The sequence below is a fragment of the Pseudonocardia kongjuensis genome (assembly GCF_039526905.1).
GTDB classification, from domain to species: Bacteria; Actinomycetota; Actinomycetes; order Mycobacteriales; family Pseudonocardiaceae; genus Pseudonocardia; species Pseudonocardia kongjuensis.
Map to the genome: position 1 here is coordinate 113,678 of NZ_BAAAJK010000053.1, position 205,692 is coordinate 319,369.

Below are 205,692 nucleotides of genomic sequence, written 5' to 3' on the forward strand. Positions count from 1 at the left end.
CCGCGTCGATGATCCAGCCGTTGTTCAGCGCCATGAGCAGCACACCGAAGCTGGTCCAGAACGCGGAGAACACACCGAAGATCGCGGCCGAGACGCTGTCGCCGACCCGCAGTGCGGAGATCGTGGCGATCATCATGAACAGACCGGCCGAGAAGGTCAGTGCGGGGATCATCCCGCCCGGCAGGGCGGTGGTGTCGAGATAGCCGACGAACCACAGGCCCAGCGTGATGCCCGCGGGCAGGAAACAGATCAGGCCGAGCAGTGCGGGATTGGCGGGCGGCGGCGCGGCCGCCGCGGGCGGTGCCGCGGCTGTCGCGGCAGCGGTCTCGCTCTCCACGCTCATGGGAAACTCCTCGTCGAGTTGTGGCCGGTCCGGCACCGGCTGTGTGATTCTGCTCTCGTCGAGATCGTTTCCGGCCCCTCCGGACGACCAGACCGCATCCCCTTCTCCGATTGCACGGTCCACCGGCGTCCGCGCAGGTCGTGGCTCCGGGTTCCACTACCTCGGCGGCACGAGCACCTCGTTCGATCAGGTTCGGTCACCTGTCCGGGCACCTGCGAGGATGGCCGGGTGAGCGCACGGGTGATGGACGGCAAGGCGACGCTGGCGGAGCTGCTGGAGGACCTGCGGGCGCGGGTGGAGAAGCTGGCGGCGGCGGGGGTGACCCCGGGCCTGGGCACCGTCCTGGTCGGGGACGACCCCGGTTCGCACGCCTACGTCCGGGGCAAGCACCGGGACTGCGCCAAGGTGGGGATCACCTCGCTGCAGCGCGAGCTGCCGGCGGACGCGAGCCAGGCCCAGGTCGAGGACGTGATCGACGAGCTGAACGCGGACCCGTCGTGCACCGGGTTCATCGTGCAGCTGCCGCTGCCCGCCGGGCTGGACGCCGGCGCCGCGCTGGAGCGGGTCGACCCGGCCAAGGATGCCGACGGCCTGCACCCGGTCAACCTGGGCCGCCTGGTGCTCGGCGAGCCGGGCCCGCTGCCGTGCACCCCGCGCGGCATCGTGGAGCTGTGCCGCCGGTTCGACGTGGAGCTCGACGGCGCTCGGGTGGTGGTCGTCGGTCGCGGGGTGACGGTCGGGCGGCCGCTCGGGCTGCTGCTGACCCGGCGCAGCGAGAACGCGACGGTGACCCTCTGCCACACCGGAACCCGGGACCTGGCGGCGCACCTGCGGGAGGCCGACGTGGTCGTCGCGGCCGCGGGGAAGGCGGGGCTGATCACCGCGGACCAGATCCGGCCGGGTGCCGCGGTGCTGGACGTCGGTGTCACCCGGACCGATCTCGGCCTGGTCGGGGACGTCTCCCCGGAGGTGGCCGAGGTCGCCGGGAAGCTCGCCCCGATGCCCGGTGGCGTGGGCCCGATGACCCGGGGGATGCTGCTGACGAACGTCGTCGAGGCAGCCGAACGCAGCTTGCCGGAGTGAGCATCTGCACAGCACGCAGCACGCAGCACGCCGCTCGTCCGGCTGAACCGGAGGTCACCGTGGAGGCGATGAGCCGGACCGGGCACGGGTTGCGGGCCCGGCTGCGGACGCACTGGCCGCTGCTCGTGGTGCTGCTGATCGCGGTCGTCGGCCTGCAGCGGGTGGTGACCGAGCACTGGCGGGAGGGATCGGCGCTGTTCGCCGTCGCGCTGCTGGTCGCGACGGGATTGCGGGTGGCGCTGCCGCAGGACCGGGTGGGCCTGCTGGCGATCCGGGGCCGCTACACCGATGCGCTGGTCTACGGCGGGTTCGGCGTCGCGGTCCTGCTGCTCGCGCTGACGATCACCAGCAGCTCGCTGACGGTCAGCTGAACGCCGGCGGCCCGGGACGCGGGCCTCGGCCGGGGCCGAGCCGCCCGGCGCTCAGCGCCGGGTGTCGCCGGGGGTGGCGGGGCTCGCCGGGCGCCGGGTCGGCGGGCGGCGCGGGCCGGCCGGCCGCTTGCTGCCGGGGCGGCCGGGGCCGGTGCTGGTGGCGCTCGGCGGGACCGGCCGGGCGGGTCGGGGGGCCCGGGGCGGCACGGTCGGCGGCTGCTCGATAATGATCATCGCTATCAGGATTCTACCGGCGCGTCGCGCACGCTCGGTGACCGGGGATGGTCCGGACGGGTCGGTGATCGTCGCCGTCGATCGCGGTGATCACCCGATGATCGCAGTGAAGATCGTCGGATGCACCCGCCCGGCGGTGCCGTGCGCCCAATCGGATACCGGCTCGCCAATCCTGTCGTCAGGGGCGCAGGTGCCGCGGCAGGGTGAGGATCTCGGCGCCGTCGCGGGTGACGGCGATCGTGTGCTCGCTGTGCGCGGTGCGGCAGCCGGTCGCGCTGCGCAGGGTCCAGCCGTCGTCGTCGGTGACGAGCTCGGCGGTGTCAGCCATCACCCACGGCTCGAGCGCCAGCAGCAGCCCGGGACGCAGCCGGTAGCCGCGCCCCGGACGTCCGGTGTTGGTGATGTGCGGGTCCTGATGCATCGTCGAGCCGATGCCGTGCCCGCCGAACTGGGTGTTGATCGCGTAGCCCGATCCGCCCAGCACGGTGCCGATCGCGTGCGAGATGTCGCCGACGCGGGCACCCGGGCGGGCGGCCGCGATCCCGGCCGCCAGCGCCCGCTCGGTCGCGTCGATCAGGGCGAGGCTCTCCGCGGGGGCCCGGTCGCCCACGACGAAGCTGATCGCCGAGTCCGCCGCGATCCCGTCGACGGTGACGGCGAGATCGAGGGTGAGCAGGTCGCCGTCGGCGAGTGCGCGGTCGTGCGGGCGGCCGTGCAGCACGGCATCGTTGACCGCGGTGCAGACGTGGTGGCCGAACGGCCCGCGCCCGAACGACGGTGCGTAGTCGACGTAGCAGGACGTCCCGCCGCCGTCGGCGATCAGCGTGGCGGCCAGCCGGTCGAGGTCGAGCAGGTTCGTGCCGGGTGTGCTGGCGTGGCGCAGCTCCTGCAGCACGTCGGCGACCAGGGCGCCGGCGGACCGGGCGCGGGCGACCTCCGCGGGGCTCAGGATCTCGATCACGGGGTGTCCTCCGGAAGCGCGTCCAATAACAATACCGGTCAAACTATACCGGTACTATCATCGGCGCCATGGTCAGGCTTCCGCTCACCCCCGCCGAGGTCGAGCGCGGTCGGCGCCTCGGCTGCCTCCTCCGCACGGCCAGGGGGGCGCGCCCGATGCTGGACACCGCGCTGGAGGCGGGCGTCTCGCCGGAGACCCTGCGCAAGATCGAGTCCGGCCGGGTCGCGACCCCCGCGTTCCCGACCATCGCGGCGATCGCCGACGTGCTCGGTCTCTCGCTGGACGAGGTGTGGGCCGAGATCTCCCGGCCCGCGGCCGGGACGGTGGCCGCGGCGACCGCGCCGCCCGCGGCGTAGCCCGGACACGACGGGGGCCCGCCCCGCAGGACGGGCCCCCGTGTGCGGCGGCGCGGATCAGGCCTTGCCGGCGAACCCGTCGATCGCGGCGTTGAAGGTGGCGCTCGGGCGCATCACCTCGTCGGCCCGGGCCCGGTCCACGTGGTAGTAGCCACCCAGGTCGACCGGCTCACCCTGGACCGCGTTGAGCTCGGCGACGATCGTCTCCTCCTGCTCGGCGAGGGTGGCCGCGAGCGGGGCGAACACCGCCGCCAGCTCCGGGTCCTCGGTCTGCGCGGCCAGCGCCTGCGCCCAGTACAGCGCGACGTAGAAGTGGCTGCCCCGGTTGTCCAGCTCGCCGACCTTGCGCGAGGGGGACTTCCCGTTCTCCAGCAGCTTCCCGGTGGCCTCGTCGAGGGTCTGGCCGAGCAGCTTCGCGCGGAGCGGGTCCGGCGACTTCGACGCCAGCATCTCCAGCGACACGGCCAGCGCCAGGAACTCGCCGAGCGAGTCCCACCGCAGGTGGTTCTCCTTCTGCAGCTGCTGGACGTGCTTCGGGGCCGAGCCGCCGGCGCCGGTCTCGAACAGGCCGCCGCCGTTCATCAGCGGGACGATCGAGAGCATCTTCGCCGAGGTCCCCAGCTCGAGGATGGGGAACAGGTCGGTCAGGTAGTCGCGCAGCACGTTGCCGGTGACCGAGATGGTGTCCTCGCCCTTGCGGGCCCGCTCCAGGGTGTAGCGGGTGGCCTCGGCGACGTTCAGGATCTCGATGGTCAGGCCGTCGGTGTCGTGCTCGCCCAGGTACTTCTCGACCTTGGCGATCAGCTGCGCGTCGTGGGCGCGCGCGGAGTCCAGCCAGAACACCGCCGGCGAGCCGGTCGCCCTGGCCCGCTCGACGGCGAGGCCGACCCAGTTGCGGATCGGCGCGTCCTTGGTCTGGCAGGCCCGCCAGATGTCGCCCTCGGCGACCTCGTGCGACAGCCGGACCTCGCCCGAGCCGGCGTCGACCACCCGGACGGTGCCGGCCGAGGCGATCTCGAACGTCTTGTCGTGGCTGCCGTACTCCTCGGCCTTCTGCGCCATCAGGCCGACGTTCGGGACGGTGCCCATCGTCGTCGGGTCGAAGGCGCCGTTGGCGATGCAGTGCTTGACGGTCTCGTCGTACAGCTCGGCGTAGGACGAGTCCGGGATGACGAACTTGGCGTCCTGCGTCGTGTCGTCGGCGTTCCACATCTGGCCCGACGAGCGGATCGCGGCCGGCATCGAGGCGTCGATGATGACGTCGCTGGGCACGTGCAGGTTGGTGATCCCGCGGGAGGAGTCGACCTGGGCCAGCGCCGGGCCGGTGGCGTAGGCGTCGTCGATCGCCTTCTCGATCGCGGCCCGCTTGTCGGCGGGCAGCTTCTCGATCGCGGACAGCACCGACGCCAGGCCGTCGTCCGGATCGGCGCCGACCGACGCGAGGTCGTCGCCGTAGGTCTCGAAGACGTCCGCGAAGTAGGCGCGCACCGCGTGCCCGAAGATGATCGGGTCGGAGACCTTCATCATCGTGGCCTTGAGGTGCACCGAGAACAGGACACCCCGCTCCTTCGCGTCGGCGATCTGCTCGGCCAGGAACTCCCGCAGGGCCTCCTTGCGCAGCACGGCGCCGTCGATCACCTCGCCCTCGAGGACCGTCACCGACTCCTTCAGCACGGTGACGGTGCCGTCGGCGGCCACGTGCTCGATCCGCACGGCGCCGTCGGCCGGTGCGGTGAAGGAGGTCTCGGAGTGCCGGAAGTCGCCGTCGGACATGGTCGCGACGTGGCTCTTGGAGTCGGCGCTCCAGGCGCCCATCGAGTGCGGGTGCTTGCGCGCGAAGTTCTTCACCGACAGCGGGGCGCGCCGGTCGGAGTTGCCCTCGCGCAGCACCGGGTTGACCGCGGAGCCCTTGACCGAGTCGTAGGCCGCCTTCGCGGCGCGCTCGTCGTCGGTCTGCGGGTCCTCCGGGTAGTCCGGCACGTCGTAGCCGCCCGCCTGCAGCTCCCGGATCGCCGCCTTGAGCTGCGGGACCGAGGCGCTGATGTTGGGCAGCTTGATGATGTTGGCGTCCGGCGTGGTCGCCAGCTCGCCCAGCTCGGCGAGCGCGTCCGGGACGCGCTGCGCCTCGGTCAGCCGGTCCGGGAACTTCGCCAGGATCCGGCCGGCCAGCGAGATGTCGCGGGTCTCCACGTCGACCCCGGCCTGCCCGGCGAACGCCTCGATGACCGGCAGGAACGAATGGGTCGCCAGCGCGGGCGCCTCGTCGGTGTACGTGTAGATGAGCTTCATCGCGTGTCTGGCCTGCCTCGGCTCGTCGTCGGATCTCCTGCGACGGGTGGCGCGGGGGGACGAGCCCGGGGTGACCGGGCGGGTCCCCGGCGGCGACCCGCATCTGCGCGCACACGCTATCCCGCACCCGCCCGGCGACGCCCGCAGGAGTAACCGGTCCGACACCCCGGTCGGTGGATCTCCCCGCCGCGGCGGAGCGGTTACCGTACGTGCGAGGACGGTCGCGGGAAGGGGACCACACGCGTGGCGAAGGTGAAGCTCGGGCTCTCCCGGAAGTCGCTGCTGACCGGCTGGCCGCTGGTCGGCCTGATCGGGGTCGGGCTGACCGCGATCGCGCTCGGCTACGGCGGCGCGACCGGCAGCCTGGAGAACGCCTGCACGGTGACCGTGCAGGCGGCCGAGGTCACCGTCCGGGCGGCGCCGAGCCCGACCGCGCAGGCGGTGGAGACGCTGCGCAGCGGCCAGGAGGTCCCGGCCGAGACGATCGTCGACACCGGGTTCCGCAAGCTCACCGGCGGTGAGCGGTGGGTCCCGTCGGACAGCGTCGCCGCGACGGCGGGCAGCGTCTGCTGAGCCCGTTCCGGACGGTGCCGGGCGGTGCGGGAGAGTAGGCGGGTGGTTGCCGTCCGTGTCCTCAGTACCGCGAACGTCAACGGCGTCCGGGCCGCCTCCACGAAGGGGCTGCTCGACTGGCTGGCGGGGACCGCGGCCGACGTCGTCTGCCTGCAGGAGGTCCGGGCCCGCCCGGAGGAGCTGCCGGACGCCTTCCGGGCCACCCTCGACGAGCACGGCTGGCACCTGCGGCTGGCGCCCTCGGAGACGGCGAAGGGGCGCAACGGCGTCGCCGTGCTGAGCCGGGCCGAGCCGGAGGCGGTGCGGATCGGGTTCGGCGACCCGGCCACCGACCTCGACGGCCGCTACCTGGAGGTCGACCTGCCCGGCGGGTTCACCGTCGGGTCGCTCTACCTGCCCAAGGGCCTGGCCGGGACCGAGAAGCAGGACGCCAAGGACGCGTTCTGCAAGACCTTCGGCGATCACCTGCGCGCCGCGTTCGGCCGGTGCGTCGCGACCGGCCGCGAGATGGTCGTGGCCGGCGACTGGAACATCGCGCCGACCGAGCTGGACCTGCGGAACTGGCGGGGGAACCGGAAGAACTCCGGCTTCCTGCCGCACGAGCGGGAGTGGTTCGCCGGGCTGGTCGAGCACGGCTGGGCCGATCTGGTCCGCGACCAGCACCCGGACGTCGACGGGCCGTACTCGTGGTGGAGCTACCGCGGGCGGGCCTTCGACAACGACGTGGGCTGGCGGATCGACCACCTGCTCGGCACGCCCGGCGTCGCGGCGGCGGCGACCGGCGCCGTCGTCGAGCGGGCGCCGTCGCACGACCGGCGCTGGTCCGACCACGCCCCGGTGACGGTCCGGCTCGGGGAACCCGGGTGACCGGGACCGGCGTGGTCGGCGGCCGTTACGTGCTGCTCGACGAGCTGGACCGGCGCGGTTTCGGCCCGGTCCGCCGCGCCGAGGACCGGATCACCGGCCGGATGGTCGCGATCACCGAGATCGCGGTGCCCGCGCACGGCGACGGCCTGCGCGAACGCCTGCTCGCGGAGGTGCGCGCCGCGGGCCGGCTGCAGCATCCCGGGGTGGCCGGCGTCCTGGACCTGATCACCGACCGCACCCCGGACGGCGCCCTGCGCGAGTACCTGGTCACCGAGCGTCCGGACGCCCGGCCGCTGAGCAGGCTCGTCGAGGACGGCCCGCTCGGCGCGCAGCGGACCGCCGCGATCGGCCGGGACGTGCTCGCCGCGCTGCGCGCGGTGCACACCGCGGGCGGCACGCACGGCGGTCTCGATCCGGACTGCGTGCTGCTCGCCCCGGACGGGTCCGCACTGGTCACCGACCTGGGCCTGGCCCGCGCGGTCGGCCGGGAACCGGGGCCGTTCAGCCCGCCCGAGCGCCGCGCCGGGGCCGGTGACGGCCCGGCCGCCGACCTGTGGAGCCTCGGCGCGCTGCTGGCGCACACGGCCGGGCGGCGGATCCCGTCCGGCGGCCCGCTGGAACGCGCGATCGCCGGGCTGGCCGCGGCCGATCCCGCGGAGCGCACCGGGCCGGACGACGCCCACGCCCTGCTGGAGCGGGCCGCCCGGCCCCGCCCGACCGGCGGCGACCTGGGCCGCAACCGCTGGATCCTGCTCGTCGTGGCCGGGCTGCTGCTGTTCGCGGTCGTCGCGATGCTGCTGTGGGCAGCCTTCTGAAAACTTCTGAAAGCCGCTGAAAACCGGTGGAAGCGGCCAGCAGGATGGGACGATGAACGACTCCACCGGGGCCACCGAGCATCCCGCCGACCATCCGCGGGTCGCCGCCGTGAAGGAGGCGCTGCGCACCGCGGGTGCGGATCCGGCGTCGATCGCCGGACTGGTCCTGCTGCCGGACGCGGTGACCACCGCGGCCGCGGCGGCCGCGGCGCTCGACGTCGAGATCGGCCAGATCGCCAACTCGCTGGTGTTCGACGCCGACGGCGAGGCGCTGCTCGTCCTCACCTCGGGGCGGCACCGGGTGGACACCGGCCGGGTCGCCGCGCTGGTCGGGGCGCGGTCGGTCGGCCGGGCCGACCGGGACCTGGTCAGGGCGGCCACCGGGCAGGTCATCGGCGGGGTGGCGCCGGTCGGGCACCCGGCGCCGCTGCGCACGCTGGTCGACGTCGCACTCGACGACTACGACCGGGTCTGGGCGGCCGGCGGGAGCGCCCGGTCGGTGTTCCCGACCACGTTCGCCGAGCTCGTCGCCGTCACCGGGGGTACCGCGGCCCGGGTCGGGGACTGACCCGGCCCGCTCAGGGCCGGACGACGACGGCGCCCAGACCGGGCGGCCCGCCGTGCGCGACCCGCCGCCAGTCCGCGCGGGCCGCGTCCAGGCCGTCCGTGGTCCGCAGCGACATCCAGGTCGCCGCCCAGCCCACCAGGGTGGCCCGCGCCTCGGCGAGGAGCCGGTCGAGGGTCGCCCCGCCCAGCTCGGCGAGCAGCTCGGTCTCGCGCCGCCCGACGCTGAACCGCACCGGCGCCGGGCCGGGCGGACCGGCCGATCCGCCCGGCCCGGCGCCGGTGCCGGTGCCCGGCAGATGGCTGCCGCCGACGGCGACGCTGCGGATCAGCGCCGGGCCGAGGTGCTCGTGCACCGCACGGGTGATCGCGGGATCCCCGCTGATGTCGACGTACACGGTGCCCCCGGTCCCGCGCACCGACGTCGTCCGGTCGTAGGCGAGGACCTCGTCGAACGCGCCCGTGCGGGTGACCTCGGCCGTGCGGGCGGCGCCGGTGAGGCCGACCGTGCGCACGTTCCCGGCGCGGAGCAGGCGGCCGAGCACGAGACCGGTCTTGCTGCTCGCGCTGGAGACGACCACCTGCGACGGCTCCTGCTCCAGCAGGTCGCGACTCAGCAGCGCGGCCAGCGGCGCCAGCGGCAGGAGCTGGAGCTCGACCCCGGCGTGCCGCTCGTCCCACGCCGGGTCGGTGTCGATCCGGCGCATCCGCCGGTACATCGGCAGCATCCCGTCCCGCTCCGGCGCGGTCACCTCGATGCCGGCCGGGGCCGGCGCACCGGTGAGCAGGAAGCGGGTCGCCATCGGGAGGTACCCGACCAGACGCGCGCCGGCCGGGACGAGCGCCGGGTCCCCGCCGGTCACCCGGGCCAGGCCCCACGCCGGGACCCGGCCCCAGCCGGCGGCGGCGGGGAACGGCCGCCAGTGCCCGAGGGTGTCGCCGAGCAGGGCGTAGGAGACGTTGTTCGAGCTGAGGCCGAACGCCTCGACGTCGAGGCGGACCTGCCCGGGACCGGGCTCGGGGAGCTCCTCGGAGACCACGCGTGCGGCGGACAGCGGTCGCTCTCGATCGACCTCGAGAACCGATGCTCGGATGACGGCCATGCCCGCACCATACATGTCAGTCAGCCAACAGATATCTACGCGGGACGGTGGCCGACTGCGGGGCACGGGTTCGTATGCTCACGGTCATGTCGGGGGCAGCCACGCCGCGTGCGGCCACGCCGGGCACGGCGGTCCCGGCCGCCGGCGCCCGGCCCGGGGAGCGCCGGACCCAGGAGCAGCGCCGGACGCGCGCCCGCACGGCCCTGCTCGCCGCCGCTGCCGAGCTCGTCGCCGAGTCCGGGATCCGCGCGGTGACCTTCGCCCGGGTCGGCGAGCGTGCCGGTTACAGCCGCGGGATGGTCACCCACCACTTCGGCTCCAAGCAGGGCCTGCTCGAGGCGCTGGTGCAGGAGGCGCAGGCCGGTCTGGCGCCCGGCATCCAGCAGGAGCCGCCCGGGCTCGACCGGCTGCTGCGGTTCGTCGAGGCCTACCTGCTCGGCTTCGGGGCCGATCCTCCGACCTGGCAGGCGTTCCTGGTGCTGTGGGCCGATGCCGTGGGCGGCGGCGATCTCGCCCCGATGATGCGCGAGCGGGACGCCTGGTTCCGGGACCGGCTGCGCGCCGACGTGCTCGCGGGGCAGGCCGCGGGCACCGTCCGGTCCGACGTCGACGCCGGGACCGTCGCCCTGCGGGTGGTGGCCGAGCTGCGCGGGATCGGCATGCAGCGGATCCTCGATCCGGAGCCGCGCGCCGTCGGTCCCCTCGCGGCCGCGGTCGTGCGCGGGTGGGCGCAGCAGCTCGGCCGGGACGCCGGCGCCGCGGAGTGACCCGCGCCACGAGTTGACCACCCGTTGATGTTCGACGGTCGCTGCGGTGATGCGGGAAACCTACTGTGGGTCCATGGCCGACACTCCTGCCGATTCCGTTCCGGCCCAGGCCGCCCCGTCCGCCTCCGCGATCCGGCGGGCGTTGCGGCGCGTCCGGGACGGCGCGACGCTGGACGTCACCGAGGCCGCGGTGCTGCTCGCCGCGCGCGGCGACGATCTCGACGAGCTGCTCACGCACGCGGGCCGGGTGCGTGACGCGGGGCTGGTCGAGGAAGGGCGCCCCGGCGTCGTCACCTACTCCCGCAACGTGTTCATCCCGCTGACCCGGCTGTGCCGGGACCGGTGTCACTACTGCACGTTCGCAACCGTGCCGCACCGCCTCGAGTCGATGTTCCTGGAGCGCGACGAGGTCGTCGAGATCGCCCGCCAGGGCGCCGCGCAGGGGTGCAAGGAGGCGCTGTTCACCCTCGGCGACCGGCCGGAGGACCGCTGGCCGCAGGCCCGCGAGTGGCTCGACGCCCGCGGCTACGACTCGACGCTCGACTACGTCCGGGCCTGCGCGATCGCCGTGCTGGAGGAGACCGGGCTGCTGCCGCACCTCAACCCGGGCGTCATGTCCTGGGAGGAGGCGACCCGGCTCAAGCCGGTCGCGGCCAGCATGGGGATGATGCTGGAGACCACCTCGCAGCGGCTGTTCGAGAAGGGCGGCCCGCACTTCGGCAGCCCCGACAAGGAGCCCGCCGTCCGGCTGCGCGCGCTGACCGACGCCGGCCGGGTCGGCATCCCGTTCACCACCGGGATCCTGATCGGGATCGGCGAGAACCGCACCGAGCGGGCCGAGTCGCTGTTCGCGATCCGCTCCGCCGCCCGGGCGCACGGGCACGTGCAGGAGGTGATCGTCCAGAACTTCCGGGCGAAGCCGGACACCGCGATGGCGAACGACCCGGACGCCGATCTCGACGACCTGGCCGCGACGATCGCCGTCGCCCGCGTCGTGCTCGGCCCGAAGATCCGGCTGCAGGCCCCGCCGAACCTGGTCGGCGAGGAGTTCGGGCTGATGGTGCGCGCCGGCATCGACGACTGGGGCGGGGTCTCCCCGGTGACCGTGGACCACGTGTCCCCGGAGATGCCGTGGCCGGCCGTCGACGAGCTGGCCCGGGTCACCGCCGCCGAGGGCTTCGAGCTGCGGGAACGGCTCACCGCCTACCCGAAGTACGTGCGCGCCGGGTCGCCGTGGATCGACACCCGGCTGCACGGCCACGTCGCCGCACTGGCGACCGCCGACGGCCTCGCCGATCCGGGCGCGGTCGTCGAGGGGCGGCCCTGGCAGGAGCCGGACGGCGGGTTCGCCTCCACCGGGCGCACCGACCTGAACAGCACCATCGACACCACCGGGCGCACCGCCGACCGGCGCACCGACTTCGGCTCGGTCTACGGCGACTGGGACGAGGTGGCGGCCGAGCTGGCCGAGCAGCGCTCGCGGGCGCCCGAGCGGCTCGACGGCGACGTGAAGGCCGGCCTGGACCTGGCCGCGTCCGATCCGGCGGCGCTGCTCGATCCGGCGCACGCCGCGGCCGCGATGGCGGTGCTCACCGCCGACGGTCCCGCGCTGCGGACCCTGCTGGGTCTCGCCGACGACGTCCGCCGGTCGGTGAACGGGGACGACGTCACCTACGTCGTCAACCGGAACATCAACTTCTCGAACGTCTGCTACGTCGGCTGCCGGTTCTGCGCGTTCGCCCAGCGTGAGCGGGACGCCGACGCGTTCCGGCTCTCCCTCGACGACGTCGCCGCGCGGGCCGCCGAGGCCGCCCGGGACGGCGCGACCGAGGTCTGCGTGCAGGGCGGGATCGACCCGCAGCTGCCCACCTCGTTCTACGGCGATCTGGTCCGTGCGGTGCACGAGGCCGTCCCCGGGATGCACGTGCACGCGTTCTCCCCGATGGAGGTCGTCTCCGCGGCGGCCAAGGCGGGCGTGTCGATCCGGGAGTGGCTCACCGAGCTGAAGGCGGCCGGCCTCGGCTCGATCCCGGGCACCGCCGCCGAGATCCTCGACGACGAGGTCCGCTGGGTGCTCACCAAGGGCAAGCTCCCGGCCGCGCAGTGGATCGAGGTCGTGTCCACGGCGCACGAGCTGGGGATCCCGTCGTCGTCGACGATGATGTACGGCCACGTCGACGAGCCGCGGCACTGGCTCGGGCACCTGCGCACCCTGGCCTCGATCCAGGACCGCGCCAGTGAGCACAACGCGGCCGGGTTCACCGAGTTCGTCCCGCTGCCGTTCGTGCACCACAACGCGCCGATCTACCTGGCCGGACTCGCCCGGCCCGGGCCGACCGAGCGGGACAACCGGGCGGTGCACGCGTTCGCCCGGCTCGCGCTGCACGGCCGGATCGACCACATCCAGGTGTCCTGGGTGAAGCTCGGCGACGACCTGGCCGCCGAGGTGCTCGCCGGTGGGGCCGACGACATGGGCGGCACCCTGATGGAGGAGACGATCAGCCGGATGGCCGGCTCGGAGAACGGTTCGGAGCGCTCGGTGGAGGAGCTCACCGCGATCGCGCACGGCGCCGGGCGCCCGGTGCGGCAGCGGACGACCACCTACCGGGGTGAGCCGACGACGCTGGTCCCGGCCCCGCGGCCCGGTCCGACGATGCTGCCGCTCACCCCGGCCTGAGCGGCCGGACCGGCCGCGCCGCCCGGCCCGCCGCCGGGGCCGCCGCCGGGCGGCGGAACCGTCGTACGGTGGTGGCATGAGCGTGCTCGGAGAGATGTTCCCGCGGAAGCGGATCCACGAGGACTCGGACGCCGCGCAGGGCGGGGAGCAGTGGCGGCTGGGCCCGATCGACCTGGAGAAGGGCGTCGTGACGATGCAGCCGGCGCCCGCTCCGGAGACCGGTGACGACGAGCAGTCCGGGAACCCGGACGACAGCGGGCAGTCCGCCGGCTAGACCGTCGCACCCACGCACGACCGGCCGGACCGTGGCGACCTCCCCCTCAGCGCCGCCGCGGATCCGGACCGGCCGTCCGGGTGGATCGGACCCCCCGAGCCCGATCCACACTCCGCCCCGTCCGCTGGCGCTCCCCGTTGCGCGGCCCGGCTTCGATCGGCAGAGTCAGACCCTCACAGTACGATCATGATCGGGGCTGGTCAAGGGAGGCGGGCAAGTGCGGGCGCAGAAGCTGGGCGCCGTCGGGCGCGGGCTCGGCCTGCTCGCGGACACCTGGACCCTGCTGATCCTGCAGCGGGCGGCCCTCGGGGTGTGCCGTTACGCGGGCTGGCGGGACACCCTCAACATCTCCGACGCGACGCTGTCCGCGCGGCTGCGGTCGCTGGTCGACGCGGGGCTGCTGCAGACCCGGCCCTACCGTGAGGGCGGCCGGGAGCGGCGCGAGTACGCGCTGACCGAGCGCGGCGCCGACGTCTGGAAGCTGCTGATCACCACCTGGCACTGGGAGAAGTCCTGGGTGCCCCGGGAGGTCCCGCTGCCGGACATCGTGCACCGGGCCTGCGGCGCCCCGGCCGGGGTGCTGACCTGCTGCGCGGCCTGCGGCGAGCGGGTCGGGCCGCGGGACACCACGGTGCACCGGACGCCCGGGACGCCCGGCCTGGAGCAGCTGGCGCGCCAGCACCCGCGGCGCACCCGCGGCCGGCTCCCGGACGACCCGATGTCCCTGCTCCCCGGGGCGATGGAGATCATCGGTGACCGCTGGGGGGCCACCGTGCTCGGTGCCGCGCTGACCGGGCTCCGCTCGTTCAGCGGGATCGCCGACGCGCTCGCGATCTCCCCGGAGGTGCTCTCCGACCGACTGCGCCGGTTCGTCGAGCTGGGGGTGCTGGCGCGCACCGGGGACGGCAGCTACCGGCTCACCGAGAAGGGGATCGCGTCGTTCCCGATCTTCGCCTGTCTGGTCGACTGGTCGCTCCGCTGGCACGCCGGGATCGACGGGTCGCCGGTGGACCTCACGATCCGGCACCGCGCCTGCGGTGCGGTGCTGCAGGTCCGGCTGGTCTGCGACCGGTGCGGTGCGGCGTTCGACCGGGGCTCGGTGTCGCCGGTACAACCGAGCTGACCGCGTCCGCCGGGGGCTGCGAGGATGCCGTTCATGACCGACCGCCGTCCCCGCGTGCTCTCCGGGATCCAGCCCACCGCCGACTCGTTCCATCTCGGCAACTACCTGGGCGCGCTGCGGCAGTGGGTCGCGCTGCAGGAGAGCCACGAGGCGTTCTACTGCGTGGTCGACCTGCATGCGATCACCGTCGAGCACGACCCGAAGGAACTGGCGCAGCGGACCCGGGTGGCCGCGGCGCAGCTGCTCGGCCTCGGCCTGGACCCGCAGCGGTGCACCCTGTTCGTGCAGTCGCACGTGCCCGAGCACGCCCGGCTGAGCTGGGTGCTGGAGTGCATCACCGGGTTCGGCGAGGCCGGCCGGATGACCCAGTTCAAGGACAAGTCGGCGCGGCACGGGGCCGACCGCGCCACCGTCGGGCTGTTCACCTATCCGGTGCTGCAGGCCGCCGACATCCTGCTCTACCAGGCCGATCAGGTGCCGGTCGGCGAGGACCAGCGCCAGCACCTGGAGCTGACCCGCAACCTGGCGCAGCGGTTCAACCACCGCTTCGGCGCGACGTTCCAGGTGCCCGAGCCCTACATCCCGCAGGCCACGGCGAAGATCTTCGACCTGCAGGACCCGACGGCGAAGATGAGCAAGTCGGCGTCGTCGCCGTCCGGGATCGTGGAGCTGCTGGACCCGCCGAAGACGTCGGCGAAGAAGATCCGCTCGGCGGTCACCGACAACGAGCGTGAGATCCGTTACGACCCGGAGGCCAAGCCGGGCATCGCGAACCTGCTCACGATCAACGCGGCGATGACCGACCGGAAGGTCTCCGAGGTCGAGGCGGAGTACGCCGGCCGTGGCTACGGCGACCTGAAGAAGGATCTCGGCGAGATCGTCGCGGCCTTCGCCGAGCCGTTCGCCGAGCGGGTCCGCGGCTACCTCGCCGATCCGGCGGAGCTGGACCGGGTGCTGGCGGCGGGCGCCACCCGGGCGCGCGAGGTGTCCGGCGCGACACTGGCCGCAGTTCACGAGAGGATCGGCTTCCTCCCGCCCGCAGGCTGACGAGTCCCGGGCGGGCGAGCACGACCGACCCCGGGGGAACGATGGCCGACAACCGTCCGACGACGACGGCGCACCGGTTCGACGACGACGAGGAGGAGGGCCCGACCTTCCTCGAGCGCCAGCGGGAGAAGCACCCCTGGCTCGACCACCTGGTCCGGGCCGGGGAGCGCTACACCGAGAACCACGGCGACCACTACGCCGCGGCGATCACCTACTTCTCGATCCTGGCGCTGGTGCCGTTGCTGATGGTGGCGTTCGCCGTCGCCGGGTTCGTGCTGCGCGGCAATCCCGAGCTGGTGGAGCAGCTGCGCGAGGGCATCACCTCGGCGGTGCCCGGTGACCTCGGGCAGACCCTCGACGGCGTCGTCGACACGGCGATCAACCGGGCGGGCGCGATCGGCCTGATCGGCCTGGTCGGCGCGCTCTACTCCGGGATCGGCTGGATGAGCAACCTCCGCGAGGCGCTCACCGAGCAGTGGGGGCAGCGCGACGAGGCCCCGCCGATGATCAAGCGGCTGGCGTTCGACCTGCTGGCGCTGGTCGGGCTCGGCCTGGCCCTGGTGCTGTCGTTCGCCATCGCCTCGGTCACCGGCGCGTTCGGCAGCTACCTGCTCGGCCTGGTCGGCCTCGGCGGCGCGAGCTGGGCGATCGTGCTGTTGAACGTCGTCGGGTTCCTGGTCGGCCTGCTCGGGAACTGGCTGGTGTTCCTCTGGGTGATCGCCCGGCTGCCCCGCGAGCCGGTCACCTTCCGCAGCGCCGCGAAGGCCGCGCTGATCGGCGCGATCGGCTTCGCCGTTCTGCAGCGGGTGATGGTCGTCTACCTGGGCACCATCGGTCAGACCCCGGCCGGTGCCGCGTTCGGCTCCATCCTCGGTCTGCTGATCTTCATCTTCTTCACCTCCCGGTTCCTGCTGTTCGTGACGGCCTGGGCGGCCAGCGCCGAGGAGAACGACCAGGGACCGCGCGACATCCCCGGCCCGGCCGTGATCCGGCCGCAGTACGTGGTGCGGGAGGGCCCCGGCGCGCTCGCCTCGGCCGGCCTGGTCACCGCCGGACTGATCGGCGGCGCGCTGGGGCTGCGGGCGTTGGGCCGCCGTCGCCGCTGAGCCCGGAGCCATCTCGTTACCGCGCCGGGCGCTCCTCTCGCGCCGGGTGCTCCTCCGTCCATCCCTTCCCGCGTCCCCGGTCCCCTTCCCACGCCGGGTCAGAACGGCGGGGCATCGGCTTCGGCATCGGCATCGACTCGCGCCGTCGCTGCCGTGGCCGCGGTGGACGTCGTGGTCGCCGTGGCCGTGGCCGTGGCCGTGGCCGTGGTCGCCGTCGCCGCGGTCGTGGCTGCCGTCGTCGTGGTGGTTGCGGTCGCGGAGCCGTTGGAGGGCGGTGTCGTGTGTGTGTCGTGGAGGTGGGGTCGGTAGTCGTGTGGGTGGGTGGTCTCCTGGTGTCCGCACGGGCTGATCCAGGTCAGTGAGCCGTCGGTGGCGGCGAGGACCTGCCAGCCGGGTGCGTCCTTGAGTTTGTGGTGGTGCTGGCACAGGCCGTGCAGGTTCGTGGTGTCGGTGGTGCCGCCGTGGGCCCAGGGGACGAAGTGGTCGAGGTCGCGGATCGGTCTGCTGCACAGTGGTCCGCGGCAGAGGCCGTCGCGGGCTCGTATGAGGTCGGCCATGTCTTCGGGTGGGGTGTAGGTGGTGCGGCCGCGGTCGCGGACCGCTCCGGAGAGCGGGTCGATCACCAGGCGGGTCCATGTGCCGCCGGCGGCCAGGGCGCGTGCGGTGGTGGCGGGGATCGGGCCGTGTCCGATCAGTTCGGCGGGGTGGTCGTCGCCGAGCAGTGTGTCGAGGGAGACGACGACCTGGATCAGTGGTTTGCGTCCGATCGCCGTGCCTGGATCGGGGCGTGCTGCCAGTACGGCGGCGACGATCTCGGCGAGTATCTCGGTCGGGGGGCTGACGTATCCGGTGGCGCCGGTGACCTGATCGATCTGCCCGATGCCCCCACCGGCCCCGGCCGATCCGGTTGCACCGGCCGTCCGGGCAGCACCGGCCGTGTCGGTGGCACCTGCGGTGCTGGTGGTGTCGGGTGGGTGGGGTGCCAGGATCTGGGTGACGGCCTCGTGGATGGTCTGCATGTCGGTGACCGTCACCGTGCCCTGCAGGAGTTGGTGGGCCAGGTCGACGCGTCGTTGGTCCAGGGTGCGGGGGTCGTCGGTTCCCAGTGATCGGGCCAGTCGGTCCACCGACCGCCATGATGCCTCGGTCTGCTCGGCGGCTGCGGACAGCCACAGCGAGGCCATCCCGTCGTCGGAGCGGCTGATCGACATCCGGCGGTCGGTCTTGGCTCGTTCGTGCCGTCGTGCCGCGCCGTCGGGATCGACCCGGGCCACCGTGCGCCGCAGCCGGTCCCGCAGCAACCGGCGGGTCGCCGCCGCCGCACCGGGCAGCACCCGCGCTTCGACCTCGCGGGCCTGTTCGTCGTCGAGCACGCTGGTGGCATGTGCGATGGCCTCGGCCTTGCGTTGGTCGATCCGCCCGGCCTCCCATTCGGCCAGGGTCGCGGGCAGTACGTGGGCGAACCGGGCCGCGCCGGCCAGCAGGCAGCGGGCCTCTTCCAGCGACACCCGCAAGGTCAACGCGACCTGGTCGGGCAGCCAGCGGCCCACCGGTGTGACCGCCCGGGGGTCGGCGCCCGGTGGTGCGGCGCTGCTGCCGGGTGGGTGCCGGTCGGCGAACGCTGCCAGCATCCGGGTCCGCAACGCCGAGGCCCATCGTTCGATGCGTTCGGCGCCTTCGACGACGTCGAGGACCTGGGCGTCACTCAGCAGCTCGGGGCTGTCGGCGGCGAGTTGGCAGTCCAGTGCCAGTGCGAATCCCACCGGCAGGGTCGGGTCCACCACCACGACCGGCTCGCTGTTCTCGTCTCCGCACAGTAGGGCGCACAGGTCGCGGGTCATGCCGTGCGGGCAGGGGTCGGCGGCGACCGCCTCGGGGCTGAGCAGCGCACCGTCGATATCGACCATGTGTTCGATTCTATCGTGTTGGGCTGGTTGTTCTCTAGAAGGAAGCCGGGGGGAAATCCACTCAGGACAGGGTGGTTGTCGTGTCGGGTGCCGGGTGTGGCGGGCTCTCCCGTTCGCGGTGGGTCCGGGTCGGTGGTGGGTGGGCGCGGGTTCGCGGCCCCGGGGCTCACCCGGGTCGTCCCGCGGCCGCCCCGGTTACGGATGTGCGGCGCGGCTCGACGACCGAGCCCGGTGGGCTGGTGATCGGGCTGATCACCGACCGGGACCGCACCCGGCGATGGACTGGCGACGAGCCCGCGCGAGCGGCAGGCCGACGTCCGTGGTCCGGCCGGCCAGGACCGCGATCCCGGTGGCGCCCGGCTCGGCGTCGTACTCGCTCGCCATCGCGCGGCACGGGCTTGCCACTGCGCGGCACCGGTTCGCCACCGCGTGGCAGCCGCTCGCTGCGGCGTCCCTCCCGTCTCGACGCCGACCGACCCGGACCGGCGGATCCCGGGTCAGCCCCGCAGCCGGCGCCGCAGCACCGCCATCACTGCCGCGATCACGCCGACCGCCGCGGCGACCGCTCCGACGATGATCGCCGCAGACGGACCGGTCCCGTCGGCGTCGGTCCCGGAGGATCCCGGGTCCCCGGGCGCGGCGGGATCACCCGCCGCGGGACTCCCCGCGGTCGCGGACCCCCCGGACCCGGACGGCGCCGGATCGGCCGGGTCCGCCCCGGTCAGGCCCGGACCGGTCGGGCCCGGGACGGGCGATCCCGGGCCGGTCGATCCCGGATCGGCCGGCACGTCGCCCGGCGCCACCAGTGTCCCGATCCCGGCCGCGGTGACGCCGAAACCCCAGTCGAGCAGCGCCCGCGCCTGGTCGACCATCCGCACCGGCTGCGGCTCGCCGCGCACCAGTGCCACCACCAGCCGCCGCCCGTCCCGCTCGACGGCACCGACGTAGGTGTGCCGCGCCGCGTCGGTGAAGCCGTTCTTGCCGCCCAGGAAGCCGGGGGTGCCGAACATCCGGTCGCCGTTGCCGAGCTCGAAGCCGGGCCGGTCGGCGAACCCGGGGAACGGGATGCCCGGGGACCGCAGCACGGCTGCGAGCCGCGGGCGGTCCAGTGCCTCCCGCAGGACCAGTGCGAGATCGTAGGCCGACGACGACATGCCCGGGCCGTCCAAACCGGACGGGGTCGCGGGCCGGGTGTCCAGCGCCCCCAGGCCGCGGGCCGCGTCGTGCATGGCGGCGAGCGTCGCGGGGGTGCCGCCGAGCTCGCGGGACAGAGCGTGCGCGGTGTCGTTCCCGGACGCCAGCAGCAGGCCGTGCAGCAGCTGCTCGACGGTGTACCGGCCGCCGGGGCCGATCCCGGCCCGGCTGCCCTCGATGTTCGCGTCCTCGACGGTGCCGGTGACGACCCGGTCCGGCGGCAGGACGTCGTCGACGACGAGGGCGAGCAGGAGCTTGATCGTCGACGCGGGACGGTGCCGGGCGTGTGGGGCCCGGGTGGCGAGCACCGCGCCCGAGTCCAGGTCGGCGACCAGGTACGACGCCACCCCGACCGGCGGCGGCGGGACCGGTCCGGCGTGCGCCTCGGCGCAGCCGGTGAGCCCGCCGATCGGCGGATCCGGCACCGGCAGCGGCGCCACCGGCACGGCCTCCTCCTCGGCGGCCGGTCCCGGCGGCACCTCCTGGCCCGGGCAGGCCACGGCCACCGGCGCGGGCGCCGCGGCGAGCCCGGCCGCCGGCGCCGCGGGCGCCGCACCGCTCAGGATCAGCGGCACCGACAGCAGGACGAGCCATCCCGGGGCGCTGGGCACCCGGGCAGCATGCCCTACCCGGCGGGCGCCTCCACGATCGTCCGCACCCGCTGCAGGCTCTGCTCCAGCCCGTCGCGCATCATCGTCTCCCGGTCCCGGCCGAGCAGCCCGCTGCGCTGCAGCAGCCGGACCGGCAGCGCGGGCGCGCCCACGCTCTCCCGCCAGGCGACGACATGGGTGCCTGCGCCGTCGTCGGTCGGGGTGAGCACCCAGCCCCACGCCGTCCTCGACTCGGTCACCACGAAGGTGAACCGGCGGCCCGGCTCGCACTCGGTGACCCGGCAGTGGGTCGGCCAGCGGATCACGCCGTGCCGGTTGAGCCCGACGAACCGGGCACCCACCGCGGGCCCGGTGGCATCGCCGCGCCAGCGGCCGCCGGTGGCCTCCGGGCTCCACTCGCCGGCCCGGGTGATGTCGGAGACCAGCTCCCACACCCGCTCCGGCGGCGCTTGCACGGTCAGTTCCGCTCGGTCCACGACGGCACCGTCCTCCTCGACGCGACTGGCCCGGCAGAGATCGACTCCGGGCGCGCGGAGACTACCGCCCGCCCGCTTCTCGACCGCCTGTCGACGCGTCCGGTCACAGCGCTGTTGCGACCCTGCCGCTCGGCGCGGTGAGCGGTTACCGTCCCGCGGGATGCGCGCCGCCGACCGGCGGGCGCCGGAACGGGGGAGGACGTTCGTGCGGAACAACCAGCGCATCGGACGGCGGAGCAGGTTCGCGACCGCGATCGCAGTCGGGGCCGTCGCGGCACTCGCGCTGTCGGGCTGTGCCCGCGACACCGGTGGCGGCGGGGGAGCCGCCCAGGGCGAGTGCGAGCGGGTCGCGCCGCCGTCGGTCCCGGCGGCCAGCGCGCAGCCGGCCCCCGAGGCGGCGCCCGCGGACGCGAGCGCGCTGCGGGTCGGCCTGGCCTACGACATCGGCGGGCGCGGCGACGCGTCGTTCAACGACGCCGCGGCGGCCGGCCTGGACCGCGCCGTGGAGGAGCTGGGCCTGGTCCGGGAGAACACCCGTGAGGCCACCGCCCAGCCGGGCGAGAGCGAGGACGCCGGGACCACCCGGCTGCGCCAGCTCGCCCAGGGCGGCTTCAACCCGGTGATCGCGGTCGGCTTCAACTACGCCAACGGCGTGCAGACCGTGGCGACCGAGTTCCCGGACACCCAGTTCGCCATCGTCGACGACGACACCGTCGACCTGCCGAACGTCACCCCGCTGGTGTTCGCCGAGGAGCAGGGGTCGTTCCTGGTCGGCGTCGCGGCCGCGCTGAAGACCGAGACCTGCCGGGTCGGCTTCATCGGCGGCGTGGACAGCCCGCTGATCCAGAAGTTCGACGCGGGCTACGAGCAGGGCGCCCAGGCCGTCGCACCGGACATCCAGATCGACTCGGCCTACATCTCCCCGGCCGGTGACTTCACCGGCTTCAACGACGCCACCCGCGGCACCGAGATCGCCGCCGGCCAGTACGACGGCGGCGCCGACATCTCCTTCGCCGCGGCCGGCCAGTCCAACCAGGGCGTGTTCGCCGCCGCGCAGACCGCCGGGCAGCGGGCGATCGGGGTCGACTCCGACCAGTACAACTCGCCGCAGCTGACCGCCGTCCGCGATGTCATCATGACGTCGATGATCAAGCGGGTGGACGTGGCGGTGTACGACTACGTGAACGCCGTCGCCGGGAACACCGTCGACTCGCTCCCGGAGCGCTTCGATCTCGCCAACGACGGCGTCGGCTACTCCACCTCCGGTGGCTTCGTCGACGACATCACGCCGCAGCTCGAGGCGTACCGGGCCGCGATCATCGCCGGTGAGATCGAGGTCCAGTCCACCAAGTGACCGAGCAGCAGCACGCGGTCGAACTGCGCGGGATCACCAAGCGGTTCCCCGGTGTCGTCGCCAACGATCGCGTGGACCTCGCCGTGCGCAGCGGCGAGGTGCACGCGCTCTGCGGGGAGAACGGCGCGGGCAAGTCGACCCTGATGAAGATCCTCTACGGGATGCAGGCGCCGGACGAGGGCACGATCGCCGTCGGCGGGGAGCCGGTGCACTTCCGGACCCCGGCCGACGCGATCGCCGCCGGGATCGGGATGGTGCACCAGCACTTCATGCTGGCCGACAACCTCACCGTCGCCGAGAACATCCTGCTCGGCGCGGAGAAGCGGCACGGGATGGGCCGGGCGGCCCGCACCCGGATCGCCGAGCTGTCCCGGACCGTCGGCCTCTCGGCGGGGCCGGAGCTGCTCGTCGAGCACCTGGGCGTCGCGGACCGGCAGCGGATCGAGATCCTCAAGGTGCTCTACCGGGGCGCCCGCACGGTGATCCTGGACGAGCCGACCGCGGTCCTCGTCCCGCAGGAGGTCGACGAGCTGTTCGCCACCGTCCGCTCCATGCAGGCCGACGGCTACACCTTTCTGTTCATCTCGCACAAGCTCGACGAGGTGCGGGCGATCGCCGACCGGATCACCGTGATCCGGCGCGGCCGCACCGTCGGCACCGCCGATCCGGGATCGGTCACCAACTCCCAGCTGGCCGAGATGATGGTCGGCTCCGAGCTGCCCTCGCCGGAGACCCGCGAGTCGACGGTGACCGACCGGGAGGTGCTGCGCGTCGAGGGGCTGGGTCTGCCCGACCCGGCCGGCGGCCGGGACCTGCTCGACGGCGTCGATCTCGTCGTGCACGCCGGTGAGGTGCTCGGGGTGGCCGGCGTCGAGGGCAACGGCCAGACCGAGCTGGTCGAGACGATCATGGGGATGCGGGCGCACGCCCGCGGCCGGGTGCTGCTCTCCGGCACCGACGTGTCCGGGCTGTCCACGATGGCCCGCCGGGAGCACGGCGTCGGCTACATCCCCGAGGACCGGACCCGGCACGCGCTGCTCGGCGACCAGCCGCTGTGGGCCAACCGGATCCTCGGCTTCCAGTCCCGGCCGCCGATCGGCGGGCGCGGCCTGATCGACCGCGCCGCCGCGCGGGCCGACACCGAGCGGATCGTGACCGGCTTCGACGTCCGGACCCCCGGCATCGACGTCATGGCGTCCGCGCTGTCCGGCGGGAACCAGCAGAAGCTCGTCGTCGGCCGGGAGCTCTCCGGCGACCCGGTGCTGCTGATCGCCGCACACCCGACCCGCGGCGTCGACGTCGGCGCGCAGGCCGGCATCTGGGCGGAGCTGCGCCGGGCCCGCGCGGCCGGGCTCGCGGTGCTGCTGGTCTCCGCCGACCTGGACGAGCTGATCGGCCTGTCCGACACCCTCGCCGTCATCCTGGACGGGCGGCTGGTCGGCACCGCCGATCCGGCCACCGTCACCCCGGAGGAGCTGGGCACCAAGATGACCGGAGCGTCGACGTGAGGCGCCTGGGCGGCGCCGTCGTCGCACCCGCACTGGCGATCGGGGTGGCCGCGCTGCTCTGCGCGGTCGCCCTGGTGATCAGCGGCGCCTCGCCGTGGACGGCGCTCACCACGATCCTGTCCCAGCTCGGCTCGGGCACCGTCGCGGTGGACACGGTCAACTCGGCGGCCGTCTACTACATCGCCGCGCTCGCGGTCGCGATCGGCTTCCAGATGCGGCTGTTCAACATCGGCGTCGAGGGCCAGTTCCGGGTCGCCGCCTGCGTCGCCGCGATCGTCGGCGGCACGGTGATCCTGCCGCCGGTGCTGCACACCGTGCTGATCATGGTCGTGGCGATGCTGACCGGGGCCGCGTGGATCGCGATCCCGGCGCTGCTCAAGGCCTACCGGGGCGTCTCCGAGGTCATCTCGACGATCATGCTGAACGCGATCGCCACCGGGCTGATCGCCTACCTGATCCGCGCCGAGACCTTCGGCGAGCTGCGCGGCAACAACATCACCACCCCGCCGATCCCGGAGTCCGGCTGGTTCCCCGGGATCCCGGTCGGCAACGGGCAGATCTTCGGCATGGTCGTCGTCGCGATGGTGCTCGGGCTCGGCTACTGGTTCCTGCTCGGCCGGACCCGGTTCGGGTTCGAGCTGAAGGCCTCCGGCGAGTCGAAGACGGCGGCGTCGGCCGGCGGGGTGAACGCGCGCCGGACCATCCTGATCGCGCTGCTGCTCTCCGGGGCGGTCGCCGGGCTGGTCGGGCTGCCCGAGCTGCTCGGCCGCGACCACGCCTACACCCTGAGCTCGCCGCAGGGCTACGGCTTCACCGGCATCGCGATCGCGCTGCTGGGCCGCAACCACCCGGTCGGCATCGCCCTCGGCGCGCTGCTCTGGGCGTTCCTGGACAAGTCCGCGGTGGCGCTCGACGTCGTCGGCATCCCCCGGGAGATCGTGCTGATCATGCAGGGCCTGATCGTGCTCTCGGTCGTCGTCGCCTACGAGGTGGTGCGCCGGATCGAGCGGCGCGCCGAGCAGCGCCGGGTGGCCGCCGAGGTACCGCAGCAACCGGTGGGGGCGTCGGCATGACCGCGGCGGTGCTGGAACGGGCCGCCCGGCTGCCCGGCTGGGCGCGGTCCGCGCTGATCGCGGCCGGGCTCGTGCTGATCCTCTCGGTCACCGTGACGCTCACCGGGCAGACCCAGCTCGCGTCCTCCGGGACCTCCGAGGCGGCCGTCCGGCTCGGGCTGCCGATCCTGTTCGCCGCGCTCGGCGGGCTGTGGGCCGAACGCGCCGGGATCATCAACATCGGCCTCGAGGGCATGATGGTGCTCGGCACCTGGGGCGCGGCCTGGGCCGGCTACCAGTGGGGGCCGTGGGCCGCGGTGCTGGGCGGGCTGGCGTTCGGCGCGCTCGGCGGGCTGGTGCACGCCGTCGCGACGGTCACCTTCAACGTCAACCACATCGTCTCCGGTGTGGCGATCACCCTGCTCGGCACCGGCCTCACCAAGTACCTGGCGACGCTGCTGTTCACCCCGGTCTCGCAGAACCCGCGCCAGTCCCCGCGGCTGGAGGGCTTCGAGCAGTTCTCGGTGCCCGGCCTGTCGTCGGGTCTGCAGGCGCTGGAGGCGCAGCAACGGGTCTTCGTCTCCGACCTGGCCGGGCTGCTGTCCGGCCTGGTCACCGGGCTGACCCCGATCGTCGTGCTGGGTTTCGCGCTGGTGCCGGTCAGCTACTGGATCCTCTGGCGGAGCGCGTTCGGGCTGCGCCTGCGCAGCTCCGGCGAGTCCCCGGTGGCCGCCGAGTCGCTCGGCGTGAACGTGATCGCGCACAAGTACGTCGCGGTGGTCATCTCCGGCGGGCTGGCCGGCCTCGGCGGCGCCGCGCTGGTGCTCAACCCGGGCCAGCTCGGCTATCTGGAGAACCAGGTCGGCGGCCGCGGCTACATCGGCCTCGCGGCGATGATCTTCGGCAACTGGCGGCCGGCCGGGCTGCTGGTGGGGTCGGCGCTGTTCGGCTACGTCGACGGGCTGCAGCTGCGGGCCGGCGGCGAGGCGGTGCACGCGCTGCTCTACGGCGCGACGCTGGTCGCCGTCGTCGTCGCGGTGCTGTGGGCGATCCGCCGGATGTGGACCGCCGCCGCGATCGCACTCGGCGCCGGCGCCGTCGTCTACGCGCTGTACTGGGCGTTCGACACCGTCCCGAGCGAGTTCGCGTCCTACGCGCCGCAGCTGGTCACCCTGATCGTGCTCGCCGCGGCGTCCCAACGACTACGACCACCGGCGCGGCTCGGCGACGAGTACCGCCGCGGGGAGGGCGGCTAGATGGCCGGCGGCGGACCCACCGGAGCCGGTGCGGACATGGTGGCGCCCGATCCACCCGTCCCGGACTGGGACGCGCTGCGCTCGGCCGCCGTCACCGCGGCGGCCTGGGCGTACGCGCCCTACTCCGGCCTGCGGGTCGGCGCCGCCGCACTCGTCGACGACGGCCGCCTGGTGACCGGCTGCAACGTCGAGAACGCCTCCTACGGCCTCGGCGTGTGCGCCGAGGTGACCCTGGCCGGGCAGCTGCGGCTCTCCGGCGGCGGCCGGCTGCTCGCGATCGCCTGCCGGTCCGGCACCGGCGAGCTGCTGATGCCGTGCGGGCGCTGCCGCCAGGTGCTCTACGAGTTCGGCGGACCGCAGCTGCGCTGCGACACCCCGGGCGGGGTGCGCCCGTTCACCGAGGTGCTGCCGGACGCGTTCGGGCCCGAGCACCTGCCGGGGAGCGCGCGGTGAGCGGCCGGTCGTTCAGCGCCGTCGAGATCATCGCGGCCAAGCGGGACTGCCGGGAGCTCAGCCGCGACCAGATCGACTGGGTGGTCGGCGCCTACACCCGCGACGAGGTCGCCGACGAGCAGATGGCCGCGCTGGCCATGGCGATCCTGCTCAACGGGATGGACACGGCCGAGACCGCGCACTGGACCCAGGCGATGATCGACTCCGGCGAGGTGCTCGACTTCGGCGACGTCGGGCGCCCGCTGGTGGACAAGCACTCCACCGGCGGCGTCGGGGACAAGATCACGCTGCCGCTGGCGCCGCTGGTCGCGGCCTGCGGCGCGGCCGTCCCGCAGCTGTCCGGGCGCGGGCTGGGCCACACCGGCGGCACCCTGGACAAGCTGGAGGCGATCCCCGGCTGGCGGGCGTCGCTGAGCACCGCCGAGATCACCGCGCAGCTCGCCGACGTCGGCGCCGTGATCTGCGCGACGACGCCCACCCTGGCCCCCGCGGACCGGCGGCTCTACGCGCTGCGCGACGTCACCGGCACCGTCGAGTCGGTCCCGCTGATCGCCAGCTCGATCATGAGCAAGAAGCTGGCGGAGGGGACCGGCGGGCTGGTCCTCGACGTCAAGGTCGGCTCCGGGGCGTTCATGAAGAACGCCGCCCGGGCCGGCGAGCTGGCCGACGCGATGACCGAGATCGGGGCCGCGCACGGGCTCCCGACGACGGCGCTGCTCACCGACATGTCCCGGCCGCTGGGCCGCTGCGTCGGGAACGCGCTGGAGGTGGCGGAGTCGGTCGAGGTGCTGCGCGGCGGCGGCCCGCCGGACGTCGTCGCGCTGACCGTGGCGCTCGCGTCCGAGATGCTCGCGCTGGCCGGGATCACCGACGCCGATCCCGCGCAGGTGCTCGCCTCCGGCGCGGCGTACCCGGTGTGGGAACGGATGATCGCCGCCCAGGGCGGCGACCCGTCGGCGCCGCTGCCGGTGGCCGGGCACGTGGAGACGGTGACCGCGGACCGGTCCGGGATCTTCGCCGGCGCCGACGCGCTCGCCGTCGGGACCGCGGCCTGGCGGCTCGGCGCCGGGCGGGCCCGCAAGGAGGACCCGGTGCAGGCCGGCGCCGGGGTGCGGCTGCTCGTCGCGCCCGGCGACCAGGTGCGGGCCGGGACACCGCTGCTGGAGCTGCACACCGACACCCCGGACCGGATCCCCGACGCCCGGCGGCTGCTGGCCGGCGCGGCGCTGCTGATCACCGCCGATCCGCCCGCCCCCCGCGAGCTGGTCCTGGACGTCCGCCGCGGGTGATCGCCGTCCCGGTGCGCGGAACCGCGATCCGCGTGGCCGGGCGCACCGGGACGGTGATCATGCCCTGCCCCCGACGTCCCGGGTGCGCCGGGGCCTGCGCACCGTCCGCGACCGATCCGGCACGATGGGCGCGATGCGTGAGGATCGACCGCCCCGGCGGGCTCCGATACCCCGTCCGGTGATGCCGGAACGGGCCGGACGCGCACCCGCGGAGTCGGTGCAGCCGCCGGAGGCTCCGGAGGAGGTCACCCGCCCGGTCCAGCGACCGTCGGTCCCGCCGGACGACGGCCCGCCGACCACCCCGATCGACCGGGTCCCGGAACCCGCCGAGCCCGCCGGGCCCGCGGGCGGGGGCACCGAGAACGCGGGCTCGCTGGTCCGCTCGTCCGGCATGATCGCGATCGCCAGCCTGGTCAGCCGGGTGACCGGCTTCCTGCGGAACCTGGCGATCGTCGCGGTGCTCGGGTTCGCGGTCGTCAACGACTCGTACACGATCTCGAACACGCTGCCGAACATCGTCTACGAGCTGCTCCTCGGCGGCGTCCTGACCAGCGTGATGATCCCGGTGCTGGTCCGCGCCCAGGCCGAGGACCCGGACGGCGGCGAGCGGTTCACCCGTCGCCTGCTGACCGTCGTCGGGGTGGCGCTGCTGCTGGCGACGCTGCTCGCGATGGCCGCCGCGCCGCTGCTCACCCGGCTCTACCTGGGCTCCGGCGACGGCGGCGAGGCCAATCCGGCGCTGGCGACGGCGTTCGCCTGGCTGCTGCTGCCGCAGATCTTCTTCTACGGCATCGGGGCGCTGCTCGGCGCGATCCTCAACTCCAAGCAGGTGTTCGGGCCGTTCGCCTGGGCGCCGGTGCTGAACAACGTCGTGGTGCTCGGCGTGCTCGCCGTCTACGCGCTGGTGCCCGGCGAGATCTCCGCCGATCCGGTGCGGATGGGCGACCCGAAGCTGCTGGTGCTGGGGCTCGGGACGACGCTGGGCATCGTCGTGCAGGCGGCCGTGCTGATCCCGTTCATGCGCCGCATCGGGTTCTCCTACCGGCCGGTGTGGGGCTGGGACCCGCGGCTCTCGCTGGCCGGCGGGATGGCCCTGTGGATCGTCGGTTACGTGCTGGTCGGGCAGGCCGGCTACATCGTCACCACCCGGGTCGCGGCCGCCGCGGACGGCGGCTCGGTCGCCACCTACATGAACGCCTGGCTGCTGCTGCAGGTGCCCTACGGCGTCCTCGGGGTGTCCCTGCTGACCGCGCTGATGCCGCGGATGAGCCGGGCCGCGGCGCAGGGCGACACCGACCAGGTGGTGACGGACCTGTCGCTGGGGGCCCGGCTGTCCACCGTCGGGCTGGTCCCGATCGCCGCGGTGATGACCGCGTTCGGCGGCGCGCTGGGCACCGCGCTGTTCTCGGTCGGCGCCGGCAGCGGGGACGGCGCGGCCCGGCTGGGGGAGACCGTCGCCTGGTCGGCGTTCGGGCTGCTGCCCTACGCGGTGACGATGCTGCAGATGCGGGTCTTCTACGCGATGACCGACTCCCGCACGCCGACCCTGATCCAGGTCGGCATGGTCGGCGTGAAGATCCCGCTGCTGCTCGCCTGCCCGCTGCTGCTGCCGCCGGGCCAGGTGGTGCTCGGGCTGGCCGCGGCGAACTCGCTGTCGTTCGTCGGCGGCGCGCTGATCGGGCAGTGGTTGCTGCGCCGCAGGCTCGGCCGGGTCCGCAGCGTCGAGGTGCTGCGCTGCCTGGTGAAGGTGACGGCCGCCTCCGGTGCGGCCGCGGCGATCGCCTGGGGCCTGACCCGGCTCGCCGAGCCGGCGATCGCGGACTGGCCGGTCGTCGCGCAGGCGTGGACGCTGCTGCTCGGCGGGACGCTGATCGCGCTGCCGCTGGCCGTCGCCGGGATGCGGCTGCTGAAGGTCGCCGAGCTGGACGCGGTGTTCCGGCGGCTCGCCCGCCGCTGAGCGCTCCCGTGCCAGGATCGGTGGCGTGCCGGACCTCCTGGAGTTCCCGACGCTGACCGAGCTGCGCCGCCGCACCAGCATGAAGTGGCGGACCTACGACGACGACGTCCTCCCGCTCTGGGTCGCCGAGGCCGACGTGCCGGTGGCGCCCGGGGTGCTGGCCGCGGTCAACCGGGTGCTCGCCGACGGCGACACCGGCTACCCGGCCGGCGACGGCTACGCCCGCGCACTGGCAGCGTTCGCCCGGGACCGCTGGGGCTGGGACGGGCTCGATCCGGCGCGCGCGCTCGTCGTGCCGGACGTGATGCAGGGCGTCGTCGAGGCGCTGCGCGCGGTCGTCCCGCCCGGCGACGCGGTCGCGGTGACCCCGCCGGTGTACCCGCCGTTCTTCGCGTTCCTCCGGCACGCCGGGTGGGAGCCGGTGTCCGCGCCGCTGACCGCCGCCGGGCGGCTCGACCCGGGCGCGCTGGAGCGCGCGTTCGCGACGCCGCGGGTGCGGGCGTTCCTGCTCTGCTCACCGCAGAACCCGACCGGCACCGTGCACACCGCCGACGAGCTGGCCGCGGTCGCCGCCGCGGCCCGCCGGCACGGGATCACCGTGGTCGCCGACGAGATCCACGCCCCGCTGGTCGATCCGGGCACCCCGTTCACCCCATGGCTGAGCGTGCCCGGCGCGGAGGACGGATTCAGCCTGATGTCGGCGTCGAAGGGCTGGAACCTGGCCGGGCTGAAGGCGGCCGTCGCCGTCGGCGGGCCGGCGGCGCCGATCGACCGGCTGCCCGCCGACATGCTGGAGGTCGGCGCGAGCCACGTCGCCGTGCACGCGCACGTCGCCGCGCTGGAGTCGGACCGCGGCTGGCTGGACGGCTTCGTCGCGGCGCTCGCCCGGAACCGGGAGCTGCTGGCCGGGCTGCTCGCCGAGCACCTGCCCGGGATCGGCTACCGGCCGGCCCCGGCGACGTTCCTGGCCTGGCTGGACTGCCGCGGGCTCGGTCCCGACGATCCGGCGGCGACGTTCCTGGAGCGCGGCCGGGTCGCGCTCAACGCCGGGGAGCCGTTCGGTGCGGGCGGGGCCGGGCACCTGCGGCTGAACCTGGCGACGCATCCGGACGTCCTCACCGAGGCGGTGCAGCGGATGGCCGCCGCCCTGCCCTGAACACGACGACGCCGCGACCCCCGGGTGGGGATCGCGGCGTCGCCGGGCTGCTCGCGGTGTCAGTCGTCCGGGTCGTCGGAGACCAGATCGGCCGCCGAGGCGCCGTTCTGGCTCTTCACCGCGACCTTGGACCGGGACCGGCGCTGCGCGGGCCGCGGCGGGGGCGGCGGGGTCTGCTGGGCGTACTGCCCGCCCCGCCCCATGATGAGCTCGGCGAAGGTCGCCATCGCCTCGTCCAGCTGGCTGGCGTTGCGCCGCTCCGAGTCCGCGTTGGCGCGGGTCACCAGCTCGGTGACCGAGCCGGTGTCCGGCCGGTCCCGCAGCACCGCGTCGAGACCGGACAGCCGGCCGTCGACGTCGCCGGAGAGCGTGTCGAACCGGGTGTCGACGCTCTCGGCCAGCTTCGCCAGCCGGGTGTCGACGCCCTCGGAGAGCCGGTCGAACCGGCCCTCGACGTCACCGGAGAGCTTGTCCAGCCGGGTGTCGAAGCCGTCGAGCTTCTCCTCGACACCGCTGGCGAGCTCGCCCAGCCGGTTCTGCACGGAGCCGTCGAGCTCGCCGATCCGGTCCTTGAGGGAGCCGCCGAGCTTGCCGACCCGCTCCTTGACCGAGCCGTCGAGGTCGCTGAGCCTGCCCTCCATGCCGGACTCGACGGTGTCCAGCCGGCCGCCGACCTCCTCCAGCCGGGCCGACAGCGCCTCGAGCCGCTCGGTGAGCGCCTCGAAGCCCGGCGTCGGGTCGACGGCGGGCCGCTGGGCCAGCTCCTCCAGCCTGCGGTGCAGGCCGACCGAGGTGTCGCCGAGCAGGTTGCGCAGGCCCTCGCCGGTCTCCTCGAAGGAGCCGACGGCGGCGTCGAGCTGGTCCTTGACCTGCCGCTCGACGCCCTCGATCCGCTCCTTGATCGGAGAGGCGACCGCGTTGGGCATCGCGTCCAGGCGCATCTCGTGCCGGTCGAGCCGGTTGTCCAGGTCGTCGAGCCGCTTGTGCAGCCCGCCGAGCCGGTCGTCCAGCCCGTCCATCCGGCCGGACACCCCCTCGAGCCGGCCGCTCATGCCGTCCAGCCTGCCGTCGAGCTGGGCGATCGGCTTCGCCAGCTTGTCCGGCAGGGACTCGATGGCGCGGGTGATCGCTCCGAGGATGACCTCCTGGTTGTCCAGCTTGGTCACGGTCTCGTCGAGCCGCTCGGCCAGGACGTTGAGCTCGGTCCGGTCGGGGAGCTCGGTGAGCTTCTTGCGCACGGTGCCGATGGCGTCCAGTGCGGCAAGCCGGGCGTGGATCTCGTCGAGGGAGTCGAAGATCTGCTGCTGTTCGCTGTCGCGGATCTCGGCCGCCCGCATGAGCATGCCGCGCATCCGGTCGAACGAGAGGTTCGAAGTGTCGCTCATGGCACCTGCTGCGCTTCCTCTGAGCCAAGTGGGGAGTGCCCAGAGGGTAGCGACCGCCGTTCGAGGGTCGACGGACGGTGTTGCGTTGAGCCGTCCGGGGGCCGTTCTCGCCGCCGGATCGGGATGATCATTGCAGGCCCGCACGGCCGGTGCAGGACGCCACGCCGAACGGGCGGCCGGGATCGGTACCGTGCGCGGGTGGCAGAGAACCCCGCGCCGATCCCGCTCACCCACGACACCGTCCGGCGCGCCCCCAAGGTGCTGCTGCACGACCATCTCGACGGTGGACTGCGGGTCGGGACGGTCATCGAGCTGGCCCGCGAGACCGGCTACGACAAGCTCCCGACGACCGACCCGGAGGAGCTGGCCGCCTGGTTCCTGGGCGCCGCGCACTCCGGCTCGCTGGTCCGCTACCTGGAGACGTTCGGGCACACGGTCGCGGTCATGCAGAGCCGGGAGGCGCTGACCAGGGTCGCCGCCGAGGCGGCCGAGGACCTGGCCGCCGACGGCGTCGTCTACGCCGAGGTGCGGTTCGCGCCGGAGCTGCACGTCGAGGGCGGCCTGGACGTCGACGCGGTGATCGCCGCCGTGCTGGACGGGTTCCGGATCGGCACCGAGCGGGCCGCCGCGAGCGGGCGCACCATCCGGATCGGCACGCTGCTGACCGCGATGCGGCACGCCGCGCGGTCCCGGGAGATCGCCGAGCTGGCCGTGCGGCACCGGGACGCGGGCGTGGTCGGCTTCGACATCGCCGGCGCCGAGAAGGGGTTCCCGCCCACCCGGCACCTGGACGCCTTCGAGTACGTCCGCCAGCAGAACGCGCACGTCACCATCCACGCCGGCGAGGCGTTCGGGCTCCCGTCGATCTGGGAGGCCATCCAGTGGTGCGGCGCGGACCGGCTGGGGCACGGCGTCCGGATCGTCGACGACATCACCACGGGCACCGGCCCGGACGGGCCGGAGCACCGGATCGGCAGGCTGGCCGCCTACGTCCGGGACATGCGGGTGCCGCTGGAGATGTGCCCGACCTCGAACGTGCACACCGGCGCCGCGGCGTCGCTGGCCGAGCACCCGATCGGGCTGCTCACCGAGCTGCGGTTCCGGGTCACGGTCAACACCGACAACCGGCTCATGTCCGGCTGCACCATGACCAGCGAGCTCACCGACCTGGCCGGGGTGTTCGGCTACGGCTGGGACACCCTCGAGTGGTTCACGGTGAACGCGATGAAGTCCGCCTTCATCGGGTTCGACGAGCGGGTCGCGCTGATCCGGGACGTCATCCGGCCGGGCTACGCCGAGCTCACCGGAGGCGCAGCCGGGCCGCGAGCCCGGCCACCAGCTCGCTCCAGGCCTGCGCCTCCCGGGTGAACGGCGGGCTCGGCGCCATCCGGGTCGGGTCCGGCCGGACCACGAACGACACCAGCCAGCCCAGGCTGCTCGACTCGGCGAGGGACTCGGCGGGCTCGGGATCGCCAGCCCACTCGCCGACGTCGGTCAGCAGCTCCGAGGCGAGGTCGAGCTGGACCGGGTCCAGGTCGAGGACGCCCTCGGCGAGATCGGAGCCGATGCCGGTGAGCACGTAGGTGTTCATGTCCTCGACCGTCGCGTCCAGCTCGCCCGCCCTCGCGGCCGCCAGCACCTCGGCGAAGGTGACCGCCGCGGCCAGGTCGGTGCCCGCCACCGCGGGGTGCTCCGGATCGGCCAGCGCCGCGACCAGCTCCTCCTCGGAGCCGAAGACGTCGATCCGGCCGTCCGATCCGAGGAACACCGGCTTGTCGTCGAGGTAGCAGCGCAGCGTCACCAGGGAGGTGTCGCCGTTCTCGATCCGGATCGGGTCGATGCCGACCTCGGCCCAGAAGCCGGTCGGCCCCTCCGCGACATCCCGGTCGCCGGCACCGATCGCCGCGGCCCCGTCGTTCTCGCCGTCGGTGGCCTCGTCGTCGGTGTCGCCGGTGTCGTCCGTGCCGTCGGCCCGGGCGGCCTGGGCGGCCTCCCACTCGGCGGCCTCGGTGCGGGCCTTCTCCAGCGCCCCGGCGTCCACCTCGGGGGTGGCGACCAGGCCGTCGACGGTGTCGACGATCTCGTCCCAGTGCTGGGCGACCGCCTCGGACAGCGCGGCCCAGCGCTTGGCGCCGTCCCGGCCGGCGAACGCGCCGGCCCCCTCGCGGAGCAGCGCGAACGCGGGTTCACCGTCCAGCGCGGCGACGACGTTCTCCAGATCGCAGACGTCGGCCAGCGACCGGACCATCGAGACGGCCTCGTGCAGCTCCTGCACGGTCCAGGCGTCCGGGTCCTCGGCGGCCAGCTCGGGCAGCCCGACGAGGTCGTACCGGTGCGCGTCGTCCGGTGTCAGGTCGCCGACCGGCAGGCCGGGAACCGCCGACCAGGCGGGATGGTCCTCCAGGTCGTGCCCGGAGGCGGTCCGCACGAAGGCGGCGAGACCCGCGACCTCGTCGAAGACGAACACGTGCTCGTCGTCGCCGAGGAAGGCCTCCCACTCCTCGCCGTCCTCCCGCCAGGGGGGAGCCCACAGGGTGACCACGTCGCCCCGGGTGAGAGCGAGCCGGATCGGGACGATGTCGCTTGCCACGATGCGGACCCTATCTCGATCGGTCGGGGGCCTCGGGGAGCCCCGGCGCGGTCAGGCCTGGCTGTGCAGGCGGACCACGCCGATCGACACGTCCTCGAGACCGCCCCGGTCGAAGTCGCGCCTCAGCTGGTCCGCCTTGATGGTCGCCGTCATCCCGTCGAACGGGCCGTGCGCGTCCACCTCCCCGGTCTGCGGGTCCACCGCCAGAACGACGTATCCGTCGCACTGCGTGAGCTTTTCCGCAGCAGCGATCAACGTCTGCTCTTCGGAAGTCGTGTTCTCCGGCATCGGATCACCTCCTCGTCATCTAGTACAGCGTCGGCGGGGGCTTCGATGTGACACCGTTTCGGCCATACCACCCGTTCGGGTCAGGTGAATCCCGAGTTCGGCGACCTTGTGTGCCGATAGTGGCACTCAGCGCGCGTGATCACGCGATGTGGGGAGCCCGGCGTGTCGGCGCGAGCACTGTTGGTCACTGCCGGACCGATCGGGGATCGACTGTCACGCAAGGTCTGTGGCCGTGCCGCGGGCCTCACCCGGGCGGACGACCGGGGCTGCAGCAAGGGAGTTGACATCACTCGTCGGTGGCGACGGGCCGCTCACCCTTCGTGAACCATGACACGCATCCGTGTCGACGTCGTCACCGGTCCCGCTGTGCCGCAGCAGGTCCGGGGTGTGCGGCCGGGACGGCGCCGCGGCCGGGTGCCCCTCGCCGGGGGGTACCGGCCGGTCCGCGCGCACGTAGGCTCTCCGCTCGTGGACACGATCGTCGTCGACCACCCGCTGGCGCGGGCGCGGCTGAGCAACATGCGGGACGCCCGCAACGACAACGCCACCTTCCGGGCGGCCCTGCGCGAGCTCACCCTGATGCTCGTCTACGAGGCGACCCGCGGCGCGCCGCTGGCCGAGGAGCCGATCCACACGCCGGTCTCGCGCACCGTCGGGCACCGCCTCGCGGCGCCCCCGGTGCTGGTGCCGGTGCTCCGGGCCGGCCTGGGCATGGCCGAGGCGGCGCTGAACCTCATCCCGGAGGCCCAGATGGGCTTCGTGGGGATGGCCCGCGACGAGGAGACCCACCAGCCGGTGCCCTACATGGAGTCGCTGCCCGACTCGCTGGTCGGCCGGCCGGTCTTCGTGCTCGACCCGATGCTCGCCACCGGCGGCTCGATGCTGCACACCGTCGAGCTGCTGACCCGGCGCGGCGCCGACGACGTGACCGTGGTCTGCGCGCTGTCCGCCCCGGAGGGCGTGCAGCGGCTGCGCGAGTCGGGCCTGCCGCTGCGGATGGTCACCGCGAGCATCGACGAGCGGCTCAACGACTCCGCCTTCATCGTCCCGGGACTCGGCGACGCCGGGGACCGCCAGTTCGGGTCGGTCTGAGCGGTAGTGCCGGCACCCTCCGCGCCGACCCGGCGCCGGGTCCTGACCGCATTGGCGGCCGCGCTGCTCGTCGCGGCCGTGGCGCTGCTGCCCGGCGCGGACCGGCCGGAGGAGACCGAGGTGCCCGATCCGTCGCCGGGCGCGCTGCGGGTGATGCCGCTCGGGGCGTCGTCGACGGTCGGGGTGGGCAGCCCGGCGACGGCCGGCTACCGGCTGCCGCTGTGGGAGCGGCTGACCGCCGACGGCGTCGCCGTCGACTTCGTCGGCTCCCGCTCGTCGGGGCCGGACGCACTGCCCGACACCGACCACGAGGGACGCTCCGGCTGGACCGCCGCCCGGATGCTGCCGCTCACCGGCGGCTGGGTGCTGGCCGCCGACCCGGACGTCGTGCTGCTGCACGCCGGCACCAACGACCTGCTGTCCGGGACGTCGGCGCAGGCGACCGCGGCCACCCTGGACCGGATGCTGGACCGGATCTTCACCGCGGCGCCCGGCACCCACGTGATCATGGCCGGGGTGTGGGCGCCGCTGCCGAAGCAGCGGACCGAGCGGGCCCGGCTCGCCTCGCTGCTGCCCGGGGTGGCCGAGCGGCACCGGGCGGCCGGCCGCTCGGTGGAGTACGCCGACGTGTCCGGGCTGTTCGGCAGCGGTCGCACCGCCGACGGCCTGCACGCCGGCCCGGACGCCTACCGCACCATCGCCGCGATGTGGGCGGACCGGATCGGGGCCTGGCAGGACCGCACGCCGGTGCCCTCCACCCGCAGGTAGCCGGGCTCAGCCCGGCATCACCCCGGCGGCCAGCACCGCGCCCAGCTCGCGGCAGGCGGCCCGGGCCGCGGCGTCCGGGGCGCCGGTGACCTCCACCGGGGCGGCCGCGGCGACCCAGCCCATGCCCTCGGCGATCGCGGTGACCGACCGGGTCGCGCCCGAGGTGTCCGATCCGCCGTGCACCCACAACCCGTACGGCAGGCCGCGGGTGTCCTCGCCGCACACGTAGTACACCTGGTCGAGGAAGTGCTTGAGCGCCCCGGACATGTAGCCGATGTTGGCCGGGGTGCCCAGCAGCACGGCGTCCGCGGCGAGCAGGTCGGACGCGGTCGCGGCCAGCGCGGCCCGGGCGACGGTCCGCACCCCGGTGATCTCCGGATCGGCGGCGCCCGCCCGCACCTGCGCCAGCAGCTCGGCGGTCGCCGGGGACGGCGTGTGGTGCACGATCAGCAGCCGGGCCCCGCTCACCGGCCCAGCATCCCGTCCACCTCGGCGCGCAGCGCGTCGAGCCGTCGCTCCGCCCGTGCCCGGGACGCCGGGACCAGCGCCGGATCGCCGGTCGGCGGTTCGACGACCTCCAGGTACGCCTTCAGCTTCGGCTCGGTGCCGGACGGCCGGACCACCACCCGGACGCCGTCGCGGCGCAGCCGCAGCACGTCCGGTGCCGGCCGGTCGGCCGCCCAGCCCGGCGGCGGCGCGTCGCGCAGCCGCTGCACCGCGCGGTCCCGCTCGGCGGGCTCCATCCGGAGCGAGACGCCGAGCGTGCGGTGCACGCCGGCCGCGGCGGCCAGCTCGTCGAGCCGCGCGGGCACCGACGACCCGGCCGCGGCCAGCCCGCGCACCAGGTCGGCGGCCAGCACCGCGGCGGAGACGCCGTCCTTGTCCCGGACCGCGTCCGGGTCGACGCAGAGCCCGATCGCCTCCTCGTAGCCGAAGACCAGCCCGTCGCCGGCGCGGACGATCCACTTGAACCCGGTCAGCGTCTCGGCGAACCGGGCGCCGTGCGCGGCCGCGACCCGGGCCAGCATCGACGACGACACCACCGTCGTCGCGACCAGCGGCGCCGGCGCGTCCGGCCGGTCCGGCTCGCCCCGGGTCCGCAGCAGATGATCGGCCAGCAGCACGCCGGTCTCGTCGCCGGAGAGCATCCGCCAGCCGTCGTCGAACGGGACGCCGATCGCGCACCGGTCGGCGTCCGGGTCCAGCGCGACGGCCAGCTCCGCCCCGCAGCCGGCGGCCAGCTCGAGCAGCAGGTCGGTGGCGCCGGGCTCCTCCGGGTTGGGGAACGCGACCGTCGGGAAGTCCGGATCGGGCCGGGCCTGGGCGGCCACCACGTGCACGTCGTGCACCCCGGTGCGGGCGAGCGCGGCGGTGACGAGCGCGCCGCCGACGCCGTGCATCGGGGTCAGTGCGATCCGCGGGGCGGCGCCGTGCGGGGTGCGCGGGAGCGTCGCGATCCGGTCCAGGTAGTCGGCGGTCACGTCGGTGACGGCGGGCAGCGGCCCCAGCGGGACCGACACTGCGGCCGGCGCGGCGGTCACCGCGGCCTCGATGCCGGCGTCGTCGGGCGGGACGAGCTGGGCGCCGTCCTGCAGGAACACCTTGTAGCCGTTGTCGGCCGGTGGATTGTGCGAGGCGGTGACCGCGATCCCGGCGACCGCGCCGAGCCGCCGCACGGCGAACGCGACCAGCGGGGTCGGCACCGGGGGATCGAGCAGCGCCACCTCGAACCCGGCGCCGGTCAGCACCCGGGCGGCGGCCTCGGCGAACGCGGCCGAGCCGTGCCGGGCGTCGCGTCCGACGACGACCGTCCCGGTCCGGCCGCCGGCGCGCAGCCAGCCGGCGAGCCCGGCCGTCGTGCGGGTCACCACCGCCACGTTCATCCCGGCCGGCCCGGCCCGGACCGGGCCGCGCAGGCCCGCGGTGCCGAACCGGAGCGGCCCGGACATCCGGTCGGACAGCCCGGCGACGGCGCCGTCCGCCGGTGGGCCGCCGGCCAGCGCGGTCGCCAGCAGCCGCTGCAGCTCGGCCCGGGTGCCCGGATCCGGGTCGTCGGCGATCCAGCGCAGCGCGGCGTCCCGCAGCTGCGGATCGGGCCCCATCAGACGCGGGCGACGAGCTCGCCCAGCAGCTCGCCCATCCGGGTCGCCGCGGCCCGCCCGGCGTCGAGCACCTCCTGGTGGTCCAGCGGCTGCCCGGACAGCCCGGCGGCCAGGTTGGTGACCAGCGAGATGCCGCAGACCTCCAGCCCGGCGGCGCGGGCCGCGATCGTCTCCAGCACGGTCGACATCCCGACCAGGTCGGCGCCGAGCGTGCGCAGCATCCGGATCTCGGCCGGGGTCTCGAAGTGCGGCCCGGGGAGCCCGGCGTACACGCCCTCGACCAGCGACGGATCGAGCTCGCGGGCGGCCGCGCGCAGCCGCGGCGAGTAGGCGTCGGTGAGATCGACGAAGTCGGCGCCGACCAGCGGCGAGCGGGCGAGCAGGTTGAGGTGGTCGGCGATCAGCACCGGCTGGCCGACCGAGAGGCCCTCGGTGATGCCGCCCGCGGCGTTGGTGAGCACCACGGCCGAGACGCCCGCCGCGGCCGCCGTCCGGATGCCGTGCACCACCGGCTCGACGCCGTGCCCCTCGTAGAGGTGGGTGCGGCCGAGCAGCACCAGCACCCGGCGCCCGCCGATCGTCAGCGAGCGCACGGTGCCGCCGTGCCCGACCGCGGACGGGGCGAGGAACCCGGGCAGCTCGGCCATCGGCAGCTCCGCGTCGGCGGTCCCGAGCACGTCGGCGGCGGGACGCCAGCCGGAGCCGAGCACGACGGCGACGTCGTGCCGCTCGGTTCCGGTGCGGCGGGCCAGCTCGGCGGCGGCCTCCTGGGCGGTGTGCGCGGGGGCGGACATGGCGCCACCCTAATCACCGGCCGGGATCAGCCGCCGGTGCTCCGGAACCCGGCGGCGACCGCGTCGAACAGCCCGGCGGCGGCCTCCTCGGCCTGGCCGGCGGGGGAGGTGAGCTGCAGCACCCAGACGCCGTCCGGATCGCGGCCGGGGAAGATCCGCAGCAGCGTGCTGCGCTCCTGCGGGCCGCTGGTGGTGGTCATCTCGATCTGGTCGGACCCGTCGGCCTGTGGCTGCACCGGCCCGGCGTCGACGCCGTCCACGCCGAGCGCCTCCGGGGTCAGCGCGCCGGCGACCGCCTCGGTGGAGGCGGCGGCGCGCACGGACAGCTCCTGCCGGCCGTCCGGGCTGACGAACCGGACGACGGCCGAGCCGTCGCCCGCCGGGGAGCGGTACTGGGTCCAGTCCTGGGGGACCGCGACGGAGAACCCGAGCGGATCCGGGTGGGCGACCCGCGGCGTGCGCTCGGTGGCGACGGTGATCGTGCTCAGCGGCTCCTGGCCGGCCAGCGCGCGGACCCCGGCGAACCCGGCGAGCGCGCCCAGCAGCACCAGCAGCGCGCCGCCGAGCACCAGCGGCACCCCGCCGAGCACGCCGGCGAACCCGGTGCCCCGCGCCGCGGCGGGGCGGGCGGGCGCCGATCCGGCCCGTCCGGCCGGGCCGGTGGGGCGGGCCGGCCGGCGCGCGGGCCGGTGCTCGGGGACCGGCGGTGCGGCCGGCGGGGCGTGTCCGGCCGGGGCGGCCGGTGCCACCTCGGTGGCGGGCGGCGCCCCGCCGCGGGTGTGCGTGCCGGTCGCGGCCGGCGGCCGGTGCGGCACCTGCGGGCCGGACGCCGGCGAGGCGGCCGGGGCCGGGACCCGCGCCATCACGGTCGGGACGTCCGGCGAGCCGGGGAAGATCGGGTCGTCCGGGTCGGCCAGCAGCGGCCGCAGCCGGGCCCGGACCTCGTCCAGCGGCATCCGGCCGGCGGGCTCCTTCACCATCAGCCCGGAGATCACCTCGGCGATCGGGCCGCCCACGGTCGGCACCGGCACCGGGCCGTCGACGACCTCGGTGATGGTCCGCACCGGATCGCCGTCGACGTCGTAGGGCGGCCGGCCCTCGACGGCGGCGAACAGCGTCGCGCCCAGGCCCCACAGGTCCGCGGCCGGGGTGACCGGCTGGCCGGCGGCGACCTCCGGGGCGATGTAGGCGGGGGAGCCGAGCACCAGGCCGGCCGAGGTCATCGGGGCGTCCGACTCGTTGCGGGCGATGCCGAAGTCGGTGAGCTTGATCCGGCCGTCGTCGGAGATGAGGACGTTGCCGGGCTTGACGTCGCGGTGCGTGATCCCGGCCCGGTGCGCCGCCCGCAGCGCGGCGGCGGTGCCGTACCCGACGACGCCGGCCTGGGCCCGGTCGAGCCGCCCGGCCTCGGCGATCGCCGCGGCCAGGTTCTTCGACGGCACCAGCTCCATGACGACCAGCGGCTCGTCGCCGCCGGAGTCCAGCACGTCGAACACGGTGACGACGTTCGGGTGCGAGAGACCGGCCAGCGCCCTGGCCTCGCGCATGATCCGTTCGCGCAGCTCGAGCTTCTCGGCGGCCGGGATCCCGTCCGGGATCTTCAGTTCCTTCAGGGCGACCCGGCGCTGCAGCACGTCGTCGAAACCGGACCACACGGTGCCCATCGCGCCGCTGCCGAGCGGCCCGTCGACGCGGTACCGCCCGGCGATCTGGCGGCGCTGGACATCGCCTTCGGGAACGGTCACGCCGGCGATTGTTCCATCGTCCCGCGAGCCGCCCACCTGCACACCGGCTGTGACAGGCGGTTCCGGCCGGTGACGGTGTGTCACCAATTGCGCGGCGCCCGGTCGCCGGGCGGCGCCGGCCGCGGGGTGGACGCCGCTGCGTCACGGCCCGGTGACGGTGCGGATTCGGGGCGGCTGCGGGGCGGCTGCGGTGCGGTTGCGGTCCGGTCCGGGACCGCCGGTGAACGGCGGAAACGGCCGCTCGTCGCGCTCCCGCCCGCCCGCTCGTCACAACTGGTGAACCCGTTGGCAGCATCCCGCCGACCCCTCGCCGCGCGGACCCGTGAACGGCCGCTTTCGACTGGAACACCGCCGGACGGGTGAGCACCATGAGTCGTGGTCGGGCACGTTCCGACGCCCCGTGACGGGGCGGCGGGCCGGGGCCCCGACATCCCGGACGAGGAGGACAAGGTGACTGCGCTGCAGACCCGCACCGAGCTTCCCGAGGTGGGCGACCTGCCGGTCGACGACCTCGGTGCCGGCACGGGTCCGGCCTGGCTGGAATCGTGGATGCGGGCGCACAAGGGCGAGATCGTCGGGTGGCGCCGCGCCATCCACGCGCAGCCGGAGCTGGCCCGTCGCGAGCACCGCACGACGGCCCGCGTCTCGGAGACGCTGCTGCGGGCCGGCCTGGAGCCGCGCACGCTCGCCGGCGGGACCGGCGTCGTCTGCGACATCGGCCACGGCGGTCCGCTGGTGGCACTGCGTGCCGACATGGACGCGCTGCCGCTGCAGGAGCAGACCGGGCTCGCGTTCGCCTCGACGGTGCCCGGCGTGATGCACGCCTGCGGGCACGACGCGCACACCGCGATGCTGCTCGGCGCCGCGCTGGCGCTGAACTCGGCGCCGTCGCTGCCCGGCCGGGTCCGGCTGGTGTTCCAGCCGGCCGAGGAGGTGCAGCCCGGCGGCGCGCTGGACGTCGTCGCCCAGGGCGTGATGTCCGACGTCGAGCGGATCTTCGCGCTGCACTGCGACCCGCGCCTGGAGGTCGGGCGGCTGGGTACCCGGGTCGGGCCGATCACCTCGGCCTGCGACCTGATCGAGGTCCGGCTGACCTCGCCGGGCGGGCACACCTCGCGCCCGCACCTGACCGCCGACCTGGTGCAGGCGCTCGGCCTGCTGGCCACCCAGGTCCCGCTGCTGCTCACCCGGCACGTGGACCCGCGCTCGGGCACCGTGCTGACCTGGGGCGCGGTGCAGGCCGGCGACGCGGCCAACGCGATCCCGCAGTCCGGGATGCTGCGCGGCACGCTGCGCACCGCCGACCACGCGACCTGGACCGAGCTGGAGGACACGCTGCGCGCGCTGGTCGCCGCGGTGCTGGCCCCGACCGGTGTCGGGTACGTGCTGGACCACGTCCGCGGGGTCCCGCCGGTGGTCAACGACGAGATCTCGACCGGCCTGCTGCGGGACGCGGCGGTGACCGTCGGCGGCGAGCCGGCCGACGCGAGCACCGAGCAGTCCTCCGGCGGCGAGGACTTCGCCTGGTACCTGGAGCACGCCCCGGGCGCGATGGCCCGGCTCGGCGTGTGGTCGGGCAGCGGCCCGCAGCGCGACATCCACCAGCCGACGTTCGACCTGGACGAGCGGTCGCTACCGTTCGGCTCCCGGGTGCTGGTGCACGCCGCGCTCGCGGCGCTCGCGGACGCCTCCTGACCGTCGCCGGGGCGCCCGCCCCGGTCAGGCGACCGACCGCAGCCGCAGGGTGACCGCGCGCCCGCCGCGCCGCGCGGCGTCGTGCGACTCGGTGAGCTGGGCCCGGGCCAGCTCACGCAGCTCCGCCATCTGCGGGTTCACCTCGGCGAGCGTGAGCTCGGTCTCGATGACGTCGAGATCGAGCCCCCAGACGTCGACCAGGATCCGGCGCATCCAGCCGGTCGCGTGGTCCCAGCCCTCGCGCGGGGTCCCGGGCGCGTAGCCGCCCCCGCGCGCCGTCACCAGGAAGGCCGGCCGATCGGCCAGGGGCGTCTGCCCCGGTGCGAGCCGCGGATCGGTGATCAGGGTGTCGACCCAGGTCTTGAAGTGCTGCGAGACGCCGAAGTTGTACAGCGGGGCGCCGAGCACGAGCACGTCGGCGGACAGGACCTCGTCGGCCAGCTCGCGGGCGGTCCGCGCGGCGCGCTCCTGTTCCGCGGAGCGGCCCTGCTCCGGCGCGAGGGCGGCGCTCGCCCACACGTCGGCCGGGACGGGTTCGACGGCGAGATCGCGCCGGACCACCCGGGCGCCCTCGCCGAGCTCCTCGAGGATCGTGCCCTGCAGCGTGTCGGCGACGGCCCGGGTGACCGAGCCCTCGGTGCGGATGCTGGTGTCGAGCCGGAAGAGGGTGCTGCTCATGCGGGACCTGCTCTCGCTGGAAGATAATCTGTGAACCAGATGATCGTACATCACGATTATCTTGCCGCGAAGGTCGAATCTGTACGATTCGGGGCATGGTGGAGGCGGTGCAGGAGGTGCCCGACACCGGCGAGCTCGGCCGGTCGCTCGGCACGGTGCTGCGCGCCTACCTGCGGTCGGTGCACGAGCAGGTCGACGACCTGCCGGGCGGGCCGCGGGGGTTCCAGGTGCTGTCCGTCGCGGCGGGCGGCGCCTGCCACAACCAGGCGACGATCGCCCAGCTGCTCGGGCTGGACCGGACGGTGATGACCTACCTGGTCGACGACCTGGTGAAGCGCGACCTGGTGGAGCGCCGCCCGGACCCGGCGGACCGCCGGGCCCGGCAGGTCCTGCTCACCGAGGCGGGCCGGCGGCTGCTGGCGGAGGTGTCCGCCCGCATCGCCGAGGTCGAGGACCAGCTCCTCGCCCCGCTCGACGACGCGGAGCGTCCGCTGTTCCGCGACATGATCGGGCGGATCGCCCGGGCCCGGCCGGCCGACGACGCGGACCCCTGCACCGAACCCGGATCGGCCTGCTGAGCCGCGGGTGGCGTCAGCCGCCGGGTGAGGACTTCCGGCTCGGCCGGCTGCGCAGGTCGTTGACGTAGTCCGCGGGCGCGCCGGCCATCTCGGCGGCGTCGGCGATCACGCCGAGGTAGCGGGCCGACGGCTCGCCGCCCTCGTAGGCGTTGAGCACGTAGATCCAGGCGAGGACGCTGCCGTCCAGGGTGGCGACCCGCAGCCGCAGCTTCTTGTGCAGGCCGAGCTCGCCGCCCTCCCAGCGGTCGAGCTGGGCCTCGTCGTGCTCGGGGACGTCGTAGAGCACGACGAACACCTGCGAGCCCGGCTCCTCCACCACGGTGGAGAGCGCGCCCTCCCAGGTGTAGTCCTCGCCGCCGAACGTCAGCCGCCAGCCCTGGAGCCACCCGGTCCCGGCCATCGGCGAGTGCGGGGCGCGCTCCTTCATCTGCTCGGGGTCCATGTTCGACCCGTACGCGGCATACAGCGGCACGGGGGCAGCGTAGTGGCTCGGGGTCGGAGGGCGGCCGGGCGGGCCCCGCCCCGCCCGGTCGGCTGAACCGGACACGCGTACTGTGAAGCACTGTCGACGCCGGTGGCGAGGCCGCCGGCCCACCACCACCGACGTCTCAGGGGGACTTCCCGTGACCCGCATCGTCATCATGGGCGGCGGACCTGCCGGATACGAGGCCGCGCTGGTCGCGGCGCAGCACGGCAGCGAGGTGACCGTCGTCGAGCGGGACGGGATGGGTGGCGCCTGCGTCGTCTACGACTGCGTCCCGTCGAAGACGTTCATCTCGTCGGCCGCCGTCCGGGTGGACCTGCACCGCGCCGAGGACCTGGGCGTGCTGGTCGACCGCGGCAACTCGGCGGTCGACCTGCCCGCCGTCAACCAGCGGGTCAAGTCGCTGGCGCTGGCGCAGTCCGCGGACGTGCGCACCCGGCTGGAGAACGAGGGTGTCCGGATCATCGCCGGCACCGCACAGTTCGACGGTCCCGGTGCCGGCCGGGCGACGCACGACGTCACCGCCACCCACACCGACGGCACCGTCGAGCGGCTGGTCGCCGACAACGTGCTGATCGCGACCGGCGCGACCCCGCGGGTGCTCGACTCCGCCCGGCCGGACGGCGACCGGGTGCTGGACTGGCGGCAGCTCTACGACCTGGAGGAGCTGCCCGAGCATCTCGTCGTCGTCGGGTCCGGTGTGACCGGCGCCGAGTTCTGTTCGGCCTACGTGGAGCTGGGCTGCCGGGTCACCCTGGTGTCCAGCCGGGACCGGGTGCTGCCGCACGAGGACGCCGACGCCGCCGCGGTGCTGGAGGAGGTCTTCGCCGAGCGCGGCGTGGAGATCCTCGCGCACGCCCGCGCCGACAAGGTGGAGAACACCGGCGACGGCGTGCTGGTGACGCTGTCCGACGGCCGCACGGTCGAGGGCTCGCACGCCCTGATGACGGTCGGGTCGGTGCCGAACACCGGCGACCTCGGCCTGGAGAAGATCGGCGTGGAGACCGACCGCGGCGGGTTCATCCCGGTCGACAAGGTGTCCCGGACGGCGGAGCCCGGCGTCTACGCGGCCGGTGACTGCACCGGGGTCCTGATGCTCGCGTCGGTGGCGGCCATGCAGGGCCGGATCGCGATGTGGCACGCGCTCGGCGAGGGCGTCGCGCCGATCCGGCTGCGGACCGTCGCGGCGAACGTGTTCACCCGGCCGGAGATCGCGACCGTCGGGATCAGCCAGAACGCGATCGACTCCGGCGAGGTCCCGGCGCGCACGGTGATGCTGCCGCTGTCGACGAACCCGCGGGCGAAGATGCGCGGCCTGCGCCGCGGCTTCGTGAAGCTGTTCTGCCGGCCGGCGTCCGGCGTGGTCATCGGCGGTGTCGTGGTGGCGCCGGTCGCCAGCGAGCTGATCCTGCCGATCGCGATGGCGGTGCAGAACGGTCTGGGCGTCGACGACCTGGCGCACACCTTCTCGGTGTACCCGTCGCTGTCCGGGTCGATCACCGAGGCGGGCCGTCAGCTGATGCAGCACTCCGACCTGGACTGATCCCCGAACAGCTGGTCGAGCAGCGCGCGCAGCGCCTGCGGGGACACCGGGGCCAGGGTGACCCACTCCGGCCCGGGGCCCGGTTCGGCGTCGCGGGTCAGCCGGTACCGGCCGCGCGCGGTGTCGACGACGGTGACGTACCCGGGCAGCCGGGCCGGGTTGCCCCAGCGGTCGAACCGGACCGCGCACACCTGGGCGTGCCGGGCCGGTCCGCGCAGCACCGCCTCCAGCCGCGCCGACGGCCCGGACCGCTCGGTGCCGGCAGCGTGGTCAGCGCCGTCGCTGAGCAGCCGCGCGAGCTCGGCGGTCGGCATCCCGGCCGCGGGCCCGGGGCCCGGGGGTGCCGGCGGGAGCACGGACACCGCCGCGTGCGCCGGGGAACCGGCGGCGGCGACGGTCACGGTGCCGCCGGTGTGCACGGCGAGCACGCCGCCGTCGGTGCTCCCGGCCGCGACGGCGCGCAGCGCGGACCCGTAGCGGGCGCGCACCTCCAGCTGCCGTTCGGGCCGGGCGAGCAGGGTGAACAGCCGCACCAGCCCGGGTGCGGGCCCGCGCGGGCCGGCGAGGCCGCGATCGCGCAGGGCGGCCATCACGGCGGCGACGCCCCGGGTGCGCTCGTCCGTGCTCCGCCCGGGGGAGGGCACGGTCAGCGCCGCCGGGGTGGTGCCGAGCCCGAGCAGCTCCCAGACGACGTCGAACTCGGCGGCGGCGAGCCGGAACCGGGTCGCCGGGTCCCGCTCAGCCACGGCCCCGCCAGCGCTGCTCGGGGCGCAGCACCGCGTCGGCTGCCGGTGCGCCGGCTGCCGGTGCGCCGGGCCCGGGTTCGCCGGTCCCACCGGTCTCGCCGCTGTCGCCGGCCTCGGGGTCGCCGGTTCCGCCGGGCGGGTTCCGGTCGGCGAGCAGGCGCCAGGCCGGTGCGCGGCCGTCCGGTCCGGGTGCGGGAGGGGCGGCGCCGGACGCGACGGGATGCGGGTGCACGGCCGCCGGTGCACCGGGTGCGACGGCGGCGGGGAGCACCGGCGCCGCGGGTGCGGGTGGACCCGGCGGGGGCGTTGCCGGCGCGGTGAGGTGCGGGTTCGTGGTCGCTCGTGCCTCGGGTGCGATGGTGCCGGGGTCCGTGGTCGCTCGTGCCTCGGGTGCGGAGAGGCCGGGAACCGTGGTTGCCCGTGCGTCGGGGGCGGTGAGGCCGGGGTCCGTGGTTGCTCGTGCCTCGGGTGCGGTGAGGCCCGGGTTCGCGGTTGCTCGTGCGTCGGGGGCGGTGAGCTGCGGGTCCGTGGTCGCCCGTGCCTCGGGTGCGGTGAGGCCCGGTTCCGTGGTCGTCGGTCCGCCGGGTGCGGTGACGTGCGGATCTCCGCCCGGCGCGGCGAGACCCGGGTCGGTGGCCGCCCGGCCGCCCGGCGCAGCGGTCTCCGGACGGGCACCCGGGTCCGCCCCCGGACCGACAGCCGACCCGACAGCCGGGCCGACGTCCGGCCCGGCCGCGGGATGCGCCGATCGGAGGTCGCCGGAGTTCTCGCCCGCCGCACCGGAGGCCTCGGTGTGGCCCGGCCCGTCGCCGGACTGCATCCGACCTGCGGCGCCGGTGCCGGGCGTCGCACCGGGTTCCGGCCGTCCGGCCGATCGTGCTCCCGCGGCAGCCGCGACACCGGCGGCGCCCAGCGCCCCGGCGGCCCCGCCCGCCACCCACCCCGGCCCGCCGCCCGTTCCCGGCCCGGCGACGCCCCCGGCACCGCCGGACCAGCCGGCCCCGGACGAGCCGGCCCCGGACCAGCCACCGCCCGGCGACGCGGCACCGGTCAGGCCACCGCCCGACCAGGCACCGCCCGGCGCGGTAGCACCGGCCAGGCCGCCGCCCGACCAACCACCGCCCGGCGCGGCAGCACCGGTCACGCCACCATCCGGCGCGGCGGCAGTCGGGCCCGGCGCGGCGGCACCGATCGGGCCCGGTGCGGCAGGACCGGACAGGCCCGGCGCGGCAGGACCGGTCAGGCCCGGCGAGCCAGCACCGGGCCCGGCACCGCCCGGCCCGGCTCCGGGACCGCCCGGTCCGGGACCGGCCACCGTCGGAGCACCCGATCCCGGACCACCCGAACCCGAACCGCCCGGCGCAGCCGGCCCCGCCGCCACGGACGCCCCCGCGGGAGCCGCCCCCGCCGTCACCGCGGGCGGTGCGGCCCAGCCGGTCCAGTGGGCCCCGGCGATCCGGCTGTCCTCGGCGTAGCGCTGCATCAGCTCGGCGGCCCGCGCCGCCGCGTTCCCGGCGGCGGCGTCCGCCGCGGCCCAGTCGGTGAGCACCGCCGCCCCGGCCGGGACGACCGCCGGTGGGGACGCGGCCGGGGGCTCGGTCATCCGGGCCCGCAGGCCGGCCGCCAGCGCGGCGTGCGCGGCGAGCCCGTCGGCGGTCCGGACCGCGTCGGCCGCGGCGCCACCGGCCCAGCCGGCGAGCGCCCCGAGCGCCCCGGCGGTCACGTCGGCGGCGCCGCCGGACCAGCCGGCCGGGAGCTCCCGCACCCGGTCGGCGAGCTCGCGGTGCACGTCGTCGAGGGCCTCCGCGGCGTCCCGCCAGGCCCGTTCGGCCGCCGCCGACGCCGCCGGGCCGGGTCCGGCGGCGACCATCGCGTGCAGTTCGGCGTGGCTCATCCCGGTCCAGCGCGGTGCGGTCACGACCGGGTCCAGGAGCGGACGATCCCGGCCTCGGTGCCGGCGTAGTCCCGCCCGGAGCGGGCGACCGCGTCCCGGGCCCGGACGATCTCGGAGCGCAGCGTCCGGATCCGTTCGATCGCTGCACCGGCGGCGTCCGCGGCGTGACCGGCGTACCGGGCGGCCGCCTCGGCGCTGACCGGATCACCCAGCCAGGGCCGGATCCGGCGGGCGTCGGCGTCGAGCAGGGTCAGGACCGTGGTGAGCCGGTCCGCGGCCCGGTCCAGCGCGGCCACGACGGCGGGCGGTGTCGTCGGATCGATCCGCAGATCCGGGCGGGGTACGGGCACGGCTGGCCTCCGGGACGCTGGGCGGGACGGCGGCACGCTAGCCACGGTCGTCCGCGGTCACGTCCGGTCGGCGGACCGCGGTCGCCATCGCGAACGACGGCACCCCCGCCCGTGCCGGTTTCTGATCCGGCACGCGCGGGGGTGCGCGTCTGCTGTGGCGCCGTGGCTACGCGGCGGCGACCGCGTGGCGGTCACCTGCGTCGACGGGCCGGCACCCGCTGAGCGGGCACGGTGGTGGGGCCCAGGTCGTGGTGGCGAACGCGGGCACGAGCCCGGCGAACGGCCAGCGGCCCGCGAACCGCTGCAGGTACCAGAACACGAACAGGTGGTCCGGTTCCGCCGGGTCGACGACGAACTGCGGTCGGCCGCCGAGGTCGTCGACCCAGGCGGCGTAGGCGTTCGCGACCAGCCCCGGCGGGCGGGCGGCCCGCCGGGTGAGGAGCCAGTCCTCGGCCCGGCCGCGCCAGTCCTCCAGCGCCGTCGGGTGCACGGTGGCCCCCGGCAGCTCGCGGAGGTTCGCGGTGAATGTGCCGATCGTGACCCCGTCCGCGCCGTACGCGGTCGAGATCAGGGTGAGCAGGGAGTGCGGGCCCGGGATCGGGCCGTCGGTGTGGATGTGCGTCGTCACGTGTGGTGACGCCGGTGGGGCGAGGGGCATGACGGATCCTGTGCGTCGTTGGAGCTGGTGACGGCTCACGGCGCGGGACTGGCCTGCGTGGTGAGCGGATCCGCGGCGCGGTACTCCGCGTGGCGGGGTGGACCGGGCCCCGTGGATCGGGCACACGGGTTCGGCTGTGGAGTTTGGCGGTATTAAGTTGGGCGGTATGCGGTTGTCCGCCGCGGGCACCTGCCCGGTGTGCGCGGCGCAACGACGCTAGGGCCGCAGCGGGCACCCGGTCAACGCGCGTCCCAGGGAGCGGGATCGGTGTGCAGCCTGCCCAGCACGAGCACGTCGACCCGGGCCCCGTCGACCTCCCACGCCTCCCGCATCCGTCCCTCGTGGACGAAGCCGAGCGCGGCCGCGAGCGCCGCCGAGGCGTGGTTCGGCTCGGCGTGGTGGTAGGTGACCCGGTGCAGCCCGAGGCCGCCGAACCCGAACCGGACGACGGCACCGACGGCGGCCCGGGCGAGCCCCCGGCCGCGGGCGGCGGGCAGCGTCCAGCAGCGCACCTCGGCGGTGCCGTGCGCCAGGTCGAGCTGCTCCAGGGTGACCTCCCCGAGCATCTCACCGGTGGTCGGCTCGGCGACCGCCCAGGCACACCGCGTCCCGCGGGCCCAGCCGTCGATCCGGTCCGCGACGTGCGCGGTCACGGCGGCGTCGAAGTCCGCGGCCTCCGGATCGGGACGGTTGCGCCAGCGCCGGATCTCCGGGTCCCGCGCGGACGCGGCGACGGCCGGGCGGTCGTCCACCCGGTCGTCGTGCCGCGGGCCGCGCAGGTACCAGGCCCCGGCGTTGATCTCGACCGGGTCGAGCGACACCTGGCGTCAGCTCCGATCTTCGTTCCGCGAGCTTCTCTCAGTGCACATCTTCGTTCCGCAAGCTTCTCTCAGCGCACATCTTCGTTCCGCGAGCTTCTCTCAGTCCTTGATCTCGCAGATCACGGTCCCCTGCGACACCGACGCACCCTGCTCGGCGCTGAGCCCGGTGACGGTGCCGTCCTTCGGCGCGGTGACCGGGTTCTCCATCTTCATCGCCTCCAGCACGACGATCAGGTCGCCCGCCGAGACGGTGTCGCCGTCGGCGACCGCGACCTTGATGATCGTGCCCTGCATCGGCGCGGTGACGGCGTCGCCGGAGACCTTGGTGCCGCCGCCCTTGCCGGCCCGCTTGCGCGGCGCGGCCTTCGCCGCGCCGGCGCCGCCGCCCCCGCCCAGCGCGAGATCGCCGGGCAGCGAGACCTCCAGCCGGCGGCCGCCGACCTCGACGACGACGGTCTGCCGCTCGCCGGTCTCCTCGTCGGCCCCGGCGCCGCCCTCGAACGGCGGCACCGTGTTGTCCCACTCGGTCTCGATCCACCGGGTGTGCACCGTGAAGTCCTCGACGGACTCGGCGGTGAAGGCCGGGTCCGCGGCGACCAGCCGGTGGAACTCCAGCACGGTCGCCATGCCCTCGACGCGGAACTCGTCCAGCGCGCGGCGGGCCCGCTCCAGGGCCTGCCTGCGGTCGGCGCCGGTGACGATGAGCTTCGCCAGCAGCGAGTCGAACTGGCCGCCGATCACCGAGCCGTCCTCGACGCCGGCGTCCACCCGCACGCCGGGGCCCGCCGGGTACCAGATCCGCTCGACGGTGCCCGGCGCCGGGAGGAAGTTGCGGCCCGCGTCCTCGCCGTTGATCCGGAACTCGATCGCGTGCCCGCGCGGCGCCGGGTCGTCGGTGAGCTCCAGCTCGTGGCCCTCGGCGATCCGGAACATCTGCCGGACCAGGTCGATCCCGGTGGTCTCCTCGGAGACCGGGTGCTCGACCTGCAGCCGGGTGTTCACCTCCAGGAAGGTGATCATCCCGTCCTCGCCGATCAGGAACTCGACGGTGCCGGCGCCGTAGTAGCCGGCCTCCTTGCAGATCGCCTTGGACGCGTCGTAGAGGGTGGTCCGCTGCTCGTCGGTGAGGAACGGCGCGGGCGCCTCCTCGACGAGCTTCTGGAACCGGCGCTGCAGCGAGCAGTCCCGGGTCCCGACGACGACGACGTTGCCGTGCTGGTCGGCCAGCACCTGCGTCTCGACGTGCCGGGGCCGGTCCAGGTAGCGCTCGACGAAGCACTCGCCGCGGCCGAACGCCGAGGTGGCCTCGCGGACCGCGGAGTCGTAGAGCTCGGCGACCTCGGAGCGCTCGCGGGCCACCTTCATCCCGCGGCCGCCGCCGCCGAACGCGGCCTTGATCGCGACCGGGAGGCCGTACTCGTCGGCGAAGGCGAGCACCTCGTCGGCGCCGGAGACCGGGTCCTTGGTGCCGGGCACCAGCGGCGCCCCGGCCCGGGTGGCGATGTGCCGGGCGGTGACCTTGTCGCCGAGGTCGCGGATCGACTGCGGGGACGGCCCGATCCAGGTGATCCCGGCGTCGATCACGGCCTGGGCGAAGTCGGCGTTCTCGGAGAGGAAGCCGTAGCCGGGGTGGATGGCGTCGGCGCCCGCCTGCTTCGCGGCACCGATCACCTTGTCGATGTCGAGGTAGGACTCGGCGGCGGTCGAGCCACCCAGCGCGAAGGCCTCGTCGGCGAGCCGGACGAACATGGCGTCCCGGTCCGGGTCGGCGTAGACGGCGACGCTCGCCAGGCCCGCGTCCTTCGCGGCTCGGATCACACGAACGGCGATCTCGCCCCGGTTGGCGACGAGCACCTTGCGCAGTGCGGGCACGGTACGAACTCCTCGGGTCGCAGGCGCCGGCCCGGTGCTCCGGCGCTGGGTTACCGGCGAGTGTAAGAGCCGGATCCCCGATCGTTCCGCGCGGAGACTGTGGTGAACGCAACTCACCCCCGACGGGTGGGGTCGCTGACGTCGTCGTGATCGGTCCAGAGGTGAGTCGGGCCACGTGAGGGGTGGTGCGCCGGGCGGAGGGTCCCCGCAACTCCACACCCCCCAGTGGTGGAGTTGCGGGGACCGCCGAGCCCCGACCCCCCGGGGCAGTCCTGTGCGGCGCGGCCGCCGCTCAGCCGCGCCCGCCGAGGGCGACGGCCCGCTGCGCGGCCAGTTCCTCGGCGAACGCGGGCTCCGCGGCGAGCATCGCGCCGAGCCCGAACGCGCCGACGCTGAGCGCCGCCGCGGCCGGTCCGATCGCCGTCCAGTCCGGGCGCATCGACGGCGCCAGCTCGGGATGCCGCTCCCGCACCCGGCGCAGCGCCTCGTCGCCGGCCCTGGTGCGCACCGGGATCCGCGCGCCGAGCAGCACCGTCACGGCGACCATGGCGAGCGTCGCGGCCAGCAGCGCACCGACCGGGCGGCCGTTCGCCAGCCCGGCCAGTACCCGGACCAGGCCGAGTGCGGCCACCAGGCCGGGCGCGACCGCGGCCGAGCGGAGCCGGTCCCGCCCGGGGGCGCCCAGCACCAGTCCGGCCACCTCGAGCCGGCGGGCGATCCGGTGCAGCTCGGCGGCGACCGCGGCGTGCGTGCCGAGGCTGCGGCACGGGATCAGCCGGTGCGCCGAACGGTGGATCGCCCGCTGCAGCCCGGTCGCCGACCGGGTGACCGGACCACCCGCACGGACCTGGCCGGGTGTCCGGTCGGAGGTGAGCACGGTGCCGTCGACGTGCATCGCGGACAGCGCCGCGTACACCGCGAGGGCGGGTCCGCCGTTGAGGTACGCGACGTCCTCCGGGCGGCCGTCCACCGTGCGGACCCCGGCCGGGTCACCGGCGACGACCCGGGAGCGGTACCAGAGGGTCAGTGCCGTCACGACGAGGGCGAGCAGCAGGTACGCCGTGAGGAAGGCCGATGCGCTGACACCCCAGGTCTCGCCGGTGAGGTTCGTGCCCATTCCGGCCTCCCCGTGCAGGTCCGCGCGCTTCATCGTTCGAAGCAGTGTGCGCCCGCTCACGGGGAGGCTCGCCGGATTTCACAGAGACTTGAGGTTGCCCGGAGCGAACGGCCGACACCCGATCGGGTGGACTCGGCCGTTCGGTCCAGCACCCTCCGGCGCGGCCGTCACGGCCCGGTGTCAGCCGGTCGCCGACCGCACCTGTCGCTTGATCCGGGCCAGCATCGCGGCGATCCCGCGCAGCCGCAGCGGGCTCACCGCCTCGGCCAGGCCCAGGTCGGTGTAGAAGTCGTCGGGGACCTCCAGCACCGCCTCGGCGGGCTGGCCGTCCAGCCCGGTGTACATGATCGAGGCGAACCCGCGGGTGGTCGGCGCCTCCGGCGGCGCCGAGAAGAACAGGTGCACCGGGCGGTCACCGTCGTCGGCGACCTCGACGGCCAGGAACAGCGGCGACTGGCACTCGTGCACCTGCTCCATCGAGTCGGCGGCGTCGGCGTACCGCTCGGGCAGCTCGGGCAGCTCCCGGGACAGCTCCAGCAGCAGCTGCAACCGGTCCTTCGGGCCGAGCGCGGCGAAGTCGTCGACCAGTTCGGCGAGAGCCGGTGGGAGGCTCACCCGCGCTCCTCGCCCTGCGCGATCGGCACCCGCACCGCGTTGCCCCACTCGGTCCAGCTGCCGTCGTAGTTGCGGACCCGGTCGAAGCCCAGCAGGTAGGTCAGGACGAACCAGGTGTGGCTGGAACGCTCGCCGATCCGGCAGTAGGCGACGACGTCGTCGGAGGGCTTGAGGCCCTGCTCCTGCTCGTAGATCGCGGCCAGCTCGGCGCGCGACCGGAACGAGCCGTCGTCGGCGGCGGCGCGGGCCCACGGGACGCTCGCGGCACCCGGGATGTGCCCGCCGCGGACCGCGCCCTCCTGCGGGTAGTCCGGCATGTGCAGCTTCTCGCCGGTGTACTCCTGCGGCGAGCGGACGTCGACCAGCGCCCCGCCGCCGTCCGGCACCAGCCGGAGGTGGGCGAGCACGTCGTCCTTGAAGGCCCGGATCGCCGCGTCGTCCCGCTCGACGACCGGGTAGTCGGCGCGGGCCGGGGTGGGGGTGTCGGTGGTGGTCTCGCGGCCCTCGGCGATCCACTTCGCCCGGCCGCCGTCGAGCAGCCGCACGTCGGCGTGGCCGAACAGCGAGAACACCCACAGTGCGTAGGCGGCCCACCAGTTGTTCCGGTCGCCGTAGACGACGATCGTGGTGTCCCGGCCGATGCCGCGCTCGGACATGATCTCGGCGAACCGCTCCCCGTCGACGTAGTCACGGGTCACCGGGTCGTTCAGCTCGGTGTGCCAGTCGACCTTCACCGCGCCCGGGATGTGGCCGGTGTCGTAGAGCAGCACGTCCTCGTCGGACTCGACGACGACCAGGCCGGGATCGGTCAGGTGCTCGGCCAGCCAGGCCGTGGTGACCAGCCGCTCGGGGTGCGCGTACTCGGCGAGCTTGGGGTCCGGGTCGTTCGTGACAGCCATGGCGGGAGGGTAACCGCGCGGCCGGTCACCCACACGCGGGCTCAGACGCCGAAGTCGGAGTCGTCCCCGTCCGGGCGCGGCCCGTGGATCGTCCGGTCCTCCGGCGCGATCCGCAGGTCGTTGATGCTGGCCTCGCGCCTGCGCATCAGGCCGTTGTCGGCGAACTCCCAGTTCTCGTTGCCGTAGCTGCGCCACCACTGCCCGTCGGCGTCGCGGGACTCGTACCGGAACCGCACCGCGATCCGGTTCCCGCCGAACACCCACAGCGACTTGCGCAGTGCGTAGTCGAGCTCGCGTTCCCACTTCGCGGTCAGGAACGCGACGACCTCGTCGCGGCCGGTCAGCCAGGTGTCGCGGTTGCGCCACACGGTGTCCGGTGTGTAGGCGAGCGCCACCTTCTGCGGGTCGCGGGTGTTCCACGCGGCCTCGGCGGCGAGCACCTTCTTCCGGGCGCCGGCCTCGTCGAACGGCGGGAACGGGGGACGGGAACCGTCACTCATCAGGACTCCTTGCCACTCGGGACCGGCACTCCGGACCGTGGGTGCCAGAGGTCGACCACGCTCACCCCGATCCCGCCGAGCAGCCGGCGCAGCAGCGGGAGGCTGATCCCGATCACGTTCGACGGGTCCCCGTCGATGCCGTCGACGAACCAGCCGCCGAAGCCGTCCAGGGTGAAGGCGCCCGCCACGTTCAGCGGCTCGCCGGTGCCGAGGTAGGCGGTCAGCTCCTGCGGGGTCGGATCGGCGAACCGGACCCCGGTCACCGCGTGCCCCTCGGCCTCCTTGGCGACCGCGCCGCCGGCCAGCAGCAGCACCGCGTGCCCGGTGAGCAGCTCACCGGTCCGGCCCGCCATGGACAGCCAGCGGCGGCGCGCGGTGTCCGGATCGCCGGGCTTGCCGACCAGCTCGCCGTCGACGTGCAGCATCGAGTCGCAGCCGACCACCAGCGCGTCCGGGTGCTCGGCGGCGATCCGGCCGGCCACCGCCGCCGCCTTGGCCGCGGCCAGCAGGGTCACCTTGCGGGCGGGCTCGGCGTCCGGGTGGGCGGCGAGCAGGGCGTCCTCGTCGACGTCGGAGACCTCGACGAGCGGATCGGCGCCCGCGGCGCGGAGCACGCCGAGCCGGGCGGGGGAGGCGGAGGCGAGAACCAGTCGCACGGGCGGACCCTATCCGCCGCGGGTCATCCGGTGTCGACCTCGTGCCCCTCCGGCACCGGCCCGCGCACCAGCAGCGCGCTCGTCACCATCCCGAGGACGCCGATCACGACCACCGCGACGAACACGATCCGGTAGCCGTGGTCGGACGCCGTACGGGCGGCTTCCAGGTACGCCACCGTGCCCTCGTCGAAGCGGTGCGCGTCGAGGCCGGTCTGCTCGGCGGCCTCCAGGTCGGAGCGCAGCGCCGCACCCGTGGTGTCGGTCAGCGGGGCCAGGCCGCGGAGCGCGACCTCCTCGTGCAGCCGGGCCAGGTAGGTGTGGTGGAACACCGCGTAGAGCAGCGCGATCCCGATCGCGCCGCCACCCTGCTCGGCGGTCGCCGAGACCCCGGACGCCTGCCCGTGGTCCCGCCCGGGCACGGTGTCCAGCCCGACCGGGTCGTTCACGGTGAGTACGACGGCCAGCCCGGTGCCGTAGACCACCAGCCCGGGCAGCAGGAGCAGGTACTCGTTGAACAGAGCGGCCGGGGCGAGCATCGCGCCGGAGACGGCCAGCGCCGCGAACCCGGCGACCAGCGGGATCCGGCCGCCGACCCGGTCGTACCAGCGCCCGGCCAGCGGGGCGACGAGCACCATCGGCGCGGTGGAGGCGAGCAGCGCCAGGCCCGCGGTGGCCGGGTCCATGCCCAGGTTGAGCACCAGCAGCAGCGGCAGGATGAGGCCGAGCCCCATCTCGACCATCCCGGCGAGCGCCTGGCTCAGCGTGGACCCCAGATAGTGCGGGTGCGCGCGCAGCAGGCCGAGGTCCATCAGCGGATCGGCGGTGTGCCGCTCCCACCCGACGAACGCGGCGGCCGCGAGCACGCAGGTCACGAGCGCCGCCTGCACCGCGGGCGAACCCCAGCCCCACGTCGTGGACTGGGCCAGCCCGAACACCAGCCCGACCAGCGCGATCCCGAGCAGCGCGGCCCCGGGTGCGTCGACCCGGGTGCCCGCCCGCCGCGGCCCGTCGGGCGGGACCGCGGGCACGGCGACGACCAGGGTGACGACCAGCAGCGGCAGGTTGAGCAGCAGCACCGAACGCCAGCCCAGCGTCACCGTCAGCAGCCCGCCCAGCGACGGGCCGAAGGCTCCGGCGACCGCGGCGAAGCCGGCCATCGTCCCCAGCGCGCGGCCCCGGCGGGCGCTGCCGTAGGCCGCACTGACCAGAGCGACCGTCGCCGGGAGCAGCAACGCGCCGCCGGCCCCCTGCGCGATCCGGGCGGCCAGCAGCACCGGGAACGACGGGGCCAGCCCGGCCGCCGCCGAGGCCACCGCGAACAGCACCGATCCGGCCAGGAAGACCCGGCGCAGGCCCAGCAGGTCGCCCAGCCGGCCGCCGAGGACGAGCAGCCCGGCCAGCGGCAGCAGGCTCGCGTTCAGCACCCACTGGACGCCGCCCGACGCGATGCCGAACTCCTGGCCGATCGCGGGCAGCGCGAGCGGGACCGCGGTCTGGTCGGTGAGGACCATCGCGTTCGCGACCGTCATCGCGACCAGTACGGCGCCCGGGCCGGTCTTCGAAGGCATCGCCATCTCCGCTCCGCCGGCGGTGCCGGCGCGGCGCAGCGTGCCCGGGACGGCGGCCCGGCCGTAAGGGACGGACGGCCCGGCGCGGGCGTTCTCCCCAGTTCTGGGTAGCCGCGGCTCAGCCGGCGGGGCAGCCGACCGGCGGGAACGGTCCGGTGCGCCCGGCGAGCCACGGCAGCGAGTCGGCGAAGGCGGCGGAGAACAGGTCGAAGTCGTGCCCGCCGCCGTCGACGGTCCGGGTGCAGACGTCGATCCCGGCCGCCCGGGCGGCCGGTGCGAGCCGGTGCGCGGCGGCCAGCGGCTGCGGATCGGCGGAGCCGGTCTCGAACCAGCCGCCGAGGCCGGGGAAGCGCCGGGTCGCCAGCAGCGCGGCGGGCTCGTGCCCGGCGAACGCGGCCCGGTCGCCGTCGAACAGGTCGCCGACGGTGGACCCGACGGCGTTGGTGTCGCCGGACCGGGGCCCGGCCAGGCCCGCGTAGTCGCCGAAGGTGCCGAACACGGCGGGATGGCGCAGCGCGAGCGTGACCGCGCAGGAGCCGCCCTCGGACAGCCCGGCCACCGCCCAGGCGGGGCCGGGACCGAGGGTGCGGAAGGTCCGGTGCACCGCGGCGACCAGGTCGTCGGTCAGGTAGGTCTCGGCCCTGCCGGCCGGGCCGTCGACGCACTCGGAGTCGGCGGTGACCGATCCGTTGATGTCCGGCATGACCAGGATCGGGGCCCGGCCGCCGTGCGCGGCGGCGAACGCGTTCGCGGTGTCGGCGGCGCGGCCGCCGTCGATCCAGTCCTGCGGCGATCCGGGGGTGCCGTGCAGCAGCACCACCACCGGGAGCTGCGGCCGGGGCCGGGCGAACCAGGCCGGCGGGACCCAGACCAGCGCCGGCCGGGCGTCGAACCCGGACGCCGCCGCCGGGATCGGGAACGGCGCGATCTCGCCGTGGCCGGGGACGCCGGTGCGGGTCAGCAGCTCGTCGAGCGCGACCTGGTCGGCCGGTGCGTCGCCGAGCACGAACCCGAGATCGCGGTAGTAGTCGTAGTAGCCGTTGGCGAGCGCGCCGGTGTTGACGACGAGCAGCACCAGCACGACGGCGAGCACCCCGGGCCGCGGGAGCCGCAGCAGCCGCAGACCGACGACCACCAGCACGCTGACCGCGGCCAGCGCGGCCAGGAACCCGGTCGTCGTGATGTCGGTCCGCAGCAGCGCGTTCACCGGGACGGCACCGGCGACGTCAGCGGGGCAGTCCCGAGGCGCGCCAGGCCCCGCGCCCCGCGACCAGCGGGGCGCGCAGCTGGGACGCCGGGTGCGACCACAGGTCCGGTGCGGCGGGTGCCCGCTCCGGCCCGCCCGCGCCGGCCGCCGCGGCGACCACCGCGGTGAGCGCGGCCAGCTCGTGGTCGTCCGGATTGCCCCGGACCACCCGGAACAGCGCGCGGCGCTGCTCCGGGGTCTGCTCGGTGCTCTCCTGCGGGCCGGCCATCAGAGCGGGATGTTCCCGTGCTTGCGGGTGGGGCCCTGCTCCCGCTTGGTGGCGAGCATCCGCAGCGCGCGGCCGACGTAGCCGCGGGTGTGCGACGGCGGCACGACCGCGTCGATGTAGCCGCGGTCGGCGGCGATGTAGGGGTTGCAGAGGGTGTCCTCGTAGTCCTGCTGCAGCTCGGCCCGCTTCGCCGCCAGCTCGTCGCCCTCCAGGGCCTTGAGCTCCTTGCGGTAGAGGATGGACACCGCGCCCTGCGCGCCGGTGACCGCGATCTGCGCGGTCGGCCAGGCGATGTTGACGTCGGCGCCGAGGTGCTTGGAGCCCATCACGTCGTAGGCGCCGCCGTAGGCCTTGCGGGTGATCACGGTGACCTTCGGGACGGTCGCCTCGGCGTAGGCGTAGATCAGCTTGGCGCCGCGCCGGATGATCCCGTTCCACTCCTGCTCGGTGCCCGGGAGGAAGCCGGGGACGTCGACGAAGGTCAGCACCGGGATGTTGAACGCGTCGCAGGTCCGGACGAACCGGGCGGCCTTCTCGGAGGCGTCGATGTCCAGGCAGCCGGCGAACTGGGTCGGCTGGTTCGCGACGACGCCGACGCTGCGGCCCTCGATCCGGGCGTAGCCGATCACGATGTTCGGCGCCCACAGCTCCTGGATCTCCAGGAAGTCCTCGTCGTCGACCACCCGGTTGATGACCTCGCGGATGTCGTACGGGGTGTTCGCCGAGTCCGGGATCAGCGTGTCGAGCTCGAGATCGGAGTCGGTGAGCCCGTCGGTGATCGAGCCGTCGACGGGCTCGGCGGCCGGGAACTCCGGCGGCTCGGACAGGTTGTTCGACGGCAGGAAGCTCAGCAGCTGCTTGACGTAGTCCAGCGCGTCCGACTCGTCGCCGGCCAGGTAGTGCGCGACGCCGGAGCGGGAGTTGTGCGCCCGGCCGCCGCCGAGCTCCTCCATGTCGACGTCCTCGCCGGTGACGGTCTTGATCACGTCCGGGCCGGTGATGAACATGTGGCTGGTCTCGTCGACCATCACGGTGAAGTCGGTGATCGCGGGGGAGTACACCGCGCCGCCCGCGCACGGGCCCATGATCAGCGAGATCTGCGGGATCACGCCGGAGCTGCGCACGTTGCGGGTGAAGATCTCGCCGTAGAGGCCGAGGGCGACCACGCCCTCCTGGATCCGGGCGCCGCCGCCGTCGTTGATGCCGATCATCGGGCAGCCGATCTTCGTCGCCAGGTCCATCACCTTGACGATCTTCTCGCCGTAGACCTCGCCGAGCGCGCCGCCGAACACCGTGGCGTCCTGCGAGAAGATCGCGACCGGGCGGCCGTCGATGGTGCCGGTGCCGGTCACCACGCCGTCGCCGAACGGGCGCTTGTCCTGCATCCCGAAGTTGGTCGACCGGTGCCGGGTCAGCGCGTCCAGCTCGACGAACGAGCCGGGATCGAGCAGCTGGTCGATCCGCTCGCGTGCGGTCTGCCTGCCCTTGGCGTGCTGGCGCTCGACGGCCGCCGCGGATCCGGCGTGGATCGCGTCGTCGAAACGCTGGTACAGGTCGGCGAGCTTGCCCGCCGTGGTGTGCACGTCAGGTGCGGCCCCACCGTCGTCCGGGGTCGCCATCGGCTCCGTTGCGGCGCTCATGAGGCGGGAGCCTAACCCGGCGGATGCGCGCCGATCGGCGTGATGTCCGCCGCAGCGCACCCGGTCGGGTGAGGAGCGTTATCGATCCGGGTCCTGCCGAGGGCGACGGTGTGCCGTACGCCCGTTACGGTGCGCGGTGATGACGACCGGGACGAACCCCGACGAGGGTGCCGACGAACCGCTGGACGTGTACGCCCTGCGCACGGCGGTGCTGCGCCCGGCGGGCGGCTGGACGGCGCTGGACGTGGTCGCCTCCACCGGCTCCACGAACGCCGACCTGCTCGCCGAGGCCGGTCGGGGCGCGCCGGACCGGTCGGTGCTGATCGCCGAGGAGCAGGTGCGCGGCCGCGGCCGGCTGGACCGCACCTGGACCTCGCGGCCCGGTGCGGCGATCACGATGTCGGTGCTGTGGCGCCCCGAGGGGGTGCCCGCCGACCGGCTGGGCTGGCTGCCGATGCTGGCCGGGGTGGCGCTGGTGGACGCGGTCACCGAGGTGGCGCCGGGCCTCCCGGCCGCCCTGAAGTGGCCGAACGACCTGCTCGCCGGGCCGTCCCGGGGCAAGGCCGCCGGCATCCTGGCCGAGATGACGGCGGTGTCCGGTGGCGGGCCGGGCGTCGTGCTGGGCATCGGTCTGAACGTCGCCACCCCGCCGCACGAGCTGCCGTGGGGGGCGACCTCGCTGGCCGCGCACGGGCTGAGCGCGACCCGCGCCGAGGTCGTCGTGGCGCTGCTCGGGCACCTGTACCTGCGCGAGGCCGAGTGGCGCGACGCCGGCGGGGACGCCGACGCGTGCGGGCTCCGGTCGGACTACCGGTCGCGCTGCGCCAGCCTCGGCTCCCGGGTCCGGGTGGAGCGCCCCGGCGGCGACCACCTGGTGGGGATGGCCGAGGACGTCGACCCGCAGGGCAGGCTGCTGGTGCACCTGGAGAACGGCGACCGGGTCGCGGTCGCCGCCGGCGACATCGTGCACCTGCGCGCGGCCGATCATCCGTAGCGCACCGCCGGCTCAGCCGGCTCACCCGTTGCGCTGACCAGCGGGTTCGCACCGCGCGTCGGCCCGGCGACCGGCCCGCGCCGTTCTAGCCTGGGGTCATGGCGTTCCCGGACGACGCGCTCGGCGAGGACGAGCGCGTCGTGCTGCTCGGCCGGCCGCACTGGCGGTTGTGCCTGCGCCCGGCCTGCGCGCTGCTGCTGGTGGCGGCGGTGGCCGGGTTCGCCGCGGCGGTGGTGCGGCTGCAGGTGTGGGCGCCCTGGGCGTGGGCGCTGCTCGGCGTGCTGGCCGGGCTCGCCGTGACCCGGACGACGGTGCTGCCGCTGGTCCGCTGGCGCTGCTCGCACCTGCTCGTGACGAACCTGCGGTTCGTCGTCCGGGAGGGGATGGGCGCCCGGGAGGGGCTGGACGTGCCGATCGACCGGATCGACGCGGTGCGGGTCCGCAGCACCACCGTCGAACGGCTGCTGGGCTGCGGCACCCTGGCGCTGGACGTGGCGGGGGAGCGGCTGACCTTCCGGCACGTCCCGGTGGTGGAGCGGGTGCAGGCCCGGCTGCACCGGGAGATCGGCCGGACCGGGAGCGCGCGGCGCGGTGCGGCGGGCACGGCGCCGGGGGAGACGCAGCGCACATCCCTGCGGGGGCGTGCGGGCGCCGCGGTCCGGGAGAGGATGGGGGCGTGAGCAGCCTGCCGACGACGGTGCGCGACGCCGATCTCCCCGAGCGTGTCGAGATCTACGAGGTCGGGCCGCGCGACGGCCTGCAGAACGAGTCGGCCGTGATCCCGGTCGAGATCAAGGCAGAGTTCCTGGACCGGCTCGCCGACGCCGGGCTGCGCACCCTGGAGGCGACCAGCTTCGTGCACCCGAAGTGGGTCCCGCAGCTCGCCGACGCCGCCGACCTGCTGGCCCGGCTGCACCGCCGCGACGGGCTCGACTACCCGGTGCTGACGCCGAACGAGCGCGGCCTGGACCGGGCGATCGAGGCGGGCTGCGACCACGTCGCGGTGTTCGCCTCGGCCACCGAGACCTTCGCGAAGCGCAACCTCAACCGGACCCTCGACGAGCAGTTCGCGATGTTCGAGCCGACCGTCACCCGCGCCGTGCGCGAGGGCCTGCGGGTGCGCGCGTACGTGTCGATGGTGTTCGGCGACCCGTGGGAGGGCGGCGTCGATCCCGGCCAGGCGGCCGCGGTCGGGGCCCGGCTGATGGAGATGGGCTGCGACCAGCTCTCGCTGGGCGACACGATCGGCGTCGCCACCCCGGCGCACGTCGGCGCCGTGCTGGACGCCTGCGCCGCGCGCGGTGTCGGCGTCGACCGGATCGCGGTGCACTTCCACGACACCTACGGCCAGGCGCTCGCCAACACCCTGGCCGCGCTGCGCCGCGGCGTGACGACCGTGGACGCCAGCGCGGGCGGCCTGGGCGGCTGCCCGTACGCCGGGTCGGCGACCGGCAACCTCGCCACCGAGGACCTGGTGTGGATGCTCGACGGGCTGGGCATCGCGCACGGCGCCGACCTGCGGGCGCTGGTCGACACCAGCGTCTGGATGGCCGGGCACCTGGGCCGGCCGTCGCCGTCGCGGGTGGTCACCGCGCTGGCGCCGGAGTCCTGATCCCGGCCGTCCCGCGGAGCACGCCCAGCACGTCGTCGTGCAGCAGTCCGTTGCTGGTCAGCCCGTGCCCGCCGGCGTAGGTCGGGTTCCCGGTCAGGTCGGTCAGCCGGCCACCCGCCTCGGCGACGACGGCGGCCGGTGCGGCCAGGTCCCACGGGTTCGCCGCCGGTTCCACGGCCACGTCGAGCACGCCCTCGGCGACCAGGCAGTGCTGCCAGAAGTCGCCGAACGCGCGGGACTCCCAGCACGCCTCGGTGAGCGCGGTCCAGCCGTCCCGGGAGACCGGCCCGGGCTCGGTGCGGAAGGTCTCCTGGTTGGTGGTGGAGACGTAGGCGTCGGCGACGTCCGAGACGCCGGACACCGAGATCCGGTGCGGGGTGCCGGACGGCAGGTCGCGGGCCCACGCCCCGGCGCCGGTCGCGCCCCACCAGCGCCGGTGCAGGGCGGGCGCGCTGACCACGCCGACCACCGGCACACCGTCGACGACCAGCGCGATCAGCGTCGCCCAGGCGGGCACGCCCCGGGAGAAGTTCTTGGTGCCGTCGATCGGGTCGACCACCCAGCCGCGCCCGGTCGGCGCGCCGCCGCTCGCACCGCGCTCCTCGCCGAGCACGGCGTCCCGCGGGCGCTCGTGGCCGAGCGCCGCGCGGATCGCGTCCTCGGCGGCGGTGTCCGCGTCGGTCACCGGGGTGCGGTCCGGCTTCCGGGTGACCCGCAGGTCGGCCGCCCGGAACCGGGGGAGGGTGATCGCGTCGGCGAGATCCGCCAGCCGCAGCGCGAGATCGAGGTCACGCGGGTCGGCGGGCACGTTCTGCTCGGGGCTCACGTTCGGCGAGCATGCCAGTCCACACGCACGGCTCCGCGACCCCGTCCCGGGCCGGCGGGCCTATGCTCGGCACGATGACCACCGTGGTGCTTGCCGAGGACGATGCGGCGATCGCCGAGCCGCTCTCCCGGGCACTGCAGCGGGAGGGATACGACGTCGAGGTCGTGTCGGACGGGCTCGGGGCGCTGGACCGGGTCACCCGTGACCCGGCGGACCTGCTCGTGCTCGATCTCGGACTGCCCGGCATGGACGGCCTGGAGGTCTGCCGGCGGGTCCGGGCCGCCCGGTCCGACCTGCCGGTGCTGATGCTCACCGCGCGCACCGACGAGGTCGACTTCGTGGTCGGTCTCGACGCCGGCGCCGACGACTACGTGTCCAAGCCGTTCCGGCTCGCCGAGCTGCTCGCCCGGGTGCGGGCGCTGCTGCGCCGCCGCACCCAGGACGTCGTCGAGGTGGGGGGCCTGCGGATGGAGCTCTCCGGGCGCCGGGTGCTGCTCGACGGCGAGGAGGTCACCCTCGCGAACAAGGAGTTCGAGCTGCTGCGGGTGCTGATGACGCACGCCGGGCAGGTCGTCACCCGGGAGGAGATCCTGCACGCGGTGTGGGGCGACGCCGACATGAAGTCGTCGAAGACGCTGGACATGCACATGTCGTGGCTGCGCCGCAAGATCGGCGGCGAGAAGCGCATCGCGACCGTCCGCGGGGTCGGGTTCCGCTACAACGCGGATTGAGCAGAAAGGTCAGTTCGCGGCTCGTTGTCCGGTCCGGGGTCGGCCGGAGAATCGACGCCGAGAATCCACGCAGCCGGGACTTCTGATAGTGCCTCGACCTGCCTCGCAATAGCGAGAATGTTTCGCGGCGTGGTGCGCCCCGATTCCCATGCGGCGTATGCTGCACGAGTTACTCCCAGATGCCGGGCAAGTTCGGTCTGCTGCATTTCGAGTAGATCGACTCGCACCTTGCGCATCCGATCCGCGAACGTCCATCGCGGGATGCGCCCACCGGGCCTGGTCCCGGCGTCCGCGGCTGTGCTCATGCGGCGAGTGTAACCAGACATCACCACGTATCACCAGTGTGACGGGTCACCAGCGCTGGTGACTCGGACGGACACTTGCGCTGCTGTGGGTAACACTGGTTACTATGCGTGCCATGCCCGGTAACACTGGTTACTCCGACGACGCCGTCGTGACTGGACGCGTCGCGGCCGAGATCGCCGGCGTGCACCACAACACCCTCTACCGCTGGATCAGACGCGGCGTCGTCCCCGCGACCCGAACACCGGGCGGCGAGCTCCGCATCCGCGTCGGCGACGTCCGACCGGAGAAGCTCAACCAGCCCGTCGAGCCCCAGTCGATCCCCGCGTGACCCCCACCCCGCTCCCCATCGCCGACGCCCTGGTCGGTGTCGTCGCCGGCTGGTGGGCTCCCACCGGCGCGCACCGGGTCGAGGAGCCGGCCCACCGGATGACCCGCAGTCAGTTCACCGGCAACCGCGGGCAGACCGCGCTGTGCGGTCTGTCGATCGTGCACGCCGGCCGGGTCCCGGATGGTTCGACCGCGCGTCGGCAATGCCCGGCGTGCGCGGTGGCTGCGGCCCGGATCTCGCGCCACGACGCCGTGTCGACGTCGGTGAAGCCTCCGGCGCCGACCCTGCCCCGGGCCGCGGTCCGGCCGGCGTCGACCCCGGGCGTGAACACCGCTGCGGCGCGGGCAGCGCGCCGGTTCGCGTTCCGCAACAGCTTCATGTCCTCGGAGCGCGCGCGTTCCTACGCCGCCGCCCCCTACGACCCGCCGTCGGCCGCTCTCGCGGCGGCCGCGCGGCTGCCTGTCCCTTCATGAAGAAGGCCGGGCCCGGCTCGTCCCCGGTCCCGGCCCCGTCCCCACGGAGATGATCGATGCCCATCCCCGCTGAACGCGCCCCGATCGTAGCTGCGGATCCTCCGCACACCCAGGGCCCGAACATCCGAGTTCTACGTGTGCTGGTCCCGGTCGTCGGCTGGCTGCTGGCCCGGCTGCACTCGGTCCGGATGACCGCGTATCTGGTGCTCGACGAGGCTCGCTGCCGTGTCGAGCAGGAGTCCCTCGACCAGCACTTCGCCACGGTCCCGCGGGACCGACCCGCCGGCGCCGGGTTGGCTCCGCTGCACGACGGCCGCCCGGTGCTGCTGTCTCGCGGGTACGAGCTGGATCCGTCGTGGGTACGCCTCGACGGCGACGCGTTCGACGACGTCGTGCGGCACGTGGTCGCGTTGGGCAAGCCGCACGCCCCGGTCCTGCAGGTGGGGGCCGGGCACCCGACTGGGAAGCCGTTGCTCGACGACCTCGCCGAGGACGTCGACGAGCGCCGCGTCGACGCCGCGATGCGCTACCTGTCCGGGGAGTTCGTCGAGATCGTGCGGAAGTCCTCGTGAGCGCCCCGACCCTGCCCCGGCCGACCACTCGCCCGGCGGGCACCGTGCGTGCCCTGCAGGTCCCGGGCCCGGTCGCCCCGATGGTGCTGGCCGCTGATGCGGCCCGGTCCGGGTTCGGGATCCGTCGCCCGCTGCGCGGCCAGCAGGTGATGCCGTGCACCGGCTGCGGTCAGATGATGGCTGCTGCGGCGATGCGCTGGCTGCCGGGACCGAGGATGGGGATCGGGTGCGCGCGGTGCGCGACCGGGTCGGCGGGTGCCCGGTGACCGCGACACTGCAGTACCCGGCCGCCACGATCACGAACGACTGGCTGCGTGACCTGGTGGAGCTGATCGGGGTCCGCGACAGCGACCCCGCGTCGGCGCTGCCGCCGCTGCTGGGCCACGAAGCCCCGGTGGTGGTGACCGGCCGGATCGAGCTCCACCCGTACCTGCTGCGCGGCGACGTCACTGCCCTGGTCCGCTGGACCCTTGAGCTGGACGGCCCGTCGCTGCACGCCTACCCGGCCCCGTCCCCGGGGGATGTCGACGTGCACGTCCTCGGGATCCTGCTCGGCCAGCCGGTGCGTCTGCGCGCGACGACGCACCGCCGCGTCCCGGGCGCCCCCGGGCTGCTGACCTCTGATCAGCTCGGCGCTGTCGTGCAGGCCGAGATCGGTGCGATGCCCTCGCTGCGCCGGTGGTGGTCGTGACCCGCAGCGTCGGCGACAAGGACCGGACGGTGACCCGGCCGCACCCGGAGCGGCACGTCGGGTTCACCGGCACCCGCCGCGGCATGACCAGCCCGCAGGCCTCCGCGGTCGCGACCGCGCTGACCCGCTTGCAGACGGCCGGGGCCCGGTTCTTCCATCACGGGGACTGCATCGGCGCCGACGACCGGGCGGCGACGATCGCCCATGAACTCGGCCTCGAGGTGGTGATGCACCCGCCGACGAACTCGGCGGCCCGCGCCTGGGCCTACTTCGACCACAGCCGGCCCCCGCACCGCTACCTGGTCCGTAACCGGCACATCGTCGCCGAGTGCGCGTGGATCCTCGCCTGCCCGGCGACGTTCCGACACGAACTGCGCTCCGGGACCTGGTCCACGATCCGCGCAGCCCTCGACCTCGACCGCCGCCTGACGATCATCGCCCCGGACGGGGTGCTGATCGACCCGCGCAGCATCGGCGCCCCGCAGCAGCCTCACCGGGCCGGTGCCCGGTGAGCGCCGCTCTGGTGCTGGTCGCGTCGCTCGACGACCTCGACCAGGTGTGCCGTGCCGCGGGGCTGCGGGAGATCCACGGCCGCGCGGGCTCCCGCACTTGGTCTGATGACCACGGCAGCTACGTCGACGCCCACGCCGACACCGCGACCGGTGTCCTGCGCGTCGACATCACCCCGCAGCGTCGCGCCGGGGTGATCCCTCCGAGCCTCGTCGCGTGGTTCGCCGCCGGCCCGACCCTCGCCGCGGCCGCGGTGACCGCGGCGATCCAGGATGTGCAGAACGCGGTCGCCGCCGGGGGTGGTGGCCGGTGAGTACCCGCTGCCGCGGTGTGTGCGGAGCCGTGCTGGTCCCGGCCGACTCGGCCGCCGGCGTTGCGCTTCCCACTGGTGTCCGGCGGAAGAAGGCCCGCGGCCTGTGCGGGGCCTGCTACATGGCGTCGTGGCGCCGCGAGGACCTGGCCGAGCACGCGGTACAGCAGCGTCCCCGCGACGACGTGCTCGACGACTGGCTGGTGCTGCGCGGGGAAGGGCTGTCCCTGCGTCAGGCTGCTGCCCGGTTGGGGATGTCGTTCGAGGCGTTCGAGCGGGCGTTCTACCGGGCCCGCGGCGACGGCGACGAGCGTGCGCTACCACCGCTGGTGTCGGAGGTGCGCTGTGCCTGAGCAGCAGTCCGACACCGGCACCGGCTGGGGGGCCTGGTCGCTGATCCCGCGCGCGGACAGCTCCTCCGGGGTCGCGCACCGGATCCGTCCGGCCGGCGGCGACGACCGCTGGCAGACCGCGTGCGGCCGTGTGCTGCTCGGGCTGGTCCCGACGCCGGCCCCGGACGGGCACCGCAAGTGCGCGACGTGCCTGCGCCAGGACCGCCCGGGCGGCGCCCGGTACCGGCAGATGCCGCCCCGGCACGGCCGCCGCCGCACCGAGGCGATCCGCGGGGCGGTGGCCCGATGAACTCGACGACGATCGAGTGGACCGATCGCACCTGGAACCCGGTCACGGGATGCACCAAGGTCAGCCCGGGGTGCGACCACTGCTACGCCGATTCCATCGCGACCCGGTTCGCCGGGACGAAGGCGTTCCCGCACGGGTTCGAGGTCACCCTGCGCCCGGACCGGCTCGCCGCACCGCTGCAGTGGAGCAAGCCGTCCCGGGTGTTCGTGAACTCGATGTCCGACCTGTTCCACGACGACGTCCCGGACGAGTTCATCGCCCGGGTCTGGGCGGTCATGGCGGCCTCGCCGCGCCACACCTTCCAGGTGCTGACCAAGCGCCACGGCCGCATGCGGTCGCTGCTGAGCTCGGCGGCGTTCCGGGTCAGCGTCGGAGCCGCCATCGGCGACCTCGAGCTGCCGGGCCCTGGCCGGTTCCGGCAGATCACACCAGAGCAGGCGACGACGGCGACGACGGTGTGGCCGCTGCCGAACGTCTGGCTGGGTGTCTCGGTCGAGGACCAGAAGCGCGCCGAGCTCCGCGTCCCGGCGCTGCTGGAGGCCCCGGCCGCGGTCCGCTTCCTGTCGTGCGAACCGCTGCTCGGCCCGGTCGACCTGCTCGGCCCGTGGCATCCGCTCAAGGGCCGCTCGAAGCCCACGTACTGGCTGACGCCACAGCCGGTGTGGGGTGACCCGGTCCCGGTCGACGGCACTGACCTGACGCTGGCACCGCTCGAACAGCTCCCGGCGATCGACTGGGTCATCGCGGGCGGCGAGTCCGGCCCGAAGGCCCGCCCGATGCACCCCGCCTGGCCGCGCGCGCTGCGCGATCAGTGCGCCGCGGCCGGGGTGCCGTTCTTCTTCAAGCAGTGGGGCCGCTGGTCGATCTACCCGGCCACCCGCCCGGACGGCCTGATGGACCTACGCGGCCGCATCACCGTCGCCGACGACGGCACCGTCTACCAGCCGGGCGATCTGGCCTGGCCGGACGGTCCCCGCGCAGGCGAGGCGGTCCGGGCCGGCCACGACCGCGCGCAGCTGACGGCTATGTACCCGCGCCGCGACCAGCACACCCGCGAGCTGGACGAACGTACCCACGACGCCTTCCCGGACGCCCCCTCGTCCACCCCCCGATCAGCACCTGGAGCCGCTGATGTCTGAGTCCACCCCCGACCCGACTGGTGAGGTCGCCGCGCCACCGCTGGACGCCGCGGCCCGGGCCCGGCTGGAGGCCGAGGAACAGAAACGCGCCGATGACGACCTGGCCGGGGAGCTGATGGTGACCCTGACGCAGTGGCGGGGCGGCGCGCTGATGGTCGAGGTCGCGAAGAAGCTCCGTGAGCTGGTGAAGGCGGTCCGGCTGCACAGGAAGGCCGGAACAATCACGTTGAAGATCACGGTCCGGCCGATCTCGAAGAACACCGTCTCGACCCTGGAGCTGGTCGACGACGTGACCGTGAAGGCCCCGACGGCGGCCCGGGAGAGCTGGACGCTGTTCAGCTCGCGCTCCGGTGCGCTGACCCTCGAGCACCCCGACCAGCTCTCCATCCAGATCCACAACACCCCTGCCGGAGGCCAGCAGTGAGCAGCACCGACCACATCCTGGAGAACAGCGCCGCAGAGGTCGGCGACGTGCACTCGGGCCCGGGGGAGCTGCTGCGGGAGACCGAGCGTCTCGTCCGCGACGCGGTGTCCGAGCGCCCCGACGTGTCGTGGCCGGACCGCCCGGATCACGTCCTGGCCCAGGTCCTGCGCCCGGGTGACGAGCTGCGCATCAAGGACCTGGAGCAGTACCTCGACGAACCGGCCCGCCCGCGCGGCGAGTACCAGGTGTTCGACGCCCCCTCGTTCGTCACGCTGGTCCAGCGCCTGCGGGAACCGCAGACCACGTTGTGGGCGCACCAGCCCGCGACGGGTGCTACCTCGCCGTCGATCACCGCGGTGTTCAACGACGCCGACGGCCCGGACGGTGTCGGGATCGGGTGGCGCGATCACCGCGCGAAGCTGGTGGTGAAGGTCGACCCGGACTGGGCGGCGTGGGCCGCGATCGACGGGAAGGCACTGGGGCAGGTCGCGTTCGCCGAGTTCGTCAACGACCACCTGCACAACATCGTCGACCCGCCCGCCGCCGGCCTGGTCGGTGCGATCACCACGTTCAACGTGAAGCGCAACGTCACCTTCTCCCAGGCGGTCAACCTGGAGTCGGGCGCGCAGGAGTTCACCTGGCTGGAGCGCGACGAGGCCGCCGGGAAGGTGAAGCTCCCGACCGAGCTGACGGTGCGGACCCGCCCGTACTTCGGTTCGGACCCGGTGGATCTGCAGGTCGCGCTGCGGCACCGGGTGACCAAGGAGGGCGGCCTGTCGCTGATCGCGGTCCGGATCCGCCCGGACATCGCCGAGGAGCAGGCCTGGTCGGTGGTGACCGGCCGGGTCTCGGAGGAGCTCCCGGACCTGCCGATGCTGCAGGGCTCCGCCCCGGCCTCGCTGCGGGCGGGTTCCTGAGCGATGTCCGACGTCCCGCCGATCCCGGCCGCGCTGGCTCACCGACCGACCGTCGGTGGGCTGGTGCAGCCGTGGCTCAACGTCGCCCTGGCCGACGGCGGCGTCGACTTCCGCGCACAGCACCAGTCCCGCGCTGCGGCGTGCTGGACCCGCGGCCTGTGCCAGGTGTGCGGGAACCCGCTGCGCCCGCCGGCGGTGCTGCTGGGCGGCCCGAAGCAGCTGCGCCGCCTGATGTTCGACGAGCCACCGCTGCACCCGGAGTGCTGCCTCTACACCTCGCAGGCCTGCCCGATGGTGTCCGGCCGCACCGAGTACTACGCGGACCGCCCGGTGCTGTCGTCGGGGCACCGCGGGAAGACGTGCGCCACACCGGGCTGTGACTGCGGGGGCTGGGTCCCGACGCCCGGGGTGGCACCGGCGCAGCCGGCCGCTGATCCGGCTCACGAGTGGTTCGCCGTGTGGGTCCGCGGGTTCTCGCCGGCGGCGATGCACGACTCACCACAGCACATCACGCACGGCGTCGTCCGGCCGGCGGACGTCATCCGCGTCGTGCTGGTGTCCAGGCCTGGTGAGGGCCGGGTCTGGCACCGCCTGGACCTGGCCGCGGCGCTCGCCGACTACGACGCCCCGCGCCCGGCCGCCGGGCCGCCGTAGCGGCGGGCCCGCGTACTGCCCTTGTGACCTGCTCCCCCCTCGGAGGTCCAACCCGATGACCTGGTTCAAGGTCGACGACTCGTTCGACGATGACCCGCGGATGTTCGATGCCCCGGACTGCGCTGTCGCGCTGTGGACACGCGCTGGGGTGTGGGTGGCCCGGCACCTGCAGGACGGCCGGGTCCCGGCTGGTCTACCGGCGCGCAAGTGCGACGACCCGGAGCGGGCGGTCGCCGAGCTGGTCCGCCGCGGCGTGTGGGAGCCCACCGAGGACGGGTGGCTGTTCGTCGACTGGTTGGAGGATCAGCCGTCGCGTGAGCAGGTGCTGGAGAAGCGCCGCAAGGAGACCGAGCGGAAGGCCAGAATGCGCGGCGCGCTGGCCGAAAAGCGTCGTAAGGCCAGGTCAGCGCGTCCCAGTGGGACACCCGGTGGGACACCCACAGGGACTCCCGACGGGAGTCCCACGCGGAGTCCCGCTCTTCCCGACCCGGGGTCCCTTCCTTCGTCAGGGACCCCCGCGGCGGCCGACGGGCCGCCCGCCGCGTCGGCGGGGCACGTGCCCGTGTCCTCGCCGGAGGTGCGTGCTGCCGCGCTCGCCGCGGTCGCTGCCGCGACGACGTCGCGCCGCCGCGGCCGGCACACGGCACCGGCGGGTGCTCGACCGCTGATGACCTCGATCAGCGACACAGCTTCGGCGGCGGGTTCGTCGTCGAGGCCGTCCCGGCCCGCGGATGCGCAGCGGGCCGAGCAGGACCGGTTGGCCGAGCTGGACGCCGTCCAGGTTGCCGATGCGGGTGTCGGCGGTCCGTCACCGCCACCCGCCACCGGAAGGGAACCGGTCCCCGACCAGCAGAAACGAGAAACAGGATGAGCGTTCAATTAGTTGGCGATCGAACCGAATCGGTGCATACTGGAACAGGCGTTCGGTATGCACCCGGAGGTGATCACGATGCGCCGGCACTCGGACCTGTCCCTCAACCAGCTGCAGCGGATCTCCGAGTCGACGCGGGTTCCGTGCCCGCCGCGTTCGTCCCGCCGTGGCTGCGGAGCCCCGATCGGGCAGCAGTGCGTGTCCCTGGCCGACGGCCCGAACAAGAACCGCCCGCTGGGCGGCCTCGGAGCGCACGTCGACCGGCTCCTGATCGCCCGCGGCGAGCTCACCCCGCCGGCGCCGGACACCCCGGCGCCGGCCGGGCGGGAACCCGTCCTGGCCTGACCGAGCACACCGCCGAGGTGCTCGACCGGGCCGCGGACCTGATCGCCGCCCACGGGCTCTGGAAAGGCGAGCTGTGGCCGGGCGCCGACCGTGGCTGCCGGTACGGCTCCGGGCAGGCGACGTGCCTGGCCGGGGCGCTGCTGGTGGCCCGCCTCGACCAGGCCGGGCTCCTCGGCCCGGCCGTGCCGGCACCGACGTCCGCGGCGCTGCTCGACGACCCGGCGGCCGAGGCGGTCGCGCAGGTCCTGCGCCGCCGCCACGTCCGGGGCCTGACCGACGTGATGCGCTGGTCGGACCGGCTGCGAATCGCCCGCCGCCGCCGCGCGGTCCGGGTGCTCCGTGCTGCTGCTCGGAGGTGCCGCCGTGGCTGAGCAGCAGACCACGAAGCCCGCCCCGGAGGCGCTGGCCCGGTTCCGGCTCGCTCAGGACATCAAGCCGAGCCAGTGGTTCCGCTCGACCTACGAGGTCGACGGCGCCGACGTCGACCTGTGGGCCGAGGTCCAGATGGTCCTGCACAAGGAGCAGATCGGGACCGGCCGCAAGTTCGTGCAGATCATCGGGATGGCCACCGACGGGAAACCGGTGCAGCACTTCGCAGCGCGCGGCGACGAGGTCCTGTCGCTGACCGTCCCGCACGCGAAGAGGTGCGGGATGACCCTCCCGGCCGTCGACGAGGAGACCGCAGATGCCTGACCTGCACACCCTGCTCCGGGCCCCGGACCTACACGCCACCGTCCACCACGTGGCGCCGGGCACCGTCGACCCGGAGGCCGGTGAGCTGGTCCCGCCCGGCTGGCACGTGACCGCGGTCGGCGACTCGTCCGAGCCGGAGTCCGTGCTGCTGGACCTGCACGTCCAGTTCGGTGTCGACGTCGACGGGGCCCTGATCGAGGAGCAGCTCGCGCGCGCTCTGGCCGACCAGCTGAACACCGGGTCCGGCGAGGGGGAGCCGATCCACCAGCACTTCGGCCTGACCTACGCCAACTACCTGGTGCTCCACCGCACCCTGATGCAGTCCATGCCGCTCGGCTGGCAGCGCCGCATGGTCGCCTGCCTCGACGAGCTCCACGACGCGTTCCGGCACGTCGACCGCCCGGACTCCTTCCACGTCGAGGCCGGCGTCGCGGCCTACGTCGCGGAGCTGACTCCCTCGCAGCTGAACACGCTGCGGATCACCCGCGAGCTGTCGGACCCCGACAACGAGGACAGCGACTGGGTCTGGCACGACGACGCCGGTACCGAGCTCGACCGGAACCATCGGGTCGTGCTCCCCGCGCCGGACCCGGTGCCGCACTACGAGCGGGGCCGGGCCCGCGTCGAGCCCTGGGGAGGCGATCGTGGCTGAGCAGATCAGCGACCAGGACCCGGGCATCGAGGTCACCGCCAAGGACCTGAAGACGGGTGAGACGCAGACGACCGTGGTGAAGGACGACTACGTCCTGATCACCGCGGGGACCTGCTACCTCCACCACCTCAACGACTTCCCCCGGGCTGGCACCCGCGTGCTGACGGTGAAGGGCCGGAACGGACGGAGCGCGGACCGTGGCTGAGCAGACGATCTGGCGGTTCGAGGACCGACTGGCCGAGCACGTCACGCTGACGATCCCGCCGTCGGCGGAGGTGCTGGGCATCCGCACCCACCGCCGCCGACGGCGGGACATCGAGGTGTGGGTACGGCTGAATCCGGAGGACCCGCCGGAGCCTCGGGTGCTGGTGGCTGTCGGGACTGGGCACCCGGTCCCGGACGACGTCGGCCGGTTCGTGGGGTCGGTGTTCTTCGGGGACGGGGACGCGTTCGCCTTTCACTTCTTCGAGGTCGGCCGGGCGGAGGAGGTGGCCAGCGATGGGTGACCGCGGAACGGTGCGGGTGTCCGGCGCCGAGTTCACGGCCGTGACGGAGGCTGAGCGGAACCCGCGGGTAGGCGCCGTGAGGCGGATTGTCTCAACTGGAGTCCTTGCTGACTCCATGCAGTTCGGCGGCCGCTTCCACAACCGCCTCGGGCGCGGTGTGAGCCACCAGGTGGCCGGCGTCAGGGACAACGCGTGTGGTGGCGTGCAGTGTCGATCGCGCGACGCCGGCGAGCCGGGGCGGCGGGAAGAAGCGATCGTGCTCACCGACGACGACCCGGCACGGGGTGTGCTGCCAGGCGGCGATCGTCACGTTCGGCAGCGGGGCCGGCGCGAGGCTGCTCCGTGCGTGGTTGGGCACCATCGCCATCCACTCCACCAGCCGGTCGTGATCAGCGATCGGTGCCCCGGCTGCCATCGTGGCGAGCAAACGGGCAGCGCGGCGTGGGGTCGGTCGCAGCAGCCACGGCAGGGTCGCGCGGAGCGTGACCAGGTCCACGCGCGCTTCGATCAGCCCGGCCGGAGCTACCAGCACCAGCCCGCGGACCTCTGGGGTGGGGTCACCGCAGAGCGCCGCTACCGCACCGAGAGACTCGCCGACCAGCAACAGCGGCCCGGAGTTCGCGCTGATGCCTCGAAGTACCTGGGTGAACCAGTGCTGGTGCTGCGTGACCAGGTCGTCGATCGGCCGCTGACCGGAACTCAGACCTGGCTGTCCGGGTGTGTCCACCGCGGTGACCTGGAACGACCTCGACAATGCCGAGATCAACGGTGTCGAGGTCGCTGCCCCGAAGTTGGTCCCCGGCAGAAGGACGACGCCCGGTCCGGACCCGACGGTGGTGAGGTGAGTGGGTCCGAGGCAGGTCGGGAGGGTTCGTCGACGCGCGGTGGGAAGAGCACGGTCCAGCTCGGCGCGGCACCAGTCCTGCAGAGCCCGGCGGCCGGCTTCCGAGCGATAGACGTTCACGGTTGTCCTCTCGACGGCACGGTTCATCGCTCGCCGACCAGACTTCCCGGCACACCGCGCTGGAGCCTAGATCCGGAGTTTCTCTGTGGCGACCGAGATGACCATCAAGATCCCGTAAAGGTGGTTACGCAGTCGCATCGCACGCCCCCCGGCCCCGGCGGTGAGCACCGTGGCTGAGCGAGTGCGCCTGTCTCGAGCCCGCGGGTACCGGAAGCCGGAGAACGCCATCGTGGTGGCGCGCCCGACCCGCTGGGGCAACCCGATAAGCCTCTCCGACGTCGCCGCCCAGTACCCGAGCCTGGACGACCGGCAGGTCGCGACGCTCGTTGTTCGGGACTTCGAGGTGCTGGCCGAGCGCGGTCGCCTGTCCTTCCCGAACTGGCGGCACCTCGGGGGCCGCCGAGGCCCGGTGGCGTGGACGTACCCGCCTCTCGCGGAGATCCGCGAGCAGCTCGGCGGCCGAGACCTGGCGTGCTGGTGCCCGCTGGACATGCCGTGCCACGCCGATGTGCTGCTGCGGATCGCGAACTCGGAGCCCCCGACGAGCACGGACGGCGGTGAGCACAGTGGCTGAGCTCGCCGAGGCTCGTCCGCTCCTGTCCCGGGTGCAGCGCCTGGTCCTGGACTTCATCCGGGAGCACGTCCGCGATCACGGCTATCCGCCGACGATCCGTCAGATCGGTGCCCGGGCCGGGGTGACGTCGACGTCGTCGGTGTCGCATCAGATCAAGCAGCTGGAGCTGAAGGGCTACCTGGAGCGTGACCCGTTCCGGCAGCGCGCGTTGCGGGTCGTGGGCGGCGGCCCGGAGGACAGCTCGGTGCCGCGCAGCATCTGCGAGGTCGTCGACGACCTGGTCGACGCCTGGCACCAGCTTGCCCGCTCCGACATCGGAGATGTGTCGCTCGCTGAGTTCCTGCAGCTGCGCCCCGCCGAGCAGACCGAGTGGGCGTGTGACGCGGTGCTGCCGGGCCGGCTGCACCCGTACTGGCGGTGGCTGCACCGTTCGCTGGCTCTGCCGAGGGGAGATGCACGGTGAGGATCGCGGATCTGCGGCCGGGGGACCGGCTGGAGGGCAGCCCGACGGGGGAGTCGGCGACGCTGATCTCGTGGTCGGTGCCGCACCCGGTGTACCCGGCTCTGGCTCTGGTGGTGTGGCGGATGGGCGATGGCCGGTTGTCGCTGGACGCGCTGGACCCGGAGCAGCACGACGTCACTGGCTCAGTGGTGGTGGAGCAGTCGGAGGATCAGCGCCTGGAGTCGCTGCGCCGGGCGATCGGCTTCCCGGACGACGACGGCGTCCCGACGGGCCCGGTGCTGGCCGACGAGGCACCGCGCCTGCCGGCCACCGGCGGGTTGCCGCCGGAGTCGAGTCGCTACTTCATCGCGGTCAGCCCGGGGACCGGGTTCCGGCTGGCGGTGAAGGTGACGGGCCGGCATCCGGTGGAGCCACCGAAGGGCCCGTTCCCGGTGTCGTCGCTGCGGGACGTCGCCGCGTTCGAGGAGTTCCCGCCGATGCTGATCCCACGCACTGACGAGGCCCTGATGTGGGAGGCCGACCAGGCGATCTACCAGGAGTGGAACGACGGCGAGGACGACGACGGCTGGGGTGACGATGAGGACTGACCGGGCCGCCGCGGTGGCCGAGCTGCAGCGCATCTACGACGACCTGCCGGCGGTGGCGTGCAAGGGCCGCTGCGCGGACGCCTGCACCTCGATCGACATGTCCGGGTTGGAGCGGCAGCGGATCCGGGACCGCGGCGTCGAGATCGCGCCGCGCTTGCCCGTGCACGAGCTCACCACCCTGGACCGGTTCGACCGAGTCCCGCGCTGCGCCGCCCTGACGGTGCTGAACACCTGCTCGGTGTACGAGGTGCGACCGCTGATCTGCCGCCTGTTCGGCGCGGCCCGGGGGTTGCGCTGCGAGCACGGCTGCGTCCCGGACCGGGAGCTCACCGATCCGGAGGCGTTCAAGTTGATCGCGCAGGTGACCGAGCTGTCGAAGGAGGCAGGTCTGTGACCCGCTGGCAGGTCGAACCGTTGGGGCAGTGGGGGCGCCCGGTGACACCCGAGCGCCGCTCGTCGGGCACGTTCCGGGCGGGCTGGTCGGCGACGCTGGATCTGCTGCTCAAGGAGATCGAGCACCTGGACCCGGTCGGCGCAGTCGCGCTCCGGGTGGATGCCCCACCTGACGACATCCGCCTGGACGGCATGTTGCGGGCCCGCGCCCGGGTCGACTTCCCGGGGGTGGTGGTGTCGTTCACCAGTGCCTCGAAGGGCCCGCTGTCGTTCTCCACTGACATGTACGAGCAGCGCTACTACAACGACCTCCCGGGCTGGCAGGCGAACGTCCGCGCGATCGCGCTGTCGTTGGAGGCGCTGCGCGCGGTGGACCGGCACGGCGCGACGTCGCGGGGTGAGCAGTACGTCGGCTGGCGCCAGATCGAGAGCGGCCCCCGCCCCGCGCCGGGCCCGTTCGACTCCCCGGACGAGGCGCTGCGCTGGATGCGCGACCAGGCGCACGCCGACATCGGGCTGCGTGCCCGGGACCTGTTCGGGGAGGCCTTGTTCCGCACGTTGGCGCGTCGGATGCACCCGGACATGCAGGGCGAGCAGTCCGCGTGGGCCCGTCTGGACGCGGCCCGGTTGATGTTGAAGGGATCGAACCTGTGGTGACCACCATCGAGAGCCACGGCCCGCTGCACCGGGTCGTGGTCGACACCGAAACCACCGGGCTACGGCGCGGTTTCGACGTCCCGGTCGAGATCGCCTGGTGGGACCTGGTCACCGGGGACCGGGCGTCGTTCATCCCTCCGCACGGCGACTTCGACATGGAGCAGGCCAGCCCGGAAGCCCTGCAGATCAACGGCTACTGGGCGCGGGGCCTGGACAACCCGAACCGCTGGGACGACGGCACCGAGCTGCACCGCCTGCACACGGCGCTGCAGGACCGGACGTTCGCCGGGTCGAACCCGCACTTCGACATCGACATGATCCGCCCGCTGTTCGCGGCCGCCGGCCTCGCTCCGGAGCCCTGGCACCACCGGGTCGACGCCCTGGAGGGCTACGCCCGCGGCCGGCTGGGGCGCCGCACCCTCCCGGGCCTGGCCCGGGTGTGTGAGCTGCTCGGCGTCGACCCGGGTGACCACACCGCCGACGGCGACGTGACCGCGACGGGCCGTTGCTTCCTCGCCCTGGACGAGCTACCGCTGGTGCAGCTCGACGCCCGCTCCGACGACGATGCGACCCGTCTGGCGCGGGTCGTGCTGGCGATCCCGGACCACCAGCCGGTGAAGCCGGGCGATGTGCAGCACGGCCGCCGGCTGCTGCAGAAGCTGCTGGGGGCACCGGCGTGACCGGGCCGTACCTGGAACCGGACCTGCGTACCCCGGAGCCGTTCGTGGACCGCGTGGTCCTGCGCTGGGTGGCCGCCGCGGCACTTCTCGGTGTCCTGGCCGGCGCGGCGATCACTGCGGTCACCCATGACGTCCCGGTCGAGGCGCCGGGTAGCGCTTGGCGCACCGACTACGACCGCGGCTGGGCGTGGATGGTCGCCTCGCAGCACCGCGATCCACGCCCGGACGAGCTGGCCCAGGCGGAGTGCCGCTGGTGGGCCGACGGCGAGGGCGCCGACCTGATCGAGCAGCGCGACGCGTTCGTCGCCGGATGCGACACCGCCGCCCGCATGACACCCCTGGAGGCACCATGACCGACGAAGCAACGCACGAGATGCCCACCGTGTGGGCGGTCGGCGACATCCCCGATGAGCCGCCGCCCGGGACGGCGGTCCGCGACCGCGACGGCGCCGTCTGGCACCGCATCGTGATCGACACGACGACCCGATCCCGCTGGTGGCGTGCCGGCGCCATCGCTCCGCTGATCGGTACGGGGGACGCAGTACGCCGGTGGGACCAGCTGCTGCTCGACCATGGTCCGTTGACCCGCCTGGAGCCCGTCTCGGTAGACGCGACCGCGGCGACCATCGGCGTCGGACACCTCCAGGCCCGGATCCGACACCTCCAAGCCGAGCTGAGCCAGGCCGTCGACCGGTCCTACCGCGACGCCGTCCGTGACCTCGTCGCCCTGTTCCACTCCGGGTCGGCCGGGTTGCAGAGCCTGCGGGAAATCGGCAAGGACGACAGCAAGATCACCCTCACCGACGTTGTCACCGCGGTCCGGATGCACGTCGAGCCGAACACGCTCGGCGCGCCGGCTGGGTACGTCTCGCCGGAGCCAGCGGTGCCACCGGGCGACCGTCAGGCCTTCGTCGAGGCCGTGGCCACAGTGCGGGGGGAGGGATCGTGAACGTGTGGGCCGACTGGGTAGCCCCGGCCGTCGTGCTCCTCGGTGTCGCGCTGGTCTGGTCGGGGGTGCTGGTCGCCCGCCGCTGGCGGGTGCGCGCCGAGCGGGTCCTGGCCGAGGCTCGGGCGCTGGCGGCGGACGGTCTGGCCGAGCTGCAGCGGTGCGCCGCCACCTTCGTGCACCTCCCCGGCCCGGTCCGGCATGCCGCTCCTGCACTCGGAGAGGTCCCGGCACCGTGCCTGGTCGGCGTGCACCGGTGGGCTCGCCGTGATGTGACGAACGTGCGGAGGGCGGCGGAGTCCGCTCCGATGCTCTGCTCGATCACCTGGTACTGCGGGGACTGCCCGGCGACCCGGCACGAGCAGAACGTCGCGCCACCGCTGTCGCTGGTCGCAACGCCGGCGGCGGTGACACCGACGGTCGCGGCCCGGACGGGGATCCCGGGCGTTCAGCCGGCCGAGCCGAAGCCGCGCCGGGCGGTCGAGGGGGTGAGGTCGTGAAGGACACCGGACCGCGGCAGCCGCGGCTGCATCCGCTGTCCGCGGCCGGGCTGCTGGTGTGGATCGCCGGGGCCGGGCTCGCGCTGTTCCTGGGGGACTGGAAGTGGATCGCGTATGGGTTCCTCGCGTTCCTCACGCTCGGGATCGTCGGTGCTCTCCTGCAGGAGCGAGGCACCCGGTGACGCCGCCGGAGCTGCTGGTTCAGTCCGAAGTCCTCCCGTCCGGGACGTACGGGGTGGCGGTCGCGGTCGGCGAGGACGAGGCCTGGACGATGGCCCCGGACAGGGCGGTCTCCTACGCTGCCGGGTGCGTGGCCGCCGCGACGGAGGCCCGTCACGACGCCGCGGTGATCGCGGCGTTCGTGTCCCGCGACATGCTGTCCTCTGCCGAGGCCGCGAAGTTCGTCGTGTTCGAGCTGCGCCCCGATCGGGTGCGTGACGACCGCACCGCCCCGCTGCGGTTCGTGCCGGGGGTCTCTGCGTTCACCGGCCGCCCGTTCGTGCACGTCCACCTGCACGACAAGTCGATCGGGCAGCTCGACCCGTCGGCGCTGCGGGAGCACGCCCTCGGCGTCCTCGACGTCGTCGCTGCCGCGGACCTCGACGCCGCCCTGGTGCGCACGCTGCGCGGGACCGTCGGGGTGGAGGAGCACCAGGCCAGGGCCTTCGTCGAGGACCTGAGCAGACACTGGCCGAAGGACGACACGGCATGACGGCCTCGACACGGCGCCGCCGCGAGCGTGTGCCCCGCTCCGACGGCTCGGTGGCGGTCCAGACGAAACCGCCCCGCGCGGACATCCTGACCTACGCGAACGGCTGGCCGACCGTGCTGGTCCGCCGCACCCACGACGTGGAGACGGCGCGTGAGCTCGCCGCCGCCCGTTGGGCCGAGACCGGTGACGAGCGTCCGCTGGCGCATCACCGGGTGGGCTGGTGGCGCACGACGATGACGAGTCGCCGCCCGGACGGCGCGGCGACGGACGAGCAGGGCCGGGTCGTGCAGTGGTGTGAGGACGCCGAGCACGCCGCCGGCCCGGGAGTGGAGTTCCGGCCATGACCCCCTACGAGTGCAAGAGCAGCGGCTCACCGGTGACGGTGTGCATCAACTACCCGCCGCCGGCACCGCCGACGCTGTTCGAGCAGGTCGGCCAGTGGGTCGGGCTGCTCGCCGATGTTGCGCTGTTCGTGCTGGTAGTCAGCGTCGCGGTGCTGGCCGCCCGAACGGTCGCGCGCGTTCGCTCCTGACGACGTCCCCGCCCTGCTCCCCGACGGAGGTGTCTCTTGTCTCACCGAACGATGACCCGCCGCATGCCGACCAGGATGTCGGTGCGTCGTGGTCCGCTGCAGGTTTCGCTTCGCCGCGCGGGTGCGTGCCCGGTGTGCGGGCAGGCCCGGGCCGCGGCCCGCACGTTGTGCCTGGACTGCTGCCGCGACGTCGCCCGGATGCTCGACCCGGCCTGGGCGGGGGACCGGGACCAGCAGTTGCCGGCGTCGATCCCCGTGCTGTGGGAGCGCCTGGACCCGTTCCCGGCGGCGGGGGACCCGTCGGGCCGGCGGGCGCCGGGGTTCTGCTCGATGCCGCCGCTGGACCTGCAGGCCGTGGTGCTGCGCGATCCGCGGTCCCGCCCGGACCCGGTCGTCCCGGTCTGGTATCCGCCGCACCCGCGAGATGGCCGGGACGACTGGTCGCGTCCCTTGCGCGAGCTGGACGGTGAGCCGCGTCCGACGGAGTGGGCGATCGTCAGCCTGGCCGAGTCGGTGTTCGAGGTCCTCGACGTGGGCTGCACGGTGCTGGGGGACGAGCGGTTCCTGCCCGGCGGTCTGCTCGAGCACTGCGTGTGGATGCTGGACCGGGTCGAGGAGATCACCGCGCTCCCGCACGCCGCGGAGGTCCACCACGACCTGACCGTCGTGCTCGACGACCTCCGGGGCCCGGCCGGGGATCCGGCGGAGCGTTCGATCGGCGGGTGCAACGCGGTCGTGGGCCGCGGTGAGCAGCGCCGGCTGTGCGACGAGCCGCTGTACCTACCGCCGCCGCGTCCGGGGCACGTTGTCCCGGCGGGGGAGCCGGTGCTGCGCTGCCGGGCGTGCGACAAGCCGTACCGGCACATGGACCTGCTGCGGATGGAGATCGGGAGCGAGCTGGCCGGCCAGGCGTCGTGACGGAGGGGACCCGATGGTTGACGACGGGGCAGGTCGCGCAGCTGTGCGAGGTGCGGCCGGCGACGGTGCGGTCGTGGGTGCGGCGGGGGCATGTGAGGCGGGGGCCGGATGGCCGGATCGACGCTCGGACGGTGCTGCGGTACGTGGATGGTGGCCGGGCTGACCGGGCGGTTGAGCCGATCAATGCTGGTCAAAAACCTTGACGATGTATCGTAGCGCCGATACACTTGACACATCGCAAGGGAAAGGGTGACCATGGCCGACGACATCGACAAGCTCATCGACTGGGCCCGCTCGCAAGGCTGGAGCATCGAGGTCGACGCCAACGGCTACCGGCGCTTCTACGCCCCGGACGGCTCCTACGTCGTCCGCTACCCGGCGACCCCGAGCAACCCCCGCCGACGCCTCCTCGACGTCGTCACCGCCACCCGAGCGCGCGGCCTGCCCTGGCCGCCGCCCAGCAAGAAGGAGCAGCGCGCCCAGCGCAGGAAGGACGGCCGGAAGTGAGCACGATGCAGCTCGGCGACGACATCCTCGGCGGCCGTGACCACTGGGTCGTCCGGGTCACGCTCGCCACGATGTTCCCCCCGAACGAGCGACAGCTCGAGGCCATGGCCGACGCCGCCGACGCACACGACATGACCGTGGCTGCCCGCGGTCCGATCGTCGACGACGCCCGCGACGACGCTGGCATGGTGTTCACTGCCGAGGTCCCGGCCGACGAGATCGGTCAGGTGCCCGCCCGGGCGCTCGCCATCGCCCAGGAGACCTGTGGCTACGGCATCGCGATGCAGGTCGCGCTCGTCGATCTGCGGATCTGCACCGCCGCGGTCTACGAGGCCGAGGCGACGCGCCCCGACACCCCGGAGCTGCTCGCCGCGACCGACGTCGCCGAGCTCCTCGGGGTCTCTCGGCAGCGCGTACACCAGCTGCACTCCGAACGGGCCGACTTCCCGGCCCCGTACGCCCGCCTCGGGTCCGGCCCGATCTGGACGCGCCCGGCGATCGAGGCGTTCGACAAGCGCTGGACCCGCAAGCCCGGGCGTCCCGCGCGTGCGGTGAGCTGACCTGGAGGAGCGCCGACCCAGGGATCGCGACCCAGGGTCGGCGCTCTCATATCCTCCTGGACTCCGCCTCGGGTCCAGGGCGTTCAGCCTCATCAGTTCTGGTGACTCTGGGAAACGCTCTCGCAAACCGTGGCGATCCTATGCGTCGAACGGGCCAGATCGAGCTGGTCCCGACGGAGGAGGCTCACGGTGGAGCAGGTATCGCTGTCCAAGGGGATCACGATCGCGGTGATCGCGGCCGCTCTGAGCGGTCTCGTGCTCGTCGCGGTCGCCATCGTCGTGTCCACCGTCACGACCCTCTCCGGCGGAGACGACAACACCACGGCGCAGGCCAACTACGTCGACGTTGGCACGATGTGCAGCGCCATCTCGACCTATCCCGACAAGTACGTGACCATCGTGACCAGCTCGATCCCTCCGGCCGCCGGTTCGGGTGATGCCGGCACAGCGGCAAGCTATCGCCGTGCCGCGGACATGATCGACGACCGGTGCCCGTCGCACAGCACGATGGCCGAGAAGCTCCGCGACCGGGCCCGCTACCTCGACCCGGGGCATCCGGACAACTAGCCGCCGCGCGGCCGTGCTCGTCGGGGCAGGTGCAGTACGAGTACTGGATGAACCCCCGGTGAGGCTGCGCTGCAGGCATGCCGGGAGCAGGCCGGGATGACGATGGCGGAGTGCCAGGCCGACGCCGCGGCCGGTAACGCGAACTGGTGACAGCACCTGGCGCCGGGCGCTCTGGTGCCTCACCCCGGTCTTGACCCGCAGGTCAGAGTGCTGCAACACTTCTGGCCGCACCCGTATGTCCGCACACGGGTGACCATCCGGCCGATTCGGCCACCCTCACGCACCACGGCTCACGCCGGTTCGGGGGTGGCCGATGTCGCTTCCCCGCCGCACCGAGATCCGCCGCACCACGCCGATGCCGCCGAGGGCGACACCGATCGCGAGGTCGGAGTTCCGGCGGACCGTGCCGCGCGCGACCCGCCCGGCGTCCGGCCGCGGGAAGGCTGTCCCGGCCCGCGACATCCCGACCGGGCTGCGCCGCCTGGTCCTGGACCGCGACCTTGAGCGGTGCGTGCGCTGCGGCCGGCACACCGCCGGGATCGCGCGCTCGATCCAGCACCGCCAGGCCCGCGGCCAGGGCGGCCGGCTCGGCGCGCACACCGCAGCGAACCTGATCCTGCTGTGCGGCCACGCCACGACACCGGGTGGCTGCCACGCCTACGCCGAGGACCGCAGCAACTGGGCGGACACGACCTCGCACGGCTGGGTCGTCAGCTCGTTCGCTCCGGACCCGGCCGCCGTCCCGGTGTTCGTGCAGTGGCTCGGCTGGTGCTGGCCCGGCGAGCAGTGGACACCCTGCGACGACTCCGGGAGGTGACGAGCCGATGGCCACCGCCCGCGCCGACGCCGTCGCCAACCCGAAGCCTGGGACCCGCGGCTACCTGAAGTGGTGGTGGACCAAGGGCCCCGGCCTGAAGCGCTGGGCGGGCAGCCCGAAGCCGTGGACGACCCTGCGCCGCCAGCTCGGCAAGCACATCAAGGACAAGTCCCCGGCCGTCATCGACTCGATCACTTCGGCCTGGTACCGCGAGGTGTTCGGCCGGCTGCCCGGACGGAAGAAGAAGTAGTCGATGAGCGACGACAAGCGCACCCGCGACGCCCTCGACCAGGCCGTGCGCGACCACATGGCCGGCGAGCTCGACGCCGACGGTGAGGTCATCGTCGCCTGGATGACCATCGCCGCGACCCGTAGCCACGACGGCGGCGGCGTCATCATCTACGCGGGCTCCGACGAGGCCATGCCTCGCTGGCAGGTCCGCGGCCTGGTCGAGGAGATGCGCGCCCTCCTCAACCAGACCGACGACCAGCTCTAACCCGAGAGGGAGACACTCCATGCCGGACGGCCGCGGCAAGCAGAAGTCGAAGAACACCCCGAGCCGCGGCACGTCGAAGGACAAGCGGCTCAAGGGCAACGGCGGCCGGAAACCTGGTCCTAAGCCGAAGTAACCGCAGGTCAGAGCCAAGAGTTAGTAGCAGATAGTAGAACCCGGTGGGCACCGTGCACGTCGTCCCGATGCACGACCTGGTCCAGCACACGGTCGCCGACCTGGACCTCACCGACTGGGAGCAGCACGCCCCGCCCGGGCAGTGGCTCATCGTGCGGATCCACGACCACGAGCCCGACCAGTCCTGCGCCTGCACGCCCAGCACCGAGCTGGTGCCCAACGACCACGGACCCGACGGCTGGCTGGTCACGCACCACAGCCTCGACGGACGCGAGCAGCACGAGTAGATGCCGCGCGCACCGAAGGCCTGCGGACATCGCGGCTGCGACGAGCGGGTCAGGGGCCGCACCTACTGCGACGACCACGAGCCCGAGGCATGGGCCGGGTCGATCAGCCAGTCCACCCGAGCCTGGTACCGAGTCCGAGACCAGGTCCTCGACGAAGAACCGACCTGCCGTGACTGCGAACTCGCACCCTCGACCGAGGCCGGCCACATCGTCGCCCGCGCCCGCGGCGGCACCGACGACCGCGCGAACCTCAAGGGCCAGTGCACCGCGTGCAACCTGGCCCAGCTCGCCGAAGATCGTCACCGACTGTGACGGGTGGGGGGCCACCCCTCCCCCCGGCATCGCCGGATTCCGGGAGGCACGGCAGATTCCGACGCGTACGGTTCCCAGGACTTCGGGCCGTCCGCTGTAGATGCTCACTCTGAGCTACCCGATTGGCCGGGCGAGCGGCGGCGCCCGGCCGCCGGCCGGACCGTCTAGAGAGCGGCCTGGCCGGTCACAGCACCGCCGCACCTCGTCCTCGATCCGAGGCTGGCCCGGCACGGGCCGACGCCCTTCCCGACACGGGAGTTCACCGATGCCTGCTCAGAAGAAGGACCCGTCGGTCCGCGCCCGGCGCAACACCGCGTCCACCGCGACGACGCTGGCCCGGCCTGCCCGCAAGGCGCGGGTGCCGGCCATGCCGAAGCTGCCCCGCGGGGAGACCTGGCACCCCGAGGTCAAGGCGTGGTGGTCGGACGTGTGGCGCTCGCCGATGGCGTCGGAGTTCATCGACGTCGACAAGCGCGCGCTCGGCGTGCTCGTGGTGCTGCACCAGGACTTCTGGACGGCCGGCACTGCGGCCGAGCGGAACAAGGCGGCCACTGAGATCCGGCTGCAGCGCAAGGACTTCGGCCTCACGCCCTACGACCGGCGTCGGCTCGAGTGGACCATCGAGGAGGCCGACGCGGCGACTGCCCGCGGCCGGGCCCGCCGCGCGAGCGGCGGGGTCAAGCAGCCGACCGGTGCGGCTGACCCGCGCCGCACGCTGCACGCGGTGCCCGCACCGGCTCCTGCGATGTGACGACGCTCGTCGTCCCGCCGCTGGACGACCGACCGTGGCCCACCCTGGGGCCGGCGCTGTGCGACTTCCTCGAGGAGCGCGCGGTGTTCGGGCCCGGGTCGCTCAAGGGCCAGCCCGCGGTGATCGACGACGAGAAGCGGTCGATCATCTACCGGGCCTACGAGGTCTATCCCCGCGGCCACGAGTTCGCCGGGCGCCGCCGGTTCCGCCGGGTCGCGGTGTCGCTGCGCAAGGGCACCGCGAAGACCGAGCTCGGCGCGTGGGTCGCCTACCTCGAGCTGCACCCCGAGAGCCCCGTGAGGTGCGACGGGTTCGACCAGTGGGGCCGGCCGGTCGGGCGGCCGGTGCGCAACCCCTACATCCCGATGATGGCCTACACCGAGGAGCAGGTGGAGGAGCTCGCCTACGGCGCGCTCTACACGGTGGTCACCGAGGGCCCCGACGCCGACCTGTTCGACGCCGGCCTGGACCGGATCATCCGGCTCGACGAGCGCGGCCGCGCCGACGGCAAGGCCGAGGCGCTGGCGAACAGCCCGGCGGCCCGGGACGGCGCCCGCACGACGTTCCAGGACTTCGACGAGACCCACCGGATGCACCTGCCGCGTCAGGTCGACTCGTACGAGACGATGATGGCCAACCTCGACAAGCGGCCGCTGGACGACCCGTGGTCGCTGGAGCACACCACCGCCGGCCAGCTGGGCCAGGGCTCGGTCGCGGAGAACACCCACATCGAGGCCGAGCAGATCGCGGCCGGCCTGATCGAGGACCCGGAGCTGTTCTACCTGCACCGGTTCGCCGGCCCCGGGCACGACCTGACCAGTGTCGAGGGCCGGATCGAGGCGATCCGGGAGGCCACGGGCCCACTGGGTGAGTACGGGCCCGGCCAGTTCCGGGGCATCGCCCGGCAGTGGAACCGGCCCAAGGCCGACAAGAAGTACCTCGAGCGGGTGTGGCTGAACCGGTGGGAGACCGGCGAGGCGCAGGCGTTCGACCTGGCCCGGTGGGCGAAGCCGCACGAGCAGGGCGGGCTGGCCCGCGCCGGCGCCGAGCTGCGGCCCGGCGCGCTGGTCGCCGCCGGCTTCGACGGCGCCCGGTTCCGGGACTCCACCGCGATCGTGCTCACCGACATCCGGACCGGGCTGCAGCAGCAGTGGGCGTGCTGGGAGCGGCCCGCGGATCTCGACCCGAACGCCGAGTGGGAGGTCCCGGAGGACGAGGTCACCGACGCCTGGGCGGAGATCCGGCGCCGGTTCCGGCTGTGGAAGGCCTACTGCGACCCGCCGCACTGGACGGAGACCGTCGGAGCATGGGAGGCCCGCTGGCCCGACCAGTTCGAGGAGTGGTGGACCAACCGGCGCCGCCCGATGGCCGAGGCGATCCGGGCCTACACCGAGGCCATGGACTCGCGGCAGGTCACCCACACCGACGACCCGACGTTCAACCGGCACATCGGCAACGCCGGCAAGGACCTGATCAACCTGTGGGACGACGACGGCAAGCAGCTCTACATCCTCAAGAAGCTGCACCCCACCAGGAAGTTCGACGTCGCGATGGCCGGGTGCCTGTCGTGGCGGGCACGGCTCGACGCGCTGAAGAAGGGCGCGTTGAAGCAGCGCGAGACCTACGTCCCGAAGCGGCTGCGGTGAAGGGGAGGCGGTGTCCTGGTGGCGATCGACGTCGATCGGCCCGGCTCTCCGGGCTGGTGGCTCTGGAAGCTCTCCGAGGAGCAGCGCCAGCGCCGCAAGCGCCTGGACTCGCTGTGGGAGCGCTACGAGGGCCGGCCGCCGCTCCCGGTGGGCGCGGAGAACGCCCGGGAGGCGTTCCAGGACTTCCAGCGCCTCGCCCGGTCGAACCTGGCCGACCTCGCTGTGCAGGCCGTCGCGGAGCGGTGCTCGCTGATCGGGTTCCGCACCTCGGCCGAGCAGGCCGCCGCGGAGGTCACCGACGAGGTCATCGGGGCGATCTGGGAGTACAACCAGATGGCCATGCAGGTCCAGGACGTGCACGAGTACATGGGCGCGATGGGCTGCGGCTACACGATCGTCGGGCCGGCGCCCGACGACGAGGAGGACCCGCGTAGCCCGTTCTGGGACCCGGACCTCGACGTCGACGAGCCGGACGGCGAGCTCGACTCCGACGAGCCGATGCCGCTGATCACGGTCGAGGACCCGCGCGACGTGATCACCGCACAGGACCCGGCCCGCTCGGGCCGGACACTGGCGGCGATCAAGTACAAGTACGACCCGCAGGACGACGTCGACCGGATCTTCGTACTCATGCGCGGCGGGCTCATCTACCGGGCCCGACGGAGCGGGAGGAAGACGGGCAGTACCCAGTTCGGGCCGAAGTGGCGGTTCAGCCCGAAGGGCTGGGAATGGGAGAACTTCGACGACCCGGACACGCTGCCCACCGCGGACGTGCCGGTCACCTGGTATCGCAACCCGCGGGACAAGGCGGCGTTCGAGCAGCACATCGATGTCATGGACCGGGTCAACCACCAGATCCTGCAGCGCATGAGCATCGCCGTGATGCAGGCGTTCCGGCAGCGCGCGGTCAAAGGGCTCCCGGAGAAGGACGACGACGGCAACGTCATCGACTACGAGGGCATCTTCTCCGCCGACCCGGCCGCGATCTGGCAGCTCCCCGAGGCCGCGGAGATGTGGGAGTCCGGGCAGGTCGACCTCACTCCGATCCTGTCGGCGGTGAAGGACGACGTGCGGGAGTTCATGGGCAACACCCGCACCCCGATGACGTACTACACCCCGGACGCAGCGAACGGCTCGGCCGAGGGCGCGAGCCTGACGCGCGAGGGCCTGACCTTCAAGGTCGAGAACACGTTCCTCTACGCCGGCGCCGGGCACACCCGGACCGCGCGGCTCGCGCTGCGCTACCACGACCGCGACGACCTGGCGAAGAAGGTGCTCCCGCTGTGGGCGCCGGCCGAACGGTTCTCCCTGGCGCAGCGCTACGACGCGGCGGAGAAGGGCCGCCAGGCCGGTGTGCCGTGGCGGACCCGGATGCTGAGCATCCTGCAGTTCAGCCCGGCCGAGGTCGCGCGCATGGAGGTCGAGCGGCTGCAGGAGCAGCTGCTCGGCGGGGTCGCGGCCGAGCAGGACCGCGAGCCCGGCCAGGGCGATCCGGACGACGACCCGGCCGACGGCGGGCAGTGACCGCGCCGGCGCCCGGGGCGGCTCAGCTGGCCGCCAGCTACGCCGCGGCCCGGGCCGCGCTGGCCGCGAGCACCGTCGCCGCCGCACGCCCCCGCTGGGCCGCGCTCGACGTCTACGACAGCGCGGCGGTGGACGAGTTCGCGCGCCTGGTCGCGCAGCTGTCCCAGGCCGCGCAGCTCCGCTCGGCCGGGCTCACCGAGGCCTACCTGCGCGGCACGCTGTCGCTGATGGGGGCCGCGCCCGCGGACCGCACACCGGCGCGCCCGACCGGGCGGCGCCGCACCGACCCGCTCAAGGTGTACGGCCGGCCCGCCGAGACCGTCCGCTACGAGCGCTCCACCGGGGTCGCGCTGCTCGACGCGCGCGCCAGCGGCGGCCGACGGTTGGACACGATGCTCGACACCGACGTGGCCCTGGCCGCCCGCGATGCCGCACACAGCGTGCTCTCGCGCACCGAGCGGATCATCGGCTGGCGGCGGGTGCTGCGCCCGGAGATGTCGCGGCGTGGGCCGTGCGGGCTGTGCATCGTCGCCTCGGACCGGCTCTACCACCGCGGGGACCTACTCGACCTGCACGACGGCTGCTACTGCCTGCCGATGCCGGTCACCCGCAGCCACGACCCCGGCCAGCAGCTCAACGCCGAGGACCTGCAGGCCGTGTACGACGCCGCCGACGGGCGCACCGACCGCCAGGCGTTGCAGCGGGTCCGGATCGCGACCCGCGAGCACGACGAGCTCGGACCCCGCTTGGTCGACGCCCGGCACCGGTTCCGCGGCCCCGACGACGTCGCGGCCTGACCACCCACCCCTTCGTCCGCCCGGCACGGGCGGCCGCACCCCTCCGATCCCGACACGGGAGTAGCTGACCCATGGCACGAGACAGCCGCCGCGGCGATGACGACCGCGATGACGACCGCGACGACCGCGACGACCGGCGCGAGGACCGCAGCCGCGACCGCGGGCGGGGCCGGGACCGCGACGACGACCGCGACCGCGACGATCGTGATCAGCGCGACGACGACGACGCGGACGACGATGACCTCGACGAGGACGACGAGGACGTCGACTACCGGCAGCTCTACCGGGACGCGAAGGCCGAGGCCGCTCGACACAAGAAGATCAGCCGCAAGCACGAGAACCGTGCGAAGAAGAGCTTCCGCGAGCTGCAGCAGCTCCGCAACGGCGGCGGGCGGCGCCGGTCCGGCGACGACGATGACGATCTCGACATCGAAGCCGCCGTGCAGGACGCCCGCGAGTCCGCGCGCACCGAGGTCGTGCGCGAGTACGCCGGAAAGCTCGTCGACTCCGAGATCCGCGCCCAGGCCGGCGACCGGCTCCCGGCCGCCCAGCTCGAGGCGATCCTCGACGGCCTCGACCGCACCTCGTTCCTCGACGACGACGGCGAACTCGACATGGACGCCGTCGAGGACTACGTCGACCGGATCGCCCCGAAGACTCGCCGCCGCCGCGTCGGCGAGGACCGGGACCGCGACCGGGACGACGACCGTGGGCCGCGCCGACGCGGCACCGCCCGCGGTGGCTCCGCCATGGGGCAAGGAGGCCGAACTGGCCGCCGCGACGACAGGTCGGGCGGCGGCGGGGTCTCGGCTGGGCGCTCGCGGTACCAGGAGCGCCGCGACGCACGCAAGGAATCCACCTCCTCATGACGAAGGGCTGACAGATGGACCTCACGCAGAAGCGCGAGGACTTCGGGTCGGATGACCAGTCGTGGATCGCATCGCGCCACGGCCTCAACAACGGCAAGGCGGCCACACTGGACGTCTCGCTGTTCACGAAGTCCGAGCACTACCCCGAGGGGTTCTTCAAGAGCGGCATCCCGCTCGCGAAGATCACCGCCACCGGGAAGGTAGGCCCCTACGACGGTGCCGCGACCGACGGCCGCGGCACGCTCTACGGGTTCCTGCTCACCACGGTGAAGGCGCCCGCCGACCCGTCCACCGACGTCGTCGGCCCCGTGCTGCTGCACGGGTTCGTGAAGGCGTCCAACCTCCCGATCGAGGTCGACGCGGCCGGCCAGGCCGACGTCGCCGGTCGGCTGATCTTCACCTGAGGGGGCGGACCAGATGGACATCTTCGACCTGATCGACCCGGCCGAGCTGACCGGCTACGCGCGCACCGCGCTCGCCGACCGGCCCGAGAACCAGTTCCAGCTCTCCCAGGACCTGCCCGACGACACCGTCGACGACCTGGTGTACCGGATGAAGAAGGGCGGCGGCGGGCTCACCCAGGCCGCCAGCTTCCGCACCTACGACGCCGAGCCCGGCTTCGGACGCCGCAAGGGCGTCAAGCGGGTCACCGGCGAGCTGCCGCCCATCGCCCGGCAGCGGCTGCTCGACGAGTACACCAACCTCCGGACCCGCGGCGCGAACGACGCCGCCCTGGAGGACGCGCTGCTCGGCGACGCCGTCGACCTCGTGCGCGAGATCGACGCCCGGATGGAGCTCGCCCGCGGCCAGGCACTCGTGCACGCCAAGGTCACCCTCGCCGAGGACGGCGTCGAGGCCGAGGTCGACTTCGACCGCAACCCCGCACACTCCCCGGACGCCGAGGACGCCTGGTCCGACCCGGACGCCGACCTGCTCGCCGACGTCGACAACTGGATGGAGCAGTACGTCGCCACCAACGGGGGGCTGCCCGGTCGGATCCGGACCACGACGAAGGTCGTGCAGGCGATGAAGCGCAACCGCGCGCTGCTGCGCCTGAAGTACCCGACCGTCGCCGACGCCGCGCTGTCGGGGATGCGGCTGCAGCTGCGCGACATCCAGGAGCTGTTCGCCGACGAGGGCTGGCCGGCGCCGACGGTGTACGACGCGAAGGTCATCAACCCGGAGGGGCAGGTGCAGCGGATCCTCGACGAGGGCGCGTTCCTGATGCTCCCGACCCCCGGCACTGGCCTCGACGGCGCGTCGGGGCTGGGGAAGACGCTCTACGGCACCACGCTGGAGGCGCAGGAACCCGAGTACGGCATCGAGGACTCCGAGCTGCCCGGGATCGTCGTCGCTGCCTTCAAGCAGAAGACGACCCCCGTGCAGGTCGTCACGATCGCGTCGGGCATCGGCATCCCCATCCTGGGCGACGCCGACCTGTCGTTCTGCGGCGACACCGGCGTCCGCTGATGCCGCGCCGGCTGCGCCGCGTCGTGCACCTGCGCGACGACCGGGGCGTCCGGCACGTGTTCGGACCCCACGACGAGCTGCCCGACTGGGCGGCCGCACGTATCCGGAACCCGGCCGCGTGGGCCGACACGGCCCCGACCGGCCCGCCCGAACCCGAGCCCAGCCCGGAACCCCCAGTGGTGTCGGTCGAGCAGCCCGCGGTCGAACCGGCCGACACGGCCATCCCGGTGCCCCCGCGCAGCGGGAAGGGCTCCAGCCGCGCGGCGTGGGCCGCCTACGCCGCCTGGCACGACATCGAGGTCGGCGCTGAGTGGGAGCGCGGCGACATCATCGAGGCGCTCGAGCACCACGGCATCCGCACCGAGTGAACCCCGGGAGGTGGTCGCCGTGGGCTGGCTGAACATCGAGGTCCAGGACGTGCGGGATCGCTACCACCGCACGATCCCGGCCAGCCGCAGCACCTACGTGGGGACGCTGCTCAGCGACGCCGAGGACGAACTGCTCGTCCAGGTCCCGGACCTGCCGGGCCGGATCGTCGACCTCGCCGAGGACGAGCCGCTACCGGCCGGGAAGGTGCCGCGCACTCGCGCGGTCCGGATCGTGTGCGAGGCCGTCATCGCCGTGCTGCGCAACCCGGACGGCTACGTCACCGAGGCCTCGGCACGAGGCCCGTTCTCGACCAGCGGGACCCGCGCGGCAGGCGCGGTCCGCACCAAGGTCGTGTTCGACGAGGCCGACCTGAAGAAGTTACGCGCGGCGAAGAAGCGCGCCCCGGCCGGAACCATCGGGCTCCACCTCCCGCGCTACCGGCGGCCCTGATGCACGAACCGGGAGAACACGGCTACGGCACCGTCCTGGTCGTCGTCCGCCAGCGCCGGCTCCGCCACGGAGACCGAGCCACCGAGGCCGACGAGACCGTCTACGACGGCTGGGAGATCGCCCCGGAGGCGCCGACCGAGACCGACGGCACCGTCCGCGACATCACCACGACCCGGCTGCAGGCCTACGGCGGCCCCGAGCGGCGCCCCGACATTCGACCCGACGACCGGGTCCACCTCGCCGTGGACCGGCGCCGCGACCGCCACGGCCGCGCGCTGCAGCCGTCATGGCAGGTCGTCGGCGAGCCCTCGTACTGGGGGCCGGGGGAGACGGTCGTGTCCCTGCAGCGCGTCACCGGCTGACACAGCACCAACGAGGAAGGACCCCGGGCATGGACTTCCGGATGAACCCGCAGCTGATGGACCAGATCCACCGGTCCCGGCACGTCGAGGAGCGGGCCCTCACCCCGGCCGCGCACCGCTTCGCCGGTCGGCTGCGCGGCGAGACCCCGGTGGAGTCCGGAGCTACCGCGGCCAGCACCCGCGTCGAGGGCGGGCACCGGTCGATCGACGGCCGCTCCCGCGCCGTCCGGGTCGTGCAGGGCGGCCGTCCCGGCACCGCCGCACCACAGACCGAGTTCGGGAACTCCCGCACCCGCGCGGCCAACCAGTTCGGCCGGGCGGGCGCCCGGTGAGCGCCCCGACCGGACCGGAAACCGAGACGCGGGAGGCGTTCCTCGACGAGGACGGCTGGCCGATCATCGACAAGCTGATCGCGAACGCGCTGTGGGCGACGGTGAAGATCGGCGGGGTGCCGGTGTATGCCGACACCGACCTGCGTGGCGGCCGGATGGCACCCCATCCCGACGACCCGGAACCGCTGTTCCACGACGTCGACGACGAGCACGTCCCGCTGCCGCGTGAAGAGCGCGTCGAGTGGCCGGCGATCGCGGTCGAGCGGCTCCCGGGCGGCGGGATCAACACCGACGGCTACGAGGACACCGCCCGCATCCAGGTCACCGCGTTCGGGCTGACCCGCTCCGACTCCGACGCGATGACCGCGCAGATCCGCGGCCTGATGCGGGAGCTCTCCGACGAAGGGTGGGCCGGGGTGGAGCTCGACCGGATCCGGGAGGACTCCGGCCCCGGCCGGATCCCGGACCCCGTCGAGGACCTGCGCACCGTCCCGACCCGCTGGGTCGTCAAGGCCCGCAACCAGCAGTAGCCCGCCGGCGCGGCCCCCTCCGCCGGCCCGCACACCACCCGATCACCTGCTCCGTGAGGAGGCACCACCATGACGTCCCCGACGCCCGTGCAGTCGCTCGAGGCCCTGGCGGTCAACAAGCTGAACCGCCGCCACATCCGCAAGGGCAAGAAGGTCGCGGTCCTGCGCGCCCCCATGTCCGTCGCCATCCCCGAGTGGCTCACGCAGGGCGGCGCGTCCGGTGCGCCGATCACGCTGCGCCCGCTGCCCGGGTTCCTCGGGATGGGCCTGATGCGCAAGGACGACGGCATCTCCCACACCCGGGACCAGGAGAAGTCCGACATCATGGCCGTCGGGTTCCAGGACCCGGTCCGGTCGGACTTCGACGCCGACACGTTCTCCGCGCAGATCGTCGGCCTGGAGACCCACCGCGCGAACATCGAGTCCTACCTGCAGGTCGACCTGTCCGGGGTCACCCTGGACGCGGACACCGGGGAGCTGTCGTTCCCGCAGCCCACCGACGGCGCGATCGTGCAGAACCGGTGGTTCTTCATCGCGCAGGACGGTCTGGGGCTGGACCGGTTCTGGTGGGCCCGCCTCTACACCGCCGGGGTCGTGTCCGAGACCGACGACCAGAACATGGGCGGCGAGGACGGCTGGCAGTGGCCGATGACGATCTCCTCGCAGACCGACCCGGACGCCGGCTACAGCGTGCACCACTACTTCGGCGGCCCCGGCTGGAAGGCCGCCGCCGAGTCCATGGGCTTCCCCGCCCTCGCCGGCTGACCGACCTCACCCACCCTGCGGCACCCGGCTCCGCCGGCGCGCCCGACTCGTTCCCAGGAGGACCCTCATGGCCCAGCAGCCAGCCGGTATCAAGATGCTCCACCCCGACCACGAGACCCGCGCCGACGGCGGCGTGTACTACGCCGTCGACGAGGCCGAGGCGATGACGCTGTCGACCCGCGGCTACCAGCGCGTCGACGACAAGCAGGCGGGGAAGGGTGCGCGCTCCGCGCCCGCCCGCGGCGAGAGCAAGTCGAGCGGCTCCGGGGCCGAGGGCACCGCGAGCACCTGACCTCCGGGGGCGCGGCCGTCTCTTCACCGAGGGGGCGTCGAGCGGCCATGCCCCCGGGGGCCTTCGGGCTCCCACTCACCCGTGCCGTGACCGCCCCCTCGATCGACGCCCCCTCGGGAGAACTCCGTGCCCACCAGCAAGCAGCAGGACCTGACCGACCCCGACGAGCAGCTCGACACCGGTTACGTCGATCTCGACCTCGACGCCGCCGCCGCACCGGAGGTGATCGAGCCGTTCACCGTCCGGCTCGGAGGGAAGACGTGGACGCTCGAGCAGCCCGACGGTGGGCTGGTCATGGAGATCGAGGAGGCAGCGACCACCCGCGGCAAGCTGTCGCTGATCTTCGACGACCAGTGGACCGCCGTCGCGGGCAAGCTGGACGGGCTGCACCCCGACCAGCTCGCCACCCTGGTCCGGCAGTGGTCGCGGCACTTCGAGCTCGACGAGCGCTCCGCGCAGGTCCACGCCGCACCGAACCGGGCCGAGCGGCGCAAGCTCCGCCGCCGCAAGTAGCCCCGCCCGGTGCCGGACCCCGACGCCGGCGCCGACTCGCTGTTCGAGCAGCTCCAGGCCGAAGCGGTCGGCCCGCTGCACCTGCGGCTCGGCGACGGCGACGACCCGCCGGTGTGGACCCTCGCCGCCGTCGACTCGGACGGGGTCTGCGAGCTCGACGAGCTGCACAACCCGCTCGACGTCGTCGAGGCCCTGGTCGGCGAGGACCTGGCCGACGAGATCATCGACGAACTCGAAGAGCTGCCCTGGTCGGTGACCCGCACCGTCGCGGCGCAGATCCGGGAGCACTTCGCGCTCGCCGACCTCCCGCCGGGCATGTGGGCGCACCTGGTCGAGCAGCTCGACCTCTACGGCGCCGACATCGAGTCCGACCTGGCCGAGCACCGCGGCGCGGACCTGCTCGACTGGTTCCGCGGCCGGCGGCCGTGGCCGCAGCTGGCCCGGTTCCTCACCCGCCTGCCGGAGGGCTCGCGCTACCACGCGGCGCTGCTCGGCGATGAGGAACTGGCCCGTGAGCAGATCGAGGCAGAGCAGGGCGACGACGAGGACGGGTCGTCGAGGCGGCCGCCGCTGGTCGGTGAGACCCAGGGCCTGTCGCTGCTGCGGGCGGCCGTCTCGGCGCTGATGCGCGTCGAGCACGCCATCTACGCGGCGCCGGCGCCCAAGAGCAAGCGGGGGAACCCGCCGCGACCGTTGAAGGGGCCGCTCACGGCGAAGGACCGGCTGCTCGACGAGCTCGGCACTGCCGAGGTATTCGACATCTTCGACCAGGTCACCCCCGGTTGGCGTGATGACGACGAGAAACCGCCGGCCGGGTACCGCGAGAGCGGCTCCGGGCTGCTGATCCCCGACAACTGAACACCGACCGCGGGATGGGGGTGAGCGTCCTCCGTGTCCGAGTACGACGCCGGATCCGCGTTCGTGGCGATCCTGCCCAGCACCCGAGGGTTCGCGCAGCGGCTCAAGCGGGAGATGGCCGGTGTGCGGCCCGGGGACCTGCAGGTCCTCGTCCGGCCCGAGCTCGACCGCCGGCAGCTGTCGGGGCTGCACGCCGCGCTCAAGGCGCTACCCGCGGTCGTGCTCGACGCGGACGCCTCACCCGCGGACCGGGAGATCGCCGCGCTGCGGGCCCGCCTGGAGGCGATCGCGGACAAGACGGTCGGCATCGACATCTCCGCGGCCGACGCGAAGCGCGAAGTCGACTCGGTGCGCGCGGACCTGGATCGGCTCTCGCGCGAGTCCCCGGACATCGCCGTGCGGGTCGACACCGGCGCCGCGTCCGCGGCGCTGCAGGAGATCACCACCGAGACGACCCGCCTCGACGGGCGCACCGCGAAGGTCAAGGCCCAGGCCGACACCGCCCAGGCTCAGCGGAGCTTCGTGCTGCTCGACATGGCGTTGTCGCGGCTGGACGGACGCAAGATCGCGATCCAGATCGCGGTGCACACCGCGCTGGCGATGGCGCACATCCTGGCGTTCCAGTCCGTGCTCACCCGCCTGGCCGACCGCGAGTTCTGGATCAACGTGCGGGCCAACGTCGGCTCGGCGATCACGGGGCTGGCGAAGGTGCTGGCGATCGTCGGGGCGCTGTCGACGGCGATCGGCGGGCTGGTCGGGATCGCCGGTGGCCTGGCCGGGGCGATCGGCGGGCTCGGCGCGGCCGGTGTCGTCGCCGGCGCCGGGATCGGCGCGACGGTCCTCGGGTTCCTCGGGGTCGGGAAGGCCGTCGGTGCACTCTCGGCGCAGCAGGAGTCGGCGACCTCGACGTCGCGGGCGTCGGCCAAGCAGCAGGAACAGCACGCCCGCCAGGTGGAGGCGGCCTACGAGCGGGTCGGTGACGCCAGCAAGCGGGTCTCGCAGGCCCGCGCGGCCGCGTCGAAGTCCGTGCAACGCGCCGAGGCCGACGGGGAGAAGTCCGTGGCCGCCGCCCGGCGGCAGGCCAGCGCATCGATCGCGTCGGCGGTCGCCGCGCGGGAGTCCGCGGACCGGCGCGCGGCGCGCTCCACGCGGGACCTGCGGCAGGCCCAGTCCGAGCTCACCGCCGCGTGGGACGCCGGGAAGAGGTCGCTGGAGGACCTGCAGGACCAGCTCGACAGCTCCCTACTCGACCAGCGCCAGGCCGCCGTCGACCTCAAGGACGCCCGCAAGGCCCTCGACGAGGCCCGCGCCTCCGGTGACGCCGACGCGATCGAGCGCGCGCAGATCGCCTACGACCGGCAGGTCGAGTCGATCGACCAGCTGTCCAAGCGCACCCAGCGGCTGCAGGTCGACAACACCGCCGCGCAGAAGGCCGGTGTCGCCGGCACCGACCAGTACCGGTCCGCGCTCGACCGGGTCGCCGCGGCGACCGAGCAGCAGGCCGAGGCATCCCGCGCCGCGAGCGCAGCCGCTGCGGCGGAGAGCACCGCCCGGATCGACGGTACCCGCTCGGTGCAGGAGGCCGAGCTCGCCGCGCAGCAGCGCATCGACGACGCCCGTGAACAGGGCGCCCAGCAGGTCGAGGCCGCGAACGAGGCCCTGATCGACAGCCAGCGCGCGCTGACCGATGCCCTGAACCAGACCGGTGACGCCGGCGCCGCCAGCGGTGACAAGGTCGCGCAGGCCTTCGCCGGGTTGTCCCCGGCCGCGGCTGCGTTCGCCCGCTACCTGTTCGGGCTCAAGCCGATCCTGGAGGGCCTCTCCGCGACCGCGGCGACCGCGCTGTTCCCGCCACTGATCGCCGGGATCGACACCCTGCTGACCCGCCTCCCGGTGATCAACACTGTGGTTGGGCAGCTCGCCGGTGGGATGGGCGCCGGCCTGCAGCTGGTGCTGACACAGCTCGCCTCACCGTTCTGGGTCAGCTTCTTCACGATGCTCGGCGACGCCGCCGGGACGGTCATCCCGATGCTGTTCGGCAGCCTGATGACCCTCGCCGGGGCGGCGGCCACCCTGATCACCGCGCTGATGCCGATCGTCCCGGCCAGCCTCGCGATCCTCGACGCCCTGTCGGGGTGGATCTCCCAGCTCGCGGGGCCGCTGGTGGCGGCCTTGTCCGGGATGTTCCCCGCGGTGCACGCGTTCATCGACGCCCTGGGGTTCCTGGGTCCGTTCCTGGTCGCGCTCTCGCCGATCGTGAACGCGCTCGGTGTCGCGCTGGCGCAGATCCTCGGTGCCACCCTGCAGGCGCTGACCCCGATCCTGGTGGCGCTGACCCCGCTGTTCGTGCAGTTCGCGCAGGTCCTGGCCGGCCAGTTCATCGCCACGCTGGAGGCGCTGCTCCCGACGCTGCTGGCGGTGGCGACGTGGATGTCCGAGCACCCCGGGCTGGTGATCGGCGTCCTGACCGCGATCGTCGGGCTCGGGGCGGCGCTCAAGCCGCTCGGGTTCCTGTTCGGGATCTTGATCGCCTGGATGGCCCGGTCCGTGATCTTCGGGACCGTCGCGATCCTGCTGACCAAGGTCGGGCTGGCCGGGACCTTCGTCGGCCGGGCGCTGCTGGCCGTGGTGAGCCCGTTCGCTGCGCTCAGAGCGGCGATGGCCACGCTCGGTGGGATGGCCGCGCAGGCCGGTGGCCTGTTCGCGCTGCTCCGGCAGGCGATCATGTGGATCGGGCGGGCCATCCTCGTCGCGCTGGGCCCGGTCGGGATCCTGATCGCCGCGTTCGGGTTCCTCTACGCCAGCTCGGAGCCGTTCCGCAACGCGGTCAACGGCCTGCTCGACGTCCTGATGACCTTGGTCGGTCAGCTGGCCGGTGCGGTCATGCCGATCTTCGACGCGCTGGGTCAGGTGTTCGGGATGCTCGCCGGGATGGCCGGGCAGCTCGTCGGTCAGCTCGCCGCCGCCCTCGTCCCGGTGATCAACGTGCTCGCCGGGACCCTGTCGTCGCTGGCCGGGGCGATCCTGCCGCCGCTGATGCAGGTCGTCGGCGCCCTGGTCCCGGTGATCATGCTGCTGGGGGCGGCGTTCGGGGAGATCGTCTCCGCAGTCGTCGGGCCGCTGATCGGCGCGGTGATGGCGCTGGTCGGTGCGGTGCTGCCCCCGCTGGTGTTCCTGCTCCAGAACGTCGTCGTTCCGGTGATCAGCTTCCTGGCGAGGCTGTTCGCCGGCGTCCTGTCGTGGGCGATCTCGAACGTGCTCGTCCCGGCCATCCGGTTCCTGATCCCGATCCTGGTCGGGCTGGCCGGGGTGCTGTCGCAGGCCATCGGCTGGGTCGTCACCAACGTCGTCGTCCCGGCGCTGAACTTCCTGATCCCGATCTTCCAGGCGATCGGGCGGGCGGCGCTGTGGCTCTGGACGAACGCCATCAAGCCCGCCTGGGACGCGATCTCCGCTGCCGCGGCGTGGCTCTGGACGAACGCGATCAAGCCCGCTTTCGACGCCATCGTGACGATCTTCAAGCTCGTCGCGGCGATCGTGTTCACGGTCCTCGTGGCGCCGCTGCTGATCGCCTGGAACCTCATCTCCGCGGCAGCGATGTGGTTGTGGAACAACGCGATCCGCCCTGCCTTCCAGGCCATCGGCACCTTCATCGGCTGGGTCTGGACGGCGCTGATCCGGCCTGCGCTCGCCGCTCTGGTGTGGTTCTGGCAGTTCGTGCTCGCCCCGGCCCTGTCGTGGCTCTACAACACCATCGTCCTGCCGATCTTCACGCTGATCGGGGCGGCGATCCGCTTCGTCTGGGAGTGGGTCATCCGCCCGGTGCTGCAGGCCCTGGTGTGGTTCTGGCAGAACGTGCTCGCCCCGGCGCTGTCGTGGCTCTACAACACGATCATCAAGCCGCTCTGGGACGCGGTCGGCGCGACCATCCGCTGGGTCTGGGACAACGTCATCCGACCGGCCTTCGACGCGGTGAAGGGTGGGCTCGACTTCCTGGGGGAGAAGTTCACCGACACCGTCGAGTGGATCAAGGACATCTGGGCTCGGATGAAGGGCCACCTGGCCAAGCCCATCAACTTCATGATCGATGTCGTCTGGAACAAGGGTGTCGTCCCGGCGTGGAACAAGGTCGCCGAGCTGGTCGGGATCGGGAAGATCGACCCGCTGCCGCTGATCCCCGAGGCCCGCACGGGTGGCCGGGTCGACTCGACCGGCAGGATCCACGGGCCTGGTACCGGGACCTCGGACTCGATCTGGGGCCGAGTGATCGAGAACGATGCTCCGATCAAGGTCAGCGCCCGCGAAATGATCATGAATGCGCGGGCGACCCGGGAGAACTACCCGGTGCTCGCCGCCATGAACGGCGGCGGCCGGATCGGCGACCGCAGCAACGAACGCCGCGCCGGGTTCGTCCCCGTCGCCTCGTTCGCCGGCGGCGGCGCCGTCTGGCAGGGGCTGTGGGACACCGTGCGCCGCCAGTTCCCCCGCGCGCGCCTGACGGACGCGAACTCGCCGCGGCCGGGCTATCACGGCAAGGGCCAGGCGATCGACGTCGCCGGCTCCTTCCCGATGGCCGTCGGACAGATGAAGGAGATCAACCACTGGATCGGGAACACCTTCCCCGGCTCGACCCAGCTGATCCACTACCCGCTGACCGGCGGCGGCATCAACCTGCTCAACGGCGGCCCGCACAACTACGGCCTGAAGACTCAGTTCGAACACCAGAACCACGTGCACTGGGCCCAGGACCCCGCACAGCCCCGCGGAGGCGGCAACGGCGCCCGCAACGGGTGGGAACAGGTCTCCACCTACTTCATGGACGCGGCCCGGGAGGCGTTCGACACGCTCACCAACCCGGCACTCGGGGCGCTCAAGGGCCTGGTCGGTGAGCCGCCGCCGGTGTGGCGCGACGTGATCCCGAAGATGGCCACGAAGATCCGCGACACCGCTCGGGACTTCGTGTTCGGCAAGGCCAAGGAGAAGGACGCACAGGCATCCTCGGGCGGCGACGCGATGATGGGCCCCGTCGGCGACGGCGAAATCTTCGTGATCCAGCAGATCGCCGACTCCGCCCGCGCCCGCGGCCTCGGATTCGAGGGCGCGTCGATCGGCGTCGCGACCGGCATCGTCGAGTCCGGGCTGCGGAACCTCAACTACGGCGACCGCGACAGCCTGGGCGTGTTCCAGCAGCGGCCGTCGATGGGCTGGGGCAGCCCGGCGCAGATCATGAACGTGCGCTACGCCGCGGACAAGTTCTTCAACGGGCTGATGGGCTTCAACTGGCGCGCCATGGACCCCGGCATGGCCGCACAGAAGGTGCAGCGCTCCGCGTTCCCCGACAAGTACGGCAAGGTCATGGGCCGCGCCCGCGACCTCGTCCGGCTCCACGGCGGCACCTTCGACGCCGGCGGCTACGCCCTCGGCAAGGGCCTGATGTTCAAGGACGTCATCGCCCCCGAGGTGATGCTCGACCCCGTCGAGACCGAGTACGGCTACCGGCCCCTCGCCTCCCTGGCCCGGCAGCTCGAGGCCGACCGGTTCCAGGCCCCCGCCGGGCTCAGCCCGCAGCAGATCGCCGACATGGCCACCACCCACCCTCGGTTCCCCACCGAGTTCGAGCTCGTCGGCGGCGAGCTGGAGCTCACCGGCGACGGGATCGCCCGCATCGTCGACGGCCGCCTGCGCGCGGTCACCCAGCACGTCCGTACCGGAAGGGACGCCTGACCGTGCCGAACTACGACCAGAGGCTCAACCTCGACAACCGGTTCGGGCAGCTCTCCGGAGCCGTCGTGGCCGCCGCGACCGTGCTGTCGAGCGCCGACTTCACCACCCTGCCCTCCGACCTGAGCCTCGAGCGGTACCTGCCGCTGGTGCTCGCCGACGACTCGGCGAAGGTCTACGAGATCGCCTGGGCCACCGCGCACGTCGAGGGCTCACAGAACCTGACCGTCATCCGCGGCCGGGAAGGCTCCGCGGCTCGGCAGTGGGGTGCCGGCACTGCGTGGCGAGTCGCCGCGACCGCCCGCGACGGGCTGCTGTCCGTCGCGAACCGTGCCGGGCTCCCCGGCGACGCGCACCTCGGCATGAAGGTCATGATCCGCGCGGAGAACCGCGTCGTGGAGAAGACGTCCGCCGGTTGGCGCGCCACCGAAACGATCTTCGGGCACGCCGGTCGGACAGCCGGCATCCAGTCCGCCACCGGGGTCGTCGTGATGACCGCGGCGCAGCGCCTCCTGGGAGGTATGACCTTCGCCGGTGGCGGCCTGGTCGCCCCGATCGCGGGCGCCTACCTGGTCTCGCTGCGGGTGGCATGCACCGGGCCGAACCCCGGCCGGTTCACCGGCGCGGTACAGGTCAGCGGCACCATCCCGGCCGAGTCCCCGGTGGTGTCGTCGTGGAAGGGCGACAACGCCGACACCTCCGGGTTCGGCGCGACCACGATGACGCTCGCCGCCGGCGATGTCCTGATCCCCACGGCCAGCTTCCCCTCCGGCGACTCCACCTACGGCACGACCGGCTACAACGGGTCGTACGTGGAGGCGCTCTACCAGGGACCGGCATGATCACCAGCCGGGCTCTCCCGCCGATGGGGTGCGCTGGCGGCGCACGCTCGGTTGTGACTCGATGAGCACACGCAACCCGTGGTCCGGGGAAGCCTGGGCCGGGTCCCCGGGCGTCACCGGTGCCGGCGGCGCCGTCATCAACGACCCCACCCGCCCGGATCTCGTCGGGTGGCGGTGGCTGGCCCGCGGCGGCGGTCTCCGGCCGTGGGCCGGTTCCGCGTGGGGCGGGGGCGGTGTCATCGAGCGCCCGGCCCAGGGCGGTCTGCTGGCCATCGCCGAGCCCGACGTCGCGTCGATCCGGCTGGAAGCCTGGTGGTCGGGCGCGCAGTTCCTACGGATCCTGAGGCTGGCCGCCGGGCAGGCTCCGGCCCCGGTCCGGGACGGTTACCCGCTGTCGGTGCTGTCGCGGACCCGCCGAAACCGGTGCGCTGACCCGTCGTTCGAGCGCGCCACCACGCTGTGGCAGGCCGGCACGAACACCACCGTCACCGGAGTCGACGACACCGCGGCCGCCGCCGGCACCCGGGTCGGGCGGATCCGCGCGACCGCGGCCGGCGCCGTGCAGGCGATCGTCCCGGCCGGGATCAGCGTCACCGACCAGACCCAGGTCAGCTTCGCGCTACGGCTCTCCGCCGCACCGTCCGGACTGGCGGTGCGCGCCGAGTGGCTCGACGAGACCGGGGCCGCGCTGGGGAACTCCACCCCGGCGATCGGGTCGCTGGCCTCGTTCGTTGGGGCGGCCGGCACGCCGATGCGCCGCATCGATGTCGTCACGCTGGTCCCGCCGTCGGGCGCCGGGTCGGCGAACCTGTACCTGCAGGCCACCGGGATGGCGGCCGGCGCCACGATCGACGTCGACGCCGTCCTGGTCGAGGACGCCGCCACCGCCGGAGAGCAGGCGGGGGAGTACTTCGACGGCGACGTCCTCACCGGCGCCTGGGACATCGCTGCGCACGCGTCGGTGTCGACGCTGCCGGGCACCCACCGGGTGATGGACCGCGAGGCGCCGCTCGACGTCCCGGTCCGCTACGTGATGACCGCCCCGGACGCCCCCGGCGTGCAGGTGCTCTCCGAACCGATCGTGCTGACCTCCCGGCGTCGGGTATGGCTCTCGCACCCGGCGTGGGACCTGCCGCTGCAGGTGACCGTCACCGAGGAGCCGACGGTCACCTACCCGATCCAGCAGGAGGTGCTCGAGGTCCTCGGCGGGACACCGGTCGCGGTGTCCGGCGCGAAGCGCTCCACGGCCCGCGGCACCCACAAGATCGCGACCCGGAACTTCGACGACCGCGGCCTGCTGCAGGACATGCTCGACGACGGATCCCCGCTGCTGCTGCGGATGCCCGCCGACCACGGGCACGGCCCCGGCGAGTGGATCGCGATCAAGGACGTCACCCGCGGCCGCACCACGCACCGGGCCTCTGACGGCACCTACCGCTTCGAGCTGCCGTTCACCGTCGTCCGCGCGCCCGCGCTCCCGGCCGCGTAGATGCTGCCCCTCTCCGCGGCGGCGGCCGAGGTGATCCGCACCAGCCACCAGATCAACCGGCGGGTCACCGCCTACACCGACACCCAGGGCGCCCTGGTCCTCGACGACGTCGCCGACGCCACCGTGGCCTGCGACCTGAAGTCCGCGATCCGCCGCACCGCAACCGCGGCGATCGCGAACCCGAACCTGTGGCCGGCGAACCCGAACGACGTGCTCTCCGAGGTGTCCTCGGAGATCGGCATCGAGTACGGCATCGTCGTCCCGCGGGCCGGCACGGAGTGGCTGACGGTGTTCCGCGGGCCCATCCAGACCGTGAAGGCCGGTGTCCTCGACGTCCGAGCCCCGGACCCGCTGCTGGGCGGCTACTCCCGCTACCAGGTGTCCGGGCTCGCCGTCACGGCGTCGGCTCGTGCTCAGCGCGTCGTGGACTACCGGCTCCCGTCGCCGATCAAGACGATTCCCGGCCCGGTCGTGAACGAGATCATCCGGCTGATCCAGCTCGGCGACCCGGGCGCCGAGGTGCTCGACACGACCGGCGGGGATGCGAGCACCGCGGCGTCGATCGAGATCGACAAGGACCTGTGGGGCGAGGGCATCCTCAAGCTCGCCGCCTCGGCCGGCCTGACCGTCGACAACGCGCCCTCCGGCGTCTACCGGATCCGGAAGATCCCCACCCTCGACGACCCGCCGGTGTGGCGGATCGACGCCGGCGGCGTGCTGGTCTCCGCCGACCTGGAGCGCACCCGCGCCGGGGTGTACAACGCCGTGCAGGTCACCAACGGCCGCACCGACGGCACCCCGACCGTCAGTGAGCTCGTCGTCGACGACGACCCCGCCAGCCCAACGTTCTGGGGTGGCCGGTTCGGCCGCAAGACCCGCTTCTACGCCAACCCGGCGATCACCACCCGCGACCAGGCCATCCGCGCCGGACGGGGGCTGCTGGCGAAGGCCCGCGGGATCTCCTGCACCGTCACCCTCACCGCGGTCCCGAACGGCGCCCTGGAGGAAGGCGACGTCGTCGAGGTCGACCTCGGGGACGGCCGGCTGCAGCTGCACATCCTCGACAGCTTCGGGGTGCCGCTCACCCCGGCCGCGCAGGCGCTGACCACCCGGTCACTCGAACTGCCCGCGGAGCAGTAGATGGACGCCGCCCGCGAGCTCGCCGACACCCTCCTCGACCGGGTTTCCGACACCGGCACCGCCGACGTGCGCGCAGGCACGGTCACCGCGACCGGCCCGCTGACCGTCGACGTCGCCGGCACCGCGATGCAACTCCCGCGGCTGGCCTCCTACAGCGCCCCGGCGGTCGGGGACGTCGTGCTGATCCTGACCACCGACCGGGCCGGATGGACCGTGCTGGGCAAGGTCGTGGCCCCATGACTCGATCGGAGAGCGGGTGGATCATGCAGCCGATCCGCGGTGGTGGCACCGATGATGACCACGCAGGCCAGCGCTACACCGCTGCTCCCGGCCTGGCTGGCTGACGCACCACCATGGCTGCAAGCGATCGCCCTGGTGACGAGCCTGGCCGGGATCCTGACCCCGGTGTTCCTGGTCGTCTACAGCCGCCGCGCCAGCTCGACGACACCGAACCCGACTCCGGCCGCCATCGCCTCTTCGGCGGGCCCGGCGGAATCGTCGATGACGAGTTCGGCGCCGGCCGTGGCCCGGGTGGACGCGACGGTGGCGCTGCTCGACCGGATGGTGACCAACCTGCAGATCAGCCACGACGAGGCCGAGAAGGAAGCGGCGGGGCTCCGGTCGGCGCTGGCCGAGGCGGAGCGCCGCGAGGCGGCGCTGAAGGCGCAGCTGGAGACCTACCAGGAGCTGCTCGACCAGGCCCGCCGGGAGATCGACCGGCTCCGGTGGGAGCGCGACCAGTTCTGGCGGATGGGCCCGCCGCGGCCACCGACACCGGGTCCTTCGCAGTAGGGCTGCTCGACGAGCTCCGCCAGGACGTCGTCGACGTCGACCTGGACGCCCGCCGCCGGCTGACCATCGCGATCCGTGTCCTGATCGTCGCGGTGGCCGCCAGCCTCCTCATCTCCGTGGGGGCGATCACCGTCGCGCTGGTGTCGGCGAACACCAGCGCCGAGCGGGTCGCCGAGCAGGTCGCCCCGCAGGTGTTCGCGCAGCTGGCCGCGGACTCCCGCGCGCAGCGGCTGCAGAACTCCCGCGCCGTGCTCGACGCCGCGAACGCCGCCCTGGCCGAGCGGGGCCTGCCGCGGGTCGCCGATCCCGGTCCGGACGCGAACGCCGAGCAGGTCGCCGCGGCCGCCAGTTCGGCGCAGGTCCTGTCGGTGCTGCCCCGCGAGATCGCCGAGCAGCTACGCGACCAGACCGGCGGGGACGTCCTAGTCCTACCGCAACCGGACGGGACGATCATCCCGCCTGCCTCGGGCGGGAGCACCGCCCCGGAACGCCCCGGCGGCACCGCACCTGAGACGGCTCGACCCGGCTCCCCGCCGGCGCGGCCGGGCCCCACCACCGGTCCGTCGTCCCGACAGCAGCCACCACCGGCGCCGCCGCGGTCGGTCGGTCCGCCCGTGCCGCCGCCTCCCGCGCCGCCCCGGGACGACGGCCTACTCCCGCGCCTGATCCCCGGGCCACGACTGCTCGAACCGCTGCTCTCCGCCTGACCCCGAGAAGGAGCCCCGCTATGCGATCTCTGACCGCTGTCCCGCTCGCCGCTCTGATCGTCACCGCCGCCGCGTGCACCTCCGGCGTCGCCGGTGCCCAGGACGACCCGCCGCCGGTGTCCGCGGTGCAGCTGTGCGCCGCCACCGACATCGACCAGGTCGATGCCCTGCTCGCCCGCGTCGCCGACACCCAGCTCGTGCAGGACCTGCAGCCGCTGGCCTCGCTGACGGTGCCGCGCGAGCCCGACGGGGTCACCCTCGCCGCCGGCGTCGACCTCGACCAGGTCCGCACCGCCCTGGACTGCACCACCCAGGCCACCCCGACGCCCGTCCCGCTGCCGGCGACCGAGACCCCGGCACCCACCGCGCCGGCGCCGATCACCAGCACCGCCCCGGGCGGCGCCACGACCAGCGCGCCGCCGCCGTCGGGCTTCGATCAGCTCGACCAGTTCCCGGTCGGCGCGGCCGAGACCGGTGGCGGACCTGCGTGACGCGGTCCCTGCTGACCGCGCTGGCGCTGGTCCTCGCCCTGACCGGGTGCACCCCACCACCGGCGCCCGCCCCGACCCCGGCCGCCCCGGCTGCGGCGCCGGCGCCGACCAGCGTCCGGATCCCGCAGCTCCCGGCCCGCTCCACGCTGATCCGGACCGGGATGCTGCCCGACGGCTCTCCCGAGGTCCCCTCGGTCGAGCAGCCGATGCAAGCGTCGTGGGCGACCTGGTCCCCGGAACCCGGCCAGCCCGGACCGGCGGTGCTCTACGGCCACGTCGACGGCATCATCGACGGCCGCCGCGGCCAGCCCGGGATCTTCGCCGACATCGACGAGCTCACACCCGGCAACCGGATCTTCGTCGACCTCGCCGACGGCACCACGGTCGGTTTCGTCGTGGTCGCGGTCCGCAGCTACCCGAAGTCCGCGTTCGACGACCCCAGCGGCCCGGCCGCCCGCGAGGTCTACGGCAACACCACCGGCCCGCAGCTGCGCCTGATCACCTGCGGCGGGATGTTCGACCCGGCCGCCCGCAGCTACCGCGATCAGGTCGTCGTGTTCGCCGGCCTGTGACCAGCCCCCTCACGTCGACGACATGGAGGTGATCGCCCGTGCCGAGCGCGGTCGACGTCCTGCGTAAGCAGGCCATCCTCAATCCCGAAGACACCATCGCCGCCGCCTCCGCGGCCGGGCTCCCGCTCGCCGTGATGTGCGCGAAGCTCAACCGCGAATCCCGCGTCAAGGTCGGCGGGGTACTCGCCTCCGGCCAGAACGTATGGGGCGGCGACAACGTCCGCGGCCGCGGCGTGCTCTACACCCCCGGCGCGGTCGTCACCGAGCAGGCCTACCTGCGGTATCGGACCGAGCGGCGCGCCGGCCGGGCCGGGAACCAGGGTGTGGGACCGAGCCAGCTGACCTGGCACACCTTCCAGGACCAGGCAGACGCGCTGGGCGGCTGCTGGATCCCGCGCTGGAACCTGCAGGTCGGCGCCGCCGAGATGGCCCGCTGCATCAAGGCCGGCGGCGGCAGCCTGCGCGAGGCCGGCGCGATCTACAACTCCGGCAAGCCCTACGCCAGGGCACCCGAGGCCGCGCAGGAGTACGGGCGCTGGCTCGAGGACCGGGTCCGGACCTGGGAGGCGTTGCTGCGCGGCGCGACCCCGTCCCCGGCGACCCCACCGGCCGGGTCGAGCCCGCAGGGCGGCTACCTCGCCGAGGGCGACACCGGCGACTACGTGCAGCACGTGCAGCGCTGGTTCAACACCACCTTCCCCGCCTACGCACGCATCGACCTCGCGCCGAAGCGGTACGGCCCCCAGACCGTCGCCGTGGTCCGCGAGTTCCAGCGCCGCGCCGGCGTCACCGGCCCGGACGCCGACGGCACGAACGTCGGCCCCCGCACCCTCGCGGCCATGCGCCAGCACGGATTCCGGCCGTGACCGCGCCGCAGCAGCCGTGGCCGCGCAGCAGCGACGTCCCACCGGCCCGCCCGCGCCCGGTCAACGACATCTCCAACCAGCAGCAGTGGTGGGCGATCGGCGGCGCCCTGCTGCCCGGCGCCTTGGTGATCGCGACCGTGCTGGCCGCCGGCCGGGTCCCGACCTTGGTCGACCTCGGCGCGGCGATGCTCGCGATCCTGCTGCCGCTGGCCGGCGCCGAGACCGCGCGGCGGCGCACCGTCGCTCGCGCCGAGCAGGTGGTGACTCCGATCGGCTCGCCCCGCGACGCCGCCGGGCGGGTCCTGCGCACCCGGGACCAGGACCTGCTGGAGCAGGCCCTCGACGAGCTCGCCGAGCGCCGCGCCGCCGAGCAGGCGCCGGCGGCCCCGACCGGGACCCGCAGCTTCCCGGCCGTCGACCGGGCCCGCCCGATGCGCGCCCCCGACCCGCCGCCCGTCACCGACACCGAGCGCCCGCGACGCGACTACGAGCGGGACTGGGAGATCCGCTCGTCGGCACCCGACATCCGGGAGGGCCGCGCGATCGCCGACCGCCGGGACCGGATCGACGTCGGCCAGCGCTGGCGCGGTGCGCCCCGCCATCACCGCGGAGGGGACTGATGCACGAACTCGAGATCCGCCGCGGCGCGGTGTTCCGCGCCCACCAGTGGGTCCTCGTCGACGACGACGGCGCCCCGCTGCGGCCGGACGGTCGGAGCCTGACGGTCGTGTCGAAGGTCCGCCGGGCGGCGAACTCGACCCAGGTCCTGCACACCTTCGGCACAGCGATCGTGCAGCTGGTCCTGCCCGACGAGTACGACGACCAGCCGGTCCTGGCCGCGCAGCTCAACCCGATGACCGCCGAGCAGACCGCCGCCCTGGGCTTCGACCGCGGCGTCTACGACATCCTCGTCGACGACCAGCTCATCTTCCCCACCACCACGGTGACCGCGCCCTGGGTGGCGTCCCGATGAACGAGATCCGCGCCGCGGGCGAAGCCATCGTCGAGGACGACGCACCGGTCGTCGTCGGCAGGGCCCGCGTCCCGGCAGCCCCGGTCCGGGCCGCCGGCGGCGCCCGGGTGAACACCCCGGCGGCCTCCACACCCACCGGACCCGCCGGGGGAGTGCTCGCCGGCAGCTACCCGAACCCGCAGTTCGCCGAGCCGATGGCCACCAAGGACGAGGTCGAGACCAAGCTCGCCGCGCACACGGCCGACCCGGCCCCGCACCCGGCCTACGACAACATCCCGGACCTGACCTTGTGGTACCGGAACGCCCTGCTCTGACAAGGAGATCACCATGGCAACGCTGGAGACTCGCCTCCAGGAGCTGGCCCAGACGATGGGCACCGGCGACAAGGCGCTCAGGGTCCTGCTCAACGGCAACGCCGCGGACCTGGCGGCGCTGGCGACGACCGACAAGACGAGCCTGGTCAACGCGCTCAACGAGATCTACGCGCTCATCGCCACCGCGGCGGGGATCGACGACGCCTCGACCAGCACCTCCACCACGTGGTCGTCGACGAAGACCCGCTCCGAGATCGACACCGCCCGGGCCGGCGCGGTGGCCGACGCGATCGACGACGGCGCCCCGTCGTCCAGCACGGCCTGGTCGTCGTCCAAGACGGCGGCCGAGATCGACACCGCTGTGTCCGGGGTGATCGACGACGGTGCCACCACGGCCACCGACAGCACCCTGTCCGCTGCCACGATCCTCGCCGCCGTCGCCGCGGCGAAGGCCGAGGCGAAGTCCGAGCTGATCGGTGGGGCCGGCGCCGAGTACGACACCCTGGTCGAGATCCAGAACCTGCTGCAGGGCAACGACACCGCGCTGGGTGCGATCAACGCGGCGCTGGCCGCCCGGGTCCGGTTCGACCAGGCCCAGTCCCTGACCGGCACCCAGCAGAACACCGCACGCAGCAACATCGGCGCCGTCGCCGCCGCTGACATCGGCAACCCCGACCGGGACCTGGTCGCGATCTACACCGCCGCCCTGCAGTAGCCCCTCCCCGCCGCGCGACCCGGAAGAGGGTGAACTATGCCGCAGGAGACGCGGCTGGAGGCCGTCCTCACGGCGATCGGCCAGGGCGTCAAGGCGCTACGCGAGGGCAAGGCCGACGACTCGACGGTGGTGCACCGCACCGGCAACGAGACGGTCAACGGCACGAAGACGTTCGGGTCCTCGCCAGTCATCCCGAACCCGTCCGCGCCGGCGCACCCGGTCCGCAACGACGACCCGCGGAACTCCAACCCACGGGCCCCGACTTCGCACGCCGGCTCGCACGGTCCGGGCGGCTCGGATCCCCTCACACCGGACGCGATCGGCGCCGCGACCCGGCCCGTGCGCACCCAGGCCGAGCTCGTAGCAGCCCTCGCGGCCGGCGGCGACGTCTACGTCGACAGCTCGGTGACGATCGCCCTGAGCAGCACGATGACGATCAGCAAGCCGACCCGGCTGATCGGCGGCACGTTCACCCGGACTTCGGGCGAGGCGTTCCGCATCACCAGCTCGAGCGTCGAGATCACCGGTGCCACCATCACCGGCGGCGCCGGCACCGCGAACAGCTACGACTCCACCCAGAAGCTGATCCGCGCCGTGGGGACGAGCACTGCCCGGCTGACCGGCATCGACATCCACGACAACGCGATCCTCCAGTGCCGCGGCGACTGCGTGTGGCTCGAGTGGTGCGAAGGCGCCCGCGTCGCGAGCAACACGGTCCGCCGCTTCCTCTACTCGGGCGTCATGGTGATCTCCGGGCTGCGCTGCCGGGTCTCGGACAACGAGATCAGCGACGGACCCCTGACCTCGGGCGTGGTCAACGTCTACGGGATCGCGTTCACCGACACAGACAACACCCTGGCCGCCCGCTCCACGGACTGCATCGCGATCGGGAACACCGTGCACCAGGTGGACTGGGAGGGCATCGACACCCACGGCGGCGACTCGATCCTGGTCACCGGCAACATCATCACGGGCTGCCCCCGCGGGATCGCGCTCATCGGAGGGAACGCCTCACGCGTCGCACAGTCGATCCGCTGCCAGGCCATCGGTAACCGGATCGACGGCAGCGGCGCCCGCCAGACGTTGCGCGAGGGCATCATTGCCGCCGGGATGTCCGGCAAGCCGACCGACGTCGTGATCGTCGGGAACACGATCGACAACTACTCGACGCCGATCATGCTCGACTTCTGGGACCGGGGCATCTCCCGGATCGGCAGCAACAACATCGCGCACGTGCCGTGGACCAACATCACCCTCGACGGCGACTACAACGCCAACGGCACCTACCCACCGCAGTACCGTGTCGACAACGGAGTTGTGCACCTGCGCGGCGGTGTCATCCCGAAGTCCAGCAGCGTCCGCACGAAGATCGGCACGATCCCGAACGCGGCGGCGTGGCCCTCCATCCTGCAGTTCATCGGCTACGCCAAGGGCTCGAACGCCGGCGCCGGCAACGCCATGATCGGAGTCGACCCCGCCGGGGTGCTGTCGATGTACTACATGACCGGCACGGACACCTTCACCTACTTCCTCTCCGGCAGCTATTCCGCTCCCTGACCTAATGGGGTGCCAGCGACGAAGTGGACCGGGAAGACAGCGCTCGCATCTTGGGGGAGTTCGGCATGAACCGTCAATCGACGCTGCGCTTGTGGACCATCCTCGCTTCGATAGGAGCTGGTGCCGCGGTCGTCGTTCTTGTGCTCCTCGGCGTCGTCGCCTACGGACAGCAGCGTGCGGAAGAGCACCTCGACGCCGATCTACACCGTGACGAGCGCGATTACAGCGACCAGTAGGAACAGCGCGGGCACGACCCACCAGTAGCAGTCGATCAACGCCGGCCGCCCGACGACCGACCCGGGGCGCTCCCGCACCGGGGTCGGACGCAGCCGCGCACGTCTACTTCCCATGCTGCATTACCTGCTGAGCGGCCTGCCCGCCGCGCGGTCAGGACTCACATCGGAGGATCTCAACCACTCTTCCGTGCGCGCGCTGCGATGACCTGCCGATCCTGAGGGCGTTCACCGCCATGGCGGCTCGGTTCCCTTCACCCCCGGCACGAACAGGTCTTCGGCGTGCAGCATCCCCGCCGCGTCCAGCTGCGTCAGCCGCTCACGCTGGTATCGGCGCCGCGCCGAACCCATCCAGTGCGCCCACCACACCATCCCCCACAGCCCCGACGTGAACACCGTCAACACGAAGTGGATGAAGTGTGGGAACGCGGGCCGGCCGTGCTGGACCTGCGCCATCACGTTCATGTCGTGCCGGAACCGCGTCCACCCGGAGACGGCTGGCGGCTTGTCGTAGTTGCCCAGCACCTCCGACATCCGGTGGTCCACAGCGCGGTGCTGCCGCCCGGACAGGCGCCCCGCAGCGCCGCTGAGCTGGTTCCCGGGCTGCTGAACGGACATCGCGCTGTCTCCCCACGACGGATTGGGTGGAACTGTCGCCTAGTGTGTCGCAGCCATACGGTCGTCGTTACCTCCCGCCGGACGGTCTAGTCAGAAGTGATGACCGGTCGTCATTCGAGTCGAGCGAGTGGAGGGTCCACCGTGCCTGATCAGCCGACCGCCCAGCAGCGGCTCCGTGCGGCGACCGAGGCGCTCCGCCCGCGCTGCTGGTGCGGCTGCCCCGAGGCCGTCCATCTCCCGCCGCGCTACCACCAGCGGCGCACCTGCCCACGCTGCGGCCCGGCTCTGTGCGTGTCCTACGTGCAGCACAATGAGAACGGCAAGCGGGTCACCGCCGGCCACCGGGCAGCACGGCTGCTGTCCGACCTACGGGTCGACGTCGCGGTGAGGGTCCTGCGTGCCTGGACGTTCACCGCGCCCACGATCCCGATCCCCGCCCAGCGTCGGCCGGCCGACGGGCGGGCACCGAACCGACTGCGGCGTGCCGACATGTAAGAGAGTGCTCGCGGCAGCAGCGAACCCCCGGTGTGCACCCTCCCTTCAGGGTGTGCGCCGGGGGGTTTCATTCGTGGGCCCAGGAACTACGTCGGCGAAGTTCCCCGACACGCCGCCGGACCGCCAGGTGGGCGGGTAACAACGAGGGCTCGCGCGCGATATCCAGACCATGACCGACACTGCGGCGATCGACGGCTGGATCGACGGGCTGACCGAGGCCGAGCGCGACGAGATCCGATCCACCCGGACGTTGTCCCCGAAGGCGGCCGCTGGTCTCAACGCGATCGGCATCTCGACAGCGACCCCGGGGTTCCAGGGAGGCCCGGAGGTTCGCGCAGACGAGCTGTGGTTCACCGTCCCCGACGCGGTGTGGGAGCGTGTCGCGAACCGTTGACAGAGCGTCGAGTGGCCTAACCTGCAGGTGACCACTCCGCAACGACCGTTCGGGTGATCAAGTGCGAGGGGTGTCACAGGGTCGTCGGTGGTGCCCCGTACGATTCCTCCCGTGTGCCCCCGAAAGAGTCGCGCGAGCGACCGCCGCCTCGTCGATATGAGCGCGGTCCCGTCGCAGACCCGGGGCGCGTGGGCGCCCGAGCTGCCCGCCGAGGACGAGTGGATCGACATCATCCCGATCAGCGAGACGGTGTCGTACCTCCTGCGGTACGAGACGGACCAGTACAACCGGATCGTCGAGTTCGCGGTCATCCAGCGCACACACGAAGACGGCGACGTCCGCCGTGTGGCACTGTATGACTCATGTCACGGCAAGGGTGTGCACGTGCACTACTACGACCGCGACGAGCGTGAGATCGAACAACATCCGCTGCGGCCCGTCACCTCGTATGAGGAACTGGAAAGCGGCATGGACTACGCCATCGAGCGCGTCTCGAAGGACTGGGAAGAGAACGAGCGGAGGTCACGACGTGGAAACGGCGGAGCAACGGCGCGCTGACATGGTTCCCGCGTTGGCTCGGCTGACCCGGAGCCGTGACTACCGATCGACGCTGCAGGCGGCTGGCGTGGGGAACTCCCTGACCGTCATCCCTGCCCTGCCTGAAGATCGGATGAGCTACGTGTTCGGGCGGCTACGGACGTTCGAGAATCGTGCAGTAGTTGCCATGCCGTGCGACAACGAAGACGGGTACGAGTTCGGGTTGTTCTGGCCAGCGACCGCGGAGCGTGTCGTCGTCGCCGAGGAAGACGACACGATCACCATGGTCCACGAGGAGAGCACCGTCGAGATGTTCTTCGAGTACCTGCAGACGGCGCACACCATCGTCATCGAGAAGGTCGCGGCCAGGTTCCTCTGCGGAGCTTGACCCCATAACGCACGAAACGAGCCCCGCCCGGACCGCTGTCACGTGGTCCGGGCGGGGCCCGTCGTCACGCCGGGACCTCACCGGGCACCCGACCACACATCCCAGACCTGCACGGTCCTACCGCCGGCCCCAACAGCCCTCTCGTCGAGTGCCTCAAGGCGTGCAACCTGTACGAGGACTGCTAGTCGATCGATCGCTTCCTGGTCACCGCGGCCACGCTAAGCACCCCGCGGCCCGATGGTGAGCTGCCGGTTCTGCTCGTCGTACAGGAGCGTCACCCGGACCGGGTCGTCGGCGTCGAGGGCCCGGGTGACGAACTCGATCGCGTCGGTCAGGCACGCCAGCCGGATCAGCGCGTCGTCGTAGTGCACGGCGACCTCGGCACGCCGGGTGCACTGGTCGGCGCCGCAGCGGATCCCGCTGGTGTGCTCGCGACCGGTCATCGTGGTAGTCCTCTCTCCCGCAGGTCAGGTCCGGCGCCGGGACCGGATCAGGTCGACCGCGGCGTCGGCGAGCTGCGACATCCCGCACGGCCACCGGGCCCGGCTGTAGCCACCTGAGGTCGTGCACGTCGGGCTCGAGCAGCGGCCGGCGCCGTCGTCGACGTGCTCGGCGAGCAACTGCTCGACGAACCCGGGGTGCACGGCGAACGCCGCGACCTGTCGGCTCCACGACGGGGAACCGGGCTCGCTCACTTCCGCGCGTCGCGGCGCGCCTCGCGACGCAGATCCTTGGCCGCGTCGCGCGTTGCCCAATGCGCACGGCTGGTCGCCGCGAGGACCAACTCGAAGGACGTGGTCAGCTCCGACGTGGGGAGCTGGTGTGCCGTGTCCCAGCAGGCCGCTTCCCGATCGAGCAGCTCGGCGCGGCGGGTATACCAGGCCTGCCACTCGTCTCCGTCCAGCGCGAGCCCGGGGCCCGGGACTCGCAGCGCAGCTGTCTCGTCGCGGACCTTGTCCAGGGCCGCGAGCACCGCGGCGGCTGTGCTCAGCGCCGGCGGGGCGGAGGTGTCGGTGGTCATCGGGGCTGCTCCATCGGTGTTGATCAATGGTGTGAAATCCAGGAAAAACGCGAAAAACGCGGAAGACCGCGGTGAAGCGCGAGACACCTTGCAGCGTGTGGCGCGCCGGTACGTCTCCAGCGGAGAACTCGCCCGCGAGCTCGGCGTCACCGTGCGGTCGGTGCAGAACTGGACCCGCGACGGGCTGATCGACGCCGACCATCGGACGGCCGGTGGGCACGCCCGCTACGACCTGAACCGGGTCTTGGCGTTGCTCTCGGCCGGACGGCCTCGACCCCGCCCGCGTCGGAACTGAGCGACTCATGCCGATTCCGCCAGATCGTCGTCGCCCTCGGCTGAGGGGAACTCGGGCCGCGGCAGCCGGGCGACGGCCGAGGTCATGTCCTGCAGGGTGACGTCGCCGTAGAAGTGCAGCGTGCTCAGGCTGGCATGGCCGAGCAGCTCCTGCACCATCCGGACGTCGCGGGTGTCGTGCAGCAGCGCGGTGGCGACCCGGCGGCGCAGCGAGTGCAGGGTGTCGGGGATCTTGCGCTTCTTGCGCAGGTAGTAGCCGACGTTCTGGGAGACCTGTTTGCGGGTGATCTGTTGGGTGCGGTCGCCGTAGAGCCGGGTGAAGCAGGGGCCGCTGTCGGGCAGGTGGGGGAGCATGTCCTCGTAGACCCAGTCCGGGATCGGGACGACGCGTTCGTGGTCGCCCTTGCCGCGCACCAGCGCGACCCAGCTGGTGCCATCCAGGTTCGGGGTGATGTCCTCGCGGCGCAGTGCGGCGATCTCGGTGGCGCGCAGTCCGGACCAGCCGGCGAGCAGCAGGTAGGCGCGGACCGGCATCGGGGCCTCGACCACGGCGGTGAACAGCCGGTCCTCGGGGATCGGCCGGCGGACGCGGGCGCGCCGGCGGGGCCGGGGGAGCAGCGCGGCCGGGTTGTCCTGCCGGATCCCGTGAGCCTGCAGCCAGCGGTAGTAGGGCGTGATCATCGCGGTCTGCCAGCGAACCTTGGCGATGGTGTCGAGGTTGGACTGCCACCGGTCGAGGTCATGGGCGGTCGCGTGGGCCGGGTCGTGGCCGAGGAACTCGGCGACGTAGGTGAGCACCATCCGGCGGGCCTTCAGCGTGGAGTCGGCGAGTCCGCAGCGGCGCATCCAGTCGAGGTGTTGCTCGATGTGGGAGATCTGCTCGGTACGGTAAGAGCCGCCGGGAAGCGAACGCGGCACGATCGGGTGATCAACACTCATCGCTGGACCCTCCATTGTGGGACAGTGTCAGTGGGATTGATCACGCTAGGCGGAGATTGCAAACAGGCGCGCGGCGAGAATGCTGCGACGATTAGGCGAATTGCGGTGAACGTCCTGTGACTCATTGTGATCACGCGGCCCGCAGCGTGGCATTTCGCAACAACGCGGACTGACCGATGCGCCGCCGGATCCTGGTCTCGACGCTGCTCACCGTCGCGGTGACGGCGCTGTTCCTGGGCGGTCCGCTGGCGCTCGCGACCTGGCAGCTCGTCGAGGACTTCACCCGCGCGGAGCTGACCCAGCGGCTCGAGCAGCTGACCGGGACCCTGGAGAACAGCGGCACCGCCGCGCCGCCGCCGGGCGCGATCGAGCTGGCGATCCCGGCGAACAGCAGGCTCACCATCGAGATCCCGGACACGCCGACGATGGAGTACGGCGTCCGCGAGGTGGTCGACCCGGTCGCCGAGTCGCTGCCGTTCGGGCCGGGCGGGACGATCACCCTGGCCCAGCCGACCGCGATCATGCGGGCCCAGCAGACCCAGGTCGTCCTGGTGGTGATGCTGCTGGTCGGCTTCTCGGTGACGGTCGGCACCGGGGTCGCGATCTACACCGCGCGCCGGCTGTCCGATCCGCTGCGCGATCTCGCGGCCCGGGCGGCCCGGCTGGGCGCCGGGGACTTCCGCCGCTCCCCGGCCCGCTACGACATCGCCGAGCTGGACCGGGTCTCGGAGGTGCTCGACTCCTCGGCGACGGCGCTGGCACAGCTGCTGCAGCGCGAGCGGGCGCTGGTCGGGGACGTGTCGCACCAGCTGCGCAGCCGGATCACCGCGCTGCAGCTGCGGCTCGACGAGCTGTCCACCCATCCCGATCCGGACGCCCGCCGGGAGGCGCTGGCCGCGCTGGAACAGACCGAGCGGCTGACCGGGGTGCTCGACGACCTGCTGGAGTCCGCCCGCGCCGCCCGCGCGGTGGGCGCCGAGCCGGTCGACCTGGCCGAGGCGCTGGAGGAGGTCGCGCAGGAGTGGCGGGTGCCGCTGTCGCGGGCCGGGCGGTCGCTGCGGTTGCGGGTGCCGGACGGGATGCTCGCCCGGGTCACCGCGGCCCGGCTGCGGGAGGCCGTCGGCGCGCTGGTGGACAACTCGGTGCAGCACGGCGACGGCCAGGTGACGATCAGCGCGCGGGCCGCGGACAACGCGTTGCAGGTGGAGGTCTCCGACACCGGCCCCGGGGTGCCGGAGGAACTCGTCCCGCACGTGTTCGACCGCGGGGTGTCCGCGCAGTCGTCGACCGGCCTGGGGCTGGCGCTGGCCCGCACCCTGGTGGAGGCCGACGGCGGGCGGCTGGAGCTCTACCGGGCCCGGCCGCCGGTCTTCCGGATCTACCTGCCCGCGGCCCGCACCGACGACGTCGCGGCCGGTGCGCCGGCGGCGGAGCGGACCGGCCCCCGCTAGGGCGCGGCGAGCTGCTTCTTGATCTCGGTCTTCAGCACCTTGCCGATCTTGGAGCGCGGCAGGTCCGGCCAGATCTCGATCTGCTTCGGTGTCTTGACGGCGCCGATCCGGCCCTTGACGAACGACGTCAGCTCCGCGGTGTCCAGCTCGGCGCCGGGGCGCAGCTTTAGGACGGCGGTGACCCGCTCGCCCCACTTGTCGTCCGGCAGCCCCACCACGGCGCAGTCGGCGATCCCGGGATGGGCCATCAGGGCCTGCTCCACCTCGGCGGAGTACACGTTGAAGCCGCCGGTGATGACCATGTCCTTGGCCCGGTCGACGATGAACAGGAACCCGTCGTCGTCGAGGTAGCCGATGTCGCCGGTGTGGTGCCAGCCGTGTGCCGACGCCTGGGCGGTGGCATCGGGATCGCGGTGGTAGCCGCGCATCACCAGCGAGCCGCGGACGACGATCTCGCCGCGCTCGCCCCGGCCGAGCAGCCGCCCGCCGTCGTCCATCACGGCGACGGTGACCAGCGGGGACGGCCGCCCGGCGGAGGACAGCCGGGCCCGCGCGGGCTCCCCGTCCGGGCCGAAGTGGTCCTCCGGGGGCATCGTCGAGATCATCATCGGCGCCTCGGTCTGGCCGAAGAGCTGGGCCATCACCGGCCCGATCCGGGTCAGCGCCTCCTCCAGGCGGGTCACCGACATCGGTGCGGCGCCGTACCAGAAGCACTGCAGCGACGACAGGTCCCGCCGGTCGAGCGAGGGATGGTCGAGCACCATGTAGATCAGTGTCGGCGGCAGGAAGGTGTGCGTGACCCGGTGCCGCTCGACGTGGTCGAGGAAGCCGCCGACGTCCGGGCTGCGCATCACGACGACCGAGCCGCCCCGGCACAGCACCGGGAAGCAGAGCACCCCGGCGGCGTGCGTGAGCGGGGCGAGCGCCAGGTAGACCGGCCGCCCGCCGCGGGCCGGCCACGGGTAGCTCATCAGCGTGATCGCCGTCATCGTCTCGATGTTCGTGCCGGTCAGCACGACACCCTTGGGGCGCCCGGTGGTGCCCCCGGTGCCGACGATCATCGCCACGTCGTCCGGGCAGGGCCGGTCGACCGGCCCGGTGCCGCCGGCCAGGAAGGTCTCCCAGCCCAGCGCCCAGCCGGGATCGCCGTCCAGGCAGACCAGCGTCCGCAGCCCGGGCAGGTCGTGCCGGATCGCGTCCACCAGCGGCGCGAACGCCGCCTGGAACACCAGCACCGAGCAGCCGAACAGGTCGAGCAGCTCGCGGTTCTCGGCGGCCTCGTTGCGCGGGTTGACCGGGCACCACACGGCGCCGGCCCGGCTGATGCCGAACACGCAGGTGAACGCGGTGGGATCGTTCGCGGACAGCACCGCCACCCGGTCGCCCGGCTCGACCCCCGCGGCGGCGAGGGCGGCGGCGATCCGGTCGCCGAGCTCCCGCACCTCGCCGTAGCTGCGGATCTCGCCGTCGCAGACCAGGCACGGTGCGTCGGGGCCCAGCGACGCACCCTTGTCCAGGTGGTCGATCAGGCGCATCTCACATGCCCATCCCGCCGTCGACGGGCAGCCCGGCGCCGTTGACGAAGCGGGCGGCGTCGGAGGCGAGGAAGACGACCGCGTCGGCGATGTCGGTGACCTCGCCGAGCCGGCCGGACGGGGTCAGCTCGATCACCGCGCCGACCGCGGCCTCGGGGCTCTCGAACAGCCCCAGCCCGGACGTCTCGACTGCCAGCTTCTGGCCCATCGCGGTCGGGACCAGCCCGGGGTACACGCAGTTGACCCGTACCCCGTAGCCGAGCTTGCCGGACTCCATCGCGGCGACCCGGGTCAGCCGGTCGACGGCGGACTTGGTCGCGGAGTACCCGCCGATCGCCGGGAACGCGATGGTCGCGGCGACCGAGGCGACGTTGACGACGGTGCCGCCGCGGCCGGCCGGGCCGCCCGGGCGCATCGCCCGGAAGGCGTGCTTGATCCCCAGCATGGTGCCGACGACGTTGACCTCGAGCATCCGGCGGACGTCGTCCGGCTCGGTGTCGACGAGGAGCTGGGTGACCTCGATCCCGGCGTTGTTCACGACGACGTCGAGGCCGCCGAACCGCTCGACGGTGGTGGCGACGGCGGCCGACCAGGACGCGTCGTCGGTCACGTCGAGCCGGACGGCCCCGTGCTGGTCGCCGAGCGCCTCGGCGAGCTTGCCGCCGAGCTCCTCCTGGACGTCGGCGATCACCACCCGGGCCCCCGCGGCGGCCAGCGCCCGGGCCATGCCCTCGCCCAGACCCTGGGCTCCTCCGGTGACGAGTGCGGTACGGCCGGTCAGATCGATCTGGGTCACTGGCACTCCTGTGTGCAGGTGATGGGGACCACACCATGGGCGATGATCCATCCGACTGTCAAGAATTCTCCGGCCAGGTGTCAAGTTTTCTGTGACCGGTCGTCCGGTGATCGGTTAGAGTCCCGGTCATGGCGCGGGCGAATCCGGTCGACAAGCACGACGCGCGGCGTCGTGCGCTCGCCGACTCCGCGCTGCGGACGCTCGGCGAGCTCGGCTACGCGCGGTCGTCGCTGCGCGAGATCGCGAACAACTCGCCGTTCAGCCACGGGGTGGTGCACTACTACTTCGCCGACAAGCTCGATCTCATCGTCTACTGCGTGCGGCGGTACAAGGCGGTCTGCGTCACCCGCTACGACGGCGCGGTGGCCGGCGCGACGACCGCGGACGGCCTGGTCGCGGCGTTCGCCGGCAAGCTGCGCGAGACGATCGTCGAGGAGGCCCCGATGCACCGCCTCTGGTACGACCTGCGCGCGCAGAGCATGTTCGAGGAGAGCCTGCGCGAGCCCGTCGAGCAGATCGACCGGACGCTGGAGGAGATGGTGTGGCGGGTCGTCGTCCGCTACGCCGAGCTCGCCGGGTCCGAGCCCGCACTGCCCCCGCACACCGCCTACGGCATGCTCGACGGCATCTTCCAGCAGGCGCTGCTCGGCCACCTGTCCGGCGACGGGGCGGCGCTGGACACGCTGCGCGACGAGGTGCACGACGTCATGCCGCTGCTGGTCCGCGCGGCCGCCCGGGTCTAGTCGGCGGGCGGCGGCACCGGCTGGCGTCGCACGAACTGCTCCGGCCAGACGAACCGGCGGAACGCCCACCAGCGGAACGCCATCCCGGCCAGCGTCCCGACGATCTGCCCGGACACGAAGTCGGCGATCTCCTGGGTGACCAGCGAGACGCCCGGCACCTGCAGCTCGAGCACGTACCGCGAGATGGCCAGCGGCGCCGAGTACACGGCCACCCCGGCCCCGCTGATCAGGAAGAACAGCGCCGCCTCGTGATGCCGCTCGCGGCCGCCCCTGGTGCGGAACGACCACTCCCGGTTGAGCACGTACGACACGATCGTCGCCACCAGCACCGCGAACACCTTCGCGGTGACCGGCTTGGTGTCCAGCACGGTCGTCTTGAGCAGCAGGAACACCGCGGTGTCGATGACCCAGGTGGTGCCGCCGACCATCAGGAACTTGATGAGTTCGCGGTGCTTGATGGCCTTGTCACGGTACGGCTGGGGGATCCGCGCGAGCGTCGCCTCCACCACCGTCACGTGGGCGATCGTGCCAGATTACGCTTCACGTCCTGTGGAGAGGGTTGACAGCGCAGGGAAGAGCGGGCTGCCCACGGTCGGCATGGTCGGCGGCGGGCAGCTGGCCCGGATGACCGCCCAGGCGGCCGTCGCGCTCGGGCAGACACTGCGGGTGCTGGCGGCCTCGCCGGACGACCCGGCGGCCCGGGTCACCCCGGACGTGGTGGTCGGCGACCCGGACGACGCCGGCGCGCTGCGCGAGCTCGCCGTCGGCTGCTCGGCGGTCACCTTCGACCACGAGGGCGTCCCGCAGGAGGTGCTGCGGCCACTCGCCGAGGCGGGGATCCCGCTGCGGCCGCCGCCGTCGGCGCTGGTGCACGCCCAGGACAAGCTCGTCATGCGCAGGCGGCTGGCCGCGATGGGCCTGCCGGTGCCCGACTTCGCGGAGGTGGACGGCGCCGCCGACGTCGAGGCGTTCGGCGCGGCGCACGGCTGGCCGGTGGTGCTCAAGGCCACCCGCGGCGGGTACGACGGCCGCGGCGTCTGGTTCCTGCGCGGCCCGGACGCCGCGCTGGTCACCGACCTGCTCGAGCGCGGCACCCCGCTGATGGTCGAGACCGCGGTGCCGATGGTCCGGGAGCTGGCGGCGAGCGTGGCCCGGTCGCCGTTCGGCCAGGCGGCCGCCTGGCCGGTGGTGGAGACCCTGCAGGTCGACGGCCAGTGCGCCCGGGTCACCGCGCCCGCACCCGGGCTCGGCGACGACGCGGCCGCGCGGATCCAGGAGACCGCCCTGCGGATCGCGGCCGAGCTGGGCGTGATCGGGCTGCTGACGGTCGAGCTGTTCGAGACCGCACCCGGCGAGATCGTGATCAACGAGCTGGCGATGCGCCCGCACAACTCCGGGCACTGGACGATCGAGGGCTCCGTCACCTCGCAGTTCGAGCAGCACCTGCGCGCGGTGCTGGACTACCCGCTCGGTGCCACCACACCGGTCGCGCCGGTCGCGGTGATGGCGAACGTGCTCGGCGCGCCCGAGGAGCCCGCGATGTCGATGGACGAGCGGCTGCACCACTGCTTCGCCCGCTTCCCGGACGCGCGGGTGCACCTCTACGCCAAGGACGGCCGGCCGGCCCGCAAGATCGGCCACGTGACCGTGCTGGGCTCCGACGGCGACGCCGTGCGGGAGCGCGCCGAGCTGGCCGCCGGCTGGCTGGCCACGGCGAGGTGGGCCGACGGCTGGTCGGCGCACGCGGACGACCCCCGAGAGGACTCCTGATGGCCGAGGCGAGCACCCCCCGGGTGGGGGTGGTCATGGGCAGCGACTCCGACTGGCCCGTGATGAGTGCGACCGGTGCGGCGCTGGACGAGTTCGGCGTGCCGTGGGAGGTCGGCGTCTACTCGGCGCACCGGACCCCGCAGCGGATGCTCGACTACGCCGCCTCCGCCGCCGACCGCGGGCTGCAGGTGATCGTCGCCGGGGCGGGCGGCGCCGCGCACCTGCCCGGGATGGTCGCCGCCGCGACCCCGCTGCCGGTGATCGGCGTGCCGGTGCCGCTGAAGTACCTCGACGGGATGGACTCGCTGCTCTCCATCGTGCAGATGCCCGCCGGGGTGCCGGTCGCGACCGTCGCGGTCGGGAACGCCCGCAACGCCGGGCTGCTCGCCGTGCGCATCCTCGGCGCCGGGGACGAGGCGCTGCGCCAGGCGATGGTGGAGTTCCAGGCCGACCTGGAGCGGACCGTGCTGGACAAGGACGCGGCGCTGCGGGCGACCGCGCGCGGGCAGGGCTGAATTCTCCTGGCGCCGGGCCCGAGCACGTGGTTACGGTGTCGGTACACGGGAGAGGAGGTGGTCCGAGCAGATGAGCTACTGGACACGTGAGGTGGCCCTCAGCTAGCACCACGTTCTGCCGGGCGGGGGGCGACCCCGGCCCGGAGACGGTCGTGGAAGCCGGTGTGGTGCCGGCAATACCAGACGGTCACCCGTGATCCCCGGATCCTGTGGATCCGGGGATCACGCACGTCCGGGGTCGTTCAGCGGGAGCCGCTGCGCCGTTCGAGGGCCAGCGCGGCCCGCTCCAGCCGCCGGGTGACCTCGGCCAGGTCCGGCTCGGCGTCGACCTCCAGCGGCAGCATCGGCGCGACCCGGCGGAAGTGATCGACGCAGGCGGGCAGGTCCGCGTCGCGGGCGCCGTCGGCGAGCCAGCGGTGCAGCGCCTGGTTGTGCGCGGCGACCAGCGCCGCCGCCGTCACCGCGGCGCGCAGCTCGCCGTCCGGCCGGCCGGTCAGCCGGGCCGCGAGCTCGCGGGTGAACAGCCGCCGGTAGTGGTGCACCGAGGCGGCCTCCCGGTCCCGCAGTGCGGGCACCGTGCCGACCAGCGCGAACCGCTGCCGGGCGACCTCCGGGTCGACGGTGTAGAGATCGAAGACGGTCTCCGCGGCACGCAGTGCCAGCGACAGCAGCGGCTCGTCCGGGTGCGCGTCGGCGAACACCTCGGCGATCCGGGAGAGGCCGCGCTCGTGGTCGGGCGACAGCGCGTCCTCCTTGCCGCGGAAGTAGCGGAAGAAGGTCCGGCGGCCGACGCCGGCCGCGGCCGCGATGTCGTCGACCGTGGTGTCGTCGTAGCCCCGCTCGGTGAACAGCCGGGCGGCCGCGGCGACCAGCTCCCGCCGGACCTCCGCACGCCCCTCGGGGGAACGCCCGCGGCGAGTGCTGCTCGTCATGGCACGGAGGGTAGCAAGACGCGTTGCCCCGTGGCACGGAGTGCCGTTAAGATTCGCGCCATGAACAGCGACTTCGACAGCTACCGGCTCAGCGACGAGCACCAGGCCCTGCGCGAGGCGGTGCGGGACCTGGCGGAGAAGGAGATCGCTCCGCACGCCGCCGAGGTCGACGAGCAGGCCCGGTACCCGGTCGAGGCGCGGGACGCGCTGGTCAAGGCCGGTTTCCACGCCGTGATCATCCCCGAGGAGTACGGCGGCGAGGGTGCCGACGAGCTCGCCGGGTGCATCGTCATCGAGGAGGTCGCCCGGGTCTGCGGCTCGTCGTCGCTGATCCCCGGGGTGAACGGCCTCGGCCTCACCCCGGTGCTGCTGTCCGCCTCCGACGACCTGAAGAAGCAGGTGCTCCCCTCGGTCGCCGCGGGCGAGGCGATGTTCAGCTACGCGCTGTCCGAGCGCGAGGCGGGCTCCGACGCCGCCTCGATGCGCACCCGCGCGCGCCGCGACGGCGACGAGTGGGTGCTCAACGGCACCAAGTGCTGGATCACCAACGCCGGCGAGTCCACCTGGTACACCGTGATGGCGGTGACCGACCCGGAGAAGAAGGCGAACGGGATCTCCGCGTTCGTCGTGCACAAGGACGACCCCGGCTTCGAGGTCGGGCCGAAGGAGCGCAAGCTCGGCATCAACGGCTCGCCCACCCGCGAGATCTACTTCACCGACGCCCGCATCCCGGCCGACCGGATCATCGGCGCCGAGGGCACCGGGTTCAAGACGGCGCTGCGCACCCTCGACCACACCCGGCCCACCATCGGCGCCCAGGCCGTCGGCATCGCCCAGGGCGCGCTCGACGTCGCCACCGCCTACGTCAAGGAGCGCAAGCAGTTCGGGAAGGCGCTCGCCGAGTTCCAGGGGCTGCAGTTCATGCTCGCCGACATGGCCATGAAGGTCGAGGCGGCCCGGCAGCTGGTGTACGTCGCCGCGTCCCGCGCCGAGCGCGGCGAGGCCGATCTCGGCTTCATCTCCTCGGCCGCGAAGTGCTTCGCCTCCGACACCGCGATGCAGGTGACCACCGACGCCGTGCAGCTGCTCGGCGGCGCCGGGTACACCCGGGACTTCCCGGTCGAGCGGATGATGCGCGACGCCAAGATCACCCAGATCTACGAGGGCACCAACCAGATCCAGCGCATGGTCATGGCGCGCAACCTGCTCAAGTGAGATGAACGGGCCTCGTCGCGGGAGGGACCGGGGGCACCGGGTGCCCGACGGCCGGGCCCACCTGTCGGTCGGGACCCACAACCAGCGCCCCGGCTCCTACCCGCTCGGCGCTGATCTCGCCTTCGGGTGCCTGTTCACGCTGACCGAGCGCATGCGGCCGGACCGGTCGGCGGTGACGCTGCCGGCCGGCTTCAACACCGCGCAGATCGACTGGGTACAGGCGCGCTCGCAGGAGTGGCAGGACTGGGCGACCGTGTCCTGCACGGTCGACGGCGCCGGGCACGCGCTGTCGTACCAGCGCTACGCCTGGGGGTGGGCAGGCTTCGTCGTCGACGCCGGAACGGCCGGGATCAAGCTGGTCGGCGTCGGCCTGGAACCTGCGGCGGTCCAGTTGGAGACCGTGCGAAAGCCGGCGCGGTACGGCTTCGACCCGGCGCAGTGGCTGTTCGTCTCCGACCTCCAGGACCGGCGTGAACGGGACCCGGACGCGCGCCTGCCGTTGCCGTGGGCGACCACCCTGCACGCCGACCAACGCGCGCTGATCGAGCGGCACGGACCGGGGTGACGCACTACCGTCACGACCGTGGGGGACGGTTCCGGGACGACGTCCGACCGGCGGCCCGACCGGCGGCCCGACCGGCTGCTCGACCGGCTGCTCGACTGGTTGCTCGACGCCGATCCGGCGCTGCGCTGGCAGGTCGAGCGCGATCTGGCCGGCGCGTCCCCGCAGGTGTGGGAGCGGACCCGGGCGCGGGTCGCGACCGAGGGGTTCGGCGCGCGGCTGCTCGCCCGTCAGGACCCGGACGGCCGGTGGGCGGGCGGCGCCTACTTCCCCGCACAGCCGACCGGGGTGGACGGCCAGCCCTGGACCGCCACCACCTGGTCGCTGAACGCGCTGCGTGAGTGGGGCCTGAACCCGCAGGTCCTGCGGGCCCGCCGGACGGCGGAGCTGCTGGAGCGGCACTGCCGGTGGGAGTACGACGACCTGCCCTACTGGGACGGCGAGGTGGACTGCTGTGTCAACGCGTTCACCCTCGCCAACGGGGTGTGGCTCGGTCGCGACGTGGACCCGCTGGCGCGGTGGTTCGTCGAGCAGCGGCTCGACGACGGCGGCTGGAACTGCGACCGGCGGCACCGTCGCGACCCGCGCGGCCCGCAGGGCGGGCGAGGAGTACCTGCTGAGCCGCCGCCTGCTGTACCGGCGTTCGACCGGCGAGCGGGTCGGGCCGTGGGTGGACCGGTTCGCCCGTCCGTTCCGCTGGCGCTACGACGTGCTCCGGGCGACCGACCACTTCCGCCGCGCCGCCGCGCTCGACGGGGGACGGCCGGATCCGCGGCTGGCCGAGGCGGTCGCGGTGGTCCGGGCGGCGCAGCGTCCGGACGGCCGGTGGGTCCAGGGCGAGCGCGATCCCGGTGCGGTGTGGTTCGAGGTGGACGTGCCGGCCGGGGAGCCGTCGCGCTGGCTGACCCTGTACGCGCTCCGGGTGCTGGCCTGGTGGGAATCCGATGTGGAAAGGACTCGATAGAACGCCTGGTGATGCGCTACTGTTCGAACATGTGGTCGAGTGAGGGCGGATCGGATCCCGCTCCCGGGGGTGCCGATCCCGGGGGTGCCGATCCGGTCGTCGCCGTCCTCGGGTCGGTGCTCGAGGCGCTGGCCGGGCTCCCCTCGGATCCCGGTGGAGCCACCGGCGCCGGGCCGGCGGTCCGGATCGACCGGATCGCGCTGTTCGAGCGCCTCCGTGCCGTGGTCGCCGCCGGGCACGGCGCCGAGATCGTCGGCTTCGCCCGCGCCGCCGTCGAGGAGCGGATCGCCGCCGGCGATCTCGATCCACGCACCGCCGAGCGCGGGATCGCCGACCAGGTCGCGCTGGCCTGCCGGATCTCCCCGTCGGCCGGCTCGCGACGGCTGGGCAGCGCCCGCGCGCTGCACCTCGACCTGCCCCGGGTCTGCGCGCTGCTGCGGGCGGGGCGGATCAGCGAGGAGGTCGCCGAGCACGTCGTGTCGGAGACCCGCCATCTCGACCGGGAGGCCCGGCGCTCGGTCGACGAGCAGCTGGCCGGTGCCGGCATCGACGAGCTCGGCCGCCGGGCCGCGGCGGCGCTCGCGCGGCGGCTGGCCTACGAGTGCGACCCGGCGGCGTACGTCGCCCGGGGCCGCACCGCCCGCACGGGCCGCCGGGTCGGGTTGCGGCCCGCGCCGGACACGATGGCGGTGCTGTCCGCCTACCTCCCGGTCGAGCAGGGCGTCGCCTGCCTGGCCGCGCTGCGCCGGCACGCCGATGCGGTGGTCGGCGCCGGATCCGATCGCAACCGCGACCAGATCATGGCCGACACCCTGGTCGAACGCCTGACCGGGCAGGCCCGGGCGGCCGACGTGAACGTCGAGCTCGGCATCGTGATCGGGGTCGACCAGCTGGTCGACCCCGCCGCCGGTGGCACCGCCGAGATCGTCGGCCACGGCCCGGTCCCGGTCGGCATCGCCCGCGACATCCTCGCCGGCACCCAGGGGCGGCGCTGGTGGCGGCGGTTGTTCGCCCGCCCGGCCGGTGGGCTGCTGGTCGGCGCCGATCCGCGGCGGCGGTACTTCGGCGGGGTGCCGGCCGCCCTGGTCCGGATCCGCGACGACGACCGCTGCCGCGATCCCTACTGCGACGCCCCGGGCCGGCACATCGACCACATCGTCCCCGCCCGCCGGGGTGGCCCGACGACCCCGGCGAACGGGCGGACGGTCTGCGTCCGCGGCAACCTCGTCCGGGAGCTGCCGGGCTGGTCGGTCGAGGTGCTGGCGGACGGCCTGGGCGACACGCCGCACACGGTGCGGACCACCACGCCGACCGGGCACACCTACCTCAGCCGGGCGCGCCGGACCGGATCACCAGGATCACGGCGGCGGGCCGGTCCCCGAGTGCTCGGTGGCTGTGCTCGCCGTCGCTGGTCCATGTCGCGGCTCCGTCGGCTACCGGGCCGACCTCGTCGCCTGCCCGCCCCGCCCGCGCGGCGCCGCGGGTCACCGGGAAGTGCCCGACGACGCACGGGCCGTGTCCGCCGGAGACGGGTGCCGCGGATCTAGGGTTCTCCCGTGGAACGATCGTTGCTGCAGCCGGTGTCGGTCGGGATCGTGTCCGCCGTCGTCGGGGTCACCAGCTCGTTCGCGGTCGTCCTGGCCGGGCTCACCGCCGCCGGGGCCGATCCGGCGCAGGCGTCGTCCGGGCTGGTGGTGCTCACCGCGCTGATGGGTCTGGCCACGTTCTGGCTGAGCCGGCGCTCCCGCCGCCCGATCACCGTCGCCTGGTCGACCCCCGGTGCCGCGCTGCTCGCCTCGACCGGAGCGGTCGCCGGGGGCTGGCCCGCGGTGGTCGGCGCGTTCCTGGTCACCGGGGCACTGATCGTCCTGACCGGGCTGTGGGGGCGGCTCGGCCGGATCGTCGGTGCGATCCCGGCGCCGCTGGCCCAGGCGATGCTCGCCGGTGTGCTGCTGCCGCTCTGCCTGGCGCCGGTCCGGGCGCTGGCCGAGCAGCCGCTGCTGGTGGCGCCGATCGTCGTCGTCTGGGTGGTGTTGCAGCGGTTCGCGCCGCGCTGGGCGGCGCCCGCGGCGTTCGTGCTGGCGCTGGCGATCGTCATCGTGCTCGCCGACGGCTGGTCCTGGCTGCAGCCGCCCACGCTGACGGTGACCGCGCCGTCGTTCTCGGTCGCGGCCGTCGTCGGCGTCGCGCTGCCGCTCTACGTGGTCACGATGGCCTCGCAGAACCTGCCCGGCGTCGCCGTGCTCGGCGCCGCCGATTACCAGGTCCCGTGGCGGCAGGCGATGGTGGTCACCGGCGCCGGGACGATGATCGGCGCCACCGCCGGCGCGCACGCGATCAACCTGGCCGCGATCACCGCCGCACTGCCCGCCTCGCCCGAGGCCCATCCGGACCCGGCCCGGCGCTGGATCGCCTCCCAGGCCAACGGCGTCACCTGCCTGCTGCTGGCGCCGCTCGCCACGACCCTGGCGGCACTGGTCGCGGCCGCACCGCCCGGGGTGGTCGAGTCCGTCGCCGGGCTGGCACTGCTCGGGACGTTCGCGGCCGCGGTGACCGGCGCGATGGCCGTGCCGGCCGGCGCCGGGGCCGATCCGGTGGCCCGGGTGCCCGCGGCGATGGCGTTCCTGTTCGCCGCCGCCGGGTTCACGATCGGCGGGATCGGCTCGGCGTTCTGGGGGCTGGTGGTGGGGATCGTGCTGCACCTGGTGCTGCGGGGGCGCCGGGTCAGCGCCTGAACGACTCCACCCGCACCTCGTCGGTCGGCGCGAACCGCCCGGCCGCCGCCGTGATCAGCGCGATGGTGCGCGCCGACTGGCTGCAGCCGAAGCCGTACTTCGCGCGGACCCGGGCGTCGGCGATCTCCATGCACGTCCGGCTGCGGTCCACGAAGTCCGCGACCGGGTACGACACCCCGGCCGCCAGGTGCTCCTCCACGACCAGCGACGGCGAGTAGTAGCTGACCTCGGTGCCGTCCGGCCACCGGACGTCGAACATCATCTCGGGCACGCCCGCGACGCTAGGTGCCCGCGGTTACCCCGGTGTTGCCCGCGGGCACTTACAGGATGAACCCGAACAGCGGGCTGTCCGGCGGGATCTGCTCGATGTGCGGCGGGGCCTCGTCCATCCGCTTGAGCAGCGCGGGCAGGTCGTCCGGCGAGCCCAGCTCGACCCCGACCAGCGCGGGCCCGGTCTCCCGGTTGGAGCGCTTGGTGTACTCGAACAGGGTGATGTCGTCGTCCGGGCCGAGCACGTCGTCGAGGAACCGGCGCAGCGCGCCCGGCTCCTGCGGGAACTCGACCAGGAAGTAGTGCTTGCGGCCCTCGAACACCAGCGCGCGCTCGACGATGTCGGCGTAGCGGCTGACGTCGTTGTTGCCGCCGGAGAGCAGGCACACCGTGCTCGCGTCGCGCGGGATGTCGAGCAGGTCCAGCGCCGCCGGGGACAGCGCGCCCGCCGGCTCGGCGATGATCCCGTCGGACTGGTAGAGCGCCAGCATCTCCACGCAGATCCGGCCCTCCGGCACCGCGACCAGCTCGACGCCGGACTCGCGCACGACGTCGAAGGTCGCCGCGCCGACCCGGCGCACCGCGGCGCCGTCGACGAACGGGTCCAGCGCGGCCAGCTCCACCGGCTCGCCGGCGGTCATCGCCGCCGCCATGCTGGCCGCGCCGGCCGGCTCGACGCCGACGATCCGGGTCGACGGCGAGTGTTCCCGCAGGTAGGTGACGGCCCCGGCGAGCAGCCCGCCGCCGCCGACCGGCACCACGAGCACGTCCGGCGGGTCCGCCAGCTGGGACAGGATCTCCCGGACGATGGTGCCCTGCCCGGCGACGGTGCGCGGATCGTCGAACGCGGGGACCTGGGTCGCCCCGGTGGACTCGGCGTCGGCACGGGCGGCCGCCGCGGCGTCGTCGTAGGTGTTGCCGACCACCCGGATCTCGACCGCGTCCCGGCCGAGGCGGGCGACCCGGTCGCGCTTCTGGCGCGGTGTCGTGCCCGGCAGGTACACCCGCCCGCGCACGCCGAGCCGCTGGCAGGCGAACGCGACGCCCTGGGCGTGGTTGCCCGCGCTCGCGCAGACCACGCCGGCCGCCCGGTCGGTCTCGGGCAGCTGGGCGATCAGGTTGTACGCGCCGCGGATCTTGTACGAGCGGACCGGCTGCAGGTCCTCGCGCTTCACCCAGACCTCGCCGCCGAGCGCGTCGGACAGCCGCGGGTTGAGCTGCAGCGGGGTCGGTCCGATCACGGCGCGGAGCCGGGCCGCCGCGTCGTCGACGTCCGCGGCGCTCACCCGGGTGCCGGGGGCAGGGGAGGTGCTGGGGTTCACGATCGACCAGCGTCTCACGGCCGCACCGGCCGGCCCGCACCAGGGAGTGGTCAGCCCAGCCGTACGGTGGCGCGCTCGGTCTCCGCCCGCCGCTCCAGCGATCCGTCGGCGTTCACCACCTGGACCAGCGAGGCGCCTGCCGCGAGCACCGCGAGCAGCCCGTCGCGCAGGCCATCCGGCGAGTCCCAGGCGAGGGTGGACAGCACCCGCGCGCCCTCGGTCAGCTCCAGCGCGGCGGCCCGGGCGAGGGCGGCGTCGAGCACCTCGGCGCCGGTTGCCCCGTCCCAGGCGACGGCGTCGCCGGGCACCGGGTCCCAGGGCACGAAGTCGTCGCCGTGCACGCGCACCTCGCTCGCGAAGTCCAGCACCCCGGTGGGCAGTCCGGTCAGGCCGCGCCCGAACGCGTCCAGCGAGAACGCCACGATCGCGTCCGCACCGGCCGCCAGCGCGGTGTCCAGCCGCGCGGCGTCGGCCAGCACCAGGTCCGCCGTGGCCGGGTCGCCGACCAGCTCGGCGCCGCAGGACCACACCGCCAGCAGCGCGGCCGCCGTCTGCCAGTGCGCGGGGAGCAGCACCGACACCCGGCTGCCGGGTTCGACGTCGCACTCGTCGCGCAGCAGGTTCGCCGCCTTCGCCGTCCAGTTCGCGGCGGTGGTGCCGGACAGCTCCATCCGCTCGCCGGTGGCGTCGTCGTAGTGGGTGAACAGCGGGCGCGCGGCGGCGGTGCCGAGCGCCGGGCCGAGCAGGGCGTCGGTGAGGTACAGGCCGGAGCCGAAGACGGTGGTCATCGTCCGCCGACGCTACCCAGCGCCGGTCGTCAGTCGATGCAGGGCACCCCGCCGGCCGAGATCGGCGGGGTGGCGGGCGCGGGTGCGGGGGAGGGGCCGGAGCCGGAGCCGCCGGTCTGCGCGGCGCCCGCGGACGACGAGGTGCCCGCGCCGGAGTAGTCGGCGCCGATCAGCACCTGTACCCGGCCCTGGCCGACGGCGTCGGACTGCTCGACCCCGATCCCGCCGAGCGCGCCGGCGACCCGCCGCGCCCCGGCGTCGCCGTCGGCCTGGCTGTAGCGGACGACCGAGGTGGTCCGTTCCGGCGCGTTGCCGATCTCGCCGGGGGTGATCCCGTTCTGCCCGAGCACGCCGGCGACCCGGGCGGCGAGACCGGTGGTGCCGGAGCCGTTCGCGACGTCGGCGACGACCGGTGCGGGTGCCGGTGCGGGCTCGGCCTCCGGCTCGGGTTCCGGCGCGGGCTCGGTGTGCCGGGCGACGAACTCCTGCACGTCCTGCGGGTCGACGACCAGCACGTCGCCGCTGCCGGTGTTGCGCGGGCCGCCGGTCGGGATGGTCAGGAAGTCCATCTGCCCGGCCGCGATCTGGGAGGCCTCCTCGGCGAACCCGAGGATGTCCCAGCCGCTGTCGATGACCACGGACCTGTGCACGACGTCGATCAGCGCGCCCAGCTTCGTCGGGTCGGCGAGCGTGCCCGAGGACAGCACCTTGTTCGCCACCGCGGCCAGGAACACCTGCTGCCGGGTGATCCGGGACAGGTCGCCGCCGGCCAGGCCGTGCCGCTGCCGGACGAAGGCCAGCGCGTCGGCGCCGGAGATGGTCTGCGGCCCGGCCGGCAGGTCGATCCCGGAGAACGCGTCCCGGGCCGGGGCCTTGAGGCAGACCTCGACACCGCCGATGGCCTGGGTGAGGTTGTAGAAGCCGAGCAGGTTGACCTCGGCGTAGTGGTCGATGCCGAGCCCGGTCAGGTCCTGCACGGCGCCGATCAGGGCCTGCCGCCCGGCCTGGGAGGACTCCTCGTCGACCTGCTTCGGGTCGGCCATGCCCTCCTCGACCAGGCGGGCCGCGGCCTGCGCCTTGGTCTGCGGGTAGGCCGCGTTGATCTTGTTGCGGCCGAGGCCCGGGATCCGCACCTCGGAGTCGCGCGGCACCGAGAACGCGGTGGCCCCGCCGCCGTCCGCCGGGACGTGCACGACGATGATCGTGTCCGAGTTGAGCACGCCGTCCTCGGCGCCGCTGCGCAGCTCGGCCAGCACCTCGGCGGGCAGCGGATCGCCCTGCGCGTCGGTGCGGCTGTCGACCCCGACCAGCAGGATGTTCCGCTCGCCGCCGGCCGAGCCGCCGAAGATCACGTTGGTGGTGGTGATGCCGCCGGTGACGTCCCGGTAGAGCGTCCACACCGCGCCGGTCAGCAGCAGGGTGAGCACCGACATCGCGGCGACGCCCACCTGGAACCGGTACAACCAGCGCCGGCCGGTGGACGGCCGGGCGGGCGGGCGGCGATCGGCCGGACGGGCGGACGACGGCGGGTACGGACGGACACGGGGCCGGCGGGGGTCGCTCATGCCCGCCTCCCCTCACGTCGGTCCGGGCTGCCGATCGGGTTCAGGGTGCAGCATCGGGGCCCTTCCCGGGGGCCGTACCGGCATGCGTGTCGGCCCGGTCGCCCGGATGCTTGATCCGGCACGGACTTGAGGGTGACGTTGCGGCGCACCGCGTCGTCGCTGATCGGACGGCCGGGGACGGTTCGGGAGGGGATATCCCCAGTGCTGCGGTCGTCACCGGGTGTGACGTTCGCGGCGCGATCGTGACGCCGCCCGGGCGGCGGTGGCCCGGCCTCGCTAGCGTGCCCGGTGTGCAGCCATCCGTGCGGACCTACGGCGACCGGGTCGCCGTCGTCACCGTGACCTACTCCCCGGGACGCACCCTGGACGCCTTCCTGGACTCGCTGGCCGGGGCGACCGGCCGGTCCGGCGTGCCGGTGGTCCTGGCCGACAACGGCTCGGTCGACGGCGCCCCGGAGCGGGCCGCCCGGGAGCGGGACGGGGTGCGGTTCCTGCCGATCGGCGAGAACGTCGGCTACGGGGCCGCGGCCAACCGCGGGGTCGCCGGGCTGGACGACTCCTACGGCTGGGTGGTCGTCGCCAACCCGGACCTGGAGTGGGCCCCCGGCTCGCTGGACGCGCTGCTCGACGCCGGTGCGCGGCATCCGCGCGCCGGCGCGCTCGGCCCGCTGATCCGCGAGCCCTCCGGCGAGGTCTACCCGTCGGCGCGCGAGGTCCCGTCGCTGCTCGCCGGTGCCGGGCACGCCGCGCTCGGGCCGGTGTGGCCGGGGAACCCGTGGACCACGGCCTACCGGCGGTCCCGCGAGGACCTCACCGAGCGGCCGGCCGGCTGGCTGTCCGGGTCCTGCCTGCTGCTGCGGCGGACCGCGTTCGACTCGGTCGACGGCTTCGACCCGCGCTACTTCATGTACTTCGAGGACGTGGACCTCGGCCGCCGGCTCACGCTCGCCGGCTGGCAGAACGTCTACGTACCCTCGGCCGAGGTGACGCACGTCGGCGGCGTCTCCACCGGCAAGCCGGAGGTGTCGGCGCGGATGCTCGCCGAGCACCACCGCAGCGCCTACCGGTTCCTGGCGGACCGGCACCCGGGCCCGGCCCGGGCACCGCTGCGGGCCGCCGTCCGGGCCGGGCTCGCCGTCCGCTCGCGACTCGCGGCCCGCGCGGGCTGAGACCGGCTCACCGGAGCCGACCGAGAGCTGACGAGAGAACACCTGAGGGGGAACCGCGTTGCAGGACGTCGAGGCGGTCGTTCTGGTCGGGGGCAAGGGCACCCGGCTACGGCCACTGACCCTGTCGGCGCCCAAGCCGATGCTGCCCACCGCGGGGGTGCCGTTCCTGGCGCACCTGCTGTCCCGGATCCGCGAGGCGGGCATCCGGCGGGCGGTGCTGGGCACGAGCTACCTGGCCGAGACCTTCGAGGAACACTTCGGGGACGGCACCGCGCTGGGGCTCGACCTGACCTACGTGACCGAGACCGAGCCGCTGGGCACCGGCGGCGGGATCCGCAATGTCGCGCAGAAGCTCTCCGCCGAGCACGTCATGATCTTCAACGGGGACGTGCTGGCCGGCACCGACCTGCGGGCGGTGGCGGACACGCACCGCTCCTCGGGCGCCGACGTCACGCTGCACCTGGTCCGGGTGCAGAACCCGCGGGCGTTCGGCTGCGTGCCGACCGACCCGAGCGGCCGGGTCCTGAAGTTCCTGGAGAAGACCGAGGACCCGCCCACCGACCAGATCAACGCCGGTTGCTACGTGTTCCGGCGCGAGGTCATCGACACCATCCCCGAGGGGCGCCCGGTGTCGGTGGAGCGCGAGACGTTCCCGGACCTGCTGGCCTCCGGCGCGCACGTGCAGGGGCACGTCGACGTCGCCTACTGGCGGGACATGGGCACCCCCGGCGATCTGGTGCACGGCTCGGCGGACCTGGTCCGCGGCGTGGCGCCGTCGGCGGCGCTGCCCGGCCCGACCGGCGAGGCGATGATCCTCGACGGCGCCGAGGTGGCGTCCGACGCGCTGGTGTTCGGCGGATCGACGATCGGCCGCGGCGCCCGGATCGGGTCCGGCGCGAAGATCGAGGGCTCGATGCTGTTCGACGGCGCCGTGGTCGCCGCCGGGGCGGTCGTGGAGAACTCGGTGATCGGCGCCGGCGCCGTCGTCGAGGAGGGCGCCAGCGTGCGGGACACCGTGGTGGGCGACCGGGCGGTGATCGGCGCGCACTGCGAGCTGCGGCACAACCTGCGGATCTGGCCGGACGTGACGCTCCCGCCGCACGGGATCCGGTTCTCCCCCGACGTGTGAGCCCCGGCCGAGCCCCGGGGTGACGATGCGAGACCGCGAGTGGCACCCGCCGTACCCGCTCGACCTGTACGGGGTGCTGTCCCCGCTGCGCCGCGGCCGCGGTGACCCGACGTGGCGGACGGCGAGCGACGGCGCCGTCGTCTGGCGGGTGAGCACCACGCCGGACGGCCCGGCCACGGTGGCCTACCGGCGCCGGGCCGGCGGGCCGGTGCGGGCCACCGCCTGGGGGCCCGGCGCGGACTGGGAGATCGACCGGCTGCCGTCGCTGCTCGGCGGCGACGACGACCCGTCGGTGTTCGTCGCGCACCATCCGCTGGTCGCCGACGCGGTCCGGCGGATGCCCGGCCTGCGCCTGGGCTCGTCCGGCCGGGTGTGGGACGCGCTGCTGCCCGCGGTGCTGGAGCAGAAGGTGACCGGCACCGAGGCCCGGCGGTCGTTCCGCGAGCTGGCCCGGCGGTTCGGCGACCCGGCACCGGGCCCGGCCGGGGTGGTGCCGGACGGGATGCGGGTGCCGCCGACCCCGGAGCAGGTCCGGGCGATCCCGGACTGGGAGTGGCACCGCGCCGGGGTCGATCACGCGCGGCGCTCGGCGATCCTGCACGCCGCGGTCGTCGCGCACCGGCTGGAGGCGGCCGCCGGGCTGGGCGGGGAGCCCGGCCGGGTGCTGCTGCGCCGGGTCCGCGGGATCGGTGTCTGGACAGCCGCGGAGATCGCCCAGCGGGTGTGGGGCGATCCGGACGCGGTGAGCTTCGGCGACTTCCACATCCCGAACACGGTCGGCCACGCGCTGCTCGGCCACGACCTCGACGACGCGGGCCTGCTGGAGGTCCTGGCGCCCTACGCCGGGCAGCGCCAGCGGGCGGTCCGCTACATCGAGTCGTCGGGGTTCCGGCGGCCGCGGTTCGGCCCCAGGTTCTCCCCGCGCGACTACCGCACCCTGTGACCGCCGTAGGGTCGTTCCCGTGAAGGTCACCGTTCTGGTCGGAGGGGTCGGCGGGGCCCGCTTCCTGCAAGGCGTGAAGGCGGCGCTCGGCCTGCCCGCGACCGGGCCCGCGCCCGAGGGCCACCCGCACGAGATCGACGCGGTCGTCAACGTCGGCGACGACATCTGGCTGCACGGCCTGCGGGTCTGTCCGGACCTGGACACCTGCATGTACACCCTCGGCGGCGGCATCGACACCGGCAAGGGCTGGGGCCGTTCGGAGGAGACCTGGTCGGTCGCCGAGGAGCTCGCCGCGTACGGGGCCGACCCGACCTGGTTCGGGCTGGGCGACCGGGACGTCGCCACCCACCTGGTCCGCACCCGGATGCTGCGCGCCGGCTACCCGCTGTCCCAGGTCACCGAGGCGCTCTGCCACCGCTGGCAGCCCGGCGTGCGGCTGATCCCGGCCTCCGACGACCGGGTCGAGACCCACGTCGTCATCGACAACCCGGAGCCGGGCGACACCGACGACGCACCGCCGCAGGTCGCCGTGCACTTCCAGGAGTGGTGGATCCGGCACCGGGCCGCGCCGAAGGCGTACCGGTTCGCCTCGGTGGGCGCCGACCAGGCCGCGATCCAGCCGGACGCGCGGGCCGCGATCGCCGGGGCGGACGTCGTGCTGGTGGCGCCGTCGAACCCGGTGGTGAGCATCGGGACGATCGTGTCGGTCCCGGGTGTCCCGCAGGCGCTCGCGACGACCCCGGCGCCGATCGTCGGGCTGTCGCCGATCGTCGGCGGCCGCCCGGTGCGCGGGATGGCCGACGCCTGCCTGACCGCGATCGGCGTCGAGACCAGCGCCGAGGGCGTCGGGCGGCACTACGGCGGGCGCGGCGAGGGCGGCCTGCTCGACGGCTACCTGGTGCACACCGGCGACACCGCGACCGTGCCCGGCGCGACCGTCCGCGAGGTCCCGCTGCTGATGACCGACGTCGAGGCGACCGCGGAGATGGCCCGCGCCGCGTTCGAGGTGGCCGGTCGTGCCGTCTGAGCCGTTCCCCGATCACGCCTCGGCCGGGCTGGAGATCCGCCCGGTGCCCGGCCTGCCCGAGTTCCGTCCCGGCGACGACCTCACCGCGGTGCTCGCCGACGCGCTGGGCTGGCTGCGCGACGGCGACGTCGTCGTCGTCACCAGCAAGGTCTTCTCCAAGGTGGAGGGCAGGCTGGTCCCGGCCCCGGCCGACGAGGAGGAGCGCGACGCGCTGCGCCGCAGGCTGGTCGATCAGGAGACCGAGCGGGTGCTGGCCCGGCGCGGGAGGACGCTGATCGTCGCCGGGAAGCTCGGCATCGTGCAGGCCGCGGCCGGGATCGACGGGTCGAACGTGCGCCGCGACGAGCTGGCGCTGCTGCCCGCCGATCCGGACGCCTCGGCCGCCGCGCTGCGCGCCGGGCTGCGCGAGCGGCTCGGCGTGGACGTCGGCGTCGTCGTCACCGACACCCTGGGCCGGACCTGGCGGATCGGGCAGACCGACGTCGCGATCGGCTCGGCCGGCGTCCCGGTGCTGCACCGCTACGGCGGCGCCGTCGACGCCCAGGGCAACGACCTGCTGGTCACCGAGATCGCGCTGGCCGACGAGCTCGCCGCGGCCGCCGACCTGGTCAAGGGCAAGCTCGGCGCGGTGCCGGTGGCCGTCGTGCGCGGCATGACGGTGACCGACGACGGCTCGGTCGCCCGCGATCTCATCCGCCCGCTCGAGGACGACCTGTTCTCGCTGGGCACCGAGGAGGCGCTCGCCCTCGGCCGCCGCGAGGCGGTCCTGCTGCGCCGCAGCACCCGCGAGTTCGCCGACGAGCCGGTGGACGCCGCCGCGCTGCGCCGCGCCGTCGGCGTCGCGCTGACCGCGCCCGCCCCGCACCACAGCACCCCGTTCCGGTTCGTGTGGCTGCGCGACCCCGGGCGCCGGTCCGCGGTGCTGGACGCGATGCGCGACCGCTGGCGGGCCGATCTGGCCGCCGACGGGCGCCCGGCCGACGAGATCGAGCGCCGGCTGGCCCGCGGCGACCTGCTGCGCCGGGCACCCGAGCTGGTGCTCGCCTTCCGCAGCGGCGAGGGCATGCACGACTACCCGGACCCGGCCCGCGCCGCCGCCGAGCGGGACATGTTCACCGTCGCCGGCGGCGCCGCGGTGCAGGCGCTGCTGGTGGCGCTGGCGGCCGAGGGGCTGGCGTCCTGCTGGGTCGGGTCGACGATCTTCGCGCCCGAGGTGGCCCGCTCGGCGCTGGGGCTGCCCGCGGACTGGGCGGCGCTCGGCGCGGTCGCGATCGGGGTCCCGGCGCAGCCGCTCGGCCCGCGCGCCCCGCGGGACACCGCCGAGCACCTGCTGGAGATGTAGCGATGGTGACAGCGGCGACGGCGGCCCGTGAGCTGACCGGCTGGGAGCCGCCGGACGAGGCGCAGCGGGCGCTGCGGTACGCGCTGCTGGCGTTCCTGGACGCCCGCCCGGACGACGCCTGCGACCGGTCCTGTGCCCCCGGGCACCTGACGGCGTCCGCCCTGCTGCTGGACGCGACGGGCGAGCACACGCTGCTGACCCTGCACCCGCGGGTGGGGCGCTGGATCCAGCTCGGCGGGCACTGCGAGCCGGGGGACGACTCGCTGCGCGCGGCGGCGCTGCGCGAGGCGACCGAGGAGTCCGGGATGGACGGGCTGGCGATCGGCGAGCAGCCGCTGCACATCGACGTCCATCCGGTCACCTGTTCGGGTGGTGTGCCCACCCGGCATCTGGACGTGCGCTACCTGGTGCGCGCCCCGGCCGGGGCCCGGCCGCGGATCAGCGACGAGTCGCTGGATCTGCGCTGGTGGCCGGTGGACGCGCTGCCCCCGGACAGCGACACGGTGCCGGCGATGGTCGCCGCCGCCGGGGGAGCGGCGGTCACAGGTTCCGCCAGAAGAACAGCGCGCTGAACCCCTGCCCGGCGAGCTGGGCGTCGCCACCGGCCAGCGCGTAGAGGATCTGGGTGCCGGTGAAGAACAGCGCGCTCACCCCCGGCACGAACAGCAGCACCCCGAGCAGCGCCAGCGGCGCCCACGGCCGCACCTTCTCGCCGAACCGCTGCGCGGGGGCCGACAGGTAGGGCTCGAGCGCGCCCCACCCGTCCAGGCCGGGGACCGGCAGCATGTTCAGCACGAACGCGACGACCTGGAACAGCGCCAGCGCGGAGAGCCCGGCGGCGACCGGGCGCGGCATCCCCGGGAACAGTGCGACGACGACGATCAGCAGGAAGCCGACGACCAGGTTCGCGGCCGGCCCGGCCAGCGAGACCCCGGTCCGCCAGGCCCGCGAGCGCAGCGCCCACTGGTTGATCCAGACCGCGCCGCCGGGCAGCGGCAGGCCGCCGATCAGCAGGATGATCAGCGGCAGCACCAGGGACAGCCCGGGATCGGTGTAGCGGCGGATGTCGAGGGTGAGATAGCCCTTCATCGCGACCGAGGTGTCGCCGCCCTTGTAGGCGGTGATGGCGTGCCCGAACTCGTGCAGGCACAGCGACACGACCCAGCCGGCCAGCACGATCACGAAGACGCCGGTGATCGCGAGCGCCTCGGACCCGGCCGGGACCGCGGCGGCCGCCAGCGCCACCCCGAACAGGGTGATGCCGACGAGAAGGAGGAACCACGGGCTGATACGGCGGGTCAGGGAAGGCACGTACCCATCCTCCCGAACCGATCAAACGGACGCGCGTGGGGCTTCACTCGTTCGGCAGAGCCGGCTTGCACAGAGCGAATGTCGGCGCTGTACTTACAGCGGTGTCATTCGCCGGTGCGTTGCGGGGAGGTGGGCGAGTGGACGACGTCGAGGGGTTCATGCGGATGCTGCGGCCGGCGGAAGCCGGGCCGGGGGCCGAGCAGCCGGTCGTGGAGGATCACGACCGGGTCGCGCAGGTTCTGGACCTGAAGGGGCTGCTGGACGAGGTACCCGGGGACGAGGTGCCCGACTGGCAGGAGCGTGCGCTCTGCGCCCAGACCGATCCGGAGGCGTTCTTCCCGGAGAAGGGCGGATCCACCCGGGAGGCGAAGCGGATCTGCTCCGGCTGCGAGGTCCGGGCCGAGTGCCTGGAGTACGCGCTGGCGCAGGACGAGCGCTTCGGGATCTGGGGCGGCCTGTCCGAGCGGGAACGACGGCGGCTGCGCCGAGCAGCCGTCTGAGCCGTACTGGCCCGGGTCACCGCGAGGTGCCCGGGCCGTCGTGCACCGGGGGCCCGGTCAGTTGCCGTCGACCGCGTCCGGCTCGATGTTGAGGTACTCCGCGACCTGCTCGACCAGCACCTCGTGCACCAGGTCGGCCAGGTCCTCGCCGTTGCGCGCGCGGGCCTCCAGCGGGCGGCGGTAGAGCACGATCCGGGCCCGGGTCGGGATCCCGGCCGGGTCCACCCCGGCCGGCACCAGGTGTGCCAGCGGGACGCCGACGTCGGCGAGCACCCCGGTGCCCCAGACCACCTCGTCGGGTGAGGTCCGGTCCACGCTCGGCACGTCGTCGACGGCCAGGTCGAGATCGGCCAGCTCCGGCCCCCAGCGGGCCTCGATCGGCTCCAGGGCCTCCAGCACCTTCGCGTCGAACCGTTCGGCCCGGGTGCGGAAGGCGGGCGTCGACACCGGATACATCAGTCCGCGCAGTCCCCGGCCGCGACGGTCCCGGCGGCGTGGGGTGCGGCGGAGCAGGCGGTGGGCGGTGGACACCGGTGCAGTCTAGGCCCCGCCGCGGCGGTCGCGGAGCGGTGACGGCCCGTCGGTGGAGCGCCGTACACCGAGCCGGGTGCGCGTCGCAGTGCGGCGGACGCGGGCGTACGGGCTATCGTCCCCCGTGTGTTGAGTGTGCGGAGATGTTCACGGACGGGCTGCACCGAGCTCGCCGTCGCCACGCTCACCTACGTCTACGCCGACTCCACCGCCGTCGTCGGGCCGCTGGCGACCCAGGCCGAACCGCACTCCTACGACCTGTGCACCGGGCACGCGCACAACCTGACCGCGCCGCGCGGCTGGGAGGTCGTCCGGTTCGAGGGCGAGTTCGCCCCGCCCCAGCACACCGGCGAGGACCTCACCGCGCTCGCCGACGCCGTCCGCGAGGCGGGCCGGGTGGACCGGCCGGTCGAGGTGGTGGCCCGGCCCGGCGGGACCGGCAGGCGGGGGCACCTGCGGGTGCTGCCGACCCCCGACGAGGACAGCGCGGACGGGTGAACGGCCTGAGATAGGGTCAGTCGTCGTGCCCGACCTCTCGGCGATCGTGAAGGCCTACGACATCCGCGGTGTCGTCGGCGAGCAGCTCGACGAACCGGCCGCGCGCGCCCTCGGCGCGGCGACCGCTCGGCTGGTCGCTGCGGACCGGCCGGCCCCCTCCGCGGTGGTCGTCGGCCGGGACATGCGGGACAGCTCACCCGCGCTGGCGGCCGCGTTCGCCGACGGGGTGACCGGTCAGGGTCTCGACGTCGTCGACATCGGGCTGGCCAGCACCGACATGCTGTACTTCGCCTCCGGCTCGCTGGACCTGCCGGGCGCCATGTTCACCGCCAGCCACAATCCGGCCCGCTACAACGGCATCAAGCTCTGCCGGGCGGGTGCGGTGCCGATCGGGCAGGACAGCGGGCTCACCACCATCCGGGACGACGCCGGCCGGCTGCTCGCCGACGGGATCGTGCCGGTCGCGGCCACCGGCACCGTCCGCACCGGGGACATGCTCGCCGGCTACGCGGCGTACCTGCGCTCGCTGGTCGACCTGTCCTCGCTGGACGCGGGCCCGGAGCTGACCGTGGTCGTCGACGCGGGCAACGGGATGGGCGGGCACACCGTCCCGACCGTGTTCGACGGGCTGAACGTGCGGGTGGTGCCGCTGTACTTCGAGCTCGACGGCACCTTCCCGAACCACGAGGCGAACCCGCTGGAGCCGGCGAACCTGGTCGACCTGCAGAAGCTCGTCGTCGCCGAGGGCGCCGACCTGGGCCTGGCCTTCGACGGCGACGCCGACCGCTGCTTCGCCGTCGACGAGCGCGGCGACGCGATCAGCCCGAGCGCCATCACCGGCCTGGTCGCGGTCCGCGAGCTGGGCCGGGCGCGGGACGCCGGCGAGCCGTCCGCCGCCGTCATCCACAACCTGATCACCTCGCGGGCCGTCCCCGAGCTGGTCGCCGAGCACGGCGGCCGGCCGGTCCGGACCCGGGTCGGCCACTCGTTCATCAAGCAGACGATGGCCGAGACCGGCGCGGTGTTCGGCGGCGAGCACTCGGCGCACTACTACTTCCGGGACTTCTGGAAGGCCGACTCCGGGATGCTCGCCGCGCTGCACCTGCTGGCCGCGCTCGGCGAGCACCGGCGCGCGCAGCCGGGCGGCACGCTGTCCGGCCTGATGACCGCCTACGAGCGCTACGCCGCCTCCGGCGAGATCAACTCGACGGTCGCCGACCAGGCGGCGAAGGTGGCCGAGATCGAGGCGGTCTACGGTCCGCGGCCGGGGGTGGCGCTCGACCGGCTGGACGGCCTGACCGTGACGCTGCCGGACGGCTCGTGGTTCAACCTGCGGGCCTCGAACACCGAGCCGCTGCTGCGGCTGAACGTGGAGGCGCCGGACGACGCGGCGGTCCGCAGCCTGGTCGACGAGGTGCTGGCGGTCGTCCGCGCCTGAGGTGCCGCGCACCCCGGGTGACCGCCGCAGCGGGCGCCGGTACCCGGTCGGCCCCCGCGCGGTGCCGACCCGTGGTGGCAGCATCGACTCCAGACATGACGACGAGGAGAACCGTGGCCGTACAGCTCGACCCCCAGCTGCTCGAGATCCTGGCCTGCCCGTGTGACGCGCACGCCCCACTGCGTCCCGGCACCGCGGGCGAGCCGGGCGCGGACGCGCTGACCTGTGTGTCCTGCGGCCGCTCGTTCCCGGTCACCGACCAGATCCCGGTGCTGCTGCTGGACGAGGCCCTCCCGGGGACCGGTCCGGCGAGGGACGACGGGTGAACGGCGTGCTCGACGACACCCTGCTGGCCGACCCGGGCGAGCTGATGGCCCGGGACACGACCGGCGTGCTGCGGGCCGCCGCGACGGCGGGGGCGCAGGTCCGGTCCGCGGTGCACGCCTGCGACGAGGCCGGTCTGGCCCGGCTGCGCGGGCACCGGCCGCGGGCGCTGGTGCTGCTGCGCAGGCCCGGCGTGTCCGGGGCGGTCGCCGACCTCGTGACCGCGCTGCTCGGTGACCGCTGCCCGGTCCCGGTGGTGCACGCCGCGGTGGTGCCGGGCTGGGTCGGGCCGCTGGACGTCGTCGTCGCGCACACCTCCGATCCGGCCGATGCCGAGCTGGCCGAGTCGATCGCGATCGCGGTCCGCCGCGGCGCCGAGGTGATCCTGTCGGCGCCGGACGCCGGGCCGGTCGCCCAGGCGGGTGCCGGGCGGGCCCGGCTGGTCGAGCCGCGGATCCCGCTGCCCGAGGGGCTCGGCTTCGCCCAGGCGCTCGCCGTCGTCCTGGTGACGGTCACCGAGCTGGAGCTGATCACGCCCGCCCCGGCCGCCGGGCTGGAGGCGCTGGCCGACGCGCTGGACGCCGAGGCCGAGCGGAACCAGCCGGGGCACGAGCCGTTCGTGAACCCGGCGAAGTCGCTGGCGCTGCGGCTGGCCGAGCGGACCCCGCTGCTGTGGGGGGTCGATCCGGCCGCCGCGGCCGTCGCCCGGCAGGGGGCGACCGCGCTGGCGGCGCACGCCGGCGTCGTCGCGCACGCCGCCGATCTCGGCCAGGCGGGCACGCTCGCCGGGCTGCGGGTGGCGGTGGACCTCGCCGAGCGTTCGGCCGGGGTGTTCCACGACCCGTTCGACGACGCCGATCCGGACCGGGACGCGGCCCCCGCCCCCCGGCTGGTGCTGCTGGGCACCGGCGAGGAGGACCCGCAGGCGGTCAGCCGCCGCACGCTCGGCCGGGAATGGCCGAACGCCGACGTCGCGCACCCGGTCGAGGAGGTGCCGCGGGGCACCCGCGACGCGGTCCTGCTGCGGGCCGCCGTGCTGGCGCTGCGCGTCGACATCGCCGCGGTCTACCTGGGCCTGGCCGGCCGGGCCGCGCTCGGCACCTGACACACCCGCGAACAGCTGACACCGGGAGACCCGTGGAACTGCTGGAGAACCCGATCCGGACCTACGCCTGGGGGTCGCGGACCGTCATCGCCGACCTGCTCGGCGAGCCGGTGCCGTCCCCGCACCCGCAGGCCGAGCTGTGGCTGGGCGCGCACCCGGCCGCGCCGTCGACGGTGGGCGGTCCCGCGGCGCGGCGCCCGCTGCACGAGCTCATCGGGCAGGACCCGGCGGCCGCACTCGGCCCGGGCCGGGAGCGGTGGTCCGGGCGGCTGCCGTTCCTGCTGAAGGTGCTCGCCGCCGAGGAGCCGCTGAGCCTGCAGGCGCACCCGAGCCTGGAACAGGCCCGGGAGGGCTGGGCCCGGGAGAACGCGGCGGGCATCGCGGTGGACGCGCCGAACCGCAACTACCGCGACGCCAACCACAAGCCGGAGCTGATCTGCGCGCTCTCCGAGTTCGTCGCGCTGGTCGGCTTCCGCGAGCCGTCCCGGACGGTCGAGCTGCTGCGCGCGCTCGACGTGCCCGAGCTGGCGTCCTACACCGAGCTGCTCGCCGGGCAGCCCTGCTCGGACGGGCTGCGCGCGCTGTTCACGACCTGGATCACGCTGCCGCAGTCGGTGCTCGACGGCCTGGTCCCCGCGCTGCAGGAGGGGGCGGTGCGGCTGCTGGGGGCCCGCACGGCCGACAGCGAGCGGTTCGCCGGGGAGGCGCGCACCCTGCTGGACCTCTCCGAGCGCTACCCGGACGACGCCGGCGTGCTGGCCGCGCTGCTGCTCAACCGGATCACCCTGCAGCCCGGCGAGGCGCTGTACCTGCCCGCCGGGAACCTGCACGCCTACCTCTCCGGCGCCGGCATCGAGCTGATGGCGAACTCGGACAACGTGCTGCGCGGCGGCCTGACCCCGAAGCACGTCGACGTCCCGGAGCTGCTGCGGGTGCTGGACTTCGCCGCGCCGCCGCCGCCGGTGCGCACCGCGCGGCCGGATCCGGGCACCGACGGCTGGTACCGCTACGACGTCGGGGCGGAGGAGTTCCTGCTGCGCCGCGCCGACACCGGCGGCCGGGACAAGCTCGACGTCCCGGGTGCCGGGGCGCGGATCCTGCTGTGCACCGCGGGGGCCGCCACGGTCGCCGCACACGGCGAGGAGGTGGAGCTGCCGCGGGGCGCGGCGGTGTACCTGGCCGCCGCCGACACCGGCGCCGTGCTCACCACCGGCGACGACGGCGCCACCGTGTTCCTGGCGGGCGACGGGCTCCAGCCCGGCGGGGAGCGGTCTCAGTAGGTGTTCGGCGCCCGGTGGTGCTCGAAGATCAGTGACGTCCGGGTGCCCGCGACCTCGGTCCAGGAGTTGAGCGCGCCGACCAGCTCGCGCAGCGCGACCGTGTCGGCGGTGGCGACCCGGATCATGTAGTCGTCGTCGCCCGCCAGGAAGTACACGTCGCGCACCGCGGGCAGCCGGGACGCCCGGGCGACGAACTCGTCGAGGCGGTCCCGCGCGTCGGCCTGCAGCCGCACCGAGATCATCGCCTGCAGCGGGTGGCCGGTGGCGGCCGGATCGACGTCGGCGTGGTAGCCGCGGATCACCCCGCGCTCGCGCAGCGCCCGGATCCGGCCGAGGCAGGTGGACGGCGCGATGCCCACCGCGGCGGCGAGCGCGTTGTTCGGCGCGCGGGCGTCGCTCTCCAGCAGCCGCAGCAGCGCGCGGTCGATGTCGTCGAGCCGAACGTCGTTCGGCCGGGCTGTTCGACGGAGGGACAGTCCTGAAGATTCTTCGCTCAACGTCGCTCCTTTGAGAATCTTCGTCGTGCTTGTTGGCAGCGTACCGCTTCTTCTTCACCATTGACCGTAGTCGAGGTGAGGAGCGAGACATGCGCGTCGCAGTGCCGAAGGAGACCAAGGACAACGAGTTCCGGGTCGCCCTGACCCCCGCCGGGGTGCACGAGCTGGTCCGGCGCGGGCACGAGGTCGTCGTCGAGCACGACGCCGGTGCCGGCTCCGCGATCGCCGACGCGGACTACAAGGAGGCCGGCGCGCAGATCCTGGCCGACACCGCCGAGGTGTGGGGCTCCGCCGAGCTGCTGCTCAAGGTGAAGGAGCCGATCGAGTCCGAGTACGGCTTCCTGCGGCCCGACCTCACGCTGTTCACCTACCTGCACCTGGCCGCGTCCCGGCCGTGCACCGACGCGCTGCTGGCCGGCGGCACCACCTCGATCGCCTACGAGACGGTGCGGACCGCCGACGGCAGGCTGCCGCTGCTCGCCCCGATGAGCGAGGTCGCCGGCCGGCTGGCGCCGCAGGCCGGCGCGTACCACCTGATGCGCTCGGCCGGTGGCCGCGGCGTGCTGATGGGTGGCGTCCCCGGCGCTCCCGGCGCCGACGTCGTCGTGCTGGGTGCCGGGGTCGCGGGCGCGAACGCGGTCGCCATCGCGGCCGGCATGCAGGCCCAGGTGACCGTGCTGGACATCGACGTCGACAAGCTCCGCGCGATCGACGAGCGCTACGCGGGCCGGGTCCGCACCGTCTACTCCACCGGTCTCGCCGTGCGCGAGGCCGTGACGAACGCCGATCTGGTCATCGGCGCGGTGCTGGTGCCGGGCGCCAAGGCGCCGACCCTGGTGCCGAACGAGCTGGTCGCGCAGATGCGCCCGGGTGCGGTGCTGGTCGACATCGCGATCGACCAGGGCGGGTGCTTCTCGGACTCGCGGCCGACCACGCACGCCGAGCCGACCTACCCGGTGCACGAGACCGTCTTCTACTGCGTCGCGAACATGCCGGGCGCGGTGCCGCACACCTCCACCCGGGCGCTGACCAACGCCACGCTGCCCTACCTGCTGCGGCTGGCCGACCAGGGCTGGGAGGCGGCCACGGCGGCCGATCCGGCGCTCGCCGCCGGTCTGTCCACGCACCGGGGCGAGCTGCTCTCGGCCGAGGTCGCCGAGGCGCACGGGCTGCCGCACCGCGCGAGCTGAGCCGCCGCCGCGGCCGTTCCCGCAGGTCACGGGGACAAAAGCGACATTCCACCGCGCAATCTCATTGTGACCTTAAATCTGGGCGCCGATGCGTGACGCAAGGCTGTCGGCGGTCGTAACTTCACCGCCCATGACGGTCACGAGCCGTGGTGGCGGGATCTTCCGCACCAAGACGGTCGAGCAGTCCATCCGGGACACCGACGAGCCGGACACCCGGCTCAAGAAGGATCTGGGGACGATCGACCTGATCGTCTTCGGTGTCGCGGTGGTGATCGGTGCCGGTATCTTCACCCTCGCCGCGAGCACCGCGGGCAACATCGCCGGGCCCGCGGTCTCGCTGTCGTTCGTGCTGGCCGCGGTCGCCTGCGGCCTCGCCGCGCTGTGCTACGCCGAGTTCGCCTCCACCGTGCCGGTCGCCGGCAGCGCCTACACGTTCTCCTACGCCACCTTCGGCGAGTTCCTCGCCTGGATCATCGGCTGGGACCTGGTGCTGGAGTTCGCGGTCGGCTCGGCCTACGTGTCGAAGGGCTGGTCGGAGTACCTGGCCCAGACGCTCGGCCTGTTCGGCGCCGACGTGTCGACGTCGTTCGACCTCGGCGGGTTCTTCTCCTTCGACTGGGGCGCCCTGCTGCTCGTCGTCGCGCTGGCGTTCCTGCTCTACCGCGGCACGAAGCTGTCCAGCCGGGTCAGCCTGGTGATCACCGCGATCAAGGTGCTGATCGTGCTGTTCGTGATCGTGCTCGGGCTGTTCTACGTCAACGCCGCCAACTACACCCCGTTCGTGCCGTCGCCGGAGGCCGGGACCACCGAGACCGGCACCGGCATCCAGCAGTCGCTGCTGTCCTTCTTCGGCGGCGCCTCGTCCAGCGTGTTCGGCGTCTACGGGGTGTTCGCCGCGGCCGCGATCGTCTTCTTCGCCTTCATCGGGTTCGACGCCGTCGCCACCACCGCGGAGGAGACGAAGAACCCGGCCAAGGCGCTCCCGCGGGGCATCCTGGGTTCGCTGGCCATCGTCACCGTGCTCTACGTCGCGGTCGCCCTGGTGATCACCGGGATGGTCCCGTACACCGAGCTCGCCACCCAGCCGGACGGCACCCGGGCCACCCTCGCCACCGCGTTCGCCTCGCTCGGTGTCGACTGGGCGGCGACGATCATCGCCCTGGGCGCCCTGCTCGGCCTCACCACCGTCGTCATGGTGCTGATGCTCGGGCAGATCCGGGTCATCTTCGCGATGTCCCGCGACGGCCTGCTGCCGACCGGTCTGGCGAAGACCAACAGCTTCGGCACCCCGGGCCGCGCCACCTGGCTGATCGGCACCGTGATCGCCCTGGTCGCGACCTTCTTCCCGGCCGACGACCTGGAGCAGATGGTCAACATCGGCACCCTGTTCGCGTTCGTGCTGGTCTCGATCGGCGTGGTCGTCCTGCGCCGGACCCGGCCGGACCTGCCGCGCGGCTTCCGCACGCCGCTGGTGCCGCTGGTGCCGATCCTGGCGGTGCTCGCCTGCGTGTGGCTGATGCTCAACCTGTCGGTGGAGACCTGGCTGCGGTTCGTGCTGTGGATGATCATCGGCGTGGTGATCTACTTCGCGTACTCGCGGAAGAACTCGGTGCTCGGCAGGCGCGAGCGCGGCGAGCTCCCGGCGCAGGCGCAGGCGCAGGCGCAGGCCGCCCCGGAGTAGCCCCGGGCCGGGCGCTACCGCTGTTCGGCGACTCCTCGTGACCGCCCGACAGCAGTACGCTCGCATCCCATGACCGTCCCACCGCCCGGTGATCCGGACAGCCCCGCGGTCTGTCTCGACGTCGGCTCGTCCTGGACGAAGGCGGTGCTGGTGCTGCCGGACGGCACCCCGGCCGGCTTCGCCGAGCACCCGACCACCCCCGACGTGGACGAGGGCGTCGACGCCGCGGTCGCCGCCGCGGCGGCCTCGGCGGGCCGCGCCGGCGGCCCCACCCCGCCGGTGCTGGCCTGCTCCTCGGCGGGCGGGCCGCTGCGGCTCGCCGTGGTCGGCGCGGAACGGCTCACCACGGTCGAGGCCGGGCACCGGGTCTGCCGGTCCGCGGGCGCCCGGGTGGTCGGCGTGCACACCGGGCCGCTGGAGGGCCGTGCGGTGCGCGAGCTCGCCGCCCAGGAGCCCGGCGCGGTGCTGCTGCTCGGCGGGCCGGACGGCGAGGACCCCGGCGTGCTCCTGCACAACGCCGGCCGGCTGGCCCGCACCCGGGGCCGGTGGTCGGTGCTGCTCGCCGTCGATGCCTCGGCCCGGGCGGACGCGCTGGAGCTGCTGCGGGCCGGTGGGCGCACTGTGCGGTCCTGCCCGAACCCGACACCGCGGCCGGGCGAGATCGTGCCCGGCCCGGTCCGTGACGCGGTCGCCGAGCTGTACGCCCGGCAGGCCCCCGGCGCGCGGCCGCGCCGCCCGGGGGAGCGGGCCCGCACCCGGACGCCGGTCGCCGTCGCCGACGGTGCGCGGGCGCTGGCCCGGCTGACCGGGACCGGGGTGCTGGTGGTCGACGTCGGGTCGGCGACCACCGGCGTGCACGGCTGCGTGCCGGACGGCGGCGGGTTCCCCGCCGAGGCGGTGATGACGGTCGAGGGGGACCTCGGCGTCCGCGACGGTGCCGCAGGCGTCCTGGTCGAGGGCCAGACCGAGGGGCTGGTCGATCCGGTGGAGGCGGACCTGCTCGGGCCGGCCGTCGCCGCGCTCGCCACCTCGGGCGCCGCGGTCCCGGCCGACCGCGGTGCCGCGGCGGAGGACCGGCGGCTCGCGGCCGTCGCCGCCGTCGTCGCGCTGCGCAGGCACCTGCGGCACACCGGCCGGATCGATCCGGCGGGCCCGGGCGGCCGTGATATCGGTCTCGTCGTCCTGACCGGCGGGGTGTTCCGGCAGCGGGACCCGGCGGGGCTCGCCGCGGTGGCCGCGACGGTGCGTCGTGATCCCGCGCTGATGACCGCTCTCGCGCAGGTCGACGTCGAGGTCGACAGCGAGTCCGTGCTGGCCCCGGCCGGTCTGCTGGCCGCGCACGGACGCGAGCGGGCGGCGGGTGTGCTGCTCGCCGAGCGGCTGCTGGGATGATCGTCACCGGCGCCCGGAGCGGTTGACACCCACCGGGCGCCTGGGAACGATGGAGCCCGCGAGAGAGTCGGGCGCCGAGAGGCGCTGCAGCGGTGAACCGCTCGGCTGCGCGAGCAGCGGGCACGATCCGCCACGCTCGGGCCCGACCCGCCACGGACGAGGAAAGGGCGCCTGTCTCCGACGAGGAGGGAGGGCCGACGTGACCCGTCCTGGGCCCGTTCGCCCATCCTTCCTGCGCGGAGCGCCCACCCGTCCGGTTCCGCGGCCGGTCACCCCCGGCCGTACGGATGAGTTCGACCCGATCGCCCGAGGAGGCGCACCCACCCCATGACCGCATCCCAGACCACCGGCCACCCCAAGCTGCAGACCGTGAACGGCCTCGACTTCGCCATCGCCGACATCAACGGCCACGAGGCGGGCCGCAAGGACATCCGGCTGGCCGAGAACGAGATGCCGGGCCTGATGGACCTGCGCCGCGAGTACGCCGAGGCCAAGCCGCTGCACGGCGCCCGGATCGCGGGATCGCTGCACATGACCACGCAGACCGCGGTGCTGATCGAGACGCTGGTCAGCCTGGGTGCCGACGTGCGCTGGGTGTCCTGCAACATCTTCTCCACCCAGGACGACTCGGCCGCCGCGACCGTGGTCGGCCCGCACGGCACCCCGGAGAACCCGCAGGGCGTCCCGGTGTTCGCCTGGAAGGGCGAGACGCTCGAGGACTACTGGTGGTGCACCGAGCAGCTGTTCAAGTTCCGCGACGAGAACGGCGACGTCGTGGGCCCGAACATGATCCTCGACGACGGCGGTGACGCCACGCTGCTGGTGCACAAGGGCGTCGAGTTCGAGCAGACCGGCGTGGTGCCGACCTTCGACGACGACGACCTGACCGTCTCCGACGAGGAGCGCGTCGTGTTCGACACCCTGCGCCGCAGCCTCGCCGAGGACCCGAAGCGCTGGACCACGATCAACTCCGACATCCGCGGTGTCACCGAGGAGACCACGACCGGGGTCAACCGGCTCTACCAGCTCGCCGAGCAGGGCAAGCTGCTGTTCCCGGCGATCAACGTCAACGACTCGGTCACCAAGTCGAAGTTCGACAACAAGTACGGCATCCGGCACTCGCTGCTGGACGGCCTGAACCGCGCCACCGACGTCCTGATCGGCGGCAAGGTCGCGGTCGTGGCCGGCTACGGCGACGTCGGCAAGGGCTGCGCCGAGGCGCTCGCCGGCCAGGGCGCGCGGGTGATCGTGTCCGAGATCGACCCGATCTGCGCGCTGCAGGCGCTGCTCGAGGGCTTCCAGGTGGCCCGGGTGGAGGACGTCATCCACACCGCCGACGTGGTGGTCACCACGACCGGCAACAAGGACATCATCACCACCGACCTGATGCAGAAGATGAAGCACCAGGCGATCCTGTGCAACGTCGGCCACTTCGACAACGAGATCGACATGGCCGGCCTGGCCCGGATCCCGGGCATCAACAAGATCAACATCAAGCCGCAGGTCGACGAGTGGGTCTTCCCGGACGGGCACACCATCCTGGTGCTCTCCGAGGGCCGCCTGATGAACCTGGGCAACGCGACGGGGCACCCGTCGTTCGTCATGTCGAACTCCTTCGCGAACCAGACGATCGCCCAGATCGAGCTGTTCACCAAGCACGAGGAGTACAACAAGGACGTCTACCGGCTGCCGAAGCACCTCGACGAGAAGGTCGCGAAGGTGCACGTGCTGGCGCTGGGCGGGGAGCTGACGAAGCTGTCCAAGGACCAGGCCGAGTACATCGGCGTCGACGTCGAGGGCCCGTACAAGCCGGAGCACTACCGCTACTGAGCAGGTCCGCTCTCCCGACCGGCGGCGCGGTGGCCTCGACGGCCATCGCGCCGCCGGCGCGTGTACAGGATCGGTGACGATGATCGAGATCGGTTCCGGGGACGGCTGGGTGCACTGCGCCGCGGGCCACCGGCACTGGGGCCTGTTCGGCGCGGCGGGCCTGCTCGTCCGGCACCGCGACGACACCGACCCGCCCGGCGTGGACCGGGTGCTGCTGCAGCACCGCGCGTCCTGGAGCCACCACGGCGACACCTGGGGGATCCCCGGCGGCGCCCGGGACCGCGGCGAGCCCGCCCGGGCGGCCGCGCTGCGCGAGGCCGCCGAGGAGAGCTCGCTGGACACCGCGGCGGTGCGGCTGCTCGACGAGTTCGTCGACGACCACGGCGGCTGGAGCTACACGACCGTCGTGGTCCGGGCGCCGTCCGCGCCGCCGGTGGCGGTGCGCGGGCGGGAGAGCACCGAGCTGCGCTGGGTGCGCACCGACCGGTTCGACGAGCTGGCCCTGCACCCCGGCTTCGCGACGAGCTGGCCGCGGGTCCGGCTGCTCGGCACCGGTTAGGCTCTGCGCCCGTGGGACGGCTGGTGGTCATCGAGGGACTCGACGGTGCCGGCAAGCGCACCCTCGCCGCGCGGCTGACCGCCGAGCTGGTCGCGGCCGGTGCGTCCGTCCGCACCACCGCCTTCCCCCGCTACGACGACGACGTGCACGCCGAGCTGGCCCGCGACGCGCTCTACGGCCGGATGGGCGACCTGGCGTCGTCGGTGCACGCGATGGCGGTGCTCTTCGCGCTCGACCGGCGCGCCGCCGCCCCCGGGCTGCGCGCCGACCTCGACGCGCACGACGTGCTGCTGGTCGACCGGTACGTCGCCTCGAACGCCGCCTACAACGCCGCCCGGCTGGGGCAGGACGCCGCCGGCGAGATCGTCGGCTGGGTGCGCGAGCTGGAGGTGCAGCGGTTCGGCATCCCGGTGCCCGACCACCAGCTGCTGCTCGCCCCGCCGCGCGAGGTTGCCGCCGGGCGGGCCCGCGCCCGGGAGCTCGCCGAGCCGGGACGGGCGCGGGACGCCTACGAGAGCGACGACGGGCTGCAGGCCCGCACCGACGCGGTCTACCGGCAGCTCGCCGCCGCGAGCTGGCTGAGCCCGTGGACGGTCGTGGGAGCCGACGGCGCTGCCGGGGTCGCCGCGCTGGCCCGGCAGGTGCTCGCCGGCCGCGGGTAGGGCCCTCCCCGGTCGCCCTCCGGAGCCGGGGTGGGATATTGGGACGCATGAAGTCGCGCGTGCTGGTGGTCGACGACGACCCGGCCCTGGCCGAGATGCTCACCATCGTGCTGCGGGGCGAGGGGTTCGAGACCGCGGTCGTCTCCGACGGCACCCGGGCGCTGCCCGCCGTCCGGGACTCGCAACCGGACGTGATCCTGCTCGACCTGATGCTGCCGGGCATGAACGGCATCGACGTCTGCCGGGCCATCCGGGCGGAGTTCGGCATCCCGATCGTGATGCTCACCGCCAAGAGCGACACGGTCGACGTCGTGCTGGGGCTGGAGTCGGGTGCCGACGACTACGTCATCAAGCCGTTCAAGCCCAAGGAGCTCGTCGCCCGGATCCGGGCCCGGGTGCGGCGCAACGAGTCCGAGCCCGCCGAGCAGCTGTCCATCGGCGAGATCGACATCGACGTGCCCGCGCACCAGGTGACCCGGGCCGGCCGGCCGATCGCGCTCACCCCGCTGGAGTTCGACCTGCTGGTCGCGCTCGCCCGCAAGCCGCGCCAGGTGTTCACCCGCGAGGTCCTGCTCGAGCAGGTCTGGGGCTACCGGCACGCCGCCGACACCCGGCTGGTGAACGTGCACGTGCAGCGGCTGCGGTCCAAGGTGGAGCGTGACCCGGAGCGCCCCGAGGTGGTCCTGACCGTCCGTGGGGTGGGGTACAAGGCCGGGCCGCCGTGATGGCGGAGCCGGTGCGCCCGCGATGAGCCGGCTCGGGATCCGGCGCCGGCTCGGCCGGCTGCCGGGCGTCGGGCGCCTGGTCCGGGGGCTCGCCCCGCTGCGGGCCCAGGCGCACGAGCTCGGCGCGCTGGTCGCCGCGTCCTGGCGGCGGTCGCTGCAGCTGCGGGTCGTGGTGTCGACGCTCGCGCTGTCCTCGGCGGTGGTGCTGGTGCTGGGGCTGGTGCTGCAGAGCGAGATCGCCGAGCGGCTGCTGCAGAGCAAGGTCAAGGGTGCGCTCATCCAGGCCGAGACCGGCCGGGTGGTGCTCGAGGGCGAGCTCTCCGGTGTCGACCCGGACCGGGAGGGCGCGCAGGAGATCCTCAACGCGGCGCTGCAGCGGCTGACCAACACCGAGGACGCCTCGCCCGGCACGTCCACCGCCGGTGAGTTCCGGGCGGCCCTGACCAGCGGGATCGGCAACGGGCCCGAGGTCTCCTCCGGCCCGGTGGACGAGGTCACCCCGGAGCAGCGGGCCACCGTCGCCGAGGGCGGCGTGAGCCGCCAGTACACGACCGTCGACGGCGTGCCGACCCTGGTGATCGGGCAGCCGGTCTCCACCGCGGGCCGTGACCTGCAGTTCTATCTGCTCTTCCCGCTGGAGGGGGAGCGGCTGACGCTCAACCTGGTGCAGAGCACGCTGATCGTGGGCGGGCTGGTGCTGCTGGTGCTGCTCGCGGCGATCGCCAGCCTCGTGACGAGGCAGGTGGTGCGGCCGATCCGGGAGGCCGCCGACGTGGCGGAGCGGTTCGCGGGCGGCCATCTCGACGAGCGGATGGCCGCGCGGGGTGAGGACGAGGTGGCGCGGCTCGCCGAGTCCTACAACGAGATGGCGGGCAGCCTCGCCGCCCAGATCGCGCAGCTGGAGGAGTTCGGTGCGCTGCAGCGCCGGTTCACCTCGGACGTGAGCCACGAGCTGCGCACCCCGCTGACCACGGTCCGGATGGCCGCCGACGTGCTCTACGCCTCCCGCGACGAGCTGCTCCCGGCCCTGCGCCGCAGCTCCGAGCTGCTGGTGACCGAGCTGGACCGGTTCGAGGAGCTGCTCGCCGACCTGCTGGAGATCTCCCGGCTGGACGCCGGCGTCGCCGAGCTGGGCGCCGAGCAGATCGACCTGTCCGCGGTGGTGCGGCGCGCCGTCGGCGCCGTCCGTGGCCTGGCCGCCGACGCCGGCACCGAGCTGGTGCTCGACCTGCCGTCCGGCGAGTACGTCGAGGCCGATCCGCGGCGGGTCGAGCGCATCGTGCGGAACCTGGTGGCGAACGCGATCGACCACGGCGAGGGCATGCCGGTGGAGGTGACGATGGCGGGCGACCCCGCGTCGGTGGCGGTGCTGGTGCGCGACCACGGCGTCGGCCTGCGGCCCGGCGAGGCGGACCTGGTGTTCAACCGGTTCTGGCGGGCCGAGGAGTCCCGGGCGCGGCGCAGCGGCGGCACCGGCCTGGGCCTGTCGATCAGCATCGAGGACGCCCGGCTGCACGGCGGCTGGCTGCAGGCGTGGGGCGAGCCCGGCAACGGATCGGCCTTCCGGCTGACCCTGCCCCGCCTCGTGGGCGGTCACATCTCCGCCTCTCCGCTGCCGCTCGGCCCGCCGTCGGGTGACGACGACACCGAGCACCGCCGGGACGGCCGCCCCGGCACCTCGGTGCCGACCCCGCCCCGCGGCGTCGTCAGCCGCCGCGAGGAGACCCGGCCGGCGCGCGAGGACGAGGTCCGCGCGCTGCGCGCCGACGAGCCCGCCCCGGTGCTGCCCGCGGAACGGGCGATCACCGACCCGGGGGTGCAGCGGTGAGCGGGGTGCTGCACCGGTTCGCCGGCGGGCTGGGGATGCTCCTCTGCCTGGTCGTGCTCGCGGGATGTGCGAGCGTGCCCGACCACTCCTCGGTGCAGGTGCTGCGGCAGACCGGGGACACCGGGGCGGCCGTGCCGGACGGCCCGATCGAGGACGCCGACCCGCTCGGCCTGGTCCGCGAGTTCGTCTACGCCTCCGGGCGGCCGGACGACCGGCACGCCTCCGCCCGCCGCTACCTCGCCGCCTCGGCCGCCGACTGGGACGACGGCGCCTCGCTGACCGTGCTCACCGAGCGCTTCGACACCGTGTTCGCACCGGACAGCGCCGAGCACGGCGAGGACCGGGCGGTGGTGCGGCTGCGCGGTACCCGGCTCGGCACGGTCAGCCCCTCGGGTGCGTTCGAGACGGCCACCGGACCCGTCGAGATCGACATCGGGGTCGTCCGGCAGGAGGACCACTGGCGGATCGACCGGCCCCCGCCGGGGGTCATGGTCCGGCTGTCGGACTTCCGGACGAACTACCGCTCGCTGCGCGCGTGGTTCGCCGATCCGCAGCGCGGCACGCTGATGTCCGATACCCATTACATCCCCAGTACCCGGCCGATCCAGCTGGCCTCCCGCGCGACCGAGGTGCTGCTCGGCGGGCCCTCGGCGGGGCTGGCCGGTGCGGCCGTGACGATGTTCCCGGCGACCGCCCGTCTGCGCTCGGCCGTCGCCGAGTCGCCGGACGGGGTGAGCGTCGTCGATCTGACCGGTGTGTCCGGGCTGTCGGTGGCCGACCGCCGGCTGCTCGCCGCCCAGGTCGCCCTCACCCTGGCCGAGGTCAGCGTGCCGCGGGTGCGGGTGCTCTCCGACGGCGAGCCGCTGCTGCCCGAGCAGCCCGAGATCACCCGGGACGACGTCGCCGGCCTGGTGGCCGCGCCCGACCGGCTCCCGGCGTTCCCGCTGGTGGTCGACGGCGGACGGGTCCGGCAGCTGGCCGACGGCGGCCAGGACACCCCGGTACCGGGACAGGCGGGCAACGGCTCGTTCGACGTGGTCGAGGCGGCCGCCTCGGCGCGCGGTGACGGGATCGCCGTCGTCTCCCGGGAGGAGACCGGGACGCACCGGCTGCTGACCGGCCCGATGGAGGGTGAGCTGACCGCGACCCCGGTCTCCGGTGCCGAGGTGACCTCGCTCAGCTGGAACGGCGCCGGCGACGAGATCTGGGCGGTCGCCGACGGCCGGCTGCGCCGGGTGCTGGTCCCGGCGACCGGGCCGCCCGCCGAGGCGCCGCTGGACACCCGGCGGCTGGACGGGCTCGGCGAGATCGCCGACGTGGCGCACTCCCGGGAGGGCGGCCGGATCGCGGTCGTCGCGGGCGGCACGGCCCTGGTCGGCCCGGTGGTGCCCGGTGAGGGCGGCGAGGCCGCGATCGGGCCGCTGCGCGAGCTGCGCCCGAACGAGCTGCAGGACGTCGTCGCCGTGGACTGGCGGTCGAGCGAGCAGCTCGCCGTGGCGGCCGACTCCGACCGCCCGGTCGCACTCGTGACGATCGACGGCCTGACGCTGGACCCGGTACCGGGCACCAACCTCACCTCCCCGTTGCGTGCGGTGGCCGCCGCTCCCGGACGGCCGATCTACGTCACCGACCGGACCGGCCTGTGGAGCTACACCGGCGGTGACCTCGACGCGTGGCGGCAGACGGTGGGTGCCTCCACCGCTGCCCGGCCCTTCTACCCGGGCTGAACCGGCGCCGGGGACCAGCCTGCACCGGCGGGCGGCCGGTGACCGGGCCGGTTCGCCGCCTGTGGACAGATCCGGCACGTGTGGACAACTCCGGGCTCCGGGGCCCGGTCCGGGGCTCCCGGCGGCCGGCGTCGGGCAGCATCCCCGGCATGACCGCTCCGGCCCTCTCACCCCTGGCGTCGCTGCTCGACCTGCTGTTCCCGCGGACCTGCGGTGGCTGCGGTGCCGGGCCGCCCGGCAGCGGCGGCTGGTGCCCGTGGTGCGCGGAGAGCACCGCGGGCCCGTGGTCGGTCGGCGTGCCCGGCGCCGGCCGGGTCGCCGTGGCCGGGCGCTACCGCGGGCCGCTGCGCCGCGCGGTGCTGGCCTACAAGGAGCGCGGCCGCCGCGATCTCGCGGCGGACCTGGCCGGGTTGCTGGTGGCCCCGCTCGCGGTCGTGCTGCCGGTGGCGGCCGGGCGGGCGCCACCCCGCATCCGGCTGGTGCCCGTCCCGTCCCGCCCGGCGGCGGCCCGGGCCCGCGGCGGCGACCACGTGCTGCGGCTGTGCCGGGCGCTGGAGCCACGGCTCGCGGCCGCCGGCCTGCCGGCGAGCACCGCGCCGCTGCTCGCGCTCGACCGCCGCGCCCGGGACTCGGTCGGCCTGGACGGGGCGGCCCGGGCGGCGAACCTGGCCGCCGCGCTGTACCCGGCCGGCCGCGGGCGGGCCGGCCGCGGGCGGCGGCCGCCGCCGGACCCCGGTGCACCGGTGGTGCTGGTCGACGACGTGGTGACCACCGGGGCGACCCTGCGGGCGTGCCGGCGGGCCCTGCGCGGGCTGGGCTGCGAACCGGTCGGCTCGGTGCTGCTGGCCGACGCCACGACGCCCGGCCGAAAGCAGTGACCGCCGTCACATCCGTCCGGCGGGTCGGGGGCGCGTCCGGACGGCCGCCTCCGATGGCCGGGGAGTGCCGCATCCGACGACCCGCCGGTGAGTGCAGGAAGTGACGGTCGGGTATCACCCGGTTGCCGCGTGCCGGTCGCAGAACGGGATCGGCAGCGGGTCGAACGTCCCGCTTCCGGGTCGACGAGCGGCCTGTCCCGTCGGCGGATTTCCCGATAACGTCCGATGAACTCCGACCCGATAGCACACCAGGAGGAACGACCGATAGCCCACCCCCCGGGGCCGTCGTCGAGTCCCGGGTTCAGCACGAGGCGAAGCGAGGGATGTCCGAGTGGAAATCGTCGTCACCGGCCGGAACGTGCAGGTACCGGACCACTTCCGCGGTCTGGTCGAGGAGAAGCTGACCCGCCTGGAGCGGCACGATCACAAGATCGTCGGAATGGAGGTGGAGCTCTTCCACGAGCCGAACCGCCGACAGCAGAAGTCCTGCCAGCGTGTCGAGATCACCGGCCGCGGCGGCTGCGGTGCCGTGGCCCGCGCCGAGGCGTCGGCGCCCGACTTCTACGCAGCCCTCGACATGGCCGTCGGCAAGCTCGCCGAGCGACTCCGCCGTTCGCACGACCGTCGCAAGCCCAGCCGGCGCGACCGCGTGCACGCCTCGCGGGTCGCCGCGAACGCCTCCGCCGTCGCGCTGATGGAGGCGGCACCGCCCACCACCGACACCATCCCCGCGCCCCGCTCGCACGACGAGTCCCTTCCCGGTGCCGAGCTCGAACAGCTCGAGGAGCAGTGGGCGGCGGAGTACCTTCCCGGCCGCATCGTGCGCGAGAAGGTCCACCAGGCCGACCCGATGACGGTCGACGAGGCACTGTCCCGGATGGAGCTCGTCGGACACGACTTCTACCTGTTCGCCGACACCGACTCCGGGCACGCCTCGGTGGTCTACCGGCGTCGCGGCTACGACTACGGAGTGATCAGGCTCGGCGGCTGACCGCTCGGCGCGGGTGCCCGGCCGTCCGCGGCGGCACCCGCGCCCGGCGGTGCCGTCCCGTGCCCCGTTCGCCGCCGCCGGTCGCGGCGCGCGGGGCCTCGCCGAAGCGGCGCGGGACCCGCGACGGCGGGCCCGTACCATGGGTTTCGGGGCGGTGTGACCTCGTCCGGTGAGTGACACCCGTCCCGTGTCCTGACCGCGAACGTGAATGAGGTCGGCAGTGCCCTTCCTGAGTCGACTCCTGCGGGCCGGCGAGACCAAGCTGGTGAAGCGGCTCGGCAAGATCGCCGCGCACATCGACGGCCTGGAGCCCGAGTTCGAGGGCCTCACCGACGCGCAGCTGCGCGCGAAGACCGACGAGTTCCGGCAGCGGCTCGCCGGCGACGAGACCCTCGACGACCTGCTGCCCGAGGCGTTCGCGACGGTCCGCGAGGCGGCGCAGCGGACCCTGGGCCAGCGGCCGTTCACGGTGCAGCTGATGGGTGCCGGCGCACTGCACCTGGGCAACGTGGCCGAGATGGGCACCGGTGAGGGCAAGACCCTGACCTCGACCCTGGCCGTCTACCTCAATGCCCTCGAGGGCAAGGGCGTGCACGTCGTCACCACGAACGACTACCTCGCCAAGCGCGACTCCGAGACCATGGGCCGGATCCACCGCTGGCTCGGCCTGACCGTCGGCGTGATCCTCTCCGAGATGACCCCGGTCCAGCGCCGCGAGCAGTACGCGCAGGACATCACCTACGGCACGAACAACGAGTTCGGCTTCGACTACCTGCGCGACAACATGGCGTGGAACGTCGCCGACATGGTGCAGCGCGGCCACAACTTCGCCATCGTCGACGAGGCGGACTCGATCCTGATCGACGAGGCGCGGACCCCGCTGATCATCTCCGGCCCGGCCGAGCAGAGCGCCCGCTGGTACCAGGAGTTCGCCCGGCTGGCGCCGATGCTGTCCAAGGACATCCACTACGAGGTCGACGAGCGCAAGCGCACCGTCGGCATCACCGAGGAGGGTGTCGCGCTGATCGAGGACCAGCTCGGCATCGACAACCTCTACGAGTCCGCGAACACCCCGCTGGTCGGCTACCTGAACAACGCCGTCAAGGTGAAGGAGCTGTTCAAGAAGGACAAGGACTACATCGTCGCGAACGGTGAGGTCCTGATCGTCGACGAGTTCACCGGCCGGGTGCTCGCCGGGCGCCGCTACAACGAGGGCATGCACCAGGCGATCGAGGCCAAGGAAGGCGTCGAGATCAAGCCGGAGAACCAGACCCTGGCGACGATCACGCTGCAGAACTTCTTCCGGCTCTACGACAAGATCTCCGGCATGACCGGTACGGCCCAGACCGAGGCCGCCGAGCTGCACGAGATCTACAAGATGTCGGTGGTGTCCATCCCGCCGAACAAGCCGCGGGTGCGCGCCGACCAGCCGGACCTGATCTACAAGACGGAGGCCGCGAAGTTCGAGGCCGTCGCCGACGACATCGCGGAGAAGCACGCGAACGGCCAGCCCGTCCTGATCGGTACCACCAGCGTCGAGAAGTCCGAGTACCTCGCCAAGCTGCTCCTGCGGCGCTCCGTGCCGCACGAGGTGCTGAACGCGAAGAACCACGCGCGGGAGGCGGCGATCATCGCCCAGGCCGGGCACGCCGGCGCCGTCACCGTCGCGACGAACATGGCCGGTCGAGGCACCGACATCATGCTCGGCGGCAACCCGGAGTTCCTGGCGGACCTGGAGCTGCGCGGGCAGGGACTCGACCCGGTCGAGACCCGCGAGGAGTACGAGGCCGCCTGGGACGCCGTCCTGGACCGGATGCGCAAGCAGGTCCGGGCGGAGGCCGACGAGGTCCGCGCGGCGGGCGGGCTCTACGTGCTGGGCACCGAGCGGCACGAGTCGCGCCGGATCGACAACCAGCTGCGCGGCCGCTCCGGCCGGCAGGGCGACCCGGGCGAGTCGCGGTTCTACCTCTCGCTCGGCGACGAGCTGATGCGCCGGTTCAACGGGCACGTGGTCGAGTCGATCATGAACCGGTTCAACCTGCCGGACGACGTGCCGATCGAGGCCAAGATGGTCACCCGCGCCATCCGGAGCGCGCAGACGCAGGTCGAGCAGCAGAACTTCGAGATCCGGAAGAACGTCCTCAAGTACGACGAGGTCCTCAACAAGCAGCGCAAGGTCATCTACGACGAGCGCCGGCGGGTGCTCGACGGCGAGGACGTGCAGCGCCAGACCCGGAACATGCTCGAGGACGTGATCCACGGCTACGTCGCCGGGGCGACCGCCGAGGGCTACGCCGAGGACTGGGACCTGGAGAAGCTCTGGACCGCGCTGCGCGGCCTCTACCCGGTGTCGATCGACCCGAGCTCGCTCGCCGACGACCTCGACGATCTCACCGCGGAGGACCTGGAGAAGCAGATCCTCGCCGACGCCGAGCAGGCCTACGCCCGGCGCGAGGCCGAGATCGACGCACTGATCGGCGCGCAGGGCGGGATGCGCGAGCTCGAGCGCCAGGTGCTGATGCAGGTCATCGACCGCAAGTGGCGCGAGCACCTCTACGAGATGGACTACCTCAAGGAGGGCATCGGGCTGCGCGCGATGGCCCAGCGCGACCCGGTGATCGAGTACCAGCGCGAGGGCTACGACATGTTCACCGCGATGCTCGAGGGCATCAAGGAGGAGACGATCGGGCACCTGTTCAACGTCGTCGTCCAGGTGCAGCAGCCTGCGGCGCCGGTCCAGGAGGCCGAGCCCGAGACGACCGAGATCCCGGTGATCCGCCGCGCCCCCGCGGAGGACCCGAGCGAGAGCACCGTCGTCCTGCCGAACCTGTTCCGCACCACCCCGCCGCAGAACCTGCAGTACAGCGGTCCCGGCGAGGACGGCGGGGTCGCCCGGCGGGGAGAGGGCGCGGCGCCCGCGCCCGGTGGCCGGACCGGCCGCTACCGCGCGGCCGCACCCCGGAACCCGGTGCCCCGCAACGCTCCCGCGCAGAACGCCGCGCCGCAGAACGCGCCGACCGGCAACGGTGCGGGCGACGGCGGCGTCAACCGTGCCGAACGCCGTCGCGCGGAGAAGGCGAACCGCAGGCGCCGCTGACCGCGGTCACAGCAGCCGGGCGGCGGTGACGACCCACGGGTCGTCGCCGCCCGCCCGGTCGATCCGCAGGATCAGCGCCCGGTTCCGGCCGGCGAGCGGGAGGGTCGTGCAGATCTCCGCGGCGTCCGGGTGCGGCTGGTCCACGTGCACCGGGTGGGCGCGGCGCTGCGCGCCCGGGGCCGCGCCGCAGCCCGGCGCCCGCGCCCACCCGCCCGGGCGGCCGCGGTGCGGTGCCGGACGGGCCGCCCGGATGTAGCGCAGCACCGGCGGCGCGGTGAGACCGGCGAGCTGGCCGGCCGGCCGGCGTCCGGTGAGCACCTCGCGGACCAGCCGCACCAGCTCGGCCGCCCGGGCCCGGGTCCGATCGGCGTCCGGGACGGTGATCTCGGGCGGCCGGACCTCCGCGCGCGGCGGTTCGGCGCGGTCCGGGGGCGGGGTCGCCCCCGAGTACATCCGGATCCCGCCCGGGAGGACGACGACCAGGCCGGGTGGGAGCTCCGGCGGCACCTCCTCCGGCGTCCGGGCGACCAGCACGCGGTACCGGTCCCCGGGCTGCCGGCCCGCCGGGGTGGCGGGCAGCGGGCCGGCCGCGGGGCTGGACGTGGTCACCGGACGAGCGTGCGCCGTGCACGGCGCGGCCCGGTCCGATCGGCCGGATTCGTCCCGACACCGTCCGGTGGCGACACCGTCGGGGTCCGTACCGTCCGGGTCCGCACGGCGTACGGTCCGCGCCCGCCGGCGGATCGTTCGCAGGCGCAGGCAGGCGATCGCGATCGGGCCCGCGGCCGCCGGCCGCGGCCTACCCTGCCGCGATGCCCGAGCAGCCGCGTCCCCGCCCGTCCCGGCCCGCCGAGCCGAGCGACCCGGCCACCGGCCCGCGCCCGGGTCCCGGCGGGCCGGACACGGTCGCCGATCTGCTGGTCCGCGCCGGCGCCGGGGTGTCGGAGCACCGGCGCCGCCGGGCCGCGGAGCACGGCCTGTCGCGGACCGGGCTCGCGGTGCTGCAGGTGCTCGACGGGACGGACGGGCTCGTCCAGCGCGAGCTGGCGGCCCGCGTCCGGGTCGGCCCGACCACGCTCACCCCGGTGCTCGACGCGCTGGAGGAGGACGGTCTCGCGGCCCGTGCGGCGGTCGGCGGGGACCGGCGGGTCCGCCGCGTCGTGATCACCGACGCCGGTCGCGGCCGGCTGGTCGCCGCCCGGTCCGCGGACCGCCGGCGGCGCGTCCCGGATCCCCCGCGCGCACACGCGGGGGCCATCCGCGAGTATCTGCTCGCGGTGATCGTGGCGCTGGAGCAGGATCACCGCGGGCAGACGCGCTGAGGGAGATGTGATGGGACGGGCCGCGGTCGAGGTCGTCGACCTGGTGAAACGCTATCCGAAGTCGGACCGCAACGCGGTCGACGGCCTGTCCTTCGAGGTCGCCGAGGGTGAGATCTTCGGGCTGCTCGGCCCGAACGGGGCCGGCAAGACCACCACCGTGGGCGTCCTCACGACCCGGGTGGTGCCGACGTCGGGGACCGCACGGGTGGCCGGGCTGGACGTGCTGCGCGACTCGGTCGCCGTCTGCGCGAAGCTCGCGGTGGTGCCGCAGCGGCAGAACCTGGACCGCTCGCTCGGCGTCCGCGACAACCTGGTCTTCCACGCCGCGTACCACGGCGTCGGCCGCGCCGAGCGCAACCGGCGGGCCGACGAGCTGCTGGAACGGATGGGGCTGGCCGACCGGGCGAAGGCGGTCGCCGACGATCTCTCCGGCGGCCAGGCGCAGCGGATCATGATCGCCAGGGCGCTCATGCACAAGCCCGAGGTGCTCTTCCTCGACGAGCCCTCGACCGGCCTGGACCCGCAGGCCCGGCTGTTCGTGCACGACTATGTGCTCGGCCTGCGAGACGAGGGCATCACCGTGGTGCTGACCACCCACGACATGGACGAGGCGCAGAAGCTCTCGCACCGGATCGGGATCGTCGACCACGGCAGGCTGCTGGCCCTCGACACCCCGGACGCGCTGGTCCGCTCGCTGCCCGGCAGCGGGAGCATCGAGATCGTCGCGGAGCCCGGCCCGGCGGGGACCGAGCAGCTGCGGGCCGCGCTGTCCGGGCTGGCCGACGTGGCCCGGGTGGAGAGCCCGCCCGGGCGGGCCGACGACGTCGAGGGCACCGTCGCGCTGCGCCTGTCGGTGGTCGGCGACCCGGCGACGCTGCTCGCGCCGGTCGTCGACCTGCTCGGCAGGCACGGCGCGGCGGCGCGGGACGTGCGGCTGGGCTCCGCCACCCTGGAGGACGTCTTCATCGACCTGACCGGACGGGACCTGCGGTGAGCCGGCGCGCCTTCCTCGCGGTGCTGCGCCGCGACATCTTCGTCACCGGCAAGGAACTGCCCTCCTTCCTCGCCCAGGTGCTGGTGCAGCCGTTCTTCTTCCTGCTGGTCTTCGTGGTCGTGCTGGGCCGCGGCGGGTTCGTCGCCGAGGGCTACGGCGAGATCATGCTGCCCGGGCTGATCGCGCTGAACGCGCTGTTCGGGGCGCTGCAGAGCGTCACGCTGCCACTGGTGTTCGAGCTGTCGTGGACCCGGGAGATCGACGACCGGCTGCTGGCGCCGATGCCGGTGTGGGCGGTGGCCGTCGAGAAGATCGTCTTCGCCGGCCTGCGCGGGTTGCTGGCCAGCCTGCTGATGGTGCCGATCGGGCTGCTGATGGTGGACGTGTCCTGGCCGGCCGCCGGGCTCCCGATGGCGCTGCTGATGGTGGTGCTGGGATCGCTGCTCGGCGCCGCCATGGGCCTCACCATCGGGACCGCGGTGCCGCCGCGGCGGATCAACATCCTGTTCGCGGTGATCTTCACGCCGCTGCTGTTCACCGGCTCCGTGCAGTACCCGTGGCTGACCCTGGCCGACCTGCGCTGGTTCCAGGTGCTCTCGGCGCTGAACCCGCTGACCTACGTCAGCGAGGGGCTCCGGGCGGCGCTGGTGCCGCACGTCCCGCACATCCCGATGTGGATCTGCGTGCTGGTGCCGGTGCTCGCGATCGTGCTGTTCACGCTGCTCGGGATCCGCGGGTTCCTCCGCCGCGCCCTCGACTGACGGGTACCGTCGGCGGCGTGCCGGAACCACGCACGCTGCGCGGCCTGATCGTCGACTACGGCGGTGTCCTCGACGATCCGGAGGGCGGCCCGCGGCTGCTCGCCTACGCCCGCCGGGCCGCCGACGGCGGGATCCGGACGGCCCTGTTCTCCGGGGCGCACGCGGTGCCCGACGGCTGCGCCGACGCCTTCGGCACGGTGCTGCTCGGGGCGGTCCGCGGGGCCCGCAAGCCCAGCCCGGACGCCTTCGCCGCGGCCGCCGCCGCGATCGGCCTGGACCCGGCGGACTGCGTGGTCGTCGACGACATGGGCGTCTGCGTGCGCGGCGCGGCGGCGGCCGGGGCGGTCGGGGTGCAGCACGTGAGCGCCGACGCGACGCTCGCCGAGCTGGAGATCCTGCTGGGCGTCGACGCCGGGTCGTGACGTGCGGAGGCGCCGCCCGCTGCTCGCGGACGGCGCCTCGATGGTCGGCCCGGCTGCTGCCGGGCCGGTCCCGCTACGGGCCGGTGTGACCGGCCCGGATCACTGCTGCGGGGGCGGCGGCTGCTGGCCGCCCTGCGGCGGCGGCGCCTGGCCGGGCTGCTGCTGGCCCTGCGGCGGCGGGGCCTGGCCCGGCTGCTGCTGACCCTGCTGCGCGGTCGTGTCGCCGCTACCGGTCCGCTCGCGGGCGAACTTCGTCGCGGTGTCGATGTGCTGCTCGTTGCCGGCGAACTTCTTCTTGGCCGCGTCCCCGGCCTTGTTCAGCGCCTGGTCGACCTTGTCGTCGTGCTTGCCGAGCAGGTCCTTGGCCTTGTCCAGGAAACCCATGCCGGCCATGGTCGCGCGCTCAGGCTCCCGGCGCACCCTCGGCACGTACCCCGTTCGGGTGAGCAGCGTCCACGATCGACGAACGGAGCCGCGCGTGCTCCGGCCGGAGGTCCGCCACCCGGGTCACCCCGAGCAGCTGCATCGTGCGCTCGACCTCGCCGCGCAGGATCTCCACCGCCCGGGCCACCCCGGCCTCGCCGCCGGCCATCAGCCCGTACAGGTAGGCCCGGCCGACCAGCGCCGCCCGCGCCCCGAGCGCGACGGCGGCGACCGCGTCCCCGCCGTGCATGATCCCGGTGTCGACCAGCACCTCGGCGTCGTCCCCGAGCTCCTGGACGACCGGCTCGATCAGCTCGGCCGGGACCGGCGCCCGGTCCAGCTGCCGGCCGCCGTGGTTGGACAGCAGCACGCCGTCCGCGCCCGCGTCGGCGACCCGGCGCGCGTCGGCCACCGACTGGACGCCCTTGACCACCAGCGTGCCCGGCCAGGTCTCGCGCAGCCAGGCCACGTCGTCCATCGTCAGGGCCGGGTCGAACACCCGGTTGATCACCTCGAACGGGGATCCGCCGCCCGAGGCGAGGCTCTCGAAGGCCAGCGGCTCGGTGGTGAGCAGGTCGAACCACCACCGCGGGTGCCGGGCGCCGTCGAGGAAGGTCCGCAGCGACAGGGCGGGCGGGATGGACAGGCCGTTGCGGACGTCGCGGCGCCGGTTGCCGCCGACCGGGGTGTCGACGGTCAGCATCAGCGTGTCGTAGCCGGCCGCCGCCGCCCGGGCGACCAGGTCGTGCGCGAACGACCGGTCCCGCCACAGGTAGAGCTGGAACCAGTTGCGGCCGCCGGCGCCGGCCCGGGCGACGTCCTCGATCGTCGTCGAACCCATGGTGGACAGCGTGTACGGGATCCCGGACCGGGCCGCGACGGCGGCGACCGCCCGCTCGCCGGCGGTGTGCATCATCCGGGTGAAGCCGGTCGGGGCCAGCGCGAACGGCAGCGCCGAGCGGCCGCCGAGGACGTCGGTCCCGGTGTCGACCCGCGACACGTCGCGCAGCACGCTCGGCGTGAACTCGACCGACGCCCACGCGTCGCGGGCGCGGCGCAGGCCGATCTCGTCCTCGGCGGCGCCGTCGGTGTAGTCGAACACCGCCCGCGGCGCCCGTCTGCGGGCGAGCAGCCGCAGGTCACCGATGCTCGCCGCGCGGGCCAGCCGGGCCGCGGTGCGGTCCAGGGTGACGGGCGCGGGGCGCAGCAGCGGCGCGAGCTCGGACGGGCGCGGGATGCGACGGCGGACCATGGACGCCAGGGTAGGTACCCGGGCCGGGAACCGGGCGGGACGCCCTGGCCCGGGCGCTGCCGGGCTGCGGCCTGAGCGCCTGGTCGACGACCGGCCCCGGTCAGCGGCGGCGCAGCAGCTCGTAGGCCGCGACCGCCCCGGCCGAGGCCACGTTCAGCGACTCCACACCGCCGAACATGGGCAGCGACAGGATGCCGTCGCAGCGCTCCCGGACGGCGTCGGTGAGGCCGTCGGTCTCGTTGCCGAGCACCAGCGCCACCCGGGGCGGCAGGTCGGCGTCGAGCAGCGACCCGCCGCCCGCGTCCAGCCCGAACACCGAGAACCCGGCGCCGTGCATCAGGTCGACGCCCTCGGCGGCGGTGGCGCAGCGCAGCACCGGCGCGGAGAACGCCACCCCGGCCGACGCCTTGATCACCAGCGGGTCGATCGCGGGCACCCCGCGCCGGGGGAGCAGCACGCCGTCCAGCCCGGCGGCGGTCGCGCTGCGCAGCAGCATGCCGACGTTCGACGGGTTCGTGACGGCGTCGAGCACCAGCACCGACGCCGGCCGCCTGGTGCCGAGATCGGACAGGAACACGCCGAGCGGTGCCATCCGCGGGGCGACGACGTCGGCGAGCACGCCCTGGTCGTGCCGGCCGTTGCCGGCGAGCACCTTCACCCGCTGTGCCGACGCCCGCTGCACCGGCACCCCGCGCCGGCGCGCGGCGGCGGTGATCTCGCGCTCCCCGCCGCCGCGGACCGAGTCGGCGAGGATCACCTTGTCCACCGCCAGGCCGTCGTCGGCGAGCGCCTCGAGGACCGGTTTGCGGCCGTAGACGGTGATGAACCGGTCCTTCGGCGACACGGCCGGCGCGGCGGACTCGGACGGGGTGGGCGGGGCGGGGTCGGTCACGACGGCCAGAGTCCCACGCGCACGTAGGATCTCGACCATGCCGTCCCGGCTCTCCGCACTCGACGCCTCCTTCCTCTACATCGAGGAGGCGACCACGCCGATGCACGTCGGCGGCGTCTCCGTGTTCGACCGCCCGCGTGACGGCCTGGACTACGACCGGCTGGTCGAGCTGATCGAGCAGCGGCTGGCGCTGGTGCCCCGGTTCCGGCAGAAGGTCCGGCACGTGCCCGGCAACCTCGCCCGGCCGGTCTGGGTGGACGATCCCGAGTTCGACATCGCCTACCACGTGCGGCGCTCCGCGCTGCCCCGGCCGGGCAGCGAGGACCAGCTCACCGACCTGGTCGGACGGCTGATGTCCCGGCCGCTGGACCACTCCCGGCCGCTGTGGGAGATGTACCTGATCGAGGGCCTCGCGCCGGCCTCGACCGGCCGGGGCAGCGGGAAGGACGGCCGGGTCGCGATCCTCACCAAGACCCATCAGGCGATGGTCGACGGGATCTCCGCGATCGACATCGGACAGGTGATCCTGGACGTCTCCGCCGAGCCCCGCGAGACGCCGGACGAGCTGTGGATGCCGCGGCCGGAGCCGAGCGACGGCCAGCTGGTGCTGGACGCGATCGGCGAGGCGGTCACCCGGCCGACCGAGATCGTGGACAACGTCCGGGCGGCCACCGGGGACGCGCTGGCCACCGTCGGCAAGCTCGGCCGGGCCGCCGGCAAGGTGCTGACGATGGCGCGCACGGCGGGCCGCCGCGCGCCGGGGCTCCCGCTGAACGCCGAGATCTCCACCCAGCGGCGGTTCGCGCTGGCCCGCACCGACCTGGAGGACTACCGCAAGGTGCGGGCCGCCTACGGCTGCGACGTGAACGACGTCGTGCTGGCCGTGATCTCGGGCGCGCTGCGCACCTGGCTGATGTCGCGCGGCGAGCCGGTCGGCGGGTCGTCGTCGGTGCGGGCGCTGGTCCCGCTGTCGGTGCGCGGGGAGGGCGACGTGCCCAGCTCGGCCGCCGGCGGCTCGCTGGGCAACCGGGTGGCGTCGTTCCTGGTGGACCTGCCGGTGGGCGAGCCGAGCCCGCTGGTGCGGCTGCACCAGGTGACCCACCAGATGCGCGAGCACACCGACACCGGCGACGCCGTCGGTGCGGACACGCTCGTCCGGATCGGCGGGTTCGCCCCGCCGACCCTGCACGCGGTCGGGGCGCGCGCCGCCAGCGGCATGTCCCGGCACTTCTTCAACCTGGTCGTCACGAACGTCCCCGGCCCGCAGTTCCCGCTGTACGCGGCCGGTGCCCGGATGCTGGAGATGTTCCCGGTGGTGCCGCTGGCCAAGGGCCAGGCCGTCTCCATCGGGCTCACCAGCTACGACGGCGGCGTCTACTACGGACTCAACGGCGACCGGGACGCGATGGGCGACATCGACGTGCTCGCCGGGATGGTGAACGAGTCGCTCGAGGAGCTCCTCGACACCCTGCGGCAGTAGCGAGAAAGGACCCACCCGTGCGGATCTACCTCCCCGCGACCTGGCCGATGCTGGCCCGGACCGTGTCCACCGGCACCTTCGAGCCGCTCGGCGGGACCGGGTTCGCGCTGACCCCGAAGCTGCGCGAGTCCTACGTGACCGGCGACGACGAGGAGCTGGAGTACGCCGCGCTCAGCGAGGCCGCGCGGGCGTCGCTGCGGCTGCTGGCCGTCGAGTTCGGGCTCGGCGAGGACGGCACCCCGCCGCGCCGGGTGGTCGTCGCCGCCGACACCGACGACGTCACCCTGCGGCCCGATCTCGACGACGGCGCGGTCCGGGTGACCGGCCCGGTCCCGGTCGCGAAGATCGCCGCCGTGCACGTCGACCTGCCGGAGGCCGAGCACGCCGTCCGCGAGGCCGCGGGTGCGGTCGACAAGGCCGATCTCGGCGACCTGGACGCCGAGTTCCTGGTCGGTGAGGCGGAGGACTTCGAGCTCGCCTGGTACGACGGGTCCGAGCTGCCGTTCCTGGTCGAGCTGGGCTGATCCGCGCCGGCGACCGGCGCTCAGCCCCGCACCGGTGGCTCGATCGTGACCGGGCTGCCCCAGTCGCGGTAGCGCAGCAGCAGGTCCAGGGTGCCGGCGTCGGGCAGCTGCTGGCGCAGCCGCGCCCGCAGCGGGCGCCGGTCGGCGTCCAGCCAGATCTCGGTGCTGATCCGGGTCACCCCGGCCTGCTGCTGCGCGGTGAGCGCCGCGAGGCGGTCCGGCTCGGTCTCCACCGCGATCGCCCGGACCAGGTCGACGACCAGGGTGTAGTGCACGACGGGGACGCCGTCGACGTCGGTGTCCCGGGCGTCGGCGACCAGCACCGCCTCCGGGTAGCGGGCGATCGCGGCCAGCGGATCGGCGCCGGCGGCGACGTTCGCGGCGAGAGTGGCGTCCGCGACCTGCTCCGGCGCGATCGGCCCGATCCCGGGCTCCACCCAGTCCGCGGCGCCCTGCGGGTGCAGCCAGGTGCGCTCGCCGATCCGGACGACGCCGGTGGTGCCGGGCGGGGCGCCCTCCGGCCCGGCCCGCAGGTCCAGACGCACCGCCGGCGCACCGCCCTCCGGGACGAAGCGGACCGCGCCCTCGCCGGTGACCGGGACCGGCCCGGCCCGGTCGGTCAGGGTCCCGGCGACGGCCAGTGCGGCGCCGCCGTCGGACCGGGTGCGGGCACCGACGTCGGCGATCAGCGGCGCCGGGTCGTAGTACTTCGGCAGCGTGCTGCCGGTGTCCGGCGGCGGCGGGGCGGAGCCCATCGAGCCGGGCCAGGCGCACCCGGTCAGCCCTCCGGTGAGCAGCGCGACGCCGAGCAGGACGGCGCCGAGCAACGGTGCCGCTCGCCGTTCCGGCACGTCGCCTCCGCCCCTGATGATCAGCCCTGGTTGAGCGCCACGAGGATGCGGCGCAACGCCTCGAGTCTGCCTCCGCCGAGCGATCCGGCGGCGACCAGGTCGTCCAGTGCGCACTCCGGATCGGCGGGCGGCCCGAGGTGCCCGCAGCCGCGCGGGCAGTCGTCGATCGCCGCGGCGAGGTCGCCGAACGCGGCGACCACGTCGTCCGGCCCGACGTGCGCCAGCCCGAACGAGCGGATCCCCGGCGTGTCGACGACCCAGCCGTCGGCGTGCGGGAAGGCCAGCGCCGCGGTGGTGGTGTGCCGGCCCTTGCCGACCCCGGACACCCGGCCGGTGGCCTGGTCGGCGGCCGGGACGATCGCGTTCACCAGGGTGGACTTGCCGACGCCGGAGTGCCCGACCAGCGCGCACAACCGACCGGTCAGCGCGGACCGCAGGTCCTCCAGGCCGGCCGGCGGGCCGTCCGCGGACCGCCCGGTGACGACCAGCGGCACCCCGAGCTCGCGGTACTGCGCGGCGAACGGCTCCGGATCGGTCAGATCGGACTTGGTCAGGCACAGCACCGGCTCCAGCCCGCCGGCGTAGGCGGCGACCAGGCAGCGGTCGACGAACCCGGTGCGCGGCGGCGGATCGGCCACCGCGGTGACGACGATCAACCGCTGCGCGTTCGCGACGACGACCCGCTCGTAGGGGTCGTTGTCGTCGGCGGTGCGGCGCAGCACCGTGTCCCGGTCGGCGACCCGCACGATCCGGGCGAGCGTGTCCGGCTCCCCGGACAGGTCCCCGACCAGGTCCACCCGGTCCCCGACGACGACCGGCGTGCGGCCCAGCTCGCGGGCCCGCATCGCGACCACCGGCGGCCGCTCCGGATCGGAGTCCGGGGCGCACGTCCAGCGGCCGCGGTCGACCGCGGTGACCATCGCCCGGGACGCGTCGGCGTGCGCGGGGCGCCGCTTGCTGCGCGGGCGGGACCCGCGCCGGCCCGGGCGGACCCGGACGTCGGACTCGTCGAGCCGGTCGTGGCTGGGCACCCTCAGCGCCCCTCGGCGATCCCGAGCAGCGCCGACCAGCGGCCGGGGAAGTCCGGGATCGTCTTGTCGGTGCAGCCGATGTCGTCCACCGCGACGCCCGGCACCACCAGCCCGATGATCGCGCCCGCGGTCGCCATCCGGTGGTCGGCGTAGGCGCCCCACGGCCGGTCCGGCCGCCCGGCCAGCGGCTTCGGGTCGATCACCAGGCCGTCGTCGGTCTCGGTGACCGAGCCGCCGAGCGCGGTGATCTCGGTGGCGAGCGCGGCGAGCCGGTCGGTCTCGTGGCCGCGCAGGTGCCCGATGCCGCGCAGCCGGGACACCCCGCCGGCCAGCGCGGCGACCGCGGCGACGGTGGGGGCCAGCTCGCCGGCGTCGCGCAGGTCGACGTCGATCCCGGACAGCCGGTCCGGGCCGGTGACGGTGAGCCCGTCCGGCCCGGTCGCGATCCGGGCGCCGAACCGTTCGAGCACCGGCAGCACGTGCGCGCCGGGCTGGGTGCTCCCGGCCGGCCAGCCGCGCACCGTCACCCGGCCGCCGGTCACGGCGGCCGCCGCCAGGAACACCGCGGCGTTCGACAGGTCCGGCTCGATCGCCCAGTCCCGCACCGCGACCGGGCCGGGCTCCACCCGCCAGCTGTCCGGCTCGTCGTCGTGCACGGTGACGCCGGCCGTCCGCAGCATGTCGACGGTCATCGCGATGTGCGGCAGCGACGGCACCGGCGGGCCGGCGTGCCGGACGGTCACCCCGCGCTCGAACAGGGCGCCGGAGAGCAGCAGCCCGGACACGAACTGGGACGACGCCGACGCGTCGATCGTGACCTCGCCGCCGCGGGCCGGCCGGTCGCCGTCGAGCCGGAACGGCAGCGCGTCCCCCTCGATCCGGGCGCCCAGGGTGCGCAGCGCGTCGAGCACGGTGCCCATCGGGCGCTCCCGGGCGCGCGGGTCGCCGTCGAACCGCACCGCGCCGCGCGCGGTCGCCGCGGCCGGCGGGACGAACCGCATGACCGTCCCGGCGAGCCCGCAGTCGACCTCCGCCGGGAACTCGGGCGTGCCGCCGCGCAGCCCGCCGTGCGCGCCGGTCCGCACCGTGTCGCCCTCGGTGGTGACGGGCACGCCGAGCGCGGTCAGCGCGCCGGTCATCAGGGTGGTGTCGCGGGTCGGCGGGGCGCCGTCGACCCGGCAGGCGCCGCCGGACAGCCCGGCGAGCAGCAGCGCCCGGTTGGTGACCGACTTCGAGCCGGGCACCGAGACGGTGCCGGTCACCGGGGCGGCGGGCGTGGGTGCGGACCAGGAGCTCACGGTCCCATCTTTCCCCACGTGGAAGGATGGGACGCATGTGCGGCCGTTACGCCTCCACGAAGGCCCCCGCCGACCTGGCCGACGAGTTCCACGCCGTGGACGCCACGGCGGAGTCGTCGCAGCGGCCGGACTACAACGTCGCGCCGACCAAGGACATCACCGTCGTCGTGCAGCGGCACCCGCGCGACGACGACGGCGAGCCCGATCCGGCCGTCACCGAGCGGTCGCTGCGCACCGTCCGGTGGGGGCTGGTGCCGTTCTGGGCGAAGGACCCCTCGGCGGGCGCCCGGATGGTGAACGCCCGCTCCGAGACGGTCACCGAGAAGCCCGCGTTCCGCCGCGCCGTCGCCTCCCGGCGCTGCCTGTTCCCGGCCGACGGCTGGTACGAGTGGCAGCGCCGGGACGCCGTGCCGAAGGCGGAGGGCGGTTCGGGCAAGCCGACCAAGCAGCCCTACTTCACCGGCTACGCCGACGGCGCGACCCTGGCGATGGCCGGGATCTGGGAGTTCTGGCGCCCGAAGCCGGACGCCGGCGGCGAGCTCCTCGAGAAGTACCCGGACGGCCTGGTGACCGCCTGCGTGCTCACCACCGAGGCGGTCGGCCCGCTCGCCCAGGTGCACGACCGGATGCCGCTGGTGCTCGCCCCCGGCGACTGGGACGCCTGGCTGGACCCGGACGCCGCGGCGGCCGACGGGCCGGTCGCCGCGCTGCTCACCCCGCCCACCCCGGAGCTGGTCGCGACGCTGGCGATCCGGCCGGTGTCGTCGCAGGTCAACAGCGTCCGCAACAACGGCCCCGAGCTGCTCGCGGAGCTGCCCGCCGACCAGGTGCGGGAGCCGATCCAGCTCGACCTGCTCTCGTGAGCGGGACCGGCGGCACCGTCGAGGAGATCGACACCCCGCGCGGCCCGGCCCGGGTGACCCGGCATCCGGCGGCGTCCGGCGCGCCGCGCGGGCTGCTGCTGCTCGGGCACGGCGCCGGCGGCGGCGTCGACGCACCCGACCTGGTGGCCGCGACCGGCGCGGCCACCGGCGCCGGGTTCGACGTCGGGCTGGTCGAGCAGCCCTACCGGGTGGCGGGCCGGCGCGCCCCGGCCCCGGCCGGGCACCTCGACGAGGCGTGGCTGGCGGTCGCCGCCGCGGTCCGCGGCGACCTGCCGCTGGTCCAGGGCGGGCGCAGCTCCGGCGCCCGGGTGGCCTGCCGCACCGCCGCGGCCACCGGCGCGGCCGCCGTGCTGTGCCTGGCCTTTCCGCTGCACCCGCCGGGCCGGCCGGAGCGGACCCGGCTGCCGGAGCTGGCCGGCGCCGGGGTGCCGGTGCTCGTCGTGCAGGGCCGCAGCGACCGGTTCGGGATCCCGGACGACGGCCCCGGCCGCCGGGTGGTGCTGCTCGACGGCGACCACGGCCTGAAGAAGGACCCGGCCGGTGTGGCCGCGGCGGTCCGCGACTGGCTGGCCGGCATCCCCGGCTGACCGCCGGGCCGGCTCAGGACACGATCAGCCACAGCCCGCTCACCAGCAGCATCCCGGTCCAGCTGAGCAACGTCAGCAGCACCGTCCAGGTCCGCAGGCCGTCGGCGACCGACAGGCCGAGCAGGCGGGTGACGATCCAGAACCCGGAGTCGTTGACGTGCGACAGCGACGACGCGCCACAGCCGATCGCCAGCACGATGAGCACGACCTGCAGGCTGGTGAAGTCACCGGCGTCCACCGTCGACTGCACCAGTCCGGCGGCGGCCAGGGTGGCGACGGTCGCCGATCCCTGGGCCACCCGGAAGATCGTCGCGAGCAGGAACGCGAGCGCCAGCACCGGCACGCCGGACCGGACCAGCACCCCGGAGACGCTGTCGCCGATGCCGCTCTCGGACAGCACCTCGGCGAACACGCCACCGGCGCCGGTCACGAACACGACGATGGCGGCCGGTGCCAGCGCGGCGTTCATCACCGAGCCCAGCTGGTCCATCGACCAGCCGTGCCGCACCCCGAGCACCAGGCTGCTGAGGACGACGGAGAACAGCAGCGCGAACGCCGGGGCGCCGACCAGCGCGGTGACGCCGTGCAGGGCCGAGCCCTCCTCCAGCAGCAGCTCGCTGACCGTGCCGACCGCGATCAGGGCGACCGGGACGACGATCATCGCGGCGACCGTGAGCGCGCCCGGTGCGGAGGCGGGGCCGTCCGGGGCGTCCGGGCCGTCCGGGCCGGCGGCGCCGGTCCCGGCGGACTCGTCGAACCGGCGCCGGACGTCGGCGTCCACGGCGAACTCGCGCCGGGCGAACATCAGCCTGCCGACGTAGTGCGCCTGCACCCCGAGCGGCACGCAGATCAGCAGCCCGACGAGGACGACGAGGCCGATGTCGGCGCCGAGCAGCGTCGCACCGCCGGTGATGCCGGGATGGGGCGGGACGAGCCCGTGGATGATCGCCATGATCCCGCCGACCGGGATGCCGACGACGACCGGTGAGACGTGCCCCGCCGATCGGGCGAAGCTGAACAGGATGGGCAGCAGGATGATGTAGGCGACGTCGAAGAAGATCGGGATGACCACGATCGAGGAGACGACGAGCAGCGCGGGCCCCACCCGCTCCGGACCGAGCCGCCGGGTGAAGCGCTCGGCGAGGATCCGGGCACCGCCGGTCTTCTCGACGACGGCCCCGAGCATCGCGCCGAGCCCGACGAGCAGCGCCACGTTGCCGAGCGTGCTGCCCATCCCCTCGATGACGGTGGGCATGATGTCCGCCGGGGCCATCCCGCCGGCGAGTGCGGTCCCGATCGCGACGATCAGCAGCGCCAGGAACGCCGGGACCTTCAGCCAGATGATCAGTGCGAGCAGCAGCGCGATCGCCCCGACCGCGATGCCGATGAGTGCGACGATGCTCATGCCGATGGCATGTCCTCCCGTTCGTCGTCGAGCGGAGTGGTCGTCGATCGGGCGCGGTGACGGCGGTGCCACCGGCGGCTGTCCAGGGCCCGAGGCTCGTTGATATCAACGAGCCTGTCAATCAGCTGGGGGAGTCCCGGTGGTCCGTTCGGCCCGCCGGGGGCGGTGGATCCGTCGCCGTTCGGCGGTTGTCCAGCACGGCCGGCACGTCCGCCGGGTGCAGCGGGGCGGACAGGTGCCAGCCCTGGCCGGTGTCACAGCCCAGCGACCGCAGCCGGGCCGCCTGCTCGGCGGTCTCCACCGACTCGGCGACCACCTCCAGCCCGAGGCTGTGCGCGAGCTCGATCATCGCCGACAGCACGACCGGGCTGTCCAGGTCGCGGCCGGGATGCCGGTCCGCCCGGGCCGGCATCGGGCCCTTCGCCGAGACGAACGACCCGGCGAGCTTCAGCACGTCGACCGGCAGCCGGTGCAGGTAGGCCAGGTTCGAGTAGCCGGTGCCGAAGTCGTCGATCGCGATCCGCACGCCGAGCCGGGACAGCTCCTCCAGGGCCGCGATCGGCTGCCCGCCCGCGGACATCAAGTCGCTCTCGGTCAGTTCCAGCTGCAGCGCCCTGGCCGGCCACCCGGTCTCGCCGAGGATCTCCACGATCCGCTGCACGGCGTCGTCCTGGCGGAGCTGGCGGCCTGCCACGTTGACGCTGAGCACGAACCGGCGCGCCGGATCGGCGTCGGCCCAGGCGCGGGCCTCGGAGCAGGCCCGGCGCAGCAGGTACAGGCCGAGCGGGACGATCAGGCCGGTCTGCTCGGCCAGCGGGATGAACAGGTCCGGCCCCAGCTTCTCGCCGTCGGCCGCCCGCCACCGGGCCAGCGCCTCGACCCCGGTCACCCGGCCGTCGGCGAACGACACCAGCGGCTGGTACTCCAGGTCGAACTCGCCGCGCTCCAGCGCGCCGGGCATCCGGCCGGCCAGCTCGAACAGGTGCACGTCGTGCCGGTGCCGCTGCGGGTCGAAGGCGGCGATCCGGTCCCGCCCGTCGCGCTTGGCCCAGTACATGGTGGTGTCCGCGGCCTGCATCAGCGCGGCGGCGCCGTCGTCGCGCGGGGCGGGATCGCCGTCGCAGGCCGGCACCGGCCAGGACACGACGCCGATGCTGGCGGACACCACGATCTCGCGGCCGCGCAGCGACACCGGCCGCCGGACGGTCTCCAGCGCCTGCTGGGCGACCGCGGTCAGCTGCTCCGGCCCGGTGCACTGCTCGATGAGCACGACGAACTCGTCGCCGCCCATCCGGGCGACGGTGTGCCCGAGGCTCCCCAGCTCGGCCTGCATGCGGTGCGCGACGGCGGTGAGCAGCTGGTCGCCCGCGTCGTGCCCGAGGGTGTCGTTGACCGCCTTGAAGCCGTCCAGGTCCAGGTAGCAGACGCCGACGGTGGCGCCGCCGGGGTCCAGCGCCTCCAGCGCGGTGGTGAGCCTGCTGAAGAACAGCGCCCGGTTCGGCAGCCCGGTGAGCGGGTCGTGCTCGGCCTGGTGCTGCAGCCGGGACTGCAGCAGGTGCCGCTCGGTGACGTCGGCGACCATCGCGACCAGGTAGCGCGGGGCGCCGTCGCGGTCCCGGATCAGCGAGACGACCAGCTCGGTCCAGACCTGCCGCCCGTCCTTGCCGAAGTACGCCTTCTCCATCCGGACGTGGCCGACCCGGCCGGCCAGCATGGCCTGGATCTTCGGCCACATCTCGGGGGTGTCCTCGGGATGGATGAACTCGAAGACCGAGCGCCCGACGATCTCGTCCGGCGGGTACCCGAGCATCTCGGCGAGCGCCCGGTTCGCCTCCAGGATCTGCCCGCCCGCGTCGGACACGCTGATCCCGAGCACCGCGTGCTCGAACACCGCGCCGTAGCGGGCCTCCGAGCGCCACCGGGCGTCCTCCGCGGCGCCGCGGGCGGCGAACGCGGCCGCGCTGATCCGCTCCTGCTCGGTGCGGGTCCGCTGCTGCAGGGTCCGCGCGTAGCCCGCGGACAGCGCGCCGACCGCGGCGGTGAAGCGGCGCAGCCGGACCGGATCGGCGATCCGGTCGGCGAAGTGGGTGGCCAGCACGTCCAGCGAGCAGCGCAGCGCCGCCGTGTCGGTCAGGTGCGCGGCGATCAGCTCGGCGCCGATCTCCCGGGCCGTCTCGATCTCGGCCCGCCCGTCGACGACGGCGGCGATCCAGTAGGCGGCACCGGCCAGCACGGAGCGCAGCTCGGCCCGCCCGGCCGAGACGAACCCACGGGCGTGGATCGCGGCGACCCAGGCGTCGGTCAGCCGCTCCACGCCCGGGTCGGGCCGGACCTCGCCCGTGCCCGCCGGTGCGGCATCGCCCACGTCGGCCTCCTGTCCTGCATGTCGTGTCGCCGGTCGGGCGACCTCAGCGGCGTGCCACGCCGGCCAGCCCCGGATAGCGCTGGACCTCCGGCCCGACCGGGGACTCCGGCCGCCACAGCGGGATCCGGACGACGCCGGGCTCCAGCAGCTCCAGGTCGCCGAACAGCGCGGTGAGCTCCTCGGTGGAGCGCATCCGCATCGCGTTGGGCGAGCGGTCCCGGTTGTAGATGCTCTGCGCCTCGTCCGCGCCCGCGTGCCCGCCCTCCGCGGTCGCGTGGCTGATCACCAGGTAGCTGCCCGGGGGTGCCGCGCCCAGGTAGGTGCGCACGAGCTCGGCCGGGCGGGCCTCGTCGGGCACGAAGTGCAGCACCGACACCAGCAGCACCGCGATCGGCCGGGAGAAGTCGAGGTGCGAGCGGGTCAGCGGGTTGTCCAGCACCTTGGCCGGTTCGGTCAGGTCGGCGGCGAGCACCTCGGTGCGGTCGTCGTCGCCGAGCAGGGCCCGGCTGTGCACCACCGCGATCGGGTCGTTGTCGACGTAGAGCACCCGGGCGTCCGGGATCTCGGCGGCCGCGATCTCGTGCACGTTGCCCGCGGTCGGGATGCCCGAGCCGAGATCGAGGAACTGGGTCACCCCCTGCGCGCACAGGTGGCGCACGGCCCGGCGCAGGAACGCCCGGTTCGCCTGGGCGACCGACGCCATCTCCGGCAGCACGCCGAGGATCTGCTCGGCGAACCGCCGGTCGGCCTCGAAGTTGTGCGAGCCACCGAGGTAGTAGTCGTAGACCCGGGCGACGCTGGGACGGTTCATGTCCACCTCGTCGGGTGCCCACGCCGGCCTGTCCATTCTGTGCTCCCCGCAACGGATTCGACGTCTTTCGACCAAGGGGGACCCTACTGGCCGGACGGCGCCCTGAGGGGGTACGCGCCGCTCAGTACAGCGCGATCGTGGCGACAGTGGCCCCGGTGAGTGACACCAGGTCGTCCGGGGCGAGCTCGATCTCCAGCCCGCGCCGGCCGCCGGAGCAGTAGATCGTGCCGAACCCGGCCGCCGACGCGTCGAGCACGGTGGGCAGCCGCCTGCGCTGGCCGAGCGGCGAGATCCCGCCCGCCACGTAGCCGGTGGTCCGCTCGGCGTCGGCGATCTCGGCCATCGCCGCCCGCTTGCCGCCCACCGCCGCGGCCAGCGCCTTCAGGTCGAGCTGCGCCGACACCGGCACGATCCCGACCGTCATGGCGCCGTCGACGACCGCGACGAGCGTCTTGAACACCCGGTCCGGGTCCTGGCCCATCGCCCGGGCCGCCTCCGGGCCGTACCCGGTCTCCCGGTCGTCGTGGGTGTAGCTGTGCACCCGGTGCGTGATCCCGCGTCGCACCAGCAACGCCGTCGCCGGGGTGCCCCTGCCCGCCATGTCCGCCCGACCTCCCGCGCTCACCGACGGCCCCGCCCGCCGCGGCCGTCGCGGGCAACCTACGGGAATGCCGTTCCGGCGCGTGACGTTCCCGGTGGTGTGACGACAGCAGTGATGGAGGCCCCCCGGGCGTCCGAGGCCGGACGGAACCGGTGGGGACGCGTACCCTCCGACACGACCGCCGTGCCGGTGACCCGCACCGGCGCGCGGTCCGTGTCACTGGAGAGGGGACCCTTGTCAGAACAGCCGGATCGGTCCGGGAACGAGCCGGTCGAGCAGGTCGGCACCGCCGATGCCGAGGGCAACCGGGCGCCGGAGGACGAGACGGTCGAGGAGCGCACCGCCCGCTTCGAGCGGGACGCGATGCCGCTGCTGGACCAGCTCTACGGTGCCGCGCTGCGGATGACCCGGAACCCGGCCGATGCCGAGGACCTGGTGCAGGAGACGTTCCTGAAGGCGTACTCGGCCTTCGGCTCGTTCCGCCGCGGGACGAACCTGAAGGCCTGGCTGTACCGGATCCTGACCAACACCTACATCAACGGGTACCGCAAGCGTCAGCGCCAGCCGCTGCAGGCGCCGACCGACGAGATCACGGACTACCAGCTGGCCCAGGCGGGCGAGCACACGTCCACCGGCCTGCGCTCGGCCGAGGTCGAGGCGATGGACGCGCTGCCCGACGACGACGTGAAGGAGGCCCTCTCGGCGCTGCCGGAGGACTTCCGGATGGCCGTGTACCTGGCCGACGTCGAGGGGTTCGCCTACAAGGAGATCGCCGAGATCATGGGCACCCCGATCGGCACCGTGATGTCCCGGCTGCACCGGGGCAGGCGCCAGCTGCGGGACATGCTGACCGATGTCGCCCGCGACCGCGGTTTCGTGCGCGGGGCGGGCAGCCAGGAGGTGACGGCGTCGTGAGCGCCGAGGAGGTTCCCGCCGAGCGCAACCCGCTGGCCGGTGACACCGCAGGCTGCAGCGAGGTGCTCGCGGAGGTGTGGCTGTTCCTGGACCGCGAGTGCGACCAGGAGCGCAGGCGGCTGCTGCAGCACCATCTCGACGAGTGCGCGCCCTGCCTGGCCGAGTACGGCATCGACGAGAAGCTGAAGGCCCTGCTGGCCCGCAAGTGCGGCGGGGAGTCGGCGCCGGAGGCCCTGAAGGACCGGCTCCGCACCCAGATCCGCTCGGCGGTGCTGGAGCAGGCGCAGGTGCGGGTCGAGTCCGGCCCGGAGGGCACCAGCGTCTCGGTGTCCCGGCGGCGCACGGAGTACCGGCGCGAGGGCTGAGCGCGGCGTGGGCACAGCACGCACGACAGCACGCACGAAGGGCGGGTACCGGGACCGGTACCCGCCCCTCGCACGTTCGGACGGCGACTCAGGTGTTCGGCTTCTTGCCGTGGTTCGCCTTCTTCTTGCCGCGGTCGCGGCGCTTGCGGGCACGCTTCGACATGATCGGCCCTCCTCTCCTCAGGGGTCACGGTTCCGCGGCGGTGCCGCGGGAGCTCGTGGCCGTGATTCTCGCATGTGGTGGGATGGGCGACCGTGACCACGCTCAGCCAGCTGCTCGCCGAGCACACGACGATGGACGGCGAGACCGCCGACCACCTCCAGCGGGTGGTGGGGGAGTGGCAGCTGCTCGCCGACATGTCGTTCGCCGACTTCCTGCTGTGGGTGCCGCTGGACGACCTGCACGCGGCCACCGACTTCACCGCCGAGGGATCGTCGCGGACGTCCACCGCCCAGTTCCTGTGCGTGGCCCAGGCCCGGCCGACCACCGCACCCACCGCGCACCCGGACGACGTCGTCGGCCGCCGGGCCGCTCCGGTGGAGGTCGGCCAGCTGCGCCGGGCGGTGCTGGAGGGCCGGATCTGCCGGGACGACGACCCGCGCTGGCACCTGGAGGTGCCGGTGCGCCGGGAGACCATCCCGGTCCGCTACCACGGCCGCACCGTCGCGGTGCTGTCCCGGGACACGAACCTGTCGACCCCCCGGGTGCCCTCCCCGCTGGAGATCGCCTACCTGGGCAGCGCGTCGGACCTGTGCCAGATGATCGTGGACGGCACCTTCCCGCCGCAGTCCGGGCCACCCGGCAGCGCGGAGGGCAGCCCGCGCGCCGGTGACGGCCTGGTCCGGCTGGACGCGCACGGCAACGTCGCCTACGCCAGCCCCAACGCGCTCTCGGCGTACCACCGGATGGGCCACGCCAGCGACGTCGCCGGGGCCGATCTGACCGCGGTGACCAGGGCGCTGGTGCTCGACCCGTTCGACGCCAAGGACGTCGCCGCCCGGATCGCCGACGCGCTGGCCGGCATCCCGTCGAGCCGGATGGAGATCAAGGGCAGGCGGGCGACGATGCTGGTCCGCGCGCTGCCGCTGCGCCCGCGCGGCGACGCCGCCGGCGCGCTGGTGCTGGTCCGCGACGTCACCGACCTGCGCCGCCGGGACGCGGCGCTGATGTCAAAGGACGCCACCATCCGGGAGATCCACCACCGGGTGAAGAACAACCTGCAGACCGTCGCGGCGCTGCTCCGGCTGCAGGCCCGGCGCAGCGAGCACCCGGAGGCGAGCCGGGCGCTCGAGGAGTCGGTCCGCCGGGTCACCTCGATCGCGCTGGTGCACGAGGCGCTGGCCTACTCGGTGGCCGAGGTCGTCGAGCTCGACGAGCTGCTGCCGAAGGTGCTGCCCGCCATCCGGGACGGCGCGACCACCGAGTCGCGGGCCCGGGTCCGGGTGGACGCCGGGTTCGGCGCGCTGCCCGCGGCCAAGGCCACCCCGCTGGTGCTGGTGCTGGCCGAGCTGGTGCACAACGCGCTGGCGCACGCCTACGACCCGGGCGTCGCCGGTGAGGTGGTGGTCAGCCCGCGACGGTCGGCGAGCCGGCTCGAGGTGTCGGTGGCCGACGACGGGCACGGGATGCCCGCCGACTTCGACTTCGAGCAGTCGAAGGGCCTGGGCCTGCAGATCGTGCGCACGCTGCTGAGCTCGGAGCTGGAGGCGACGATCACCGTCTCCGCGCGGGACGGCGGCGGGACGGTGGCGCTGATCCGGCTGCCGCTGGGCGGCGGCTGAGCGGCGGCACGTCCGGGCCCGGTCCTCGCAACGGTCGCGGGCCGGATCGTCCCCGGGCGGTCGGTCCGGTGCGCCGGGTGACCGCATCGGTCACTGCGGGTGACCCGGGGCGTGAGCGGGCCCCCTGGCGGCACCGGATACCCTCGACCCGTGACCGTTGATCCCGGTGCCGTGGTCGCGCCGGCACCGTGGTGGACAGGTCACGCGGGGTGGCAGATCACCCCGAACGCACCTCGGGCCCGTGGCCGGTGGCGTCCGGCTACGGGCCCGAGGTCGGGGAGCTACTTCTCTACTTCTTCGATCCGTGCGATCAGGCGGTGCGGGCGCGCGGGCGGGTGCTGCGCCGCTTCAGGGCGCGCCGCTCGTCCTCGCTCATGCCGCCCCAGACACCCGCGTCCTGCCCGGACTCGAGAGCCCACTGCAGGCACGACTCGGTGACCGGGCAACGCCGGCACACGCTCTTCGCCTCGGCGATCTGCATCAGGGCGGGGCCGCTGGTGCCGACGGGGAAGAAGAGCTCCGGGTCCTCGTCGCGGCAGATCGCGTCGTGACGCCAGTCCATGATTGCTTTCTCCTCTGGTGCGCGATCGGGGTCGCGCCGATCGTCATCTGTTACGTCCGTGTTTCGGAGCTTGTGAATACTTTCACGAGCTCCGGCGGTCCTCAACGGGAAACTGCTCATCGGATACGTGAGTGGCCTCATAGCCGCTCGCGCACGACAGACCTGTGCCCCGAACTTTTCAGCCGCGGGCCGGTTCCTGTGAACCAGTGTCCCTGTCCGACACGGAAACGGCCACCCGAATCCCGTGTAGTACCCGACACCCCCCTGGCGGCGTTGCCCGGGGCCTCCCGCTTGCGTAGGGACCACCTTGGATCACCGGTTTGGGCTGGTGTAAGCCCCAACGGGACCGACGGTCCGCTCACATCGGTGAATGGCGGGGTTGCTCACTCCGGCGTGTGAGAGCGCCCGCACGGGGCGCGACGAACTGCCCATCTCACACGACGACGCGTAACGCTCCCGGCACGCTCAGGAATTCCACGTCGGTCCGCTCGCCCAGGTGGTCGCCGTCCAGCTGCAGCGCCAGCGGCCGATCGGAGGTGATCCTGACCTGGGGGACGGCGTCGTGGCGCACGACGTGCCTGCCGTGCGGGTCACCGTCGGCAGCCAGCATCTGACGCAGCGTCGTCGCGATCGTCCTGGGCCCCAGGCCGGTCAGCGCGAACAGCCCGAGCCCGCTGCCGAACGACGAGCGGGGGTTCGTCCGGACCGCGCGGCCCGACAGGTAGGTCCACGGGTCGGTGTTCGAGACGAACGCCAGCCGCACCCCGCCCAGCGGCGCGGCCCCCGGGATCTGCACCGTCATCGACGGCGGCCGGTGCAGCTGGGCCAGGTACTGCCCGATCGCGGTGATCGCGTACCGGCCGGGGCTGGCCTCGTACCCCTGCGCCCTGGCCCGCTCGACGGCGGCGACCACCTCGGCGTCCCAGCCCATGCCCGCGTTGAAGGTGAACCACCGGTCGTCGGCGTGGCCGAGGCCGACCAGCCTGCGCCGCCGGGCGGCGAGCGCGGTCAGCACGTGGCCGGTCGCCTCGACCGGGTCGCGCGGCATCTCCAGGGCGCGGGCGAACACGTTCGCCGAGCCGCCGGGCACCACGGCCAGCATCGCGGTGGCGTCCGGGTCCGGCCGGGGCGGGCCGCTCCCGGTGCCGGTCTGCGCGGCGAGCAGCCCGTTGACGACCTCGTTGACCGTGCCGTCGCCGCCGAGCGCCACCACCAGCTCGACCCCGTCGGCGACGGCCGCCGCGGTGGCCTCCGCGGCGTGCCCCCGGTAGCGGGTCTGCAGCACGTCCAGCTTGAGCTCGCTGGCCAGCGCCTTGGTCAGCACGTCCCGGCCGGCCGCCGTCGTCGACGTGGCCTGCGGGTTGACCACGAGCAGCGCGCGCACGGGCCGACTGTAACGACCACCGCCGCCCGGCGGGTCCGGGCGGGTGCGTGCTGCCTATCCTCGGAGCCGTGGCCGAGGAGCAGCGCAACGACGTCCCCGCCGCGCCGCGCGTGCCGGAGAACGTGAAGGTGTCCGGCCTGCTGGTGGCCGTGCAGGGCGTGGTCGGCGTGGTGGTCGCCGTCGTGCTGGGCCTGCGGGCGTTCGAGGCGGGTGGCCCCCGGCTGTACTACGGCCTCGCCGAGTCCGGGATCTTCCTGCTGATGGGCGGCGCCGTCGTCGGCATCGGCTACGGCCTGGTCCGCGGCCTGCACGGCTGCCGCACCCCGGCGATCGTGGTGCAGCTGCTGTTGCTGCCGGTCGTCTACAGCCTGCTCGGGCCGTCCCGGCAGCTGTTGTGGGGCATCGTCTGCGGGCTGTACGTGGTGCTCACCTTCATGCTGCTGATCAGCGAGCAGTCCAAGCGCTGGGCGCTCGGCGAGGACGAGCCCGGTTCCTAGCCGGCCCGGCCGGCGAGCGCCGCGAGCGGGCCGCCGGTGAGCCGGTAGGTGGTCCAGCCCTCGTTCGGCCCGGCGCCGATCGCGCGGTAGAAGCCGATCGCCGGTTCGTTCCAGTACAGGACGTTCCACTCCAGCCTGGCCCAGCCGCGCCGGGTGCACTCCGCGGCCAGCGCGGCGAGCAGCCGCAGGCCGTGCCCCTCGCCGCGGTGCGCCGGGCGGACGTAGAGGTCCTCCAGGTGCATCCCGGCGACCCCCTCCCAGGTGGAGAAGGTGCGGAACCAGATCGCGGTGCCGACCACCGCGCCGTCGGCGGTGGTGGCGACCAGCGCGGCGGCCGACGGGTCCGGGCCGAACAGCGCGGCGTGCAGCCGGTCGTCGGTGAGCCGGCACTCGTCGGCGGCCTTCTCGTACTCGGCGAGCTCGTGCACCAGCGCCACGACGGCCGCGACGTCGCCGGGCCCGGCCGCCCGGACCCCGCTCACCGCGGGCCCCGGGTCGGGCGCTGGTTGACGTGGTCCAGCCGCGGGACGCCGCGCTCGAAGCCGAGGACCGTCACCCCGGCCGGGTCCATCGCGACGTGCACCCCGCCGGTGGCGGGCAGGCCGATCCAGCGCGCGGTCAGCACCCGGGAGAAGTGGCCGTGCCCGACCAGGATCACGTCGCCGGCGCCGAGCAGGGCGCGCGCCTCGGCCAGCACGGCGTCGGCCCGCCGGCACACGTCGTCCGGCGTCTCGCCGCCCGGCCACGGGCCGTCCCAGATGGTCCAGCCGGGCAGCGTCTCGCGGATCTGCGGGGTGGTGCGGCCCTCGGCGTCGCCGTAGTCCCACTCGGCGAGCCGGTCGTCGATCGCGTCCACGGTGAGCCCGGCCAGCGCGGCCGTGTCCCGCGCGCGCGTGCGCGGGGAACAGAGGACGCGGGCCGGCGGCGCGGCGTGCCGGACCAGGGCCAGCGCGTCGCGCACCGCGCAGGCGGCGTCCCGGCCGTCGTCGGTGAGCCCGATGTCGGTCCGCCCGGTGTGCCGGCCGGTCCGGGACCACTCGGTCTCGCCGTGCCGGAGCAGCAGGATCCGGCCGCGGGGGTCGTCGTCGCTCACGATCGCCGACGCTACCCGGACGGCGGGTGCCCGCGGTCCTCCGCGAGTGGCCCCGGGTGGCGCCGGGTCACCCGGACGGGTCGGTGTCCCACCCGACCGGGTCGTCGGCCGTGGCGCCGGCCCGGCGCGGCCGGTCGGTCCGGTGAGATGGGGCCGGTCCCGTCCGTTCCCGAGGAGTGACATGTCGCAGCACCCCCGCCGGGCCGCCCGGCGGATCGCCGGGCTCGGCACCGCCGCCGGCCTGGTCCTCGCCGCCGCGTTCGGCGCGGCCGCCGCCGACCCGGGCGGCGCCGGTGCGGCTGCCGCGGTGCCGGCCGCTGCCGGTGTGGCTGCCGCGGTGCCGCTCGCCGCGGGCCCGGCGGTCGTTCTCCCGGCCGCGCAGTCCGCGCCGGCGGTTCCGGCGGCGCAGCCGGCCGGCGCCGGGATCGGCCCGGGCGTGCAGATCGCCACCCCGGTGGCCGGCGGGGCGGAGCTGTGCACCGCCAACTTCCTCTACACCGCGGCCGGGGCGGCCGACGGGCAGCGCGACGACGACGGGCAGGTGCACCGACGCGTCCCGGCCGGGGCGCTCTACCTCGGCACGGCCGCGCACTGCATGGTGGCGGAGAGCGCGCGGTCCTCGGTCGACGGCTGCGTGGAGCCGGTGCAGCCGCACGGCACCGAGGTCGGGATCGTCGGCCGGGACGGCACCGTGCACAGCGGCCGGGTCGCCTACAACTCCTGGGCGGTGATGCAGGAGCGCGGGGAGCGCGACCCGCAGCTCTGCCTCTACAACGACTTCGCGCTGATCGAGCTCGGCCCGTCCGCCGCGGCGGTCGCCGACCCGACGGTGCCCGGCTTCGGCGGCCCGTCCGGGCTGAACGCGGCGGGCACCGCGGGCGGTGACCGGGTCTACAGCTACCAGCCGAACCAGGCCGCGCCGACGCCGTTCAAGCAGGGCGTGTCGTTCGGCAGGCCGGAGGGGCCGCGCACGCACGTCGTCGCCACGCTCCCGCCGGGCGTGCCGGGGGACTCCGGCGCCGGCTACCTCGACGCGCAGGGACGCGCGTTCGGGGTGCTGTCCAGCCTGATGCTGCCGACCGCGACGAACGGGGTCACCGACATCGCCCAGGCGCTCGGCTACGCCGCCGCGTTCGGCCCGCTGGGGCCGGTCGAGCTGGTCCCGGGCACCGCCGGGTTCACCCCGCGCGGGATGCCGCTGACCGAGCTGCCCGCCGTCCCGGAGCGGCCGCTGCCCGAGGTGCGGCCGGTGCCGCTGCGCTGAACCGCCGGCGCCGTACGCGCGTCCTGTGCCCATGCCCACTCCGGCGGCGCGGGACGCGCGGAACCCACCGGTGTCCCGGTTAGACTCCGGCCCAGACCCGACAGCCGTGTCCCGGCGCGGGGCCGCATCCGGCCCCGGCCGCCGGGATGGCCGTCCGGCACCGAGAGCAGGTCGACGACCCCGCGACCCCCGGTGCAACGGCAGGCGCCGCCCGCTCCGGCGCCGCTCATGTACCTCACGTATGGAGTCTTCGATGACGCTCGCCCAGGACCGGCCCGGAACCACCGCCCCCGCGCGGGACGAGGTGTTCGGCGCGCACGAGGGCGGCAAGCTGGCGACCGGTCTGACCGCACCGCTGGCCGACGCCCGCGATCTGTCCATCGCCTACACGCCCGGGGTCGCGGACGTGTGCCGGGCGATCGCCGACGACGCGGCCCTGGCCGCCCGCTACACCTGGGCGCACCGGCTGGTCGCCGTGGTCAGCGACGGCACCGCGGTGCTCGGGCTCGGCGACATCGGCCCGCGCGCGTCGCTGCCGGTGATGGAGGGCAAGTCGGCGCTGTTCAAGTCGTTCGCCGGGCTGGACTCGATCCCGCTGGTGCTCGACACCACCGACGTCGACGAGATCGTCGAGACGCTGGTCCGGCTGCGGCCCACCTTCGGCGCGGTCAACCTGGAGGACGTCGCGGCGCCGCGCTGCTTCGAGCTGGAGCGCCGGCTGATCGAGGCGCTGGACTGCCCGGTGATGCACGACGACCAGCACGGCACCGCCGTGGTCCTGCTGGCGGCGCTGAACGGTGCCTGCCGGGTGCAGGACCGTGCGCTGCGCGACCTGCGGATCGTCATCTCCGGTGCGGGCGCCGCCGGGATCGCCTGCGCCCGGATCCTGCTCGCCGCCGGCGCGTCGGACGTGGTGCTGCTCGACTCCCGCGGGATCGTCGACGCCGCCCGCGGCGGGGTGAAGGCGGAGCTGGCCGCGGTGACGAACCCGCGCGCGGTGACCGGCGGGATCGCCAAGGCGCTCGCCGGTGCGGACGTCTTCGTCGGCCTGTCCAGCGCCACCCTGCCGGAGGAGCTGCTGGCCACGATGGCTCCGGAGGCGATGGTGTTCGCGCTGTCCAACCCCGATCCCGAGGTGCACCCGGACGTCGCCGCGCGGCACGCGGCGATCGTCGCGACCGGGCGCAGCGACTTCCCGAACCAGATCAACAACGTGCTGGCGTTCCCGGGGATCTTCCGCGGGGCGCTGGACGCGAACGCCCGGCGGATCACCGACCGCATGAAGGTGGCCGCGGCGACGGCGATCGCCGACGTGGTCGCCGACGAGCTGTCGCCGACCAGCATCGTCCCCGGGCCGTTCGATCCGCGGGTGGCGCCCGCGGTGGCGGCGGCCGTCGCCCGGGCCGCCGTCGCCGACGACGGGGCCCGCTGAACCGGCCGTCGGCACCGGGCAATCGGGTCACGCAGCGTGCACGTACGGTCGCTGCGCCGAACGGCACGCCCCGCTGTGAGCGGTTGTTCACTGTAGGTCAAGTTCATTGCCACCGCTCGCCGAACGGACGGATCCCTTCGGCGTGACCAAACACCCGGTCACCAACGCTGCGCCGGTGACGGGCCGGTCGGATTGGTCCGATCGGCGGCATTACCCGCTGTGCAGGGTCGCTCGATCGGGCTACCGGGGCGGATCGCCCGGCCCGGTATCTCGTTGAGCGGGTGGAGCTGCCGAACGGAACGGAGGCCGGCGTGGCCGAGGTGGAACCGCGGGCGGGACATCGTCCGGGTGGTGCGTCCCAGGATGTCGCCGGCGAACCGGGTGTCGACCCGGTCGAGCCGACGTCCCGGACGACCCGCGACGCGGACCGGCCCGCCGGGCTGGCCGGTGACCTCGCACGGGCCTTCGCCGGCCCGGGCGGCGGCCGGGCCGGCCGGGTGCGCCCCGCGCCGGACCGCGGCCCGTACGCCGATCCCGCCGACGTGCCGGTCGCCGACGTGCCGGCCGCCGATCCCGGCCCGGGCCCGGATCCGGCCGCCCCGTTCGACGGGCCGGCCGGCACGGACGCCCCGGACGTCGCCGGCGCCGGGTTCGGTGAGCCGCCGTTCGGCAGGCCCCGCCCGACCCCGCGGCCCTCGCCCACCGCCCGCCGCCCGCAGCCGCCCGCCGCGGCCCCGGACGGCAGGCCCGACCCGGCCGACCACTCGGCGGTGCAGCTCCCGCCGTCGCCCGCGCTGCTCTGCGACGCCGCCGGGATCGTGCTGCACACCAACGCCGCGCTGCGCCGCCTCGCCGGGTCGGCCGACCCGACCGGGATGAAGCTGCCGCAGCTGCTGGTCGGCCCCGACTCCGACGCCCGCCTGGTCCGTGCCGACCGCAGGCTGGCCCGGGTGAAGGTGGTCCGCTGGCCGCAGCCGGGCAACCGGACCGTCGTGCTGCTCACCGCGTTCCCGGACGCGACGGCGGCCCCGTCCGACGAGGCGCCCGCGCTGGACCTGGAGCGCGCCACCCGGTCCGGCACCTGGACCTTCGACCTGCAGGCCGGCACGCTCACCCGCAGCGAGGGCCTGGTCGAGCTGTACCGCTCGCTGGGCGTGCGCCCGGACGGCGCCGACGGGCCGATCGAGGGCGAGCAGGTCGAGCGGGTCTGCCGGCTGCTGCGCCGCGGCCCGGAGGAGCTGTCGACCGCGAGCCGTCCCGCGCACTCGTCGGAGATCCGGCCCGAGGGCGGCGCGGTGCTGTCCTGCCGGACCCGGATCGACCGGACCCCCGGTGGCGCGCCGCTGCGGCTGATCGGCACCGTGCAGGACGTCACCGACCGGCGGCGCGCCGAGTCCCGCGCGCAGCGCTCCGGCCAGCGGTTCGCCGAGCTGGTCGCCACCATCACCACCGGCGTCGCGATGCTCGACGGCCGCGGCCGGATCGTCGACGCCAATCCGGCGCTGTGCCGGCTGCTCGACGCCGACCTGGAGACGCTGCGCGGCGTTCCGGCCCGCAGCCTGTCCGCGGAGCCGCAGTCCGGCGACCGCAACGGCCTGCCGGACTGGCTGCGCGCGCCGTCCGACCCGGAGTCGACCTACCGGATCGACTCGCTGCCGCTGCTGCGCGCCGACGGCACCCGGGTGGACTGCGAGGTCGTCGTCAACGCGGCCCCGTCCGACGACGGCAGGCCGTTCTGGCTGCTCGTGGTCACCGACGTGGGCGAGCGCCGGCGCGCCGCCGACGTGCTGCGCGAGGCGAACACCGTCGACCCGCTGACCCGGCTGCCGAACCGGGCGGGCCTGCTCGAGGTGGCCGACCGGGCGCTGGCCGGGCCGGACGCCGGACGGGTCGCGGTGGTCGTCGGCGACGTCGACGACTTCGCCCGGGTCAACACCGGCCTCGGGCACTCCGACGGCGACGCCCTGCTGGTCGAGCTCGCCGGCCGGCTGCAGCGCGATCTCCCGCCGCTGTGCACGGCGGGCCGGCTGTCCGCCGACGAGTTCGCCGTCGTCTGCTCCGACGTCGACGCCGCGGGCGGCCCGCAGGCGCTCGGCGCGACCGTCGCGGAGCTGCTGCGCGGCACCGTCACCGTCGGCGGGCGGCCGGTCACGCTGACCGCCTCGGTCGGGGTCGCCACCCCGGACGCGGTGCCCGCCGGGCCGCACCCGCCGCGCGGCGACGACCTGCTGCGCTCCGCCGAGGTCACCGTGCAGCAGGCCAAGCAGCGCGGCCGCGGCACCGTCGCGATCGCCGATCGCGGCACCGTCGGCCCGGCCTGCCGGCAGCTGGAGCTGGAGGCGGAGCTGCGCGCCGCCATCGAGTCCGACGCGCTGCGCCTGGAGTACCAGCCGGTCGTCGCGCCGGACGGCACCGTGCTGTCCGCCGAGGCGCTGCTGCGCTGGTCGCACCCGGTGCACGGGGAGGTCTCGCCGGGCGAGTTCCTGCCGGTCGCGCAGCGCAGCGGCCTGCAGCGCGATCTCGACCTGTGGGTGCTGCGCACCGCCGCCGCCGAGGCCGCCACCTGGCCGCGGCACGGCCAGCGGATCGCCGTCGCGGTGAACCTGGCCGGCCTGCTGCCCGCCGATCCGGCCTTCCTCGACGAGGTGACCGCCGTCGTCGAGTCGTCCGGGCTGGGCTGGGACCAGCTGGTCCTGGAGCTGGTCGAGACCAGCCTGGTCGCGCTGCCGCGCCCGGCGCTGGACGCGATGAGCGAGCTGGTGCGCCGCGGCGTCCGCTTCGCCGTCGACGACTTCGGGACCGGCTACTCCTCGCTGGCCCGGCTCAAGGAGCTGCCGGCGCAGACGGTCAAGGTGGACCGCGCGTTCGTCACCGGCGTCGGCACCGACCCGGCCGACTTCGCGCTGGCCCGCGCCGTCGTCGAGGTGGCCAGGGCGATGGGCCGCGCCACCGTCGCCGAGGGCGTCGAGACCGCCGAGCAGTTCCACGTGCTGCGCGGGCTCGGGGTGAACGCGTTCCAGGGCTGGCTGTTCGCCCGCTCGCTGCGCCCGGAGGACCTGCACCGGGTGCTGCGCGGCGGCGGGCTCCCGACGCCCGCCACCACCGGAACCCCGCCCGGCGGCACCCCCGGCGCCTGGTAGGCCGCCGGGAGCGGTCGCCGCTGTCGGTGGTCCGGGTTACCGTGCCCGCAACAGGCGGCTGCCGGCCGGGCGGCCGCCGGGGGCAGGGGGAGCCCGCGATGATCGAGTTCCGGGGCGTCACGAAGCGCTTTCCGGACGGGACGGTCGCCGTCGACGAGCTGGACCTGGTGGCCGAGCAGGGGCGGATCACGGTGTTCGTCGGGCCGTCCGGCTGTGGCAAGACCACCTCGCTACGGATGATCAACCGGATGGTCGAGCCGACCTCCGGCGAGCTCCGGGTCGACGGGCAGGACGTTCTGGCCGCCGATCCGGCCGAGCTGCGCCGCGGCATCGGCTACGTCATCCAGCAGGCCGGGCTGTTCCCGCACCGGACCGTGGTGGACAACATCGCGACCGTGCCGATGCTGCTGGGCACCGGCCGGCGGGCCGCCCGGGACCGGGCGATGGAGCTGATGGAGACGGTCGGCCTGGACACCGCGATGGCCGGCCGCTACCCGAGCCAGCTCTCCGGCGGCCAGCAGCAGCGGGTCGGTGTGGCCCGCGCGCTCGCCGCCGATCCGCCGGTGCTGCTGATGGACGAGCCGTTCTCCGCGGTCGACCCGGTGGTCCGGGAGAGCCTGCAGGAGGAGCTGCTGCGGCTGCAGTCCGAGCTCGGCAAGACGATCGTGTTCGTCACCCACGACATCGACGAGGCGATCAAGCTGGGCGACCGGGTGGCGGTGTTCCGGGTCGGCGGCCGGCTCGCCCAGTACGACGAGCCGGGCGTGCTGCTGTCCCGCCCGGTCGACGACTTCGTCGACACCTTCGTCGGCCGCGACCGCGGCTACCGGGGCCTGGGCTTCCTCACCTCCGAGGCGATCCCGCTCGGCACCCTCGACATGGTCTCGGTCGGCGACCCGCGGCCCGGCTCGGGCTGGGCGGTCGTGCTGGACGACACCGGCCGGCCGCTGGGCTGGGTCGAGGCGGGCGACGGCGTCGTCACCGAGGACGGGATCGTCCCCGGCGGCTCGCTGTACGCGGTCGGCTCCGGCTCGCTGCGCGGCGCGCTGGACGCGGCGCTGTCCTCGCCGTCCGGGCAGGGCGTCGCGGTCGACGCCGACGGCCGGGTCGCCGGGTCGGTGACCGCCGACGCGGTGCTGGCCGCGCTGCCCGCCGCCCGCGACGACTCCGCCGCGTAGGGGCCGGGCATGGACTGGGTCTTCCGCAACTCCGCGCTGGTCCTGGAGCTGACCCGCGAGCACCTGGTGCTGTCGCTGGTCCCGGTGCTGATCGGGCTGCTGCTGGCGATCCCGCTCGGCTGGCTCGCCAACCGGCGGCCGTGGAGCCGGACGCTCACGCTGAACGCGGCGGGCTTCCTCTACACGCTGCCGTCGCTGGCGCTGTTCGTGTTCCTGCCGCCGATCATCGGCACCCGCATCCTCGACCCGGTCAACGTGATCGTCGCGCTGACCGTCTACGTGCTGGCGCTGCTGGTCCGCACGGTCGCCGACGGGCTCTCCGCGGTGCCGCACCGGATCGTCGACTCCGCGACGGCGATGGGCTACCGCCCGGTCCGGCGGTTCCTGGCCGTCGAGCTGCCGATGGCGGTCCCGGTGATCACGGCCGGCCTGCGGGTCGCCGCGGTCAGCGCGATCAGCCTGGTCACCGTCGGCTCGGTGATCGGCTTCGGCGGGCTGGGCAAGATGTTCACCGAGGGCTTCCAGCGGGAGATCCCGCAGCAGACGATCGCCGGGATCGTGCTGGTCCTGCTGCTGGCGCTGGTGGTCGACGGGCTGCTGGTGCTGCTCGGGCGGCTGCTCACCCCGTGGGAACGGGTGCAGCACCGGCGCAGCCGGACGGGGGCCGGCCGATGACCTACCTCGGCTGGCTGTTCACCGGCGAGAACTGGACCGGGCCGGACGGCATCCTGGTCCGGCTCGCCGAGCACCTCGGCTACACCGCGCTGACCATGCTGATCGCGATGGCGATCGCGCTGCCGCTGGGCGCCTGGATCGGGCACACCGGGCGGGGCGGCGTGATCGTCGTCGGGCTGGCGAACGCGCTGCGCGCGCTGCCCACCCTCGGCCTGTTGGTGCTGCTGTTCCTGCTGGTCGGGCTGGGCCTGCTCGGCCCGCTGATCGCCCTGGTGATCATCGCGGTGCCGCCGCTGCTCGCCGGGACCTACGCCGGCGTGCGCAACGTCGATCCGGCCGTGGTCGACGCCGCCCGCGGAATGGGCATGCGCGGCCCGGAGGTGCTGTGGAAGGTCGAGCTGCCCAACGCGCTGCCGCTGATCGTCGGCGGCGTCCGCAGTGCGACCCTGCAGGTGATCTCGACGGCCACCGTCGCCGCCTACGTGGGCATCGGCGGCCTCGGCCGGTTCATCATCGACGGCCTCGGCCAGCGCGACTTCGGCGCCATGATCGGCGGCTCGATCCTGGTGGCGGCGCTCGCGGTCGTCGCCGATCTGGTGCTCGGCGGGCTGCAGCGGCTGATCGTGTCGCCGGGCCTGCAGCAGCGGGCGGGGCCGAGGCGGGCCCCGCTGCGCCTGGTCCGGAGCGGGGAGGCGAGCGCGGCATGAGGAAACAGCTACTGGCCGGCCTGCTGGTGGTGGCGTTCGCGCTGGCCGGCTGCGGCGGCGACCCGCTGGCCGGGGGCGCCGACACCGATCCGGACGTGATCGCCATCGGCTCCGGCAACTTCACCGAGTCCCAGCTGCTCGCCGAGGTCTACGCGCTCGCGCTGCGCGACGCCGGGGTGCAGGTCGAGAACCCGGTCGCGATCGGCTCCCGGGAGGCGTACTTCCCTGCCCTGCAGGACGGCTCGGTCGACCTGATCCCGGACTACTCCGGGGCGCTGCTGACCTACCTCGACCAGGAGGCGACCGCCGTCGAACCGGACGACGTGTACACCGCGCTGCAGGCGGCGCTGCCGCCCGGGCTGGTGCTCGGCGAGCGGTCCGAGGCGGAGAACAAGGACGCCGTCGTCGTCACCCGGGCCACTGCGGACCGGCTCGGCCTGCGCACCATCGCCGATCTCGCCCCGTACTGCCCGGAGCTGACCTTCGGCGGCGGCCCGGAGTTCCAGACCCGCCCGGACGGCATCCCGGGCCTGGCCCGCAACTACGGCTGTGCGTTCGCCGACTACCGCTCGCTGGACTCCGGCGGGGTGCTGACCGTCGCCGCGCTGGGCAGCGACGCGGTGCAGGCCGCCAACCTGTTCACCACCGATCCCGCCCTCGAGCAGAACGACTTCGTGCCGCTCGCCGATCCGGCCGAGAACTTCTCCGCGCAGAACGTGGTGCCGGTGCTCGCCGAGCGGAAGGCTGCACCGGAGGTCCGCGCCGTGCTGGACCGGATCTCCGCCGCGCTGTCCACCGAGGAGCTGCTCGCGATGAACGTCGAGGCCGCCGGCCCGGACAAGCCCGCCCTGCGCACCGTCGCCGCCGACTGGCTGGAGCGCAAGCAGATCACCGGAGGTGGGGCGTGAACGTCCTGGCCCTGTACCGCTACCCGGTGAAGTCCATGCTCGGTGAGGAGCTGGACGCGTTCGAGCTGGACGGCGCCGGCGTCGTCGGTGACCGGGAGTTCGCCCTGCTCGACGCCGGCGACGGCCGGGTCGCGACGGCGAAGCAGCCGCGGCACTGGCGGGCGCTGCTGCAGTGCCGCTCCACCGGCAGCGGCCCCGCGGCGCAGGTGACCCTGCCCGACGGCCGCACGCTGCCCGCCGCGTCGGCGGCCGGACCGCTGTCCGAGCTGCTGGGCAGGCAGGTCGTGGTCAGTGGGGCGCGCCCGGACGGCGCCGTCGTCGAACGGCCGGACGCCGAGGCCGTGCTCGCCGCCGGCCTGGACGCCGAGATCGACGCGCCGCTGCTGGAGATCGCCCAGGGCACCGAGGGTGGCCGCTTCGTCGACCACTCGCCGGTGCACCTGATCAGCACGGCCACGCTCGACGCGCTCGGCGTGGACGCGCTGCGCTACCGGCCCAACATCGTCGTCGCCACCCCGGCGGGCACCCCGGCGTTCGTCGAGAACGACTGGCTCGGCCGGACCGTCACGATCGGCGGCGTCACCCTGGTGCCGACGCTGCCCACCCCGCGCTGCGTGGTGCCGACCCTGGAGCACGGCGACACCCCGCGCGCACCGGAGGCGCTGCGCGGACCGGCGCAGCGCAACCGGGTCGAGGTCGAGGGCTTCGGCGTGCTGCCGTGCGCCGGGTGCTACGCCCGGGTCGAGGTGCCCGGCACCGTCCGCCGCGGGGACGCGGTGCAGGTCACCGCCTCCTGAGGGCCGGCCGGCCGTACCGTTGGCGGCAGCGCCGGCATCGCCCGACGAGCGGTGGCGTGTCGCGGACGGCCGCCTCACCATGGTGGAGACCGACCGGCGATAGATTCGGCGCACACCCGCGGCCGGTTCCCCGGCCGCCGGACGACGCACGCGCGGGAGAGGGCGGAATGGCGAACATCGACGAGATCCGGGCCGGTATCGGGGCGGCGAACCAGCGGGCCACCGAGAGCCTGGGCGCGTTGCGCCACGTCCGGAACGCGATCGAGGAGGCGGGCGCGGCGCTGTCCCAGCAGACCTACGGCACCGCCCAGCAGGACGCGGAGCAGGCCCGCGCGCTGTTCGCGGCCGCCGCCGCGAAGGTCGACGAGGTCGAGCAGGCCGTGCACGTCGCGATGAACGCCGCCGACGACATCACCGCCCGGCTGTGAGGGACGCGGTTCCCGTCCGCGTCGTCCGGGCCTGAGCGCGATGGTGGGACGACGGGGGCGGCGTGACCGCGTCCGCGCCGCGTTCGACCGGTTCCACATGGCGGCCTCGGTCGCGCTGGGCGCCGCCGAGGTGCGCCGGGACCGGGCGGTCCGCGCGCACGCCGAGACGATGGCCGAGCTGTGGCTGCGCGAGACCGGGTACGACGCCGCGCAGCGCGATCCCGCCCTGCGCGCGGTACTGGACAACCCGACGCTGGCCGGCGCCGTCGCCCGGGTCGCCGAGGACCGCGCGCACGCCTTCGACGGCTGGCAGGGCGGTTCGCCGGAGCTGCTGTCCCGGATCGTCGCCGACGCCGCACCCGGCCCGGCGGGGGAGGACCCGCGGAGCTGGCCGCCCGGGGCGGGCGAGACCGAGGGCACCGGACCGGTGCCCGCGATGTGGCAGCTCGGCACCGGATCGGTGGAGGGCGGCGCGCCGTTCCGGGTCGGCGTGCCGCTGCTCGACGGCGCCCACCTGCAGATCACCTCGACCCCGGACACCCGGGAGCACGCGGAGTCGATGGTCGAGACGCTGCTGCTGCGGGTGCTGCGCTACTTCCGGCCCGGCGTCGTCGGCGTGCACGTGTGGGACGTCGGCCAGCTCGCCGGCGCGCTGCCCGGCCTCTACCCGCTGACCCGCACCGGTCTGCTCACGGTGCACGACCCGACCCGGCTGGAGCCGCTGCTCGACCAGCTCGCCGACCGGATCCGCCGGGTGCAGACCCGGGTGCTCGCCGCCGGCTACTCCTCGCTGCGCGAGCTGGCCGAGCGCGGCGACGAGCGGCCCGAGCCGTGGCTGGTCGCGGTGCTCGCCGGGAACGGCACCCCGCTGCCCGAGGACCAGCACCGGCAGCTGCAGCGGGTGGCCCGCGGCGGGATCGCCGCCGGGGTGGTGCTGGTGCTGCTCGACGTCCCGGTGGCGCTGCGCAACCCGGTCGAGTCCGTCGAGTTCAGCGGGACCGGCAGGGGCGACGACCCGGTGGTCGCACGCACCTCGCTGACCGGGCCGCACGTCGTCGTCGAACCGGATCCGGCGCTGCCCGCCGATCTGGTGACCGACACCTGTCACCGGCTCGCCGACGCGCACGAGGCGTGGCGCGGGCGGCTCGGCGCGTTCGCCGACCTGCTCCCGCCGGTGGACCGGCGCGGCCGCGCCAACTCCCGGGACGGGCTGTACGCGCCGGTCGGGTACGAGGACGGCATCCCGGCCGGGCTGTCCCTCGACGACCACTCGCCGCACGCGCTGGTCGGCGGCCCGAGCGGCTCCGGGAAGACGAACCTGCTGCTCGCCTGGATCTCCGCGCTCGCCGCCCGCTACCCGCCGGACGAGCTGGAGCTCTACCTGCTCGACTTCAAGGAGGGCGTGTCGTTCGCCCAGTTCGCCCCCGACCCGGAGGGCAACCGGGCGGGCTGGCTCCCGCAGGCCCGGCTGATCGGCGTCAACATCAACACCGACCGCGAGTTCGGGCTCGCCCTGCTCCGGCACCTGGCCGAGACCATGCGGGTGCGGGCCGAGCAGGCCCGCCGGCACGGCGCCACCAAGCTCGCCGAGCTGCGCGACGAGCTCGCCGAACGCGGCGTCACCGGCGCCGCGGCCCGGCTCCCGCGGATCGTCGCGGTGATCGACGAGTTCCAGTTCCTGTTCAGCGGCCGCGACGCGGTCACCGCCGAGGCGACCGCGCTGCTCGAGGACGTCGCCCGGCGCGGCCGCTCGCAGGGCGTGCACCTGGTGCTGGCCAGCCAGGACGTCTCCGGGATCGAGGCGTTCTGGGGCCGTCCGGCGATCTTCGAGCAGTTCGTGCTGCGGCTCGCGCTGCCGCGCGCCCGGCGGGTGCTGGCGCTGGAGAACGAGCTGCCGATGACGATCCCGCGCTGGCACGCCGTGGTGAACCACGACTCCGGCGTCGTGCACGGCAACCAGGTCGTGCGGATCCCGGAGGCCGGCGGGCCGCTGGTCCGCGAGGTGCAGGACGCCGCGTTCGCCGCGCACCCGCCGGACCGCGAACCGGTGGTGTTCGACGGCGCCCGCGCCCCCTCGCACAAGGCGCTGGTCGCGACGCTGCCCCTCGACGGGCCGCCGCGTGCGCTGCTCGGTCAGTACGTCGACGTCGACGGGACGCCGGCCGCCGTCGAGCTGGGGGACTCGCCGGGCCGCAACATCGGCGTGATCGGGCCGGACGCGACGGTCGCCGGCCCGCTGCTGTGCTCGGCCGCCGACGCGCTCGCCGGCCAGCTCGTCCGGCGTGACGACCGCACCCGGTTCGTGCTGTTCCCGCTGGTCTCCGAGGCCGTCGGGTACGCCGCTGAGCTCGCCGGGCGGATGCCGGCGCCGTCCGAGACGGTCCCGGCCGCCGACGTCGCGACCCGGATCGCCGCGCTCGCCGCCGAGGTCAGGGCCCGTTCCGGCGACGGCACCGGCGACCATCCGCCGCTGGTGCCGGTGCTGTTCGGCGCGGACGCCGCCGAGTCGCTGCTCAGCCTCGGCGGCACCGAGGAGCTGCGCACCGTGCTGCGGCACGGCCCGGCGGCCGGGGTGCACCTGCTCGGCTGGTGGCGCGGGGCGCAACGGCTCAAGGCACTGCTGTCCCCGCCCGGCGCGACCGTCGACGACCTGGGCGTGTGGATCGCGACCGGCGTGCAGGGCGCCGATCTCGGCCCGCTGGTGGGCGGGCCGCCGCCGGAGTGGCAGCCGTCCCGGGGGCGCGGCCTGCTGCTGGACCGGGCCCGGCGGTCGCGCCCGGAGCTGGTGATCCTCGCCGAGTGGGGGGACGACGGATGAGCGACGCCGTCGAGCGCTACCGGGAGGTCGTCGCGGGGCTCGCCGACGCGGTGGGGGAGCTGCGCGCCCGGGATGCCGCGCGCGCCGAGGAGCTCCGCCGCGAGCTGCGCGAACGCGATCGCGAGCTGGTCCGGGCCACCGAGCGGGTCACCCTCGGGCGCGGCATGTTCGAGCTGCGCTGGGAGGCCGCGCTGCAGGTGCTGTGGTCGGTGGAGGAGCCCGGCAAGCCGCGGCCGCGGCCGGACCGGCGGGCCGATCCGGCCCGGCACGACGAGCTGGAGCGGGCCGCCGACGACGCCCTGGAGGAGCTGCGTGCCTCCGGCGACCGCCGGCTGTTCCGGCTCCGCCGCAACGACTGACCCCGCCTCGCGCCCCGCACCGCCCCGCAGACATCGCACCGACATCGCACCGCGCCACTCACCGAGATGCAGCTGATCGGGCCGTGGAGATCGACATTTCCCGCTGAGCTGCATCTCGGCGCGTGGCGCGGTGCGAGATGCAGTGCGAGGTGCGGACCGGCACACCGCGTCCTGCAGTTCCGCGCACCCCGCCGGGTGCCGGGCCCGCCCGTCGAGGCATGCCGCGCGCTGCCCGGCCCGGGGATCGTCCGCCGCGCGCTGCCCGGCCCGGGGATCGTCCGCCGCGCGCTGCTGCACGCAGGACGGCCCGCGTCCCGTGGCCCACCCGGGTCCCGGCCACTCCGCCGACCCGGACCTGCCCGCCCTGCCGTGCCCGCCGTGCCCTGCCGTGCCGTGCCCTGCCGTGCCGTGCCCGCCGTGCCGCGTGCCGTGCCGTGCCCGGCCGTGCCGTGCCGTGTCGTGCCTGCCCCGCCGTGCCGTGCCCGCCGTGCCGTGTCGTGCCTGCCCCGCCGTGTCGTGCCCGCCCCGCCGGCCGGGCCCGCCCCGCCGCACGACGCCGCGCCAGCCCTCGCCCCGTCGCACGTCGCACCCCGTCGCGCGCCGAGATGCAGATCAGCGGGGTGCAGAGATCGACATTTCCCGCTGAGCTGCATCTCGGCGCGCGACGGGGTGCGACGTCGGGCACGGCGGGTGCGGTGCGGTGCGGCGCGGTGCGGTGCGGCGCAGGGGCCGCGGTGGTGAGGGGGTTACTCGTCGTCGGCGTCATCCCGGGCGAGGAAGCTGGAGAGCCGCTCGACGGCCGTCTCGAACTGGGGGTTCAGGTCCACGAAGGCCCGCAGCCGGTCGGCGAGCCACTCGACGCTGACCTGCTCGTCGCCCCGCCGGTCGACGAGCTCCTCGATGCCGCGGTCGGTGAAGTACAC

General features: G+C 74.2%; 233 protein-coding genes and 1 pseudogene (1 of these 234 running past the window's edge). 166 read left to right on the top strand and 68 right to left on the bottom strand.

What is annotated here, in order from left to right; translation table 11 throughout:
* Nucleotides 1-343, bottom strand: partial view of a GPR1/FUN34/YaaH family transporter gene (locus ABD160_RS30215; protein WP_344029075.1) — the 5' portion only. 320 nt of this gene lie to the left of the window's left edge; 343 of the gene's 663 nt are visible here — the first part of the coding sequence; it begins with the start codon at nucleotides 341-343; its stop codon lies off the left edge, out of view.
* A 228-nt stretch (nucleotides 344-571) separates the two neighbouring features.
* Here ABD160_RS30215 and ABD160_RS30220 point away from each other — a divergent pair, with 228 nt between their 5' ends.
* Nucleotides 572-1,426 carry a bifunctional methylenetetrahydrofolate dehydrogenase/methenyltetrahydrofolate cyclohydrolase gene (locus ABD160_RS30220; RefSeq protein ID WP_344029078.1) on the top strand — a complete coding sequence of 285 codons (855 nt, stop codon included), beginning with the start codon at nucleotides 572-574 and terminating at the stop codon, nucleotides 1,424-1,426.
* 68 nt (nucleotides 1,427-1,494) lie between these two features.
* Nucleotides 1,495-1,797 (top strand): DUF3017 domain-containing protein, encoded by a 303-nt coding sequence (locus tag ABD160_RS30225; RefSeq protein WP_344029081.1) that lies wholly within the window; start codon nucleotides 1,495-1,497, stop codon nucleotides 1,795-1,797.
* Nucleotides 1,798-1,848: 51 nt separating this feature from the next.
* Here ABD160_RS30225 and ABD160_RS30230 read toward each other — a convergent pair whose 3' ends face one another.
* Both ABD160_RS30230 and map read right to left on the bottom strand, forming a co-directional pair.
* A complete protein-coding gene (locus tag ABD160_RS30230) occupies nucleotides 1,849-2,031 on the bottom strand; it encodes a hypothetical protein (protein ID WP_344029084.1) in 183 nt (60 codons plus the stop codon).
* 178 nt (nucleotides 2,032-2,209) lie between these two features.
* Nucleotides 2,210-2,992, bottom strand: coding sequence for a type I methionyl aminopeptidase (gene map, locus ABD160_RS30235; RefSeq protein ID WP_344029087.1), 783 nt, complete (start codon nucleotides 2,990-2,992; stop codon nucleotides 2,210-2,212).
* A gap of 68 nt (nucleotides 2,993-3,060) precedes the next feature.
* Here map and ABD160_RS30240 point away from each other — a divergent pair, with 68 nt between their 5' ends.
* Complete coding sequence (locus ABD160_RS30240) at nucleotides 3,061-3,348, top strand: helix-turn-helix transcriptional regulator (protein ID WP_344029090.1); 288 nt, start codon at nucleotides 3,061-3,063, stop codon at nucleotides 3,346-3,348.
* A 57-nt stretch (nucleotides 3,349-3,405) separates the two neighbouring features.
* On the opposite strand, the gene ABD160_RS30245 is transcribed toward ABD160_RS30240, so the two are convergent.
* On the bottom strand, nucleotides 3,406-5,637 hold the full coding sequence (locus tag ABD160_RS30245; protein ID WP_344029093.1) for an NADP-dependent isocitrate dehydrogenase: 2,232 nt from the start codon (nucleotides 5,635-5,637) through the stop codon (nucleotides 3,406-3,408).
* A gap of 243 nt (nucleotides 5,638-5,880) precedes the next feature.
* On the opposite strand from ABD160_RS30245, the gene ABD160_RS30250 reads away from it, so the two are divergent.
* Genes ABD160_RS30250 through ABD160_RS30265 form a run of 4 tightly spaced genes read left to right on the top strand, consistent with a single transcriptional unit; the run spans nucleotide 5,881 to nucleotide 8,460 of the window.
* Nucleotides 5,881-6,210: a hypothetical protein gene (locus tag ABD160_RS30250; protein ID WP_344029096.1), complete on the top strand. Its 330-nt coding sequence runs from the start codon at nucleotides 5,881-5,883 to the stop codon at nucleotides 6,208-6,210.
* 42 nt (nucleotides 6,211-6,252) lie between these two features.
* On the top strand, nucleotides 6,253-7,077 hold the full coding sequence (locus ABD160_RS30255) for an exodeoxyribonuclease III (RefSeq protein WP_344029098.1): 825 nt from the start codon (nucleotides 6,253-6,255) through the stop codon (nucleotides 7,075-7,077).
* Nucleotides 7,074-7,892: a protein kinase domain-containing protein gene (locus ABD160_RS30260; RefSeq protein WP_344029101.1), complete on the top strand. Its 819-nt coding sequence runs from the start codon at nucleotides 7,074-7,076 to the stop codon at nucleotides 7,890-7,892. Before ABD160_RS30255 ends, ABD160_RS30260 begins: the two co-directional genes overlap by 4 nt.
* Nucleotides 7,893-7,944: 52 nt before the next feature.
* A complete protein-coding gene (locus ABD160_RS30265; RefSeq protein WP_344029103.1) occupies nucleotides 7,945-8,460 on the top strand; it encodes a YbaK/EbsC family protein in 516 nt (171 codons plus the stop codon).
* Between the two features lie 10 nt (nucleotides 8,461-8,470).
* Here ABD160_RS30265 and ABD160_RS30270 read toward each other — a convergent pair whose 3' ends face one another.
* A complete protein-coding gene (locus ABD160_RS30270) occupies nucleotides 8,471-9,559 on the bottom strand; it encodes a DUF2855 family protein (protein WP_344029106.1) in 1,089 nt (362 codons plus the stop codon).
* Nucleotides 9,560-9,645: 86 nt separating this feature from the next.
* On the opposite strand from ABD160_RS30270, the gene ABD160_RS30275 reads away from it, so the two are divergent.
* The 6 genes from ABD160_RS30275 to yhjD all read left to right on the top strand — a co-directional run bounded on the left by ABD160_RS30275 (nucleotide 9,646) and on the right by yhjD (nucleotide 16,553).
* Nucleotides 9,646-10,326, top strand: coding sequence for a TetR/AcrR family transcriptional regulator (locus tag ABD160_RS30275; RefSeq protein ID WP_344029109.1), 681 nt, complete (start codon nucleotides 9,646-9,648; stop codon nucleotides 10,324-10,326).
* Between the two features lie 73 nt (nucleotides 10,327-10,399).
* Nucleotides 10,400-13,003, top strand: a complete 2,604-nt coding sequence (locus ABD160_RS30280) for a bifunctional FO biosynthesis protein CofGH (RefSeq protein WP_344029112.1) — start codon at nucleotides 10,400-10,402, stop codon at nucleotides 13,001-13,003.
* Between the two features lie 76 nt (nucleotides 13,004-13,079).
* Entirely contained in the window at nucleotides 13,080-13,277 is a 198-nt protein-coding gene (locus tag ABD160_RS30285; protein WP_344029114.1) for a hypothetical protein, read from the top strand.
* A 217-nt stretch (nucleotides 13,278-13,494) separates the two neighbouring features.
* Nucleotides 13,495-14,400: a winged helix-turn-helix transcriptional regulator gene (locus tag ABD160_RS30290; protein WP_344029117.1), complete on the top strand. Its 906-nt coding sequence runs from the start codon at nucleotides 13,495-13,497 to the stop codon at nucleotides 14,398-14,400.
* A 33-nt stretch (nucleotides 14,401-14,433) separates the two neighbouring features.
* Complete coding sequence (gene trpS / locus ABD160_RS30295; protein WP_344029120.1) at nucleotides 14,434-15,447, top strand: tryptophan--tRNA ligase; 1,014 nt, start codon at nucleotides 14,434-14,436, stop codon at nucleotides 15,445-15,447.
* A gap of 41 nt (nucleotides 15,448-15,488) precedes the next feature.
* Complete coding sequence (yhjD, locus tag ABD160_RS30300) at nucleotides 15,489-16,553, top strand: inner membrane protein YhjD (RefSeq protein WP_344029123.1); 1,065 nt, start codon at nucleotides 15,489-15,491, stop codon at nucleotides 16,551-16,553.
* Between the two features lie 98 nt (nucleotides 16,554-16,651).
* Here yhjD and ABD160_RS30305 read toward each other — a convergent pair whose 3' ends face one another.
* The 3 genes from ABD160_RS30305 to ABD160_RS30315 all read right to left on the bottom strand — a co-directional run bounded on the left by ABD160_RS30305 (nucleotide 16,652) and on the right by ABD160_RS30315 (nucleotide 20,741).
* Nucleotides 16,652-18,460, bottom strand: coding sequence for an HNH endonuclease signature motif containing protein (locus tag ABD160_RS30305; protein ID WP_344029125.1), 1,809 nt, complete (start codon nucleotides 18,458-18,460; stop codon nucleotides 16,652-16,654).
* 497 nt (nucleotides 18,461-18,957) lie between these two features.
* Nucleotides 18,958-20,265 carry a D-alanyl-D-alanine carboxypeptidase family protein gene (locus ABD160_RS30310; protein WP_344029128.1) on the bottom strand — a complete coding sequence of 436 codons (1,308 nt, stop codon included), beginning with the start codon at nucleotides 20,263-20,265 and terminating at the stop codon, nucleotides 18,958-18,960.
* A gap of 14 nt (nucleotides 20,266-20,279) precedes the next feature.
* The gene (locus tag ABD160_RS30315; protein ID WP_344029131.1) at nucleotides 20,280-20,741 is read right to left on the bottom strand and encodes an SRPBCC family protein; all 462 of its coding nucleotides are present in this window, start codon (nucleotides 20,739-20,741) and stop codon (nucleotides 20,280-20,282) included.
* Nucleotides 20,742-20,901: 160 nt separating this feature from the next.
* On the opposite strand from ABD160_RS30315, the gene ABD160_RS30320 reads away from it, so the two are divergent.
* From ABD160_RS30320 to ABD160_RS30355, 8 genes are all read left to right on the top strand, one after another.
* A complete protein-coding gene (locus ABD160_RS30320; RefSeq protein WP_344029134.1) occupies nucleotides 20,902-22,095 on the top strand; it encodes a BMP family lipoprotein in 1,194 nt (397 codons plus the stop codon).
* On the top strand, nucleotides 22,092-23,603 hold the full coding sequence (locus ABD160_RS30325; RefSeq protein WP_344029136.1) for an ABC transporter ATP-binding protein: 1,512 nt from the start codon (nucleotides 22,092-22,094) through the stop codon (nucleotides 23,601-23,603). Before ABD160_RS30320 ends, ABD160_RS30325 begins: the two co-directional genes overlap by 4 nt.
* The gene (locus tag ABD160_RS30330) at nucleotides 23,600-24,676 is read left to right on the top strand and encodes an ABC transporter permease (RefSeq protein ID WP_344029139.1); all 1,077 of its coding nucleotides are present in this window, start codon (nucleotides 23,600-23,602) and stop codon (nucleotides 24,674-24,676) included. Before ABD160_RS30325 ends, ABD160_RS30330 begins: the two co-directional genes overlap by 4 nt.
* The gene (locus ABD160_RS30335; RefSeq protein WP_344029142.1) at nucleotides 24,673-25,911 is read left to right on the top strand and encodes an ABC transporter permease; all 1,239 of its coding nucleotides are present in this window, start codon (nucleotides 24,673-24,675) and stop codon (nucleotides 25,909-25,911) included. Before ABD160_RS30330 ends, ABD160_RS30335 begins: the two co-directional genes overlap by 4 nt.
* Nucleotides 25,912-25,947: 36 nt before the next feature.
* The gene (locus ABD160_RS30340; RefSeq protein WP_344029817.1) at nucleotides 25,948-26,364 is read left to right on the top strand and encodes a cytidine deaminase; all 417 of its coding nucleotides are present in this window, start codon (nucleotides 25,948-25,950) and stop codon (nucleotides 26,362-26,364) included.
* Nucleotides 26,361-27,653, top strand: coding sequence for a thymidine phosphorylase (locus ABD160_RS30345; RefSeq protein ID WP_344029145.1), 1,293 nt, complete (start codon nucleotides 26,361-26,363; stop codon nucleotides 27,651-27,653). Before ABD160_RS30340 ends, ABD160_RS30345 begins: the two co-directional genes overlap by 4 nt.
* 181 nt (nucleotides 27,654-27,834) lie before the next feature.
* Nucleotides 27,835-29,610 (top strand): murein biosynthesis integral membrane protein MurJ, encoded by a 1,776-nt coding sequence (murJ, locus tag ABD160_RS30350; RefSeq protein ID WP_344029147.1) that lies wholly within the window; start codon nucleotides 27,835-27,837, stop codon nucleotides 29,608-29,610.
* Nucleotides 29,611-29,635: 25 nt separating this feature from the next.
* Nucleotides 29,636-30,766: a MalY/PatB family protein gene (locus ABD160_RS30355; RefSeq protein WP_344029149.1), complete on the top strand. Its 1,131-nt coding sequence runs from the start codon at nucleotides 29,636-29,638 to the stop codon at nucleotides 30,764-30,766.
* Between the two features lie 59 nt (nucleotides 30,767-30,825).
* On the opposite strand, the gene ABD160_RS30360 is transcribed toward ABD160_RS30355, so the two are convergent.
* Entirely contained in the window at nucleotides 30,826-32,151 is a 1,326-nt protein-coding gene (locus tag ABD160_RS30360) for a PA containing protein (protein WP_344029152.1), read from the bottom strand.
* Nucleotides 32,152-32,349: 198 nt separating this feature from the next.
* Between ABD160_RS30360 and ABD160_RS30365 the strand changes: the two genes are divergently transcribed.
* Nucleotides 32,350-33,519: an adenosine deaminase gene (locus ABD160_RS30365; protein WP_344029155.1), complete on the top strand. Its 1,170-nt coding sequence runs from the start codon at nucleotides 32,350-32,352 to the stop codon at nucleotides 33,517-33,519.
* Here ABD160_RS30365 and ABD160_RS30370 read toward each other — a convergent pair.
* Together ABD160_RS30370 and ABD160_RS30375 are read right to left on the bottom strand one after the other, a co-directional pair.
* Nucleotides 33,452-34,741, bottom strand: a complete 1,290-nt coding sequence (locus tag ABD160_RS30370) for a primosomal protein (RefSeq protein WP_344029158.1) — start codon at nucleotides 34,739-34,741, stop codon at nucleotides 33,452-33,454. The two genes, ABD160_RS30365 and ABD160_RS30370, sit on opposite strands and share 68 nt — an antisense overlap.
* Before the next feature lie 51 nt (nucleotides 34,742-34,792).
* Nucleotides 34,793-35,029, bottom strand: a complete 237-nt coding sequence (locus ABD160_RS30375) for a hypothetical protein (protein WP_010230125.1) — start codon at nucleotides 35,027-35,029, stop codon at nucleotides 34,793-34,795.
* A 468-nt stretch (nucleotides 35,030-35,497) separates the two neighbouring features.
* Here ABD160_RS30375 and upp point away from each other — a divergent pair, with 468 nt between their 5' ends.
* Together upp and ABD160_RS30385 are read left to right on the top strand one after the other, a co-directional pair.
* Nucleotides 35,498-36,121, top strand: coding sequence for a uracil phosphoribosyltransferase (gene upp, locus ABD160_RS30380; protein WP_344029162.1), 624 nt, complete (start codon nucleotides 35,498-35,500; stop codon nucleotides 36,119-36,121).
* Nucleotides 36,122-36,127: 6 nt separating this feature from the next.
* Complete coding sequence (locus ABD160_RS30385) at nucleotides 36,128-36,889, top strand: SGNH/GDSL hydrolase family protein (RefSeq protein ID WP_344029165.1); 762 nt, start codon at nucleotides 36,128-36,130, stop codon at nucleotides 36,887-36,889.
* 6 nt (nucleotides 36,890-36,895) lie between these two features.
* Here ABD160_RS30385 and ABD160_RS30390 read toward each other — a convergent pair whose 3' ends face one another.
* Genes ABD160_RS30390 through ABD160_RS30405 form a run of 4 tightly spaced genes read right to left on the bottom strand, consistent with a single transcriptional unit; the run spans nucleotide 36,896 to nucleotide 41,530 of the window.
* Entirely contained in the window at nucleotides 36,896-37,357 is a 462-nt protein-coding gene (locus ABD160_RS30390) for a flavodoxin family protein (protein ID WP_344029168.1), read from the bottom strand.
* Entirely contained in the window at nucleotides 37,354-38,991 is a 1,638-nt protein-coding gene (locus tag ABD160_RS30395; protein ID WP_344029171.1) for a phospho-sugar mutase, read from the bottom strand. Before ABD160_RS30395 ends, ABD160_RS30390 begins: the two co-directional genes overlap by 4 nt.
* Nucleotides 38,991-39,785 (bottom strand): purine-nucleoside phosphorylase, encoded by a 795-nt coding sequence (locus ABD160_RS30400; RefSeq protein WP_344029174.1) that lies wholly within the window; start codon nucleotides 39,783-39,785, stop codon nucleotides 38,991-38,993. Before ABD160_RS30400 ends, ABD160_RS30395 begins: the two co-directional genes overlap by 1 nt.
* 26 nt (nucleotides 39,786-39,811) lie before the next feature.
* Complete coding sequence (locus tag ABD160_RS30405; RefSeq protein ID WP_344029177.1) at nucleotides 39,812-41,530, bottom strand: serine/threonine-protein kinase; 1,719 nt, start codon at nucleotides 41,528-41,530, stop codon at nucleotides 39,812-39,814.
* A gap of 450 nt (nucleotides 41,531-41,980) precedes the next feature.
* Here ABD160_RS30405 and ABD160_RS30410 point away from each other — a divergent pair, with 450 nt between their 5' ends.
* A complete protein-coding gene (locus ABD160_RS30410; RefSeq protein WP_344029180.1) occupies nucleotides 41,981-43,225 on the top strand; it encodes an amidohydrolase in 1,245 nt (414 codons plus the stop codon).
* A gap of 24 nt (nucleotides 43,226-43,249) precedes the next feature.
* Here the strand turns inward: ABD160_RS30410 and ABD160_RS30415 are convergent, their stop codons facing one another.
* On the bottom strand, nucleotides 43,250-43,903 hold the full coding sequence (locus tag ABD160_RS30415; protein ID WP_344029183.1) for an FMN-dependent NADH-azoreductase: 654 nt from the start codon (nucleotides 43,901-43,903) through the stop codon (nucleotides 43,250-43,252).
* A 95-nt stretch (nucleotides 43,904-43,998) separates the two neighbouring features.
* Here ABD160_RS30415 and ABD160_RS30420 point away from each other — a divergent pair, with 95 nt between their 5' ends.
* On the top strand, nucleotides 43,999-44,481 hold the full coding sequence (locus ABD160_RS30420) for a MarR family winged helix-turn-helix transcriptional regulator (protein ID WP_344029186.1): 483 nt from the start codon (nucleotides 43,999-44,001) through the stop codon (nucleotides 44,479-44,481).
* A gap of 13 nt (nucleotides 44,482-44,494) precedes the next feature.
* Here the strand turns inward: ABD160_RS30420 and ABD160_RS30425 are convergent, their stop codons facing one another.
* Complete coding sequence (locus ABD160_RS30425; RefSeq protein WP_344029189.1) at nucleotides 44,495-44,953, bottom strand: gamma-glutamylcyclotransferase; 459 nt, start codon at nucleotides 44,951-44,953, stop codon at nucleotides 44,495-44,497.
* A gap of 151 nt (nucleotides 44,954-45,104) precedes the next feature.
* Here ABD160_RS30425 and ABD160_RS30430 point away from each other — a divergent pair, with 151 nt between their 5' ends.
* The gene (locus tag ABD160_RS30430) at nucleotides 45,105-46,508 is read left to right on the top strand and encodes an NAD(P)H-quinone dehydrogenase (protein ID WP_344029191.1); all 1,404 of its coding nucleotides are present in this window, start codon (nucleotides 45,105-45,107) and stop codon (nucleotides 46,506-46,508) included.
* Here the strand turns inward: ABD160_RS30430 and ABD160_RS30435 are convergent.
* From ABD160_RS30435 to ABD160_RS30505, 15 genes are all read right to left on the bottom strand, one after another.
* Entirely contained in the window at nucleotides 46,478-47,254 is a 777-nt protein-coding gene (locus ABD160_RS30435; protein ID WP_344029194.1) for an ESX secretion-associated protein EspG, read from the bottom strand. The genes ABD160_RS30430 and ABD160_RS30435 overlap by 31 nt on opposite strands.
* Nucleotides 47,247-49,172 (bottom strand): hypothetical protein, encoded by a 1,926-nt coding sequence (locus tag ABD160_RS30440; protein WP_344029196.1) that lies wholly within the window; start codon nucleotides 49,170-49,172, stop codon nucleotides 47,247-47,249. The genes ABD160_RS30435 and ABD160_RS30440 overlap by 8 nt, the downstream gene beginning before the upstream one ends.
* On the bottom strand, nucleotides 49,169-49,498 hold the full coding sequence (locus ABD160_RS30445; protein ID WP_344029198.1) for a hypothetical protein: 330 nt from the start codon (nucleotides 49,496-49,498) through the stop codon (nucleotides 49,169-49,171). The genes ABD160_RS30440 and ABD160_RS30445 overlap by 4 nt, the downstream gene beginning before the upstream one ends.
* A gap of 166 nt (nucleotides 49,499-49,664) precedes the next feature.
* Nucleotides 49,665-50,156: a hypothetical protein gene (locus ABD160_RS30450; RefSeq protein WP_344029200.1), complete on the bottom strand. Its 492-nt coding sequence runs from the start codon at nucleotides 50,154-50,156 to the stop codon at nucleotides 49,665-49,667.
* 239 nt (nucleotides 50,157-50,395) lie between these two features.
* Complete coding sequence (locus ABD160_RS30455; RefSeq protein WP_344029204.1) at nucleotides 50,396-50,977, bottom strand: GNAT family N-acetyltransferase; 582 nt, start codon at nucleotides 50,975-50,977, stop codon at nucleotides 50,396-50,398.
* A 99-nt stretch (nucleotides 50,978-51,076) separates the two neighbouring features.
* The gene (locus ABD160_RS30460) at nucleotides 51,077-52,849 is read right to left on the bottom strand and encodes an acetyl/propionyl/methylcrotonyl-CoA carboxylase subunit alpha (RefSeq protein WP_344029207.1); all 1,773 of its coding nucleotides are present in this window, start codon (nucleotides 52,847-52,849) and stop codon (nucleotides 51,077-51,079) included.
* 292 nt (nucleotides 52,850-53,141) lie between these two features.
* Nucleotides 53,142-53,999, bottom strand: a complete 858-nt coding sequence (locus ABD160_RS30465) for a TIGR04222 domain-containing membrane protein (protein WP_344029210.1) — start codon at nucleotides 53,997-53,999, stop codon at nucleotides 53,142-53,144.
* 147 nt (nucleotides 54,000-54,146) lie between these two features.
* The gene (locus tag ABD160_RS30470; protein ID WP_344029213.1) at nucleotides 54,147-54,581 is read right to left on the bottom strand and encodes a SufE family protein; all 435 of its coding nucleotides are present in this window, start codon (nucleotides 54,579-54,581) and stop codon (nucleotides 54,147-54,149) included.
* Entirely contained in the window at nucleotides 54,578-55,480 is a 903-nt protein-coding gene (locus ABD160_RS30475; protein ID WP_344029216.1) for a sulfurtransferase, read from the bottom strand. Before ABD160_RS30475 ends, ABD160_RS30470 begins: the two co-directional genes overlap by 4 nt.
* Before the next feature lie 41 nt (nucleotides 55,481-55,521).
* Nucleotides 55,522-55,980 carry a nuclear transport factor 2 family protein gene (locus ABD160_RS30480; RefSeq protein ID WP_344029219.1) on the bottom strand — a complete coding sequence of 153 codons (459 nt, stop codon included), beginning with the start codon at nucleotides 55,978-55,980 and terminating at the stop codon, nucleotides 55,522-55,524.
* Nucleotides 55,980-56,636, bottom strand: a complete 657-nt coding sequence (locus ABD160_RS30485) for a Maf family protein (RefSeq protein ID WP_344029221.1) — start codon at nucleotides 56,634-56,636, stop codon at nucleotides 55,980-55,982. The genes ABD160_RS30480 and ABD160_RS30485 overlap by 1 nt, the downstream gene beginning before the upstream one ends.
* 23 nt (nucleotides 56,637-56,659) lie before the next feature.
* Entirely contained in the window at nucleotides 56,660-58,204 is a 1,545-nt protein-coding gene (locus ABD160_RS30490) for an MFS transporter (protein ID WP_344029225.1), read from the bottom strand.
* A 118-nt stretch (nucleotides 58,205-58,322) separates the two neighbouring features.
* A complete protein-coding gene (locus ABD160_RS30495; protein ID WP_344029228.1) occupies nucleotides 58,323-59,411 on the bottom strand; it encodes an alpha/beta hydrolase in 1,089 nt (362 codons plus the stop codon).
* Between the two features lie 19 nt (nucleotides 59,412-59,430).
* The gene (locus ABD160_RS30500) at nucleotides 59,431-59,679 is read right to left on the bottom strand and encodes an acyl-CoA carboxylase epsilon subunit (protein ID WP_344029231.1); all 249 of its coding nucleotides are present in this window, start codon (nucleotides 59,677-59,679) and stop codon (nucleotides 59,431-59,433) included.
* Nucleotides 59,679-61,319 carry an acyl-CoA carboxylase subunit beta gene (locus ABD160_RS30505; protein ID WP_344029234.1) on the bottom strand — a complete coding sequence of 547 codons (1,641 nt, stop codon included), beginning with the start codon at nucleotides 61,317-61,319 and terminating at the stop codon, nucleotides 59,679-59,681. The genes ABD160_RS30500 and ABD160_RS30505 overlap by 1 nt, the downstream gene beginning before the upstream one ends.
* Nucleotides 61,320-61,458: 139 nt before the next feature.
* On the opposite strand from ABD160_RS30505, the gene ABD160_RS30510 reads away from it, so the two are divergent.
* The 3 genes from ABD160_RS30510 to ABD160_RS30520 all read left to right on the top strand — a co-directional run bounded on the left by ABD160_RS30510 (nucleotide 61,459) and on the right by ABD160_RS30520 (nucleotide 63,925).
* Nucleotides 61,459-62,313 (top strand): biotin--[acetyl-CoA-carboxylase] ligase, encoded by an 855-nt coding sequence (locus ABD160_RS30510; protein WP_344029236.1) that lies wholly within the window; start codon nucleotides 61,459-61,461, stop codon nucleotides 62,311-62,313.
* Between the two features lie 98 nt (nucleotides 62,314-62,411).
* Nucleotides 62,412-62,993 (top strand): PH domain-containing protein, encoded by a 582-nt coding sequence (locus tag ABD160_RS30515; RefSeq protein ID WP_344029239.1) that lies wholly within the window; start codon nucleotides 62,412-62,414, stop codon nucleotides 62,991-62,993.
* Nucleotides 62,990-63,925: a hydroxymethylglutaryl-CoA lyase gene (locus tag ABD160_RS30520; RefSeq protein ID WP_344029242.1), complete on the top strand. Its 936-nt coding sequence runs from the start codon at nucleotides 62,990-62,992 to the stop codon at nucleotides 63,923-63,925. Before ABD160_RS30515 ends, ABD160_RS30520 begins: the two co-directional genes overlap by 4 nt.
* On the opposite strand, the gene ABD160_RS30525 is transcribed toward ABD160_RS30520, so the two are convergent.
* A complete protein-coding gene (locus ABD160_RS30525; protein WP_344029245.1) occupies nucleotides 63,900-64,751 on the bottom strand; it encodes an inositol monophosphatase family protein in 852 nt (283 codons plus the stop codon). The two genes, ABD160_RS30520 and ABD160_RS30525, sit on opposite strands and share 26 nt — an antisense overlap.
* Nucleotides 64,752-64,825: 74 nt before the next feature.
* Between ABD160_RS30525 and ABD160_RS30530 the strand changes: the two genes are divergently transcribed.
* Nucleotides 64,826-65,482 (top strand): response regulator transcription factor, encoded by a 657-nt coding sequence (locus tag ABD160_RS30530; protein WP_344029248.1) that lies wholly within the window; start codon nucleotides 64,826-64,828, stop codon nucleotides 65,480-65,482.
* Here the strand turns inward: ABD160_RS30530 and ABD160_RS33445 are convergent.
* A complete protein-coding gene (locus ABD160_RS33445) occupies nucleotides 65,467-65,808 on the bottom strand; it encodes a helix-turn-helix transcriptional regulator (protein WP_425563692.1) in 342 nt (113 codons plus the stop codon). The genes ABD160_RS30530 and ABD160_RS33445 overlap by 16 nt on opposite strands.
* 92 nt (nucleotides 65,809-65,900) lie before the next feature.
* Between ABD160_RS33445 and ABD160_RS30535 the strand changes: the two genes are divergently transcribed.
* The 20 genes from ABD160_RS30535 to ABD160_RS30630 all read left to right on the top strand — a co-directional run bounded on the left by ABD160_RS30535 (nucleotide 65,901) and on the right by ABD160_RS30630 (nucleotide 75,515).
* Nucleotides 65,901-66,116 (top strand): helix-turn-helix domain-containing protein, encoded by a 216-nt coding sequence (locus ABD160_RS30535; RefSeq protein WP_344029251.1) that lies wholly within the window; start codon nucleotides 65,901-65,903, stop codon nucleotides 66,114-66,116.
* Complete coding sequence (locus ABD160_RS30540) at nucleotides 66,113-66,589, top strand: hypothetical protein (RefSeq protein WP_344029253.1); 477 nt, start codon at nucleotides 66,113-66,115, stop codon at nucleotides 66,587-66,589. Before ABD160_RS30535 ends, ABD160_RS30540 begins: the two co-directional genes overlap by 4 nt.
* A gap of 137 nt (nucleotides 66,590-66,726) precedes the next feature.
* Nucleotides 66,727-67,161 carry a hypothetical protein gene (locus ABD160_RS30545; RefSeq protein WP_344029255.1) on the top strand — a complete coding sequence of 145 codons (435 nt, stop codon included), beginning with the start codon at nucleotides 66,727-66,729 and terminating at the stop codon, nucleotides 67,159-67,161.
* The gene (locus tag ABD160_RS30550) at nucleotides 67,158-67,427 is read left to right on the top strand and encodes a hypothetical protein (RefSeq protein ID WP_344029258.1); all 270 of its coding nucleotides are present in this window, start codon (nucleotides 67,158-67,160) and stop codon (nucleotides 67,425-67,427) included. Before ABD160_RS30545 ends, ABD160_RS30550 begins: the two co-directional genes overlap by 4 nt.
* Nucleotides 67,424-67,852: a hypothetical protein gene (locus ABD160_RS30555; RefSeq protein WP_344029261.1), complete on the top strand. Its 429-nt coding sequence runs from the start codon at nucleotides 67,424-67,426 to the stop codon at nucleotides 67,850-67,852. Before ABD160_RS30550 ends, ABD160_RS30555 begins: the two co-directional genes overlap by 4 nt.
* On the top strand, nucleotides 67,849-68,364 hold the full coding sequence (locus ABD160_RS30560; RefSeq protein WP_344029264.1) for a hypothetical protein: 516 nt from the start codon (nucleotides 67,849-67,851) through the stop codon (nucleotides 68,362-68,364). Before ABD160_RS30555 ends, ABD160_RS30560 begins: the two co-directional genes overlap by 4 nt.
* Entirely contained in the window at nucleotides 68,361-68,675 is a 315-nt protein-coding gene (locus ABD160_RS30565) for a hypothetical protein (RefSeq protein WP_344029267.1), read from the top strand. Before ABD160_RS30560 ends, ABD160_RS30565 begins: the two co-directional genes overlap by 4 nt.
* A gap of 29 nt (nucleotides 68,676-68,704) precedes the next feature.
* Nucleotides 68,705-69,025 carry a hypothetical protein gene (locus tag ABD160_RS30570; protein WP_344029272.1) on the top strand — a complete coding sequence of 107 codons (321 nt, stop codon included), beginning with the start codon at nucleotides 68,705-68,707 and terminating at the stop codon, nucleotides 69,023-69,025.
* Entirely contained in the window at nucleotides 69,018-69,314 is a 297-nt protein-coding gene (locus ABD160_RS30575) for a hypothetical protein (RefSeq protein WP_344029274.1), read from the top strand. Before ABD160_RS30570 ends, ABD160_RS30575 begins: the two co-directional genes overlap by 8 nt.
* Complete coding sequence (locus ABD160_RS30580) at nucleotides 69,311-70,453, top strand: DUF5131 family protein (RefSeq protein ID WP_344029277.1); 1,143 nt, start codon at nucleotides 69,311-69,313, stop codon at nucleotides 70,451-70,453. Before ABD160_RS30575 ends, ABD160_RS30580 begins: the two co-directional genes overlap by 4 nt.
* Complete coding sequence (locus tag ABD160_RS30585; protein ID WP_344029279.1) at nucleotides 70,446-70,877, top strand: hypothetical protein; 432 nt, start codon at nucleotides 70,446-70,448, stop codon at nucleotides 70,875-70,877. The genes ABD160_RS30580 and ABD160_RS30585 overlap by 8 nt, the downstream gene beginning before the upstream one ends.
* Nucleotides 70,874-71,794 (top strand): DUF2303 family protein, encoded by a 921-nt coding sequence (locus ABD160_RS30590; RefSeq protein ID WP_344029281.1) that lies wholly within the window; start codon nucleotides 70,874-70,876, stop codon nucleotides 71,792-71,794. Before ABD160_RS30585 ends, ABD160_RS30590 begins: the two co-directional genes overlap by 4 nt.
* A gap of 3 nt (nucleotides 71,795-71,797) precedes the next feature.
* On the top strand, nucleotides 71,798-72,448 hold the full coding sequence (locus ABD160_RS30595) for a hypothetical protein (RefSeq protein WP_344029284.1): 651 nt from the start codon (nucleotides 71,798-71,800) through the stop codon (nucleotides 72,446-72,448).
* A 55-nt stretch (nucleotides 72,449-72,503) separates the two neighbouring features.
* A complete protein-coding gene (locus tag ABD160_RS30600) occupies nucleotides 72,504-73,319 on the top strand; it encodes a hypothetical protein (protein WP_344029287.1) in 816 nt (271 codons plus the stop codon).
* A gap of 78 nt (nucleotides 73,320-73,397) precedes the next feature.
* Nucleotides 73,398-73,664: a hypothetical protein gene (locus ABD160_RS30605; protein ID WP_344029290.1), complete on the top strand. Its 267-nt coding sequence runs from the start codon at nucleotides 73,398-73,400 to the stop codon at nucleotides 73,662-73,664.
* A 17-nt stretch (nucleotides 73,665-73,681) separates the two neighbouring features.
* Nucleotides 73,682-74,035 carry a DUF6197 family protein gene (locus ABD160_RS30610; protein ID WP_344029293.1) on the top strand — a complete coding sequence of 118 codons (354 nt, stop codon included), beginning with the start codon at nucleotides 73,682-73,684 and terminating at the stop codon, nucleotides 74,033-74,035.
* The gene (locus ABD160_RS30615) at nucleotides 74,028-74,357 is read left to right on the top strand and encodes a hypothetical protein (RefSeq protein ID WP_344029296.1); all 330 of its coding nucleotides are present in this window, start codon (nucleotides 74,028-74,030) and stop codon (nucleotides 74,355-74,357) included. Before ABD160_RS30610 ends, ABD160_RS30615 begins: the two co-directional genes overlap by 8 nt.
* Complete coding sequence (locus tag ABD160_RS30620; RefSeq protein ID WP_344029299.1) at nucleotides 74,350-75,009, top strand: hypothetical protein; 660 nt, start codon at nucleotides 74,350-74,352, stop codon at nucleotides 75,007-75,009. Before ABD160_RS30615 ends, ABD160_RS30620 begins: the two co-directional genes overlap by 8 nt.
* The gene (locus ABD160_RS30625) at nucleotides 75,002-75,214 is read left to right on the top strand and encodes a hypothetical protein (RefSeq protein ID WP_344029302.1); all 213 of its coding nucleotides are present in this window, start codon (nucleotides 75,002-75,004) and stop codon (nucleotides 75,212-75,214) included. Before ABD160_RS30620 ends, ABD160_RS30625 begins: the two co-directional genes overlap by 8 nt.
* Entirely contained in the window at nucleotides 75,207-75,515 is a 309-nt protein-coding gene (locus ABD160_RS30630; RefSeq protein WP_344029305.1) for a DUF7352 domain-containing protein, read from the top strand. The genes ABD160_RS30625 and ABD160_RS30630 overlap by 8 nt, the downstream gene beginning before the upstream one ends.
* 91 nt (nucleotides 75,516-75,606) lie before the next feature.
* On the opposite strand, the gene ABD160_RS30635 is transcribed toward ABD160_RS30630, so the two are convergent.
* Entirely contained in the window at nucleotides 75,607-76,479 is an 873-nt protein-coding gene (locus ABD160_RS30635; protein WP_344029308.1) for an alpha/beta fold hydrolase, read from the bottom strand.
* 181 nt (nucleotides 76,480-76,660) lie between these two features.
* On the opposite strand from ABD160_RS30635, the gene ABD160_RS30640 reads away from it, so the two are divergent.
* From ABD160_RS30640 to ABD160_RS30905, 54 genes are all read left to right on the top strand, one after another.
* Nucleotides 76,661-77,053 (top strand): DUF4326 domain-containing protein, encoded by a 393-nt coding sequence (locus tag ABD160_RS30640; RefSeq protein ID WP_344029311.1) that lies wholly within the window; start codon nucleotides 76,661-76,663, stop codon nucleotides 77,051-77,053.
* Nucleotides 77,037-77,516, top strand: a complete 480-nt coding sequence (locus tag ABD160_RS30645; RefSeq protein ID WP_344029314.1) for a LexA family protein — start codon at nucleotides 77,037-77,039, stop codon at nucleotides 77,514-77,516. Before ABD160_RS30640 ends, ABD160_RS30645 begins: the two co-directional genes overlap by 17 nt.
* Entirely contained in the window at nucleotides 77,513-78,103 is a 591-nt protein-coding gene (locus ABD160_RS30650) for a hypothetical protein (RefSeq protein ID WP_344029317.1), read from the top strand. The genes ABD160_RS30645 and ABD160_RS30650 overlap by 4 nt, the downstream gene beginning before the upstream one ends.
* A complete protein-coding gene (locus tag ABD160_RS30655) occupies nucleotides 78,093-78,497 on the top strand; it encodes a YkgJ family cysteine cluster protein (protein ID WP_344029820.1) in 405 nt (134 codons plus the stop codon). Before ABD160_RS30650 ends, ABD160_RS30655 begins: the two co-directional genes overlap by 11 nt.
* Nucleotides 78,494-79,153 (top strand): hypothetical protein, encoded by a 660-nt coding sequence (locus tag ABD160_RS30660; protein ID WP_344029321.1) that lies wholly within the window; start codon nucleotides 78,494-78,496, stop codon nucleotides 79,151-79,153. The genes ABD160_RS30655 and ABD160_RS30660 overlap by 4 nt, the downstream gene beginning before the upstream one ends.
* Nucleotides 79,150-79,833 carry a 3'-5' exonuclease gene (locus ABD160_RS30665; protein ID WP_344029324.1) on the top strand — a complete coding sequence of 228 codons (684 nt, stop codon included), beginning with the start codon at nucleotides 79,150-79,152 and terminating at the stop codon, nucleotides 79,831-79,833. Before ABD160_RS30660 ends, ABD160_RS30665 begins: the two co-directional genes overlap by 4 nt.
* Nucleotides 79,830-80,186, top strand: a complete 357-nt coding sequence (locus tag ABD160_RS30670) for a hypothetical protein (RefSeq protein WP_344029328.1) — start codon at nucleotides 79,830-79,832, stop codon at nucleotides 80,184-80,186. The genes ABD160_RS30665 and ABD160_RS30670 overlap by 4 nt, the downstream gene beginning before the upstream one ends.
* Entirely contained in the window at nucleotides 80,183-80,782 is a 600-nt protein-coding gene (locus ABD160_RS30675) for a hypothetical protein (RefSeq protein ID WP_344029331.1), read from the top strand. Before ABD160_RS30670 ends, ABD160_RS30675 begins: the two co-directional genes overlap by 4 nt.
* Nucleotides 80,779-81,279, top strand: a complete 501-nt coding sequence (locus tag ABD160_RS30680; protein WP_344029334.1) for a hypothetical protein — start codon at nucleotides 80,779-80,781, stop codon at nucleotides 81,277-81,279. The genes ABD160_RS30675 and ABD160_RS30680 overlap by 4 nt, the downstream gene beginning before the upstream one ends.
* A complete protein-coding gene (locus ABD160_RS30685) occupies nucleotides 81,276-81,461 on the top strand; it encodes a hypothetical protein (protein WP_344029337.1) in 186 nt (61 codons plus the stop codon). The genes ABD160_RS30680 and ABD160_RS30685 overlap by 4 nt, the downstream gene beginning before the upstream one ends.
* Nucleotides 81,458-81,991 carry a hypothetical protein gene (locus ABD160_RS30690; RefSeq protein ID WP_344029339.1) on the top strand — a complete coding sequence of 178 codons (534 nt, stop codon included), beginning with the start codon at nucleotides 81,458-81,460 and terminating at the stop codon, nucleotides 81,989-81,991. Before ABD160_RS30685 ends, ABD160_RS30690 begins: the two co-directional genes overlap by 4 nt.
* A complete protein-coding gene (locus ABD160_RS30695; RefSeq protein ID WP_344029341.1) occupies nucleotides 81,988-82,335 on the top strand; it encodes a hypothetical protein in 348 nt (115 codons plus the stop codon). Before ABD160_RS30690 ends, ABD160_RS30695 begins: the two co-directional genes overlap by 4 nt.
* The gene (locus ABD160_RS30700; protein ID WP_344029344.1) at nucleotides 82,332-82,523 is read left to right on the top strand and encodes a hypothetical protein; all 192 of its coding nucleotides are present in this window, start codon (nucleotides 82,332-82,334) and stop codon (nucleotides 82,521-82,523) included. The genes ABD160_RS30695 and ABD160_RS30700 overlap by 4 nt, the downstream gene beginning before the upstream one ends.
* A gap of 132 nt (nucleotides 82,524-82,655) precedes the next feature.
* Nucleotides 82,656-83,441, top strand: coding sequence for a hypothetical protein (locus tag ABD160_RS30705; RefSeq protein WP_344029347.1), 786 nt, complete (start codon nucleotides 82,656-82,658; stop codon nucleotides 83,439-83,441).
* A gap of 249 nt (nucleotides 83,442-83,690) precedes the next feature.
* On the top strand, nucleotides 83,691-83,948 hold the full coding sequence (locus ABD160_RS30710) for a hypothetical protein (protein ID WP_344029349.1): 258 nt from the start codon (nucleotides 83,691-83,693) through the stop codon (nucleotides 83,946-83,948).
* Nucleotides 83,945-84,508, top strand: coding sequence for a hypothetical protein (locus ABD160_RS30715; protein WP_344029352.1), 564 nt, complete (start codon nucleotides 83,945-83,947; stop codon nucleotides 84,506-84,508). Before ABD160_RS30710 ends, ABD160_RS30715 begins: the two co-directional genes overlap by 4 nt.
* A 189-nt stretch (nucleotides 84,509-84,697) precedes the next feature.
* The gene (locus ABD160_RS30720; protein ID WP_344029355.1) at nucleotides 84,698-85,075 is read left to right on the top strand and encodes a hypothetical protein; all 378 of its coding nucleotides are present in this window, start codon (nucleotides 84,698-84,700) and stop codon (nucleotides 85,073-85,075) included.
* Between the two features lie 313 nt (nucleotides 85,076-85,388).
* On the top strand, nucleotides 85,389-85,892 hold the full coding sequence (locus ABD160_RS30725; protein ID WP_344029358.1) for an HNH endonuclease: 504 nt from the start codon (nucleotides 85,389-85,391) through the stop codon (nucleotides 85,890-85,892).
* Nucleotides 85,893-85,899: 7 nt separating this feature from the next.
* Nucleotides 85,900-86,142, top strand: a complete 243-nt coding sequence (locus tag ABD160_RS30730) for a hypothetical protein (protein WP_344029361.1) — start codon at nucleotides 85,900-85,902, stop codon at nucleotides 86,140-86,142.
* A 3-nt stretch (nucleotides 86,143-86,145) separates the two neighbouring features.
* Nucleotides 86,146-86,388 carry a hypothetical protein gene (locus ABD160_RS30735; protein WP_344029364.1) on the top strand — a complete coding sequence of 81 codons (243 nt, stop codon included), beginning with the start codon at nucleotides 86,146-86,148 and terminating at the stop codon, nucleotides 86,386-86,388.
* A 176-nt stretch (nucleotides 86,389-86,564) separates the two neighbouring features.
* Nucleotides 86,565-86,807 (top strand): hypothetical protein, encoded by a 243-nt coding sequence (locus ABD160_RS30740; protein WP_344029367.1) that lies wholly within the window; start codon nucleotides 86,565-86,567, stop codon nucleotides 86,805-86,807.
* On the top strand, nucleotides 86,808-87,119 hold the full coding sequence (locus ABD160_RS30745; protein ID WP_344029370.1) for an HNH endonuclease: 312 nt from the start codon (nucleotides 86,808-86,810) through the stop codon (nucleotides 87,117-87,119). It begins immediately after the preceding gene.
* Nucleotides 87,120-87,384: 265 nt separating this feature from the next.
* Complete coding sequence (locus ABD160_RS30750; protein WP_344029373.1) at nucleotides 87,385-87,870, top strand: phage terminase small subunit; 486 nt, start codon at nucleotides 87,385-87,387, stop codon at nucleotides 87,868-87,870.
* Nucleotides 87,867-89,516: a terminase gene (locus tag ABD160_RS30755; protein WP_344029376.1), complete on the top strand. Its 1,650-nt coding sequence runs from the start codon at nucleotides 87,867-87,869 to the stop codon at nucleotides 89,514-89,516. The genes ABD160_RS30750 and ABD160_RS30755 overlap by 4 nt, the downstream gene beginning before the upstream one ends.
* Nucleotides 89,517-89,534: 18 nt before the next feature.
* Complete coding sequence (locus ABD160_RS30760; RefSeq protein WP_344029379.1) at nucleotides 89,535-91,040, top strand: phage portal protein; 1,506 nt, start codon at nucleotides 89,535-89,537, stop codon at nucleotides 91,038-91,040.
* Complete coding sequence (locus ABD160_RS30765) at nucleotides 91,037-91,837, top strand: hypothetical protein (protein ID WP_344029382.1); 801 nt, start codon at nucleotides 91,037-91,039, stop codon at nucleotides 91,835-91,837. Before ABD160_RS30760 ends, ABD160_RS30765 begins: the two co-directional genes overlap by 4 nt.
* A gap of 71 nt (nucleotides 91,838-91,908) precedes the next feature.
* Nucleotides 91,909-92,706, top strand: coding sequence for a hypothetical protein (locus ABD160_RS30770; RefSeq protein ID WP_344029385.1), 798 nt, complete (start codon nucleotides 91,909-91,911; stop codon nucleotides 92,704-92,706).
* A 14-nt stretch (nucleotides 92,707-92,720) separates the two neighbouring features.
* Entirely contained in the window at nucleotides 92,721-93,110 is a 390-nt protein-coding gene (locus ABD160_RS30775; protein ID WP_344029387.1) for a head decoration protein, read from the top strand.
* A gap of 13 nt (nucleotides 93,111-93,123) precedes the next feature.
* Complete coding sequence (locus tag ABD160_RS30780; RefSeq protein WP_344029389.1) at nucleotides 93,124-94,176, top strand: major capsid protein; 1,053 nt, start codon at nucleotides 93,124-93,126, stop codon at nucleotides 94,174-94,176.
* Nucleotides 94,176-94,544, top strand: a complete 369-nt coding sequence (locus ABD160_RS30785) for a hypothetical protein (RefSeq protein ID WP_344029392.1) — start codon at nucleotides 94,176-94,178, stop codon at nucleotides 94,542-94,544. The genes ABD160_RS30780 and ABD160_RS30785 overlap by 1 nt, the downstream gene beginning before the upstream one ends.
* A gap of 19 nt (nucleotides 94,545-94,563) precedes the next feature.
* The gene (locus ABD160_RS30790; RefSeq protein ID WP_344029395.1) at nucleotides 94,564-94,995 is read left to right on the top strand and encodes a hypothetical protein; all 432 of its coding nucleotides are present in this window, start codon (nucleotides 94,564-94,566) and stop codon (nucleotides 94,993-94,995) included.
* Complete coding sequence (locus ABD160_RS30795; RefSeq protein ID WP_344029398.1) at nucleotides 94,995-95,357, top strand: hypothetical protein; 363 nt, start codon at nucleotides 94,995-94,997, stop codon at nucleotides 95,355-95,357. Before ABD160_RS30790 ends, ABD160_RS30795 begins: the two co-directional genes overlap by 1 nt.
* 29 nt (nucleotides 95,358-95,386) lie before the next feature.
* Nucleotides 95,387-95,689, top strand: a complete 303-nt coding sequence (locus ABD160_RS30800) for a hypothetical protein (protein WP_344029401.1) — start codon at nucleotides 95,387-95,389, stop codon at nucleotides 95,687-95,689.
* Nucleotides 95,686-96,219 carry a phage tail termination protein gene (locus ABD160_RS30805; RefSeq protein WP_344029404.1) on the top strand — a complete coding sequence of 178 codons (534 nt, stop codon included), beginning with the start codon at nucleotides 95,686-95,688 and terminating at the stop codon, nucleotides 96,217-96,219. Before ABD160_RS30800 ends, ABD160_RS30805 begins: the two co-directional genes overlap by 4 nt.
* 69 nt (nucleotides 96,220-96,288) lie before the next feature.
* On the top strand, nucleotides 96,289-96,984 hold the full coding sequence (locus ABD160_RS30810; RefSeq protein ID WP_344029407.1) for a hypothetical protein: 696 nt from the start codon (nucleotides 96,289-96,291) through the stop codon (nucleotides 96,982-96,984).
* A 67-nt stretch (nucleotides 96,985-97,051) separates the two neighbouring features.
* Nucleotides 97,052-97,276 carry a hypothetical protein gene (locus ABD160_RS30815; RefSeq protein ID WP_344029410.1) on the top strand — a complete coding sequence of 75 codons (225 nt, stop codon included), beginning with the start codon at nucleotides 97,052-97,054 and terminating at the stop codon, nucleotides 97,274-97,276.
* Between the two features lie 126 nt (nucleotides 97,277-97,402).
* Nucleotides 97,403-97,789: a hypothetical protein gene (locus ABD160_RS30820; RefSeq protein WP_344029413.1), complete on the top strand. Its 387-nt coding sequence runs from the start codon at nucleotides 97,403-97,405 to the stop codon at nucleotides 97,787-97,789.
* A gap of 9 nt (nucleotides 97,790-97,798) precedes the next feature.
* The gene (locus ABD160_RS30825; protein ID WP_344029417.1) at nucleotides 97,799-98,647 is read left to right on the top strand and encodes a hypothetical protein; all 849 of its coding nucleotides are present in this window, start codon (nucleotides 97,799-97,801) and stop codon (nucleotides 98,645-98,647) included.
* A gap of 33 nt (nucleotides 98,648-98,680) precedes the next feature.
* Nucleotides 98,681-104,371: a hypothetical protein gene (locus ABD160_RS30830; RefSeq protein ID WP_344029419.1), complete on the top strand. Its 5,691-nt coding sequence runs from the start codon at nucleotides 98,681-98,683 to the stop codon at nucleotides 104,369-104,371.
* Nucleotides 104,372-104,373: 2 nt separating this feature from the next.
* Nucleotides 104,374-105,210: a hypothetical protein gene (locus ABD160_RS30835; protein WP_344029421.1), complete on the top strand. Its 837-nt coding sequence runs from the start codon at nucleotides 104,374-104,376 to the stop codon at nucleotides 105,208-105,210.
* Nucleotides 105,211-105,271: 61 nt separating this feature from the next.
* Entirely contained in the window at nucleotides 105,272-106,699 is a 1,428-nt protein-coding gene (locus tag ABD160_RS30840) for a hypothetical protein (RefSeq protein ID WP_344029423.1), read from the top strand.
* Nucleotides 106,700-107,839 (top strand): hypothetical protein, encoded by a 1,140-nt coding sequence (locus ABD160_RS30845; protein ID WP_344029427.1) that lies wholly within the window; start codon nucleotides 106,700-106,702, stop codon nucleotides 107,837-107,839.
* Nucleotides 107,840-108,079, top strand: coding sequence for a hypothetical protein (locus ABD160_RS30850; RefSeq protein WP_344029430.1), 240 nt, complete (start codon nucleotides 107,840-107,842; stop codon nucleotides 108,077-108,079).
* 51 nt (nucleotides 108,080-108,130) lie between these two features.
* Complete coding sequence (locus tag ABD160_RS30855; protein WP_344029432.1) at nucleotides 108,131-108,631, top strand: hypothetical protein; 501 nt, start codon at nucleotides 108,131-108,133, stop codon at nucleotides 108,629-108,631.
* Nucleotides 108,565-109,338, top strand: coding sequence for a hypothetical protein (locus tag ABD160_RS30860; protein ID WP_344029435.1), 774 nt, complete (start codon nucleotides 108,565-108,567; stop codon nucleotides 109,336-109,338). The genes ABD160_RS30855 and ABD160_RS30860 overlap by 67 nt, the downstream gene beginning before the upstream one ends.
* A gap of 20 nt (nucleotides 109,339-109,358) precedes the next feature.
* Nucleotides 109,359-109,829, top strand: a complete 471-nt coding sequence (locus tag ABD160_RS30865) for a hypothetical protein (RefSeq protein ID WP_344029438.1) — start codon at nucleotides 109,359-109,361, stop codon at nucleotides 109,827-109,829.
* On the top strand, nucleotides 109,826-110,401 hold the full coding sequence (locus ABD160_RS30870) for a sortase domain-containing protein (protein ID WP_344029441.1): 576 nt from the start codon (nucleotides 109,826-109,828) through the stop codon (nucleotides 110,399-110,401). The genes ABD160_RS30865 and ABD160_RS30870 overlap by 4 nt, the downstream gene beginning before the upstream one ends.
* 38 nt (nucleotides 110,402-110,439) lie before the next feature.
* Nucleotides 110,440-111,267 (top strand): peptidoglycan-binding domain-containing protein, encoded by an 828-nt coding sequence (locus ABD160_RS30875; protein WP_344029444.1) that lies wholly within the window; start codon nucleotides 110,440-110,442, stop codon nucleotides 111,265-111,267.
* Nucleotides 111,264-111,887 (top strand): hypothetical protein, encoded by a 624-nt coding sequence (locus tag ABD160_RS30880; protein ID WP_344029447.1) that lies wholly within the window; start codon nucleotides 111,264-111,266, stop codon nucleotides 111,885-111,887. Before ABD160_RS30875 ends, ABD160_RS30880 begins: the two co-directional genes overlap by 4 nt.
* Nucleotides 111,887-112,240 (top strand): hypothetical protein, encoded by a 354-nt coding sequence (locus ABD160_RS30885; protein WP_344029450.1) that lies wholly within the window; start codon nucleotides 111,887-111,889, stop codon nucleotides 112,238-112,240. The genes ABD160_RS30880 and ABD160_RS30885 overlap by 1 nt, the downstream gene beginning before the upstream one ends.
* Complete coding sequence (locus tag ABD160_RS30890; protein WP_344029453.1) at nucleotides 112,237-112,554, top strand: hypothetical protein; 318 nt, start codon at nucleotides 112,237-112,239, stop codon at nucleotides 112,552-112,554. Before ABD160_RS30885 ends, ABD160_RS30890 begins: the two co-directional genes overlap by 4 nt.
* 13 nt (nucleotides 112,555-112,567) lie before the next feature.
* Nucleotides 112,568-113,269 carry a hypothetical protein gene (locus ABD160_RS30895; protein WP_344029455.1) on the top strand — a complete coding sequence of 234 codons (702 nt, stop codon included), beginning with the start codon at nucleotides 112,568-112,570 and terminating at the stop codon, nucleotides 113,267-113,269.
* A gap of 36 nt (nucleotides 113,270-113,305) precedes the next feature.
* Nucleotides 113,306-114,826: a right-handed parallel beta-helix repeat-containing protein gene (locus ABD160_RS30900; protein ID WP_344029458.1), complete on the top strand. Its 1,521-nt coding sequence runs from the start codon at nucleotides 113,306-113,308 to the stop codon at nucleotides 114,824-114,826.
* 23 nt (nucleotides 114,827-114,849) lie between these two features.
* Nucleotides 114,850-115,062: a hypothetical protein gene (locus tag ABD160_RS30905; RefSeq protein WP_344029461.1), complete on the top strand. Its 213-nt coding sequence runs from the start codon at nucleotides 114,850-114,852 to the stop codon at nucleotides 115,060-115,062.
* Between the two features lie 225 nt (nucleotides 115,063-115,287).
* Here ABD160_RS30905 and ABD160_RS30910 read toward each other — a convergent pair whose 3' ends face one another.
* Complete coding sequence (locus ABD160_RS30910) at nucleotides 115,288-115,677, bottom strand: hypothetical protein (RefSeq protein WP_344029464.1); 390 nt, start codon at nucleotides 115,675-115,677, stop codon at nucleotides 115,288-115,290.
* A gap of 141 nt (nucleotides 115,678-115,818) precedes the next feature.
* Between ABD160_RS30910 and ABD160_RS30915 the strand changes: the two genes are divergently transcribed.
* From ABD160_RS30915 to ABD160_RS30930, 4 genes are all read left to right on the top strand, one after another.
* Nucleotides 115,819-116,172, top strand: a complete 354-nt coding sequence (locus tag ABD160_RS30915) for a hypothetical protein (RefSeq protein ID WP_344029466.1) — start codon at nucleotides 115,819-115,821, stop codon at nucleotides 116,170-116,172.
* A 169-nt stretch (nucleotides 116,173-116,341) separates the two neighbouring features.
* The gene (locus ABD160_RS30920) at nucleotides 116,342-116,566 is read left to right on the top strand and encodes a hypothetical protein (protein WP_344029470.1); all 225 of its coding nucleotides are present in this window, start codon (nucleotides 116,342-116,344) and stop codon (nucleotides 116,564-116,566) included.
* A gap of 111 nt (nucleotides 116,567-116,677) precedes the next feature.
* A complete protein-coding gene (locus tag ABD160_RS30925; RefSeq protein WP_344029473.1) occupies nucleotides 116,678-117,124 on the top strand; it encodes a DUF7718 family protein in 447 nt (148 codons plus the stop codon).
* 67 nt (nucleotides 117,125-117,191) lie between these two features.
* Nucleotides 117,192-117,491 (top strand): hypothetical protein, encoded by a 300-nt coding sequence (locus ABD160_RS30930; RefSeq protein ID WP_344029476.1) that lies wholly within the window; start codon nucleotides 117,192-117,194, stop codon nucleotides 117,489-117,491.
* A gap of 218 nt (nucleotides 117,492-117,709) precedes the next feature.
* Here ABD160_RS30930 and ABD160_RS30935 read toward each other — a convergent pair whose 3' ends face one another.
* Genes ABD160_RS30935 through ABD160_RS30945 form a run of 3 tightly spaced genes read right to left on the bottom strand, consistent with a single transcriptional unit; the run spans nucleotide 117,710 to nucleotide 118,512 of the window.
* Nucleotides 117,710-117,934: a hypothetical protein gene (locus ABD160_RS30935; protein WP_344029479.1), complete on the bottom strand. Its 225-nt coding sequence runs from the start codon at nucleotides 117,932-117,934 to the stop codon at nucleotides 117,710-117,712.
* Nucleotides 117,935-117,958: 24 nt separating this feature from the next.
* Nucleotides 117,959-118,186: a hypothetical protein gene (locus ABD160_RS30940; RefSeq protein ID WP_344029481.1), complete on the bottom strand. Its 228-nt coding sequence runs from the start codon at nucleotides 118,184-118,186 to the stop codon at nucleotides 117,959-117,961.
* A complete protein-coding gene (locus ABD160_RS30945) occupies nucleotides 118,183-118,512 on the bottom strand; it encodes a hypothetical protein (RefSeq protein ID WP_344029484.1) in 330 nt (109 codons plus the stop codon). Before ABD160_RS30945 ends, ABD160_RS30940 begins: the two co-directional genes overlap by 4 nt.
* Between ABD160_RS30945 and ABD160_RS30950 the strand changes: the two genes are divergently transcribed.
* Nucleotides 118,505-118,807: a helix-turn-helix domain-containing protein gene (locus tag ABD160_RS30950; protein WP_344029487.1), complete on the top strand. Its 303-nt coding sequence runs from the start codon at nucleotides 118,505-118,507 to the stop codon at nucleotides 118,805-118,807. The two genes, ABD160_RS30945 and ABD160_RS30950, sit on opposite strands and share 8 nt — an antisense overlap.
* A 5-nt stretch (nucleotides 118,808-118,812) precedes the next feature.
* Here the strand turns inward: ABD160_RS30950 and ABD160_RS30955 are convergent, their stop codons facing one another.
* A complete protein-coding gene (locus tag ABD160_RS30955; protein WP_344029489.1) occupies nucleotides 118,813-119,745 on the bottom strand; it encodes a tyrosine-type recombinase/integrase in 933 nt (310 codons plus the stop codon).
* A 176-nt stretch (nucleotides 119,746-119,921) separates the two neighbouring features.
* On the opposite strand from ABD160_RS30955, the gene ABD160_RS30960 reads away from it, so the two are divergent.
* Nucleotides 119,922-121,196, top strand: a complete 1,275-nt coding sequence (locus ABD160_RS30960; RefSeq protein ID WP_344029493.1) for a sensor histidine kinase — start codon at nucleotides 119,922-119,924, stop codon at nucleotides 121,194-121,196.
* Here ABD160_RS30960 and ABD160_RS30965 read toward each other — a convergent pair.
* Together ABD160_RS30965 and ABD160_RS30970 are read right to left on the bottom strand one after the other, a co-directional pair.
* Entirely contained in the window at nucleotides 121,193-122,731 is a 1,539-nt protein-coding gene (locus ABD160_RS30965; RefSeq protein WP_344029496.1) for an acyl-CoA synthetase, read from the bottom strand. The genes ABD160_RS30960 and ABD160_RS30965 overlap by 4 nt on opposite strands.
* 1 nt (nucleotide 122,732) lies before the next feature.
* Nucleotides 122,733-123,527, bottom strand: a complete 795-nt coding sequence (locus ABD160_RS30970) for an SDR family NAD(P)-dependent oxidoreductase (RefSeq protein WP_344029499.1) — start codon at nucleotides 123,525-123,527, stop codon at nucleotides 122,733-122,735.
* 128 nt (nucleotides 123,528-123,655) lie between these two features.
* Between ABD160_RS30970 and ABD160_RS30975 the strand changes: the two genes are divergently transcribed.
* The gene (locus tag ABD160_RS30975) at nucleotides 123,656-124,270 is read left to right on the top strand and encodes a TetR/AcrR family transcriptional regulator (protein ID WP_344029501.1); all 615 of its coding nucleotides are present in this window, start codon (nucleotides 123,656-123,658) and stop codon (nucleotides 124,268-124,270) included.
* On the opposite strand, the gene ABD160_RS30980 is transcribed toward ABD160_RS30975, so the two are convergent.
* Nucleotides 124,267-124,785: a GtrA family protein gene (locus ABD160_RS30980; RefSeq protein ID WP_344029505.1), complete on the bottom strand. Its 519-nt coding sequence runs from the start codon at nucleotides 124,783-124,785 to the stop codon at nucleotides 124,267-124,269. The two genes, ABD160_RS30975 and ABD160_RS30980, sit on opposite strands and share 4 nt — an antisense overlap.
* A gap of 34 nt (nucleotides 124,786-124,819) precedes the next feature.
* Between ABD160_RS30980 and ABD160_RS30985 the strand changes: the two genes are divergently transcribed.
* Nucleotides 124,820-126,040, top strand: coding sequence for a 5-(carboxyamino)imidazole ribonucleotide synthase (locus ABD160_RS30985; RefSeq protein ID WP_344029507.1), 1,221 nt, complete (start codon nucleotides 124,820-124,822; stop codon nucleotides 126,038-126,040).
* Nucleotides 126,040-126,555 carry a 5-(carboxyamino)imidazole ribonucleotide mutase gene (purE, locus tag ABD160_RS30990; RefSeq protein ID WP_344029509.1) on the top strand — a complete coding sequence of 172 codons (516 nt, stop codon included), beginning with the start codon at nucleotides 126,040-126,042 and terminating at the stop codon, nucleotides 126,553-126,555. Before ABD160_RS30985 ends, purE begins: the two co-directional genes overlap by 1 nt.
* 242 nt (nucleotides 126,556-126,797) lie before the next feature.
* Here purE and ABD160_RS30995 read toward each other — a convergent pair whose 3' ends face one another.
* Nucleotides 126,798-127,487 carry a TetR family transcriptional regulator gene (locus ABD160_RS30995; RefSeq protein WP_344029513.1) on the bottom strand — a complete coding sequence of 230 codons (690 nt, stop codon included), beginning with the start codon at nucleotides 127,485-127,487 and terminating at the stop codon, nucleotides 126,798-126,800.
* 60 nt (nucleotides 127,488-127,547) lie between these two features.
* Here ABD160_RS30995 and ABD160_RS31000 point away from each other — a divergent pair, with 60 nt between their 5' ends.
* The 5 genes and pseudogenes from ABD160_RS31000 (at nucleotide 127,548) to ABD160_RS31020 (ending at nucleotide 132,963) form a co-directional block, all read left to right on the top strand.
* Entirely contained in the window at nucleotides 127,548-128,702 is a 1,155-nt protein-coding gene (locus ABD160_RS31000; protein WP_344029516.1) for an acyl-CoA dehydrogenase, read from the top strand.
* A gap of 40 nt (nucleotides 128,703-128,742) precedes the next feature.
* On the top strand, nucleotides 128,743-129,267 hold the full coding sequence (locus ABD160_RS31005) for a hypothetical protein (protein WP_344029519.1): 525 nt from the start codon (nucleotides 128,743-128,745) through the stop codon (nucleotides 129,265-129,267).
* A gap of 87 nt (nucleotides 129,268-129,354) precedes the next feature.
* Nucleotides 129,355-130,228: pseudogene (locus ABD160_RS31010) on the top strand (squalene cyclase).
* Between the two features lie 29 nt (nucleotides 130,229-130,257).
* A complete protein-coding gene (locus ABD160_RS31015) occupies nucleotides 130,258-131,775 on the top strand; it encodes an HNH endonuclease (RefSeq protein WP_344029522.1) in 1,518 nt (505 codons plus the stop codon).
* Between the two features lie 9 nt (nucleotides 131,776-131,784).
* A complete protein-coding gene (locus ABD160_RS31020; RefSeq protein WP_344029525.1) occupies nucleotides 131,785-132,963 on the top strand; it encodes a benzoate/H(+) symporter BenE family transporter in 1,179 nt (392 codons plus the stop codon).
* Here ABD160_RS31020 and ABD160_RS31025 read toward each other — a convergent pair.
* The 4 genes from ABD160_RS31025 to ABD160_RS31040 form a co-directional block, all read right to left on the bottom strand.
* The gene (locus ABD160_RS31025; RefSeq protein ID WP_344029823.1) at nucleotides 132,953-133,225 is read right to left on the bottom strand and encodes an MSMEG_0570 family nitrogen starvation response protein; all 273 of its coding nucleotides are present in this window, start codon (nucleotides 133,223-133,225) and stop codon (nucleotides 132,953-132,955) included. The two genes, ABD160_RS31020 and ABD160_RS31025, sit on opposite strands and share 11 nt — an antisense overlap.
* A 58-nt stretch (nucleotides 133,226-133,283) precedes the next feature.
* Entirely contained in the window at nucleotides 133,284-134,519 is a 1,236-nt protein-coding gene (gene ilvA, locus ABD160_RS31030; protein WP_344029826.1) for a threonine ammonia-lyase IlvA, read from the bottom strand.
* 86 nt (nucleotides 134,520-134,605) lie between these two features.
* On the bottom strand, nucleotides 134,606-135,343 hold the full coding sequence (locus tag ABD160_RS31035) for a TIGR03089 family protein (protein ID WP_344029528.1): 738 nt from the start codon (nucleotides 135,341-135,343) through the stop codon (nucleotides 134,606-134,608).
* Between the two features lie 29 nt (nucleotides 135,344-135,372).
* Nucleotides 135,373-136,908, bottom strand: a complete 1,536-nt coding sequence (locus tag ABD160_RS31040) for an LCP family protein (RefSeq protein WP_344029531.1) — start codon at nucleotides 136,906-136,908, stop codon at nucleotides 135,373-135,375.
* A 290-nt stretch (nucleotides 136,909-137,198) separates the two neighbouring features.
* On the opposite strand from ABD160_RS31040, the gene ABD160_RS31045 reads away from it, so the two are divergent.
* Genes ABD160_RS31045 through ABD160_RS31070 form a run of 6 tightly spaced genes read left to right on the top strand, consistent with a single transcriptional unit; the run spans nucleotide 137,199 to nucleotide 143,090 of the window.
* Nucleotides 137,199-138,077, top strand: a complete 879-nt coding sequence (locus tag ABD160_RS31045; protein ID WP_344029534.1) for a glycosyltransferase family 2 protein — start codon at nucleotides 137,199-137,201, stop codon at nucleotides 138,075-138,077.
* A gap of 58 nt (nucleotides 138,078-138,135) precedes the next feature.
* Nucleotides 138,136-139,206, top strand: a complete 1,071-nt coding sequence (gene manB, locus ABD160_RS31050) for a mannose-1-phosphate guanylyltransferase (protein ID WP_344029538.1) — start codon at nucleotides 138,136-138,138, stop codon at nucleotides 139,204-139,206.
* Between the two features lie 25 nt (nucleotides 139,207-139,231).
* Nucleotides 139,232-140,149, top strand: a complete 918-nt coding sequence (locus ABD160_RS31055; protein WP_344029829.1) for a DNA-3-methyladenine glycosylase family protein — start codon at nucleotides 139,232-139,234, stop codon at nucleotides 140,147-140,149.
* 19 nt (nucleotides 140,150-140,168) lie between these two features.
* Nucleotides 140,169-141,176: a 2-phospho-L-lactate transferase gene (cofD, locus tag ABD160_RS31060; protein ID WP_344029540.1), complete on the top strand. Its 1,008-nt coding sequence runs from the start codon at nucleotides 140,169-140,171 to the stop codon at nucleotides 141,174-141,176.
* The gene (locus tag ABD160_RS31065; RefSeq protein WP_344029542.1) at nucleotides 141,166-142,518 is read left to right on the top strand and encodes a coenzyme F420-0:L-glutamate ligase; all 1,353 of its coding nucleotides are present in this window, start codon (nucleotides 141,166-141,168) and stop codon (nucleotides 142,516-142,518) included. The genes cofD and ABD160_RS31065 overlap by 11 nt, the downstream gene beginning before the upstream one ends.
* A 2-nt stretch (nucleotides 142,519-142,520) precedes the next feature.
* Nucleotides 142,521-143,090, top strand: a complete 570-nt coding sequence (locus tag ABD160_RS31070) for an NUDIX hydrolase (RefSeq protein ID WP_344029544.1) — start codon at nucleotides 142,521-142,523, stop codon at nucleotides 143,088-143,090.
* Here the strand turns inward: ABD160_RS31070 and ABD160_RS31075 are convergent.
* On the bottom strand, nucleotides 143,059-143,829 hold the full coding sequence (locus ABD160_RS31075) for a site-2 protease family protein (protein WP_344029547.1): 771 nt from the start codon (nucleotides 143,827-143,829) through the stop codon (nucleotides 143,059-143,061). The two genes, ABD160_RS31070 and ABD160_RS31075, sit on opposite strands and share 32 nt — an antisense overlap.
* A 164-nt stretch (nucleotides 143,830-143,993) precedes the next feature.
* Between ABD160_RS31075 and ABD160_RS31080 the strand changes: the two genes are divergently transcribed.
* Nucleotides 143,994-144,329, top strand: a complete 336-nt coding sequence (locus ABD160_RS31080) for a WhiB family transcriptional regulator (protein WP_232021734.1) — start codon at nucleotides 143,994-143,996, stop codon at nucleotides 144,327-144,329.
* Between the two features lie 57 nt (nucleotides 144,330-144,386).
* Here the strand turns inward: ABD160_RS31080 and ABD160_RS31085 are convergent, their stop codons facing one another.
* Nucleotides 144,387-144,860, bottom strand: coding sequence for a metallopeptidase family protein (locus ABD160_RS31085; RefSeq protein ID WP_085914786.1), 474 nt, complete (start codon nucleotides 144,858-144,860; stop codon nucleotides 144,387-144,389).
* A gap of 135 nt (nucleotides 144,861-144,995) precedes the next feature.
* Between ABD160_RS31085 and ABD160_RS31090 the strand changes: the two genes are divergently transcribed.
* The 5 genes from ABD160_RS31090 to manA all read left to right on the top strand — a co-directional run bounded on the left by ABD160_RS31090 (nucleotide 144,996) and on the right by manA (nucleotide 149,505).
* Nucleotides 144,996-145,358, top strand: a complete 363-nt coding sequence (locus tag ABD160_RS31090) for a DUF3499 domain-containing protein (protein WP_344029835.1) — start codon at nucleotides 144,996-144,998, stop codon at nucleotides 145,356-145,358.
* Nucleotides 145,359-145,383: 25 nt separating this feature from the next.
* Nucleotides 145,384-146,796, top strand: a complete 1,413-nt coding sequence (locus tag ABD160_RS31095; RefSeq protein WP_344029553.1) for a phosphomannomutase/phosphoglucomutase — start codon at nucleotides 145,384-145,386, stop codon at nucleotides 146,794-146,796.
* Nucleotides 146,797-146,909: 113 nt separating this feature from the next.
* Complete coding sequence (locus ABD160_RS31100; RefSeq protein WP_344029556.1) at nucleotides 146,910-147,122, top strand: Trm112 family protein; 213 nt, start codon at nucleotides 146,910-146,912, stop codon at nucleotides 147,120-147,122.
* Complete coding sequence (locus tag ABD160_RS31105) at nucleotides 147,119-148,225, top strand: SIS domain-containing protein (protein WP_344029560.1); 1,107 nt, start codon at nucleotides 147,119-147,121, stop codon at nucleotides 148,223-148,225. Before ABD160_RS31100 ends, ABD160_RS31105 begins: the two co-directional genes overlap by 4 nt.
* A gap of 32 nt (nucleotides 148,226-148,257) precedes the next feature.
* On the top strand, nucleotides 148,258-149,505 hold the full coding sequence (gene manA / locus ABD160_RS31110) for a mannose-6-phosphate isomerase, class I (protein ID WP_344029563.1): 1,248 nt from the start codon (nucleotides 148,258-148,260) through the stop codon (nucleotides 149,503-149,505).
* Here the strand turns inward: manA and ABD160_RS31115 are convergent.
* Nucleotides 149,499-150,002, bottom strand: coding sequence for an Lrp/AsnC family transcriptional regulator (locus ABD160_RS31115; protein ID WP_344029567.1), 504 nt, complete (start codon nucleotides 150,000-150,002; stop codon nucleotides 149,499-149,501). The genes manA and ABD160_RS31115 overlap by 7 nt on opposite strands.
* An 89-nt stretch (nucleotides 150,003-150,091) precedes the next feature.
* Here ABD160_RS31115 and ald point away from each other — a divergent pair, with 89 nt between their 5' ends.
* From ald to secA, 12 genes are all read left to right on the top strand, one after another.
* On the top strand, nucleotides 150,092-151,192 hold the full coding sequence (gene ald, locus ABD160_RS31120; protein ID WP_344029569.1) for an alanine dehydrogenase: 1,101 nt from the start codon (nucleotides 150,092-150,094) through the stop codon (nucleotides 151,190-151,192).
* A gap of 130 nt (nucleotides 151,193-151,322) precedes the next feature.
* Nucleotides 151,323-152,873, top strand: coding sequence for an amino acid permease (locus ABD160_RS31125; RefSeq protein ID WP_344029572.1), 1,551 nt, complete (start codon nucleotides 151,323-151,325; stop codon nucleotides 152,871-152,873).
* Nucleotides 152,874-152,942: 69 nt separating this feature from the next.
* Nucleotides 152,943-154,265 carry a glutamate mutase L gene (locus tag ABD160_RS31130; protein ID WP_344029575.1) on the top strand — a complete coding sequence of 441 codons (1,323 nt, stop codon included), beginning with the start codon at nucleotides 152,943-152,945 and terminating at the stop codon, nucleotides 154,263-154,265.
* Nucleotides 154,266-154,592: 327 nt separating this feature from the next.
* A complete protein-coding gene (gene ahcY / locus ABD160_RS31135; RefSeq protein ID WP_344029578.1) occupies nucleotides 154,593-156,095 on the top strand; it encodes an adenosylhomocysteinase in 1,503 nt (500 codons plus the stop codon).
* 79 nt (nucleotides 156,096-156,174) lie between these two features.
* The gene (locus ABD160_RS31140; protein WP_344029581.1) at nucleotides 156,175-156,654 is read left to right on the top strand and encodes an NUDIX domain-containing protein; all 480 of its coding nucleotides are present in this window, start codon (nucleotides 156,175-156,177) and stop codon (nucleotides 156,652-156,654) included.
* Between the two features lie 11 nt (nucleotides 156,655-156,665).
* Nucleotides 156,666-157,316 carry a dTMP kinase gene (locus ABD160_RS31145; RefSeq protein ID WP_344029584.1) on the top strand — a complete coding sequence of 217 codons (651 nt, stop codon included), beginning with the start codon at nucleotides 156,666-156,668 and terminating at the stop codon, nucleotides 157,314-157,316.
* Nucleotides 157,317-157,363: 47 nt separating this feature from the next.
* The gene (mtrA, locus tag ABD160_RS31150) at nucleotides 157,364-158,041 is read left to right on the top strand and encodes an MtrAB system response regulator MtrA (RefSeq protein ID WP_344029587.1); all 678 of its coding nucleotides are present in this window, start codon (nucleotides 157,364-157,366) and stop codon (nucleotides 158,039-158,041) included.
* 22 nt (nucleotides 158,042-158,063) lie between these two features.
* Nucleotides 158,064-159,869 carry an MtrAB system histidine kinase MtrB gene (gene mtrB / locus ABD160_RS31155; protein WP_344029590.1) on the top strand — a complete coding sequence of 602 codons (1,806 nt, stop codon included), beginning with the start codon at nucleotides 158,064-158,066 and terminating at the stop codon, nucleotides 159,867-159,869.
* Complete coding sequence (locus ABD160_RS31160; protein WP_344029593.1) at nucleotides 159,866-161,596, top strand: LpqB family beta-propeller domain-containing protein; 1,731 nt, start codon at nucleotides 159,866-159,868, stop codon at nucleotides 161,594-161,596. The genes mtrB and ABD160_RS31160 overlap by 4 nt, the downstream gene beginning before the upstream one ends.
* A 149-nt stretch (nucleotides 161,597-161,745) precedes the next feature.
* Nucleotides 161,746-162,474, top strand: coding sequence for a ComF family protein (locus ABD160_RS31165; RefSeq protein ID WP_344029596.1), 729 nt, complete (start codon nucleotides 161,746-161,748; stop codon nucleotides 162,472-162,474).
* Between the two features lie 331 nt (nucleotides 162,475-162,805).
* Nucleotides 162,806-163,465 carry a ribosome hibernation-promoting factor, HPF/YfiA family gene (hpf, locus tag ABD160_RS31170; RefSeq protein ID WP_344029598.1) on the top strand — a complete coding sequence of 220 codons (660 nt, stop codon included), beginning with the start codon at nucleotides 162,806-162,808 and terminating at the stop codon, nucleotides 163,463-163,465.
* Nucleotides 163,466-163,673: 208 nt separating this feature from the next.
* Nucleotides 163,674-166,562 (top strand): preprotein translocase subunit SecA, encoded by a 2,889-nt coding sequence (gene secA, locus ABD160_RS31175; protein WP_344029601.1) that lies wholly within the window; start codon nucleotides 163,674-163,676, stop codon nucleotides 166,560-166,562.
* A 6-nt stretch (nucleotides 166,563-166,568) separates the two neighbouring features.
* Here the strand turns inward: secA and ABD160_RS31180 are convergent, their stop codons facing one another.
* The gene (locus tag ABD160_RS31180; protein WP_344029604.1) at nucleotides 166,569-167,171 is read right to left on the bottom strand and encodes an Rv3235 family protein; all 603 of its coding nucleotides are present in this window, start codon (nucleotides 167,169-167,171) and stop codon (nucleotides 166,569-166,571) included.
* Nucleotides 167,172-167,374: 203 nt separating this feature from the next.
* Between ABD160_RS31180 and ABD160_RS31185 the strand changes: the two genes are divergently transcribed.
* From ABD160_RS31185 to ABD160_RS31200, 4 genes are read left to right on the top strand one after another with little or no spacing between them, the layout of a single operon-like run.
* On the top strand, nucleotides 167,375-167,884 hold the full coding sequence (locus ABD160_RS31185; RefSeq protein ID WP_344029607.1) for a MarR family winged helix-turn-helix transcriptional regulator: 510 nt from the start codon (nucleotides 167,375-167,377) through the stop codon (nucleotides 167,882-167,884).
* 10 nt (nucleotides 167,885-167,894) lie between these two features.
* Entirely contained in the window at nucleotides 167,895-168,878 is a 984-nt protein-coding gene (locus ABD160_RS31190) for an ABC transporter ATP-binding protein (RefSeq protein ID WP_344029610.1), read from the top strand.
* Nucleotides 168,875-169,639 (top strand): ABC transporter permease, encoded by a 765-nt coding sequence (locus ABD160_RS31195; RefSeq protein ID WP_344029613.1) that lies wholly within the window; start codon nucleotides 168,875-168,877, stop codon nucleotides 169,637-169,639. The genes ABD160_RS31190 and ABD160_RS31195 overlap by 4 nt, the downstream gene beginning before the upstream one ends.
* Before the next feature lie 17 nt (nucleotides 169,640-169,656).
* Entirely contained in the window at nucleotides 169,657-170,061 is a 405-nt protein-coding gene (locus ABD160_RS31200) for an HAD-IA family hydrolase (RefSeq protein WP_344029616.1), read from the top strand.
* A gap of 99 nt (nucleotides 170,062-170,160) precedes the next feature.
* Here ABD160_RS31200 and ABD160_RS31205 read toward each other — a convergent pair whose 3' ends face one another.
* From ABD160_RS31205 to ABD160_RS31215, 3 genes are all read right to left on the bottom strand, one after another.
* A complete protein-coding gene (locus ABD160_RS31205) occupies nucleotides 170,161-170,445 on the bottom strand; it encodes an antitoxin (RefSeq protein WP_344029619.1) in 285 nt (94 codons plus the stop codon).
* A gap of 19 nt (nucleotides 170,446-170,464) precedes the next feature.
* Complete coding sequence (locus ABD160_RS31210; RefSeq protein WP_344029621.1) at nucleotides 170,465-171,736, bottom strand: alpha-hydroxy acid oxidase; 1,272 nt, start codon at nucleotides 171,734-171,736, stop codon at nucleotides 170,465-170,467.
* A gap of 100 nt (nucleotides 171,737-171,836) precedes the next feature.
* Nucleotides 171,837-172,667 carry a TrmH family RNA methyltransferase gene (locus tag ABD160_RS31215; RefSeq protein WP_344029624.1) on the bottom strand — a complete coding sequence of 277 codons (831 nt, stop codon included), beginning with the start codon at nucleotides 172,665-172,667 and terminating at the stop codon, nucleotides 171,837-171,839.
* Here ABD160_RS31215 and ABD160_RS31220 point away from each other — a divergent pair.
* Nucleotides 172,666-174,108: a WS/DGAT/MGAT family O-acyltransferase gene (locus ABD160_RS31220; protein WP_344029627.1), complete on the top strand. Its 1,443-nt coding sequence runs from the start codon at nucleotides 172,666-172,668 to the stop codon at nucleotides 174,106-174,108. The genes ABD160_RS31215 and ABD160_RS31220 overlap by 2 nt on opposite strands.
* Before the next feature lie 17 nt (nucleotides 174,109-174,125).
* Nucleotides 174,126-174,632 carry a DUF6912 family protein gene (locus ABD160_RS31225; RefSeq protein WP_344029630.1) on the top strand — a complete coding sequence of 169 codons (507 nt, stop codon included), beginning with the start codon at nucleotides 174,126-174,128 and terminating at the stop codon, nucleotides 174,630-174,632.
* A gap of 20 nt (nucleotides 174,633-174,652) precedes the next feature.
* Here ABD160_RS31225 and ABD160_RS31230 read toward each other — a convergent pair whose 3' ends face one another.
* Genes ABD160_RS31230 through aroA form a run of 3 tightly spaced genes read right to left on the bottom strand, consistent with a single transcriptional unit; the run spans nucleotide 174,653 to nucleotide 177,812 of the window.
* Nucleotides 174,653-175,483: an SCO4651 family lipoprotein gene (locus ABD160_RS31230; RefSeq protein ID WP_344029633.1), complete on the bottom strand. Its 831-nt coding sequence runs from the start codon at nucleotides 175,481-175,483 to the stop codon at nucleotides 174,653-174,655.
* 20 nt (nucleotides 175,484-175,503) lie between these two features.
* Nucleotides 175,504-176,514: a ribosome small subunit-dependent GTPase A gene (rsgA, locus tag ABD160_RS31235; protein ID WP_344029635.1), complete on the bottom strand. Its 1,011-nt coding sequence runs from the start codon at nucleotides 176,512-176,514 to the stop codon at nucleotides 175,504-175,506.
* A gap of 2 nt (nucleotides 176,515-176,516) precedes the next feature.
* Complete coding sequence (gene aroA, locus ABD160_RS31240; RefSeq protein ID WP_344029636.1) at nucleotides 176,517-177,812, bottom strand: 3-phosphoshikimate 1-carboxyvinyltransferase; 1,296 nt, start codon at nucleotides 177,810-177,812, stop codon at nucleotides 176,517-176,519.
* Nucleotides 177,813-177,847: 35 nt separating this feature from the next.
* Here aroA and ABD160_RS31245 point away from each other — a divergent pair, with 35 nt between their 5' ends.
* Nucleotides 177,848-178,675 (top strand): SOS response-associated peptidase, encoded by an 828-nt coding sequence (locus ABD160_RS31245; protein ID WP_344029639.1) that lies wholly within the window; start codon nucleotides 177,848-177,850, stop codon nucleotides 178,673-178,675.
* Entirely contained in the window at nucleotides 178,672-179,283 is a 612-nt protein-coding gene (locus tag ABD160_RS31250) for an alpha/beta hydrolase family protein (RefSeq protein WP_344029641.1), read from the top strand. Before ABD160_RS31245 ends, ABD160_RS31250 begins: the two co-directional genes overlap by 4 nt.
* 13 nt (nucleotides 179,284-179,296) lie before the next feature.
* Here ABD160_RS31250 and ABD160_RS31255 read toward each other — a convergent pair whose 3' ends face one another.
* The 4 genes from ABD160_RS31255 to ybaK form a co-directional block, all read right to left on the bottom strand.
* Complete coding sequence (locus ABD160_RS31255) at nucleotides 179,297-180,688, bottom strand: GntT/GntP/DsdX family permease (protein ID WP_344029645.1); 1,392 nt, start codon at nucleotides 180,686-180,688, stop codon at nucleotides 179,297-179,299.
* A gap of 121 nt (nucleotides 180,689-180,809) precedes the next feature.
* Nucleotides 180,810-183,053, bottom strand: coding sequence for a putative bifunctional diguanylate cyclase/phosphodiesterase (locus tag ABD160_RS31260; RefSeq protein WP_344029647.1), 2,244 nt, complete (start codon nucleotides 183,051-183,053; stop codon nucleotides 180,810-180,812).
* Between the two features lie 43 nt (nucleotides 183,054-183,096).
* Entirely contained in the window at nucleotides 183,097-183,900 is an 804-nt protein-coding gene (locus ABD160_RS31265; RefSeq protein ID WP_344029649.1) for an SAM-dependent methyltransferase, read from the bottom strand.
* 85 nt (nucleotides 183,901-183,985) lie between these two features.
* Entirely contained in the window at nucleotides 183,986-184,465 is a 480-nt protein-coding gene (gene ybaK / locus ABD160_RS31270; protein WP_344029652.1) for a Cys-tRNA(Pro) deacylase, read from the bottom strand.
* 234 nt (nucleotides 184,466-184,699) lie between these two features.
* Here ybaK and ABD160_RS31275 point away from each other — a divergent pair, with 234 nt between their 5' ends.
* Together ABD160_RS31275 and rsrA are read left to right on the top strand one after the other, a co-directional pair.
* Nucleotides 184,700-185,380: a sigma-70 family RNA polymerase sigma factor gene (locus ABD160_RS31275; RefSeq protein WP_344029654.1), complete on the top strand. Its 681-nt coding sequence runs from the start codon at nucleotides 184,700-184,702 to the stop codon at nucleotides 185,378-185,380.
* On the top strand, nucleotides 185,377-185,745 hold the full coding sequence (rsrA, locus tag ABD160_RS31280) for a mycothiol system anti-sigma-R factor (RefSeq protein ID WP_344029656.1): 369 nt from the start codon (nucleotides 185,377-185,379) through the stop codon (nucleotides 185,743-185,745). Before ABD160_RS31275 ends, rsrA begins: the two co-directional genes overlap by 4 nt.
* Nucleotides 185,746-185,833: 88 nt before the next feature.
* Here the strand turns inward: rsrA and ABD160_RS33450 are convergent, their stop codons facing one another.
* Nucleotides 185,834-185,908 (bottom strand): 50S ribosomal protein bL37, encoded by a 75-nt coding sequence (locus ABD160_RS33450; RefSeq protein ID WP_372447449.1) that lies wholly within the window; start codon nucleotides 185,906-185,908, stop codon nucleotides 185,834-185,836.
* A gap of 92 nt (nucleotides 185,909-186,000) precedes the next feature.
* Between ABD160_RS33450 and ABD160_RS31285 the strand changes: the two genes are divergently transcribed.
* Complete coding sequence (locus ABD160_RS31285; protein ID WP_344029659.1) at nucleotides 186,001-187,527, top strand: sensor histidine kinase; 1,527 nt, start codon at nucleotides 186,001-186,003, stop codon at nucleotides 187,525-187,527.
* A 310-nt stretch (nucleotides 187,528-187,837) separates the two neighbouring features.
* On the opposite strand, the gene ABD160_RS31290 is transcribed toward ABD160_RS31285, so the two are convergent.
* The gene (locus tag ABD160_RS31290; protein WP_043277332.1) at nucleotides 187,838-188,089 is read right to left on the bottom strand and encodes a WhiB family transcriptional regulator; all 252 of its coding nucleotides are present in this window, start codon (nucleotides 188,087-188,089) and stop codon (nucleotides 187,838-187,840) included.
* Nucleotides 188,090-188,522: 433 nt separating this feature from the next.
* The gene (locus ABD160_RS31295) at nucleotides 188,523-189,473 is read right to left on the bottom strand and encodes a diacylglycerol/lipid kinase family protein (protein WP_344029664.1); all 951 of its coding nucleotides are present in this window, start codon (nucleotides 189,471-189,473) and stop codon (nucleotides 188,523-188,525) included.
* A gap of 68 nt (nucleotides 189,474-189,541) precedes the next feature.
* On the opposite strand from ABD160_RS31295, the gene ABD160_RS31300 reads away from it, so the two are divergent.
* Nucleotides 189,542-189,970 carry a hypothetical protein gene (locus ABD160_RS31300; RefSeq protein ID WP_344029666.1) on the top strand — a complete coding sequence of 143 codons (429 nt, stop codon included), beginning with the start codon at nucleotides 189,542-189,544 and terminating at the stop codon, nucleotides 189,968-189,970.
* On the opposite strand, the gene ABD160_RS31305 is transcribed toward ABD160_RS31300, so the two are convergent.
* Both ABD160_RS31305 and ABD160_RS31310 read right to left on the bottom strand, forming a co-directional pair.
* Nucleotides 189,967-190,452, bottom strand: a complete 486-nt coding sequence (locus tag ABD160_RS31305; RefSeq protein ID WP_344029669.1) for a GNAT family N-acetyltransferase — start codon at nucleotides 190,450-190,452, stop codon at nucleotides 189,967-189,969. The genes ABD160_RS31300 and ABD160_RS31305 overlap by 4 nt on opposite strands.
* A complete protein-coding gene (locus ABD160_RS31310) occupies nucleotides 190,449-191,066 on the bottom strand; it encodes a histidine phosphatase family protein (RefSeq protein WP_344029838.1) in 618 nt (205 codons plus the stop codon). Before ABD160_RS31310 ends, ABD160_RS31305 begins: the two co-directional genes overlap by 4 nt.
* A 178-nt stretch (nucleotides 191,067-191,244) precedes the next feature.
* Here ABD160_RS31310 and ABD160_RS31315 point away from each other — a divergent pair, with 178 nt between their 5' ends.
* From ABD160_RS31315 to ABD160_RS31365, 11 genes are all read left to right on the top strand, one after another.
* Nucleotides 191,245-192,327, top strand: a complete 1,083-nt coding sequence (locus ABD160_RS31315; RefSeq protein WP_344029672.1) for a serine protease — start codon at nucleotides 191,245-191,247, stop codon at nucleotides 192,325-192,327.
* Nucleotides 192,328-192,580: 253 nt separating this feature from the next.
* Nucleotides 192,581-193,759, top strand: coding sequence for an NAD(P)-dependent malic enzyme (locus ABD160_RS31320; RefSeq protein WP_344029675.1), 1,179 nt, complete (start codon nucleotides 192,581-192,583; stop codon nucleotides 193,757-193,759).
* A gap of 311 nt (nucleotides 193,760-194,070) precedes the next feature.
* Nucleotides 194,071-196,899, top strand: a complete 2,829-nt coding sequence (locus ABD160_RS31325; protein WP_344029678.1) for a putative bifunctional diguanylate cyclase/phosphodiesterase — start codon at nucleotides 194,071-194,073, stop codon at nucleotides 196,897-196,899.
* Nucleotides 196,900-196,997: 98 nt separating this feature from the next.
* On the top strand, nucleotides 196,998-198,077 hold the full coding sequence (locus ABD160_RS31330) for an ABC transporter ATP-binding protein (protein WP_344029681.1): 1,080 nt from the start codon (nucleotides 196,998-197,000) through the stop codon (nucleotides 198,075-198,077).
* Nucleotides 198,078-198,086: 9 nt separating this feature from the next.
* On the top strand, nucleotides 198,087-198,752 hold the full coding sequence (locus tag ABD160_RS31335; RefSeq protein WP_344029684.1) for an ABC transporter permease: 666 nt from the start codon (nucleotides 198,087-198,089) through the stop codon (nucleotides 198,750-198,752).
* Nucleotides 198,749-199,459, top strand: a complete 711-nt coding sequence (locus ABD160_RS31340; protein WP_344029687.1) for an ABC transporter permease — start codon at nucleotides 198,749-198,751, stop codon at nucleotides 199,457-199,459. Before ABD160_RS31335 ends, ABD160_RS31340 begins: the two co-directional genes overlap by 4 nt.
* Entirely contained in the window at nucleotides 199,456-200,367 is a 912-nt protein-coding gene (locus ABD160_RS31345; protein WP_344029690.1) for an ABC transporter substrate-binding protein, read from the top strand. The genes ABD160_RS31340 and ABD160_RS31345 overlap by 4 nt, the downstream gene beginning before the upstream one ends.
* A complete protein-coding gene (locus ABD160_RS31350; RefSeq protein ID WP_344029693.1) occupies nucleotides 200,364-201,164 on the top strand; it encodes an MOSC domain-containing protein in 801 nt (266 codons plus the stop codon). Before ABD160_RS31345 ends, ABD160_RS31350 begins: the two co-directional genes overlap by 4 nt.
* 167 nt (nucleotides 201,165-201,331) lie before the next feature.
* A complete protein-coding gene (locus ABD160_RS31355) occupies nucleotides 201,332-201,592 on the top strand; it encodes a hypothetical protein (protein ID WP_344029695.1) in 261 nt (86 codons plus the stop codon).
* 40 nt (nucleotides 201,593-201,632) lie between these two features.
* The gene (locus tag ABD160_RS31360; protein WP_344029698.1) at nucleotides 201,633-204,410 is read left to right on the top strand and encodes an FtsK/SpoIIIE domain-containing protein; all 2,778 of its coding nucleotides are present in this window, start codon (nucleotides 201,633-201,635) and stop codon (nucleotides 204,408-204,410) included.
* Entirely contained in the window at nucleotides 204,407-204,769 is a 363-nt protein-coding gene (locus ABD160_RS31365) for a hypothetical protein (RefSeq protein ID WP_344029701.1), read from the top strand. The genes ABD160_RS31360 and ABD160_RS31365 overlap by 4 nt, the downstream gene beginning before the upstream one ends.
* 746 nt (nucleotides 204,770-205,515) lie before the next feature.
* Here the strand turns inward: ABD160_RS31365 and ABD160_RS31370 are convergent.
* Nucleotides 205,516-205,692, bottom strand: a complete 177-nt coding sequence (locus tag ABD160_RS31370; RefSeq protein ID WP_093340837.1) for a DUF6104 family protein — start codon at nucleotides 205,690-205,692, stop codon at nucleotides 205,516-205,518.

Excerpts from the sequence above, each read along its gene's own strand:
- ABD160_RS30585 (WP_344029279.1), top strand. The coding sequence starts at position 70,446 with ATGTCTGAGTCCACCCCCGACCCGACTGGTGAGGTCGCCGCGCCACCG.
- ABD160_RS30225 (WP_344029081.1), top strand. The coding sequence starts at position 1,495 with ATGAGCCGGACCGGGCACGGGTTGCGGGCCCGGCTGCGGACGCACTGG.
- ABD160_RS30340 (WP_344029817.1), top strand. The coding sequence starts at position 25,948 with ATGGTGGCGCCCGATCCACCCGTCCCGGACTGGGACGCGCTGCGCTCG.
- ABD160_RS30910 (WP_344029464.1), bottom strand. The coding sequence starts at position 115,677 with ATGTCCGTTCAGCAGCCCGGGAACCAGCTCAGCGGCGCTGCGGGGCGC.
- ABD160_RS30945 (WP_344029484.1), bottom strand. The coding sequence starts at position 118,512 with ATGACCACCGACACCTCCGCCCCGCCGGCGCTGAGCACAGCCGCCGCG.
- ABD160_RS30920 (WP_344029470.1), top strand. The coding sequence starts at position 116,342 with ATGACCGACACTGCGGCGATCGACGGCTGGATCGACGGGCTGACCGAG.
- ABD160_RS30275 (WP_344029109.1), top strand. The coding sequence starts at position 9,646 with ATGTCGGGGGCAGCCACGCCGCGTGCGGCCACGCCGGGCACGGCGGTC.
- ABD160_RS30305 (WP_344029125.1), bottom strand. The coding sequence starts at position 18,460 with ATGGTCGATATCGACGGTGCGCTGCTCAGCCCCGAGGCGGTCGCCGCC.
- ABD160_RS31330 (WP_344029681.1), top strand. The coding sequence starts at position 196,998 with ATGATCGAGTTCCGGGGCGTCACGAAGCGCTTTCCGGACGGGACGGTC.
- ABD160_RS30320 (WP_344029134.1), top strand. The coding sequence starts at position 20,902 with ATGCGCGCCGCCGACCGGCGGGCGCCGGAACGGGGGAGGACGTTCGTG.
- ABD160_RS31340 (WP_344029687.1), top strand. The coding sequence starts at position 198,749 with ATGACCTACCTCGGCTGGCTGTTCACCGGCGAGAACTGGACCGGGCCG.
- ABD160_RS31000 (WP_344029516.1), top strand. The coding sequence starts at position 127,548 with ATGAACAGCGACTTCGACAGCTACCGGCTCAGCGACGAGCACCAGGCC.
- ABD160_RS33445 (WP_425563692.1), bottom strand. The coding sequence starts at position 65,808 with ATGTCTGGTTACACTCGCCGCATGAGCACAGCCGCGGACGCCGGGACC.
- ABD160_RS30285 (WP_344029114.1), top strand. The coding sequence starts at position 13,080 with ATGAGCGTGCTCGGAGAGATGTTCCCGCGGAAGCGGATCCACGAGGAC.
- ABD160_RS30850 (WP_344029430.1), top strand. The coding sequence starts at position 107,840 with ATGGACGCCGCCCGCGAGCTCGCCGACACCCTCCTCGACCGGGTTTCC.
- ABD160_RS30885 (WP_344029450.1), top strand. The coding sequence starts at position 111,887 with ATGCACGAACTCGAGATCCGCCGCGGCGCGGTGTTCCGCGCCCACCAG.
- ABD160_RS31290 (WP_043277332.1), bottom strand. The coding sequence starts at position 188,089 with ATGGACTGGCGTCACGACGCGATCTGCCGCGACGAGGACCCGGAGCTC.
- ABD160_RS31365 (WP_344029701.1), top strand. The coding sequence starts at position 204,407 with ATGAGCGACGCCGTCGAGCGCTACCGGGAGGTCGTCGCGGGGCTCGCC.
- murJ (WP_344029147.1), top strand. The coding sequence starts at position 27,835 with ATGCCGGAACGGGCCGGACGCGCACCCGCGGAGTCGGTGCAGCCGCCG.
- ABD160_RS30900 (WP_344029458.1), top strand. The coding sequence starts at position 113,306 with ATGCCGCAGGAGACGCGGCTGGAGGCCGTCCTCACGGCGATCGGCCAG.
- ABD160_RS30465 (WP_344029210.1), bottom strand. The coding sequence starts at position 53,999 with ATGAAGCGCGCGGACCTGCACGGGGAGGCCGGAATGGGCACGAACCTC.
- ABD160_RS31070 (WP_344029544.1), top strand. The coding sequence starts at position 142,521 with ATGGTGACAGCGGCGACGGCGGCCCGTGAGCTGACCGGCTGGGAGCCG.
- ABD160_RS30725 (WP_344029358.1), top strand. The coding sequence starts at position 85,389 with ATGTCGCTTCCCCGCCGCACCGAGATCCGCCGCACCACGCCGATGCCG.
- ABD160_RS31055 (WP_344029829.1), top strand. The coding sequence starts at position 139,232 with ATGCGAGACCGCGAGTGGCACCCGCCGTACCCGCTCGACCTGTACGGG.
- ABD160_RS30230 (WP_344029084.1), bottom strand. The coding sequence starts at position 2,031 with ATGATCATTATCGAGCAGCCGCCGACCGTGCCGCCCCGGGCCCCCCGA.
- ABD160_RS30700 (WP_344029344.1), top strand. The coding sequence starts at position 82,332 with ATGACCCCCTACGAGTGCAAGAGCAGCGGCTCACCGGTGACGGTGTGC.
- ABD160_RS31215 (WP_344029624.1), bottom strand. The coding sequence starts at position 172,667 with ATGGTCGAGATCCTACGTGCGCGTGGGACTCTGGCCGTCGTGACCGAC.
- ABD160_RS31165 (WP_344029596.1), top strand. The coding sequence starts at position 161,746 with ATGACCGCTCCGGCCCTCTCACCCCTGGCGTCGCTGCTCGACCTGCTG.
- ABD160_RS30270 (WP_344029106.1), bottom strand. The coding sequence starts at position 9,559 with ATGGCCGTCATCCGAGCATCGGTTCTCGAGGTCGATCGAGAGCGACCG.
- ABD160_RS31035 (WP_344029528.1), bottom strand. The coding sequence starts at position 135,343 with ATGACCACCGTCTTCGGCTCCGGCCTGTACCTCACCGACGCCCTGCTC.
- ABD160_RS30515 (WP_344029239.1), top strand. The coding sequence starts at position 62,412 with ATGGCGTTCCCGGACGACGCGCTCGGCGAGGACGAGCGCGTCGTGCTG.
- ABD160_RS30960 (WP_344029493.1), top strand. The coding sequence starts at position 119,922 with ATGCGCCGCCGGATCCTGGTCTCGACGCTGCTCACCGTCGCGGTGACG.
- ABD160_RS31015 (WP_344029522.1), top strand. The coding sequence starts at position 130,258 with ATGTGGTCGAGTGAGGGCGGATCGGATCCCGCTCCCGGGGGTGCCGAT.
- ABD160_RS31245 (WP_344029639.1), top strand. The coding sequence starts at position 177,848 with ATGTGCGGCCGTTACGCCTCCACGAAGGCCCCCGCCGACCTGGCCGAC.
- ABD160_RS30855 (WP_344029432.1), top strand. The coding sequence starts at position 108,131 with ATGATGACCACGCAGGCCAGCGCTACACCGCTGCTCCCGGCCTGGCTG.
- secA (WP_344029601.1), top strand. The coding sequence starts at position 163,674 with ATGAGGTCGGCAGTGCCCTTCCTGAGTCGACTCCTGCGGGCCGGCGAG.
- ABD160_RS30420 (WP_344029186.1), top strand. The coding sequence starts at position 43,999 with ATGGTGGAGGCGGTGCAGGAGGTGCCCGACACCGGCGAGCTCGGCCGG.
- ABD160_RS30955 (WP_344029489.1), bottom strand. The coding sequence starts at position 119,745 with ATGAGTGTTGATCACCCGATCGTGCCGCGTTCGCTTCCCGGCGGCTCT.
- ahcY (WP_344029578.1), top strand. The coding sequence starts at position 154,593 with ATGACCGCATCCCAGACCACCGGCCACCCCAAGCTGCAGACCGTGAAC.
- ABD160_RS31130 (WP_344029575.1), top strand. The coding sequence starts at position 152,943 with ATGACCGTCCCACCGCCCGGTGATCCGGACAGCCCCGCGGTCTGTCTC.
- ABD160_RS30965 (WP_344029496.1), bottom strand. The coding sequence starts at position 122,731 with ATGCGCCTGATCGACCACCTGGACAAGGGTGCGTCGCTGGGCCCCGAC.
- ABD160_RS30745 (WP_344029370.1), top strand. The coding sequence starts at position 86,808 with ATGCCGCGCGCACCGAAGGCCTGCGGACATCGCGGCTGCGACGAGCGG.
- ABD160_RS30535 (WP_344029251.1), top strand. The coding sequence starts at position 65,901 with ATGCCCGGTAACACTGGTTACTCCGACGACGCCGTCGTGACTGGACGC.
- ABD160_RS30360 (WP_344029152.1), bottom strand. The coding sequence starts at position 32,151 with ATGAGCGACACTTCGAACCTCTCGTTCGACCGGATGCGCGGCATGCTC.
- ABD160_RS30415 (WP_344029183.1), bottom strand. The coding sequence starts at position 43,903 with ATGAGCAGCACCCTCTTCCGGCTCGACACCAGCATCCGCACCGAGGGC.
- ABD160_RS30770 (WP_344029385.1), top strand. The coding sequence starts at position 91,909 with ATGGCACGAGACAGCCGCCGCGGCGATGACGACCGCGATGACGACCGC.
- ABD160_RS31345 (WP_344029690.1), top strand. The coding sequence starts at position 199,456 with ATGAGGAAACAGCTACTGGCCGGCCTGCTGGTGGTGGCGTTCGCGCTG.
- ABD160_RS30400 (WP_344029174.1), bottom strand. The coding sequence starts at position 39,785 with ATGTCCGCCCCCGCGCACACCGCCCAGGAGGCCGCCGCCGAGCTGGCC.
- ABD160_RS30975 (WP_344029501.1), top strand. The coding sequence starts at position 123,656 with ATGGCGCGGGCGAATCCGGTCGACAAGCACGACGCGCGGCGTCGTGCG.
- ABD160_RS31360 (WP_344029698.1), top strand. The coding sequence starts at position 201,633 with ATGGTGGGACGACGGGGGCGGCGTGACCGCGTCCGCGCCGCGTTCGAC.
- ABD160_RS31355 (WP_344029695.1), top strand. The coding sequence starts at position 201,332 with ATGGCGAACATCGACGAGATCCGGGCCGGTATCGGGGCGGCGAACCAG.
- ABD160_RS30995 (WP_344029513.1), bottom strand. The coding sequence starts at position 127,487 with ATGACGAGCAGCACTCGCCGCGGGCGTTCCCCCGAGGGGCGTGCGGAG.
- ABD160_RS30810 (WP_344029407.1), top strand. The coding sequence starts at position 96,289 with ATGACGTCCCCGACGCCCGTGCAGTCGCTCGAGGCCCTGGCGGTCAAC.
- ABD160_RS30845 (WP_344029427.1), top strand. The coding sequence starts at position 106,700 with ATGCTGCCCCTCTCCGCGGCGGCGGCCGAGGTGATCCGCACCAGCCAC.
- ABD160_RS30840 (WP_344029423.1), top strand. The coding sequence starts at position 105,272 with ATGAGCACACGCAACCCGTGGTCCGGGGAAGCCTGGGCCGGGTCCCCG.
- ybaK (WP_344029652.1), bottom strand. The coding sequence starts at position 184,465 with ATGGCGGGCAGGGGCACCCCGGCGACGGCGTTGCTGGTGCGACGCGGG.
- ABD160_RS30750 (WP_344029373.1), top strand. The coding sequence starts at position 87,385 with ATGCCTGCTCAGAAGAAGGACCCGTCGGTCCGCGCCCGGCGCAACACC.
- purE (WP_344029509.1), top strand. The coding sequence starts at position 126,040 with ATGGCCGAGGCGAGCACCCCCCGGGTGGGGGTGGTCATGGGCAGCGAC.
- ABD160_RS30605 (WP_344029290.1), top strand. The coding sequence starts at position 73,398 with ATGCGCCGGCACTCGGACCTGTCCCTCAACCAGCTGCAGCGGATCTCC.
- yhjD (WP_344029123.1), top strand. The coding sequence starts at position 15,489 with ATGGCCGACAACCGTCCGACGACGACGGCGCACCGGTTCGACGACGAC.
- ABD160_RS31125 (WP_344029572.1), top strand. The coding sequence starts at position 151,323 with ATGACGGTCACGAGCCGTGGTGGCGGGATCTTCCGCACCAAGACGGTC.
- ABD160_RS30245 (WP_344029093.1), bottom strand. The coding sequence starts at position 5,637 with ATGAAGCTCATCTACACGTACACCGACGAGGCGCCCGCGCTGGCGACC.
- ABD160_RS30475 (WP_344029216.1), bottom strand. The coding sequence starts at position 55,480 with ATGGCTGTCACGAACGACCCGGACCCCAAGCTCGCCGAGTACGCGCAC.
- ABD160_RS31140 (WP_344029581.1), top strand. The coding sequence starts at position 156,175 with ATGATCGAGATCGGTTCCGGGGACGGCTGGGTGCACTGCGCCGCGGGC.
- ABD160_RS30935 (WP_344029479.1), bottom strand. The coding sequence starts at position 117,934 with ATGACCGGTCGCGAGCACACCAGCGGGATCCGCTGCGGCGCCGACCAG.
- ABD160_RS30655 (WP_344029820.1), top strand. The coding sequence starts at position 78,093 with ATGAGGACTGACCGGGCCGCCGCGGTGGCCGAGCTGCAGCGCATCTAC.
- ABD160_RS30505 (WP_344029234.1), bottom strand. The coding sequence starts at position 61,319 with ATGAGCGCCGCAACGGAGCCGATGGCGACCCCGGACGACGGTGGGGCC.
- ABD160_RS31025 (WP_344029823.1), bottom strand. The coding sequence starts at position 133,225 with ATGATGTTCGACGTCCGGTGGCCGGACGGCACCGAGGTCAGCTACTAC.
- ABD160_RS30600 (WP_344029287.1), top strand. The coding sequence starts at position 72,504 with ATGACCTGGTTCAAGGTCGACGACTCGTTCGACGATGACCCGCGGATG.
- ABD160_RS30530 (WP_344029248.1), top strand. The coding sequence starts at position 64,826 with ATGACCACCGTGGTGCTTGCCGAGGACGATGCGGCGATCGCCGAGCCG.
- mtrB (WP_344029590.1), top strand. The coding sequence starts at position 158,064 with ATGAGCCGGCTCGGGATCCGGCGCCGGCTCGGCCGGCTGCCGGGCGTC.
- ABD160_RS31220 (WP_344029627.1), top strand. The coding sequence starts at position 172,666 with ATGCCGTCCCGGCTCTCCGCACTCGACGCCTCCTTCCTCTACATCGAG.
- ABD160_RS30450 (WP_344029200.1), bottom strand. The coding sequence starts at position 50,156 with ATGCCCCTCGCCCCACCGGCGTCACCACACGTGACGACGCACATCCAC.
- ABD160_RS30890 (WP_344029453.1), top strand. The coding sequence starts at position 112,237 with ATGAACGAGATCCGCGCCGCGGGCGAAGCCATCGTCGAGGACGACGCA.
- ABD160_RS30800 (WP_344029401.1), top strand. The coding sequence starts at position 95,387 with ATGGACTTCCGGATGAACCCGCAGCTGATGGACCAGATCCACCGGTCC.
- ABD160_RS30280 (WP_344029112.1), top strand. The coding sequence starts at position 10,400 with ATGGCCGACACTCCTGCCGATTCCGTTCCGGCCCAGGCCGCCCCGTCC.
- ald (WP_344029569.1), top strand. The coding sequence starts at position 150,092 with ATGCGCGTCGCAGTGCCGAAGGAGACCAAGGACAACGAGTTCCGGGTC.
- ABD160_RS30265 (WP_344029103.1), top strand. The coding sequence starts at position 7,945 with ATGAACGACTCCACCGGGGCCACCGAGCATCCCGCCGACCATCCGCGG.
- mtrA (WP_344029587.1), top strand. The coding sequence starts at position 157,364 with ATGAAGTCGCGCGTGCTGGTGGTCGACGACGACCCGGCCCTGGCCGAG.
- ABD160_RS30780 (WP_344029389.1), top strand. The coding sequence starts at position 93,124 with ATGGACATCTTCGACCTGATCGACCCGGCCGAGCTGACCGGCTACGCG.
- ABD160_RS30335 (WP_344029142.1), top strand. The coding sequence starts at position 24,673 with ATGACCGCGGCGGTGCTGGAACGGGCCGCCCGGCTGCCCGGCTGGGCG.
- ABD160_RS31315 (WP_344029672.1), top strand. The coding sequence starts at position 191,245 with ATGTCGCAGCACCCCCGCCGGGCCGCCCGGCGGATCGCCGGGCTCGGC.
- ABD160_RS31255 (WP_344029645.1), bottom strand. The coding sequence starts at position 180,688 with ATGAGCATCGTCGCACTCATCGGCATCGCGGTCGGGGCGATCGCGCTG.
- ABD160_RS31335 (WP_344029684.1), top strand. The coding sequence starts at position 198,087 with ATGGACTGGGTCTTCCGCAACTCCGCGCTGGTCCTGGAGCTGACCCGC.
- ABD160_RS30595 (WP_344029284.1), top strand. The coding sequence starts at position 71,798 with ATGTCCGACGTCCCGCCGATCCCGGCCGCGCTGGCTCACCGACCGACC.
- trpS (WP_344029120.1), top strand. The coding sequence starts at position 14,434 with ATGACCGACCGCCGTCCCCGCGTGCTCTCCGGGATCCAGCCCACCGCC.
- ABD160_RS31210 (WP_344029621.1), bottom strand. The coding sequence starts at position 171,736 with ATGGTCCGCCGTCGCATCCCGCGCCCGTCCGAGCTCGCGCCGCTGCTG.
- ABD160_RS31190 (WP_344029610.1), top strand. The coding sequence starts at position 167,895 with ATGGGACGGGCCGCGGTCGAGGTCGTCGACCTGGTGAAACGCTATCCG.
- ABD160_RS31040 (WP_344029531.1), bottom strand. The coding sequence starts at position 136,908 with ATGAGCGACCCCCGCCGGCCCCGTGTCCGTCCGTACCCGCCGTCGTCC.
- ABD160_RS31320 (WP_344029675.1), top strand. The coding sequence starts at position 192,581 with ATGACGCTCGCCCAGGACCGGCCCGGAACCACCGCCCCCGCGCGGGAC.
- ABD160_RS30785 (WP_344029392.1), top strand. The coding sequence starts at position 94,176 with ATGCCGCGCCGGCTGCGCCGCGTCGTGCACCTGCGCGACGACCGGGGC.
- ABD160_RS30675 (WP_344029331.1), top strand. The coding sequence starts at position 80,183 with ATGACCGACGAAGCAACGCACGAGATGCCCACCGTGTGGGCGGTCGGC.
- ABD160_RS30695 (WP_344029341.1), top strand. The coding sequence starts at position 81,988 with ATGACGGCCTCGACACGGCGCCGCCGCGAGCGTGTGCCCCGCTCCGAC.
- ABD160_RS30395 (WP_344029171.1), bottom strand. The coding sequence starts at position 38,991 with ATGGGGCCCGATCCGCAGCTGCGGGACGCCGCGCTGCGCTGGATCGCC.
- ABD160_RS31185 (WP_344029607.1), top strand. The coding sequence starts at position 167,375 with ATGCCCGAGCAGCCGCGTCCCCGCCCGTCCCGGCCCGCCGAGCCGAGC.
- ABD160_RS30510 (WP_344029236.1), top strand. The coding sequence starts at position 61,459 with ATGACGACCGGGACGAACCCCGACGAGGGTGCCGACGAACCGCTGGAC.
- ABD160_RS31265 (WP_344029649.1), bottom strand. The coding sequence starts at position 183,900 with ATGGACAGGCCGGCGTGGGCACCCGACGAGGTGGACATGAACCGTCCC.
- ABD160_RS30895 (WP_344029455.1), top strand. The coding sequence starts at position 112,568 with ATGGCAACGCTGGAGACTCGCCTCCAGGAGCTGGCCCAGACGATGGGC.
- ABD160_RS31205 (WP_344029619.1), bottom strand. The coding sequence starts at position 170,445 with ATGGGTTTCCTGGACAAGGCCAAGGACCTGCTCGGCAAGCACGACGAC.
- ABD160_RS30865 (WP_344029438.1), top strand. The coding sequence starts at position 109,359 with ATGCGATCTCTGACCGCTGTCCCGCTCGCCGCTCTGATCGTCACCGCC.
- ABD160_RS30480 (WP_344029219.1), bottom strand. The coding sequence starts at position 55,980 with ATGAGTGACGGTTCCCGTCCCCCGTTCCCGCCGTTCGACGAGGCCGGC.
- ABD160_RS30730 (WP_344029361.1), top strand. The coding sequence starts at position 85,900 with ATGGCCACCGCCCGCGCCGACGCCGTCGCCAACCCGAAGCCTGGGACC.
- ABD160_RS30240 (WP_344029090.1), top strand. The coding sequence starts at position 3,061 with ATGGTCAGGCTTCCGCTCACCCCCGCCGAGGTCGAGCGCGGTCGGCGC.
- ABD160_RS30375 (WP_010230125.1), bottom strand. The coding sequence starts at position 35,029 with ATGCCGGAGAACACGACTTCCGAAGAGCAGACGTTGATCGCTGCTGCG.
- ABD160_RS30500 (WP_344029231.1), bottom strand. The coding sequence starts at position 59,679 with ATGGCCGGCCCGCAGGAGAGCACCGAGCAGACCCCGGAGCAGCGCCGC.
- ABD160_RS30620 (WP_344029299.1), top strand. The coding sequence starts at position 74,350 with ATGCCTGACCTGCACACCCTGCTCCGGGCCCCGGACCTACACGCCACC.
- ABD160_RS30815 (WP_344029410.1), top strand. The coding sequence starts at position 97,052 with ATGGCCCAGCAGCCAGCCGGTATCAAGATGCTCCACCCCGACCACGAG.
- ABD160_RS30735 (WP_344029364.1), top strand. The coding sequence starts at position 86,146 with ATGAGCGACGACAAGCGCACCCGCGACGCCCTCGACCAGGCCGTGCGC.
- ABD160_RS30580 (WP_344029277.1), top strand. The coding sequence starts at position 69,311 with ATGAACTCGACGACGATCGAGTGGACCGATCGCACCTGGAACCCGGTC.
- ABD160_RS30775 (WP_344029387.1), top strand. The coding sequence starts at position 92,721 with ATGGACCTCACGCAGAAGCGCGAGGACTTCGGGTCGGATGACCAGTCG.
- ABD160_RS31080 (WP_232021734.1), top strand. The coding sequence starts at position 143,994 with ATGCTGCGGCCGGCGGAAGCCGGGCCGGGGGCCGAGCAGCCGGTCGTG.
- ABD160_RS30490 (WP_344029225.1), bottom strand. The coding sequence starts at position 58,204 with ATGCCTTCGAAGACCGGCCCGGGCGCCGTACTGGTCGCGATGACGGTC.
- ABD160_RS30795 (WP_344029398.1), top strand. The coding sequence starts at position 94,995 with ATGCACGAACCGGGAGAACACGGCTACGGCACCGTCCTGGTCGTCGTC.